Here is a 178,306-nt window from a genome sequence, read left to right on the forward strand (position 1 = left end):
TTGACCGAGGAGTTCACCTTGTTTGATCGCCACCTGATCCCCGTTATCCGCAGCCCCCTCACCCGGCTCGCCAAACCGCTCTGCCGCGCCGGGGTCAGCGCCAACCAGATAAGCCTCACCGGCTTTGCCATCGGCATGCTGGCGTTGCCGCTGCTGGCCTTGGGCTGCTATCAGTGGGCGCTCGCGGCCATCCTGTTCAACCGGCTGCTGGACGGGCTCGATGGCGCCGTGGCACGGGAAACTGGCATCACCGACTGCGGCGGCTTTCTCGATATCACGCTGGATTTCATCTTTTACGCCGCCGTGGTGCTGGGCTTTGCCCTTGCCGCCCCCGCCAATGCGCTGCCCGCCGCCACCCTGCTGTTTGCCTTCATGGGCACCGGCTCGAGCTTTCTGGCGTTTGCCATCATGGCGGGCAAGCGGGGCATCGACAATCCGGTCTACCACCACAAGTCTCTCTACTATCTGGGCGGCCTCACCGAGGGGAGCGAGACCATCGCCCTGTTCGTGCTGATGTGCCTGTGGCCCGCCGCCTTCGCCCCGCTCGCCTACGGATTTGCCCTGCTCTGCGCCATCACCACCCTGACCCGGCTCTGGAGCGGTTACCACACGCTACGCCCCCCCCGGTGCTAACCAGTGCCGCCCTCACCGGAGGGCTAATCCATCACGCGATGAATTGACGATGGGTGCAGCGCACGGAACACTTGCGCCCGGATGACAATGTTTTACCATGGCGGCACTTTTATCAGTCTCCTTGAGAACCCTATGCGTCGCCTTGCCTCTCTTCTCACTCTGTCGTTGTTTCCTCTGCTCGGTGGCTGCAGCAGCACGCCGGCTGCCAAGCCCGTGGTCGTCCCCCAACCCAAGAGCGCCTTCATCAACCAGACACCGTCGCGCAGCCCCGTTTACAGCCAGGGGGTGAGCAAAGGGGACTTCGCCAATCGCACCAATGTGGACAGGTTCGTCCAGAAGATGGTCGAGAAGCACGGCTTTGACAGCGCCCAGCTGCATCAGGTACTGGCGCAGGCAGAGCGCTACGACTGGATCATCCGTCTGATGGATGCCCAAGCGCCGACCACCGCCAAGCCCACCGGCCCGACCGGCGCCTGGAACCGCTACCGCGCCAAGTTCATCACCCCGGACAACGTACAGAACGGCGTCAACTTCTGGCGCGAATACGCGAGCGAACTCAATCGTGCGGAGCAGATCTACGGAGTGCCGCCCGAGATCATCGTCGGCATTATCGGGGTCGAGACCCGCTGGGGCCGGGTGATGGGCAAGACCCGCATTCTGGATGCGCTGGCCACCCTGGCGTTTGATTACCCGCGCCGCGCCGAGTTCTTCACCAGCGAACTGGAAGCCTTCCTGGTGATGACCCGCGATGAGGGGATGGATCCCACCGAACCCAAAGGCTCCTACGCCGGCGCCATGGGCTACGGCCAGTTCATGCCCTCCAGCTTCCAGCGCTATGCGGTGGATTTTGACGGCAACGGCCACACCAACCTGTGGGATCCGGTGGATGCCATCGGCAGCGTCGCCAACTACTTCAAGGCCCACGGCTGGGAGAAGGGGCAACCGGTGGCGGTGCGTGGTCAGGGACAGCTGCCCGGCTATGAGCACGGCTTCCAGACCCGCTACCCGGTCGCCTCCCTGCGTCGCGCCGGGCTGACGCCAACCAGCAGCCTTGGCAACCACAGCGAGGCGAGCCTGCTGCGCCTCGATGTCGGCACCGGCTACCAATACTGGTACGGTCTGCCCAACTTCTACGCCATCACCCGTTACAACCACAGCACCCACTACGCCATGGCGGTGTGGCAGCTGGGGCTGGCGGTGAAGGCGGCGCGCTGACAAACCGCGATCAGCAGATAAAAAAAGGAGCCTTAACGGCTCCTTTTTTATACCAATTACTTTATTTATTCACGGCAGATTGACCCGAAATCAGACCCCGGCCTTGGCCAGTGCCGCGGAGACGATCTGCTGGGCCTCCTGCTGGATGAGGTCGAGGTGCGCGTCGCCCTTGAAACTCTCCATGTAGATCTTGTAGATGGACTCGGTGCCGGAGGGGCGCGCCGCGAACCAGCCGTTCTCGGTCACCACCTTGAGGCCGCCGATGGCTGCATCGTTGCCCGGCGCCTTGGTCAGCTTGGCGATGATGGGCTCACCGGCCAGAGTGGAGGCTTCCACCAGCGCCGGATCCAGCTTGGAGAGCACCGCCTTCTGGGCGCTGTTGGCCGGGGCGTCGATGCGGCGGTAGCTGGAGCGGCCAAATTTGGCTTCCAGTGCGTCGTAGTGGGCCTGCGGATCCTTGCCGGTGACCGCCAGAATTTCTGCCGCCAGCAGCGCCAGAATGAAGCCATCCTTGTCAGTGGTCCAGACGGTGCCATCTTTGCGCAGGAAAGAGGCGCCTGCGCTCTCCTCGCCACCAAAGCCGAACTCGCCGCTGTAGAGGCCATCCACGAACCACTTGAAGCCGACCGGAACCTCTTTCAGGGTGCGGCCAATCTCGCCGGCAACCCGGTCGATCATGGAGGAAGAGACCAGCGTCTTGCCGACGGCTGCATCGGCAGACCAGCCGGTGCGATGGGTAAACAGATACTGGATTGCCACCGCCAGATAGTGGTTCGGGTTCATCAGGCCGGACTTGGTGACGATGCCGTGACGGTCGTAGTCAGGGTCGTTGCCAAGGGCGATGTCGAACTTGTCCTTGAGAGCGATCAGGCTCGCCATGGCGAACGGGCTGGAGCAGTCCATCCGGATCTTGCCGTCTTTATCCAGGGTCATGAAGGAGAAGGTCGGGTCGACCTTGTAGTTCACCACCTCGATGTTCAGGCCGTAGGTCTTGGCGATGACGTCCCAGTAGGCGACGCCGGAGCCGCCCAGCGGATCGACACCGATCTTGATGCCTGCGTTCTTGATGGCGTCCATGTCCAACACGTTCTTCAGATCATCCACATAAGGGGTGACATAGTCGTGCAGGGCCACGAACGGGCTCTTGAGCGCCTCGGCGAACGTCATGCGCTTCACGCCGGCCAGACCCGCTTCCAGGATCGCGTTGGCACGATCCTCGACCCACTTGGTGATCTCCCCTTCGGCGGGGCCACCGTGAGGCGGGTTGTACTTGAAGCCACCATCTTCCGGCGGGTTGTGGGACGGAGTGATCACCACGCCGTCAGCACGGGCAGCCGGTTTGCCTGCATTGTGGCGCAGGATGGCGTGAGAGATGACCGGGGTCGGGGTAAAGCCGAGGCCAGCCTGAATGCGGGTTTCAACGCCATTGGCGGCCAGCACTTCGACGGCGCTGGCAAAGGCGGATTCGGACAGGGCGTGAGTATCCATGCCGACAAACAGCGGGCCAGTGATGCCGGCCTGCTGGCGATACTCCACCAGTGCCTGAGTCACAGCCAGAATATGGGATTCGGTAAAGGCGCTGTGCAGGGCGCTGCCACGGTGGCCGGAGGTACCGAAGGCAACTCGCTGCTCGGGGCGGCTCATGTCCGGCTTGTTGAGGTAGTAGGCGCTGACCAGACGGGGAATATTGGTCAGGTCGCTTAAACGGGCCGGCTGACCGGCGTGGGAATGCTGAGCCATGGCGTTTTCCTTGCGTAATGGCGGCCTTGTCGGGCAAGGCCTGAGTCTTGAAAAACCGTTAGATTGCGCCGCACACCTGCGCGATCACCTCGTCGCCGTAGCCCATGCTGCTCATCAGCTGGGCCACCATGTTCTGCTTGCGACTGGTATTGGTGTTGGTGATCACCCAGAACGGGGTTTCCGGTACCGGCTTGGGCTTGGTGGTGCTGCCACTGGCGCGCAGAGCCTCGGGATCCCGCGAGAAATAGACGCGCTTGCGCCCCTTGATTTCGGTGGCCTGGGTAAACCCGACCGGATCGTCCCGGTAGAGGGTACTCAGCACCTGCATGAAACGGTTGATGGACTTCTCTTCCTGTTGCAGCTCGCCTGAGTCGAGCAGGGCTTGCAGCCCCTGCGGAGCGGCAACGGCACGGTGTGGTGCCGCCAAGGCTGGCTCGGCAACGGCGGCTGACGCGGCCCCCTGAGCAGGCTGTTCCAGCAGACGGCGCAGGATGTCGGAGGCACTCTCACCGATGTGCCGGGTCTGGCTGGCGATATAGAAGTAGAGATCGTCATCAAGCTCGATGGTTTTCATAGGGATGCGCTGGACTCGTCGAAATTCGGATGCGGCGATTATACATAGGCAAACCCGACAGCCCAAGGGAGGGGCTGGCAGATGTACATGAATCTCATCGAGAATACGGCATAATAGCGGCCCAAGTGTGTGATCGGCCGCACTGATAGCCGATCTGAACGGGATTTTTTAGAAAAAAAACCACACAAATTTCCCCTTCATCACACGAAATCCTTTTCTTTCCAGTGCGTTAAATCATATCGGCAACGCACTCATGACCGAACAAGGTGTCATTTTGCAACAAAAGAGCGTAGTGAACTTCAAAGAGCAGGGTCAGGGTCCGGCCGTCATTCTGATCCACGGGCTGTTCGGCAGCCTCGATAACCTGGGCCTGCTGGCCCGCGCCCTCGGCGAGCACTATCGGGTCATCAGCGTCGATCTGCGCAACCACGGCACCTCGTTTCGCAGCGACGACATGAGCTATCCGGCGCAGGCCGCCGACATACTCGCGCTGATGGATCACCTTGGGCTGGATCAGGCGGCGCTAGTCGGCCACTCCATGGGAGGCAAGGTCGGGATGCAGCTTGCCAAGCTGGCGCCCGCGCGGGTGAGCCGGCTGGTGGTGGCCGACATGGCGCCGGTCGCCTATCCCCACTCCCGCCACCAGAATGTGTTCGCCGGCCTCAACGCCACTCTGGCGGCACAGCCCCAGAACCGCAGCGATGCAGAGCGCATTCTGGCCGAACATATCGAGATCGCCGGGGTGCGCCAGTTTCTGCTCAAATCCTTCGCCAAAGGTGACGATGGCTGGCAGTGGCGCTTCAATGTGCCTGCTCTTGAGGAGAACTACGCCAACATCATGGGCTGGCCCGAGGATGAGCGCCGCTTCGAGGGGCCAGTGCTCTTTATCAAGGGGGGGGATTCCGATTACATGCAGCCGCAATACAGCGAGGCGGCACTGGCCCAATTCCCGGCAGCAAAGGTGCGCGTCATCGCCGGAACCGGCCACTGGCTGCATGCGGAAAAACCGATGTTGTTCAACAAACTGGTTGTGGATTTCCTGTCCACAGGCGGTTAACAGTTCCAAATCCTTTGTGATATAGTGCGCCCGTCATAAGGAGTGTGCGCAATCCATGCTAAGTGAACATATCGACCTGATCGAAAGTTTGGGCCTCAAGTTATTCTTTGTGGCCATTTTCATATTGATTGGCTTGGCCATTCAGGACGTTCTCAAACGCGGCAACGTGCCCCGTTTCGGTCGTTTCATCGTCTGGTTGGTACTGTTTCTGGGTTGTGCAGGTTTTGTCGCCAAGGGGCTGATCGAACTGGGCTGGGAAGGCTCAGGACTAGGCTAACAATTTTCATCTGTGATGTATGGCCAAACAGCAAACTGATCGAACAACACTGGATCTGTTCGCAAACGAGAAGCGCCCCGGCAGGCCAAAGACCAACCCACTCCCCCGCGAGACCCAACTCAAGATCAACAAGCGTAACCAGCTTAAGCGCGATCGGGAGAATGGGCTGAAGCGGGTAGAGTTAAAGGTGGAGGCCGAGTTGCTGGAGCGCCTGAACCAACTTGCGTTGCAACAGAACATCAGCCGAGCCGAGCTGATCCAATCTATCCTGAAGCAACAGATTGAGTCCGCCTTTGCGGTGGATATTGCAGTCTGAGCGTCAAGCATTAACACCAAATACGGGTAACTAAACACTATGGCAAGTGTAGGTCTGTTTTTTGGCAGCGATACCGGTAACACCGAAGCTGTCGCCAAGATGATCCAGAAAGAGCTGGGCAAGAATCTGATTGAAGTCCGTGACATCGCCAAGAGCAGCAAGGCCGACATCGAGAACTTCGATCTGCTGATGTTCGGCATCCCGACCTGGTACTACGGCGAAGCACAGGCCGACTGGGACGACTTCTTCCCCGATCTGGGCGAAATCGACTTCACCAACAAGCTGGTTGCCATCTTCGGTTGTGGCGACCAGGAAGACTACGCCGAGTACTTCCTCGACGCCATGGGTACCCTGCGCGACATCGTTGAAGCCAAAGGCGCCATCATCATCGGTCACTGGCCGACTGCCGGTTACGAATTCGAAGCCTCCAAGGCGCTGGTAGATGACAAACACTTCGTCGGTCTGGGCATCGACGAAGATCGTCAGCCGGAGCTGACCGCCGAGCGCGTCAAAGGCTGGTGCAAGCAGCTGCACGAAGAGATGTGCCTGGGCGAGCTGGAGTAATCGCCTCCCCCTGCTTGAAGCAACAAGGGCCCCGTCGGGGCCCTTGTTCTATCTGCAATTTGCTGCCGTTCACTCTCCCCTGTGCTCGGGCTTGGCCCGCACATAGAGAGTGCGTTTCACCTGCGCTACCAGCTCCCCATGACCGTCCTGCACCGTCACCTCGAATTCGGGAAAGTACTTGATCCCCCCTTCGGTCGCCGCCACGATTTCGGCCAGCTTGCCGTCGCTCAGGTTGAATTCCGCCACCAGCTTGCCCTTGCCAGGCTTGATGTAGTTGATGCTGCCCGCCTTGTCCCAGACGTAATAACGGTTCTTGAAATAGCCCATCAGCATCAGCGGATAGATGGGATCGGTCATGGCAAACATGCTGCCGCCAAACTGGGTGCGGTTGGCATTCTTGTTCCACCAGCGGGATTTGAGGGTGACCCGGCAGAAGCGAAAATCATCGCTCAGGGTCTCTATCTTGATGCCGGCGCCCCAGAAAGGGGGCCAGGCATTGAGGGCGCGGCGCACCCAGGCCGCGTTGTCAAAAAGCCAATCCATGGATCTCATCCGACCAGACATGTGAAAGTTACATCTTATCAACATCTGCCATCCCGGCAAGTCGATCAAGGTGATTGATTATTTCAATCCAGACCCGGATGAGTGGCTAAACCCTTTGAATTTGCGGGTTTATTTTTAGGGATGCAACGACCTATAATGACAGGCCAAGCGAGTTGAAGGTTGCCATTCCCGCGGCAGTCCATCAGAATAAACCCCACCTTCGAGAATGCGAATAAGTAGAATATGGCAGACAACAACCAAGCGTTAAAAAAGGCCGGGCTCAAGATCACCTTGCCCCGGGTCAAGATCCTGGAAATCCTGCAACAGCCGGACTGCCAACACACCAGTGCCGAAGATCTCTATAAACGCCTGATCGATCTGGGTGAAGAGATTGGCCTCGCCACCGTCTACCGCGTTCTCAACCAGTTTGACGATGCCGGTATCGTGACCCGCCATCACTTCGAAGGGGGCAAGTCGGTATTCGAACTGGCGACCCAGGAGCACCACGACCATCTGGTTTGCCTGGACTGCGGCAAGGTGATCGAGTTCTCCGACGAGGTGATCGAGCAGCGCCAGAGCGAGATCGCCAAGAAGCACAATATCCGTCTCACCAACCACAGTCTCTACCTCTACGGTCACTGTGCCAGCGGTGAGTGCAAGCACGACGACTGAGTCGGCTGCAACATCAGATCACGGACAATAAAAAAGCCAGCATCAGCTGGCTTTTTTATTGTCCGAAACAGGATAGAAGCACAATGGAGGGCAGAGTCTCCCCTGCCCCACTGTATCAGCCTTCTACCTTGCCCCAGGAGTCGCGCAGGGCAACAGTGCGGTTGAACACCAGATGCTCCGGGCTGGAGAGCTTGTTGTCGGCGCAGAAGTAGCCTTCGCGCTCGAACTGGTAAGCCTGCTCCGGCTTGGCGTTCTTGAGCGAAGCCTCGACACGGGCACCCTCGATGATCACCAGGGATTCCGGGTTCAGGGCAGCTTCGAAGTCCTCTTCGGCGCCCGGGTTCGGCACCTTGAACAGACGGTCATAGAGACGTACTTCTGCCGGCAGGGAGTGAGTGGCGCTGACCCAGTGGATCACCCCTTTCACCTTGCGGCCATCGGCCGGATCCTTGCCCAGGGTCTCTGGATCGTAGCTGCAGTAGATGCAGGTAACCTTGCCGTCGGCATCCTTCTCGATGCGCTCGGCCTTGATGACATAGGCATTGCGCAGACGCACTTCCTTGCCCAGCACCAGACGCTTGAACTGCTTGTTGGCTTCTTCTTTGAAGTCGGCTTCGTCGATGAAGATTTCGCGGGTAAAGTTCAGCTCGCGGGTACCCATCTCGGCGTTGCTCGGGTGAGCCGGGGCGGTCAGCACTTCATCGGCAGCCAGGTTCTCGATCACCACCTTCACCGGGTGCAGCACGGCCATGGCGCGCGGCGCATTCTCGTTGAGGTCTTCACGGATGCAGGCTTCCAGCATGCTCATCTCGACGATGTTGTCCTGCTTGGTCACGCCGATGCGCTTGCAGAACTCGCGGATGGAGGCCGGGGTGTAACCACGGCGACGCAGACCGGAGACGGTCAGCATGCGCGGGTCGTCCCAACCATCGACGTGCTTCTCGGTCACCAGCAGGTTCAGCTTGCGCTTGGACATGACGGTGTATTCGAGGTTCAGACGAGAGAACTCGTACTGACGCGGGTGACAGTCGATAGTGATGTTGTCCAGCACCCAGTCGTACAGACGACGGTTGTCCTGGAACTCCAGAGTACAGATGGAGTGGGTGATCCCTTCCAGGGCGTCCGAGATGCAGTGAGTGAAGTCATACATCGGGTAGATGCACCACTTGTCACCGGTCTGGTGGTGGTGGGCAAACTTGATGCGATAGATAACCGGATCGCGCATCACCATGAAGGGAGAAGCCATGTCGATCTTGGCGCGCAGGCAGACGGAGCCCTCGGCAAACTCGCCGTTCTTCATCTTCTCGAACAGGGCCAGGTTCTCTGCCACGCTGCGGTCGCGGAACGGGCTGTTCTTGCCCGGCTCGGTCAGGGTGCCGCGGTACTCGCGCATCTGCTCGGGGGAGAGCTCGTCCACATAGGCCAGACCCTTTTCGATCAGTTCAACGGCGTAGCCGTGCAGCTTGTCGAAATAGTCGGAGGAGTAGCAGATCTCGCCGTTCCACTGGAAGCCGAGCCACTGCACGTCCTGCTTGATGGACTCAACGTACTCGATATCTTCCTTCGCCGGGTTGGTATCGTCAAAGCGCAGGTTGCACTGGCCCTGATAGTCGCGGGCGATGCCGAAGTTCAGGCAGATGGATTTGGCGTGGCCGATATGGAGATAACCGTTCGGCTCGGGCGGAAAACGGGTATGCACGCTGCTGTGCTTACCGCTGGCCAGATCTTCATCAATGATCTGACGAATAAAGTTAGTTGGGCTGTTCGCCTGACTCATGGCTCACCTCAAAAAAGCGTCACTGGCGGAAGTTGTGCCGGCTGGCACCCTCATCCCCCCGCCGTCAAGCCGGATATGATCCCTCATTACGCGCCCTGCCTCAACCTGAATTTGGCAGTTCCGGGCTATTGGCGTGCTAAAAAGCGGGTCAAAGCAGCCTCGTAATGCCGGATGTATAAAAAAGCCCCGCACAAGGCGGGGCTGAAAGTGATGAAAAACAAAACAGACAATACACACACAACAAAGGCTCACACGCACAGTCAACCTTTCCCAAATCCGATAGACCATCGCCCTTGGGAAAGGCGGGTCTTGCGACCCACCTTGCGTTACGAGATGTGTACTATCAGTTCAGCTCGGTGACGCGGCTGCTGCGCTTGCCATCGAAGCTGGTGGTACGCAGGTAGACCTTGCCGTCAACGGTCGGCTTGGCCGCGGCGTCGTAGGCACTCCAGGTCTTGCCGTCCAGGCTGTACTGGATGGGCAGACCCGGCAGATCCACGTTCGCTTCCAGCACACCGTTCACCACTTTGGCACCCGGTACGGAGAGGCGGTATTCAACACCGGCCTGATCCAGTTTCGGCAGAACGCGCTGACCCAGCACGTTGGCGAACTGGTTCCACTCTTTGTTCAGAGTGGCCTTGTTGACATGCTTGGTCTCGCCGGAGAACTCGCGACCTTTCACATAGTTCAGCTCGAAGCCACCCTTGTGCCATGCGCGCTCGGCCATGGAGAAGATACGCGGGTAAACCATGTACTCGTACTGAGCGTCGGTACGTACGGTTTCACTCCACTGCTGACCGGAGATACCCTTGAACTTGACCGGATCCTGGTCACCCTTGGCCACGAAGGCGTTGCCATCGCGGTCAACCGAGGTCTCGGCGTTCTGCGGCAGGTTTTCCGGGGCGAAGGCGAACACCTTGCGGGTGTCATTGAAACGGGTTGCCCAGTAGTAGCCACGCTCAGCCGGGTGCACCTCGTTCGGGAAGTCGAAGTAGAGGTAATCCGGGTTGGAGAGGACCACTTCGTAACCCTTGTGCGCCCACTTCATCGCTTCGTTGAAGCCACCCCAGTAGAGGGTTTCCCAGAAGTTGACACGGGTGTTGTCGGTGGCAAAGTCCTTGGCGCTGTTGGCGTACTTCAGACCATCTTCCCACGCCTGCAGGGTGGAGAAGCCGTGGCCTTTAACCATCTCGCCCACTTCCTTGGCGAAGTAAACCGGCAGCTCGGCAACGTCCTTGATCTTGCCATCGTCGATCATCTTCTGGCACATCGGGGACTTGCCAAACGGCTTGTCCTGCTTGCTGGAGTCGACGTTGCCTTTCCATGCCACCAGCTCTTCTTTCTTGGTGACGGCCGGATCCTGATAACCACCGCCCTGCATGATGTTCTTCGCTTCGTCACCACCGTAGTGCCATGCGGTCAGCGGCTGGCCGGCGGCCTGGTGCATCTGGGCAACTTCATCCATCACCTTGGCCACGAAGGTGGCAGCACCCGGCTGGCAAGGGTTGATGAAGGACATCTTGTCGTAGAACTGAACCGAGGTGACGTTGGAGGTATCAGCCGGGTCAGTCAGGCGGAACTGGTTGGCTTCGGCTTCTTTGCCTTCAGCCATCAGACGCTTGTAACGCGCTTCCATGGAGACCACGGCTGCACGGGCGTGCGCCGGCATGTTGATCTCGGGGATAACGGTCACACCGCGCGCTCTGGCATAACGCACCAGGTCGATATAGTCGGACTTGCTGTAGAAGCCGGAGCCCTGGTTGTCGCTGGTCGGGCCGGAGCCCAGTTGCGGCAGCAGGCACTTGGTTTCGGAGAGATCGTGGCAACGCTGGCTACCGACCTGAGTCAGTTCCGGCAGGCCCGGGATCTCGAGACGCCAGCCTTCATCGTTGGTCAGACCCAGGTGCAGCACGTTGAGCTTCATGGCAGACATCTGGTCAACCAGCTTCTTCATGGTGTCCAGGCTGCGGAAGTGACGAGCCACGTCGGTCTGCATACCGCGGTATTCAAAGCGCGGCGCATCTTCAACGGTCATCTGGCTAACCAGCTTGTCGTTGACCCCCAGGAGGGAGATCAGGGACTGAGCACCCCAGTAGGCGCCTTCGATGTCGTGACCCTGGATAACAGTGCCTTTCTTGCCGATGGTCATGTCATAACCTTCGGCCTGCTTGAGCTTGCTGCCCAGCTTGATGGTGACCGGGTAGCCGGTGTCGGAGAGGGTAACACCCAGCTTGGTCAGTTGTGCTTTCAGGGCTTCGGCACGATCGCTCGGCAGATCCAGGGCATTGAGTTTGATGGTGGAGAAGTCAACCTGCGGGCCAGCCTTGACCACCTGCTTCATCGGGGTCGGCAGGATCTGGTTGTCGACCTTGCCAACCGGCAGCAGAGTGCTGGTCTGGTTGGCAGCGAAACGGGTCTCGCTGTTCATCAGGATGTTCTTGTCATCCTTGATGCGCTTCCAACCATCAGCCGGCATCGGCTTCTCGTAGGTGGTGGCATCATCGATGTTGCTCATGCTGGCCAGCACTTTCGGCTCGGCACCTTCGCTGGCGACATACCAGTTTGGCATGATGTCAGATTCGAAAAGAACCCAATATTCGACCACCAACGGTACTTCGACGGTGGCATCCTTGGCGAACCCCTGGAACTTCTCGGTTGGCGTCAAACGATAGAGGTCGCCGGTCAGGTGAGTGATGGTGAACTGGTCGTTGTCCACCCGCTGGATGCGGCGGATGGAGGAGACATAGATGCTCCAGTCCTTGGAGGTGACGTCAGCACCGGTGTTGGTCAGGTGCAGCTTGGCAACGCCACAGCTCGCCCACTCGGAGCCCAGCGCCTGGCAATCGAGACCGGCACCAGCGCCATCGTTGGTGACCACTTCATACTTGACCACCAGATTGTTGGCGAGGGAGTCGACCACGGCTTGCTTGGCAGCATCGGCTGCCTGGACCTGGCTGACGAAAACGGTAGACATGGCAATGGCTAACAGAGAATGTTTCAAGTTCATAACTGCTGCTCTCATTTGAAGTAAAGGTTGGATTTTCTTGGCTTTTTTTTATATGGGGCCCCGAGGCGGGGCCCTTAGTTATGTCAACAATGGACTTAGACTTGAGGTGAGCGAGTCGCTCGATTAACGCAGGGCTTTCATCTCACCGGCGATGATTTCGGCCAATGGGCCCAGAATCACCTGCAGGTTCTGCTCGCCGAGCTTGACCACACCGGCCGCACCCAGGGCTTTCAGCTTGCGCTCATCGACGATGCTGCGGTCTTTCAGGGTCAGACGCAGACGAGTGATGCAGGCATCGATGGTAACCAGGTTGTCCTGACCGCCCAACACTTCCAGATACTGCTTGGCCAGCTCGGTACGGTTGGTGGACTGGGCAGCAGCCGGAGCAGCAGCTTCATCATCTTCACGACCCGGGGTTTTCAGGTTCAGCTTGGCAATGACTACGCGGAACACTGTGTAGTAGAGGCCGAAGAAGACCAGACCCTGAGGGATCAGCATGTACCAGTTGGTTGCCAGCGGGTTGCGGCTGGAGAGCACCATATCCACCAGACCGGCACTGAAACCGAAACCAGCCATCCAGTGCATGGAGGCAGCGATGAACACGGAGATACCGGTCAGCACGGCGTGGATGACATACAGTACCGGAGCTACGAACATGAAGGAGAATTCGAGCGGCTCGGTTACACCGGTGAAGAAGGAGGCAAAGGCAGCAGCGATCATGATGGACGCAACTTTCTCTTTGTTCTCTTTCTTGGCGGAGTGGTAGATGGCCAGAGCGGCACCCGGCAGACCGAACATCATGATGGGGAAGAAGCCAGCCTGGTACATACCGACCACGCCTTTCACCTGATCCAGGCTCTTGCCAGCGGCCAGAGCGGCATCGATGGTAGCCTGACCACCCAGGAAGTTCGGGATGTCGTTGATACCGGCCACGTTGAACCAGAACACGGAGTTCAGGGCGTGGTGCAGACCAATCGGGATCAGCAGACGGTTGAAGAAGGCGTAGATACCGGCGCCGGTGGAGCCCAGGCTCACGATGGACTCACCGAAGGAGACCAGACCACCGTAGATTGCCGGCCATACTGCCATCAGGATGAAAGATACGACGATCATCACGACGGAGGTTACGATCGGTACCAGACGACGACCGGAGAAGAAGGAGAGAGCCTTGTGCAGCTCTACGCTGCTGAAGCGGTTGTACAGCTCAGCGGCGATAACACCACACAGGATACCCACGAACTGGTTGCTGATCTTGGCAAACGCGGCAGGAACCTGCTCCACCGGGATGCTCTTGATCTGGGCCACAGCGCCCGGGCTCAGCAGGGTGGTAACGACCAGGAAGCCGACCAGACCTGCCAGAGCAGCAGAACCGTCTTTATCCTTGGACATACCGTAAGCAACACCAACTGCGAACAGTACGGACATGTTATCGATAATGGCTGCGCCCGCTTTAATCAGGAAGGCGGCCAACGCGCTCTCACCACCCCAACCATTCGGGTCAATCCAGTAGCCAACCCCCATCAGGATCGCGGCGGCAGGCAATACCGCTACCGGCACCATCAGGGCACGGCCGATCTTTTGCAAATAACCGAGAATGTTCACGGTTCCTCTCCTTAGTTAATGTTTTTCTAGAAATTAAGTGCTTATCACGTTTGACGCATAAGCCATCAAGGCTTGATTTGCAGTCTAGGGCTTTTATTTCGCTGCGCAAATTAATAAACCGATAATCGTGATCGTTATCACCCAAACAAGATAAAGGTGGTGGATAGATGTGGCTTAGTTCGCAATCTTTATTTACGCTATAAAACAACTTAAATTCGTCTTAGCCCATTGCCACCGTCAAGCCGGTCGCAACCCGACACAGAGGTATCCATATGCGCCTTATCCCGTTGAAGTCCGCCAGCCAAGTAGGCCTGTGGTCTGCCCGTTACATCGTTGACCGTATCAATGCCTTCAAGCCGACAGCAGACCGCCCCTTCGTACTGGGCCTGCCCACCGGTGGCACTCCGCTCAATACCTACAAGCGTCTGATCGAGTTGCACAAGGCTGGCGAAGTGAGCTTCCAGAACGTGGTCACCTTCAACATGGACGAGTACGTCGGCCTGCCGGAAGATCACCCGGAGAGCTACCACAGCTTCATGCACAACAACTTCTTCAGCCACATCGACATCCGTCCCGAGAACATCAACATCCTCAACGGCAATGCCGAAGATCTGGTGGCCGAGTGCAAGCGCTACGAAGAGAAGATCAAATCCTACGGCAAGATCAACCTGTTCATGGGCGGCGTCGGCAATGACGGCCACATCGCGTTCAACGAACCGGCCTCTTCCCTCTCCTCTCGTACCCGGGTCAAGACCCTGACCGAGGATACCCGCATCGCCAACTCCCGCTTCTTCGGTGGCGACATGGAGCAGGTGCCCAAGCTGGCGCTGACCGTGGGTGTCGGTACCCTGATGGATGCGGAAGAGATCATGATCCTGGTGACCGGCCACGGCAAGGCACTGGCTCTGCAGGCCGCCGTGGAAGGCAGCGTCAACCACATGTGGACCATCTCCACCCTGCAACTGCATCCGAAAGGAATGATGGTGTGCGACGAGCCCTCCACCATGGAGCTCAAGGTCAAGACCGTTCGCTACTTCCAGCAGCTGGAAGCCGCCAACATCGGCCGTCTGTAAGGAGCGCCCATGTACGCATTGACCAACTGCACTCTCTATACCGGCAGCTGTGTGCTGACCGGTTACGGGGTGCTTATTGAGGGCGACAAGATTGTCGCCATCTCCCGCGAGGCCGAGCTGCCTGCGGGTATCGAACAGATTGACCTCAAAGGCGCCAATCTGACCGCCGGTTTCATCGACGTGCAACTCAACGGCTGTGGTGGCGTGATGTTCAATACCGACATCACCACCGAAACCCTAGCCACCATGCAGGCGGCCAACCTGAAATCCGGCACCACCAGCTTCCTGCCGACCCTGATCACCAGTCCGGATGCGGACATGAAGCAGGCCGTCGCCGTCACCCGTGACTACATGGCCGCCCACCCCAACGAGGTGCTGGGTGTCCATCTGGAAGGTCCCTACACCAACCTCAAGCGCAAGGGGATCCACCCTGCCGCGCAAATCCGCCAGCCAGCGGACGAGATGATCGACTTCTTCTGCGCCAACGCGGACGCCATCGCCAAGATCACCCTGGCACCGGAGCGCAACGATCCGGCCCACGTTCGCCGTCTGGTGGATGCGGGGATCCTGGTCTCTGCCGGCCATACCGCCGCCAGTTATGACCAGGCGATGACTGGCTTTGACAACGGCATTCGCTTTGCCACTCACCTCTACAACGCCATGACCCCGACCCTCAACGGTCGCGAGCCGGGTGTTGTGGGGGCCATTTATGACCGCAAGGATGTCTACGCTGGCGTCATCGTCGATGGCCACCATGTGCACTGGGCCAACGTGCGTCTGGCACACAAGATCCTTGGTGAGCGACTGGTGCTGGTTACCGATGCCACTGCTGCGGCAGGTGCGCCGGAAGGGTTTGAGAAATTTGATTTTTGTGGCACCACCGTCTTTTTGCGCGATGGTCAGTGCATTGACGAGAATGGTACACTCGGCGGTTCCTCCCTCACCATGATTGAAGGGGTGGAGAATCTGGTCAAGCAGGTCGGATTACCGCTCGATGAAGCACTGAGAATGGCCAGCCTCTATCCCGCGCGCGCCATTGGATTGGACTCACGTCTCGGTAGTATCCAGGTCGGTAAAGTAGCCAACCTCACTGTCTTCGATCAGGACTTCACGGTCCGTGGGACCGTGGTTAACGGACACTACACACAACAGTGACATCATGACTGGCGGACAAATAGCAAACGTAGATCTTATCAAGCAGGTCAACAGTGCAGCCGTATATCGGCTCATCGACCTGCAAGGCCCCATCTCGCGGGTCAAAATTGCCGAGTTGAGTCAGCTGGCCCCGGCCAGCGTGACCAAAATAACCCGGCAACTGATCGAGCATGGCCTGATCAAGGAGACCTCTCCGCAAGCCTCCACCGGCGGGCGGCGAGCCATCTCGCTGACCACCATCAAGCATCGCTTTCAGTTTGTCTCCGCCAAGCTGGGCCGTGGCTACCTGCAGCTGAGTCTCTATGATCTCGACGGCAAGGAGCTCGACCAGCACGTCATTCAGGTGACCGAGATCGACCAGCAGCCCGTGGTCGACATGCTGCTGCGGGAAATTGGCGCCTTCATCGACGCCAACGCCGAGCGCAGCCGCAATCTCATCAGCATCGCCCTCACCATGCCGGGTCTGGTCAATCCGGAATCCGGCATGGTCATCTATACCCCCAAGTACCAGATCCGCAATCTGGGACTGGCGAAGCTGCTTGAGAACCACTTTAACCTCCCCTGCTACGTGGGCAACGACACCCGCTCGCTGGCGCTGGCCGAACACTTCTTCGGCGAGTCCCGCGACTGCATGGACTCAATTCTGGTGAGCGTCCACCAGGGCACAGGCTCCGGGATCATCACCAAGGGTCAGGTGTTCCTCGGCCAGAACCGCAACGTCGGCGAGATCGGCCATATCCAGGTCGAGCCGCTCGGCAAGCGCTGCCACTGCGGCAACTTTGGTTGCCTTGAGACCATCGCCTCCAACGAAGCGATCATCGACAAGGTGAAGGAGCTTATCAGCCGCGGCCACCAGAGCTCGCTGCAGGAGAAGCACATCACCATTCAGGAGGTGTGCAAGGCGGCGCTGGCGGGCGACGAACTGGCTCGCAGCGTCATCGAGAACGTCGGCGAGCATCTGGGACGGGCGGTAGCCATCACGGTCAACCTCTTCAACCCGCAAAAGGTGCTGATCGCCGGCGAAATCACCGCAGCCGAAGAGATCCTCTTCCCGGCTATCCGCCGCTGCGTAGAGCACCAGTCCCTGCCAAGCTTCCACCGTGGCCTGCCCATCGTGAAGGCGCGCTTCCAGAACCAGCCGACCTATGGTGGCTTTGCGCTGGTCAAACGTGCCCTGCTGGAGGGAGACCTGCTGCAGATCATCATGGAGCAGAAGTAAGGTTTATCTTTTGCAATAAAAAACGGCAGCCAGTGGCTGCCGTTTTTTATTGGGCGAATCTCGACCCCTTATTACTGACTTCTGCAGGCTTTGAAAAGATCCAGCTCCCCGTCGTAGACCTTGGTCTGCACATCCATGATCCCCAGCATCGAGTGGAACAGGTTGTCGTGGGAGAAGCGCTTGCTGCTCGCCTCCCCGGCCAGGCAGCTCATATCCAGCTGACGGGCGGCCACCATTTGCGGAGAGAGCCAGGTCAGCAGGGGGACTTTGGTCTGATCGTCCGGCGCGAACTTGTAGGGTGTGCCGTGCAGGTAAAGCCCCATGGCCCCTAGCGACTCACCGTGATCCGAGAGGTAGAGCAGGCCGGTGTTGTACTTGCTCTCCAGAGCCTTGAGCTTGTCGATAAGCTGCGCCACCACCTTGTCGGTATAGCGGATAGTGTTGTCATAGGTGTTGACCAGCTCCTCGTCGCTGCAGTTTTCAATGTCGCTGCGCGGGCAGTCGGGCACGAATACCCGATCACTGGCTGGATAGCGGCGATAGTAGGTCGGACCATGGCTCCCCATCAGGTGAAAGACCACCAGCTTGCTGCCCTTCATTCGGGCGATCTGCTGATCCAGCCCTTCCAGCAGTACCTCGTCATAACAGGAACCACCCTTGCAGAAGGCCGGATAATCCTTTGGCGCTATATCGATGGTCGGCACATTGCGGCATACCCCCTTGCAACCGGCATCGTTGTCCTTCCAGAGCACCGAGATGCCGGCATGCTGCAGCACATCGAGCAAGCCATCCTGAGCGTTCGCCTGCTGCTCGTCATAGCCACGGCGAGTCAGGTTGGAGAACATGCAGGGCACCGAAACCGCGGTGGCGGTGCCGCAGGAGCGCACATCCCGAAACGAGACGATCCCTTCCTCTTTATCGGTAAAGCTGTTGGTCGGTTTGTCATAACCGTTGAGGGAGTAGTTTTTGCTGCGTGCCGTCTCCCCCACCACCAGAAACATCAGGGTCGGTTTATCCCCTTTGGCGATGACTTTGGCATCCGTCCCCAAGGGTTGATAAGGGATGGGAGTGGCAAATACCACGTCGCGGGCATATTTGTAGATGCCGTTGACATAGTTGGCCGGCACTATCTGTTTACCCAGGATCCGATGATTGCGGCCGATCGAGACGTAATCCTGATAGTAAAGTGCGGCAACACCTCCTACGAACAGCAGCGAGAGGGCCAGTGCGCCAGCCCTGATGGCCAGCCCCTTGTACCAGTTTTCCGGATAGTGCACCTTCAGCGACCAGAGCACCACCATGGGCAACACGCCGGTCAGCAGGAACCAGAGCACAACCGGCACATTCAGGTAGGAGGTCGCCTCGCTGTTGTTGGTCTCCACTATGTTCTGGATCATGCTGGCATCGAAGATGACGCCGTACTTGAGCATGGCGTAACTGACGATGGAGCCCGTCAGGATCAGCAGCGAAAAGAAGGGCTTGAGCAACCAGCGGAAGGTAAAGGGGATAAAGACGGCGTTGAGTGCGGCAAGCAGCACCAGAGGAACCGAGATAACGAAACCGGCCCGGACATGTTCCAGGCCACTGATAACAGAATAAAAACGAAGAAAGAAAGGCCAGTTCAGCACCAGTGCAAAAAAGAGCACCAGCAACAAATTCACCTTCATCACACCGAGCGTGATGCGCATAGAAGACTCCTGAATGCCGGACGACACAATAAATGGCGGGGCAACACTACCAGAAACAGTGCCGCCAGCGTAGAAGGCAAAAATTAAGCGCGAATTAAGAGATAACGCAGCGCTCCGTGCGTATCATCACAGCCTCGCATCCAGTCAACCGTTACCTTGGTTTTTTTGTTGTCTATCCATCGGATTTTGCTAGCTTGTTGGGTAGGCATTCAAGAAATGCGAGTTCATCAATGGCACTGATCGAAGCCTCTATAGAACAGCTGAGGGTTGGCCACTTTATCCATCTTCCCACCGGATGGACTAACCATCCATTTATGTTCAATGCCTTCAAAATCAAGGATCAGCAGCAGCTGGACATCATTCGCCACCTTGATCTGAACCTCATGATGGTGGACCCCGACAAGAGCGACCTGCCGATCGAGCCGCTACTGCGCGGCGATGTGCCCGATGCCGGCCCCGACCTCGAAGAGCTGGAAGAGCTGATCGCCTCTGGCCCGCCCCCCTTTGACGAAAAAGCCTTCCGCCGCTCCATGCGTGCCGCCGACAAGGCATTTGGCCAGTCGATGAGCGAGTTGCGCGACGCATTGGGATCCCTCAACCTGAAACCGGACGAGGGACTGGCCAATACCGCCCAGATTGTTCGCAATGCCGCCCTCCAGCTCAGTCAGCATGAAGGGCCGCTTGGACTGCACCTAATCCGCAACCCCCACACCGACATTTTGCTGCAACACAGCCTCAACGTGGCCTTTATCGCCATGCTGATGGCACGCGAGCTGGGCATGAACCCCATCGAACTGGAAGAGACCGGTCTGGCCGGACTTATCCACGATATCGGCGAGCTCAAGATACCGAGCCAGATCATCCAGAAGCGTGGTGAGCTCAGCAAGGCAGAGCAAAATTTTCTCAATATGCACCCGCAATACGGGCTCGACATGCTGACCCAGCTCAATGCCTTCGAGCCCAAGATCCGTCAGGTGGCACATCTGCATCATGAACGGCTCGACGGCAGCGGATATCCGCTGGGGATCAAGGGAGGGGAGATACCACCGCTGGCGCGTCTGATCGGACTGGTGGACTTTTATGACGAGCTGCTGCATCCGCGCAGCAGCGCCAATCCGGCGGCGCCCAGCCAGGCCATCAGCCAGCTCTACAAATTATCTCAGAAGAAGTTCGATCAGACGCTGGTCAAGCTGCTGGTCAAGGTGCTGGGGGTTTATCCACCGGGATCGCTGGTGAAACTCTCGGACGAAACGGTGGCGCTGGTGTTGTCCACCGAACCGACCATGCCGCTCAAACCGAAAATTCTCACCTATATCAAGGGGCAACGCCCGGAAGCCGTACCGATGATCGATCTGCGCGAAGATGAGCGCACTATCACCGCTTTTATCAAGCAGGAAGAGCTGGATGAGGGGCAACGGCTCTTCTTCAATCTGACCCGTCGCTTCTGCTACTACTTTGCGTTTTGAGTTATCCCCAGAAGCTGGGGATAACTCATTGGACAAACCGGAATAATTGCTCGAAGACCCGCCGAAAGGTTGTCATCTGACCATGTATAAAAAACGCCCAGCCATTGGGCCGGGCGGAGCATGCCACCTCCGTGTGGCGTATCCAGCGGATACATTCATGCTCCATCCACCAATACCAACCCCGGTGCGCTTACACAAATATCAATTTAACTTGCTGATTTAATATGGTTTTATCCAGCCGTTCTGGCAAACTGGCAGACCGTGCCGCCCCGTTCGGCAGCCAGAACAAGATCCTGATCACACTTATGCACGGGCTGGCGATTATTTCACCCGACTTATGAGGAGCGTTTTTTATGCAGTTGGTCCTCTCCTTGCTGCAGCAGATGAGCGTCAGTCTGGTGATCGCCTACCTCTTTTCCAAAAGCCCGCTGCTGCGCCCGCTTGCCAACTATTCCGTCAGACTACCTCACAAGGTACTGATATACATTATTTTTTCCAGCTTTTGCATCCTTGGCACCTATGTCGGCCTCGACATCGATGACGCCATCGCCAACACCCGGGCCGTCGGTGCCGTACTGGGCGGCTTGCTGGGTGGTCCGCTGGTGGGATTTCTGGTCGGACTGACCGGGGGTTTGCATCGCTATACTCTGGGGGGATTCACCGATCTCGCCTGCGCCATCTCCACCACCTGCGAAGGGCTCTTGGGCGGCATAGTGCACTGGCGCCTGATGCGGGCCGGCAAGATGGATGCACTGTTCGAGCCACGCATCGCCTTCTTTACCACCCTCTATGCCGAAATCCTGCAGATGGTCATCATCCTGCTGGTGGCGACCCCGTTCGACAAATCCCTGCTGCTGGTGCGCACCATCGCCACCCCGATGATTTTGGCCAACTCCTGCGGCGCGGCGCTCTTTATCAGCATGATCCGCGATCAGCAGCAGATGTATGAGAAGTTCTCCCGGGTCTTCTCCGCCAAGGCGCTCAATATCGCCAACCGCACCGTGGGGATCATGAGTCAGGGCTTTACCCCCGAGGCAAGTCACAAGATAGCCCGCATCATTCAGGAGGAGACAGGCGTCGGTGCCGTAGCCATTACGGATACCGACAAGATCCTCGCCTTTATCGGCACCGGCGAAGATCACCACTTGCCGGGCACGCCCATCACCTCGGCTATCACCATGCGCGCCATAGAGCGCAACAAGGTGTTGTTCGCCGATGGCAATGCCCAGCCCTATCGCTGCAGCCTTTCGCCTCAATGCCAGTTGGGCTCTGTACTGGTGATCCCGCTGCAGGGGGACAAAGGAGTGATCGGCACCATCAAGCTCTACGAGCCCAAAAAGCGGCTCTTTCTCAAGATCAACCACACCCTGGGGGAAGGGATCGCCAACCTGCTGTCACAACAGCTGCTGGCCGGTCGGCTGGAGCAGCAGCAGCGGCTGCTGGTGCAGTCCGAACTCAAACTGATCCAGGCCCAGATCAATCCCCATTTTCTGTTCAATACCCTCAACACCATCAGCGCCATCACCCGCCAGGATCCGGGCAAGGCGCGGGATCTGCTGCTGCATTTGTCGCGATTTTTCCGCAAGAATCTCAAGCGCCAGAGCGGCCTTACCACCCTGCAGGAGGAGCAGGAGCACTGCCGCTCCTATCTGGAGATCGAGCTGGCCCGCTTTGGCGATCGACTGACGGTGCAAAACGATATTCCGGCCCATCTGGCCACGCTGCAGTTGCCAAGCTTCACCCTGCAGCCCCTTATCGAAAATGCCATCAAGCACGGCATCTCCACCCTGCTGGAGAAGGGGTGCCTGCATCTCTACACGGAAGAGACACAGGAGACAGTAACCATCCATGTGGAGGACAACGCCGGTGCCTGGCAGCCACGCCCGGCCGGGGATGGACTGGGAATGACCATAGTGGACCGGCGCCTCAAGAGCGCCTTTGGCGAGCGCTACGGGGTGACCGTGAGCTGCGAGCCGGAACAGTGGACGCGTGTCTCCGTCACCTTGCCCAAGGAGCAACCATGATCCGGACCCTGATTGTCGACGATGAACACTACGCCCGCGAAGAGCTGAAACAGCACCTTGCCTGTGATCCCGCCATCGAGATAGTGGGGGAAGCAGGCAATGCCATCGAGGCGCTGCCGCTTATTCAGCGCCTCAAGCCAGACGTGGTCTTTCTCGATATCCAGATGCCAAAGCTGAGCGGCATGGAGCTGGTCGCCATGCTTGACCCCCTGCCCCGCATCGTCTTTGTCACCGCCTTTGACGAGTACGCCATTCAGGCCTTTGAGGAGAACGCCTTCGACTACCTGCTCAAGCCGGTGGAACCGGCGCGGCTGGCCAAGACCCTCGCCCGTCTCAAGCAGGATATCTCCCCACAACCAGTCGAAGCGCTGGCCCCCGCCATCCGCCATATTCCCGGCTATCTGCACAACCGGGTACGGCTGCTGCCCATCGAGCAGGTGGAGTATGCCTTCTCCGATCTGGGCGGCGTCCATGTCGCCTGTCAGGGCGAACTGTTCCACACTCAGCTCACCCTCAAATCCCTGGAGGAGAAGAGCCCGCTGCTGCGCTGCCACCGCCAGTATCTCATCGCCCCCGACGCCATCTTCGAGATCCGGCTGCTCGATAACCAGCTGGCGGAGATAGTCACCCCGAGCGGCACCCGGGTGCCAGTCAGTCGCCGCTACCTGAAAGAGCTCAAGGAGCAACTGGGACTGGAGTGAACCGTGGAGTGTGCGCCTGATCACAGCCGCCGACCGTTCGGCACGCCATGGCGCCGCTCATCTTTTTTCACCTGCCATTAACAGCTCAACGTCCTAGAGTGGCTGCGCACACCTAAAAATAACAATGCAGGAGCGTAGCAATGATCTGGTTCTTCCTCTGTGTCGGCTTACTTGTGGCCGGCTACTTCATATACGGCAAATTCATCGAACGGATATTCGGCCCGAAACCGGAGCTGAAAACCCCCGCCATCACCATGGCTGACGGGGTGGACTATGTCCCCATGTCGGACAAGAAAGTCTATCTGGTTCAACTGCTCAACATCGCCGGCGTCGGCCCCATCTTCGGCCCCATTTTGGGTGCCCTCTATGGCCCGGTCGCCATGCTCTGGATCGTCTTTGGCTGCATCTTCGCCGGCGCGGTTCACGACTACTTCTCCGGCATGCTGTCGGTGCGTGCCAGAGGCGCCTCGGTACCGACCGTAGTCGGTGAGCATCTGGGCAATGCCGCCAAACACTTCATGAACCTGTTCGCCGTGGTGTTGCTGATGCTGGTGGGCGTGGTGTTCGTGCTGAGTCCGGCAGGGCTGCTCGCCAACCTCACCTCCACCGATCTGGTCTACTGGATCATGGCGATTTTTGCCTACTACATCCTCGCGACCATAGTCCCCATCGACAAGATCATCGGCCGCTTCTACCCCATCTTCGGCGCCCTGCTGGTCTTCATGTCGGTCGGCCTTATCATCGGTCTGATTGTCTCCGGCAAAGGCTTCTACAACACCGGGATGGACTTCTCCAACCTGCACCCGACCGAGCTGCCGCTCTGGCCGCTGCTGTTCATCACCATCGCCTGTGGCGCGGTATCCGGCTTCCACGCTACCCAGTCACCGCTGATGGCGCGCTGCATGCAGAACGAGAAATCCGGCCGTTTCATCTTCTACGGCGCCATGATCGGTGAAGGGATCATCGCCCTTATCTGGTGCACCCTGGGTCTCTCCTTCTACGACAGCACCGAAGCGCTCAACGCCACCATGGCCAACGGCGGCCCGGCTGCCGTAGTGCACGAAGTCTCCACCAGCCTGCTCGGCACCGTGGGCGGCATTCTGGCCATTCTCGGTGTGGTGATCCTGCCTATCACCTCGGGCGACACCGCGTTTCGCAGTGCCCGCCTCATCGTGGCGGACTTCCTGAAGCTGACCCAGAAACCGATGGCCAAGCGTCTGCTGATCGCCATCCCCATGTTCATCCTTGGTTTCATCATCTCCAAGGCCGAGTTCGGGGTGATCTGGCGCTATTTCGGCTGGGCCAACCAGACCACCGCCGTCATCATGCTGTGGGCCGCTGCCGCCTTCCTCATCAAAGAGGGCAAGCTGCACTGGGTCTGCACCATCCCTGCCATGTTCATGACCGCCGTGGTGTTTACCTACCTGGCCAACGCCCCCATCGGGTTCGGGCTGGAGATGGGGATCTCGACCATCATCGGTCTGGCCGCCACTACCGTGATTACCGTGGCCTTCCTGATGAAATTCCGCCAACCGTTGGTCAGCAACCCCAGCGAAGGGTGATGCCGGTATCCGGTTGTAAAAAGGGGGCCAACAGGCCCCTTTTACATTGACAAAAAAGCCAATAAAACAACCCGTTATTCCCTTAAGCTCCTATACAGCACAAGCCCTTAAGATTCCGTGCGGCCTGACGATAAATATGTGATTTTCAATTGCTTTCCCGAATATATGAATCAATGATAAAGCTGTGCTTGAAGCCAGTGGAGGTTATACATGTTCCTTGATTACTTTGCCCTTGGCCTGCTCGTCTTTGTCGCGCTGGTCATCTTCTACGGAGTCATCGTGATCCACGATATTCCTTACGAAATCGCCAAACATCGGAATCACCCTCATCAGGATGCCATTCACGTTGCCGGCTGGGTCAGCCTGTTTACGCTGCACGTGCTGTGGCCTTTCCTCTGGATCTGGGCCACCCTCTACCGCCCGGATCGGGGCTGGGGCTTTAACCAGCGCCTGCAAAAAGATGAAGATGATATCGCGGCCCTCAGAGAGGAGCTGGCCGAGCTGAAAGGCCGCCTCAACCATATCGAACAGCAAGAGCAACAGGGATAAATCATGGACCTGCTACTGATCCTGACCTACACGGCACTCTGCGTGGCCATCTTCAAAATCTTCCGGATCCCGCTCAACAAGTGGACTGTTCCCACCGCCGCGCTGGGTGGCGTGATCCTCATCGGCACCCTCATCATGCTGATGAACTACAACCACCCCTACTCCGAGATGGCGCGCAACTACTATCTCTCAACCCCGATTGTGCCGCTGGTCAAGGGCCGGGTAGTCGAAGTGCCGGTACAAGCCAACCAGCCGGTGAAAAAGGGCGACGTGCTGTTTCGCCTCGATGACGAGCCTTTCAGACTGAAAGTGGATAGCCTGACTGCCCGCCTCGATGCCAACAAGGATCAACTCAAGTCGATCGATGCCAGACTGCGCTCCGCCAAGCTGGATCGGGATCGCGCCAGCGACCTGATGCGCCGTGGCGTCGGCAAGCAGCGCGACCTCGACGTAACCCAGGCGAGCGTGGACGAGATCGCCGCCCAGATGGATCAGCAACGCGCCATGCTGGAAGATCTGCAGGCCCAGCTCGATGAAGCCAAATACCAGCTGGCCCAGACCGTGGTCTATGCCCCGAGCGATGGCCATGTGGTGCAGCTAGCCCTGCGTCCCGGCATGATCGCCACCCCCTTCATGTATCGTCCGGTGATGACCTTCATCCACAAGGATGAGACCGCCTATGTCGGCTGGTTCTGGCAGAACAGCATGCAGCGTCTGGCGGTGGGTGACGAGGCCGAAGTGGTGATCGACGGCATCCCCGGCAAGATCTTCAAGGGCAAGGTAACCGCCGTGATCCCGGCCATCGCCGCCGGCAACGTGCAGGCCAACGCCATGCTGCTGGATCAGACCAGCGCTATCCGCCCGGGCCGCATGCCGGTGCTCATCTCCATCACCGACCCCGAGTGGGCCAAGTATCAGGTGATTGCCGGTGCCAGCGGACAGGCCGCCGTCTATACCGAGTACTTCCACCACGTCTCGGTGATGCGCAAGGTACTGCTGCGCATGGCAAGCTGGATGAACTACATCTTCCCCTTCCACTAAGCACACAATCTATTCAGCGGGCCGGCATCATGCCGGCCCGCTGTTTTTGTGGCGGCAAGATCCCTATAATGGCGCCATCCTGCCCTGCCCCGCGCCAAACCTGCATGTTCGTTCTCAGACCCTACCAGACTGACGCCGTCAACGCCGTTATCAGCCACTTTCGCAAACACCCGGATCCCGCCGTGGTTGTGCTGCCCACCGGGGCCGGCAAGAGTCTGGTGATCGCCGAACTGGCCCGCAAGGCACGCGGTCGGGTGCTGGTGCTGGCCCACGTCAAGGAGCTGGTGGAACAGAACCACGCCAAGTACGAGGCGTGGGGGCTCAAGGCCGATATTTTCGCCGCCGGGCTGGATCGCAAGGAGGCCAGCGCACAGGTGGTGTTTGGCTCGGTGCAGTCGGTAGCGCGCAATCTGGCTGCCTTCGACGGGGCGTTTTCGCTGCTCATCATCGACGAGTGCCATCGGGTCTCGCTGGATGACGACAGCCAGTACCATCAGGTGATCAACCATCTCAAGGCTGCCAATCCGGCCCTCAAGATCCTCGGCCTCACCGCGACCCCCTATCGCCTCGGGCTGGGCTGGATCTACCGGCGCCACTACCACGGCATGGTCAAAAGCCACGGCGAGCGGCTGTTCGGCGACTGCGTATTCGAGCTGCCGCTGCGCTTTATGGTCAAAAACGGCTACCTGACGCCACCGCGCATGGTGGATGCCCCCATCGTTCACTACGACTTCAGCAAGCTGGTGCCGCGGGAGAATGGCCTCTTCAGCGAGGCGGAACTCAACGGCGAGCTCAAGCGACAGGAGCGGGTTACACCCCATATCCTGAGTCAGGTACTGGAGTATGCCGCCGACCGGCAGGGGGTGATGATCTTCGCCGCCACCGTCGAACACGCCCGTGAAATTCACGGCCTGCTTGGCGCCCGAGGCCAGCAGGCAGCCCTTATCACCGGCGAAACGCCGGGGCCGGAGCGCGATGCCCTCATCAACGCCTTCAAGGCGCGCGAGCTCAAGTTTCTGGTCAACGTGGCGGTGCTCACCACCGGCTTCGACGCCCCTCATGTCGATCTTATCGTGATGCTCAGGCCCACCGAGTCGGTCTCGCTCTATCAGCAGATCGTCGGGCGGGGCTTGCGTCTCTCGCCGGGCAAGGAGGATTGTCTGGTGCTCGACTACGCCGGCAACAACTTCAACCTGTTTGCCCCCGAAGTGGGGGAACCCAGGCCGCACGCCGGTACCGAGCCGGTGCAGGTGCCCTGCCCCGCCTGCGGCTTTGCCAACACCTTCTGGGGCAAGACCGACGAGGATGGCAAGGTGATCGAGCACTACGGCCGCCGCTGTCAGGGGCTGTTTGAAGATGACGAGGGCAACCGCGAAGAGTGCGACTACCGCTTTCGCGCCAAGATCTGCACCGCTTGCGGCAGCGATAACGACATCGCCGCCCGCCGCTGCCAGAGCTGCGATCAGCTGCTGGTCGACCCTGACGACAAGCTCAAAGAGGCGCTCAATCTCAAGGATTGCATGGTGATCCGCTGCGCCGGTCTCACCTTCACCGCAGGGCGCGGCAAACAGGGGGAGCGGCTGGAGGTGATCTATCACGATGAGGATGGTCTCACCCTCAATGAGTACTTCGGATTTCACTCCGAGGGCGCACGGCGCTTGTTTCAACAGCACTTTGTGCGTCATCATTGGCCCGCCCCGGGTCTGGAGCCCGAATTTGCCACCCTGGCGAGCGTGCTGGCGGCAGAAAGCCAGTTTCGCCATCCCGATTTCGTCATCGCCCGCAAATCGGGGCGCTTCTGGCAGATAAAAGAGAAGATTTTTGATTATGAGGGTCGCTATCGCACCGCCAACTCGCTGGCGTGATGGCCAGTGGCGACCGGCATAAATCGTATGAATTGCTTTGCCACGGCCGATCCTGCATCGGCGGGTGAAACAAGGTTGAATTATCAGGGTCAGTGCTATCGGTCTGGCCCCTTCATCACGTTAGAGGATGTTATGCAGCGGCTGTTGATTGGTTTTTGTGCTCTTTTCTCTCTGGCGGCTCACGCCGCCCCGCTGACGCCCCCCCAGGGGGGCCAGTACGCCATCATAGTGCAGGGTAACAACGGCGTTGAGTTTGCCCGTCATGCGGATCAGATGATCGCCCCCGCCTCCACCATGAAGGTGCTCACCGCGCTGGCGGCCCGCCTTGAGCTCGGCGCCGACTTCCGCTTCGCCACCGACATTCAGGCCCAGCCCGGCGCCAAGCAGGGCAACGTCATCAATGGCGATATCTGGATCAACTTCGTCGGCGACCCCACCCTGTCACGGATGGATCTGCTGGCCCTGTTCAAGCAGCTCGGCGTCAACCAGATCAAGGGCAACGTCTACGTCAACACCGGCGCCTACAACGGCTACGAGCGCGGCAACGGCTGGTCGTGGGGGGATCAGACCCTCTGCTTCGCCGCTCCTGTCTCCTCGGTCATCATCGACAAGAACTGCGCCTACGGCACCATTACCGCCACCCAGATTGGCAAACCGGCGGTGGGCAATGTAGCTACCGGCGTGCCCATCGGCATCGGTGCCGATAACGTGGAAGTGATGAGCTACGCCGACATGGCGCGCCAGTTCTGCGCACTGGAAGTGGACATGGCCAAGGGAAACTTCTACGAACTCAAGGGCTGCATCACTCCGAACAAAGATCCGCAGGGTCTGCGCTTCGCCATCCACGACGTGGAAGCCTGGGGCTGGGACAACATCCGCTGGGCGATGGACCGTGCAGGTATCAAGCATGACGGCCTGCTGCGGGTCACCCACAAGGCGCCGGACAACGCCGAGACGCTGGGCACCCACTACTCGGTCTCTCTGCCGGTGATGCTGGCGAAGATGCTGAAGAAATCGGACAACCTCTATGCCGATACCTTCCTCAAGACCGTGGGCCGCCACTACTACAACAAGCCGGGCAGCTATCGCAGCGGCACCATGGCGGTGCGCGCCATCCTGACCAAGAACGGCATCGATCTGGGCAACGCCACCCTGGCTGACGGCTCCGGCCTCTCCGCTCACAATCTCATCAGCGCCCGCCAGATGCTGTCGGTGCTGAACTTCATCCAGAAGAATGATGCCGAGCTTGGCCTCATCAAGCTGCTGCCAAGCTCGCAGGTAGATGGCACCCTGGCGTGGCGGCGCAGCGTCACCGCCCCCATGATGAAGAACAAGGTGCATGCCAAGACCGGCACCATCACCGGTACCTCCAACCTGGTGGGCTTTATCGATACCGCCGGTGGCCAGCGCAAGGCGTTCGTGATGTTCCAGCGCGGCCTGTCGCAAGACCCGGCGACCCACGATCGTTACCGCGCCAGCAAGGCACCCTGGCCCTGGACCGTGTTCGAGAAGGGGGTGCTGGAGAGCATCTACCAGCAGCAGCCGATCCAGATTGCCGACGAGAACTGAGGCAATAGAAGCGCTCGAATCACGGTATCGACAATTTCAACTTTAAGTCGTGACGAGGGGGGGATATGCTGTCCCCTGCCTCTTATCAATGGCCTGACCTGACGGTTTCACACAACGGCCTCACCAACGGAGAGAAAAGATGTTTGCAGTGATTTTTGGTCGCCCCGGCTGCCCCTATTGCGTTCGTGCCAAACAGATTGCCGAGCAGCTGGTTGAACAGCGCGATGATTTCAAATTCCGCTACGTCGATATCCACGCCGAAGGCATCACCAAAGAAGATCTGGCCAAGAGCGCCGGCAAACCGGTCAACACAGTGCCGCAGATCTTCCTGGACGAGCAGCACATCGGTGGCTGCACCGATTTTGAAGCCTACGCCAAAGAGCATCTGGGCCTCTATCAGCAGTAATGCCTCTGTCGCTGGCAACAGCGCAAAAAAATCCGGCGCCATTGGCGCCGGATTTTTTTATGGGGCAATCACAAGATTACGGCGTCAGCGACTGGGCAGCAAAGCGCGCAATGATGGGGTTGTGATCGGAGCTGTCGGTCGCAGGTGAACTCACCTCGACCAGATCCAGATTGCGGTAGTAGAGATGATCCAGCGGACGACCAAAAGCGGTGCGGCGCAAGTCAGGCACCGGCACGGCCTCCTGCAGACCCAGCTCTTCAACCAGCTTGCTCAGCCAGAACTGACGCTTGTCGCTCCAGGTGTTGAAATCACCAGCCAGGATCACCGGCCCCTGATGGCGGCGCACCAGCGCAGTCAGATCGTTGAGCTGCTCGCGGAAGGTGGCCATCCCCAGTTCGAAGTTGACCGCATGGAGGTTGATCACCAGCACGCCATCAGGATCGCCCTGCAGCGGATAGAGGCTCACCAGCCCGGATTTGGGGATGCGCAGCAAGGGCTCGGGGGAGCGCACGCCACAGACGAACGCCTGCGGGGTCTTGGCTACCGTCATCACCCCGAACGACACGCCGCCCTGGGTGAAAGCTTGCAGCTGTTGCCACTGGAAATCACCGGCGCGCAGCCAGTCAAGCATCTCGGGACGGGTGGCAGACTCTTGCAGCAGCACCAGATCCTGCCCCTTGGCGTAGCTGTCCATCCCCTCGCGCCAGTTCTTGCGCTGTCCCTTGTAGAGGTTCCAGACCGTGATGCCGAATTCACGGGGCAGTGCCGTGGTCGCCAGCGCCACCAGCGGCGGACGCTGGCAGTCGATACCCGGCACAATCCCATCGGCCGTGACCAGATGGTTCTGATCCGGCACCTCGAAACAGCCTACCAACCCCAGGGTCAGCAGGGAGGTGCCAAGAATGCGATAACTATTTTTCATCGGCTAAACCGCCCGCCTTTGCTTTGTATCTTGACCATCACAAACGTCATCAACGCCGACTAAGCTGATAGTCCCTGTTCCACTCAACCAGAAGGACGCTGTCTCATGGCGAAAGAACTTCGGTACAACGTGACGTTTTATGATCAACAAGGAAACTGTCATCAAGTGGAGCTGGCCACCGTCTACCAGATCAGACGGGACCCGCAGTGCGATCTCTGTCTGTTCGACACCCTTCAGTATGTAGGGTCAGAGGAGATGCTGGAACGCATGATACGGCAAAAAACCGGGCTTGAGCAGGAAATATCCATCATCAACGCCCGGCTTATTTGATCAGGCACTCACCGGAACCGGGCGGGATTTGCCGTGTTCGTCGATGGCGACATAGGTGAAGATCCCCTCGGTCACGCAGTAGCGCTGGGCGTCGTTTTCCCGCAGTACCGGCTTGACCCACACCTCCAGCTTGAGCTTCATGGAGCTGCGGCCGATCTTCATGCAGCGGCCGTAGCAGCAGACCACATCGCCCACCTTGACCGGACTGTGAAACGTCATTCCTTCGACGGATACGGTACAAATACGTCCTTTTGCCAGCTCCTTGGCCATAATGCCCCCACCTATATCCATCTGGGACATGATCCAGCCACCAAAGATGTCGCCATTGGGGTTGGTATCGGCTGGCATTGCCAGGGTTCTCAGCAACAACTCCCCATCGGGGTGACGTTTTGTATCTACCATCATTACCGCCTCTCTCTCATGGATGGCGGCATGATAGGGGGCGATCACCCCCTTGGCAAACCTCAATTGCCCGAGGCGGCGAGCTCGGCAAACCAGTGGGCCGGATCGGGCCAGCGATAGTTGAATCCCATCTGCTGGCAAATCAGCTGACCGTCGATGGGCTGAAATTCACCGGCGGGCTCGATAAATACCGGCACAGGCAGCCCCTGCTGGCGCGCCGCAAAGGGGTAGAACTGCTCGCGGCGCGGATGCACCGGCGCGCTCAGGTTGAAGACATCCCTATCCTTGCCCCGCTCCAGCAGCAGCATGCAAGCCGCCACCACATCGTCCAGATGAACCAGATTGACCGACTGGGCGCCGCCATCGAGAGTCTTGCCCGCGAGGAAACGGCCGGGATGGCGATCCGGGCCATAAAGGCCGGAGGGGCGCACTATCATCACCGTCTCGAAACCGGCCGCCAGCACCGCCTGCTCCGCTGCCAGCATCCGCTCGCCACGGGCATGGCGGGGTTTGGGCAGCTCACCCTCCTGCTGCCCCGCCCCCCATACCGAGGTGGCGCTGACAAACAGCACCCGCCGGGTGCCGTGCGCTTTGGCCAACGCGCAGGCCTTTGCCACCGCTTGCGGGTAGTCATCGGTCTTGCTGGGCGGTACGCAGATAACCAGCGATTCGCAGGGGATGGGCCACGGCGCTTTTTGAGCAGAGACGGGCATCTCGGCAGAGCCCATGTTGGCAGAGATGGTCAGCGGATAGGCGTTGATCCCCTTCCCCTGCAGACGGGCCGCCTTCTCGGCGCTGCTGACCGTCACCGCCACCTGCTTGCCTGCCGCCATCAGAGCCCGCGCCAGCGGCAGCCCGAGCCACCCCGCCCCCAGAATGCCGATCGTCCCGGCGAAATGTTGCTCTGTCATCGTCCCTTCTCCTGCTTGACACTATTTGCCCCGCAGCTTACCTGCCTTGGAATAAAAAGAAAGCCTTGGCCAACATCTCTACTTACTACTGATAGACAAATGCCGCCTAGATTTAATCGCTATCGTCATTCAATGGGGATTGTTAACCTAAAGTTGGGGCAATATTAATAAGGTTTTTATAATAGATATAGCCAGTTCAAATTGACACTCCATCTTTAGTTATTTGCTATACGATTTGATGGCAAAGTTCACTCACTTCTGGACATTCAAGCAGGAATGGCATCATTGGATTTGAATTTTGTGGTATCCACAAAAACCTAAACTCTTTTTGGGATGAGTATTGATCACTCGGTTTTACAAAACCTATCGGCCCAGGTGGAGATTGTAACCCAGTATAAGTTCGACTGTTATACTTCACTAACCCCATGCCGCCTTCTTTTATTAAAGAAATAACATTTAAACGTGCTGAAACACGTTTGAAAAATTCGAGCGGGTTTGAAATTTTTACGCAGTAATTGCCAAATGTGTCAGACAAATTTCTAGGGTTAAAATCCCTAGTCGTACACAACACATACGCATCTGGCAATCTCTGGGTATTAATACAATTACTTATTGTAATATTAGAGCAACCTTCACCTATATGTATCCCACTACGAGCAGCCATTTCAATAAAGGCGGGATCGTGACTGCCACCAACAATATGCCCTGATTTATACGTATGAGTTGCCTCATTGGGATCACCCTGTAATGGGTGCTCATATTGTCGGCATGTTTCTAATGTACTTATCCATACTTTTCCTTTGCATAAGGATTCTGCTTGCCACTTTTCAGGAAAAAATCTGTAAATAGGTTCATTATATCCATCAATTGAAACTAACCTTTTCAACAAATCCAAGTTATTTTCAGCAAATTTCCGTGCTTTTCGCTCTTTCTTTAGCCTACTTTTCTTACCCATGAAACGCCCTTTCCTAAAACAACACTATAACTATACTCAACGTCATATATAAACATGCTATCCGGTATATCGTGCCCAACACAATTAGATATATCAATCATTTTATCAGTTATAAAAAACATAGCCCTGTAAAAAGCGGGCCAATGGCCCGCTTGGTTATATTTCACTCACTCCATTCTCACACCGGCGGATGGAAATGGCTGGCCTCACGGGTGGCCATCTCCTCGTAGGTGGCCCACTTCTGCCACGCCACTTTTTGCGCTACCTGCATCAGCCGCTCAGCCTCCTCCGGATGGCTCTGGGCCAGCACCCGATAACGGGTCTCCTCCTGCCGATATTCAGCAAGGGGAATGGAGGGGCGCAGGCTGTCGAGGCTGAATGGGTTCTGCCCAGCGCTGCGCAATACCGGGTTGTAGCGCATCAGCGGCCAGTGACCGGAGGCCACGGCCCGTTTTTGCTGGGTCAGGCCAAACTCCATATCGATGCCGTGGGCGATACAGTGGCTGTAGGCGATGATAAGCGACGGGCCCGGATAGGCCTCCGCCTCACGCAAGGCTTGCAGCGCCTGCTGCGGGTTGGCCCCAAAGGCGATGCGGGCAACATAGACGTTGCCGTAGGAGATGGCCTGCAGCGCCACATCCTTCTTGGCCAGCGTCTTGCCCCCCGCCGCGAACTTGGCGACGGCACCGAGCGGGGTCGATTTCGACATCTGCCCACCGGTGTTGGAGTAGACCTCGGTATCCATCACCAGCACGTTCACATCGCGGCCGGAGGCGAGCACGTGATCGAGCCCCGATGAGCCGATGTCATAGGCCCAGCCATCGCCGCCGATGATCCAGACCGAGCGGCGCACCAGCTGATCGATAAGTGACAGCAGCTCGCGGGCCTTGCCGGATTTCACCTCTTCCAATCGCTCCCGCACTTGCGCCACCCGAGTCCGCTGGGCACGGATCTCCGACTCCAGCCGTTGCGGGGCGCTAATCAGGGTATCGACCAGCTCTGGGCCCAGCTCCCCCTTCATCGCTTCGAGGGCCGCCACCGCCTGACCGTGATGCTGATCGGCAGTGAGACGAAAACCAAAGCCAAACTCGGCGTTGTCCTCAAACAGGGAGTTCGACCAGGCCGGCCCCTTCCCTTCGCCGTTCTTGGCCCATGGCGTAGTCGGCAGGTTACCGCCGTAGATGGAGGAGCAGCCGGTGGCGTTGGCCACCAGCATGCGATCGCCAAACAACTGGGTCAGCAGCTTGAGATAGGGGGTCTCGCCACAACCGGCGCAGGCACCGGAGAACTCGAACAGGGGTTCGAGGAACTGGGTGCCGCGCACCGTGGAGAAGTCCACCCGCTCGCGGGCAGGCCACGGCAGGCTCTCGAACCAGCGCAGCGCCTGTTTCTGGCCAGCCAAATGCGGCGCCTTGTCCATCATGGCGATGGCGCGCTCGCCTTCATGGCTCTCATCCGCTCCAGCCCGCACCGGACAGGCCTGCACGCACTGGCCGCAGCCGGTGCAATCTTCCGGGTAGAGCTGCAAAGTGTAGCGGCTGTCGGGGAAGCCCTTGGCGGTGACGGGCACCGACTGCGCTGCCTCGGGGGCGGTCGCCAGCCAGTCCTGATGGTAGAACTTGGCCCGCAGCGCCGCGTGGGGGCAGACAAAGACGCAGTTGCCGCACTGGATGCAGATATCCGAATGCCAAATCGGGATCTCGCGGGCGATATCCCGCTTCTCGAAGCGGCTGGTGGCGGTGGGGTAAGTGCCATCCACCGGCAGCATGGAGACGGGGATCAGATCGCCGCGCCCTGCCAGCATCTCGCCGGTCACCCGCTGGACAAACTCGCTGCCGCCGGGAGCCAATGGCAGCGGATAGTCGCTGATCTGCTCCTCACCGGCCGGGATGGCCACCTGGTGCAGATGAGCCAGAGTGTCGTCCACCGCCGCGAAGTTGCGCTCGACCACCTCGGGCCCCTTGCGGGCATAGCTCTTCTCGATGCTCTCCTTGATCAGCGCAATCGCCTCATCCCGCGGCAAGATGCCAGCCAACGCGAAGAAGCAGGTCTGCATAATGGTGTTGATGCGATTGCCCATACCGTTGCGCTCGGCCACCCGATCGCCGTCGATGCAGTAAAGGCGGATATCGAGGGCGCGAATGCGGGCGCGCAGCCGCTCGGGCAGCTCGGCCCAGACACGGTCAGGCTCATAGGGAGCATTGAGCAGCAGGGTCGCCCCTTCGGCTGCGTGCTCCAGCAGATCCACCGACTCGACAAAGCCCCACTGGTGGCAGCCGATAAAGCTCGCCTGCTCGATAAGCCAGGGGGCATCGATTGGCTCGGGACCAAAGCGCAGGTGGGAGACGGTGCGCGAGCCCGACTTCTTGGAGTCGTAGACGAAGTAGCCCTGAGCGTGGAACCCCTCCAGCTCGCCGATGATCTTGATGCTGTTCTTGTTGGCACCGACTGTGCCGTCGGCACCGAGGCCGAAGAAGAGCGCCCGTACCCGACTGGCGGGCTCCAGATCGCCTATGGGGTGCCATGCCAGACTGAGACCCGACACATCATCGACGATCCCCACGGTAAAGCGGGGGCGCGGCGCATCGGATGCCAGCTCCTCGAATACCGCCGCGCACATGGCGGGGGTGAACTCTTTGGAAGAGAGGCCATAGCGACCGCCACTGAGCCACGGCAGCCGCTTGATAAGGCCGCGCTGCAAGCCGTCGATCAGCGCGCTCTGCACATCCAGCAGCAGCGGCTCGCCGCCCGCCCCCGGCTCCTTGGTGCGATCCAGCACCGCCATGCGCCGCACGCTCGCGGGCAGCGCATCGAGCAGCGCCTGTACCGGGAAGGGACGATAGAGGCGAATGACCAGCACCCCGGTCTTGCGATCCTGCCGGTTGAGCCAATCCACAGTGGTGCGGGCGGTGGCGGCCCCCGAGCCCATCAGCACGATGACGTCGGTGGCATCGGACGCGCCGTGGTACTCCACCAGCCGGTAGTGGCGACCGGTCAGCTCGCCGAGGTTGTCCATGCACTGCTGCACCCGCGCCGGTACCGCCTCGTAGAAGGGGTTGACGCTCTCGCGGGACTGGAAATAGGTATCCGGGTTCTGGGCCGTGCCACGCATCACCGGATGATCCGGGTTGAGGGCCCGCGCGCGGTGGGCGCGTACCCAGTCGTTGTCGATAAGGGCCCGGATCTCATCTTTATGCAGCGCGACTATCTTGTTCACCTCGTGGGAGGTGCGAAAGCCGTCGAAGAAGTGGATAAAGGGCACCCGGCACTGCAGGGTGACGCTGTGAGCGACCAAGGCCAGGTCCTGCGCCTCCTGCACCGAGCCGGAGGCAAGCATGGCAAAGCCGGTGCTGCGCGCCGCCATCACATCCTGATGGTCGCCAAAAATCGACAGCCCCTGCGCCGCCAGAGAGCGGGCCGCCACATGGAACACCGCCGAAGTCAGTTCACCGGCGATCTTGTACATGTTGGGCAGCATCAGCATCAGCCCTTGGCTAGCGGTGAAGGTGGTGGCGAGCGCCCCCGCCTGCAGGGCGCCGTGTACCGTGCCGGCTGCTCCTCCTTCGCTCTGCATCTCCACGACTGTGGGAATGTTGCCCCACAGGTTGGTCTGCCCCTCTGCCGCCCAGGCATCGGCCAGTTCGGCCATGGTCGAGCTCGGGGTGATGGGGTAGATGGCACACACTTCGCTCAGCTGGTACGCCACCCGGGCCGCGGCTTCGTTGCCGTCAACCATGATCAGTTCATGTTTCATTGGGACTCCTCCGGTTGGCGCAGCTCGATGGCGTGACAAGGGCATTGGTCGTGGCAGGCACCGCAGCCGGTGCAGCGCTCGGCATCCACCTGATACCCCAGACCCGGCCCCAACTTGGCGATGGCCTGCTCGGGGCAGCTGCCATAGCAGCCGTCACACTCGAAGCAGTTGCCGCAGGAGTAGCAGCGCGCCGCCTCGTAGCGGGCGGCCACCTCATCCAGCCCGCCGATGATCTCGCCAAAGTCGTCCCGCGCCGAGGGCGGTTTGACCGGCTGACTGCTGGCAGGGGCATGGGTCTGGAACCAGAGTTGCAACTGCTCCGGCCCCACCAGCGGATAGGAGAGCGGTTTGTGGTAGTGGCGACCACGCAGCCAGGCATCCATGTGGCGCGCCGCCTTCTTGCCGTGACCGGTGGCGATGGTGACGGTGCGCTCGGAGGGCACCATGTCGCCGCCTGCAAACAGACCCGGCACATCCGTCATCAGGTTTTCGCCAACCTGCACTACCCCCTCCTTGTTGACCCGCACGCCGGGGATGCTCTCCAACACACTCAAGTCCACCTCTTGGCCCAGCGCCAGGATCAGGGAGTCCGCTTCGAGGGTTTCAAACTTGCCGGTGGGCACCGGTTTGCCCTCAGCATCCAGCGTCATCACCTCCACCTCGATATTGGTGCTATCGAGCTGGCGGATGGTGCGCAGCCAGTTGATCTTGATCCCCTCCTCCTCGGCCTCGTCGGCTTCAAAGGCGTGGGCCGGCATATGATCCCGGTCGCGGCGGTAGATGATCATCGCCTCTTCCACCCCGAGGCGACGAGCGGTACGGGCCGCATCCATGGCGGTGTTGCCACCGCCGTAGATGGCCACCCGCCGTCCCAGTTTTGGCGGTGGCAATCCTTTCTCTTCGGCCAGACTGGCCTGCTCGAGGAAACTCACCGCATCGAGGATCTTGCCCGCCTCCCGGGCCGGAATATCGACCCGCTTGGCCAGATGGGCGCCGATGGCCATAAAAACGGCGTCAAAGCCCCCCTCGTCGCGCTCGCGCAGCACATCCTCCACCTTGTGGTTGAGAGTCAGCGTCACCCCGGCAGCCACGATGCGGGCCACCTCCCGATCCAGCACGTCGCGGGGCAGACGGTAAGCGGGAATACCGAAACGCAGCATGCCGCCCGCCAGTGGCCCCGCCTCGCGGATCTCCACCTGATGACCGAGCCGGTTGAGGTGCCAGGCGCAGGAGAGGCCGGAGGGGCCGGCGCCGATCACCAGCACCTTTTTGCCGCTGGCAGGGGCAGGTGGCGCAGGCAGCCAACCACGGGCCAGCGCTTCGCCGCCGAGGAAGCGTTCGATGGCGTGGATGGAGACGGATTCATCCACCTGCCCGCGGTTGCAGGCACTCTCGCAGGGGTGATAGCAGACCCGGCCATGAATGGCGGGCAAGGGGTTCTCTTCGATCAGGGTCTGCCAGGCCGCCTCAAAGCGACCGGCCTGCGCCAAAGAGAGCCAGGCCTGGATATTTTCTCCGGCCGGGCAGGCGTGATTGCAGGGTGGCAGGGCCGGCCGCCAGACGGGTAGCCGGGTACGCACCGGGCCTGTTCCCGTTTTCAGGGAGAGATCCGGCAATGGGGTCATGTCCAGTTGTTTGCTCATACATTGCTTTCTTCTTTTTGTGTGACAGGCCCCACCCGATGGCGCTTGATACCGTGTAGCCGAGGCGGACGGTGGCCGGATGAGGAAGAAGCGAAAGCGTTAGAAACTGGGAACTGAGTCGATAATGGCGGCTTTTTTGTACTGATTAGCGAATCAGGATCAAAAAATGTTGCATTAAATGGGTGGTTTTAAACAGAACGTGACCGGGATAACATCTTTCCCGCTTGACTCCACTCCTTAACTCGCCGAGGTTGCGGTCAAGCGGGCAAAAACCGGATAGCCCGGTTGCCCCTCTGCGTTTTTTTGCAAAAAAAACTGCATCTATCCAACCCGCATCTCTGCGCCCCGCAAAGAGATTGCCCCTCGCAGTGGGAACCGTTATGTTCCCCTTTTTCCAGGCGAAAGCGCCGCTTCACAAGGATACGAAGATGCCAAGGCTAGACAGCATTCACCTCTACCCCATCAAATCGACCGCCGGCATGCCTCAGGCATGCGCCCGGGTCACCCAAGAGGGGCTCGCAGGGGATCGCCGCTACATGGTGGTCAAGCCTGATGGCACCTTCATCACCGCCCGTACCCACCCCCAATTGCAGCAGGTGGTTGCAACTCCAGTTGCAGGCGGCCTGCAACTGAACTATCCGGGGTTCGAGCCTCTCGCCCTGCAAGAGTCCGACTTCAGCCGTGACCCGCAAGCGACAGGAGTCTGGGGCGATCGCTTCACCGCCCTGCATACCACCCCCATCGCCGACAGCTGGCTGAGCCGGGTGGCTGGCGAACCGGTAGCGCTGCTTTGGCTCGGTGAAGAATCCGACCGTTTTCGGGAAAAGACCGGCACCCGGGTCAGCTTTGCCGACGGTTATCCGCTGCTGCTGATAAGTCAGGCCTCCCTTGAGGATCTCAATCTGCGCTCCGATGCGCTGCACCAGATGAGCCAGTTTCGCACCAATCTGGTGGCGAGCGGCACCCGCCCCTTCGAGGAGGACAGCTGGGTGCGCATCCGCATCGGCGAGGTGGAGTTTCAGGTCGCCAAGCCCTGCAGCCGCTGCATCATGACCACAGTGGAAGCGGGCACCGATCGCTTCAATGCCCTCAAAGAGCCGCTGGCGACCCTCACCCGTTACCGGCGAGGCGAGGATGGCGAGGTCTACTTCGGCCAGAACCTGATCGCCCTGAACGAGGGGTGGATTGAAGCGGGTAGCGAGATCGAGGTACTGGAGCGCAAGCGCCCAGCCCCCTACCCTGACGGCGCACCGAAAAAGCGCGAGCTGATCTGCGTGGCCCGCGAACCGCTGGCGCGGGATCTGGAGACCTTCTGGTTCGAAGCCGCCGATGGCGAGCCACTGCCCGACTACCTGCCGGGCCAGCATCTGCCCATCAGCCTCGATATCAAAAACGAGCGGGTTCAGCGCCGCTATACCCTGAGCTCTACGCCGGATCGGCCGGAGCGCTACAGCATCAGCGTCAAGAAGGTCGGGGGTGGTCGCATCTCACACTGGCTGCACCAGCAGATGCAGGTGGGCAACACCCTGCTGGCCGCAGCGCCGGCTGGCGAGTTTCACCTTGGTGCCGAGCGCTCGCTTCTGCTGCTCTCGGCAGGCTCCGGCGTCACCCCCATGCTGGCGATGGCCCGCACTCTGGCCCTGCGCGGCGAGCTCGGCGATGTCCACTTCATGCACCTGTGCCGCAGCGAAGCGGATATTCCGGCAGCCAGCGAGCTGCACGCCATGGCGCAGCAGGGGATGACCCTCACCATTATCCTGAGCCAGCCGGACAGTCACTGGCAGGGGCAGCAAGGGCGGCTCGGCGATGAGCATCTCGAGCTGGTCAAAGGGTTGGCCGGACGGGAGGTGTTTATCTGCGGCCCCCACGGCTTTATGGCCGATGCGGCGGCAAAAGTGGCTGCGCGCGGCGTGCCTGCCGCACGCATCAGACAGGAGAGCTTTGGCGGCGCCATTCTCTCGGTTGCCCGCGCTCATCAGCCAGTGCAACTGCGCATCGGTGAGCGGGAGTTTGCCGGCAACAATCAGGGCACCATCCTCGATCAGGCCAGCAAGCAGGGGGTGGATCTCCCCTGGAGCTGCCGCGCCGGCATCTGCGGCAGCTGCAAGCAGACGCTGGTCTCGGGCGAGGTGGCGCATCCCGACGCCCCCGCCATCAGCGCCGCCGAGCGAGCCGAGGGCAAGATCCTCACCTGCTGCGCAGTGCCGCTGACCGACCTCGTTATCAAATAAGGTGATCGAGCCGCGATAATGCGCGGACAATGAAAAACGGCTGCCGAGGCAGCCGTTTTGCTTGGTAGCAACTGGCGAGATTAACCGCGCAGAGCGGCGATCCGCTGTTCGATGGGCGGGTGGCTCATGAACAGCTCGCTCATGGAGCGCTTGCCGTTGATGCCAAAGGCCATCATGGAGCCTTCCAGTTGCGGCTCGGCACCGCGGGAGAGGCGCTCAAGGGCGGCGATCATCTTGTCGCGACCGGCCAGCTTGGCGGCACCGGCATCGGCACGGAACTCACGCTGACGGCTGAACCACATGACGATGATGGAGGCGAGCACGCCAAACACCATCTCCAGCACGAACACGGTGATCATGTAGGCAAAACCGCCGGTGCTGCTGCTCTCTTCATCGTTGTTGGAGCTGAAGAAGTTGCTGATGACGCCAGCCACGATGCGGGCGAAGAACATCACGAAGGTGTTCACCACCCCCTGGATCAGGGTCAGGGTCACCATGTCGCCGTTGGCCACGTGGCTCACCTCGTGGGCCAGCACAGCTTCGGCCTCGTCGCGGCTCATGCTGTAGAGCAGGCCGGAGGAGACGGCCACCAGCGAATCATCGCGGCGGGCACCGGTAGCGAAGGCGTTCATCTCGGGAGAGTCGTAGATCCCCACTTCCGGCATCTGGATCCCGGCTTCACGGGCCTGACGGGCCACAGTGCTCACCAGCCAGTGCTCGGTCTCGTTGCGGGGCTGCTCGATCACCTGGACGCCATAGCTGCGCTTGGCCATCCACTTGGACATCAGCAAGGAGATAAAGGAACCGCCAAAACCGAACACGGCACAGAAGACCAACAGGCCGGAAATGCTGGACTTGTTGATACCCAGAACCGAGAACAGGATATTGAGTACCACCCCCAGCACCAGCATGACGGCCAGGTTGGTCACCAGGAATAGTATTATTCGCTTCATATTGACTCCTTGTGAGAATAACGGACATGGCCGGGGTTCATTGAACCTCCCTATCACCATGTTATGGATGGCATTTTAGGGAGATTCGATGAATGTTCGCTGAATATGCCGTCACAGCAGTGGCGAGATATCGAGGCGGCCCTGCAGGTTAGCTTCAAACGGATTGTTTATAAAGGGAATTTCCCCCAGAAACGGAGCTGGCAACAAGCCCCTGAGGGTGTCCAGATTTTCCTGATAGTGGCTCATCGAGCTGTGCAGCCGATTAATAACCCAGCCTGCGACCGGCAGCTGATCGTTGCGAATGGCGGCAAAGGTAAGCAGGGCATGGTTGAGGCAGCCAAGCTTGGCCCCCACCACCAGAATCACCGGCATGTTCTCCTGCTTCACCCAGTCTGACAGCAGGTGCTTGCGATCCAGCGGCAGATACCAGCCCCCCGCCCCCTCGACGATGGCAAGCTCGGCCCCCGCCTGTTCAATTTTTCGCAGCCCCTCGCTCAGCCCCTGCAGGCTGATGGGCTGGCGCGCCTCGCTGGCCGCGATGTGCGGCGCAATCGGCGGCTCATAGGCATAGGGGTTGACCGTCTCGTAAGGCAACGGCAGGCTCGCCGCCTCCTGCAACAGGACGGCATCGAGGTTGCGCAGCCCCTCGGGCGTGCGGGCACATCCGGCCGAGACCGGCTTGTAACCCGCGCACTTGATTCCCTGTGCGCTGAATTCCCGCAGCAGGGTGCGCGCTACCAGCGTCTTGCCTGCGTCCGTGTCGGTGCCGGTGATAAAGAATGACTTCATAATGCTCTCTCCTTGGCAGGAGAGGGCCCAACGCGCCCCTCCCCCTCATACTCTGGCTGGTTCAGCAAGGTTTGCCGAGCCGGCCCAGACAGACCCGGTAACTGGCCACCAGCTGGCCATCGGGCTGACGAAATGCTTCATACGCCTGAGCCAGCCGCTGCAATCTGGCGCGACCGCTCAGTCCAGCCGGTGCACAGCGGGCACACTCATCATTGATCTGATTTGCCCCGATCCCCTTGAGATCGCGCAACAACTGCGGCAATTCAAGATAGGCAAGATCCCAGTTTCTGCACTCAAGCCCCGGGGCAATGGCGCCCGCCGAGAACAACGCCTGCTCCAATTGTGGCAGGCCAAGGAAGCGGTTGACATGGGCTCGGCCATCTACTTGCTGCCAGGCGGCGCGCAGTTGCCAGAGCGATTCATCGAGCAGGGTGGAGAAGAAGATCTGGCCGCCGGGTTTGACCACCCGCAGCAGCTCGGCGAAGGCCTGCTCCGGTCGCTCGCACCACTGCAGCGCGAGGCTGGAGAATACCCAGTCGAACACGTTATCGGCAAAAGGGAGCTGCTCGGCATCGCCGCAGAGCAGGCGGGCGCCGCTGCCACGCAAGGCCGCCTGCTCCAGCATGCCGGGAGCGAGATCCAGCCCGGTCAGTCCGGCGCAGCGGGTGGCAAGATGAGGCAGGAAGAAGCCGGTGCCGCAGCCCAAATCGAGCCCGCAGCCCCGACGCTCCTCACGTACACCAGCCGCGTTCATCAGCTCGAGCAGCGCCAGCCCCACCTCCTGCTGAAAACGGGCATGGGCGTCGTAGTGACGAGCCGCCGACCCGAAACGGCGGGCGAGCTGCGCCTTGTCCACCGTTTGAAAACGCTCAGCCATGGCGAGCCTCCCCAACCGTTGCCTCTGCAGGGCAGGCACCCAAGGCATCGAGCAGGCGATCCACATCCTGCTCGCGGTGGGCTGCACTCAGCGTAATGCGCAGCCGGGCCGTACCGACCGGCACGGTGGGCGGGCGGATGGCACCAGCCCAGACGCCGCGATCCCGCAGTCGCTCGGCCAGTTGCAAAGCAGCAGAGCTCTCCCCCACCAGTAGCGGCTGGATAGGGGTACTGCTGACCCCGAGTTGCCAACCCTGCCCCTCTGCCCCTTGCCGGAAGCGGGCGATGAGCTTACCAAGATGGGCGCGAGCCTCATCGGCGGCACGCACCAGCTCGATGCTCTTGCTGACCGCGCAAGCCTGCGCTGCCGGCATATGGGTGCTGTAGACATAGTGGCGGGCGAAGTTGACCAGATACTCCACCAGCTCGCGACTACCGCCAACAAAGGCACCGGCGATGCCAAGCGCCTTGCCAAAAGTGCCCATCTGGATGTGTACGCTGGCTGGATCTACTCCCTGCGCCGCCAGCGTGCCGCGCCCCTCGGGGCCCAGCACGCCGAGACCGTGGGCATCGTCGATCATCAGCCAGTTGCCGCTCCGGGCTGCCAATGCCGCGAGTTCACCCCAGGGGGCCTGATCCCCATCCATGCTGAACACCCCTTCCGAAACAATCAGTCCGCGATTTGGCTCAATCTGCCGTTCAAGGGCAGCCATATCGTTGTGACCAAAGCGCTTCATCTTGCAGGGGAGCTGGCTGCCCATCTCCTGCAGGGAGGCGTGGTTGAGTTTGTCCTGCCACAGCAGGTGTTCCTTGCCGAGCAGCGCTTTAAGCACCGCCTGATTGGCCGAAAAACCGCAGTTGAAGAGCAGCACCGCCTCCACCCCGAGCCAATCGGCCAGGGTCTCCTCAAGCTCTTGGTGGGCACGGCTGTAACCGGTCACCAGCGGCGAGGCGCCGGCGCCCGCGCCATAGCGCTCAATCCCCGTGTTGAAAGCTGCTTTGATGGCGGGGTGATCCGCCAGACCCAGATAGTCGTTGGCGGAAAAGTTGAGGTAGTCGCGCCCCGCCACCCTGAGCCGCCCGCCACTCGCCCCGTAGGTCGCGATGCGATTGCGCAGCAGACCCGCCAGCTCGCGCTCGGCCAGCGCCATGCCCAACCCAAAGGGGCCCGTTACTGCAGGGCCGTTCATGACTGCGCGGCCCCGGCTCGGGGGCGGGTAGCGTCATAAAACATTTCGGCAGGTTCGTTCTGGCGGCTCACCTCGGCCAGCAACTCCTCTTCTTGTACTTGATCCGGCTTCTGGGCCCGCTGGGCGGGACGAATGCCGAGCCGCTTGAACAGCTGCATATCGCTGTTTTCGTCCGGGTTGGGGGTGGTCAGCAGTTTGCAGCCATAGAAGATGGAGTTGGCGCCCGCCATAAAGCACATCGCCTGCATCTGCTCGTTCATCTTCTCCCGCCCGGCGGAGAGGCGCACATGGGAGGCCGGCATCATGATCCGCGCCACGGCGATGGTGCGGATAAATTCGAACGGATCGAGGTTCTCCTGATCCTCCAGCGGCGTCCCCTTTACCTTGACCAGCATGTTGATGGGCACACTCTCCGGGTGGCGCGGCAGGTTGGCCAGCGCCATCAACAGGCCCGCCCGATCTTTCGCCTGCTCACCCATGCCGACGATACCGCCGGAGCAGACCTTCATGCCGGCGCTGCGCACATGTTCCAGCGTATCGAGCCGATCCTGATAGGTGCGGGTGGAGATGATCTCGCCGTAAAACTCCGGCGAGGTGTCGAGGTTGTGGTTGTAGTAATCAAGTCCCGCGGCCCCCAGACGCGCCGCCTGATCGGCGGTGAGCATCCCGAGCGTCATGCAGGTCTCCATCCCCAGCCCGCGCACCTCCTCGATCATCCGGATGATGTAGGGCATGTCCTTCTCTTTGGGGTTGCGCCAGGCGGCCCCCATGCAGAACCGAGACGAGCCGTTGGCCTTGGCTTCGCGGGCCCGCTCCAGCACCTTCTCCACCTCCATCAGCCGCTCGGCCTCAAGGCCGGTGTGATAACGGGCGCTCTGGGGGCAGTATTTGCAATCTTCCGGGCAGGCACCGGTCTTGATGGAGAGCAGGGTGCTCACCTGCACTTCGTTCGGGTCGAAATGAGCGCGGTGGACACTCTGGGCCTGAAACAGCAGATCGTTGAATGGCAGGGCAAACAGGGCCTGAACCTCGGCGAGGGTCCAGTCATGACGAAGGGCGTGACCACCCGTGGTGAGAGCATTCATACATGGCTTCCGGTTGTTATTGGTGGGATCCTGCGCCCGCCATCCTTGCAAAAGGTCTTTGCAAGAGGTCCTTGCAAGAGGTCCTTGCAAGAGCGTGAGCGCAAAACCCGCTGCCGGGCTCGTGCGAATCGAGATCTGCGCAGAGCCAAGTGGCTGAAATTGTTGGCTAGTGTAGAGAGCCCGCGTAGACTGTCAACACCGACCAGATCAAGCAAATTGACAACAGAATAACAAATGAACAACCAAGAATTCGACCTGCACCATGTGTGGCACCCCTACACCTCTCTCACTCACCCCCTGCCCTGCTATGAAGTGACCAGCGCCAAGGGGGTGAAGATCACCCTCAGCGACGGCCGTGAACTGGTGGATGGCATGAGCTCCTGGTGGGCTTGCGTGCACGGCTATCAGGTGCCGGAACTGGACGCCGCCGCCACCGCCCAGCTCGGCAAGATGTCCCACGTGATGTTTGGCGGCCTGACCCACGCCCCGGCGGTCGAGCTCTGTCGCAAACTGGTGGAGATCACCCCGAAGGGACTGGATCGGGTCTTTCTGGCGGATTCCGGCTCGGTAGCGGTGGAAGTGGCGCTCAAGATGGCGCAGCAGTACTGGCACGCCAAAGGGACGCCCAGAGCCAAATTTGTCGCCCTGCGCAGCGGCTATCACGGCGACACCTTCGGCGCCATGAGCGTCTGTGACCCGGATGGCGGCATGCACGAGCTCTACAAGGGATTCCTGCCGGAGCACCATTTTGTCGAAGCGCCGAGCTGTCGCTTCCACGCCGAGTGGGACGAGCAGTGCGTGGTGGAGCTGGCCACACTCATGGCGGATCATCACGAGGAGATCGCCGCCATCGTGCTTGAACCCATCGTGCAAGGGGCTGGCGGCATGCGCTTCTACCATCCCCGCTATCTGCAGTGGGTACGCGCCCTGTGCGACGAATTCGGCGTGCTGCTCATCGCCGACGAAATAGCCACCGGCTTTGGCCGCACCGGCCAGCTGTTTGCCTGCGACTGGGCGGGGATCAGCCCCGACATCATGTGCCTGGGCAAGGCGCTCACCGGCGGCTACCTCACCCTCTCGGCGACCCTCACCACCGAGCATGTCGCCCGCACCATCTGTGACGGCAAGGCGGGAGTCTTTATGCACGGCCCCACCTTTATGGGCAATCCGCTTGCCTGCGCGGTGGCCAACGCCTCCATCGAGTTGTTGCTCGCCTCGCCGTGGCAGGAGCGGGTGCGCGCCATCGAACATCAACTGCGTACCGAGCTGGTGGAATTGACTCTCAACCCGGCGGTGGCGGATGTGCGGGTGCTCGGTGCCATCGGGGTGGTGGAGATGAAGGAGCGGGTGGACGTGGCGCGCATCCAGCGCAAGTTTGTCGAACTCGGCGCCTGGATCCGCCCCTTTGGCAAGCTGGTCTACCTGATGCCTCCCTTCGTGATCACCCCCGAAGAGCTTAGGGTATTGACCTGTGCCATCAGCCAGGCGATTGCCGAGGGCGAGTTTTAAACATCATCGCGGGCGGCCTCACCGGTCGCCCGTCTGTGGCATCCCCATTTGATATATAAAGAGGGCAAGTTTATGCACCTCACAGCCCGTTCACTTGCCGGAATGTGAGCAAAACACCAGACCTGAGGCGCCAAGAGGGGTAGACTGCTGCGGTTTTACCATCAAGAAAGATTGCTCATGCGCCTCTCCATTGCTGCCAAAATCAACTTTTTCCTGCTCTTCATCTTCTCCATGGTACTGGTCTTCTCCGCCGCCTATCAGGCGGTGCGCGAGCGCGATCTCATCCTGAGCCTCATCAAGGAGCAGAGTCAGGAACAGACCGAAGCCTACTTTGACGGTCTCAACATGCTGATGCTGACCGGCAAGATGGATGCCCGCGACACCCTGCGCGCCAAGTTTCTCGAGCACGCTCATGTGGAGGATGCCCGCATCGTCCGTGGCGACGCGGTGAGCAAACAGTTCGGGCCGGGGCGCCCTGCTGAGCAGGGCAAGGATGACTATGACCAGCTGGCGCTGGCGGGCAAAGGGAGCCTGGAGGTGGTGCACAACGGCATGCACAGCCGGCTGGTAGTGACCCGTCCGCTGCTGGCCAAGAAGGATTTTCGCGGCACCGACTGCACCAGCTGCCATCTGGTGCCGGAGAATACCGTGCTCGGCGCCGTCCGTTTTGATTACTCTCTCGACTCCCTCTTTACCCGGGTCGAGCAGAATATCCTCACCTCGGCGCTGATCCTCACCGGCATCTTCGGGCTGGGGCTGTTGCTGACCCTCTGGGTCATCCGCACCTGGATCGTCCGCCCCCTCAACCAGCTGACCCGCTCGATGGAAGAAGCCACCGATATGCATGACTTCGGCCATCGGCTGGAGGGGGACGATGGCGACGAGATTGGCCGGCTGGCGCTGACCTACAACCAGATGTTAGACAGCGTGGAGCGCCAGCTTGGCAAGCGTCCCGCTTGCAGCAAACGGGATCATGAACAGACCCGAACTACGGGCCAACAAGAAGACTAGAGATAGTAGAAGAGCAGGCTGGCGATAAGGACAAGCAGGAGGATCGCCAGATGGACGTGGCGGGCATCCTCCCGGCGGCGATGGCGCTTGCGGCCAACAAATAGCGCCACCAGGGTCAGCAGGCAGCAACCCCACAGCCCGTGCAGCAGCCAGGGGGTAAAAACCGGATCCCATCCGGCCCGCACGCTCTCGCCGCCATAGACCAGAAAACCGTAAGCTCGCTCGGGACGGGCGTGGTGATAAATAGAGAGCAGCACGATAAAGCCACCCCAGCAGAGCAGTACCAGCCCCTGCAACAGCCGTGTCAGCCAATCGGGCCCCTGCCGCCGATCTTTCACTCGCCTCTCCTGCCCCGCGACCCCATATCGGGTGAACCATGCCGAAAACCCCACCAGAGTCCGACATTTTTGCTTGTTTATCAAACCCGCGCGGGTAAGATTAACGGCTTAGTCTGCCATCATGGGCCAATGATTGCCCGGGCCAGACCCATAGCGCTGCAAAGAACAAGCTGGAGACAATATTTCGATGACGCACGCATCCGTAGTTGATGTGCTGACCGGTAAACATGCGGTTGGCACCACCCTGACTGTACGAGGGTGGATCCGGACTCGCCGTGATTCCAAGGCGGGGATCTCATTTTTGGCCATTTCCGATGGCTCCTGTTTCCATCCGGTACAGGCCGTCGTCCCCAATACCCTGGCCAATTACGAGAATGAAGTGCAGCGTCTGACCACAGCTTGCTCCGTGGAAGTGACTGGCGTCGTGACCGAATCTCAGGGCAGCGGCCAGGCGTTCGAACTGCAGGCCACCGAAGTCAAGGTCGTCGGTTGGGTCGAAGATCCGGACACCTACCCGATGGCCGCCAAGCGCCACAGCATCGAATACCTGCGTGAACAGGCTCACCTGCGCCCGCGCACCAACATCGTTGGCGCCGTGACCCGGGTTCGTCACTGCCTGGCTCAGGCCATCCACCGCTTCTTCCACGAAGAGGGTTTTGTCTGGGTAGCGACCCCGCTCATCACCGCCTCTGACACCGAAGGTGCCGGCGAGATGTTCCGCGTCTCTACCCTGGATATGGAAAACCTGCCGCGCACCGACGCCGGCAAGGTGGACTACAACGAAGATTTCTTCGGCAAAGAGGCCTTCCTGACCGTATCCGGCCAGCTGAACGCCGAAACCTATGCCTGTGCCCTCTCCAAGGTCTACACCTTCGGCCCGACCTTCCGCGCCGAAAACTCCAACACCAGCCGTCACCTGGCCGAGTTCTGGATGGTGGAGCCGGAAGTGGCCTTCAACAATCTGGAAGATAACGCAGCGCTGGCCGAAGCCATGCTGAAGTACGTCTTCAACGCCGTACTGACCGAGCGCCGCGACGATCTGGAATTCTTTGCCCAGCATGTGGACAAGGATGCCATCGGTCGTCTGGAACGTTTCGTCTCCTCCGACTTCGCCCAGATCGACTACACCGACGCCATCGAAGTGCTGCAGAACTGCGGCAAGAAGTTCGAGTTCCCGGTCTCCTGGGGTATCGACCTCTCCTCCGAGCACGAGCGCTATCTGGCCGAGGAGCACTTCAAGTCTCCGGTAGTCGTGAAGAACTACCCGAAAGATATCAAGGCCTTCTACATGCGCCTCAACGACGACGGCAAGACCGTTGCCGCGATGGACGTACTGGCTCCGGGGATCGGCGAGATCATCGGTGGCTCCCAGCGTGAAGAGCGACTGGAGGTGCTGGATGCCCGTCTGGCCGAGATGGGCCTGAAGCAGGAAGACTACTGGTGGTATCGCGACCTGCGTCGCTACGGCACCGTGCCGCACTCCGGTTTCGGTCTGGGCTTCGAGCGCCTGGTGGTCTACGTGACCGGTATGGGCAACGTCCGCGACGTGATCCCCTTCCCGCGTACCCCGCGTACCGCCGAGTTCTGATAACGACAACCTGTCGCACAGATCTGAAAAGCCGACCTTCGGGTCGGCTTTTTTATTGCCCGCTTTATGGCGATACTCAGGATCAATCGGCACAAGGGATCTGTAGCCCATGGGATATCGTCTGCTTCTGTTACTGTTACTGCTCTCTCCCCTGCGGCTTATGGCCGAAACCGTCCGTCTGACCACGCTGGAGTGGCCCCCGTTTACCACCCAAAGCCTGCCCGATGGCGGCCTCACCGGCCATATCGTCAAGCGCGTCTTTGCCGAGGCGGGGCTGGAGGTGGAGTTCGATTTTTTCTCCTGGCAGCGGACGGTGTGGCTCGCCTCCGATCCGGCCCACGGCTATATCGGCTACTTCCCCGAGTATCTGGCCGACAACCAGAGCGACAAGTGGCGTATCTCCGCCAGCGTGGGGGACAGCGTGCTGGGTCTGGCGCAGAAGGCGGGCAAGCCCATCCCCTGGCAACGGCTTGAGGATCTGGTGCCCTACCGGATCGGCGTGGTGGCGGGTTACGTCAACACCCGGGAATTTGACGCCATGATGGCGAGCCAGCAGCTCCACACCTTTGCCGTGGATGGCGATCACCTCAACCTGCGCAAGCTGCAGCGCGACCGGCTCGACCTCGCCGTCATCGACCGGGATGTCTTCTATTGGCTGATCCGCCACGATGACAAGCTCCATCCCGAGCAGCTCCAGTTCAATCCGAAGATCCTCGAGCACAAGAGCCTGCACATCATGTTCCGCCCCGATCAGCAGGCGCTGCAGCAGCGGGTGGACAAGGCGCTGGCCAGACTCGATATCCAGAAACTGAGCGAGGAGTACCAGCGCCGCTATCTGGCCGATAAATAAGGACTCTTTCGGAATGAGCGGCAAAAGGCCGCCACTGCTGAAAAAAACATCCGAAGAGCCCCCTTTTTACCCCTCTTGTCCTCCTGCCTACCATCTGCAACCCATTTTCATTTGCCTCCCTTTCTCCATGCTTTTACCCCCCCCCATCGGGCAAGATGCCCCTGCTTAAGGGATGGCAACCGGATGAAAAAATGATGGATTTGTTATTAGGTGGTTTTTAAGTGGTTTAATCAAAAATTCATCGAGTTATTGAAGTAACTCAATTTTTTCACTTTTGCAGGGGAGCAAAATAATAACTAACCCTTTTGGGCTAATTAAAAACAGACAATGACAATTCATGGTTCAGGCTACCCGCGGCAACATGGGTTGAATCACACGAGGTAATGGAATGATCTTGATGGAATTTTTGGTGGTACTCGGCTGCTTGCTGCTCGGTACCCGCTTTGGTGGCATGGGGCTTGGTCTCATCAGTGGTATCGGTCTCTTCCTGCTGACCTTCGTTTTCGGTCTGGTGCCGGGCGAACCGCCGGTGCAGGTAATGCTGACCATTCTGGCGGTGATCGGTTGTGCCGCCACCCTGCAGACCGCCGGCGGTCTCAACCTGATGATGCAGGTAGCCGAGCGTCTGCTGCGCCGTCACCCGCAATACATCACTATCCTGGCACCGCTCACCACCTGGACCCTCACCTTCCTGTGCGGTACCGGCCACGTGGTCTACACCATGTTCCCCATCATCGCCGACATCGCGCTGCAGAAGAACATCCGTCCCGAGCGCCCGATGGCTGTCGCCTCCGTTGCTTCCCAGATGGCCATCTGCGCCTCACCGGTATCGGTTGCCGTGGTCTCCATGGTCTCCATTCTGGCGGCTGGCCACGGTATCGGTCAGGCCTATGGTCTGCTCGACATCCTGATGGTCGCCATCCCCTCCTCCCTGACCGGCGTTATCGTGGCGGCCCTGTGGAGCCTGCGCCGCGGCAAGGATCTGGACAAGGACGAGGAGTTCCAGGCCAAGATCCAGGATCCGGAGCAGCGCGCCTTCATCTACGGTGGTGGCGAGACCCTGCTCAACACCAAATTCCCGAAAGAGGCCTACTGGTCTACCTGGATCTTCTTCGCCGCCATCGCTGCCGTGGTGCTGCTGGGTGCCGATGAGGCGCTGCGCCCCGTCTTCACCATCAAAGACAAGACTGGCCCGCTCTCCATGAACCTGGTGATCCAGATGATGATGCTGATCGCCGGTGCCATCATCCTGATGCGCTGCAAGGTCAAGCCGGGCGAGATCGCCAACGGCGCCGTCTTCAAGGCGGGCATGGTCGCCATCTTCTCCGTATTCGGGGTTGCCTGGATGAGCGAAACCTTCTTCCAGGCCCACATGCCGCTGCTCAAAGAGACCCTGGCCCACGTGGTACAGGCCCAGCCCTGGACCTACGCGCTGGTGCTGTTCCTCATCTCCAAGCTGGTGAACAGCCAGGCCGCCGCCCTCACCGCCATCGCCCCCATGGGTCTGGCGCTGGGCGTGGAGCCGAAACTGCTGATCGCCTTCCTGCCGGCGAGCTACGGCTACTTCGTGCTGCCGACCTACCCGAGCGACCTGGCCTGTATCGGCTTTGACCGCTCCGGCACCACCCGCATCGGCAAGTTCATCATCAACCACAGCTTCATCATTCCGGGGCTGATCGGGGTGGTGACCTCCTGCTCGCTGGGCTTTATCCTGACCAGCATCCTGCTCTGACCGGCGATCGCTGTTCAATCACTGCCACAGGCCCCCGCACGGGGGCCTGTGCTTTTGTGGCGCACACCATACTGCTTTGCCAACCGCCCGCACTCTGGGTAGCATGACCCCTCTTTTCTTTGCGGAATCTTCCCCATGTCTCGCGTCATCGTGCTCTGGAGCGGCGGCAAGGATGCCATGCAGGCCCTCTGCCATGCCCGTGAAGCGGGTCATCAGGTGGTGGCACTGGCTACCTTTGCCCCCCCTGCCCCCCCTGCCCCCCGCTTTCTGGCCCATCCCCTGTCGCAAGTGCGTCGGCAGGCGGCAGCCCTCGCGCTGCCCCATCAGCTGGTCACCATAGAGGCGCCGTTCGATCTCGGTTATGAGCGGGCGCTGGCCAAGCTTAAGGAGGAGTGGCAACTCGATGGGGTAGTCACCGGCGATATCGACAGCGTGGGTGGTGCGCCTAACTGGATCCGCGAGCGCTGCCGCCCGCTTGGTCTCACCGTGCATACGCCGCTCTGGCAACTCTCCCGCGAGGCGCTGCTGGCGGATCTGCTGGCGCGCGGCATCGTCGCCCACCTCTCCTGCGTCGATACCCGGGTGCTGGCTCCCGAGTGGGTGGGACGCCCCCTCGATGCCACCACCCTCGCCGAGTTGCAGCAGCTGGCAACAACCCAAGGCTTTGATGCCTGCGGCGAGCAGGGGGAGTACCACACCATGGTGACCAACGGCCCGGGCTTTGCGGCGCCGCTGGCACTCGGCCACTGGCAGCTTGCCTATCAGGAACAGCTTGCCTATCTGCTGGAGGATGAGGGTTAAGGGTGCAAGAAAAACTGCTCTGCGGGATGAATCTTCGCAGGTACGGCAGATAAAAAAACGGGAGGCGATGGCCTCCCGTTTTGCTTGTCCTTAACGCCGACCTATTTGGCCAGCTTGCCCAGCACCCGCTGCAGCAGGCGGATGCGCGGCTCGATGCTATCGAGCAGCAGGAACTCCGCCTCAGAGTGGAAACCGCCACCCATGGGGCCGAAGCCATCCAGCGACGGCACACCCGCCGCTGCGGTAAAGTTGGCATCCGAGCCGCCACCGGCCTCCAGCCAGTTGAAGGTGATCCCCTCCTCCTTGGCTGCCGCCTCCACCAGCGCCATCACGGCCTCGGTGTCGCCACTCGGGCGCATCGCCGGCTTGAAGGTCTGGCGATCCACCTCGACCCGACAGCCCGCAAGGAAGGGGTTGTTGGCCATAAAGGTGAGCCGCTCGTGCACCGCCGCCGCCTCTTCGTTGCTCCAGAAGCGCAGATCGACGATCGCCTCGGCATAGTCGGGCACTACGTTGACGCCGGTGCCGCCCTGTACCACGCCGACGTTCATGGTGGTGCCGGTCTCCATATTGACCTGCTCATTGATGGCCAGCACCCAATGAGCGAGTTCCGTGATGGCGGAGACCCCTTCGGTCAGCGCCGAACCGGCGTGGGAGGCCTTGCCGTGGAAGGTAATGCGGTACTTGGCGTTGCCCTTGCGGGCACTGATGAGATCGCCGCTCGGGCGCGCCGCTTCGGCCACCAGCACGCAGCCGCTCTGCCTGGCTTTTTCCACCAGCCAATCTTTGGACCAGGGGGAGCCAATCTCCTCGTCGCAGTTGCAGCAGACCAGCACCTTGAGCTTGGCCAACTGCGCCGGATCCATCTCTTTTAAGGCATACCAGGTGGAGAGCAGGCCGCTCTTCATGTCCGAGATGCCGGGGCCAAAGGCCTGATTGCCTTCAATCTTGAGCGGGCGCTTGGCCGCCGTCCCCTCGGGGAAGACGGTGTCCATGTGACCCACCAGCATCACGTCGTAGTGATCGGCCCCCGGGGCATTGGTTGCCTCAAGGCAGGGGCCGCACTCGGCGGCGAACTGGTGACGGGTCACCTGCCAGCCGATGGCCTCATATTTCTCGGTCATGATGTCGGCCACTTTGGCCACCCCGGCCGGGGTGCGGGTGCCGCAATCGAGGTTGATGAGCGGGGCCAGATCGGCCAGATAGGTATCGAGGGAAAACGGGCGCGTTAGGTTGGTCATTATCTTCTCCATGAAACAATCTGCGAAAAAATCAGATTGTTTTTGCAACAATGCGGAACGGCGGGCTGTTACACCCGCCTTGCCAACAGCGGTCGACCAGCCCGAACCGGGTGGCCGATCGCCCTGTAAACCACAGCTTTTACATGAACAGCAGATAGTTGAGGGTCAATGCCGTCACCAGCGCCCCCGCCATGGGCACGCAGGTGCGCTTGACCACCACGAAGGGGGAGACCTTGGCGATGCCCGCACAGGCGATCAGCACCGCCGCAATCGGGGAGACGGTGCGGCCGATACTGGAGGCGAGCTGCATCGGCAGCAGCATGGTCACCGCAGGTACGCCGAACTTGGCTGCCACGGCAGGTGCCAGGGTCGAGAAGCTGAGGAACGCCGCGTTGCCGGAGCCCATGATCACCGCTGCCACCATGATGAGGCCCACCATCACCAGGGTCATCAGGCCGCTGCCGATACCGGCATTGCTGGCTGAGTGCAGCAGGGTATCGATGGCGCCGATGGCTTTGAGGGATTCGGCAAACAGCTCGGCACAGACGATCAGCGCCACCACAGGGCCAAACACCTTGCCCATGCCGTCGAGGAAGCTCGACAGCCCGGCAAAAGCGGTGCGCACCGAGCGGGTACGCAGCAGCTCACACAGCATGCCGATAAAGACCGACAGCAGCATCGCCACTTCCACACTGACGCTGATGGTGGTCACCAGCAGTTTGGAGAAGGTCATCATCAACACGAAGGGGATGATGGGCAGCAGGGCATACCAGGTGGGCGCCGCTACCGCGTCGGTGCCCTTCTCGTCCAGCTCGGCGTGTTCGCCGCGATGCTGGGCCGGATCCCAGCCATCCTTGCGGTCACAGTGCCGTTGCCAGAAGAAGTGCAGCACCATGGTCACCAGCAGCATGGGGGCCACCAGCCAGATCTGGTAGTCAACGAAATAGCTGGTCGGATCCATGCCGGATTGGCCGGCGGAGAAGATGGCGTTGGTCTGGGTCGGGCCAATCTCGAACGCCTGGGAGGTGGCGATGACGCCACAGGCGGAGGCCGGGCTGATCCCGAGGTTGCGCATCACCGGATACATGGTGACCATCAACAGCAGACCAAGGCCGGTGGCGGAGGTGACAAACAGGGAGACAAAGACCGCCACCAGATAGCAGATGGAGAGCATCAGGTAGCTGGACTGAATGCCTGCCACCGGTTTGACCGCCACCCGCACCAGCGCCTGGGAGGCACCGATATGGGACATGTAGGTGGCAAAACCGGCCACCGCCATGATGGTGAGGCCGAGGCCCGCCGCACGGTAGGAGAAGATCCCCTTGAACACTTCGAACAGATCGAACAGGGCGAAGCCGGTGCTCTTGTCAGCGGGCAGAATGGGGTGCAATCCCAGCCAGTAGGCCAGGGTGAAAATGGCCATACCGGCCAATGCCAGCACCGCCTGCGGGTTGTAATCCTTGATGATGCCGTAGACCACGGCAACCAGTACGAGCAAGACGAAGACGAGTTCCAATATTCACTCCTGATAAATTTATCGAAGAGCGAAATCTAGTGATCTGACCAGAACTTGCCTTTGATCCCCATCAATAAAGGGGCCATCACCGTCACCAGACAGCATAATATGTCGAGCAGGCAACACTTTTTAATCATTCACACTACCGAGAACCGTTTTACACGGTTTAATCGGGAATTGTGTAACGCGACTCCCCTCTTTTTTGCGTTGGATCAACATAAGCCGCCCCCGAAGCGGCCAAGATGCGCATCGACAAGAGCGACCATTTCGCGCCGGAGAGAGTTATGACAAACCAAGCCACCGCAGGTGTCTCGACCTGCGATTATCAGCTGTGGGATATCCTCGTCGAGTCTGCAAAGGAACGCACCACCATTCGTTACTCCAAACTGGCCAAACTGGCCGGACTGGAGCAGCGTCAGGACGAACTGCGCACCCTGCTGCAGCGTGTTCGCATGTACTGCACCGAAAACCATCTGCCGATCCTCTCCGCCATCGTGGTGGACGATGTGGGCAAATACAGCGGCCTCTCCTCCAGTCTGCCCGACGCCCCCTGGGAGCGCGCCCGGGTCTTTGATCACCCCTGGCATCCGCTGCACTGATACCAGCTGCCCCGGCAGCACAGAAGAGACACTCTTCTGCCTCTCCAGAGCGCGCCACCCGGCGCGTTCTGGCTATCTGGCTCCCCGCTTTTCCTCCTCTCTCCCCTTCCGACGGTGCCATCAGCGTTGCCATGGGATCGCCACAATGCCAGAATCGGGCCCTTGCACTCTGTTGATTCGGATTTTCGGGCGCGGCCACGGCCAGCGCCCACAAGAGAAGGACTCCCCATGGCCACCACCCTCTATGGCATCAAGAACTGCGACACCATCAAGAAAGCCCGCAAGTGGCTGGATGAGGCCGGCATCGACTACCGCTTTCACGACCATCGCGCCGATGGCCTGAGCCCGGACGATCTCGACCGCTGGCTGGCCAAGCTCGGCTGGGAAGCGCTGCTCAACAGCCGCGGCACCACCTTCCGCGCCCTGCCGGATGAGGCCAAACAGGGGCTCGACACCGCCAAGGCGCGCGCCCTGCTGCTGGAGCACCCGGCGATGATCAAGCGCCCGCTGCTGGATCGTGACGGCGAACTGACCCTGGGTTTCAAGGCCGATCACTACCAATCCCTCTTCTCCCGTTAAGGACAACTAAGGACAACTGATGTCGGATGTCATCGCACTGGCCAAGGATCTGATCCGCCGCCCCTCCGTTACCCCGCTGGATGAAGGGTGCCAGACCCTGATGGCGGAGCGCCTCGCCAAACTCGGCTTTGTTATCGAGCCCATGGTGTTTGAAGACACCACCAACCTCTGGGCCCGTCGCGGCAGCGAGGGGCCGCTCTTCTGCTTCGCCGGTCACACCGACGTGGTGCCTGCCGGCCCGCTGGACAAATGGCACACCCCGCCGTTCGAGCCGACCATCAGGGATGGCGTGCTCTATGGCCGTGGCGCCGCCGACATGAAGGGCTCGCTGGCCGCCATGGTGGTGGCGGTCGAGCGTTTCGTAGCCGAGCATCCGGATCACACCGGATCGATCGCTTTCCTTATCACCTCCGATGAGGAGGGGCCCTTTATCAATGGCACCACCCGGGTGATCGACACCCTGGAAGCGCGCAACGAGAAGATCACCTGGTGCATCGTCGGTGAGCCCTCCTCCACCGCCGTGGTCGGGGATGTGGTAAAAAATGGCCGGCGCGGCTCCATCACCGGCGATCTGCTGGTGCGCGGGGTGCAGGGCCACGTCGCCTATCCCCATCTGGCGGACAACCCCATTCATAAAGCCGCGCCAGCGCTGGCGGAACTTGCCGCCACCGTGTGGGATGAGGGCAACGCCTACTTCCCCCCCACCAGCTTCCAGATCGCCAACATTCAGGCGGGCACCGGCGCCTCCAACGTCATTCCCGGCGAATTGCACGTCCAGTTCAACTTCCGCTTCAGCACCGAACTGACCGACCTGGATATCCGCGAGCGGGTCGAGGCTCTGCTGGATAGACATGGTCTCGATTACCAGCTGAACTGGACCCTCTCCGGCCAGCCGTTCCTCACCGACACCGGCAAACTGCTGGCGGCGGCGGTCTCTGCCATCGAGGCGGTCAATGGCCAGCAGCCAGCCCTGCTCACCACCGGCGGCACCTCGGACGGGCGCTTTATCGCCCCTACCGGCGCCGAAGTGATCGAGCTCGGCCCGGTCAACGCCACCATCCACAAGGTGAACGAGTGCGTGAAGGCGGACGATCTGGATCTGCTGGCCGACATGTACCAAGGAGTGCTGGAGCGACTGCTGGCATGACGCAGGAACAACTGATGGGGCTCGACGAGAGCCACCTTATTCTGGTGGGGCGCGGCCCCCACCGCCTGACCCCGGCGGCGGCTGCCTCCTTCAACGACATGCAGGTGGCCGCCGCCCACGCCGGTTTCAACCTGCAAGCGGCGTCCAGCTGGCGCGGTTTTGATCGCCAGCTCGCCATCTGGAATGGCAAGTGGCGCGGCGAGCGGCCGCTGCTCGATGCCAACAGCCAGCCCATTGATGCCTTGCAGCTGAGCGATGAAGAGCGGCTACACGCCATTTTGCGCTGGAGCGCCCTGCCCGGCACCAGTCGCCACCACTGGGGCACCGATCTCGACATCTACGACCCGGACTGCCTGCCCGCCGACACCAAACTGGCGCTGGAACCCTGGGAGTATGAAGCCGGGGGCTGGTTTGCCGACTTGAGCGAGTGGCTCACCGACCATATGGGGGATTTCGGTTTCTTCCTGCCCTATGCCAAACCGGTCGGCGCAGGCAGCGGCGTCGCCTACGAGCCGTGGCACATCAGCTTCGCCCCCGAAGCGGGCGAGCAGCAGCTCGACCCGGCGGCGCTGGCACTTTGCCTGCAACAGGCGGATATTGAAGGCAAGGCGACCATTCTGGCCAATCTGGACAAGATCCTGGCCCGTTACGTCACCTTGCCATCCACTGAATTGCCCTGCGATGAAAGGAGTAGCACATGAATCTCTGGCTCTGGATAGGGCTGCCACTGCTCTTTCTGCTCGGGCTGTTTCTCAATGCCATCAAAGACATGAAACGGCTGGAGAAGCAGTTGCCCAAATACAAGGACAAGATCCGTGAAGTGAAGGACGATGACGACGACTGAGTCGTGCCATCCGGGGAGCACAAGTGTGCTCCCTTCTCTTTTTCTCCTGTTTATCTCCTCCCCTTGCCTCTACTCCCCCGGCGTCAGGTTTCCATCTGACCATCACCGCCAACATCCCCTCTCACCCACTCTGAGGGGTCAGAAGATGGCGCGCGAGTGGTGAAAAAATGTCAAAAGATGCAAATTAATGCACGATTAAACCACACAAGGGGGTCTTAACTGCATATAATGTGCCTACTTTGCCGTTAGTCAGAAAGGAGTTCGCCCTTGGATGCAGTGACCATCAACAGTTTCTTTTTTGTCGGTGCCCTGTTGGTTGGAGCCAGTGTCCTGCTAAGTGCGCTCTCTTCCCGTCTCGGTATTCCCATTCTGGTCATCTTCCTCGCCGTCGGTATGCTGGCGGGGGAAGATGGCCCCGGCGGCATCCACTTCGCCGACTACTCCATCGCCTATCTGGTGGGCAACCTGGCGCTGGCCATCATCCTGCTCGACGGCGGCATGCGCACCCGGGTCTCCTCGTTCCGGGTGGCGCTCTGGCCAGCCCTGTCGCTGGCGACGGTCGGGGTGGCCATCACCACCGGCCTGACGGGGCTCGCCGCCGCCTGGCTGTTTGACCTCAACCTGATGCAGGGGATGCTGATCGGCGCCATCGTCGGCTCCACCGATGCGGCGGCAGTCTTCTCCCTGCTCGGCGGGCGCAGCCTCAACGAGCGGGTCAGCGCCACCCTGGAGATAGAATCGGGCAGCAACGACCCCATGGCGGTCTTTCTCACCGTCACCCTGATCGAGGTGCTGGCCAGCAGCCAGCAGGATCTCAACGCCGGTTTTCTGCTGCTGCAGCTCATCAAACAGTTCGGCCTTGGTGCCGGGATCGGCCTTGCCGGTGGCTGGCTGCTGTGGCGCCTTATCAACACCGCCCGCCTGGCACCGGGGCTCTATCCGCTACTCACCGTGAGCGGCGGCCTGCTGATCTTCGCCCTCACCACGGCGGTGGGTGGCAGCGGCATCCTCGCCATCTATCTAACAGGTCTGTTGCTCGGCAACCTCTCCCTGCGCAGTCGCAGCACCACCTTGTCGGTGCTGGACGGCCTGACCTGGCTCAGCCAGATCGGCATGTTTCTGGTGCTGGGGCTGCTCGCCTCGCCCCACAAGCTGCTGCCCATCGCCCTGCCGGCGCTGGCGCTGGCGATGTGGATGATCCTCTTTGCCCGCCCCATCTCGGTCTGGATCGGGCTGCTGCCGTTCAAGAACTTTGCCCCGCGCGAACGCTGGTTTATCTCCTGGGTTGGCCTGCGCGGCGCGGTGCCCATCATTCTGGCGGTCTTCCCCATGATGGCGGGGCTGCCCAACGCCCAGCTCTACTTCAACGTCGCCTTCTTCGTGGTGCTGGTCTCGCTGATTTTGCAGGGCAGCTCGCTGCCGCTGGCCTCAAAACTGGCGCGGGTGGAAGTACCGGCCCCACCGTCGCCCATCAACCGCTCCGGGCTCGAGATCGATCTCGACAGCCAGTGGGAGACCTTCGTCTACCAGCTGGGGGAAGAGAAATGGTGCATCGGCTCGCCGCTGCGGGATCTGCGCATGCCTGCCGGCACTAGGGTCAGCGCCCTGTTTCGCGGCCGCGAGCTGCTCCACCCCTCGGGCAGTACCTGCCTGCAGGCGGACGATATCCTCTGCGTCATCGGCCACGAGCGCGATCTGCCCGCCCTTGGCCAGCTCTTTAGCCAGGCGCCGGAGCAGGATCTCGGCCCGCGCTTCTTCGGTGACTTCCAGCTGGATGCCGCGGCGCGACTGGTGGATCTCGCCCCTATCTACGGGCTAGATGTGAGCGAGGTGGCGGATCAGACACTGGGCGATTTTATTGCCAGCCAGCTTGGCGATAATCTGGTAGTCGGTGACAACATCGAGTGGCAGGGCCTGATCTGGACCGTGGCCGAAATGGATGAGAGCATTCCCGTCAAGATCGGGGTTCGTTTTCAGGAAGAGGATCCGGTCTAGACGACCGGCCCGTATCAAGTCCCCCAGCAAGAAGGGAGAGAGTTATGCCATATCAGAGTTTGCAGTCCGGTCTGCTGCCCCCCTCTGCCAATCTGGGGGTGATCGAGGGCTTTTTTGGCAAGGGATGGAGCTGGCAGGCCCGTGCCCGCTACGCCCAGTGGCTGCCGCGCCACGGCTACGGCTTCTATATCTACGCCCCGAAAGAGGATGGCTATCTGCGCAAGCACTGGGCCCTCCCCTGGCCCGAGCAGCAGCTGGCGGATCTCGCCGAACTGGCACGCCAGTGCCGTGCCAACGGCCTCGCCTTCGGAGTAGGCTTGAGCCCCATGGGGGCGCATCACGACTATGATCGCAAGCGCCCGGCGCTGCTTGAGAAGGTGCGCCTTATCGACGAAGTGCTGCAGCCCGACATTCTGGCAGTACTGTTTGACGACATGAAGGGGGATACCCCGGATCTGGCCTGGCACCAGCTCACCATCGCCCACGACATTGCGGCCCACAGCAAGGCGACCCGCCTCATCTTCTGCCCCAGCTACTACTCGACCGATCCGGTGCTGGAGAAGGTGTTCGGCGCCATGCCACCGCGCTATCTGGAGGAGATTGGCGAGCAGCTCGACCGCCGCTTCGAGATCTTCTGGACCGGCCCCAAGGTCTGCTCGACCGAGTATCCGGCGGTACACCTCAAGCAGGTGACCGAGCTGCTCGGCCGCAAGCCCTTCCTGTGGGACAACTACCCGGTCAACGATGGCAGCAAGGCGAGCAGCTACCTCTATCTGCGTGCCTTCGAGAACCGCCCCGCCGAGCTGGCGGATCTGCTCTCCGGCCATGCGGTCAACCCGATGAAGCAGGCGGCGCTCTCCGCCCTGCCACTCGCCACCCTGCCGATGAGCTACAAGCTCGGCAAGCAGTATGATCCCGACAAGGCGCTGCACGCCTCCCTCAACGCCACCTGCGGCCCGCAGATCTCGGCGATGATTGAGGCCGACCTGCCGCTGTTTCAGGATCTGGGGCTGGCCCGGCTCACTCCCGAGCAGATTGCCGCCCTCAAGGCGCGCTACCTGCCGTTTCGCGATCAGGCTTGCGTCGATGAAATCGTGCGCTGGCTGGACGGCGAGTATGTGTTCGACCCGGACTGCCTGACCGATTAAACCGCCCCGCGGGGCAGGAAGGAGGTTGTATGGATGCACACCTGCTTTATCAGAATCTGGCGGTGATCGCCGCCTTTTTACTGCTCTACAGCCTGATCGCGGGGCGCTTCGAGTCAAAACTGGTCAACGGCCCCCTGCTCTTTCTGCTGACCGGCTGGCTGCTGGGGCCGGGAGGGCTGGAGTTGCTCTCCCTCTCCATCGACAGCGCCGGCATCAAGCTGCTGGCAGAGCTGACTCTGGTGATCGTGCTGTTCAACGATGCCGCCAACACCAACTGGCAGGTGCTGCTGGCCAACCGCCAGCTCCCCATCCGGCTGCTGCTGATCGGCCTCCCCCTCACCCTGCTCTGTGGCGCCCTGTTTGGCCACTGGATCTTCCCCGACCTGCCACTGCTGGAGATGGCCATCCTCTCCACCATTCTCGCCCCCACCGATGCGGCGCTCGGCAAGGCGGTGGTGAGCAATCCGGCGGTACCGGCACCACTGCGCGAAGGGCTCAATCAGGAGAGTGGCCTCAACGACGGCATCTGCGTGCCTGTGCTGCTCCTGCTGCTCGCTCTTATCGCCCCCACCGAGGAGCACACCGGCACCGCAGCGCTGGCCATCACCCTGATGCTGGAGGAGATCGGTATCGGTCTTCTGGTCGCCTTCGTGCTGACCGCCCTCACCGTCCGGCTGCTGAAAGTCTCCTATCTCAACGGCTGGCAACTGCCGCTCTGGCGCCAGCTCACCATGCCGGGGCTGGCGCTGCTCTGCTTTGCGCTGGCCCAGACTCTCGGTGGCAGCGGCTTTATCGCCGCCTTCGTCGGTGGTTTGCTGATGGGACGGCGCCTTGGCGAGCACAAGCACGCCTATATGGACAGCTGCGAGGGGTATGGCGATCTGCTCTCGGTGGTGATCTGGATGGTGTTTGGCGCCACCCTGATGCCCATCCTGCCGGAGCTGCTGCACTGGCAGTTCTGGCTCTATGCGGCAGCCAGCCTCACCCTGCTGCGGATGGTGCCGGTCTGGCTGAGCCTCATCGGTACCGGCCTCAAGCCGGAGCTCAAGCTCTTTATCGGCTGGTTCGGGCCGCGGGGTCTTGCCAGCATCGTCTTTGCGGTGATGGTGCTGCAAAACGAGCCGGCCCTTATCGGCCAGCGCCCCATCATCGCCACCGTGCTCTGCACCATTATCCTGAGCGTCATCCTGCATGGCCTCACCGCCAACCCCTGGGTCGAGCGCTTCAAGCCCCGCTGAGCTATTCGCCCATAAAAAATGCCACCTCGCGGTGGCATTTTTCTTTCGTAAAGCGGCTCTCTGACGACTCTTACCCGAGCGCCAACCAGACCCCCACTCCCAGCATCAGAGTACCGGCAATGCGGTTCATCAGGGTGACGTTGCCGCTCTTGGCGAGGAAGTGGCGCAGGGTGCGGCCGCCGCTGGCGTAGAGCAGCAGGCAGGAGAACTCGATGACCAAAATCAGCGCCACCAGCGCGGTGATCTGCGGCGCCATCGGTCGGCTGGCCGAGATAAAGGGGGGCAGCAGGGAGATCATGAAAGCCCACCCCTTGGGGTTGGCGATGGCGGTGACAAAGCCCTGCAGCGCCAGTCCCATGGGGCTGCTCTGCTGCCCGGCCGCGAGATCGGCCGGAATGGCCATCTTCCCCTTGGCCTGCCACATCTGGATGCCGAGCCAGATGAGATAGGCACCGCCCACATATTTGAAGGCGGCGAAGATGGCCGGATAGTTGAGCATGATGGTCGCCACCCCGATCACCGAGAGCACCGATACCAGCCCGACGCCGATCAGCTCCCCCCACATCATGTGCAGGGTGCGGCGCACGCCAAGGCTCATCCCCAGCGTCATCGCCAGAGTCATGCACATGCCCGGGGTGACGGAGACAAAGAAGAAGGTGGGGATAAAGAGCGCCAGAATGGCCGGATCAATCCAGCTGGACACGACAAACCTCCATGGCAAAACAGGGTAGCAAACGAGGATCAGGCAGCCGTAAACGGCGCCGGAATGTTATTTGAGCAAGCCTGTCATCTTGCCCATCCCGCGCTTTTCAGACAAGAAAAAACCTTTGCTTTCAGCATATTTCAGCAAGAAAAGGCTGTGACACCCCCTGTCGCGGCTGTGTAAGATAGCGCCTCCTTCATTTTCGGGGTTACGTCTCACATGTCATTGAATAATCTATCAATAAGAATTCAGGTACTGATACCGCTGCTGCTGGCCAGCCTGCTGATGATGGTGATGATTGCCATCAGCAAACAGGGTCTGGACGAAGCCATTAGTGACATAGATGAGACGACCCAGAGCGTGGTGCGCAACAAGGACGACATTGCCAAGCTGATCCACGCCACCTACCGGCTGCGCACCAGCGCCATCTACGGTCTCTACGACGCGGCCCAGTTTGCCGCCCTGCCCGCCAACCTCAACAGTGCCGAGCAGGAGATCACCACCATCCTCGCCCGTCTGGTGATCCCGGGCGCTGAGCAGGATAACCGTCAGGTGGCGGCTGCCCTGCAGGCCTACCTTGGCCACACCCGCAACAACATGCTGCCGTTGCTGACCCAAAAGCATCAGGGGGGTGGCGATGCCGCGGCGTATGAGGCCGCCCGCCTCCAGTTCCGCGAGCTGGGCGAACAGCTCATCAAACAGATTGACACCATGTCGGCCCACATCAACCAGCTGACCCAGAGCGAGCTGGCGCAGGAGCAGGCCCACTACCATGCCACCCTGCTGCGCACCCTGCTGCTCACGGCCGTCGCCCTGCTGGCGGCACTGCTGTGTGGCTGGTGGCTCTCCGGCCGCATCGTCAGCCCCATCGGCCAGCTGCAGAGCGTGATGCACGCCGTCGCGCAGGGTCGCTTCAACGTCCGCGCCAGGGTCGAGGGTGACAACGAACTGGCCCAGCTGGCCAAAGATATCAACCTCACTCTGGGGCAGCTTGGCAGCACCATCGAAACCCTGACCGGCATCAGCAACAACGTCGCCTCCGCTGCGACCGAGCTGGCCGCGGTGATGACCCAGGCTGAAGCCAACGCCCAGCAGCAGCGCGGCGAAATTGAGCAGGTTGCCTCGGCGGTGACCGAGCTCTCCAGCACGGCCGACAACGTCAACCACAACGCCGCCGTGGCCGACGAGCTGGCCCGCGATGCCAACAGCCGGGTTGAGCAGGGGCTCGCCCTGTTTGGCGAGAGCATTGCTGCCAACAGCCGAATGGCAGGCAGTCTGGAAGATGCCGCCGCCATCGTCGCTCGCCTCAAGACCCAGTCCGAGCAGATCGGCAAGGTGATTGAAGTGATTCAGGGGATCTCCGAGCAGACCAACCTGCTGGCCCTCAACGCGGCCATCGAAGCGGCCCGTGCCGGCGAAACCGGGCGCGGTTTTGCCGTCGTCGCTGACGAGGTGCGGATGCTGGCGGCCCGAACCCAGGCCTCCACCAAGGAGATCCAGGCCATCATCGAGCAGCTGCAGAGCCAGTCCCAGTCCGCCAATCAGGGGGTTCAGGAGACGCTGGAGATCCTCGAGAACAACCAGCGCCTCTCCGCGCAGGTACAGGATCTGCTGAGCGGTATCACGGGGGCGGTGCGCCAGATCAACGATGCCAACGCCCAGGTGGCTACCGCCGCCGAGGAGCAGTCCTGCGTCACTGCCGACATCAACCGCAACATCACCAACATCCACGAGATCGTGAGCCAGAGCTCCGCCGGCATCAGCCAGAGCGCCAGCGCCAGCCACGAACTGTCGGAGCTGGCCGAGCAGCAGCGCAAGCAGCTCTCTCACTTCCAGCTCTGACACGCGGCCGGAAAGATAAAAAGAGGCCGGCACAGGCCTCTGGATAGCAATAAAGCCCCTTATTTTATAAATAAGGGGCTTTATTTATTCGGCCACATATCTCTTCGTACACTCCCCTTACGCCTCCATACAGTGTCAATCAACACGTTTTTCCCCTCCTCCGGTATCCGTCCGAACAACGCATTACGACAGGTTTAACCACGATGCGTGGTGCAGGAGGCAGTTGTTTTAAACGCCATTTTTTGGCAGTTGGTGCCATAAGGGACTGGGCTGTGGGGGCAAATGTGAGTATGGTAGAGGCACGTCACTCCCCCTCACGTGAGACCATCATGAGCCTGAGATTCAAGAAACCCGCTTTTATCGCCCTGGGGCTCATTGCCCTCGTTTCCGCCACCTGGCTCGACTATTACCTGCCGGAGCACACCATCGCCACCATCACCGGGGTCGAGGTGAAGCGCACCGACAAGGATGGCCCCATCAGCCAGAAGAACCCGGCTGACGGCCCCACTACCGATGTCTACTACATCTACACCGAGCGTCCCGGCGAGAAGATCCGGGTGTTCCGCAACGAGGATACCGAGTGGGGCTGGCCCTTCTACTTCAAGTTCAACGCCGCCGACGTACAGGCAAAGGCCAAGTCGATGGAGTTCGAAAAACGGCTCGCCATCATCACCTCCTACGGCTGGCGCATCAACATGTTCTCCATGTTCCCCAACGTCACCAAGATTGAGAGCACCGAGCCTGACGCCTCCACCTGGAGCTTCTTCCGCTGGTTCTGGTTCGGCCTCTGGGCACTGGTGATGGGCAAAGCCGCCATCGCAACCTGGCGCTACTTCGATCGTCTTGAGGACGAGCTATGAGCGAGCCGAGCAAGACCCGCACCAGCTTCTACCGCCGCCTCTACGTGGCCTGGCTGATCAGCCAGGGCACGGATACGGTGCCGGCCATCATGGAGGCGACCGGCATGCCGCGCCGCACCGCGCAGGATACCCTGACGGCGCTGGCCGAACTCGATATCAGCTGCGCCTTCGAGCAAACCGAGGGGGCTCGCCACCTGCAGGGGCACTACCGCATCAGCGACTGGGGCCCCATCAATCCGGCGTGGATCAAGGCCCAGCTGCCTCTTATCAAGGAGACGCTGAGCTACCCCTGATCCGGGGGCAGAGCAGCAATAAAGAGGGGCCAGCCGGCAAGGCTGGCCCCTCTTTTTTCAGGCCGATGGCGTGACAGGTCGCCCTACTCGGGCATGGCCGAATCCTCAAGCTCCCCGTCAGACTCGCCGCGGGTGCAGTCGATGATGGAGCGCTTGGGGTTGTTGGGATCGCGCAAAAGCAGAGGGGCAGAGCCCTCGTTGTGCTTCTGCTCGTCGCTAAACTCGCTGCCGTAGGCGTTGTGGGTCAACCGGCGGGCGTTGGCGATGGGGGTATCGACAAAGAGGGCGTGCACTTCGAAGCTGGAGGCCGGCACGATAAAACCGACCACCGGCAAGCCGTGCAGCTCCTCGTGCACCTTGTACCAGGCAAAGCCGTCGCTCACCTTGTAGGGGGTGTAGTTGTTGAGCTGCAGATTGGCTGGCCGCCCGGTCTCACCGTCGATATAGAGATCGTTAAAATCACAGGTCGCCAGCCCCTGCCACATCCGCTCGAATGGCGTCGCGCAGCCTGTCAGTTGCAACCCGGCCAGCAGCGCCAACCCTGTCTTCCACATTCCCTGCCCCTTCTTGCAAAAAGTGAATCGGCCCTCAGCCAAAGGCCCGCAGCCGCTCGACCAGCAGATCGATAAAACCTGCCCGATCCAGCCCCAGCAACACCAGCGCATTGGCTGGTTTGCCGGAGAGACCATAGCGGTCCACCACCGTCATCCCCACGGTATGCTCACCCCGGGTCTCGATATCGACCCGGCACTCCACGCCATGGAACAGAGCGGGATTGAGCAACCAGGCAATGGTACAGGGGTCGTGCAGCGGCGCGCCAGCAAATCCCCACTTGGGGTCCCGATGGTAGATCATGAAAAAATCGAGCAGACCGGCCACACACTGGGCCACCGGATTGGTGATGGCGCGTACCCGTTCGATATCCTCGTCCATCACCTGCGCCTCGTGGGTCACATCGAGGCCGCACATGGTGATGGGAATGCCCGACTTGAAGACCATATCGGCCGCTTCCGGGTCCACATAAATATTGAATTCCGCCGCTGGTGTCCAGTTGCCGGCCCCTGCGGCGCCCCCCATCAGCACGATGCGGGCAATCTTGCTCTTTAGCTCGGGGTGAGCTGCCAGCAGCAGGGCGATATTGGTGAGCGGGCCGGTCGGCACCAGGGTCACGGGCTCAGCGCTCTCGCGCAGACATCTGGCCATCAGCTCGATCCCCGTCATCGCTTGCGGGGCAAAAGCGGGATCCGGCAGTTTGGGGCCATCGAGACCCGATTCGCCATGGACGTTGTCGGCGATGATAAGCTCGCGGGCCAGCGGTTTCGGCGCCCCGGCCGCCACCGGAATATCGTCCCGCCCCAGCAAGGTGAGGATGCGCAGGGCATTGTTGAGGGTCTTGTCCGGCGTCTGGTTGCCCGCGCTGGTGGTGACCGCCAACACCTTCAGTTCAGGACTGGCCAGCGCCAGAATCAGGGCGATGGCGTCGTCGTGGCCGGGATCACAATCGAGAATAACGGGCAGTGCCATGGAGAGACTCCTTACAACATCAAAGGGAGCCCTACCTTAGCAAGCTCGCGGCGGCTGAACTCGGGAGGGGGTCACAAAACGGTTCCTGATTTTTTTCAATCAGTTACCTTCGTACTTTCACAGCCGACCAGCAGCAGGCCGCAATGAGGGGATGGTGTGGCGAGCGCATCCGCTACGCCGATTCGCGCCTTACCCGCCACTTGGGTATGATGGCCCCCCGTTTCCAGCCCGTGCGCCCTATGTCTGTTATCGTCGACACCTTTATCGCCCCGCCCTGCAAGGCCGCCATCGAGATCCTGTTCGAGGATGAACACCTGCTGCTCATCAACAAGCCGAGCGGCCTGCTGAGCCTCTCTGGCAAGAATCCGCAAAACCTCGACTCGGTGCACTATCGCCTGGTGCAGGATTACCCCGGCTGTACCCTGGTGCATCGCCTCGACTTCGGCACTTCTGGCATCATGGTGGTGGCCAGAAACAAGGCCATCAATGCCCTGCTCTGCCAGCAATTCAGCCAGCGGGCGGTGAGCAAGGCCTACAGCGCCCTGCTCTGTGGCCATCTGATTGACGACGAAGGGCTTATCGATGCCCCCATCGCCAAGGAGCCGGCGATCTTTCCGCTGATGAAGATCTGCGCCGCCAGTGGCAAACCCGCCCGCTCCCGCTATCAGGTGGTTGAACGGCTGGAGCAGCAGATGCAGGGACAAACCGTGCCTTTGACCCGGGTGCGGCTGGTGCCGGAGACCGGCCGCACCCATCAGCTGCGCATCCACTGCCAGCTGCTGGGCCACCCCATCCTCGGTTGCGATCTCTATGGTGGCCTGCAGCCACCCGGCTGCGAACAGGCACCGCGGCTGATGCTGCATGCCAGCGAGCTGGATTTTGCTCATCCGGTGAGCGGTGAGCCGATGCAGATCCGCTGTGCGCCTGCGTTTTAGAGGCAATGGGGAGAGACAACAAGTGCGAGTGCGACGGGATCAGTGAAAGGCGTGACGGGAGAGGAAAAGCGGTAAACGGCGGATAAAGATAGGGGCCGCGCTTTCGCAACGGCCCCCACCCCCCACTCTTTGTGGTGCTATCAGATCAGCTTGCGGGCAGCGCCCAGTACGATCTTGATGGCATCAGATTCGGTCTTCGCCATGGTCTCGGCGTTCGGGATCTCTTGCTGGGTACGGTTGACGATAACGCCAGCCACCATACCGGCACGCAGGCCCTGGCTGGAGCACATGGTCAGCAGGGTTGCAGACTCCATCTCATAGTTCAGCACACCCATGGCTTGCCACTCTTTCATGGAACCTTGGAAACGGCTCACTACGCGGCCGGATACGGTGTCGTAACGCTCCTGCCCCGGGTAGAAGGTGTCAGAGGAGGCAGTCACACCGATGTGCAGCTTGGAGCCCATCTCTTTGGCGGTGTTCACCAGTGCGGTGGTGCAGTCGAAGTCGGCAACAGCCGGGAACTCCATCGGTGCGAAGTGCAGGCTGGCACCGTCGAGGCGCACGGAACCGGTGGTCACGATCACGTCACCCACGTTCAGGTGCGGCTGGATGGCGCCGGTGGTGCCGATACGCAGGAAGGTGCGGATACCCAGCTGGGCCAGCTCTTCTACTGCGATGGAGGTGGACGGGCCACCGATACCGGTAGAGCAGATGATCACGGCCTTGCCGTCCATCTCGCCACGCCAGGTTGTGAATTCACGATGGCTGGCCAGGTGTACCGGGTTATCCAACAGCTCTGCGATACGCTTTACACGCTCGGGGTCACCGGGGACGATCGCCAGGGTGGCGCCTTGCAGATCCGCTTTCTTCAAACCCAAGTGAAATACATCAGACATATTGGACTCCTGGTTGCCCCCTGCCAGCATGGTCAGGACGCAAATTAAGATGATTCTTTATGATACTTTCAAGCCTTTACCCCCCTCTTCGGGGAGGCGCCAACTATGGTCGAAAGCGCTTTCCAATTCCTTGAAGCGCCTCACACTTCCACGCATTGACAACATCAAAGAGCAGGCAAAACGTTTTCTAACCTGATGAATTAATTGAAAAACGTTTTTCAGGAAATCGGGATGTAACAGGGAAAGTCAAGCCCGGTTCAACGCTTAATTAATGTCCCGTGATCGCCTCCGTAAAGTTGCAAAACAGATGCTTTTGTATCCCCCGCAAGATGGTAACGTGGCAGCCAATTACCACTTAATGGCTAACTATAGGGAGTCCATCATGGCTACATTCAAGTTCTATATTCCTGCAATCAACCTGATGGGTGCCGGCTGCCTGCAAGAGGCTGCCGCCGATATCAAGGGTTACGGCTATCGCAAGGCGCTCATCGTCACCGACAAAATTCTCAACCAGATCGGCGTGGTCGCCAAGCTCACCACCCTGCTGGCTGAACATGGCATTGAAAGCGCAGTTTTCGATGAGACCAAACCCAACCCCACCACCAGCAACGTCGAAGCGGGTCTGGCGATGATCAAGGCCAACGGCTGCGACTGCGTCATCTCGCTGGGTGGCGGCTCGCCCCACGACTGTGCCAAGGGCATCGCCCTGGTCGCCGCCAACGGTGGCAACATCAAGGATTACGAAGGGGTGGATCGCTCCGCCAAGCCGCAACTGCCGCTTATCGCCATCAACACCACCGCCGGTACCGCCTCCGAGATGACTCGCTTTTGCATCATCACCGACGAGGCGCGCCACGTGAAAATGGCCATCATCGACAAGCACGTTACCCCGCTGATGTCGGTCAACGATCCCGAGCTGATGCTGGCCAAGCCGGCCGGTCTCACCGCCGCCACCGGCATGGATGCCCTGACCCACGCCATCGAAGCCTATGTCTCCACCATCGCCACCCCGGTGACCGATGCCAGCGCCGTGATGGCCATCGAGCTGATTGCCAAGCACCTGCGCACCGCCGTCAACCATGGTGATGATCTGCATGCCCGCGAGCAGATGGCCTATGCCCAGTTCCTGGCCGGCATGGCCTTCAACAACGCAAGCCTGGGCTATGTGCACGCCATGGCCCACCAGCTGGGCGGTTTCTATGACCTGCCCCATGGCGTCTGCAACGCCGTGCTGCTGCCCCACGTTCAGGCATTCAACGCCCAGGTGAGCGCCGCTCGTCTGAAGGATGTGGCCCGCTATATGGGTGTTGACGTGAGCGCCATGAGCGACGAACAGGGCGCTGCCGCTGCCATTGCCGCCATCAAGCAGCTGGCGCTGGATGTGAAGATCCCGGCCGGTCTGGAGCAGCTCGGCGTCAAGGCCGATGACTTCGATACCCTGGCCAGCAACGCCCTGAAAGATGCCTGCGGCTTCACCAACCCGAAACAGGCGAGCCACGAAGAGATCGTCGCCATCTTCCGCGCCGCCATGTAACGGCTGCCGGATTGCCAGAAAGGGTCGCAGTGCGGCCCTTTTTATTGGCTGATGGATCAATGGCTTTTTACTTCCGTGGAGGGAGTCGGTATGATTTGCCGAGCCAAAAAAGACTGTATGGATGATCTGAACTCGTTATGCGGATGAAACACCTGATTGCCGCGGCCCTGACCGCCCTCACCCTCTCCGGTTGCAGCCTGGTCTATCGTATCGATATTCCCCAAGGCAACTATGTGGAACAAAAACAGGTCGACAAACTGCGCCAGGGGATGACCCGCGAGCAGGTCAGCTATGTACTGGGGACCCCCATGCTGCGTGACGGCTTTGACCCCAACACCTGGTACTACCTCTATGAATTCCAGCCGGGCCACGGCGACAAAGAGCGCAAAGAGCTCACCGTCACCTTCGCCAACGACAGGCTCACCACGGTAACGGGTGACTTCCCGCTGCCAGCGGCATTCCACACCCCGCTCTGATATCTCGCAAAACCGGCTTCGCGCCGGTTTTGTTTTATCCACCCAACACGCAAGAGCAGATTGCAGAGTGCTGCCGTTTGCCCGATGCTGACACTTCCTACCGGAGCGACACAGGAAGAGAATCATGAGCCGGATCCTGATTGCCGGAGCCAGCGGCCTGATTGGCCGCGAGCTGATCAAACAGTTGCCCGCCGAACACGAGCTGACCCTGCTCTGCCGCAAGCCGGGCAAGGAGGCGCACCACTGGCTGCCGGTCGATTTTGATGATCTGGCCAGCGTCACCCTGCCCCGACCGGTGGATATCGCCTTCTGCGCCCTCGGCACCACCCGCAAGGATGCCGGTTCAGCCGAGGCGTTTCGCCGGGTCGATCTCGACTATGTGATCGCCTTTGCCGAACTGGCCCGCCGCCACGGCTGTCAACGTCTTATCGTGGTCTCGAGCATGGGGGCCAGTGCATCTTCCCCGGCCCTCTATCCACGTACCAAGGGGGAGATGGAGCAGGCCCTGCTGGCCCAATCCTGGCCGCGGCTTGCCATCGTGCGACCCGCCATGTTGCTGGGGGATAGACAACCTCCGCGCCGCTCGGAGCAGATCTTTCAGGCCATCTATCCGCTGTTTCGGCCACTGCTGGTTGGCAAGTTCGCTCGCTGGCGCGCCATCGAGGCCAGTCAGGTGGCCCACGCCATGATTACCCTCTCCCGGCAACCCGCCGGGTGCGAGATTGTCGAGAACGAGCAGCTGCTGCGCCTCTGAACGAGTCATCCCGACCACTCATCAACAACAAGGGCAAGCCGATTGGCTTGCCCTTTTGATACCGGCCTGTCTGGTATCGACTCAAGGCTCGTCAGCTCGTGCTCGCACAGCCGTTAACCGCGAATATGGTCGATAAAGGCGTCGATCTGCTCGCGAGTGCAGGCCGGGTTCATAAAGACCGCCTTCTCCCCGGCGATGTAGGAGTATTTGCCGCGAGCGTCATAGTCGGAGTGGGCCACCGCCTCCACCCAGTTGGTATAGAGACCCACCTTGCCGCGCCCCTTGAACAGGCTGCGGTGATAGTCGGTATTGCGCTGCAACCGCGCCTTGTAGGCAGGATCGCTGGAGCGTGCCAGCTCGAAGGCGAACTCGGCCTCCGGATCGCTCACCCACTCGGGGTTGTAGATCTTGAAGCCGACGCTCGGCCCCTGATTCTCCTGCGCCACCAGCTTGACGTTGCCAAGCTGACTCAGGCGATAGCGGAAGTAGTTGGCATTTTGCAGGCAGTGGGCCAGCACGATGCGATACCCCTCCACTCCCATGTAGTTGAGCGCCGCATAGGCACCGAACAGGCCGCTCGCGCCGCGGGAGCACTCGATGGTGGATTGCAGGTGGGTCTGACCCTGAATGTCCCGCTCGAAGTAGGAGAAGTTCTCCGGGTCGTTCTCCATCGCCTTGAGGTCATCCTGCTCCTTGATCATCACCAGACTGGAGGTGTAGGGCACATAGCCCCACTTCTGGAAGTCGACAGTAAAGGAGTCGGCATATTTGAGCTCGGCAAAGCGCGCCACGTTGCGCTCGATCCCGGCTAGGGTCGCGGCATTGATGCCAAGCGGGTTGGCGGCAAAGTCGTAATCGAGGAAGAAGATCATCGACCAACCGATGGCGGCATCGACGTGAATGTGCGGTTTGACCGCCACTTCGAACTGCTCGCAGAGGCGATTGCGCAGCTCGAACACGGGTTTCACCTGATCCACCCCGAAGGTGTCGGTGGTACCCATGGTGAGCATGATGGCGGGCACCACGTGTTTCAGGGCAAAACAGGCGGTCAGGGTACGCTCGAGGTGGTCGAGATCGATGTCATTGTTCTCGCCGACCTGAATGCGGATGGTCTTGTTCTCGATGTCGACCCCGAGCAGGGAGAGGTTGGTGATGTTGGAGTAGTGACCGCCCTGGGAGTTGATGATGCGGTAATCCTGATAGTGGCCGAGCCCCTTGTGCTTGGCTTCCGGCAGGCTTTTGCGAATGCCGAGCAGGTAGCCGTAGAGGTTACAGAAGGTCCCCCCCTGGGTGAAGATGCCGGTGGCGCGAGCTGGGTCGTAACCCGCCAGCAGGGCAATCTGGCGCACCACCTTCTTCTCCAGCTCCTCGGCCACTCCGGCATATTCGGAGTAGACCAGATTGGGGTTGGCAAGAATACCCATCTGGGCGCCATAGATAGCGGGATCCGCCGACATGGTGATGACGTTCTCGACGCTGGAGGGGTTCTCCCAATCCTTCGACAGCGCGGCGGCAAACAACAGCTCGGCCATCGGCTCGCCCGGAGTGCGCATGGTGGCGGGCACCGGCATGGTCTCGCAGAGATCGGCCAGGCGGGCGCGGCCATCTGGCCAGGCATTCAAACGGGCATCGGGCGCCAGGCCACGGGCCCGAAATTCATTGAGGGCGGCGAATCCGGGCTCGCGAAAGACTGGCCAGAGATCGGGATTACGTGAGAAAAAATTGGCTTTAACGCTGGCAAACCGGTTGGCAAACAGAGGGGAGACGGCGTTGACGCTTTGGTCTTGAAGATAAACTAAGTCACTCATTTTTATACCATTAGTACAGCAAATGTGCGGCCCTTATACTCCCGGGCTTGGCGCATCAACAGAGACAATAACTAATGGTCTGCCATACTTTTTGTTATGTTTTAGCCATGGCAAGGGGCAGAAAAAAGGCGCTTTTTATGCGCCTCTTTATATTTCGTGATCCCGATCACTTCAGCAGTTGTGCCTTCAGCGCAGCGCCGCCAGCAGCCATTCGGCAAACTCGCTCAACGCCTCACCACTGGCCGGGAACTCCTCCTGCCACCCCTGCAAACAGCTGGCGATCGCATCAGGGCGATAGGGACAACTCACCAGCAGTTGGGCCAGCCGATCGAAGGGGGCCGGATCCAGGGTGTCACTGAAAATCTGCGCCCGCACTATGCTCCCCTTCTCCACATCAAAATGCAGCTCCACCCCGCCCCAGCCAAAGCGCTCTTCCAGCAGATGAGTGAAGGCGGGCGCGTGGCCAAAGTTCCACTCCCAGCTGCGCTGGCGAGCGAAGGTCTCGGCAAAACCGGGCAGATCGGGCATCTGCTCCGGGGAGATATGCTCGGGCTGCACCCGCTCGCCATAGTGTTCAAAAAAGGCGGCAGCCAGCGCGTCGCTCACCTGATGGTGGTCAATCCCCGGCAGCAGTTCGCACAGATTGGCCACCCGACCGCGTACCGAGCTGATCCCCTTGGCCGCCAGCTTCTTGGGGTCGGGGTTGAGGTAGTTGGCGAGTCGACCGAGATCGGCGTCCAGCAGCAGGGTGCCGTGGTGAAACCCGCGATCCAGGGTCTCCCTGTAAGCCGAACCCGATACCTTGCGCTCCCCGTCCGGAGTCGCCACCAGCAAGTCGTTGCGACCGGAGGCAAAGGCCTCAATCCCCAGTCGCTTGAGCCCGTCCAGCACGATGGCGGTGGAGACGCTCTTGTCATACTCCGGCTTGCCCGCCATGAAGGTGAAGCAGCTGTTGCCAAGGTCGTGAAACACGGCGCCACCACCGCTGCTGCGGCGAGCCAGCGTCACCCCGTCCTCTTCCATCCGGCGGGTGTTGCACTCCTTCCACGGGTTCTGGGCACGACCAATCACCACGGTATTGGCGTTGCGCCAAAGGAACAGCACCCGCTGACGGGGATCCATCTGGCGGAAGATGCACTCCTCGACGGCGAGGTTGAAGAGGGGGTCATGAGAATCGGAGACAAGCAGACGCAAGCGGGACATGAAACAGCCTTATCCGGAACAGGGGGGAACATCATAACACCAGAGCTCGCCAACCGGGCGACGAGGCTGATTTAACCATCAACAAACAACCGGAATACATATTTCCCTCATGTGGAAAACATCGCAGAAGTATCGCGTGATATGACGACACAGGCTGACGCTTTCCCGACAAAAAGCGGCAATTTAAACGAAGATTCGGAGGAAAAAACGGCATGATAATGGCTAAAATGCAGCCATTTTCGCAAGCCATATGACTCCGTGATGGGGCAGGCAAGTTGTGAAAACAGACTTCGCAGGCAATTAGTGTGATGAAAAACACAAAAACAAATTCTTATACCGCTACTGCCCTGCTCCGCTAGCCTTTTTCCCCTATTGCAGGTTACAAAAAATTGTTTGACTCTAGCTCTGATACCGCCTCCCGAGAGACACCCTGTATGACGGAGCTCGAACCCTCCCCACGCTGTACGCTCTGGTTCCTGCCCATGCTGGCCAGCTGGATGTTCTCTGCGCTTGCAAGCGTGCCGCTGAAGGCCGAAGAGCAAGTCACACTCCAGCTCTCCTGGCAGCATCAGTTCCAGTTTGCCGGTTACTACGCCGCCATCGCCAAGGGCTACTACCGGGAAGCCGGGCTCAACGTCACCCTGCGCGAAGCCACGCCCCGCACCGATGTGGTCAAAGCAGTGACCAGTGGCCAGGCGCAGTTTGGCATCAGCGGCAGCGACTTGCTGCTGGCCCGCGCCGCCGGCAAGCCGGTGGTGGTGCTGGCAGCCATGTTGCAGCACTCTCCCTTGCTGCTGTTGACGCTCGATCGACCCGATATCCGCAATGCCGCCGATCTCGCCGGCAAGCAGCTGATGCTGGAACCCGGCTCCGGCGAGCTGCTCACCTATCTCAGCAAACATATTCCCGCCCGGACGTGGCAGATCCTCCCCTACGACAACGGCGTCGAAGCGCTGCTCTCAGGCAAGGTGGATGCCATCAGTGCCTACAGCACCACGGAGCCCTTCTACCTGCAGCGAAAGGAGATCCCCTATCGGGTCTTCAGTCCCCGCAGCGCCAACAACGACTTTTACGCCGACAACCTCTTTACCTCCGAGCGGGAGCTGGCGACCCGCCCCGGCCGGGTCTTTGCCTTTCGTCAAGCGAGCCTGCGCGGCTGGCGCTATGCCATGGATAATCCGGAGGAGATGATCGACTGGATCATGGAGCACTACCCTAGCGGGGCCGGACGGGAGCAACTCACCTTTGAAGCGCGCGAGACCCGCTCGCTGATGCAGCCCGACTTTGTCGAGCCGGGATACATGCAGCCGGAGCGCTGGCAGCAGATCGCCAATATCTATCGGGAGGCGGGCCTGCTCGCCTCCGACATCAGCCTCGATCGCTTTCTCTACAATCCGGCCCAGGAGCGGCTGCGCCAGCAGCGGCAGCTGCTCGACAAGAGCGTGGCCATCGCCATGCTGATCACCTTTACCCTGTTGATCCTGCTCGGCATCTTCCTCCACCTCTACCTGCGTCTGCGTCAGGAGTCGCGCGACCGCCAGCGCCTCACCCGCGAGCTGGCCCAGAGCGAGCAGCACTACCGCTTCGTGGCGGAGAACAGCGCCGACGTGATCTGGACCATGGATACCGCCAGCCTGCGCTTTCGCTACATCAGCCCGGCCATCCAGCCGCTGAGCGGTTACAACGCAAGCGAGCTGTTCGCTCTGCCGTTCAAGAAGCTGCTGCCCGATGCCGCACGCATAAAACTCAAGGAGGAGATCACCGCCACCCTCGCCGCCTGGTATCGCGGTGAACATGAGCAGACCCGCAGCGTCATTCGCACCGATCTGCGCCACAAGGATGGCCATCTGGTCGCCACCGAGACCATCACCACCCTGCATGGCAACGAGCAGGGGGAACCAGAGGCAATTCTGGGGGTAACCCGCGACATCACCGAGCGGGCGGCCCGCGAGGAGATGATGCGCCGCCTCGCCTTCTACGATCCCCTGACCGGTCTGCCCAACCGCCGCCTGCTCCAACAACGCCTGAAAGAGGCGCTGGAGCACAACGCCGACCAGCCTTTGGCTTTGATGTTCATCGATCTCGATCACTTCAAGCCGATCAACGACACCTTCGGCCACGAGACCGGCGATGTGCTGCTCAATATGGTGGCCAAGCGGATGCGCTATTGCGTGCGGGAACATGATCTGGTGGCACGCCTTGGCGGCGACGAATTTGTTATCCTGCTGCCTGACACCAGCGACGAGGCTCTGACCATCGCCGACCACCTCCATCACAGCCTGCGCCACCCCTTCAGGATGAGCGACGAGCAGGAGCTGCGCATCTCCAGCAGTATCGGGATCGCTCTCTATCCGGAGCACGGCGAGGATGCCAAAACCCTGATGCACCACGCGGATCAGGCGATGTATCAGGCGAAAAACCGCGGCCGTGGCCGGGTCTGTCTCTATACCGCCGGGCTCGACCCCGCGCAGGGCTCGCTGGTGTGGCAAGGCAGCCACGAGTGCGGCCATCCCCGTATCGATGCCGAACATCGCCAGCTCTTTGTGCTCACCAACCGGCTGCTGGAGCGGATGAAGGATCACGAGGCCCATCCCGCCCTCTATCTGGAGAGTCTGGAGAACCTGTTCGAGATGGCGCACCACCACTTCACCTTCGAGGAGAGCCTGCTGGCCGAGCTCGATTACGCCGAGCTCGAGACCCACCGTCAGGACCATCAGCAACTGCTGCAAAAAGCGGCCCAGCTGATGAACGCCGCCCGCGCAGGCACCCTCGGCAACGACGAGCTGCTCAACTTCATCATTCAGGAGCTGGTTGTCGGCCACATGAGTCAGGCTGACCGGCGCTACTTCCCGCTGCTGAAGGGACGCTGACTCAGCGCCCCGGCCACCTGAACGTGTGAAACGAGAAGGGCCACCGAGGTGGCCCTTCTGTCATTGTGCGCCCGGCTCGTTTGCCGTGATCGCGACCCCACGGCGCGACATCAGGCTGTAGTAGAGCAGCGGGATCACCACCAGGGTGAGCAGGGTGGAGACCAGGATCCCGAAAATCAGGCTGATGGCCAACCCGTTGAAGATGGGATCATCGAGGATAAACAGGGCTCCGATCATCGCCGCCAACGCCGTCAGCATGATGGGTTTGGCCCGCACCTGCGCCGCCGCAATCACTGCCTGCTCGAACGCCACTCCGGCGCTGCGCTGCTGTTCGATAAAGTCCACCAGCAGGATGCTGTTGCGTACGATGATCCCGGCCAGCGCAATCATCCCGATCATCGAGGTGGCGGTAAACTGGGCCCCCAGCAGGGCGTGGCCCGGCATCACCCCGATGAGGGTGAGCGGAATGGGGGCCATGATGATGAGCGGCACCAGATAGGAGCGAAACTGGGCCACCACCAGCAGGTAGATGAGGATCATCCCCACCCCGTAGGCGATGCCCATATCGCGGAAGGTCTCGTAGGTGATCTTCCACTCCCCGTCCCACAACAGCGCCACCGCTCCCAGTTTGTCGGGCTGCTGCACGTAATATTGGGGCAGGTTGATGTCGGCACCGGCGGCAAACATGCCGTAGAGCGGGCTGTCGGTGTGACCGCCCATGTCGGCCACCACCATCACCATGGGCTGCATATTCTTGTGCATGATATAGCTGGGGACCACCTCATCGCGGCGACTCACCAGCTCGGAGACCCGCACCAGCTGGCCGCTCTGGTTGCGCACCTTGAGGGCCAGCACACCCGCCAGATCCCGTTTGTCACCGGGAGCCAGTTCGATGCGGATCGGCACCGGATACTTGGCGCCGTGCCCCTGCAGCCAGCTGGCATCCTGATAACCCACCCCGCCATTGAGGGTGTTCACCAGATCCCCGAGATCGACCCCGAGCAGGGCCGCCTTGCTGCGATCCACCACCAGCCGCCACTTGGGCTGCGGGTCGGTCAGATAGATATCCACATCCACCAGATCCGCGGTGGCTACAAAGCGGGCCTGTACGGCGCGAGCGGCTGCCTCACGGGCGGCCTGAGTCGGGCCATAAATTTCGGCAACGATGGGTGACCAGACCGGCGGGCCGGGCGGCACCTCTACCACCTTGAGATTGCCCCCCACCGCGCTGGCGATGGCCTGCAGCGGTGCCCGCACCGATTGTGCGATCTGGTGACTGCTGCGATAGCGATCATGCTTGTCCACCAGATTGACCTGAATATCCCCCACGTTGGCACCGCTGCGGATAAAGTAGTGGCGCACCAGCCCGTTGAAGTTGATGGGGGCCGCGGTACCGGCGTAGATCTGGTAATCCTTCACCTCGGGCACCCTGGCGAGCTCCCGCCCGACCGCCAGCAGAGTGCGCTCGGTCTGCTCCAGAGTCGCCCCCTCCGGCATGTCGAGTACCAGCTGGAATTCCGACTTGTTGTCGAAGGGGAGCATCTTGAGCACGACCCACTGCACCATGGGCATGGCGGCGGCGCCCGCCACCAGCAGCAGGATGACCAGCCAGAGTTTGTGTCTCGCTCTCCTGGCGCCAGCGCCAATCAGGAAAGGGGTCATCAACCGCTGGAAGAGGCCGGCCTTGGCCTCGCCGTCGGTACCGTGCACCGAATCCTTGAGCAAATGGCTCGCCAGCCAGGGGGAGAAGATAAAGGCCACCAGCAGGGAGATAAGCATCCCCATGCTGGCATTGATGGGGATGGGGCTCATGTAGGGGCCCATCAGGCCGCTGACAAAGGCCATCGGCAGCAGGGCCGCGATCACGGTCAGGGTCGCCAGTATGGTCGGCCCGCCCACCTCGTCCACCGCCCCCGGAATCAGATCCTTGAGCGACCCCCTGCCCAAACCGCGATGGCGGTGGATGTTCTCCACCACCACGATGGCGTCATCCACCAGAATGCCGATGGAGAAGATCAGCGCAAACAGCGATACCCGGTTGAGGGTAAAGCCCCATGCCCAAGAGGCGAACAGGGTCAGTGCCAGGGTGATGACGATGGCAACGCCTACCACCAGCGCCTCGCGCCAGCCCATGCTCACCAGCACCAGCAGCACCACCGCCGTGGTGGCAAAAATCAGCTTGCCGATCAGGGTGTTGGATTTGGTCTCGGCGGTGACGCCGTAGTCCCGGGTCACCGTCACCTCGACCCCGGCAGGGATCAGCCGATTTTTGAGACTCTCGACCCGCGCCTCCACCCGCTTGGCCACATCAACCGCGTTCTGGCCCGGCTGCTTGCCGATGGCTAGGGTCACCGCCGGATAACTGCGATCCCCCTGCCCCATCCAACTGCGCTGCACCGGGGTCTCCTCCCCGAGCGACACGCTCGCCACATCGCCGAGGTAGACCGGCTTGTCCCCCTGCAGCCCAACCACCAGTTCCCGGGCCTCCTGCTCGCTTTGCAGGAACTGCCCCACCTGCACCTTGATCTCCCGGTTATCTTGCTCGATGGCCTGTGTCGGGCCCACCTGATTGGCGGCCGCAAGGCGCTGATTCAGCTCGCCCCAGCTGATGCTATGGGCGCTGAGGGCCGCCGGATCCGGCATCACCCGCAACACGGCGCTCTGGCTGCCCAGCGTGTAAATATCGCGGGTACCGGGAATGCGCTTGAGTTCGGTCTCCAGCTCATGGGCGACCCGGGTCAGTTCGGGAGCCCCCAGTTGCTTGCTCCCCTCTTTGCTCCACTCTTTGCTCCATAAGGTCAAACTGACGATGGGGACATCATCGATCCCCCTCGGTTTCACCAGTGGCTGACCGACTCCGATCCCCTGTGGCAACCAGTCGCGGTTGGAGTCGAGCTGGTTGTTGAGATCGACGATGGCCTGTTCGCGGCTCACCCCCACCTTGAATACCACCACCAGCAGGGCGCCATCGGGTTGGGAAAAAGAGTAGAGGGTATCGATCCCCTTTATCTGGGAAACCACCTGCTCGGCAGGGGTGGTGACGAGAGAGGCCACTTCAGCCGGAGTGGCTCCCGGGAAGGGAATGTAGACATCGGCGAAGGTGACATCGATCTGCGGCTCCTCCTCCTTGGGGGTCACCAGCACCGCAAACAGGCCGAGCAACAGCCCCAACAGCGCCAGCAGCGGCGTGATGGCCGAGCCCTGAAACAGCGCAGCCAGCCGACCGGCAGGCCCCAGCCTCTCCTTGTTGCCGTTCAGCTCGCTACTCATGGGCCACCTCCTGCTGCTGCGCCCAGCCATCGGGAGCCAGCTTGTCACCGGCTTGCAGCCCGGCCAGGATCTCGCACTGCCCTTCAAAGCAATGCCCGACCCGCACCGGCATCAGGGCCCAGCCAGAGGGCTGCTGCAGATAGACGCCGTTGAACTCCCCTTGCCGCAGCAGGGCGCGATCCGGCACCTGCAACACCTGACGCTCACCCTGCTTGAGCTGCACCTTGAGCCACATGCCGGGCAATACCCCGGTGGTTTGCGGCGGCAAGTCGAGGCGCAACCTGAAGGCATGGCTCTGGCTGTCTGCATAGTTGAAGCGGGTCAATTTGACTGGGGTAACAGACTTGCCATCCGGCAGCAGCACCAGCACATCCGCTGGCTGACTGGCGAGTGCGATCACAGATTGGGGCAGGTCTACATCCACCCGCAGCTCATCAAGGGAAAAGCCGGAGAGCAACGGGGTACCTGGGGCGACAGTCTCCCCCAGCTCCACCAACCGCTTGGTCACCACCCCGGCGTAAGGGGCCAGAATGCGGGTATAACCGTAAGCCTCGCGGGCCTGAGTGAGGGCCGCATCGGCCGCATTGACCTCGGCGCGGGCGGCGCGATCGGAAGCCTCGGCATTGTCGAGCTGGGCGCGGGTGATCACCCCCTTTGCAATCAGCGCCTGAAAGCGGGCAAGCTGGCGCTCTGCCTCCACCTGCTGGGCCTTGGCTCTGGCCAGTCGCGCCTCGGCCCCCGTTACGGCGGCAAACTGCTCCTTGCCGCTGATTTCGAGCAGCGGCTGTCCCGCCTGCACCTGATCGTTCACATCCACCAGCATGCGGGAGACCCGGCCGCTGGTCTGGGCCGCCACCGTCCCCTGATTGATGGCACTGACAGTGCCATCCAGCGTCAGCCAGTCGGTCACCTGACGGGGAACCAGAGTCAGGGTGGCATCACCATTCGCCTCGGCAGACCATGTCATCGGAGAGACAAGAGCGGAGGTCACAGCCAGCATGGCGGCCCCCAGCAAGCGGATCTGTTCCATGATATTTCTCCTTCCCCGACACTAGGGGCAATCCATTCAGGCAGAGCGGGGGTGGCAGCGCTTCTCCCGCACCTTCACCAAGACCCGATCAACAAGCAAAATCCCGGCCACCATGGCCGCAATAAACAACAGTATCATGGGCTGGCCACTGGAAATGAGACTCAAGGCTGGCCCCGGGCAGATACCCACCAATCCCCAGCCGATACCGAACAGCGCAGCACCGCCGACCAGATTGCGATCCAGCTTTGGGGCAGGTACGGCCGCGATGGGCTCGCCTAACACACTCTGACGACGAGGTTTCACCAGCAGAAAATAACCCGGCATAAAGACCAGCAGAGCGCCCCCCATCACGAAGGCGAGGCTGGGATCCCAGGCCCCGGCAAGATCGAGAAAACCGGTGACCCGGGCAGGATCCACCATGCCGGAGATGCCCATCCCCAGTCCAAACAGCAGGCCCGCAAACAAACTTGTCAGCAACTTCATGGCAATCAGCCCCTTACAGCAGATGATGAGTGACGAACACGGTGATAAAGCCAGCCGCCATAAAGGTCAGGGTAGCGACGATGGAGCGCAGGGAGAGCCGCCCCATGCCGCAGATGCCGTGGCCACTGGTACAGCCATTGCCAAGACGGGTACCGATGCCAACCAACAGACCGGCCAGCAACACTACCGGCCAACCGGGCAAGGTGGTGAATGCGGGCATGCTGGCCCAACCCAGAGTCAGCGCCAACCAGGCGCCCGCCCCCAGTCCCAGCAAGAAGAACAGGCGCCAGGGCGCTTTGCGTTGCAGTGCACCGGCCAGAATACCGCTGATCCCGGCAACGCGGCCGTTGAACAACATCAGGATCAGGGCCGACAGCCCCGCCAGCATGCCGCCGCCCAAAGAGAGCAGCCATGGGCTTTCCATCATCAAGATTCCTTATTTTCTGAGTGACAAAAATGGGTTTGCAGCGCCGTCAGCACATCGGCGGTCGCCTCGCTCACCAGCGAGTAGTAGATCTGCTGGGAAACCTTGCGCGAGCGGATCAGGCCGTAGCGCTTCAACACCGACAATTGCTGGGAAAAGGCCGACTGCCCCAGCTGGCTATGGGCCAGCAGCTCCCCGACCCCCTTCTCCCCCTCCACCAGCTGGCAGAGCACCATCAGGCGTTCAGGGTGAGCCAACGCCTTGAGCAGGGAGGCGGCGGCTGTCGCATGTCTGTTCATCTCGTCGAATTGGCTCATAGAAGTAAATTAGCAATTGCTGATATTTGTTCTATTGTATAAAACAACACTAAATTAGCAACATCTAAAATAGATAGGGAGAAAGGCTATGACAGTAGATAACGGAGTCAGAATCGTCGCGGGTTGCATGTTGCTGCTCTCTTTGATCCTTACCACCTGGGTCCATCCGGGCTTTGTCTGGTTGAGCGCCTTTGTCGGGGTCAACCTGATCCAGAGCGCATTCACAGGTTTCTGCCCGGCAGCCATCATCCTGAGGCGCCTTGGGTTTAAATAAGCGGGCTTGATCGGAGTTGGATGGGTCATGTCAGCCGTCTGTTAGCTCCAGCGCAAGATCTGGCCAGCAGCATAAAGGCGGCTCGACAACCGCAAACGGCCGTCAAGCGGTCGCGGCGAAGTGAGAGCTCAAATTTGTTTCAGGATGTTTCCGCCACTGGCTCGGGGTTTACCCTCTGCGTCAGCTCGGCTATCATTCGAGCCTCTTATCAATAGCGGAGACCATCAGTGGGCAACTCATCAAGTGACAGTTGTAGACCGGCCCTGTCAGCCGGTACCAAGGTCGCGAGCTAGCCGCAGGTCTTTCTCTGCCGCATGCTCGCAGCCCTGCGAGAAGCGGAAATCCACTCCCCTCTTCTCTTTTTACACTTGACGTCTGGCGACCATTGGCCAAAAGCCGTGGCCGTCATGCCTGCATAGTTTCTGCTTCCCACAAGGAGGCTGCTATGCGTTTTGTATCAACCAAGTCCGTTGCCAACCCGATGATGGCAACACAGGATCATCCCCTGCTGAGCAAGCTGGGTCGTGGCTGGCTGCCACTCTGGCTGCGCGGCAAACAGCGCCAGCACCATTACCGGTTACAGATCCGCTGCGAGGATCGCGCCGATATGGAGCAGGTGCTGGAGATGGTGAACCACACGCTGCAACCCGCTGGCCTGCAGCCCATGCAGTCGATGCGGCCGGGACGCAGCGGGGGCCGGGAGCTGGTGCTCAATGTGCACTGCACACCGCCCCAGCGCCGCTATCTGGTGCAGTTTGTCCATCAGGTGGGCGTTGCACATCCGGTGCGCTGGGAGTTGCGGCCACGCAGTGATGGCAATCCCCAGCTCAACTGAGCCAACCCGTTAACCTCGGGGCTTGCCAGCCCCGTTCAATCCGAGTGAAAAAGTGCCTGCTTCTCCGTGCAAACGGGAGAGGCAGGCCCATTTGACGTGCGTGCTCATCCCCTTTGTGATGGCCTTCACCACGCGCGTCCGCTCATCTGCCCGGGTTATGCCAGCACCATCTGACAGCCCGCTCATCCCGAAGGCCATCGGCAACCAAGAAGGAACAGGCCATGAAAATGTGGCAACAACTTGATCTGATCTCCCTGATCGATACCCTCGCCAGCCTGCTGCTGGCCTTTGTGCTGGGGGCGCTGGTCGGGCTGGAGCGCCAGTACCGCCAGCGTACCGCCGGCCTGCGTACCAACGTGCTGGTCGCCGTGGGCGCAGCGCTGTTTGTCAATCTGGCCCAGCGTATCTATGACCTGCACGGTGGCAGCTACAGCGTGGTGCACGTAGTGGCTTATATCGTCTCCGGCATCGGCTTTCTCGGCGCCGGTGTCATCATGCGCGAGTCGGGCAATATCCGCGGCATCAACACCGCCGCCACCCTCTGGGGGGTGGCCGCCGTCGGTGCCGCCTGTGGTGCCGGTCTCGCCATAGAAGCGATTCTGGGCGCCCTGTTCGTGCTCGCCGCCAATACCCTGCTGCGGCCGCTGGTCAATCAGATCAACCGGCGTCCGGTGGACAATCTCGACACCGAGGTGACCTACAAGGTGACGGCGCTCACTCCGCGCGAGCACCAGAAAGAGGTGCTGCACTGGCTCGAAGAGATGCTGGAGCAGGCCAACTACCCCCTGAGCGAACTCGATATCGAGCCGTTTGGCGAACGGGATCTGGAGATCTCGGCGGTGCTGCTCGCCACCTCCATCGATGGCGACGAGCTCGATGCCCTGATGGGCAAACTGGGTATTCATCCCCATATCAAGCAGGTCTTCTGGCGCGCCAGCACCACGGATTGACAGCAAAAAACCAAAAAAAGAGCCGGCACAAGGCCGGCTCTGTTGATTCGGGTGGCTGAAATCAGCTGGTCAGATCGTCGAAGAAGCGTTTCACCCCTTCGAAGAAGCCTTCCGATTTCGGCTTGTGGGTCTTGGCAGCGGCACCGCTGAACGACTCGTCCAGCTGGCGCAGCAGCTCTTTCTGCTGCTCGGTGAGGTTGACCGGAGTCTCGATCACCACCTTGCACATCAGATCTCCCACCTGGCCAGAGCGCACGGACTTCACGCCCTTGCCACGCATGCGGAACATCTTGCCGGTCTGGGTCTCCGGAGTGACCTTGAGCTTGACACGGCCATCCAGGGTCGGCACTTCGATCTCGCCACCGAGGGCGGCTGCGGTGAAGCTGATGGGCACTTCGCAGTAGAGGTTGTTGCCGTCACGCACGAAGATCTCGTGCTCTTTGACGTGCACCTGTACGTAGAGATCCCCTGCCGGTGCGCCGGCTTCCCCTGCTTCCCCTTCGCCGGAGAGACGGATGCGATCGCCGGTATCGACACCTGCCGGGATCTTGACCGACAGGGTCTTGGTACGCTGGTAGCGACCTTCACCGTGGCACTTGCGGCACGGATCCTTGATGATCTTGCCGCGACCGTGACAGTGCGGGCACGCCTGCTGCACCGCGAAGAAGCCCTGACGCATCTGCACCTGGCCGGAGCCGTGGCAGGTCGGGCAGGTCTGGGCGCTGCTGCCGGTATGGGCACCGGAGCCGTTACAGACTTCACAGTGAACCAGGGTCGGCACCTTGATCTCCTTGGAGACCCCGCGTACCGCCTCTTCCAGCGTCAGCTCCATGGTGTAGCGCAGGTCGGAACCACGGGCCGGGCCACGACGACCACCGCCACGGCTGCCACCGAAGATGTCACCGAACACATCGCCAAAGATGTCGCCAAAGTCGGCACCACCGCCGAAACCACCGTGGCCACCGCCACCCTGGCTCGGGTCGACACCGGCATGACCGTACTGGTCATAACGGGCGCGCAGGTTGGCATCGGTCAGGATCTCGTAGGCTTCCTTGACCTCTTTGAACTTCTCTTCGGCACCGGCATCGCCCTGGTTGCGGTCAGGGTGATACTTCATGGCCAGACGCTTGTACGCCTTCTTGATCTCGCGCTCGTCGGCATCTTTCGATACCCCCAGCACCTCGTAGAAATCGCGCTTCGACATACTCATCCTGTGGTTACGCAGACGGGCGTTGGTCACCCAACGCCCGTGAATTCATAAACTAAACCGATGGGCGAAGCCTGCTTCGCCCATCTGGGTCGGGCTTACTTCTTGTCGTCTTTCACTTCTTCGAACTCGGCGTCGACTACGTCGTCGTCAGCCTTGGCAGAAGAGGAGGACTGACCGGCGTCAGCACCGGCGGCACCTTGTGCCTGAGCCTGCTGCTGGGCAATCTCCATCAGCTTCTGGGACGCTTCCAGCAGAGCCTGCTGTTTGGCTTCGATGGCAGCCTTGTCGTCACCCTTGATGGCGGTTTCCAGCTCGCTCAGAGCGGCTTCGATCTTGGTCTTGTCGTCAGCAGGCAGGGCTTCACCGGCTTCGGTGATCTGCTTGCGTACGGAGTGGACCAGACCATCAGCCTGGTTGCGGGCATGCACCAGCTCTTCGAACTTCTTGTCCTCGGCCGCGTTGGCTTCGGCTTCGCGTACCATGCGCTCGATCTCGTCATCAGACAGACCAGAGGAAGCCTGGATGGTGATCTTCTGCTCTTTGTTGGTCTCTTTGTCTTTCGCAGAGACGTGCAGGATACCGTTGGCATCGATGTCGAAGGTCACTTCGATCTGCGGCAGACCACGCGGAGCCGGACGGATGCCTTCCAGGTTGAACTGGCCCAAAGACTTGTTGTCGCTGGCGCGCTTGCGCTCACCCTGCAGCACGTGAATGGTCACGGCAGACTGGTTGTCTTCGGCAGTGGAGAACACCTGGGACTTCTTGGTCGGGATGGTGGTGTTCTTCTCGATCAGCGCAGTCATCACGCTGCCCATGGTTTCGATACCCAGAGAGAGCGGAGTAACGTCCAGCAGCAGTACGTCGGTCTTGTCACCGGACAGTACGGCACCCTGAATGGCAGCACCCATGGCCACCGCTTCGTCCGGGTTGACGTCTTTACGCGGCTCTTTGCCAAAGAACTCGGCAACGGTCTTCTGAACCAGCGGCATACGGGTCTGACCACCAACCAGGATCACGTCGTCGATCTCGCCAACTGCCAGACCGGAGTCTTTCAGGGCAACACGAACCGGCTCCAGAGAGTCCTTCACCATGTCTTCTACCAGGGATTCCAGCTTGGCGCGGGTTACCTTGATGTTCATGTGCTTCGGACCGGTGGCATCGGCAGTGATGTACGGCAGGTTGACGTCGGTCTGCTGGGCAGAAGAGAGCTCGATCTTAGCTTTCTCGGCGGCATCTTTCAGACGCTGCAGAGCCAACTGGTCGTTGCGCAGGTCGATGCCCTGCTCACGCTTGAACTCATCTACCAGATAGTTGATGACGCGGTTGTCGAAGTCTTCACCACCCAGGTGGGTGTTACCGTTGGTCGCCAGTACTTCGAAGGTGGTTTCGCCTTCAACTTCGTCGATCTCGATGATGGAGATATCGAAAGTACCGCCCCCCAGGTCATATACGGCAACCTTGCGCTCGCCCTTGACCTTATTCACGCCGTAAGCGAAAGCAGCTGCAGTCGGTTCGTTGATGATGCGCTTAACATCCAGACCGGCGATGCGACCGGCATCCTTGGTAGCCTGACGCTGGGCGTCGTTGAAGTAGGCCGGAACAGTGATAACTGCTTCGGTTACCGGCTCGCCCAGGTAGTCTTCGGCGGTCTTTTTCATCTTTTTCAGCACTTCGGCAGAGATCTGCGGCGGTGCCATTTTCTTGCCCTTCACCTCAACCCAGGCGTCACCGTTGTCGGCCTTGGCGATGGCGTACGGCATGATTTTCAGGTCACGCTGTACTTCGTCATCTTCAAAACGACGGCCGATCAGACGCTTGATGGCGAACAGGGTGTTTTTCGGGTTGGTGATGGCCTGACGCTTGGCCGGCTGACCAACCAGGATCTCGCCATCATCGGCATAGGCAATGATGGACGGAGTAGTACGATCGCCTTCTGCGTTCTCGATCACGCGAGCAGTGTCGCCGTCCAGAATGGCAACGCAGGAGTTGGTAGTACCCAGGTCAATACCGATGATTTTACCCATTTGAGAAATCTCCAAATACTTTGAATAAACTGGCGAGGAACTCGCCTTAATGCGTTAACGGCTAGGTGGGGCCTGCCAATCTGGCTTTCAAGCTCCCGGCATCAAAATTTTTGTGCCGCCGTGGCCTTGCATCCTATATGGGGTCGCAAGCGGCCACTTCAAGCCCTGCCCCGCAAAAACCCTACCTTTTGTCGTGATCAGTCCATGACAGACCAGACAGATAAACAAAAAGCCCGCCAAGCGGCGGGCCTGGGCATCAAGTGCCGACTCAGTCGGCGGCCTTGGATACCATGACCATGGCCGGACGGATCACGCGACCGTTCAGCTCATAGCCCTTCTGCATCACGGCGATCACGGTGTTCGGCGCCACATCGGCACTCGGCACCATGCTCATCGCCTGATGGGCATTCGGGTCAAACGGCTGGTTGGTCGGATCCAGCGCAACCAGACCGAACTTGGCCACACCGCTCTGCATGGATTTGAGGGTCAGCTCGACACCTTCCACCATCGGCTTGAGGGCGTCGTTCTCCTTGTCGGCGAGCTCGATGGCGCGCTCCAGGTTGTCCAGCACCGGCAGCAGCTCGGCGGCGAACTTCTCCAGCGCGAACTTGTGCGCCTTCTCCACGTCCAGCTCGGTACGACGACGCAGATTCTCCATTTCGGCAGCGGTACGCAGGGCGCGTTCGCGCTCTTCCGCCGCCTTCTGGATGGCGGTCTCCAGCTGCTCTTCCAGTTCGGCGATACGGGCCTGCTCGGCTGTCACTTCACTGTCTACATCGGTCGGCTCGACTGGCTGGGCTTCCACTTGCTCCATCGCTTCAACCTTTTGCTCTTCGTGGTTCATGACATCTCCAGATTCCGGGGTTACTTACGAGGGCCTTGACGTCTGGCTGAGCGACCAGTGACATCAGACCGACTATGTTGGCGCTATTATGGGGATGGATCCCTGTCTTTCAAGGGGAAAAAGGGCAATCCGGGTCACGCAAACAGGACTATTGGCACTTTCCTTGCCGCATCTCTGGCGATCCAGCTCATCTTTTAACCAGCGGCGTCAAGGAGATAGCCCTCCCCCTCTGCAAGGGAAGCGCGCGGGAGGACGTCACAAGCGTGACAAACCGCTGTATACTGCCCCCAATACTCACCCAGACCCGACAGACTATGGATTCTCCGTTCAAAACCATCGCCCTGATTGGCAAGCCTCACCACGAGGGAGCCAACCAGACGCTGACCGGCCTGCATCAATACCTGACCTCACGCGGTTTCCGGGTACTGGTGGAGAGCCGGGTTGCCCAGACCCTGAGCATCCTCGATGAAAACGTCATGGATCTGGTTCAGCTCGGCCAGCAGGCCGATCTGGCCATCGTAGTCGGCGGTGACGGCAACATGCTGGGGGCGGCGCGGGTGCTGTCGCGCTTCGATGTGGCGGTGATCGGGGTCAACCGGGGCAACCTCGGCTTTCTGACCGATCTCTCGCCGCAGGATTACCTGCTGCCGCTGGAGCAGGTGCTCTCCGGCCACTACAAGAGCGAACACCGCTTCCTGCTGGAAGCCTCGGTCTATCGCCACGGCGAGCGCAAGTCGAGCAATCTGGCGGTCAACGAAGCGGTGCTGCACCCGGGCAAGATCGCCCACATGATCGAGTTCGAGGTCTATATCGATGGCAGCTTTATGTATAGCCAGCGCTCGGACGGCATCATTGTCGCCACACCGACCGGCTCAACTGCCTACTCCCTGTCGGCAGGTGGGGCCATCCTCACCCCCAAGCTCAACGCCATCACGCTGGTGCCCATGTTCCCGCATACCCTCAGCAGTCGCCCCATCGTACTCGATGCCGACAGCGAAGTGCGGCTGCTGGTCTCGCCGGACAATCAGGACGATGCCATGCAGGTGAGTTGTGACGGTCAGGTGACCCTGGCGGTCCACCCGGGGGACGAGATCCTCATCAAGAAGAGCCACCACCAGCTCCATCTGGTTCATCCCCTCGACTACAGCTACTTCCACGTACTGCGCAACAAGCTCGGCTGGGGCAGCAAGCTGTTTTAAGCTGCCGGATCAGGCTGCGCAGCAGTGCTCTGACTGAGTGCCACCTCGCTGCGAAGCCAGTCGCTGAAGGCGCGAAAACGCGGCCGCTCGCGGTTCTCCCGCGGCGAGATCAACTCGTAGTTGCGCCCGGCCGCCACCGCCGGGCCACCAACTGCCACCAGCGAGCCCTGTTCCAGCAAGCTGCGAACCAGCACCTCCCGCCCCATCGCGACCCCCATCCCCCCTTGTGCAGCCTGCAGAGCCATCTGATAGTGATTGAAACCATAGTGGCGCTGTTCATGGGGTAGTGTCATGCCAGCGCCATCACACCAGAGCCGCCACTCCGAGAAGAGTTGCTGCACATCGGTCGATTCAGAGGCATGGATAAAACAGGCCTCCGCCAACCGGGCCGGCTCTCTCAGCAACCCCAGTCGCTCGGCATAGGCGGGGGAGCAGACAGGCACCAGGCGCTCCTCCATCAACAGCTCACGGTGCAGATCACTGCAGCGGGTGGCACCGTAGTAGATGGCCAGATCTACCCGCTCCTCGTTGAAATCCACCGCCCCGGCACGAACCCGCATCATCACATTCAACCCGGGCCAGCGCTGCTGGAAGCGCGGTAATCTGGGCATCAGCCAGTTGAGCCCCAGCGTCGGCGCAACCCCCACATGGAGTGTGCCGCGCAGATCCTGAGCACGGATATCTTCAATCTCCTCATTGATCTGACGCAAGGAGTGGCTCAGGGTCGCCAGCAGTCGTGCCCCCTCTTCCGTCAATGCGAGCTTACGGGTCAGGCGAATAAAGAGGCGAAACCCCAATAACCCCTCCAGATGGCGAATACGGTGACTGATGGCCCCTTGGGTGAGGTTCATCTCCTCAGCAGCGCGGGTGAAGCTGAGGTGACGGGCCGTGCTCTCGAAGGTGTGCAGCAGGGCAAGGGTGTTCTGTTGAACCAGCATGGATAACCTCGTGATGACGCGCGTTTCGGTGCAGGCCATCAGTATGCCATTTCCCCTCATGCATGAAACAGGCTAATCCATGCTGCCCCATATTTCGTTTGTCGGCCCGCCCTAGCCCCTCTTTAATAGGGTCCAACCCTATCCCTGCTAATGAGGTGGACAATGAAAAACGGACTCAAGATTGTGGTCATCGGTGCCGGCTCCAGCTACACACCGGAGCTGATCGAGGGATTAATCCAGCGCCAGCACGAGTTGCCGCTGCGCGAACTCTGGCTGGTCGATATCGACGATGGCCACGAAAAGATGGAAATCATCGCAGCCCTCACCCGCCGTATGCTGGCCAAAGCCGGACTGGGGGTACGGGTGGAAACAAGGCTGGATCGGGAAGAAGCGCTGCGCGGGGCCGACTACGTCTGCTCCCAGTTTCGTGCCGGGTGCCTGGAGGCCCGTATTAGCGATGAGCGGATCTCATTGAAATATGGCCTGATTGGACAAGAGACCAACGGACTTGGCGGCTTTGCCAACGCGTGCCGAACCATCCCCATCGCCTTGCAGATCGCCGCCGACATGGAGCGCCTCTGCCCCGATGCCTGGTTGCTCAACTTCACCAATCCGTCAGGCATGGTGACCGAAGCCGTCTTGCGCCACAGCAAGATCAAGGCGGTGGGCTTGTGCAATGTGCCGGTGATCATGCAAAAAGGGGTCGCTACCCTGCTGGAGAGCCACGATGAGCAGGAGTTCATCATGCAGGTGGCCGGACTCAACCACTTTATCTTCGTGCGCCAGATCCAGCATCAAGGCAAGGATAAACTCGGCGAAGTGATTGCCCGACTCGCACAAGGACACGATCCACTGGTTCCACGCAATATTCCCCCCTTTGTCTGGCCCAAGGATCTGCTGACCCATCTGGGCATGATCCCTTGTGCCTATCTGCGTTACTACTACATGAGCGACGATATCCTCAAGCAGGAACTCGGTGAGGCCAGTGGCGAAGGAACCCGGGGCGAAGTGGTCAAGGCCATCGAACAGCAGCTGTTCGATCTCTATCGCAACCCGGATCTCGCAGAGAAACCGAAAGCACTGGAGGGGCGAGGTGGCCAATATTATTCCGAAGCGGCTTGCGAACTGATGAGTGCTATCCACAACGACAAGCGCATCATCATGCACGTCAACACCCGCAACAATGGTGCCATCAACGGCCTGCCGGACGAATGTGCCGTGGAAGTTAGCTCCCTCATCAGCAAGTCGGGCCCGCTGCCGCTCAACGTGGCGCCTTTCCCGCAAGATACCCTGCGCCTGCTGCAATTAATGAAGGAGTTCGAACAGCTCACCATCGAGGCAGCCATCACCGGCAACCGCCATACAGCCTGGCGCGCGCTGGTGCTCAACCCCCTCATCACCAGCGGCAGCAAGCTGGAACAGGCTCTGGACGAGGTGATCGCAGCCCATCCGGATCTGATGTCAGCTTTTCACTGACGCTCACCTTGTTGTGCTCCCGAAGGCCACCAATCTGGTGGCCTGCATTCGTTAAAAATGACGGAGCCCTCTTTACTGTATATAAGACCAGTATATACTGGATACATACACAGTAATGTTGACCTATACAGGATGAGACCATGCTGACCCAGCTGACCGTCAACAACTTCGCCATCGTCAAGTTTCTCGAACTCGATCTGCAACCGGGCATGACCTGCATCACAGGGGAAACCGGTGCCGGTAAATCCATCGCCATCGACGCTCTCGGTCTCTGTCTGGGTGAGCGGGCCGAAGCCGGCATGGTGCGCCCCGATAGTGACAAAAGCGAGGTCAGCGCCCGCTTCCTGCTCGACAACAACCCGGCCGCCCGTGCCTGGCTCGCGACCAACGAGCTGGAGAACGAAGGTGAGTGCATCGTGCGGCGAGTCATCTCTGCCGAGGGGCGTTCGCGCAGCTATATCAATGGCGTGCCCGTCCCCCTCACCCAGCTCAAGAATCTGGGCCAGCTGCTGGTCAACGTCCACGGTCAGCATGCCCACCAGATGCTGCTCAAACCCGACTACCAGCTCGCCCTGCTCGACGGCTACGCCGGCCACCATCTGCTGCTCGACGAGGTGCGCCAGCACTATCAGCAGTGGCGCCAGCTGCAAAACGAACTTAACCGGCTCAAGGCCGAGCAGCAACAGCGGGAGGCCCGTCGCCAGCTTATCGAGTATCAGGTGCAGGAGCTGGACGAATTTGCCCTGCAGCCGGGCGAGTTTGAAGAGATAGAAGAGGAGCACCAGCGTCTCGCCAACGGCACCGAACTGATGCAGGAGTGCGGCTTCTGCCTCGATCTGCTCTACGACAACGAAGAGACCACCATCGCCGGTCTGCTGCAGACAGCCGTCGACCGGGCCGAGGGGCTGGTCAGCATGGACAGCCGACTCACTCCGGTGCTGGAGATGCTCAACGAAGCCCTGATTGGGGTGCAGGAGAGCCACAGCGAACTGCGCAGCTATCTGGATCGTCTGGAGCTGGATCCCGAACGTTTCAACGAGCTGGAGGCCCGGCTCTCCAAAGCCATCAATCTGGCCCGCAAGCACCATGTCAAACCGGCAGATCTGGCTCAGTACCATCAGGAGCTGGCCTCTGACCTTGCTCGCCTCAACTCCGATGAGGAGCGGTTAGAGGGGATGGAAGATGAGCTGGCCGAGGCCCGTCAGGCTTTTGTCCAAGCCGCCGAAGCCCTGAGTCAGAGCCGTCAGCGTTACGCCCAGGAGCTGGGCGCCAAAGTGACCAGCAGCATGCACGAACTGGCGATGCCCGATGGTCGCTTTGCCATCGAGGTGCGCCCCGATGCCCAGAGCAGCCTCTCTCCGCTGGGTATAGATCGGGTCGAATTTATGGTCACCACCAACCCGGGTCAGCCTATCCAGCCGCTTGGCAAGGTAGCTTCGGGCGGTGAACTGTCGCGTATCAGCCTTGCCATCGTGGTGATCAGCGCTCGCAAGGTCTCCACTCCGACCCTGATTTTCGATGAAGTGGATGTAGGGATCAGCGGCCCGACCGCCGCCGTGGTGGGTCGCCTGCTACGTCAGCTTGGCGAGTCGACTCAGGTGATGGTGGTCACTCACTTGCCGCAGGTGGCGGGCAATGGCCACCAGCACATGGTGGTGAGCAAGCACACCGACGGCAAGACCACCGAAACCCGGATGGATGCGCTCGATCAGAGCGCTCGGCTCAACGAACTGGCTCGCCTGCTGGGAGGGGATCAGATCACCGACATTACCCTGGCCAACGCCCGCGAGCTGCTGCACCATTAATTCCCTGGCCAGCCTGATGGCAACATAACCACCGGCTGGCTCTGGCTCTGGCTCTGGCTCTGGCTCTGGCTCTGGCTCTGGCTCTGGCTCTGGAAAAGCATCCTGAGTCAGTAGGGCAAATGCACCCCCAGCCATTTGTCAGAGCGGTGAGATCACCGACCCAGATCAATAAAATGGTGGATTTGGCCAAGCAGGCAGCAACATCTGCCGGGATCGGGTTGCCTTGACGAGGGGGATTTCGCATAGTGTTGCCCCCTTTATGGGTATCCAACTGTGAGGCTTTGTCTATGATCCACGTTTTTGGCCACAAGAATCCCGACAGTGACAGTATCTGCAGCGCTCTGGTGATCGCTGACTGGCTCAATGCACAAGGCCGTCAGGCCACCCCATGGCGCCTTGGCGATCTGCGTACCGAAACCCGCTTCATTCTGGAACAGGCTGGCATCGCCGAACCTGAGCTGCTGACTCAGGATCTGACCGATAAAGATGTCTGGCTGGTCGACTTCAGTGATTTGGAGCAGGGCCCCGCCACCCTCTCCCAGGCCAATGTACTGGGTCTGGTGGATCACCACCGCCTCGGCTCCCTGATCACCCAGTCTCCGCTGGATGCCTGGATCCGTGCCGTCGGCTGCACCTGCACCATCGCTTTTGACCTGCTGAGCCAGCAAGGTACCGTGACCCGCAGCCAGGCTCGCCTGATGCTGGGTGCCATCATGAGCGACACCCTCTGTCTCACCTCGCCGACCACCACCGAGCAGGACAAGATCGCCTGCGAGCGTCTTGCGCCGCTGGCCGAGGTGTCGCTGGCCGAGTTTGGTCAACAGCTGCTGATGGCAAAAACCGATCTGAGCGGTCTCACTCCTGCGCAGTTGCTGCAGCAGGATGAGAAAGCATTCCAAGCCGAAGGTCTGAACTTCATCATGAGCCAGATTGAAGTGGGCAGCGAACAACAGCTTGCCGACCAGATCGACACTCTGCAGCAAGAGATGGCACACCGTGTTGAAGGCGAAGGGCTCGACTTCTTCGTCCTGATGGTGACCGACCTGACCGCCGCAGCCAGCCGCATCTACTTTACCCGCCACGCCAAAGTACCGGCAGAGTCCAGCTACCACCCCGGCTTTGTCAGCCGCAAGAAGCAGGGTCTGCCCTGGGTGATGGAGTTGCTGGCCAAGGCTTAAGCACGCCTATCACCAAGCCTCAGCAAAAGCCCCGCCTCTGTGCGGGGCTTTTTTATTTCACCACCGCTCGAGTCGAGACTAGCCCCCCAATTGACAGGTAACACCATAACTTTGCTTACATATTTTCGGCTGTTATTTGCCATGGCTTTGCTGCACGATTGTCGCCCTATAACCCTTTCGTGTTCTGATTTCATTCAGGTGTTCAATGAAAATAAGCTCCAAGCTGAGAACCCGAGCGATCTTCACTCTGCTCGGGCTGGCACTGATCGGCTGGCTGGTATGGCCAAGCGATCCTCCCAAAGCGATCCTCAAAGCGCCGGTTACCCGGGAAGATATTGCCCAAACCGTGCTGGCCAGCGGCGTGCTGCAAGCCGTTGAACAGGTTGATGTCGGTGCTCAGGTTTCCGGCCAGGTCACCAAGCTGGCGGTCGAGGCAGGCGATCGGGTCAAGAAGGGGGATTTGCTGGCGGAGATTGATCCGCTCATCGCCCAGAACAACCTGAAAACCGCCGAGGCCGAGCTTGCCAGCAACCGCGCCCAGCTCAAGATCAAGCAGGCTCAGCTCAAGCAGTATCAGCTGGCATGGCAGCGCCAGTCACAGATGTTCAGGCAGGAGGCGAGTTCGCGCGCCGATCTGGAGAGCGCCGAAGCGCAGCTGGCCGTCACCCGTGCTGACCTGCAAAGCAGTCAGGCCAACATCGACAACGCCATCATCAAAGTGGAGCGGGCCAAAACCGAGCTCGGCTACACCAAGATCCTGGCGCCGATGGATGGCACCGTGATTACTATTGTCACCCGCCAGGGCCAGACACTGGCAGCGAGCCAGACGGTACCAACCGTGCTCAAGCTGGCCGACCTCGATACCATGACGGTCAAGGCGCAGATCTCCGAAGCGGATGTCACCAAGGTGAAGGCGGGGATGCCGGTCTACTTCACCCTGATTGGCGATCCGGACACCCGCTATCAGGGGAAATTGCGCGCCGTGGAGTTAGCGCCTACCAACATCAACGATCAGGCTGCAACCGGTACCACTACCAGCAATGCAGCCGTCTACTACTACGCCCTGTTCGATGTGCCAAATCCAGACCATACCCTGCGGGTGGCAATGACCACCCAGGTGACCATAGTGCTCGGTGAGCGCAAGCAGGTACTCACTGTACCGCAAACTGCCCTCGGCAAGTCGCTGGGAGAGAACGAGTATGAAGTCACCGTGCTCAAGGACGATGAGACGACCGAAACCCGCCATATCAAGACCGGCATGAAAGATGAAATCCGGATCGAAGTCGTGAGCGGTCTGGACGAAAAAGAGCAGGTGCAGCTCAATCACGGCGCACCTGCCGCTCAGGATGATGTGGCGGTCATGCTATGAGTGAGCCCCTGATCCAGCTAAAAGGGATCGAGCGGCGCTACCAGAGCGGCGAGCAGGAGGTGACCGTCCTCCATCCCCTCGATCTGGTTATCGAAGCCGGGGAGATGATCGCCATCGTTGGCGCCTCCGGCTCCGGCAAATCGACCCTGATGAACCTGCTGGGCTGCCTCGATCGCCCCAGCGGTGGCCAGTATCTGTTCCGGGGAGAGGATACCGCGACGCTCGATGCGCTGGCGCTCGCCCGCCTTCGCTGCCACCACTTCGGCTTTATCTTCCAGCGCTATCACCTGCTGCCCCATCTCGATGCGGCCGCCAACGTCGAGATCCCAGCCATCTATGCCGGTACCGGTCGCCATGACCGACAAGCACGGGCACGTCAGCTGCTCGGTCGCCTCGGGCTCGCCGAGCGCAGTCACCATACGCCGGGACAACTCTCCGGCGGCCAGCAGCAACGGGTCAGTATTGCCCGGGCACTGGCCAATGGTGGCGAGGTGATCCTGGCGGACGAACCAACCGGCGCGCTGGACAGCCAGAGCGGCAAGGAGGTGATGGCTATCCTCAAAGAGCTCCATCAGCAGGGGCACACCATCATTCTGGTGACCCACGACATGGAGGTGGCCAGCCACGCCGACCGGATCATCACTCTCAAAGATGGTCGGGTGCAGGAAGATAGCGGACGCAAGGTCGCTGCCAACCAACCTGTCCTCAACGTGCCGCCAGCCGCTGGCGGAGGGGCCAGCTACGACTGGGATCGCTATCGGGAGGCGGGGCGAATGGCAGTTCACGCCATGCTGGCCCACCGGATGCGCACCTTCCTCACTATGCTCGGCATCATCATCGGTATCGCCGCCGTGGTGAGCGTAGTGGCGCTGGGGCAAGGAGCGAGAACCAAGGTGATCGACCAGATCAATGCGATGGGCACCAACACTATCGAGATATTCCCGGGCAAAGGGTGGGGTGATGAGAAGATGGCGAGCATCCAGACCCTCAACAAGGGGGATCTCGATGCCCTGCTGGGGCAGCCCTATCTGGCCGGCGCCAGTCCCGAGATTGCCAGCCCGGGCCAGCTGCGTTACCGCAACAAGACCAGCAGTGGCAGCGTGACCGGAGTGAGCAATGACTACTTCAAGGTGAAAGGAATGACGCTGGTGAGCGGACGCCTGCTCGAATGGCAAGATATCCAGCAGCGTGCTGCCGTCGCCGTGGTGGACAAGAAGAGCATTGGCAGCCTGCTTGGCAAGGATGATCCCGTTGGCAAAGTGGTGATGGTCGGCACGCTGCCGGTGCGCATCATCGGGGTTGTCTCGCAGGAGACAGGTTTTGGCCCCTCCAGCCAGTCGGTCAATGTCTGGCTCCCCTACAGTGCGGTGATGAGCCGCCTGATTTCGCAGCATCACTTCAGCCAGCTCACCATCCGGGTCAAGGATGGCATACAGCCGGCACTGGCGGAGCAGGCGGTAATCGAGCTGTTGACCAAACGCCACGGCGTGAAGGACTTCTTCACCTTCAGCAGCGACAGCATCATCAAGTCAGTGGAGAAAACGACCGCCACCATGACCCTGATGGTCTCGGCCATCGCGCTGATCTCGCTGATCGTCGGCGGCGTCGGGGTAATGAACATCATGCTGGTGTCGGTGGTGGAGCGAACCCGCGAGATCGGCATCCGCATGGCGGTCGGTGCCCGTCAGTCCGACATATTGCAGCAATTCCTGATAGAAGCAGTGATGGTAAGTCTGCTCGGCGGGATTTGCGGGGTTGGCCTCTCCCTCGGGATCGGCATGCTCTTCTCCCTGCTGGTCGACAGCATCAAGATGCAGTTCTCGCTCTTCTCTATCCTGATGGCCTTTGGCTGCTCGTCACTCATCGGGATCCTCTTTGGTTATCTGCCTGCGCGCAACGCGGCAAGACTCGACCCCGTGGTCGCTCTGGCGAGGGAATAACATGTACAAATTATCCTGGCTGGCCCTCTGTATCGCCGTTGGTGGCTGCAGCCAGCAGAGCACCTATCACCGGCAAGATCTCGCCATCGCACCCGTCTGGCAGCAGGCGAACAGCGAACAGCTTGCCACCCAGGCAGGCCCCTGGTGGCAAGCCTTTCACGACCCGCAGCTCAACCAGCTGGTCGAGGCGGTGCTGGCCGCCAACCCGGACATGCGCATTGCCGCCCTCAAGCTCAAGAGCGCCCGGCTGGGTGCTGATCAGGCCGATACCAATCTTACCCCCTCGGTCAATGGCAGCCTGGGCGCGAGTAGCAACAAGGATCTGAAGAGCGGTAAATCAACCAGCAGTATGGGGCCATCACTTGGCCTGAGCTATGAAGTGGATCTGTGGGGCAAGCTTGCATCGGCGCGGGATCAGGCAAGCTGGGAAGCGGCCGCCAGCGAGCAGGATCTGGCCAGCACTCGTCTGCTGCTGATCGGCAATAGCCTTGAGCAATATTGGCAGCTTGGCTATCTCGCCTCGGCCATTACCTTGAGCGAGCAACAGCTGGCCAACCTGGCCCGCACCGAGCAGCTGACCCAGGCCAAATACAAGGCCGGCGCCATCACTCGACTCGATCTGGCACAGGCCCGCCAGCAGCAAGCAGGCAAACAGGCTGAGCTCGCCTCCCTCAAGGCGCAGCAGGAGCAGGCCCGTAATGCCTTGCGCCTGCTGCTTGGCCGCAGCCACGGACAGCTGGAGTATGCACCGACTTCGCTGACAACCCGGCCCATTCCTGAACTTGCAGTCGGCATTCCAGCCGATCTGCTGGCTCGTCGCCCCGATGTGAAAGCAGCGGAACTGCGGCTGCGCAAAACCCTGGCCAGAGGGGATGAGATCCGCACCGGTTTTTATCCGAGCCTCACCCTGACCGGCAGTGCCAGCACAGCCTCGGACAGACTGGCGCAGGTGCTGCAAAACCCGGTCGGCTCTCTGGGGGCAACCCTTGCCCTCCCCTTCCTTGAGTACAACCACACCCGTCTTGCTATTGCGAGCTCACAAGTTGATTACCAGATTGCCGAAACCGAGTTTCGCAAGCAGCTCTATACCGCACTGGTCGAGGTGGAAGACAATCTGGCAGCACGAAGCTACGGCCAACAGCGGCTCAGCTACCTGCAGGAACAACTCGGGTATGCCAAAGAGTCTGAGCGATTGGCCAAGGCGCGCTTTGAAGCTGGGGCTACCGGAGTTCAGGCCTGGCTCGACGAGCAGAACCGCCTGTGGGATGCCGAGCAGAGCCTGCTGGCTCAGCAGAAGGAACAGCTCAACACTACAGCGAAAATCTATCGTGCCATCGGCGGCAGCGATAACCTGACCCAATAATCAACATGCCCCACCTCGTGAAAACGGGTGGGGCCTTGTAGATTTCTCCCATCTTCTTCTCTCTTTTTACTTCCCCCTCCAACGCTCCCCCTTGTCTAGAAATATGCAGGATGAGAGATAACGCTTGGTGCAGTTTTGTTTCTGTTGTCATATCCCTTCCCATCATTTTTCATGCAAAGACATACTCGGTACACACCCCTTGTCGGGATCGAGCCACGCACTACCTGCATTTACCGCAGTTCATAAAATGCTAGAGATAAGGTGTTTACGGAGAACCAGTTCACAAAGAGGGAAGAAAAATAGTGGTGAGCGGATTGAATAATCCAATGAGAATATGCAGCAGAAAAAAATAATGCCGCACAGAGGCGGCATTATCGAATATCCAAACTGACAAAATCAGATCAGGAAATCGCTCAGGTCTTTGCCCAACGCTACCTGAGCAGCAATGGCTTTCGGCATACGGCCTTGACCGGTCCAGGTTTTTTCCTGACCATCTTCTTCGTACTTGTATTTAGCCGGACGCGGAGCACGCTTGCTCTTGGCAGCACCAGTCGCAGCAGCCGGAGCAGCGGCACTAGCCAGCAGCTCACGAGGATCAATACCAGCCTGCTGCAGCATTTCGGTGAATTCGCTCAGCTTGCGCTGACGCTCTTCCTGCTCGGCACGCTCCTGCTCAACAGAATCAGCGCGCTCTTGATAAACCAGATCAAACTTCTCTTTAGCTTCCAGCAATTGCTCAAACGGCAGCTCGCGAATAGCCGCACGCAGACTACGAATGTTCAGCAGAACTTTCAGAAACTCGTTCATTATTTCCTCACAAAAATCGGTCACAGAGATAACGGTTTTAGAATAGCATGGACAATTCAAGACAACATACAGTTTTTATTTACTTCAAGCTTTTTATTAGCAGTTAAGTTAGTGGTGGTTGTCTGTGTTCGAAAAAGAGAACACAGACATAGATGAAAAACGCTTATGCCAGGCTGCCGTTTTGAAAAAACAAGGCTAAATAAACGACAGAGATAGTCTCATAATTACCACATGGTGCCAATGAACCCACTCAGAATCGGCCAGGTCTATGTTTGATAATCATGAGAGATATCTCAGTAAAAAGCACAGCACAGCGCAACACAATCCACTATATCAAATCAGGAGAGTAGGTCTGCAAACTCAGCGGTTAATGATATACCCCTTCCCCAATTAAGCCCTCGAAGAAATTGCCGTCAAACAATTGGCTTATCCATATAAATCATCATGTTATGATATCCTGATAGCTGGTTCTTGATTTCTACAGCGGCAAAGGTAGTAACCAATAGGAAAGGCAGCACTTTAAGAACTGGCTTTCCCGTGAGATTACTGTCTCTTGGCTTCCTTTGCTGCACTATTGGCTCGCTGATCAACGCTATTGATCACTGAGGTGGCTATAGAGCCTGTCAATAAAGGCTCGGTTGGGTATAGCACCAACGCCTCACGACGCAGTGCATTGGCCTCCTCAATCCGCCCCAGTGCATTAAGAGCTATGACCATATTGGCGTATATATTGGCTCTTGGCGTATGGCGAACAAACTCTTTACCCCAATCAAGATAAGCTTCAAGTTCAGCTTTGTTATGGGTCTGCAAACCAACCATAAGACGAACCGAGTTCACATCGAACTCGACTCTGGTCAACCATGCCATTGGATTAACTATATCCAGCAACAAGGTCGGTTCCTTATAGCCACCTCGCTCATATTTGGTAACTACCCAGGCGGTATGGATCGCAGTCAGCATAAAAGGAACCACGACCAAAGGGATCGCAATTGCCATAAAACGTAATAACAACCAAGGGCGATACTCAAATTCCCACCATGTGGTACGCCCATCATTGGTAAGGGCGGCTTCTTCAACCTCAGCATCAATGAAGTAAATAAGCGTCAGAAGCAGCCACCACAATGCGATAGCATGATAGAGAGGATATTCTGTCTGGGTATGCAACAAGATAGGGGTAACCAGCGCCAACAACGCCATTCCATGACTCAATCTAGTCTTACTCAGCCGCCACAATAGTGCGCCTCCCATGATCACCATTCCGACCATAGGGGCAATGCCACCTTCAACAGCCCAGTAGAGAAATTCATTGTGTGGATGATCCAGGTTGTATTCAATCTGAACCATACTAGGATTCAGCGCTTTATCCGCCATATAGTGATGCAGAAATACAGACTCAAAACTGCCATACCCCCACCCTGTCCAGGGTGCCTGCAAAATCAGCTTTATCGCATATGGCCAATAAATGGAACGCATGCCACCAGACTGGTAGATCTCCAGCCCACGCTTGGCTCCTGCCATCCAGTATTGTGATAGCAGGCCAATCACTACCGCCGATATAATCAGAGCCAATACGCGCCAGAGCAATTGGTGACGATACAGTTGCGGCCACAATAAAAACAGGGCTAAAAGGCCACCTAATTGGCCCACTCGGGATTGTAAAACAACCAGTAACAGTGCCGCAGATAGAATGACGCCATAGCGCAGAGTCATCAGCAAGCGACTCCCCTCGCTACGTAATTCCAGCCAGATAGCAAGGGCAACCCCTGTTGCCATAAAGGTTGCCATCACATTTGGCTGCTGGAATATCCCATATGGGCGATTGACCTTGGTGTCATAGCCAATCCAGTTACCTGGCGTCAATAGATAGAATTGCACCATACCAATCACAGCCTCTATTGCGATTGCAATCAGGACGAGATAGAGCAATCGGTCACGCTGCAACCGATTAAATCGCCATTGGTAGAGACCGAACAAAAACAGCAGACCAGCAAAAAGCCCCAGCAATCTGGGAATGGCAAAATCCTTAAGTTCAAACCCTAAATAGAGCATAGGGAGCAACAGTAAGAAAGCACCTATCCATAAACCTGCTTGCAAAGGAGAAAAGGCCAGACGCTGGCGTAGCGTCACTTGCCACAATCCCAGCCCAATAGCGAACGAGGCAAATACCCATCCCCATGCGTTAAATGGCAGATACAGCGCTGCACCTCCCGGATTGTGCATAAAAAAGTGCATACCCAGCAGCCAGTAGAGCACACATAAAACCATCATGATTCGTGTTAACGTCACAGCCCAGCTCCTTAGGCCAACCCAACATTGAAAGGACACCGAAGATATCAATAAAAAGAAAGGGGGCAAATTGCCCCCTCCACTCAGTCAACCACTCACATTATGCCGCTTCTGGCCGACGAAAAGCATGGCGTACCAGCACAATTGCGACCCCAAGCATACCACCGAGAAGGGTTGCCAATACCACTATCAATGGACGTTTGGGTTTATCACGGCTTAGTGGCTCTTCTGGAGCATCAAGATACGAGAAGGGTCTGAAGCTAATATCATCCATTTTGACAAGCTTGAGACGATCAATCTTCACCTGAAGCTCGGTTAATTTAGGTTGATATGTGGTCAGATCTAGAGTTTTGAGCACCTTCAGTTTTTCTTCCAACCCTTTAGTGCCTAAAGTGGGTGCAAAGCGATCATCGTTATTATAGTTAGTCAGTGGTTGCTCAACGCCAGCAGCTTTGGCAATTGATATAGTCAGAGCCAGATTATCAATATCATTTTTTAACGCACGTTCGGCATCTTCTTTGATTAATTGCAAGCTAGTGCTCAAAATAGAAATATCAGCTGACTGTTTTTCCTTCAGTTTACTGACTATTTCGTGCTGTTGCTTTGAAATAATGAATTGAATATAGGTTTCCAGCAACGTTAATGCCTGACTTGAATTTTCTGCACTGCTCGTAATGATAATCCCGGGTCTTTCCCCCTTTCTATCCACGGCCTCAGCAGTGATTAACTCGGCCCACTTACGTAACCACAGGCGTTGTTCACGCGAATCCAACTGAGCCGACTGGACTTGTTCTTGGAAGAAGGAACTGCTCTTCAAAAAATCGCGACGATTCTCATAAGAGTTGAACTCACGAACGAACTCATCATACAACTCCTGTCCACTGGGAAAACCGCTTATCCCAAATAGTGTAGCTTGGTTGGCCATTCGTGATAGAGGACGCAGATCTTCGCTACGCGGCTCAAAGATCACCGCCTTGGCCGACCAAACTTGTGGCGACAATAGAGCGTAGGCAATACCCCCCATAGCAAACACGCCAGTCACCAACAATATCAGAACTTTTTGACGCCACAGCACCAGCACCAACTCTCGCAGATCTATCTCATCTGATGTCGGTACTTGTACCCACGGCTCAGGAATGATTGGCGTTTTTTTGCTCATTTCTCTCTCTTCATTATTAATGTTAAAAATTTTACAACAGGAATACCATTAAGGGGCACCAACAAAAAAAGGTGCTTGGCGGTCTTTATCCGATAGCAATAAAGGCCACTGTTCAGATAGTGGCCATTTGATCGCCAGGTTAGGGCTATCCCATCGAATAGCAGCTTCATCACCGGGATGATAATAATCACTACATCTGTAAAAAACATCAGCTCTATCGCTGACCACATAAAAACCATGCGCAAAACCGGGGGGAACCCAGATAAGCTCACCAAGTTCTGCATTTAATAGACAACCCAACCATTGCCCGTACGTTGGTGACGCAGGCCGAATATCGACCACCACATCAAAAATGGTTCCGCTGATGACCTGCACCAGCTTGCCCTGTGGTCTGCTGCATTGGTAATGCAAGCCACGTAACGTGCCCCCGACCGAGCGGCTCAGATTGTCTTGCACCAGCGGATAATGACCACAGTGCTTTTCAAACTCATCTTGACGAAAACACTCACGAAATTGACCACGATGATCCGAAAAAGTCGTAGGCGTAAGGATCATCACCCCCGCTAGCGATGTTGCACGATATTGCATTGATAACCCCATGCGAAAAGAACCAGATGACCACTTGCTTACAGTTTGACTTCTTCGACCGAACGTCCCCTTAAGCTCGAAAATCCCACCTGACTCACACATCAGGCTGCGCGGCAAGTAACCTTAGCAGGTATTGACAATATTCATTTTTTGCCAACGGGATAGCAAGTGCGCGCAACTGCTCGGCATTGATAAACCCCTTGCGAAAGGCAATCTCTTCCGGACACGCAACCTTTAATCCCTGACGCCTTTCGATGGTCTGAATAAAGTTACTCGCTTCAAGCAGGGCTTCATGGGTTCCGGTATCGAGCCAGGCATAGCCGCGCCCCATTATGGCGACTGTCAATTGCTCTGTAGCAAGGTAATGATTACTGATATCAGTTATTTCCAGCTCACCACGAGGCGATGGCTTCAGGCTCTTGGCAATCTCTACCACGCTGTTGTCGTAGAAATAGAGGCCGGTGACCGCATAGTTGCTCTTGGGCTCCAGTGGCTTCTCTTCCAGAGAGATAGCGGTACCCTCTTTATCAAATTCCACCACCCCATAACGCTCGGGGTCATGCACGTGGTAGGCAAAGACGGTAGCGCCACTCTCTTTGGCTGCCGCCGCTTCAAGCTGTTTCTGCAGGTCGTGACCGTAGAAGATGTTGTCGCCCAACACCAGCGCACAGGGGTCTGAACCGATGAACTCTTCACCCAGAATAAAGGCCTGAGCCAATCCGTCCGGACTTGGCTGCACCTTGTATTGCAAGTTCAGGCCCCACTGGTTGCCATCACCCAGCAGTTGCTCAAAACGGGGGGTATCTTGCGGCGTGCTGATGATCAAGATATCGCGAATACCCGCCAGCATCAGAGTGCTAAGCGGGTAGTAGATCATCGGCTTGTCATAGATGGGCAGCAGCTGCTTGCTCACCGCCATGGTCACCGGATAGAGACGGGAGCCTGAGCCACCGGCCAGAATAATGCCTTTACGTTTGGTCATGATGCTTGTTTCTTATTTTTAAATTGCAAAAGAAAAGGGTGGCTAGTGGCCACACCTTTCTGTTTTATCCCTGCCAGCCAGGGAGGTGTTCAACACATCCCTGACCAGTGATTTATTTGCCCAGGATCTCGGTTAACATCCGCTCTACACCGACGGTCCAGTCCGGCAGCACCAGATCGAAGGTACGCTGGAATTTGCTGGTATCAAGGCGGGAGTTATGGGGGCGTTTGGCCGGGGTCGGAAAGGCACTGGTCGGCACAGCGTTGAGTTGCGTGACAGCCAGTTCAACCCCGGCTTCTCTGGCTTTGGCAAACACCAGCTGGGCGTAGTCAAACCAGGTGGTGGTACCGGAGGCAATCAGATGGTACAGCCCGGCGACCTCGGGTTTGCACTGCGCCACGCGGATCGCATGAGCGGTACAATCGGCCAGCAACTCGGCGCCAGTCGGGGCGCCGAACTGGTCATTGATGACTGACATCTCGTTACGCTCTTTGCAAAAACGCAGCATCGTCTTGGCAAAGTTGGCACCACGGGCGGCGTAGACCCAGCTGGTGCGGAAGATCAGGTGACGGGAGCAAATAGCGGCGCCTTGCTCACCCGCCAACTTGGTTTCGCCATAGACGTTGAGCGGTGCCGTTGCATCGGTTTCCACCCAGGGGCGCTCGCCGCTACCATCGAACACATAGTCGGTGGAGTAATGCACCAACCAGGCACCCAATGCTTCCGCTTCTTTGGCTATCGCTGCCACGCTGGTTGCGTTGAGCAGCTCGGCAAACTCCCGCTCGCTCTCTGCTTTGTCCACTGCGGTATGGGCCGCTGCGTTGACAATCACATCCGGCTTGACCAGACGTACCGTTTCGGCCACCCCTGCCGGGTTACTTAAATCGCCGCAATAGTCGGTGGAGTCAAAATCAACGGCCGTGATGCGCCCGAGCGGCGCCAGTGCGCGCTGCAGCTCCCAGCCTACCTGGCCGTTTTTGCCAAACAGCAGAATATACATCAGGCACGCTCCCCATCGTTCTGTTCAATCGCGGAATAGTGCTGCTCAATCCAGGATTGGTAGGCACCGCTCTTCACGTTGCTGACCCACAGCTGGTTATCCAGATACCACTGCACGGTTTTGCGAATGCCCGACTCGAACGTTTCTTGCGGTTGCCAAGCAAGCTCACTGCTCATCTTGGTCGCATCGATCGCATAGCGGCGATCGTGACCGGGACGATCCGCCACATAGGTGATTTGCTCACGATAAGAGCCCGCTTTTGGCACCATCTCGTCCAGCAGATCGCAGATGGTGTGTACCACCTCCAGATTCTGCTTCTCGTTGTGACCGCCGATGTTGTAGGTCTCCCCGACCAAGCCAGTAGTCACCACCTTGTAGAGCGCGCGCGCATGATCTTCTACATAGAGCCAGTCACGGATCTGGTCGCCCTTGCCATAGACCGGCAGCGGCTTGCCATCCAGTGCATTGAGGATCACCAGCGGGATCAGCTTCTCGGGGAAGTGATAAGGGCCGTAGTTGTTGGAACAGTTGGTGACGATGGTCGGCAGGCCGTAAGTACGGCGCCAGGCGCGTACCAGATGGTCGCTGGAAGCCTTGGAGGCAGAATAGGGGCTGCTGGGGGCGTAAGGAGTGGTTTCGGTAAAGAGCGGCAGTGGCTCACCGGCAGCCACTTCATCCGGATGGGGCAGATCCCCATACACCTCATCGGTGGAGATATGGTGGAAACGGAAGGCCGCCTTGCGTACCTCGTCCAGACCGTTCCAATAGGCACGTGCCGCTTCCAGCAACATATAGGTGCCAACGATATTGGTCTCGATAAAGTCAGCCGAGCCTGTGATGGAGCGGTCAACATGACTCTCGGCGGCCAGATGCATCACGGCATCCGGCTGGTGCAGGGTAAACACCCTATCCAGCTCGGCACGGCTGCAGATATCGACCTGCTCAAACACATAACGCTCGCTTGTCGATACATCGGCCAAGGATTCCAGATTGCCGGCATAGGTGAGTTTATCGAGATTGATAACGGCATCCTGGGTATCACGGATGATATGGCGCACCACGGCAGAGCCGATAAAGCCTGCGCCACCGGTAACGAGAATTTTCAACATATTCAAGCTAGCATTTCTGCGATATAAGGCTGACTGACAAGACATGCTTAAAGGCTACACCCTGACAGAACATTGCCCCTGATGAGGACAGAGGATTGCTTCGGCCCAAACAAGCTATTGATCCTCAACATGTTGTCCCTCTGTCCATCTATCAGTTCCATCATTCACACAAGCACTGTGCATTACATAAAGTACGCCGTTTTAATGCATAGGCTGATGACTCTCTGAATTAAGAAAATCAATATCCTCGACCACACTAAGGCTCGGTTCATGAGGCAAAGTATTTTTTGCCTGCCACACCAGATCGCAGATCCCGTCGGTAGGATTAAAACCCGTCGGCATACTTAACAGCAGGCTACGGATCTGCTCATGATCAAAACGGAAACACGCGCTATCGAGCTCGGTCAAAAACGCCCGCAGTTGTGGCCATGGCAACATCGACTCCGATGCTTTCATGATCCGGGGATGGGCAGTGCCCTCAACCTGCTCACCAATTAGCAGCTCTTCAAACAGCTTCTCACCGGGGCGCAAGCCGGTTATCTTAACCTCAATATCACCAGTAGGGTATTTGTCGCTCTTGAGCTTTAGGCCACTCAAACGGATCATACGGTGCGCCAAATCAATGATCTTGACCGGCTCCCCCATGTCCAACACAAACACATCCCCCCCCTGCCCCATGGCCCCCGCCTGGATCACCAATTGCGATGCCTCAGGAATGGTCATGAAATAACGAATGATGTCAGGGTGGGTCAAGGTCAATGGGCCACCATCGCGGATCTGCTTGCGAAACAACGGTACAACAGAACCCGAAGAGCCCAAGACATTACCAAAACGCACCATGCAAAAACGGGTTTGCTGCTGCGCGGCAGCCAACGATTGCAATACCAATTCGGCCAATCGCTTGGTGGTGCCCATGGTGTTAGTGGGCCGTACCGCCTTATCAGTTGAAATCAGCACAAAGGTTTCAACCTTGGCCCTGATAGCTGCCTGTGCACAATAAAGGGTGCCAAAAACATTATTGCGCACACCCTCAACCACGTTATATTCAACCAACGGGACATGTTTGTAAGCAGCTGCATGGTAAACCGTCTGGATTTGGAAGGTACTCATAACCGCTTGCAAGCGATGCTGCCGCTGCACCGACCCCAGCAATGGCAATATCTCAACCTGCAACCCTTCCTGCCTGCTGATTTCTTGCAGTTCTTTATCAATGGCATATAGACCATATTCAGAAAGCTCAAACAACACCAGTTGCGCGGGTTTGCAACGGATTATCTGGCGACATAACTCAGAGCCGATTGAGCCACCAGCGCCCGTCACCATTACCCGTTTGCCAGATATATTGGCATTGATCAGTTCAGGGATCGGGGCAACAGCATCACGCCCCAACAAATCCTCAATACTGACTTCTTTAAGCTCATCGATATGAGCATTCCCCTCAACCAAGTCTGCCATACCAGGGATAGAGAGAACCTCACATGGGCATTGCTCCAATCGATTGATCACTGCTTGCCTGACACTACGCGAAGCACTCGGCATAGCCAGCAAGATTTTTTTAATATCAAAACGCTCAATCAACGCCTCAATAGCATCAGTGCTGTAAACGTTCACCCCTTGGATCACGGTCTTAACCAATGCGGAATCATCGTCGACAAACGCCACTGGCAGGTACTCCTGCCCTTGATTCAACGCAAGTTGCAACTGCCGACCGGAAGAACCTGCACCATAAATCAGCACAGCCACTCGTTGCTGACCGGAGCGTTGCACTAATGCACGGAAAAACAGCCGCACCCCACCGATCAACAACACCGAAAAAGCAAAATAGATAACAGACACAGTACGAGGAAGTGGAACCCCCATAAAAAATGCCAGCATAACCAACGACATCGTGGAAAGAAGAGCACCAAGCGACACAGTCCACAACACCTTGAAACCGACATAACGTAATACAGCGCGATACAGCCCTAACCGTATAAAGATCACGATAGTGATCGGTAGTAACAACGCCAGCATTTGCCAGTGCAGCAGACTCTGCAATGGAATATTGTCATCAAGGCGAACCCAATAACCACCCCAGAATGCCAAAGTTAGCAATAGCAGATCAGCACAGATGCTAATGGCCCGTTTATAAACACGGGGGATAGCCAAGAAAGAGGTCAACATAATGGAACCATCTCGTTAACAGCGGTAAGTAAGATTAGGTGAAGCAACTAGTTATAATATTATTTCGGTCCAACCGCATCGCCTGCACCGCTACCAGTTGCCGTCATGATGATATAACGAAAGTAGCTAGTTAAGGTGAGGCTATCGATCATCTGCCGATCTGTTTTGGCAAGCAATGCAGGGGTCGACATATCGATATTTTGTACCTGCGCCAAGCCTGTAATCCCGGGTAAAACTTCATAAACGCCTAGGGCATCACGCTCTTTAATCAGCTCCTCCTGATTAAAGAGGTTAGGTCTCGGCCCAACCAAGCTCATCTCACCTTTAAGTACATTGATCAGTTGTGGAAGTTCATCAATTTTAGTCTTGCGTAGAAAGGCACCTAACTTGGTGATCGAACTTGTGCTCGCCAAGTGGCTTGCCACCGACTGGGTATCGACCGACATAGTGCGAAACTTAATCAGCTTGAAAGGCTTTTTGTGTTTACCAACTCGGGTTTGCACAAAAATTGGCGAACCAGTGTCAAACTGGCCAATAATAATGACGATAAGCAAAATGGGCCACAACAGCACCAAACCAAAAAAAGCTGCGAAAAAATCCAACAACCGGATCAACATAGTTATTCTTCCTCAATAAAACAGCGCTGGATACCTTCTGCTACTGATATAGGTGGTTGCCAACCCAACGTATGTTTGGTGTGACTAATATCTACCTGAAGATTACCACACAGTCTCTCTATCACAGCCTGTTTTCCAGTCATGCGCCCCAAGAACTGCAGCCAACTCATCGGCACCGGTAATAACCGTGGCGGTTTACCCGCTGCACGCGTCATCATCTCAAGCAATTTGGTTGTTGAAATATCGTCATCATCACTGACTAAAAAGGTTTGATTCGCCGCATGTGGATGACGGATACAGGTGATGATCAAATGAACCAGATTAGCCAGCGCTACCATGCTGCGTTGGTTATTGATAGCTCCCAATGGCAATGGAAGATTTTTTTTTGCAATAGTCAGCAATGAAGAAAAATTACCTTTAACACCAGGCCCATAAACTAGTGGTGGACGAATGATAACCAGCTCCATTCCTGAGCTGGCCACCAATTGTCGTAACCCATCTTCTGCCGCTTGCTTTGATCGCCCGTAGGCATCCTCAGGGGCTGCAACACAATCATGCGTAAAAGGCTGGTTATAAATCGTCGATTCGCCATTCACTTTAATAGAACTGATAAAGATAAAACGCTTCACGCCCGCAGTAATTGCCTGGCGCGCCAATTGCAATGTGCCATCTACATTAATATCCCGATAAATATCTACCCCATTATCCTCTAAATTATTCATCATATGCGCTTGTGCTGCACAATGAATGACCAGTTCAACATCAACCAAGGCGGTGCCATAATCCACCGCAGCGCTAATCTCCCCCATCACATGGCCAATCATTTGAGCACTGGTATCGGCAGCACGGTTAGCGTTCATTCCAACGGGTGCATGACGACCATAAGTACGTACTGTTACATCAGGTTGCAGCATTAATTGCTTCAATACTGCATTACCCACAAAGCCGGTGGCACCGGTTAGCAATATTGTCATTTTTTTGACTCTAAAAATGTATTAATTATCTGTTGAGCCGCAACCTTAACTGAAAAGTTAGCTGTAAGAACAGCATAACCACGCATCCCCATTTCAACACGCAACGTTTTGTCATTTAAAAGATTAATTGCTGCCGTTAACAACGCATCATCCTCACCATTAATATATGCCCATCCAGCACCTTGGCCATTAATGAAATCAATCACATCATTACCTTGATTCACACTACCAAGAATAGGCAAAGACTGAAGCATATAACCAAGTAACTTCCCTGGAAAGTTATGCGCTTTATGCGTTTTAGCTAATGAAAACAAACCAACATCAACCTGCGTCAAGACTTCCTTATATGCATCTTGGTTAATTGAAGGGAGCAGTGTTAGGTTGTGAAGGTTTTCAACAGTTATAGCCTGCTTGACCAATTCGAATTCATCGCCTTGTCCAATAAACAAAAAATGGGCACTTGAGTATGGCACCATATTTTTTACTAAACGCAATAAATTACGCATATCTTGAGCGTGACCAATGTTACCGCCATAAAAAAATATGACTTTGTCATTTAAATTATATGTCTTCCGGATGTCTATAAGCTGTGACGAAAAACTGGCAGGATTAATATCAGCCCAGTTCCTTAGCACTTGTAGATTATTGTATTGGGAATGCAGAGTTCTAAAATAATCAACATTAGCAGGAGACATTAAACCAATGCAATCTGATGCATTGTAATTGAGTTTTTCAAAAAAATGGAAATATGAAGCGATTGGCGATTTAGCAGAAATCAACCCTTCATCTATTACCCATTGTGGGAACATGTCCCGCAACACTAAATAATTAAATGTCTTCACATTACGTTTAAGCCAATGCATTAGTGGGCCAAAAAAAATAGTTGGCGAATAATTAACACATAGTTCGAATGAATATATAACCTTTGCATCCTTAATTGCTAAGAAAGCACTGAGAGATAGCAATGTTTCACTTATAGCTCTTTTAACCTTGCCCTGTCCCCGCATAGGCGGGTTACGAAAACGCCATATTTCTATACCATCTAAATAATCGACCTGAAGGCGCTTGGTTTGTTTGCCATGACTGGGCGTAATTATCACCGGATCATGGCCAAGCCTTTTAAACTCTAATGCCAGTTCATGGAACATTTTGGCATGCACTAAAGTGCTATCGGGTAAATAATCATCTGGGAACAGGGCTATCTTCACAGCGACTTTCTCCACACCACTCGATTAACATAATCGGTGTAGCTTAAAATGGTGCGCAGCACTTTTTCTGATACATTCGGAGCAATGTAATCTTGTACCTTATTGATCAAACGCGTTGCACCACGCGGTTGTTGCTCCAAAACTTCAATCGCTTGCAGGATCCGCTCAACACTCATGCCGGTGAACATCACCGCCCCTTCTTCGAACCCTTCTGGGCGCTCTTGTGCTTCCCGAATATTGACGGCAGGGAAGTTCAAGATGGATGACTCTTCCGTAATGGTACCGCTATCGCTTAGAACTACCTTGGCATCCATTTGCAGGCGCACATAATCACTAAAACCAAGTGGCTTTAACAAATTAACTAAAGGGTGGAAAGTTAAATTCAATGCTTCAATTTTTTTGCGGGTACGTGGATGGGTTGAAACAATAATCGGATACTGATATTTCTCTGCAAGCTCATTTAATACTCTCACATAACTGTGAATATTTTTATCGGAATCCACATTTTCTTCACGGTGCACGCTCACCAAAAAGTATTTCCCCTTAGTGAGTGAAAAACGAGATACCACATTAGCAGCGTGTATTTTACCCTGATAAAATTCCAGCACCTCATCCATCGGGCTGCCGGTTTTAACGATCAAATCAGGCTTGATGCCTTCGCTTAACAGATATTCACGTGCAATATCGCTGTAGGGCATATTTACATCAGAAATGTGATCGACAATTTTACGGTTAATCTCTTCCGGCACCCGCAAATCAAAACAGCGGTTGCCTGCTTCCATATGAAAAATCGGGATTTTTCTACGCTTGGCCGAAATGGCGGCCAATGCACTGTTGGTATCGCCCAAAATAAGGAGAGCGTCCGGCTTTAACTCAGCAAAAACATTATCTGACTTGCTGATCACTTGCGCCATGGTTTCGGCGGCGTTGCCACCGGCACACTCTAAAAACACATCTGGAGCCCGAATACCTAAATCATCAAAAAATATTTGATTGAGCTCATAATCATAATTCTGACCAGTATGCACCAAGGTATGATCACAAAACTCATCCAGCTTGGCGATAGTACGCGATAACCGAATGATTTCTGGGCGCGTACCAACAATGGTCATCACTTTTAGCTTTTGCATTACACATACCTTGTCAAATAATCGTTATGCATAAATTCAATCAACTCACGCCAACTGGGCACAGTCAAATCCAGCGCTTGGCGCAAGCGGCTAGAATCGAGCGAACGATTAATCACCAGTTGGGTTGACTCATTAATCTCAATATCTTTGCCATAAATGTCGGCCACCAACGAGATTAAACTGTGCTTATTAATCGGTTCGACAGACAGATGGTACAACCCGCAAATCTCAGGCTTGTTCAGAATGTTGTCTGCCAGTAGTTTGGCGATATAACAAGTAGGCATCCCAGAAAACACAGCCTTAGAAAAACCATTCACAGCACCGGATTGGCTTAAAAACCAATCAATCAAGCTAACAGCTGAATCCAGCTCATGCCCAATGATCGAGGTACGTAAGGTTAGGTGGCGGCCATAGTTAACCTCACCTAGGCACTTAGATTTTCCATACAGATCCGTTGCAGTCGGCAAGTCAGCTTCCTGATACATGCCTTGCTTGCCATCAAACACACAGTCAGTCGAAAAATGGATTAACCGTGCATCATATTGGTCACACAAAGCAGCCAACCGATGTGGTAGTAGTGCATTAATTTCAATCGCAGCCACATGCTGCTTGGCAATATCGTGCTGTTTAATCAAGCCAATACAATTGATCACCACCTCTGGCTTGGTAGTGAGAATTGCTTGTTCAATGCTGGCAATATCGGTGACATCAATACCTTGCAACAGTTGCTTTTGGTACTGCGCAAAAAAGGCCGCCTTGCCGGTTAAGCTGCGCACTGTACCCGTGACGTTCAATGCTGGGTTGTCAGCCAAATTGCTAAACAGGCTGTAACCCAACATGCCGGTGGCACCCAAGATTAACACATTCACCGTTATACCCCTTCCGGTACGATTATATTACCGGCTTCGATCTCACGAATGAAGTCGAGCTTGCGTAGTAATTTCTTCATCCCGGCCACATCGAGGCGCTCGGTATTATGTGAGTTATAATCTTTAATCTGCGACAGATCTTGCTCACCCTCTTCAAAATACTTGGAGTAATTAAGGTCACGGTTATCGGCAGGCACTCTAAAGTATTGCCCCTGCTCCTGTGCGACAAACATCTCTTCACGGCTACAGAGTGCTTCAAATTGCTTCTCGCCGTGGCGTGTGCCAATCACATTTACCGGATGTTGCGGTTGATTAAGGATTTCCAGCAAGGCGTTAACTAATACCTCAATAGTGGCGGCTGGTGCTTTTTGCACAAAAATATCGCCATTTTTTCCATGCTCAAAGGCATGCAATACCAGATCGACCGCATCATCGAGGGTCATCATAAAACGGGTCATCGCAGGGTCGGTAATGGTAATAGCATCGCCATTAACAACCTGGCGAATAAATAACGGGATCACTGAACCGCGCGAGGCCATCACGTTGCCATAACGGGTGCAGCAAATGGTGGTATTGGTGTGTTCCAGGTTACGACTCTTGGCAACAATTACCTTTTCCATCATCGCCTTGGAGATACCCATGGCATTGATCGGGTAAACCGCTTTATCGGTACTCAAGCACACCACCCGCTCGACCCCATGACTAATGGCAGCTTCCAGAACATTCTCAGTACCCAGCACGTTAGTTTTTACCGCTTCCAGTGGGTAGAATTCACAAGACGGCACCTGCTTTAACGCTGCTGCGTGGTAAACATAATCCACCCCACGCATGGCATTAGCCACGCTTTGGTAATCGCGTACATCACCGATATAAAACTTAAGTTTTTCCGACTTAAATAATTTACGCATATCATCCTGTTTCTTCTCATCACGGGAGAAGATGCGGATCTCTTTAATATCGGTATTTAAAAAACGACGTAGCACCGCATTACCGAAAGAGCCTGTACCGCCGGTAATCAATAAAACTTTATCTTTAAACACACCAACCTCCATTATTGTTTTACTAAATAGTTTAAAAAATCAATTGGCTTCTTAACTTCAATAAGTTCGTCTGTCTTTCCAAGATAACGTAGCACTGCGAGATATATAGAAAAACTCGAACAAGGATTAAAGGTTTCATCAGGGTGAGCAACATCTCTAACATAATCCAGCTCCCCAGCTAAAATTGGTATACCAAAATACTGCGCTTCTATCAGCGGCATTCCAAAAGACTCTACAAGAGATGGGTATATTAATGCTCTTGATTCATTGTAAGCCTGACTAACTGCATCTTTAGAAAGAATGCCAAGATTTATAATTAAGTTACCGTATTTTTTATTAAAAATGTCTATCATGGATAACAACTTGCTATTTATGGGCAATGTCAACGCAAGAGTAACAGCATGTCCATTAATAGCTAATTGCTCCCAAGCATTTATTAGTGCCACATGGTTTTTATGTTTTCCATCATCAGCAACATATATGAAGTCGTATTTTTTATCATACTTATATGCGCCAACCTTACATTCCGATTCTATAAATGGAAAAACCGTTACTTGGTGACTATCTTTTCCAAGCCAACATTTCAAATCTCTCTGCATTGATCTTGACTGTACTATGAACTCCCTGACTTTAAAAACAAACTTTTTAAAAACTAACCTTTCAAAAAACAGCCTTATAGATATTTTAATTCCATATCCTTGACCTGAAAAGCTGTTTATGTATAACCTATTTTGTAAAAATACAGTTATATTTTCACTTTTTGCCAGTATCGGAGGTAATCCATGAAAGCAAAAAATTTTAGTGTCATAACGAGATATTTCTTTAAGTTTTAACTCAGCATGCAATCTTGACTGTACATTTGGTTTAACAAAAAAAACGCAACTAAAGCCGGACGTATCTATTTTATCTGATATTCTAGAATCTAGAAAGAAAATTATATCCTTACCATCAATTGATGTTAGTAAAGACTTTAATAATTCAAACCCACCACCAACATGAACATTAGGTGCATAAAAAATCATACTATGAAACTCTTTTGTGTCTAGCCAGTAAAGAAGAAAGAGAAAAACCATTACTCTTTACATAAGCTAGTAATAGCTTAGGGGTGTCCGCAACAGTTTCAACCCCTGGAATATACTTTTTCCCTCCTGCGGCAGTTGGCTTTAAAATTCTAGAAAGAATATATAAAATCCTATGATAATAATATTTGATTTTTAATGTAAAAATTATAAAATTCATCCTTGCTTGTCGAGAAACACACTCATTAGAGTAACACTCTTTAGACGACTTTATCTCTTCAAAAAAATCAGAATGTTTTATCTCACAAAGAGAATATAAACTTAGCCAGTTAAAAGCACACACATAATTTGGTGCTAGTTTTTCTAATGTTTTAACGGCCGCGTGAGACCAAACAGTTTCAACCGAAAAGAATTTTGGGATAAAAGGATTCCAACCAGAGTCAATGAATGCACTTGTCTGGGACTCTGAAGACATCTTACCCTTGTGTTTGTTTAGTGCACTCCTCCCAGTATTACTTCCACCTGAAGCTCCTGGTATGGTTAGTGGATAATCTATTTCATAGAACTCTTTAGTTATCAAAGCTAATCCTATAGCAGCAGACATGTCGGGGCTAGAACCGTGAACATATGCGCCTGTTCTATTCCGCAGTTCTTCTAACAAAGCTCGACTAACTAATCCATGATACAACTTTGGTAAGCCATCCGTTCCTTGACAGGCTCTGTCAAGTGCGCTTATTAACGCCTCCTGAGAGTTCTTCTTTATCAAGCCACCTACACAGGCAGGTAAATACAGTCGCTTTGCATGTTGTTTTCCATATACCTTTGTTACAAAATCAGGCCAGTTATAGCTGGCCTTTACTTTAGGTGTTATTAAATTTACATTTTCACTTTTTGCCCATTCAGCCAACTCGCAAAGCTCTGGAGATATGGAGTCATCATCCCCGATTAAGCAAACATATTCTCCTGTAGCCTGTGATAATGAAAAGTTATGGTTTTCTGTCATATCTAGACGAGTTTTATGCTTGATATAACTTAGCCTAACCTTTGTTTCACTTATATTTAATTTGGAGATCCATTCTTCCAGAGCACAATCCGAACTGGTATCACTCACAACTAATTCAATATTATCACAGTTCAGATCCAAAATAGACTTTATTGAGTGTACAGCATACTGAGCTCTATTGTGAGTAGGTATAACTATAGAGAGTAATATTTTCACTTAATTTCCACCTAAAAAAATAAATCGGTTCCAGATTACCAATTATCAACCGTCTCTCTAGAGAAAGATGACAAGCCTCGCGCCCCATAAAGACTTGCAGAAAATCGAATTCAACTCCGAAAGGCGTAACCGTTCGCCGGCATGGGCTTGACGCATACACCCCGGCAGGGATGGGGTAATCAGTTTTCTCGATATAGACACAAACAATGTCTCACAGCCACTCCTAAGGATAGCATCCGGTCGTTTGGCCACCTCCACCAACTACAGTGTATTCGCTGATGAAACAGCTTCCCACGATGTGAGCACATGCCGTAGCTTCCTTTGCGCCACAGCACATAAGTCACGCTCGTTCCGCCTCATTAATGTTTGAGCGGATATCGTCATCTGCCCCTCCCTAGCACCCTAGACACCTCACAGCCTTAAAATGATACAACCATTGGAGGTGTGATGAGTGGTCCCCGCCATTCCGAAACGTTCAAAATTCAAGTAGCAAAGCAAGTCACCAAACGAGTGTGCCCTGTGCCTGAAGCGGCAAAGGCGCATATCATATCCAACCATAGCTTCTATATCTGGCTAAACTCAAGCAGTATGATACATAGTAGAAGCAGTACTATTCTGAGTAGTTATTGAACATAAACCACGTCTGGATAAAACGTTTTTTTCCGCTCTCGCTCACGGATAATTAAATAACCTAACACCAACAAGACCTCAAATGAACCCGAACCAATCAATGGTTCAAATAGAGAGAATAAAAAAATAGAGATGAGCATCGACTTCAGCCTAATGCTGGTCAAGAAGGAGTAATTTCCTTTACTAGCCTTTTCCCATATTTTATAGAAAAAATAAAGGTAAAACACGCAACCTAAAAAACCATAATTCAATAAAATTTGCAATATAGAGTTATGAGTGCCCCATACATCCTCTATGCCATGTGTACTTTCTACATAGGTTCTAAATGAATTAGGTCCTATTCCAAGAGCGAGGTTGTCACTGTATAATTCGATTGAAAAAAGCCATAAATCAAACCGATTAAAAACAGATCTGAAGTCAAACGATTTAAAAAAATCAATGTGTGATATTATAATAAAAATAAAAACTAATGACACTAAACAGAACACGATAAAAATAAAGTATTTTACGGTCATGCTAGCTTTGTGATTAATATAGTATAGTGCCATTATGAGATACATTACTAACATAATCAATGCACCTCCACGCGACATTGTGGCAAACACAGCCATGGAGATAAACACGAATACAAAAACATTTCTCTTTATTAAACCTAATGAGAAAATCAAAAAAGCTGCCAAAAAATTGGAACGACCAAGCCAAGTTTCAATAAATAATTTCTTTTCATAGTAATCACCATCACTAAGTTGCGCATGAATAAAATCAATATATATTTGAATAGATAATAGCATTACACCTACTGTTAAATATTTCAATGCAACTTCTTCATCAAGATTAACTTGAGCGTAAGAAAATAGCATCATAATCATATAAATAACAGGCAGCATTCCAACAAGCCCACGAGAAAATTCAGCTACGGGATTATAAAGAATCGAGGCGAAACCTAATAAGGCTATAAAAGAAAATATCAAACACAATTTATCTACAATGTATTTCTTATTTGCGATAACACCAGAAATTAAAAATGGGGTAGTAATAAAAGAAAGTGGAAGTGAGAATGTACTTCCTCCGACAGGCACCTTTAGCTCCCCTAAAAATATAAGAAGAAATGGGAGGTAAATAATATTTTGGTTCAGAAATTTCATTTAACGAATTTTTCTTTCAAGATAAAAAAGTAAAATAGTATCAATAAAGTTTCTCAAAGACCATGCGACCGCGACCCCTACAGCCCCCCAGCTTTCTGCTGCGATAAATATTAATAAAACATAAATTGGAAATTCTATCAGGTGCAGCTTTGCTGTATATTGTGCATATCCTTGACTTTGGATTAATGTAAATGGCACTTGTGCAACACATGTAAACAACATCCCTACCGAAAGAATTTGAAGTATCTCAAAACTATTATTAGAAAAATCCTCATTTATCCACAAAGTCAATATATCCTTTGAAAAAATAAATATAATAATAGTTAGTGGCAGAACAATAAACACAATGCCTAATATGGATTTATAATAGAGCTGATATTTTTTAGTTTTGTTCTCAATGTTTTCAGCTAATGATGGGAACAAAACTGAGGTTACTGATGTTGGAATAATTGCAAGTTTAGTTAAAAGTTCTTGCGGTGTAACATAGTATGACACCGATGCTGTTGATATCGATGCACCTATCAAAAATCTATCAATGTAACTCATAAGGGGGCTCACAACATTGCTTATTGTCATCCACCCCCCTAGGCGAAGGAGTAGACTTAACTCTGCCATATTAATATTACTAAGATAATAATCAAGTTTTATATACTTATTGGCATATATTATATGAGCAAGCAGGGAAATATAGCGGCCAATAACTAGAATCCAAGCAACACTACTAATATCAGGCCCAAAAAAATAGATAGAAGCTAATGGCCCAACAAAGGTAAATATGCCCATTGGAAGCCTAATAACATTAATTATTTTAAATTTACCTAAAGATTCAAGTATTCCTCTGAAGCAGGCTGTTAAAATGACGGCGGGCATTGCTATTGACATTGCTGACAAAGTTGAAAACAATAAACTCTCTGATACTTTTGTTTCAATTTTATAAAATAAAGGGGCTGATAGAAGAAGAATCACCCCAGCTAAAACTCCAGTTATAGAAAGAAAAGTAATGGTCGTAACGACAAGTGGTGATATTCGATCAGATTGATTACTACCTATATAAAACGACAGCTTCTGTGTTAAAGCCCGACCCAAGCCAAAATCAAATAAACCAAAATAGCTCACAATAGCCCAGATCATGGTCAATATGCCAAACTGGTCTACTCCTAACTGTTGAATCAATACAGGAATGGCATAAATAGCAACCAGTAATGGCAACCCTAAACCTAATAGATTATATATACTATTTTTAATTAACAACTTAAACACCTATTTGTATTTTTTAAAATTTGAACACACAGTCTTCAGTGATACTTAGATTATGGTGCAGAGCGAGAGCATGAGTTGATTTTTGTTGTTTTTCATGACGAGATAGGTGACTAGGCCAATGCTGAACAAATTTGGCATCGCATATTCAGCACCCACCTGTAAAAAATACGAGTAGGGAATGTAATAGCACCTTGGGATGACAGTGGTTAAAGTTTTTTGCTTAACATGCCAGTAACTCATGCTCTCGCCCTGAGTTTTTATCGCACAGACCCCTCGTTCTGCTTGGGCTAATTCATCACGTCCCAGCACCTTTTGAACTGATGAAATAGCGCATCTCGAGTATGGTTTTCTTTATTCAATACGATATGAAACGGCTACACCAATGGTTTTCAGGCTTGACCAATCAGGCGCACTGGCTCGCCAGTGCGCCTGCTGCCAACACATTATATTCTCTTGACTCAATGCAGCCATGATGCTGCGCTCTCTTTGTGAGGTGTCTAGGAAACTGGGGACGATTCAGATCGCCATACACATCTTTGGTGGAGATGTTATGTAAGCGGAAGGTCGCCTTGCGCACCTCGCCCAGCCCGTTCCAGTAGACGCTAGGCTGCGTTCTCAAAATGCTGGTTTTCTGTCCACCAATAGTTCCCGCAAGTAACGACGGCAGAAAGCCTGCTTGATAAAAGCTGCAAAGCTTACCGCCAGCTTTTCATACCTCGTTGAGAATCGGCGTAACTTCTTCAGCCATCTGAAACACCGCTCGACCACATTTCTCCTGCGATAACGAGCTTTGTCTAATACCAGTGCACGCCCCTTATGGTGCCGCGGCTGTTCGCTACGTTGCGGGATGACCGCTTTTATCCTTCTGCGCCGGAGTTCGGCCCGCATAGCCCTGCTGCTATAGGCCTTATCTGCGGTAAGATGCATTGCCCTCATGCGATGACGGCCTGATGAGGTCGGTATCCTTGCCATGGCCAACGCCTTGTCGCATATCTGATTTCCGCTGATTGCCCCGGCGAAAGGCAGATCACAGCGGCAAACCATTACCATCTGTGACCAAGTGAATTTTGCTGCCAAAACCGCCACGTGATCGACCAAGAGCTTGATTTAACTGAGTGTTTTTTTACGCGCTCCAGCAGCATTTTTGGATGCCCTGACATTGGAGCCGGCAATGCTCCACAGGTCGAAGTCGACGTTGTTGCCCAAATCAGACAGCAAGTCATGATTTCCCCAGCTCCTAGTGACCATTACACTCGGGGCTTTCTGACTGGTAGGCCAAGGGTATTCAGTTTGTTGATGGCGCTTACATACGCCATGACTTCTCCCACTTGGCCGTTGTAGTTACGCAGGCTGATTTTCCCCGCCAGCAACTGCTTGAACCGATACATCGCCGTCTCTGCCAGTGAGCGACGGTGATACCCCGATATCTTCTTCCAGTGCGCCAGTCCTTCCTTGTGCATCACCAGCACCGCGTCATTTTTTGCGTGTCCTTTTTTCCATAACCCCGCGCTTTTGCGAGGCGGGATACAGGCTGTTGCCCCTTTGCGCAAGATAAGCTGATGGCTGGCTTTGCTGTCATAGGCGCCATCCGCATAAACATGCCCCAGTTTGCGCCGCACAGGGTTGAGCAAGGTGGGCAATACCTCGGCATCATGGACATTTTCCAGTGAGACTTCCGCCGCCACGATATTGTGGGTCACCGGGTCTACCGCCAGATGCAACTTGCGCCAGACTCGCCGTTTCTCGGCGCCGTGTTTTCTGACCTTCCACTCGCCTTCACCAAACACCTTCAGCCCGGTTGAGTCGATAACCAAGTCGGTGATGCGTCCCTTTGGGGGCTGTCGATAAGCCACAGCCACCGTGCGAGCCCGCTTACTGACACAGCTATGGTCCGGTGCGCACAACGGCACATTCATCAACTCGAACAGGGAGTCAAGTAGTCCCTGAGTGGCCTGCAGAGTGAGGTTAAAAATCCCCTTGAGCATCAGAAAGGTGCAGATGGTCTGGTCAGTGTAGAGCTGGCTGCGGCCCCCGCGCCCATGATGGTCGTGGTGAAACCAGTTGTTCATGGCCTCGACATCAACCCAGAAGGTGAGTGAACCACGGTTAATCAAAGACTTGTTGTATTGGGGCCAATTGGTGATGGGGTGAAGCGACGTGCCCATGATGCAGACTTGAAGGGGATGCTGGTGATCAGATCACCGTGTCCTCAGTTAGTCCCTCAAGCTGTATCGATTTGGGCAACAACGCCACAAAAGCTAAAAACGATGGCTACCGCCCTTGGGTTACAGCCCCCAATTTGCTGCTTTTAACCAGATTTTGTTCGCTGTTGGTCATCGTGTCCTCCAGCATTTTTATGTTTTGATGGTCGATAACAGTGTTACCCGCTCGCATTTTTAGCCAAAAGAGGGGTACCAAACCAAACGACACATAGTCTACCAGCCCGATAAGCGGCAGATTCTATCTCGTTTTCTACAAATCTGCACACCAAAAAGTGCCTTCATCAAGGGTTTTGAATCAAGATTCGATGGAGAACCGACCGCACTTGATGAACTCATCCGAATCACCTTTCAAAATCGAACAGATCACAACCAAGTTACCGTTTTTTGGGCGAAAAAATGGGGCAACCGCTCGTGTTGCCCCATTTTATAGCCAGCTTTAACTGACTCTTTTATCAAATTGTAATCTGTCGCTCAGAACAGATGGACACACTTTTGCTCAGTCACCTTTTGACTCAACCGCTGCAGCCATGCGCGCCTCTTTGCTCTGGTGGCTAGTGAAGTAGCGCATCACCAGCACAAAGAAGAGTGGGACAAAGAATATGGCCAGCACGGTGGCACTGATCATCCCCCCCATCACGCCGGTACCGATGGCGTTACGGCTGCTGGCGCCGGCGCCGGAGCTGATCACCAGCGGCAGCACCCCGAGGATAAAGGCAAGCGAAGTCATCAGGATCGGGCGCAGACGCAGACGCGCCGCCTCCACCACCGACTCACCCAGCCCCATCCCCTTGTCATAGAGCTCTTTGGCAAATTCCACGATCAAAATCGCGTTTTTCGCCGACAACCCTATGGTGGTGAGCAGGCCGACCTGGAAGTAGACATCGTTCTCCAACCCGCGCAGAGTAGCAGCCAAAATGGCCCCCAGAACCCCGAGTGGCACCACCAGCATCACCGAGAACGGAATGCTCCAGCTCTCGTAGAGGGCCGCCAGGCAGAGGAACACCACCAGCAGCGAGATCGCATAGAGCGCTGGCGCCTGCGAGCCCGCCTGCCGCTCCTGGAAGGAGAGCCCGGTCCACTCGATGCCCACCCCTTCCGGCAGCTTCTTCACCATCTGCTCGATGGCGGCCATGGCATCACCAGTACTCTTGCCGGGCGCCGCTTCCCCGACGATCTCCATCGCCGGCACGCCGTTGTAACGCTCAAGACGCGGTGAGCCGAAGCTCCACTCGGTGCTGGCAAACGCGGAGAAGGGCACCATCTGACCGGCGCTGTTGCGCACATACCAGAGCTTCAGATCTTCCGGGTTCATCCGGAAGGGAGCATCCGCCTGCATATAGACCTTCTTGATCCGGCCACGGTCGATGAAGTCATTGACGTAGGCAGAACCCCAAGCGCTTGCCAGCGTGTTGTTGATCTCCGCAATTGAGAGCCCCTGCGCCAGCGCCTTCTCGTAGTCGATCTTGATATCGAGCTGCGGCGTATCTTCCATCCCGTTCGGGCGCACCCGCACCAGAGTGGGATCCTGCGCCGCCATGCCGAGCAGCTGGTTGCGCGCCGCCATCAGCTTCTCGTGGCCGATACCGCCGCGATCCTGCAGGAAGAAGTCAAAACCGGTCGCCGTCCCCAGCTCCGGGATGGGAGGCAGGTTAAAGGCGAAGACTTGCGCCTCCTTGATGCTGAACAGATAGCCCATGGCGCGGCCGATGATGGCATTGGCGCTGCGATCCGGGCTCTTGCGCTCGCTCCAGTCCTTGAGTTTGATAAAGGCCATACCGCTGTTCTGACCGCTACCGGCGAAGCTGAAGCCCGCCACCGTCAGTACGGAGTCGACGTTATCCTTCTCGTTTTTCAGGAAGTAGTCGCGCATATCCGCCAGAACCACCTCGGTGCGCTGCTTGGTCGCGCCCACCGGCAGTTGCACCATGGACATAATGACCCCCTGATCCTCCTCCGGCAGGAAGGAGGTAGGCATCCGCATAAAGAGCACCGCCAGCACCGCCAGCATGGCACCGTAGATGAGGCTGTAGCGCACGCCCTGCTTGATCACCTTGCCCACCCCGCGCTGGTAGCGCTGGGTGCCGGCATCAAAGGCGCGGTTGAACCAGCCAAAGAAGCCGCGCTGGGCACCGAACTCACCGTGTTTCATCGGCTTGAGCAGGGTGGCACAGAGGGCCGGCGTCAGGATCAGCGCCACCAACACCGACAAGGTCATGGCTGAAACGATGGTCAGCGAGAACTGGCGATAGATGGCACCGGTCGATCCGCCAAAGAAGGCCATCGGCACGAATACGGCGGAGAGCACCAGCGCAATCCCCACCAGCGCGCCGGTGATCTGGGTCATCGACTTGCGGGTCGCTTCAAGCGGGGAGAGATCCTCCTCGCTCATCAGGCGCTCCACGTTCTCCACCACCACGATGGCGTCATCCACCAAGAGGCCGATGGCAAGCACCATACCGAACATGGTGAGGGTGTTGATGGAGAAGCCAAATGCCGCCATCACCCCGAAGGTACCGAGCAGCACCACCGGCACCGCGATAGTCGGGATCAGGGTCGCCCGGAAGTTCTGCAGGAACAGATACATAACGCAGAACACCAGGAAGATCGCCTCGATCAGGGTCTGCACCACCTCCTCGATGGAGATCTTCACAAACGGCGTGGTGTCGTAGGGGTAGACGATCTTCATGTTGGCCGGGAAGTACTCCGACAGCTCGTTGAGCTTGGCACGCACCTTCTCGGAGGTATCCAGCGCGTTGGCACCGGTCGCCAGCTTGATAGCCACCGCCGCGGTAGGCTGCCCGTTGTAGAGCGCCTCGGCGTCATAGCTCTCGCCAGCCAGCTCGACCCGGGCCACATCTTTCAGCCGCACCTTGGCGCCATCCTGAGTCACCCGCAGCAGAATGTCTTTGAACTGCTCGACGGTGGAGAGACGGGTCTGGCCCATGATGGTAGCGGTGAACTGCTGATCGGCCACCGAAGGGGTTCCCCCCAGTTTGCCGAAGGCTACCTGGGCGTTTTGCGCCTTGATCGCCAACTGCACATCACTCGGGGTCATCTGCACCCGGTTGAGCTTGTTGGGGTCGAGCCAGATCCGCATGGAGTACTGGCTGCCGAACAGGGTGATATCCCCTACCCCGTCCAGACGGCTCAGCGGCTCCTTGATGTTGGAGACCACATAATCCGCCAGGTCGTCGTTCTTCATGCTGCCATCGCTGGAGATGAAGGCGGCCACCATCAGGAAGCTGCTGGAGGTCTTCTGCACCCGAATGCCCTGCTGCTGAACTTCTTGCGGCAGCAGCGACATCGCCTGTTGCAGCTTGTTCTGCACCTGCACCTGGGCGATATCGGGATCAGTCCCCGGCTGGAAGGTCAGGGTCACTGACACCCGGCCGGCAGAGTCGGACTGGGAGGACATGTAGAGCAGGTGATCCAGCCCCGTCATGTTCTGTTCGATGATCTGGGTCACCGAGTCCTCTACCGTCTTGGCAGATGCGCCCGGGTAGCTGGCGGAGATGCTCACCGCCGGCGGCGCAATGCTCGGATACTGGGCGACCGGCAGCTTGATGATGGCCAGGCTGCCAGCCAGCATGATCACCAGCGCGATCACCCAGGCAAAAATGGGTCTGTCTATGAAAAATCGAGCCATGAAGCGACTACTCCATCCTACTTGTTGGCTGGGGTGGCGGCAGTTGCCGGCGCCGCAGCCTGTTCAGCCGGATTGACCACGGCCCCCGGACGCACTTTCTGCAAACCGGCCACGATCACCCGCTCGCCGGCATTGAGGCCGGACTCCACCACCCAGCTGGTATCGACGATGCGACCCAGCTGAACGTTGCGCAGATCCACCTTGTTGTCAGCGGTCACCACCAGCACGGTAGCGCCGCCGTTAGGGGTGCGGGTTACCGCGGTTTGCGGCACCAGCAGCCCTTTGGCCCGCTCGCCCTCTTGCAGGGTGGCGCGCATGAACATGCCGGGCAACAGCAAGTGGGTGGGGTTGGGGACAATCACCCGCAGGGCCACCATGCCGGTGGTCTCATCTACGGTAACGTCAGAGAACTGCAGCGAGCCCTCTTCGCCATAGGTAGTGCCATCTTCCAACTGGAAGCTCACCTTGGCCCCTTTATGTTCGTCTTGCACCACCTTGCCCTCGGCCACCAGCCGCTTGAGACGCAGCAGATCGGCGGTGGACTGGCGCACATCGACATACATGGGGTCGAGCTGCTGGATGACGGCGAGGCTGTCAGCCTGCTGGGCCGTCACCAGTGCCCCTTCGGTCACCGCCGAGGTACCGATGCGGCCGCTGATGGGGGCCGTGATGCGGGTGTAACCGAGGTTGATCTCGGCGGTGCGCAGGGCCGCCTTGCTCGCCATGATCTCCGCCTGCGCCTGCTTCCAGCTGGCGTCGGCATCGTCATAGTCCTGGCGGCTGATAGAGTTGACCTTGAGCAGCTCCTGATAGCGCTTGGCCTTGAGGCGGGCGCTCTGCTCGTTGGCCTGCGCCTTGGCCAGATTGGCCTTGGCACTGGCGACGGCAGCCTGATAGACAGCCGGATCGATCTGATAGAGCAGATCGCCAGCCTTCACATCGCTCCCTTCGGTAAAGAGGCGCTTGAGGATGATGCCCCCCACCTGCGGGCGCACTTCGGCCACCCGCAACGGGGCGCTGCGACCGGTCAGCTCGCTGGTCAACTTGAGCGGAGCACTCTGCAGGGTCACCACGTCAACCGCAACGGGAGGCATGCCCCCCTGTCCCTGCGGCGCGCCCTTGTCGCCACAACCTGCCAGCAAGCCTGTTGCCAGCAGGGCAAGACCTACCGAACGAGCAAGAATATGTTTATGCATGAAACACCTGAGCCTTTGCCAGTCAATGAACAATCAGGGCCACGTGGGCCCTGTTGGTAAAAATCGGAAAGATGAGGCAATATACATACATTCATAAATGTATGTAAGTGACTTTTTTTGCTGATTAAGGGGCGCAGAAGCAGATGGCCAGACGGACCAAAGAGGAGGCACAGCAGACCCGCTGCACCATCATGAAGACGGCGCTGGATCTCTTCTGCAGCCAGGGGCTGGCCAAGACCAGCCTGACCGACATTGCCAGAGCCGCTGACCTGACGCGCGGGGCCATCTACTGGCACTTCAAAAACAAGGAGGAGCTCTTCTTCTCCCTCTGGGAGGAGCTCTGCCAACCCCTCGCCCATCAGCTCGACGCCTGCGTCAATGAAGAGGAGCCCGACCCCCTCGGCAAGCTGCGCGACTTCCTCAAAGAGGTGCTGACCCGCATCACCCGGGATCAGGCCCACCAGCAGATGTTCACCATCCTCTTCAATCTCGAATCGCTGGAGGGGGAAGCCATCTCCCTGCGCGAACATATCCGCAGCCAGTCCAGCAACTTCTTCCGGGATCTGGAGACCACCCTCACCAACGCCATCCGGCGCGGACAGCTGCCCGCCAATCTGGATCTGCGGCGAGCCTCCACTCTGCTCCACTGTACCCTCGATGGCTACATCATCAACTGGCTCCACTTTCCGGAGCGGATCGATCTGGCCGCCGAGTCGGAGTACCTGCTCGACTGCATGTTCACCATGCTGACCCAACCCCGCAATCCGGCGGTTCATTCCTAGTGTTCACCCTCTGCGCCAACTTGCAGGCCGCTTTGCCAGCGCAGCCCCCGATTTGCTAAGGTAGCGCCCCCTGTAGCCGCCTCGGCCCGAGACCATCGCTGTGACATCCACTGACGCCATCACCCACGATAACGACCATTCCGCCAGCCCGACTCCGGCGCACACCGCCTTTACGGCCCGGCTGGCCGCTGGCGCCCACCTGCTCAACCTTGACTGCGGCGACGGGGTGGATCTCTGCTGGCTGCGGGATGGCGGTTTTCGGGTCACCGCCTGCGAACCCGAGCTGGCGCTGGCCCGCAGCGCATCGCGCCGCTCGGGTCAGGCCGTGCGGGTCTGCCCTATCGCGGGGATGCGCAGCGTGCTCCCCTATGACGGCATCTGGCTCAGTCGCCCTACCAACCTTGCCGGGCAGCAAGCAACTGACACCCTGCGCCATCTCGCCACCCTGCTCAAACCGGGTGCGCTACTGGCGTTGCCGGTGGCAACCGATCTCGCGGCCACCATGGCGCAACTGGCCGAGCAACTCACAGAGGATGAGATCCCGCTGGCGATCTGCGCGGAGCAGCCTGCCCAATCCGCGGCGGCGTCGAGTTATCTGCTGCTGACCCGCACGACCGCTTGATTGGCGGCGCCGGTTAACCCCTTAACGGCGCTCGCTTTTATCCCGCGCAGGCTCTGACCCCGATGCCCTGTACGCCCTCTGTCAGCCCACCATGTTCGATACACCATGCCGCATCTTGCGCGTTTAAATATGGGCGTTTTCCGGTCGGGAAAAACAGTCATTAACAATGTTTAACTCGGCGTTAACCCATTCAAGACAGACATAATGCGGATTCTGTGTTAGAAAGTGTGATTAATATCAAAATTTAATAACAAATCAGACAATACAACCAACACCGGATTTCCTTATGAAACTTGTCCTCAAACTCATTGCTGGCATCCTTGCCGGTCTCTTGCTCGGTCTCTACGCCCCTGAGTGGGTGGCGCGCGTGCTGTTTACGGCCAAGACAGTCATAGGTCAGCTCATTACCTTCACCATTCCGCTCATCATCCTCTTCTTCATCATGAGCGGTATCGCCAGCCTGCCGAAGAACTCCGGCAAGCTGCTGGGCAAAACCGTGGCCCTCTCCTACTGCTCCACCATTCTGGCGGGCCTGTTCGCCTTTACCGTGGCAAGCCACCTGATCCCGCAACTGACCACAGCTGCCGAGCCCACTACCGCCGAGGCGGTCAAGCTCGCCTCCTACGTCAATCTGGAGATCCCGCCGCTGTTTGGCGTGATGTCCGCGCTAGCCGCCGCCTTCGTGTTCGGTATCGGCATCAGCGCCACCCAGGCCACCGATCTGCGTCGGGTCGCCGATCAGGGCCGTGACATCATCGACCGCCTGCTGGCCAAGGTGATCATTCCGCTGCTGCCGTTCTACATCGCCGGTGTCTTTGTCGAGATGACGGTGGAAGGCACCGTATTTGCCACCCTGAAGACCTTTGGCGTGGTGCTGGTGATGGCCATCCTGATGCACTGGGTATGGCTCTCCGTATTGTTCGTCGGTACCGGTCTGGCCCTTGGCCGTTCACCGGCCCAGCTCATCAAGAACATGCTGCCAGCCTACTTCACCGCGCTGGGGACCATGTCGAGCGCCGCCACCATTCCGGTTGCCCTGCAGTCGAGCAAGAACAACGGGGTGAGCGATGGCATCGCCAACTTCACCGTGCCGCTGTGCGCCACCATTCACCTCTGTGGCTCCACCATTACCCTGGTGACCTGCGCCACCGCGGTGATGTTCCTCTCCGAGCATCTGGCCATTCCGGGCATCGACACCATGCTGCCCTTTATCATGATGCTGGGTGTGATCATGATCGCCGCCCCGGGCGCACCGGGTGGTGGCGTGATGTCGGCACTGGGTCTGCTCACCTCCATGCTCGGCTTCGGTGAAGCCTCCATTGCTCTGATGATCGCCCTCTATCTGGCACAGGACAGCTTCGGCACCGCCTGCAACGTCACCGGTGACGGCGTGATTGCCCTCTGGGCCGATCGCTTCGCCAATGGCAGCGAGAGCGCTGCCCCCGTGGCCGAGGCCGAACAGGCGTAAGCTCGCCAGGAAAGCACTCTGCAAAAACCACAGGCCCGAACCTCTGTTCGGGCCTGTGTCGTTTCCCTTTCCACCAATCCCACCAGAGCCAATAAGGCATTCTCGGCGCAAGTCGGCACCCCACACCATCAAATCGGCATCATAGGGCCACCCGCTGCACTCGTCAGATTGTTACTCTAGCGAAACAGTTGCTTAGTCGACTGTTGCACCCACGATAACAATCAAGCGCATCAACCGCCGCAGGGCCATACTTGCTGCCAGCATCACAGCCGCCCGATCACCACGCTGGCGGCCGCCATCACCGCAAGGAGAAGAGATCATGTCCATCTGGTTGTTGAGTCTGCTCGCCTCGTTTGTGCTGATCCTCGCCATGACCACCATCATCTGGTGGCGCCAGTATCGGCTGGCCCAGCAGCGACCGGACAAGCAGATCCGCCCCTGCGGCTGCTCGGGTGCCAGCGCTGACCACCTCGACCAATCAAACGAATTGCCGCGCAAACCATAACGGACTGCGGATGACGAGCCGAAGAACTGCGACCATCCAATCTGACAAATGCAAAGGGGACGCTCGCTGGCGTCCCCTTCTCTTGCTCTGCATCGTTGCCCCTCTTGCTTGTCCCTTATCCCCCCTTGCGCTGGCTTTGCCGCCCCCATCTCACTCAGCCGATTTCGCCTCGTCCGTCTCCGGTGTAGTGGCCGGATCCTGATACTGCTGATAGATGGCATAAAACTCGGCCTTGTTGCGCAGGGCCGCGGCGACACAGGCGGGATCAAACTGGCTGCCGGCATGCTCCTCCAGATAGGCAAAGGCCGTCTCGAACGGCCAGGGCTGCTTGTAGGGGCGCTCGCTGGTCAGGGCATCAAACACATCGGCCACCGCCACGATGCGCGCCGCCAGCGGGATCTCCTCCCCCGCCAGCCCCAGCGGATAGCCGGTGCCGTCAAAGCGCTCGTGATGGCTGGCGATGATGTTGGTCAGCATGTCGGTGTGGTGAATGCCGTCGAGGCCAAACTCGCTGATCATCAGGTTGATCATCTCCTGCCCCTTGCCGGGGTGGCACTTCATGATCTCGAACTCTTCCGGGGTCAGCTTGCCCGGCTTGAGCAGGATGCCGTCCGGCACCGCAATCTTGCCGATGTCGTGCAGCCCGGAGAAGAGATAGAGAAACTCCACCTCCTCATCGCTAAGGCCAGTGACAGGGGCCAGGGTTCTGGCGATCAGCCGGGAGTAGGCCGACATCCGGTGCAGATGATTGGCGGTCTCCTCATCCCGATAGCGGCTGAACTCCCGCGCCGTGGTCAGCGCCCCGCCAAGGGTCTGAATGGAGAAAAACTCCACGGCGATGATGGCCGAGAGCATCTGGGCATAGGCTGACAGCTCGCTTCGGATCGGTTCGTTGAAATAGTCCGGCTCCATGGCATCGCAAAACAGAAAGCCAAACAGCTTGCTGTTAAACAGCAGCGGCTCGGTATAGCTGGAGGCATAACCCGCCTCCAGCAGCTTGCGGCTGTGCTCCGACGCCGAGTCACGCAGGGCATCGAGATTGCCGAGCACACGGGAATGGTGATTCTCTGCCAGATAGCGCAGGGAGGGGACATCGCTCAGCTTCACCTCGTACTGCACCAGCGGAGAGTGGCCTTCGGTGCTGTGGGCAAAGGTCTTGAGCTGATCGGTATGCGGGTCGTAGATCGCGATGGCCACCCGGCTCAGCTTGTCAAAACGCTCCCTGAGGGTGGCGTGTACGCTCTGCATCCTTTCACCAAATGAACTCTCCATCACCTTCTCCACCGGATCTCCGTGGTGGGATTATAGTGACTCCCTCTGTCCCCCTCACCTCTGTTGACAGGAAAATCAACAAAGCGGGATCCCGATAACAACCCCGCCCCGCGGGGTCAATAGCCCCATTGATGGCAGGCCATTGGTGGCAATTCGCACCGCCCAATCCTGCCCACTCGGAGATATTGTTCGGTTCTCCCGGCTCCGCTGTATAGTTTTTGGTTAGCCATTTAGGTAAAATCCGCGCCCTTAAAGAGAAGCCACCTAAGAGTGATTGAGCGATGTCCAACACAAAACAGGCCCCCAAAGTAGGATTCGTCTCCCTGGGTTGCCCGAAAAACCTGGTCGATTCCGAGCGCATCCTGACCCAGCTGCGTACCGAAGGGTACGACGTGGTGCCTAGCTATGACGATGCCGAGCTGGTTGTCGTCAACACCTGTGGCTTTATCGACAGTGCCGTGCAGGAGTCGCTCGAAGCGATCGGCGAAGCGCTGGCCGAGAACGGCAAGGTGATCGTCACCGGCTGCCTTGGCGCCAAAGAGAATCAGATCCGCGAGATCCACCCCAAGGTGCTCGAGATCACCGGCCCCCACGCCTATGAAGAGGTACTGGGTCACGTCCACAAATATGTGGAGAAGCCGCAGCACAACCCCTTCACCAGTCTGGTACCGGCCCACGGCGTCAAGCTGACCCCGCGCCACTACGCCTATCTGAAGATTTCCGAAGGGTGCAACCACCGCTGCACCTTCTGCATCATCCCCTCCATGCGCGGGGATCTGGTGAGCCGCCCCATCGGCGACGTGCTGGCCGAAGCCAAGCGCCTGAAAGAGGCCGGCGTGAAGGAGCTGCTGGTGATCTCCCAGGACACCTCCGCCTACGGCGTCGATGTGAAGCACCGCACCGGTTTCTACGACGGCATGCCGGTCAAGACCAGCATGGTCGCCCTGTGCGAAGAGCTGGCCAAGCTCGATATCTGGGTACGTCTGCACTACGTCTACCCCTACCCGCATGTGGATGACGTCATCCCGCTGATGCGCGATGGCAAGATCCTGCCCTACCTCGACATCCCGCTGCAGCACGCCAGCCCGCGCATCCTGAAACTGATGAAGCGCCCGGGCTCTGTCGAGCGTACGCTGGAGCGGATCCAGAAGTGGCGCGAGATCTGCCCGCAGATCACCCTGCGCTCCACCTTTATCGTCGGCTTCCCGGGCGAGACCGAGGAAGATTTCCAGATGCTGCTCGACTTCATCGACAAGGCGGAGCTGGATCGGGTCGGCTGCTTCAAATACAGCCCGGTCGAAGGGGCGCTGGCCAACGAGCTGCCGGATCCGGTACCGGAAGCCGTGCAGGAAGAGCGCTTCCAGCGCTTTATGGAGCTGCAACAGCAGGTCTCCATCCGCAAGCTGGCTCGCAAAGTGGGTCAGGAGATGACCGTTATCATCGACGAGGTGGATGAAGAGGGCGCCACTGGCCGCTCTTTTGCCGATGCACCGGAGATCGATGGTCTGGTCTACCTCAACGGCGAAACCGGCCTCAAGCCGGGCGACATGGTCAAGGTGCGGATCGACGAATCCGACGAATATGACCTGTGGGCCAGCCTGATTGGCTAACCCTGCCATGGGTAAACACGCCGCGCGTTGAGCCGATAGCGTTCAACGTAACTAAACAAAAAGCGCCTGTTGGCGCTTTTTGTTTAACAACTACTGGCGATAAAACCCTAACCGAGGTCGTGCAGCGCCTTGCCAAGGGGCGCAGTGAGGCGCAAATCAGAGAAGCGCACCGCCAGCCCCTGCCGCTCCGGCGTGCAGCACATCACCCCGATAAAACAACGTTCACTTGGCGGAAACGGAGCGAGGCGCAGCAGCGGCCACACCTTGCCATCGGTGGAGTATTGCAGGCGCAGACAGTCCGCCAGCCGGGTCAGCCGCAGCCAGAAGCGGCGCGGATTGCCGCTGAAAATGCCGGTGGCCCAGTCAGAGCGCGGACTGGTCAACACGCTGCCGATCATCGGCTGATCGTCGTTGTACTCGATACCAGCCTTGAGCCAGTGCGCGTCGTCTTGCAGCAGCATCAGCCCCGCCTGATCGTAGAGGGTGGTGAACTCCCCCTCGACGCAGACCTGAAAGGTAAACTCACCCGCCACCTCACAGCCATAGACATGGCCGCTGTGGCGCTCGAAGCCATACCAGGTGCTGCGCCAAAAATCGGTCTGCTTGTCCGTGACTACCTGCAAGCCATCGCTGGTCTGGTGCCATTCGGCGGGCTCATTGAGCCAGCGCCATTGCGTCCCTTCCATCATCTCGTTTAACTCCTGTTGTCTCGCCAACTTTGCCTCCAGCGGCCACCAGCCGCTTACTTGCCCTGCTTGAAGAGGATGGCGGTGAAGTGGCTCTCTTTGGTGCGCGGGAAGTAGCGATCCTTGTAGCACTGCTTCTCACTGCTCTCGCAATGCACCCCGTTGCTCAGGGTGTAGCTGCCAAGATCGGCCCCCTGCAGGTTCTTCTGCAAACGGCTGGCCGCCTGCTCGCCGAGATGGGCGCGGGTCAGGCCGATGGAGATCCCCTGCGGGTCGGCGCAATAGCCGCCTTTCTTGTCGCACACCACCTTGGCGGCGGGAGAGAAGACTGCCGGAGCCGCGTGAACGCCCCCGATTAGCAGCAGCGCCACCAGCGCAGCCGAGCGTTTGAACATGGTGTTACCTTGATAAACCTTGCAAATCAGGGCGTTAATTTATCACTCCGCTTCCGTGATGGCCAATTGCCAGCCACCCTATCAGCCGGTTGCTGCGCAAAGCCCACATAGAGGATTGGCGCCAAGCGGGCCGCCACCGCCGCGAGGCTGGCTTATCGGGGGGCGAACATGTGTAATAGCCGCCTGTATACGTCAGTCAAAGAGTCCGTCATGCAACTCAAACCCCTTCTCAAGGGGCGCTTTCAGCCCCACTGGCAGGCCAGCCATGATCTCATCGAACAGGTGGTCATCTCCTGCATCACGGAGCGGCGCCTGATCCCCGAGGGGGAGCCCCTGATGCGTCAGGGGGAGCTATTGCGGGATCTGGTGCTGGTGCCGAATGGCCGCATCGCCATGGGCCACACCGCCATGAATGGCCGCCGCTTCCAGCTCGGCACCCTGGAGTGCGACAATCAGCTGTTTGGCGAGATGGAGTTCTTCACCGGCTACCGCTGCCAGCTCGACATCATCGCCGAGGAGCCGCTGGAAGTGGCCCGCATCGACGGCGAGCAGCTGGAACAGGCGCTGGTCGCCCACCCCAAGGTGGCGCTCTTCTTTGCCACCGCCATTGCCATCGACTATCAGGACACGGTAGATATCTTCACCTGCCGGATGCTCTACCCCATCAGCTACAACATCGCCCTCGACCTCTATCACAGCCACTGTCACGACAACCCGGTGAGCGGCTTTCGCAAGGGGTATCAGGAGGCGGAACGCTTCGGCACGACCGACCGGGTCTACCGGCGGGCAGTGAAAGAGCTGATGGATAAGGGACTGGTGGAGCGTGGTGAGGAGGGGTTGCAGATCCGCGATCTGGCAGGGCTCAGGGCCTTTCTGGAGCAGCCATAAGTCGCGGGTATCAGTCGCCGCCTGAACAGCAACAAGCGAAACAGCAACAAAAAAGAGGGGCGGTCAATACCGCCCCTCATGCTGTTTACTCTCCCGCTCAGGCGAGACAAGGCTGGGGCCGGGCCATGCGCAGTGAAGCGACCAGCATGGCGAGGATCACACCGTAGATAAGCGGGATGGCGTACATCACCGCCTGCAAGCCGATCACCTGCTCGAACAGGGCGCTGATGGCCGGGCTGAACATGGCTCCCGCGCTGCCGCTGATAAGGATGTAGGAGACGTTCTTGCTCGATGCCTGCCGTACAAACGACACCCCGTAGGCGATAAAGGCGTTGTAGAGGGCGGCGCAAACAAAGCCGTAACCGTAGGTGAGGTAAGGCAGCTGGCTCAGGTTGTCAGTGGTGACGATAAGCGCCGTCATCCCCATCGCCAGGGTGATGATCACCAACAGGAAGGTGCGGATCGCAACGCGGGTCACGATGGCGGTGGAGACCAGCGCGCCGAGCAGGGCCGCCGTCCAGTACTGGGTGATGATATTGCCCGCCTCCTCGAAGGGGATGCCGAACTTGTTCTTCACGAACATGGGTGCCCAGGTGAGGAAGGTGTAGAGCGCCAGCATGCCCAGAAAAAGCCCCAGCCCACCGCTGATGATGCCGAGGTTCCACTCCGAGTGCTCGTTGCCGGCGCTCTCGCCGCCCGCCTCGCAGCTACAGAAGTTGGTCAGTACCGCCACCAGCATGGTCGCCAGCGCCACCACACCCACCGCCAGATAGCTCCAGCTCCACGCCATGGCGTGAGTCAGGGTGTAGGTAGTGATAAGCGGGAAGACCACCCCGGCCACGTTGAAGGTGGCATCCTGCACCACCAGCATGGTGCTCTGCATCCGCGCCTGCCAGACGCTCACCACCAGGGTCCCCGCAATGCAGAGCCCCACCCCGCCACACAGGCCGATCACCGTCATGGTCGCCATCACCACATAGAGCGAGCCGGTCAGATGGAGCGAAGCCGCCGCCAGCGCGATCAGGCCGTAGCAGATCAGTGTCATCCGCTTGAGCCCCACCTTCTCGATGAGGAAGAAGGCGGCAATGGTGCCCGCCAGCGCCCCGCCGTTGAGCAGGGAGAAGATGGAGGCCACCTGATTGACGTCGGCGCCGAACTTGGCGGCGATGGGGTCGATCAGCATGCCGAACTGGGTCGCAAAACCGGCCATCACGAAGTTGGCCAGGAAGCTGATGGCAGTGAGGGAGAGCTTATTGTTCATATTGGATCTCTCTTGGGGTCAGGGTGCGTGCAGGGTTGGGCGGGCCGCTGCGCTTACAGCGCGGTGTGCAGCGCCAGCTCGATCATCTGGTTGAAGGAGAGCTGCCGCTCTTCGGCAGTGGTCTCTTCACCGGTCAGGCAGTGGTCGGAGACGGTCAGGATGGCAAGCGCCTCGATCCCCTGCTGATGGGCCAGCCCGTAAAGACCGGCCACCTCCATGTCGATGCCGAGCACGCCGAACTTCTCCAGCGCCGGAATCAGGTTTTCGTCCGGATCGTAATAGAGATCGCCGGTGAAGATATTGCCCACCTTGACCGGAATCGCCCTCTCCTGCGCCTTGGTAAAGGCCTTGTGCAGCAGGGCGAAGTCGGCCGAGGTGGCCATCTGGTAGCCGGCGCTGCGCTTGGCATTGGTCGGGGAGTCGGTGCCCGCCGCCTGCGCCAGAATGACGTCACGCATCTGCACGTGGCGCTGGGTCGCCCCCAGACTGCCGATGCGGATGATCCGCTTGACCCCGAAGTCGTTCACCAGCTCGTGGGCGTAGAGCACCATGGAGGGGATCCCCATGCCGTGGCCCATCACCGAAATGCGCTGACCGTTGTAATAGCCGGTGTAGCCCAGCATATTGCGCACATTGGTCACCTCGCGCGCATCGGTCAGAAAGGTCTCGGCGATATAGCGGGCCCGCAGCGGGTCCCCCGGCATGATGACGGTCTCGGCGAAATCGCCCGGGTTGGCATTGATATGAGCGGTCATTATTGTTGTGCTCCAGTTTGACTCGTGTGGATGAGGGCATCCTAGCCCCCGCCCCCTCGCCCCTTGCAGGACAAAAGTCCTGTTGCCCCGATCGAGATCCCAGTTCCGGCAACTTCTCCATCGCAGCCCCGCTTGCCCCCCTGCGCCGCTGCTTGTTGGCTCTTAATCAGCCCTGCCCTTGCTGCAAGCGCCCCGTCACCCGCTCTGCGATAACGCCCCTGCGCCCCAAAAAGCGCGGGGGGCCTGATGGCCCCCCGCAAACACACCGGATGAGAAAATGCCTTACTTGACGGCGCTATCCTTCACGCACTTCTGGACAGAGCTGTTCTTGGCCGCGCCAGCCAGCTTCTTGTCGGCCGCCGCCTTCTCGCACTTGGCCGCCGGATCCACCGCCGCCCCCGTCTTCACGCACTTCTGGATAAAGCTGTTCTTGGCCGCACCGGCCAGCTTCTTGTCGGCGGCCGCCTTCTCGCACTCGCCGGTTGCGGCGCCAGCGGCATCTTTCACGCACTTGCCGACAAAGCTGGTCTTGGCGGCGCCATTAAGCTTTTTGGCTGCGGCCTGCGCCTCGCACTGCAACTGGGCTGCGTCGTTGGCAAAGACCGGATTGGCCAGCAGCACGCTGCCGCAGAGCAGGCCGAACAGGATGGTACGCTTCATGGGTGATCTCCTCTCTATCTGGTGATGTGTTTGCATGGTCATATTTGCATGACGGTGTGTTGCAAATGGCAGTGATTGCAACAGCTGATTGTTGCCGCAGATCCCCCGCCTCGCCAGCTTGGGAGAGGGAGCACAGGGCAACCATCGCCCGCACTATAGCGCCGATTGGCAGAGCGGGATTGCCCCTGCCAGCAAGTCTTCAGCGGCAAGCCCGCCGTGTTCCTTCCCGCAACACCCGCCAACCCCAATAAAATCAAGAGCTATGGAAATCCAGTGCCCAGCCTCTGCTGTTTTTTGAGCCAACGCATAAAACGCAGATATTCCTGATAGTTACGTCAATTTTTGACTGGTGAGTTCAGATTCGTTTGGCTTAACATAGCCATCCGGTGCCTATTGCTGCGATAGGTTGCCGCCATCGCTGATTAATAGAGCATTTTGGAATGCTGTAATCCACGGGCGGTAGCATTGCTTACACCAAACTATACGGCAATCAAGAATGAGAGGCTCAAAAATTCCATTAGATGGATTAAATGTGCTTTATTAATATAAACATAGAATTTACAGGGTTTAACTTCCATTAATTAAAAGTTAGCAACCTAAGTATTCACCAAACAATAGATATGACAAAATTAAGTAGGGAAAGATGATAATAAACTCAGTTTTATTAGACAAAAAAAGATACAAACTCGTAGACAATGAATATTGCAGTGAAGCAAATGCCTTCACAGTCATTGTCGGGAGCAATGGCACTGGGAAAAGTCGGATATTAAAAAGAATAACTAACAATGTAAAAAACATAGATAACAGAGATCTTAGAATACCATCTAATTACAGTAGGCAGTTAGATGTAGATATTGATGGATTTAAAACAAGTTTTTATTCTCCAATAAGTGAATCCAGATCTTTTATTAGCAATGATAAAATAAATGTAGATACTGTAGTGGATGGTATTAAAGTCATAGCAGTAACTACAACTCCATTCGATAAATTTCCCGTGGAATATAAAGGGAGAGAGGTATATAGATATAATGATGAAGACAGATACACTTATATAGGTCTTAAAGTTTCTAAAAATTCACTCAATCAATCAAACTACATTAATCTTTTAGCTCGTTCAATGTTAAAGAATGACAACATATTAAACAACAAGAAATTATTTTCTTTATTAAAATTAGCTCCCAACGTGGAGGTTCTTTTCAAAACAAAGCTCCCTCCTTACGAACCGATAGTAAGATTATATAACGGAAAGAAAAGAACATATACTAGTACTGAGTTTAATTTTGAGTATTTTACTCGACTAATATCTCATCACTACAAACTAATATCCGAAAAACTACACGGTTCTAAAGAACATTTATACAATGCTTACAAGGCTTATGTTGAATGTAGCCCTTATCTTTCATGTATGTTGTCACCAACCAATAATATCCCTCGTTCATCGCTACTATACTTATTGGACATTGGCATAATCAATGCGTCAGACATTGTTTTTTTCAACGAGAATGAATTTGAACCAATAGCAATTTCAGACCTTAGTTCAGGTCAGAAATGCATGATCCTAACATTATTAAATATAGCTGGGTCCATATCAGACAATTCCATTGTTTGTATCGATGAACCAGAAATAAGTCTACATCCAAAATGGCAAAAAGAATTCATGAAAACTTTGATAGAATTTTTTAGCGAATATAAAAAGTGCCATTTCATTATTGCAACACATTCCCCCTTAATAATTTCTCAACTATCCATGAAGAACTGTTTTATTTTAAACATGGATATAGGGTTCGCCAAAAAAGCTCGTGATTATCAGAACATGTCGTCAGATTATCAATTAGTTGAGATATTTGGGGTGACAGGAAATAACAATGAATATTTAAATAGAGTTGTTGTGTCACTTCTTTCAAAGTTAAGTTCCAAAGGGGAATTAAATAAACAAGAAAGAACAACACTAGATCATTTAACAAAATTAAAACTTTCAATGAACGATAATGATTCAGTTAAAGAACTTATTAGCATTCTAGAATTAGCATGGGATGAGGTGACCAAAAATGCAAATAAGTAGTGTCATCTTTAATGATGCAGAGAAACAAAAAATAAAAAGCATTATCGAAAGAGATGACTTTGGCCCCGAATTCTGGTCAGACAAAGATATTGAAGATCTAAAATCAAAAATAAAATCTCATTATCTTGCCGAACAAAAAAATACTTGCCCATATTGTCAACAAAAAATAAACTCTAACCATGGTCGATATTGGGATATTGAACATATAATTCCACGTTCACTTGCTCCTACATTTATGTTTGAGCCACTTAACTTGTGTGTTTCGTGCGTAGACTGCAATAGAGCAAAATCCGACAAAAAAGTAACAAATAGCAAGGCCGTAAAAAAATACCCCCAAGACAGCGCTAGCTTTTTTATTGTTCACCCACTAATTGACGACTACCACAGCAATATTATTGTCATCAAACCTGGTCGTTATTATTTAGCCAAAAAAAGTAAAGGCGAAAAAACCATTGAAGTTTGTAAGCTAAATAGATTTTATGAGTTTGCAGAATTTGGCGCAAGCGTACAAGATGATGACCGTATTTTTCATCTATCTGAGGAGTTACGTAAAACTCAAGATGAAACACATAAAAAAGCAATACGTAAATTAATCGCGGAATTAGCGATTAAGGGGGCAGCGTAATGAAATGCCCATGTAGCCGTCTAGTACCTGAACATAGAACTAATACGGGGGGATAATCTCGCTGGTTATCTGGCTTATCGAGCAACAGCTCGGACTTGAGCCACCTTTCCTTCTGCAGAAACAAAAAATCCCCCGTTACCGGGGGATTTTTATTTCTATCGGTTATCTCAGCTCGGCGGCTTAACCCACCAAAAACGCCCTTAACCGGGCAAACTCCGCTGGCAAATTAACGGAGAGCAGCGGCAGCTCGGCGTGTTTGGCCAGCGGGCCGGGCAGCGGCACATCGAGATGCAGGATCTCATCCACTGACTCCTTGAACTTGGCGGGATGGGCGGTGCAGAGGAACACCCCCACTTCATCCTCGGCCAGCTGTTCCCCCAGTAGATCCCAGGCAATGGCGCCGTGGGGTTCACACAGGTAATCCAGCTGGTGCAGCCGTTTCAGGGCATCGCGAGTCTGGGCGTCATCACGCATACCAGAGCCTAAGGTCTCCAGCGCCCAGCCCTTGCGACGGCAGAGCTCTTCCACTCGCGGCCAGTTGTTGGGGCGGCTCACATCCATGGCGTTCGACAGGGTGGCCACTGTCTGGTGCGGCTCCCACTGACCGGTTTTCAGGTAGCGCGGCACGGTATCGTTGGCGTTGGTGGCGGCGATAAAGCGCTTCACCGGCAGCCCCAGCGCCTTGGCGATAAGACCTGCGGTGAGGTTGCCAAAGTTGCCGGACGGCACGCTGATCACCGCCTTGGCGCGGGAGGCTTGCGGCAGCTGGGCCACCGCCTCGAAGTAGTAGCAAACCTGCGCCAGCAGACGGCTGATGTTGATGGAGTTGGCGGAGTTGAGGCCAATGGCCTTTTTCAGCGCTTCGTCGTCAAAGGCCTGTTTTACCAGCGCCTGACAGGCATCGAAGTCGCCGTCGATGGCGATGGTGCGGATATTGCCGCCGAGGGTGCAGAAGAGCTTCTCCTGCAAGGGGCTGATCTTGCCCTTGGGATAGAGGATCACCACCTCGATCCCCTCCAGCCCGTAGAAGGCGTGGGCCACGGCGGCGCCGGTGTCGCCGGAGGTGGCGGTGAGGATAGTGATCTTGTCGTTGGTTCTAAAGGCGGCGAGGCACTGGGCCATAAAGCGGCCGCCGAAATCCTTGAACGCCAGGGTCGGGCCGTGGAACAGCTCAAGGGCATAGGTGCCATCTTTCAATTTGACCAGCGGCGCCGGGAAGGTGAAGGCGGCGTTGATAAGCTCGCTCACCTTGGCAGCGGGCACTTCGTCCCCCAGCAGGTGGCTCAGGATGCGGGCGGAGCGTTCCGCCAGCGGCAGATCCAGCAGGGCATCCACATCGGCGAGCGGTTCGAGTTGTTCGGGGAAGAAGAGCCCCTGTTCGCGACCCAAGCCCTGACGCACCGCCTGCGCGAAGCTCACCTGTTCGCTGTTGTCCTTGATGTTATAGAGATTCATAGCTCGCTTCCTGTTACCCGTGCCCCGGCCATGTCCAGTTTGCAGACCCGGGCAAATCCATCTTCGTTCTGCACGAAATGTGCTTCCATCCAATCCTTCATCCGTTCGGCCTGCGCCAGCTCCTTCATCACCACAAACACGGTGGGGCCGGAGCCGGAGATGCCGGTGGCCAGCGCCCCGTTCTGGGCCGCCTGCGCCCGCACCTCGGCAAAGCCTTCGATCAGCGCCGCGCGGTAGGGCTCGGCAATCACGTCTTTCAACACGCTCGCAGCCAGCGGCTCCTGCCCGGTGTAGCTGGCGTGGACAAAGGCAGCCAGGCGGCGGCCATAGGTGAGGCAATCCTGACGGCGATATTGGGCCGGCAGAATGGCGCGAGCCGCGGCGGTGGAGACCACAGTGCCCGGGTAGCAGACCACCCAGTACCACTCGTCAAACACCGGAATGCCCTGGCTGATAACACCCGCCTCCTCCACCACCAGCTGCATGCCACCGAGATAACAGGGGGCGACGTTGTCGTAGTGAACGGAGCCGGAGATGCGCCCCTCCATCTCCCCCATCAGCAGCAGCAGGGCGTGCTCGTCGAGAGGCTCGCCGTGAAAGGCGTTGAGCCCTTCCAGTGCCGCCACCACGCTGCAGGCGCTGGAACCCAGACCGGAGCCGACCGGCAGGTTCTTCTCCAGCACCATCTCGAGCGGCTTGAGACCAAGGCCGCGCTTCTCCAGCGCCTCGCCATAGGCCACCCAGCAGTCGTAGAGGATATTCTTTTTCGGATCGTCCGGCAGCTTGTGGGCATAGCGGCCCACGGCGGAGAGGGCGAACGGCACGTCAGCCGCTTTTACCTGCACCCGATCGCCGAGCAGAGAGCCATCCACGGGGGCGAGCGCCGCCCCCAGTACATCGAATCCCACGCTCAGGTTGGCGCTGGAGGCGGGTGCATAGGCGACCACGCTACTGCTCTGGTACATGTCTGAACTCATGCTTATAGCTCCTGCTTCCAGTTCTGGGTGCGCAGCACGTCGGCAAAAACGCCCGCCGCGGTCACTTCGGTACCGGCGCCATAACCGCGCAGCACCAGCGGGATCGGCTGGTAGTAGGTGGAGAAGAAGGCGAGCGCGTTCTCCCCGTCTTTGACCTTGAACAGCGGCTCGTCGGCCCCGACCGCCTTGATGGCGACCTTGCACTTGCCACCTTCAATGGAGCCCACATAGCGCAGCACCTTGCCTTCACGCTGGGCCGCGGCGAACTGGTCGCGGAACCAGCCATCGGCCTCCGGCAGGCGGGCCATAAAGGCTTCCACGTCGCCGCTGGCGTCAAAGCCCGGCGGCAGCGCCTGCTCCACCTCGACATCGGAGAGCTCCAGCGCCATGCCGGCCTCGCGAGCCAGGATCAGCAGCTTGCGCGCCACATCCATGCCGTTGAGATCGTCGCGGGGATCCGGCTCGGTAAAGCCGTTGCCGCGGGCGATCTTGGTCGCCTCGGAGAAGGCCATCCCCTCGTCCAGCTTGCCGAAGATAAAGGAGAGGGAACCGGAGAGGATGCCATCGAAGGCACGCAGCTTGTCACCGGCCATGATGAGGTTTTGCAGGTTCTCGATAACCGGCAGACCGGCGCCCACGTTGGTCTCGTACAGGAACTTGCGGCGAGTCTGGCGGGCGGTGCGGCGCAGCGCCTTGTAGTAATCGAGCGAACCGGTGTTGGCCTTCTTGTTGGGAGTGACCACATGGAAACCTGCGGCGAGGAAGTCGGCGTACTGGACGGCCACCGCCTCGGAGGAGGTGCAGTCAACGATCACCGGGTTGATGATGTGACTCTCCTCCACCAGCTTTTTCACCCCCTCCAGCGAGAAGCTGTCGCGGGCTTCCACCAGCTGTTCGCGCCAGTTGGCAAGGTTCAGACCATCCTTGTTGACCGCCATCTGGCGGCTGTTGGCGATGCCCACCACCCGCAGGCCAGTGCCCTGCTCGGCCAGTACCGGCTGCTGGCGGGCAATCTGATCCACCAGCGCGGCGCCGACGCCGCCGACACCGACCACAAAGAGATCGATAAAGTGCTGGCTACCGAAGAAGTTCTGGTGGCACGCCTTGATCGCTTCCGCCACCTTGCCAGAGCGCACCACCGCCGAGATGGAGCGCTCGCTGGAGCCCTGCGCGATGGCGACGATATTGATGGAGGCCTGCGCCAGCGAAGTGAAGAAGCGGGCAGCCATCCCTTTGCTGGTGCGCATGCCGTCACCGATGAGGGAGATGATGGCCAGATCGTTCATGATTTCGAGCGGGTCGAGCAGCTGGTTTTTGAATTCGAGCTCGAACTCGCGCTCCAGCACCTTGCGAGTCTTCTCACTGTCGTAGCTATGGATACAGAAGCTGACGCTGTATTCGGAAGATGACTGGGTGATCAGCACAATGCTGACCCCGGCGCGGGAGACGGCGGAGAAGATGCGACCGGCCATGCCGACCATCCCCTTCATGCCGGGGCCGGAGACGTTGAACATGCACATGCCGGCCAAGTCGGAGATGGCCTTCACTTTCAGGTCATCATCGCCGCTCTCGGGGCCGATCAGGGTGCCCGGCCCCTGCGGGTTGAAGCTGTTCTTGATGAGGCAGGGAATGTGGAACTGGGCCACCGGCGCGATGGTTTTCGGGTGCAGCACCTTGGCGCCGAAGTAGGAGAGCTCCATCGCCTCCTTGTAGGAGAGGGTTTTCAGCAAGTAGGCATCCGGCACCAGACGGGGGTCGCAGCTGTAGCAGCCCTCGACGTCAGTCCAGATCTCGCAGCACTCGGCATCGACACAGGCTGCCAGCACCGCGGCGCTGTAGTCGGAGCCGTTACGGCCCAGCAGCACAGTTTCACCCTTATCGCTGCCACCGGTAAAGCCCGGCATCAGGTAGAGGCATTGCTGCTTTTCTGCCACAACAGGACGCAAGCCCTTTGCGGCAAAGCGCACCCGGGAGGCTTCGATATCAACGTGGGCTTCGAGATAGCCGCCATCGGTCACCAGCAGCTCTTCCGGTACGATGAGACCCAGTTCGAGGCCACGCACCCGCAGCAGTTCGTGCATAAAGGCGATGGAGAGGTTCTCGCCACGGCTCAGGATGCGCGCCTGCACGTTGTCCGGGCAGAGCCCCAGCAGGCGGATGCCCTGCATCAGCCGCTCCACCTGATCCAGTTCGCTGGTCAGGCGAGCCTGCAGCGCCTTGTCATCCAGCGCCGGATAAGCCGCCTTCAACCCGGCCAGCAGGCGGGAGAAGATACCGTTCACTTCAAACAGGGTACTGCTGGCATCCATGCCACGGCTGGTCTGCTCCACCAGCGCCACCAGATGGTTGGTTACCTTGGCAGGAGCAGACAGCACCAGGGCTACCTGAGACTGGCCATGGGTATTCACCGCAATGTCGGCAACCCGTAAAAAACGCTCTGCGTCGGCCAGAGATGACCCGCCAAACTTCAACACTCTCATCGCTTTCTCTCCCTGTAATCCCTGCTGTATGACCGAAAAACCGGTCTGAAAATCATCCAACAAAAAGGCCCGTACTGGGTGGGTACGGGCCTTTTCTGATTTCTGTGCTTGTTCGTCAGCGCATCAACCGGCCCCAGTGCCACCTGTGGTGGTACCGGTAATAATGGTGGTGGTGATGATGTTGGTGAATAGCTGCATGACGAACACTCGTGAACGAAACTGGCTTTTAGCAATACCGCGCCGGGCGCAGGGCTGTCAACTTAAACCTCTTTACCAAGTTTGCGGGCAAGGTCCTTGCAGAGCAGGTGGAGCATGTTCAAATCCCGCTGCGGCAGCATGGGCACCCGGTCCATCACCCACTGATGCAGTTTTTCATCCTGCGAAACTCCGAGTTCACCCAGAATTTCTGCTGTTTTGCTTTTGAGCACGCGAACCTGTCCGCTGTTATCAATATTTTCTGCTGCGACACTTGCCTCATCGAGCAGCGGGCTCAGCTCGTAGGCGTAGAGCATGATCGCCTGCCCCAGATTGAGGGACGGGTAGCTCACCTTGAGCGGCAGATAGCTGATGAGGTCGACCTCGGCCAGCTGCTCGTTGGAGAGGCCAGACTCCTCGCAGCCAAAGACGATGGCCACCTTGTTGAGGGAGGGCTTGGCGCGGATTTGGTCGCGAATTTCAGCCGGGGTGAGGTAGTGCTGGTAGCGGCCACGCTGGCGGGCGGTAGTGGCGATCACCAGATCCATGTCGGCCAGCGCCTCGGGCAGGGTGTCGAACGCCTCGGCCTGGGCCAGGATCTCCTGCGCGCCGTGGGCCACCCAGCTCGCTTCATCCTCTTCGTGTACCCGGCTTGCCACCAGTCGCATGGCATCAAAGCCCATGGTTTTCATGGCGCGGGCGGCAGCGCCGACGTTGGCGGGGCGGGCAGGTGCCACCAGGACAAAATAGAGCTTCATCGGGTTTCCTCACAGGCCGGACGGCCTCTCAAACAGACGGCAAACAGTCGCTAAACCATCGCCAAAACAGGGGCGCAATCTACCGTTTATCCGCGAAAATTGCCACTTGAACAGATGTTTCAATGTTGCCATAGTGGCCTGACGCACGCCTTTTTTGCGCCCGTTTTCCGGCGCGTTCGGCCCGAAGAATCACAAGGAAGAGAGAGATGCAGCAGCCATTGGAACAGGCCGTCGCCGAGACCATCTTGCAACGGTTCGAGTCGTTTTACAGCCGGTTTCTCGAGATCACCCGCGGCAGCAAGAGCCGCTTCGAGAACAGCGACTGGCTGGGAGTGCAGCTGGCGGGGCGCGAGCGCATTCGCCTCTATGACCACCATGTGGGGGCCACCGCCAGCTCCATCCGCCAGATGATGGGAGAGCACCACGCCACCCAGGAATTGCTCAAGCGGGTCAAGGGGGCTTTCAGCGATCTGCTGCCCAAGTGCGAGAACTTCGAGGTGGCGGAGTCCTTCTTCAACTCCGTCTATCGCCGGATCTTTCGCCATCGCAATATCCGCGACGAGAACCTCTATATCCACCCCTTCGTCAGCCGCGGTGACAAACCCGATCTCGGCGCATTGCTGCGTATCTATCGCACCGATCTGGCCCACCTGCCGCAGACCCTGAGCCAGCTGCTCGGCGATTACAGCTTCACCCTCCCCTACGAGGACAAGCAGCGGGATATTGTCGACATTCACCGCCATCTTGCCGAGAACGGCCCGCAAATCCTTCATGATGAGCCCTTTGCCATCGAGCTATTGAAAGAGGTGTTCTACCGCAACAAGGGAGCCTATCTGGTGGGGCTTATTCGGGTGAAGGATCAGGTTTTCCCCTTTATCCTGCCCCTGCTCAGCACCGGCCAGAGCATCTATGTGGACACCGTCATCTTCGAGCCGGATCTCGCCTCCATCGTCTTTGGCTTCGCCCGCGCCTACTTTATGGTCTATGCCCGCGAACCGGCGCTGTTTGTCGCCTTCCTGCGCCAAATCATGCCCCACAAACCCGATTACGAGATCTACAACGCCATCGGCTGCCAGAAGCACGGCAAGACCGAACTCTATCGCCACTACCGCCACCATCTGGCCCAGAGTCGGGATCAGTTCATCATCGCCCCCGGCATCAAGGGGATGGTGATGAGCGTGTTCACCCTCCCCTCCTACGATGTGGTGTTCAAGGTGATCAAGGACGAGTTCACCCCGCCCAAGGAGGTGAGCCACGAGCAGGTCAAAGAGAAGTACCGGCTGGTCAAACAGCACGATCGGGTTGGCCGGATGGCCGACACCCAGGAGTTCACCAACTTCGAGTTTCCCCTCGATCGCATCTCGCCCGAGCTACTTGCCGAGCTCAAGACGGTGGCGCCGTCGGCCCTCACCATCACGGACGACAAGCTGGTGATCAAGCACCTCTACACCGAGCGCAAGATGATCCCGCTCAACCTCTATCTGGACAAGGCGGACGAGCAGCAGACCCGGCTCGCGCTGGAGGAGTACGGCAACGCCATCAAGCAGCTGGCGGCGGCCAACATCTTCCCGGGGGACATGCTGTTCAAGAACTTCGGCGTCACCCGCCACGGCCGGGTAGTGTTCTACGACTACGACGAGATCTGCTACATGACGGAGTGCAACTTCCGCCAGATCCCGCCGCCCCGCTATCCCGAGGATGAGTGGAGCGCCGAGCCCTGGTACTCGGTGGCCCCCAACGACATCTTCCCCGAGGAGTTCGCCACCTTCCTGCTGCAAAAGCCGCAGGTGCGGGAGATCATGTTGCAGCTGCACAAGGAGATGTTCGACGCCAACTACTGGAAGATGCTGCAGAGCAACATCAAGGTGGGGGTGTTCGAGGATGTCTATCCCTACCGGCGCAAGAAACGCTTCAAATACCAGCGCGGCGGCTGATCCCGCAGCGCCCGCGCACATCGCAGCAACGAAAACGGGGTGGCCCAAACCACCCCGTTTTGCTATCCGCTTTGCGCCTTAACTGCCGCGACGGCGGATCACCCCCTCCTGCATGGTGCTCGCCACCAGCACACCATCGCGGGTGAAGAACTGGCCGCGCACCAGACCACGACCGCTGCTGGCGCTCGGGCTGTCTACCACGTAGAGCAGCCAGTCGTCGAAGCGGAAATCCCGGTGGAACCACATGGAGTGATCGATGGTGGCCACCTGCATATCCGGCTCCCAGTAGGACACCCCGTGGGGCTGCAGCGAGGTGAGCAGGAAGTTGAAGTCGGAGGCGTAGGCCAGCAGGTATTTGTGCACCCGCAGATCGTCCGGCATCTGGCCGTTGGCCTTGAACCAGACGTGGCGCACAGGATCCTGCACCGTCGGCCGAATAGGGTCGACCAGGGTGACCGGGCGCATCTCGATGGGCTGCTCGCAGAGGATCTTGTCGCGCAGGGAGGCCGGGATCAGGTTCTCGTAGGGGCGCACCAGCTCCAGCTCGCTCTTGAGCTCCTCCGGCGGGGTGATGCCGGTCGGCATCTGCGCCTGATGCTCGAAACCGTCGGCCGGCACCTGAAACGAGGCGTTGAGATAGAAGATGGGCTTGCCGCCCTGAATCGCCTTGACCCGGCGGGTGGAGACGGTCTGGCCGTCGCGGATATTCTCCACGTCATAGACGATGGGACGGGTCACATCCCCCGGACGCAGGAAATAGGAGTGAAAACTGTGAACCTGACGGCCGGTCTCGACCGTCTGCTTGGCGGCTGACAAGGCCTGCCCCATTACCTGTCCGCCAAACACGGCCCGCAGACCGAGATCCTGGCTCTGGCCCCGAAACAGGCCCTCCTCGATTTTTTCCAGCGCCAGCAACGCCAGCAGCCCATCAAGTACCTTGCTCATTGTTCACTCCTCTGTCAGAGCCGCACAGGCTAACAAGCTCACCGGAGCAGAGCAACCGCCACGCGTCCGTTCATGTCGCCCGGAAGGCGCAGAAACAGTGCGCTTCGAATCTGTTTTTTCCCCGGTGAAACCGTTAATCTGAAAAAAGTCGATAGAGGCGGGGTCACCAGCCATGCACATTCGTTATCCACTCACCCTCTCTGTCGCTCATCCCTCTTTTTTGCGCCTGCGCCATCCGCTGCTTGCCCCTCTCCTTGCGCTCTCGCTGCTCCCCGCCAGCGCGGCGCAGAGCGCGGTGATCATCACCGGCGAACTGCCCCCCTACTCCTCTGCGGAGCTGGCCAATGGCGGCGAACTGGCAAGCAAGGTGCTCACCATTCTCAAAGCGGCTGGCCACCCGGACCTGCAGATCTCCTATCAGCCCTGGCCACGCGGACTTAAAAACATCGAGCTGGGCAACGCCATCGCGGCATTCCCCTTTACCTGGACCAACGAGCGCAGCAACAGCCTGCTGTTCAGCACCCCCATCGCCTTCGATATCCAGTCCTGGTACACCACGCCCGACAAGAAGGGGCTGGAATCCCCGCCCTGGCAGCAAAAAACCGCCTGCGTGCCCAAGGGGTGGTTCTCCGACGCCATCGAACGGGTCATCAACGATCAGGGGCTGATCGTCAGAACCACCAACCGCCTCAACCAGTGCGTCGAGCTGCTGAAAAAGGGCAAAGTCGATCTGGTGCCCATCAACGACACCTCGAAAAAGAACCTCTCCGAAGAGGACAGCGCCGCCCTCTACCGCCTCTCGCTGTTTCGCCAGAACGTCACCTTCTATCTGGTCACCTCCCGCAACGAAGAGGGGGAGAAGTTTATCCACGACTTCAACGACAAATGGAATGCCCAGGCCTACTGACACGACCGCCCCTCCAGCTCGCAGACACCGCCGCATATCCCCGCCCCCTGGCCGAAGAACACAGCCTGGCCGCATCGGCACCATCAATACCGCAGGATCGGAGGCCGTTGCCACCCCACTATTCGGTGACTCACTCTGCAACCACTTATGGGATTATTTCACTGGTGATACAGCGAGCCAGCAACTCGTTACATGGATGCAAAAATCATCGCATCGGACGGGAGCTTGGCTGGCCGACCCGCTTGCCACCATGGCTGGCCGACAAGACCAAACCGCGGCTCGACTTTTTCTCTGCGAAAGATACAATCCATGCACTGGAGATGGCATTCCTCCACATGCATACGCACACAAACCGCCGTTGTGGCTAATGATGCCTACGTTTCAGTCCAGGTCAGGGCTGCGTAGCATATGCACCACTGTCCTGGAGTCTCTGCACTAAAGGACGATTTATATGCTTAATTCGATTCTTGCCATCAGCGTTGGCGCCTCGTTCGGTGCCATATTTCGCTGGCTACTCGGCACATCCCTGAACGCTATCTTTCCAACCCTCCCGCTGGGCACTCTCGTGGCAAACTTGCTGGGAGGCTATCTGATCGGGATCGCTATCGCTTTCTTTTCCGCAAACCCCAATCTCCCCCCTGAATGGCGGCTGCTGGTGATCACCGGTTTTCTCGGCGGGTTGACCACCTTTTCAACATTCTCTGCTGAAGTCACTTCATTACTGCAGGCCGGTCGATTGGCCTGGGCAGGTGGGGCGATTTGTGTCCATGTACTGGGTTCGCTGGCTATGACTCTTGCCGGCATGTGGTCAATGTCAATGCTGCAACGGATGTGACAGGAGTATCTATGCAAGGCTATCAATTAACATTTTACACTCGCCAGGATCGCTCAATCGAGGGTCAACCATTGGCACAATGGCTGGTCGAGCAGGCTAAAGAGCTCGGTATTCAGGGGGCCACCCTGTTGGCTGCCAATGAAGGACTTGGGCATGATCGGCGTCTGCACTCGGCTCACTTTTTCGAACTGTCAGACCAGCCATTGGAAGTGACGTTTTCCGTCACTGACAACGAGGTAAACCTCATATTCGACCTGCTAAAGAAACACAACACGAGTGTGTTTTATACCTTGATGCCCATAGAGTTCGGGATGTCTGGCGATCGCTAATCTGGTAATCAAATCGCTATATCGCCTCTTATCTGGCATAAGAGGCGATATCGAAACCCACTTTTGGGGCTACCCCCCTGCATAGCAAGCACCACAGCACATCCGCCCACTATCAGCAGCATCGGCATCACGAATACCGCAGGATCGGAGGCAGTTGCCACTCCGCCATTAGGCTATCGACTCTTCCACCACGTCTCGGATTATTTCACTGGTGATACGGCGGACAAAAATTCGTTACATGGATGCAAAAGTCATCTCGGCAGATGGGAATCAGGTTGAACGACCAGCTTGCCAGCATGGCAGGCCGATAAAATAAAACACCGGCGCTAGGCCGGTATCTGGTGATGACTATGTCTTTACACCCCGCTAATACGCGTTAACAACCATAATAAAAGAGCATGAAAAATGACACCAAATAACATAATCTAGAAAGCCAAATTAAAACCGAAGAACTAGAAAACTCATATTTCAAAGTCAATTCGTTTAAAAAGGAAAAATCACCTACCTCATGACTTCTAACATACTGCAACCTACAATGAAAAAACAATAAAATAACACCAAAAAAGCCGACACAATAAGAAATAATTCGTTGATGAGGCTCACCATTAACCCATGACAAAGCTAATCCCATAGCACATGATATAAAAAAGAATATAGATGCCAGATTAGTCAGCCAACAAGACTTAAACATCACGCTATCCATAAACAAAAACACAGATCTAGAATCATTAAATTTTAATTTATTCCTAACATAAAAAACACCTGACAAAAAAATCAGCAAAACAAGAAAGGTTATCATTCCTGATGCAAACAATATCTTCATACGACCTTCCTTTTAACATGCATTAAAAAATATGGGTGCAAAATAATCCTCCTAATCGAGACTACGGCCCTAGCCTTTCTGTTTCTGTCGCTCTTGTAATTTGTGTTTGAGCCAAAGACCAATACCCAACACGGTTCCTCCTGCGAGAGCTTTATCTAAAGAGCCATATAAAAAATCATCCAAGTCAAATATAAAAATACCAGTTTTAAAATATACCACAACTAATACCAGCGCATTACCAAAAACATCAAGAAAAATCATAAAAATATTACTTAATATAATAAATTTGATGAGATCCCAGAGGTTAATTTTTTTCATTTTTTTCTCCGCACCATCAAGGACGTGTCAAAAAGGTGGGTGTCCCGGATTATCTTCTGGAATTTCTGGCCAAGTCTCCAGTCGAAGAATTATTTCAGAATCCTCTACAATAGAATCAAAAAAACTTGACAGACTCATCGCATGAGTTCTTATTCTAAATAGAGCCGATTGCATTGCAAGATCATCATGTTTTTCTTTGGCTATGCCCAGCAAGTTAACTTGTTCCTCAATAGGCATAGATATTTTACAAATCTATCATCTAGCTCACCCCCATAATCGATGAATAGATCATTCTTATCTACTGAGTTATGAGATTTCTCCCCCTGTATATATAAAAAATTTCCCTTGATGCTGTCAAAGGGAAAATTTATTTTCATTTTGTCAATCTCCGCCCTTCTTTAATTGCAGATTTTGTCTTCGAGTCATTGTAAGAACCGTCAGTATTTAGGACAGCTTTGACTCTTCCTTTGCTATCAAAACTTCAATGTGATCTTTATGTAATCCACAAAAAGGTGGGGGTCCCGGATTTCAATAAAAATCCGGATCTATGCTGCCTTCAGCTTTCAGGATCTCAAGGAACCGCTTATAAGCTGTTTCGTCATATTCTCGAAGATCATCGAGTAAATTCTCTTCAATTAATGATTTGTGATGAATCCCTGAATAGTAGTAGATAAAGCCATCGGGTACGGATGGTTCAATAATATCAACACTATCAATAACCTTACCTGTTATGCGATAAGGAACTAAGCCACCACTATTTTTAGGTAAACCAAGCAATATTGTTTCAGTGCAGGAGCCATCCACAGACAAAACCCAGTAAATACCAAATATGTCAATGATATGCCCACTAATTTGGCTTTTAATCTTCATTTCCCCCCCCCCAAAGATGGGCCTGGCTGTAACTCAGAACGTTTAGGCGTAACGATTTTCATATCATATGCTTTATTAGTCACTGAGTGGATAAGCGATTAGGAACGATTAGGACACCCACCTTTTGTACCGACCAGACCATCTGTACCTTCCTGATGCTCAAGGGGATTTTTAACCTCACTCTGCGGGCCACTCAGGGGCTACTCGACTCCCTGTTCGAGTTGATGAATGTACCGTTGTGCGCACCGGACTACAGTTGTGTCAGCAAGCGCGCTCGCACGGTGAAAGTGGCCTATCGACAACCCGCCAAGGGGCGTATCATCGACCTGGTTATCGATTCGACCGGCCTGAAGGTATTTGGTGAAGGCGAGTGGAAGGTCAGAAAACACGGCTCGGAGAAGCGGCGAGTCTGGCGCAAGTTGCATCTGGCGGTAGACCCGGTGACCCACGATATCGTGGCGGCGGAAGTCTCGCTGGAAAATGTCCATGATGCCGAGGTGTTGCCCACCTTGCTCAACCCTCTGCGGCGTAAGCTGGGACATGTTTATGCGGATGGCGCCTATGACAGCAAAGCCAGCCATCAGCTTATCTCGCGCAAAGGGGCAACAGCCTGTATCCCGCCTCGCAAAAACGCGGGGTTATGGAAAAAAGGACACGCAAGAAATGACGCGGTGCTGGTGATGTGCAAGGAAGGACTGGCGCACTGGAAGAAGATATCTGGGTATCACCGTCGCTCACTGGCAGAGACAGCGATGTATCGGTTCAAGCAGTTGTTGGCGGGGAAAATCAGTCTGCGTAACTACAACGGCCAAGTGGGAGAAGTCATGGCGTATGTAAGCACCATAAACAAGCTGAATACCCTTGGTCTACCAGTCAGAAAGCCCCGAGTGTAGCGGTCACTAGGAGCTGGGGAAGTCATGACTTGCTCGTTGATTTGGGCAACAACGCCGATTATCTCCTAACCGAACCTGCGACCTTGGTACTTCCAGAATCTACTATTAACTAAAGAAATTGTTGTACGCCATCTCAACTTTTATAGCCACATCATCCGGTTCAAAAAACAAATTTTCCAGTGCGGCTGAGTCAACAAATAACAGATTGTTCGAAATGGAAAGTGATGACTGGCCGATCTGTTGACGAACTTTTAAGATGGCAACAACCTCTAATGGCAATAAATCAAAAGGTGGGCTTTTAAATTCTGGATCCCATCCCCCCCCTTTATCTTCAGAGTTGGCTAAGTGATATTTACATACCTCTTCAATTATACTGGGGAAATTTTCCTCATCGTCCCAATTGTCGATTACCTTCTGGTAAACCCCTATATTTATAGGTTCAGGTAAAGGAGATACAATCCGTCCCGAATAGACAGAGTAAAGCCACAACATGAACGGTTCGAATCGGCACGTTTTCTGATAATCAGGATCAACAGCACCATTCATAGTCAACATTCCTCCAAGAATATCAGCGACCGATTCAGCTAAATCATGTCGATCCGCTACAATAAATGCTGCCAACAAACAACTAGCACTAGTCAACTGATTCGTCAGGTTAGGGACACTTCTAATGCCCTTAAGAAACCTCGTTGTGGAGAAAACCTTTACTCTAAGCCTCAACGCCCAGTAACGGTAAATAATCGCGCGGGATATGTCCTCCCAACCAGAGCTATCCCCGCCATAGATAGCTACCTCTCCCTTAATACCGTGATAGATCGCCAACATCCCCAACGAGTCAGGCACATTCTCGAGGCCCACCAATGAGTCACAAGCAAGATCTTCATCAAGGTATTCAAGCTCTTGGGCTACCATACTACTCATCTGAGCAAGCCAAGTCTGATGCTGATCAAGGATTCTCTCAATTTTACTCATCCTATATGCCCTCTTGTATCCACATAGTATCAATTACAAAAAGGTGGGTGTCCCGGATTATCCCTTCCCTAGATTCCCCCTTCAAATATCAGAATCCCTTTAGCTTTAATAATCGAGCCCCCCACATCACTACACCAACAAAACTCCCAACACCAAAACTAATCTGACAGATTATAAAAAAATTATCTATTGTAAAATTAACAGGTATACCTCTAAAATAAAAAAACAATAGCTCGCCTGCAACATATAGAGTAAAAGAAGTCAAAAAAATAGAGGTGACACTTAACGCAACAAAAAAAATCAGAAGCGTAAACGTATTGTTCTTCCTCATTGTTTGCTACCCTTTTGCGAAGATTTTTGTTCAATATATTTCCCGCTTAGCTCTGCCCCCAAGCCATCTCCAATATCACCTGTTGTCAAAAAGGTGGGTGCCCCAGATTTATTCCTGCTCATAAGAGTAGTTACCAGACGTAGCAACTACCTCTGTCGTCTGTCTCATAACGCCAAGAGCGAATGACCCCTTTGTCATCAACCAGTACGGAGTATTTACACTGTTTCATCCAAGTAAGATAATATCTTTTCCATGAACTTTCATAGACTACTTTATCTGCAAACCTTTTTTCTTTATTAGAGTAAATTGGAGCCCAAAAAAGACTATGTGGATTTTTGTAATGTCTTTCAAAGGCATCTCCAATCACCTCATTCAACCCCCCTTCCCAGGTTGAATATGATGGAGCACATCCTGATAATCCAATGGAATAAAAAAAACATGACAACAAGTACTTTATTGATCACCAACATCCTGAGCCCCTTAAACTATATTGATTTACTTATCACACAACGCACTATATTTAATTAGTAACGCAGGGGGAATTGAACCTATATTTCCAAAAAGGTGGATGTCCCAGAGTCCCGCTCGCACACAGGGTGAGCGAGTAAGTTGCCTGATAATAACGGCAACTGATTTCGCGAGGGCCCGATTACGCTTTGCTAATCGGGCCTGCGGTCTTTGAAATAAGACTAGCCATTTCTTTACTCAACCATTCCCTATGGCTATTCATAACCATTTTTAAGTTTTCATCAGAATAGTATACATCAGGATAAATAGCGTTTCCTACACCTTGAATAATATTTTGACTATTTTTTTCTTCTCCCCACCCTACCCAAAACTCGTTTAGCGCAAGTAATGCATACATATAGTCTTCTGGCAAAGAATCTAATGTGCTCTCTAAGCAAAACAATTTCCATTTCTTTTTGCCAAATAGAGGTCAACCTCACTAATTTGACATACTTGCTCTAGCAAATAAAGAGTTTCATTCGTAATCTCAGTACAACAAGATAATTCAGCAACCAAAGGAAATAATGAATCTGAATTATCAATTAACATTAGGCGATCACATGGATAATCACTAAGTGTTGTGCATGATAATTTGCCTATTGGTAAACCTCTACAGCCAAAGTAGATAACGCCCCAATCCGCAATGCCCATCTTATTAGTTTTATTAAAAACGTTATTAATCATGGTTTTGTAGGTATCCCATTCACAGTTCCGTTCGGCACAAAAATTCTATCAAAAAGGTGGGAGTCCAAGATCCCAGTAACATAGCCGAGCCAATACCGCTAAAATCGCTCCTTTATTAACCGAAAGCCCCTATGCGCGATAGCCCGATTACACTGCTCTAATCGAACCGGCCCTACATCTGTCGAATCTCTGATAGTAAGATCCAAAATTCTTTTTCTATCATTTCGAACTCTGGCCCATCCTCCATCGCTATCAGCGATAACAACGCCATATTTAAATTCTCTGTGAGGGAGAGCTCTGGATCCTGATAAATACTAAATGCCTCTTTTGATATTTTAAAAACATCAAATCCACCGACAGCTGTTTTTTCAAGCCTATCGGCCACTACGTTTCCTAGAGTCATTGTTGTCCCCAACTCTTCAATTCAGCTCCCGTTGGAAGGTAATGCTGAGCGTCAACTGGTTGTCCATTGATACTCTTTGGGTGGACACGAATTACACTTCCTGAATGATCATAACTCTCCATCCATTGCCTCGTATTGCCGGTTTTTGGATCAAACTCTGTAACAAAAGAAGCCCCTCAGGTAGCACCTTCCAAAAAGGTGGGTGTCCCAGATTATCTTCGCACTACCATACTTATCTAACCAGTTTGTTATTTGTTTATTTCAAAATTCATATATACTTTATCTCACTGTTTTTTCACTTTTTTAAAAAGAGAGACGACAAAAAAAATATATTGATATCGATGTTCCCGCTATAAAGCCAAATATAACAGCCCGTTCAACCTCTCCTTTAGGAACAAGAAGCTCGCCTTCTTTAAAATAAAAAAATATGGAATTTGTCCCTCCGATTAAAAAACATAAAAGGACACAAAAAAAACATGAGTAAAGCCATAACCCAAGATAATACTTCATTTCATGACCTCTTTTTTCAACTCTCTCTAAAAGCAACTTATTAGAGTACCCAGTAAAAAACTCACCACGAAAACAACGATTAGGACGCCCACATTTTGTAGCAAGCCACTATCGAACAGCTTGCAGGCATTATAAGGGGGTATGCATTCGAACTGATGCCTGCAAAAGTCCACTGGAGGGAGAGATTTTCAGGTTTGGAAAGCAACCGCCCCTGCACAACCATTTACTGGACTATGTGCAATACCCGGAGCTATCAGCAGGGTAAATGCAAAGCAATCAAATCCGTGATTGATGGCATCGCCGCTGGCCACAGTGGCGGGCAAACTGCTGACATTGATCTCTGCCTCCCACCACGCTGATCCCTTGTCGCCTGAATAGCGCCACCTGTTTCAACCAGAGAACACCATCAAGGCCCAACCGTTCCAGAATGGGTCCAAGTTGAGCCGGAATATGACCCCGCTTGTCGGGCCGAATAGCACGGCCTGTCTAATCAAGCGAGTCGATAACCAAATCGGTAATACGTTCTTTTTGGGGGATACGATAAGCCACGGTCACCGTGCCTGCACGCTTGCTGGCATAGCTATAGTCCTGTGCGTACAACGGCACATTCATCAACTGGAGCAGAGAGTCGAGTAGTCCCTGAGTGGCCCGCAAAGTGAGGTTGAAAATCCCCTTGAGCATCAGGAATGTACAGATGGTCTGGTCAGTATCAAGCTGGCTGCGGCCCCATCGTCCGTAATGGCTTTGGTGAAACCAATTGTTCATTGCCTCGGTGTCAACCCATAAGGTGAGTGAACCACTGTTGAGCAAAGACTTGTTATATTGAGGCCAGTTGGTGATGGGGTGAAGCGACGCGCCCATAATGCAGAGTTGAAGAGGATGGCGGGATCAGATCACCAAGTTATCAGTTAGTTCCATTCAAGCTGTATCGATTTGGGCAACAACGCCGCAAACAGAGCTAATTCTAGCAAATAGCTACCGCAGTCCCTGAGCATATTTAATTGCTCGGCGACACTGCTGTAAGCCCAATAACAGTGAGACGCCCCTTCGGCGCGAGTCATGTATCACTATTGGCAAGCAGAACTCTTCAACGAAAAACTCATGCATCCGGCATGAAAAGCTGCGCTTGGAACCCGGCCATATTATTCACCAATCCATCCGGTGTTGTGAATAAAAAAGAACCGTTTATCTGTTAACTGAGCCACAAAAAATAACCATGAAACAAGAAAAACGTTTTCTCATTGAGATCAACAAATAAGCGCCTTTATTGATAAAAAGCCAAATAAATATTTATTTGTCCAGGTAGTTATATTGTTAAGGATATAAAAAAGCCCGCACCAGTTGGTGCGGGCTTTTTGGCAATTTTGCACGCCTATCAGTGTGCTTCACTGATAAACGGCGCTTATTTGCTGCCGGTGCCGGAGTTGCGGGTAGAAGCTTGCGGCTTGCGACGGGCGGTGGTGGCACGGGCACGCGGCTCTTTACCTTGCAGCTCCTTGTGGCGCTTGACGGCTCGACGGATCTGGGCGGCCTGCTTGTGGCGGCTGCTCTTGCCATCCTGCTGCAGATCGACCTTGGATTCGGTCTCCGGCGGCAGGTTGACCAGACCGCGCAGGTAGTTCACTTCCGGCAGTTTCAGCTCTTGCCAGCCGCCGCGCGGGATAGCACGATCCAGCTTGACGTCGCCGTAGCGGATCCGCATCAGGCGGCTCACCTGCACTTCCTGGGATTCCCACAGGCGGCGCACTTCACGGTTGCGACCTTCGGTCAGGGTGACGTTGAACCACTGGTTCAGACCCTCGCCGCCAGCCGGCTTGATCTTGTTGAACTTGGCCATGCCATCTTCCAGCTGTACGCCCTTGCGCAGGCGCTGCAGCATGGCTTCGGTGATCTCGCCAAACACGCGCACCGCGTATTCCCGCTCCACTTCTTGGCTCGGGTGCATCAGGCGGTTGGCCAGCTCACCGTCGGTGGTGAACAGCAGCAGACCTGAGGTGTTGACGTCGAGGCGGCCGACCGCAATCCAGCGGGCCCCTTCCATCTTGGGCAGGCGATCAAACACGGTAGGACGACCTTCCGGATCGTGACGGGTACACATCTCCCCTTCCGGCTTGTGGTAAGCCAGCACGCGGCAGATCACTTCCTCTGCGGCACGGGTCTTGACCTGGTGACCATCCACCCGGATCACGGCGTTCACTTCGACGCGATCCCCCAGCGTGGCGACCTTGCCATCCACACTGACCCGACCTGCGGTGATCAGGGCCTCCATCTCACGACGGGAGCCGTGACCCGCGCGGGCCAACACTTTTTGCAGTTTTTCACTCATCGGGGTTACCTGATTGTTGATCGCTGCCCGTAAACATGGCGGACAACGGGGGTTGCAGCTCGGGATCCAGCTCGGGGAGCTGCTCCAGACTCTGCAGATTAAAGTAATCCAGAAATGCTCTGGTGGTGGCGAGCAGCTCGGGGCGACCCGCCACCTCTTTGTGGCCTATGCTGCGCACCCAGCCACGATCTTTCAAGGTATTCACTATCTGGCTCGAGACCGCGACCCCGCGGATCGCTTCGATCTCGGCCCGGGTGATGGGTTGACGATAGGCGATCAGCGTCAGCGTCTCCATCACGGCGCGCGAGTAGCGGGGCGCCCGCTCGCTCCAGAGCCGCGAAAGCTCTTCGGCATAATCCTGACGAGCCTGAAAGCGCCAGCCGGAGGCCACTTCCTTGAGCTCGACGCCCCGTTCGCTGTAATCCTGTTTGAGCTCAGCCAGCAGCAGTTGCACGTAGCGGGTGGTGACCGGATAGTCGGCCAGCACGCTGCCTTTGAGCTCGCTGACGTTGAGCGGACGCCCGGCGACAAAGAGGGCCGCCTCGATCAGCGTCTTTAATCGTTCAGCTGGCAGCGCCATTGGGCGTTCCTCGCAAAAGCCATCTCAATGGGCAAGACCACGCTCCCCCTCCTCGCTCTGGCTGGCCAGGGCAAAATGGATCGGACCCAGAGGCTCGGCCTGCAAAATCCAGATCAGCTGCTCCTTGCACAGCTCCAGCAGCGCCAGAAAGGTCACCAGCACGCCCATCCGCCCCTCTTCGGCGCGCAGCACCTGCTCAAGACGCAGGGTCTGGCCAAGCGAGAGCATGGCGAGGATCTCCGCCATGCGCACCCGGGTCGGGATCTGTTCGCGGCGGATCTGGTGATGCTCAAAATGAGTCGCGCGTTTTACCACACTTTGCATGTAAAGGGCGAGCTCAACCAGCGAAACATCGGGCGCCAGTGGCTTGAGATCGCCAAAATCGGGCGGCAGGGCGGCCGCGATAAAGATCTCTCGCTCCACCCGCGGCAGCTCGCTGACCCGCTCCGCACCTACCTTGTAGCGCTCGTACTCCTGCAGGCGGCGAATAAGAGTGACGCGGGGATCTTCCCCCTCCTCTTCATCCTCCAGCTCGGGCGCCTTGGGCAGCAACAGGCGGGATTTAATCTCGGCCAGCCAGGCCGCCATCAGCAGATATTCGGCCGCGAGCTCCAGATTGAGCCCCTGCATCAGCTCCACGTACTCCATGTACTGGGCGGTGATCTGCAGGATCGGCAGGTTGAGGATATCGAGCTGCTGACGCCGGATGAGGTAGAGCAGCAGATCGAGCGGCCCCTCGAAGGTATCGAGGAACACCTCCAGCGCATCGGGCGGGATGAACAAGTCCTGGGGCAGCTCGTGGTAGGGCTGCCCCAGGACTTTCGCGATGGGAGGTGTGACGCCCGCGCCGTTATCGCCGGTGCTGGTCGTCACAGGATCTGCGGTATCACTCAAACGGGGTCGGGTCTCCGGCACCGCGACGACGCACTACCGGGTCGTCGTCGGAGAAGTCCACGACAGTGGTGGGCTGCTCGCCCAGATAACCACCGTTGACCACCAGATCGATCTGCTTGCCCAGCTTGTCGTAGATCTCCTCCGGGTCGAACTCCGCCATCTCGGAATCCGGCAGGATCAGCGAGGTGGAGAGCAGCGGCTCGCCGAGGGCTTCCAAGAGCGCCTGGGCAATCTTGTTGTCCGGCACCCGGATACCTATGCTCTTCTTCTTCTCGTTCATCAGGCGGCGCGGCACCTCTTTGGTCGCCTTGAAGATGAAGGTGTAGGCACCCGGGGTGTTGTTCTTGATCAGGCGAAACGCGCCGTTATCGACCTTGGCGTAGGTGGCGATCTCGGAAAGATCGCGGCATACCAGAGTGAAATCGTGGTTGGCGTCGAGCCGGCGGATGCGGCAGATGCGCTCCAGCGCCCCCTTGTCACCCATGTGGCAGCCCAGCGCATAGCCTGAGTCTGTCGGATAGACGATAACGCCGCCGTTCTGGATGATCTGCACCGCCTGGCTGATCAGACGCGCCTGCGGGTTTTCCGGATGTACGTAAAAGTGCTGACTCATACCTTGTTCTCGCAATGGGGGCAGCAACATCTGCCCGCTTGATGGCCATGGAGCCCGGCTCCACGGCACTCACTTACTATTCTGCTTTAAAATTCGTCTCTTGCCGCCGGTCAGCGGCTGGCCACCAGAGCGGCATGCTCTTCCTGACTCAGCCCGAAGTGATCGGGAGAGACCAGCCAGAGCGGCGTCCCCTCTTTGGGTAGCCAGAGGTGGCGGCCCAGCTCGGTCCAGTTGGAGGGGAAGTGAAAATCGGACCCCACCGAAATGGCCAGACCATATTCGTTCGCCCACTGGCCCAGATTGGCCCGCTCCTGCGGACTCTGCTGGGGCAACGAGACCTCCATGGCATCGCCGCCTGCCGCCTTGAAGGCCACCAGCAACCGCTTGATCCACTTGGCGGTGAGATCGTAACGGCTGGGATGGGCCAGCACCGCCAGCCCGCCCGCGGCGTGAATCGCAGTGATCGCGTCGCCCATCTCGGGCCACTGGGCAGGAGCATACCCCTTGTTGCCCCGGCTCAGGTACTTCTTGAATACCTTTTGCATGTTGTCGGCCACCCCGCGCGCCACCAGCACCCGGGCAAAGTGAGCCCGGGTCACGGCCGCATCACCGGCAAGCGCTTTGGCCTCTTCATAGGTGCCGGGGATGAGGCACTTCTCCAGACGGCGCCCGATCTCCTGCGCGCGCTCTTCGCGGCGGGCCTGCTGGCCGGTCAGAAAGTCGCTCAGCTGCGGATTTTTTTCATCCACTCCCAGCGCCACGATATGGATCTCGTGATGCTCCCAGCCGGTGGAGATCTCGACTCCGCTCACCAGTCGCAGCGGCAGTTGCTCGGCGGCGATGGTGCTGCGAGCCTCATCAAGGCCGGCAAGGGTGTCGTGGTCAGTGATCGCTAACACTTCGACCTCTTTCTCGGCGGCGCGGCGCACCAGCTCTGCGGGGCTCAGCACGCCATCCGAAGCGGTAGTATGACAGTGAAGATCGAATCTCATCGGGTTATTCCGCTCTCGTGGTCAGGTCACCATTCATGAAAAATCGGTGAAAGAAGGCTAAAAAGCGACTTGACTTGGCCGCGGCTTTATCGTTTTCTGTAGGCACTTCATTGCAAACATCTTTTTACAGGACTTTATCATGCAAACGACTTCCATCCTGACCATTTGGTGGTGGCACACTCCCTGACATGCGGGCGTGTGGTCGTTGCTGTACCTGTAAACTGACAGCAAATTAAGAACCCAAAGAAAAAGCCCGCTGACCCCAGCGGGCTTTTTTATTATCCGGCAAATGGAGCTGTGATGAAACCGAGAATTCAGACAAGCGTAATGACCAGGCGATGGCGCCCCTGCTGAAACCGCCAGAACCCACCTCATTTTCAAGGCACTTTTTCAAGGTATTAGACGTCATGAACATCGGTAACACGCATCACACGCAAGGGAACGCACTATGACAGCCACGCACCGCCTTCCTCTGGGTGAATTCGATACCCTCAAACTCAACGCCCCCTATGTGGCCGATCCGCTGGCACTCTACAGCGAGTTTTGCCAGCAGCGCCCCAACACCCTGCTGCTGGAATCGGTCGAGATCGACTCCAAGGCGGGCAAACAGAGCCTGCTGCTGGTCGATGCCTGTCTGCGCATCGAGTGCCGCGGCCGCACCGTGCGGGTACGCAGCCTCAATGACAACGGCGCCCAGTTGCAGAGCCTGCTGACAGAGCGCCTGCCCGCCGCCGTTATCCAGAGCCTGGTGGCCGGCGAGCTGCAGCTCGACTTCCCGGCCTCCGATCGGGAGCAGGATGAAGATAGCCGCCTCAAGGGGGTCAGCGTGCTGGACGTGCTGCGCACCCTGCAGCGGGAGATCGATTGCCAGCTCGGCAAAGAGGCGCTGTTTATGGCGGGCAGCTTTGCCTACGACCTCATCGCCTCTTTTGAAGATCTGCCCGAGGTGCCGGAAGGGAGCAACGACTGCCCCGACTACTGCTTCTACGTGGCCGAAACCCTGATCACCATCGACCATATCGAACGCACCACCCAGCTGATTGCCTGCATCTTTGGCGGCGACAGCGACGAGAGCCGGGTGGAGGACAGATACCACCGCCTGAGCGAGCGTCTCGCCCGGTTCAAGCAAGCCTGCCAACAGGCGCCGCAACAGGAGCCGGTCACGCCAGCCCTAAGTGGCGGCATCAGCGTGGACAAGAGTGACAAGCAGTTCTGCGCCGAGGTGGAGAAGCTCAAGGGCTTTATCCGCCGTGGCGACATCTTCCAGGTGGTGCCGTCCCGCTGCTTCTCCCTGCCCTGCCCCAGCCCCATCGCCGCCTATCGCCGCCTCAAACAGACCAACCCCAGCCCCTACATGTTCTACGTGCAGGATGAGGGCTTCACGCTGTTTGGCGCCTCCCCCGAGAGCGCAGTGAAGTTCTGCGCCACCAGCCGCGATGTGGAGATGTACCCCATCGCCGGTACCCGCCGCCGCGGCTTCAACCCCGATGGCAGCATCAACCGGGATCTCGATGGCCGCATCGAGCTGGAACTGCGTCAGGACGAGAAAGAGGTGGCCGAGCACCTGATGCTGGTAGATCTGGGCCGCAACGACATCGCCCGCATCTCGGAGCCCGGCACCCGCTACGTCAAGGAGCTGCTGAAAGTGGATCGCTACAGCCACGTGATGCATCTGGTCTCCAAGGTGGTCGGCACCCTGCGTTCCGACCTTGACGCCCTGCACGCCTATCAGGCCTGCATGAACATGGGTACCCTCACCGGCGCCCCCAAAATTCGCGCCAGCGAACTTATTCGCATGGTGGAAGGCAAGCGCCGCGGCAGCTACGGCGGCGCGGTCGGCTACATCAACGGCGCCGGCGAGATGGATACCTGCATCGTCATCCGCTCCGCCTTTGTCAAAGAGGGCGTGGCCCACGTACAGGCCGGTGCCGGGGTGGTCTATGACTCCAAGCCCCAGGCCGAAGCGGACGAAACCCGCGCCAAGGCGGCCGCCGTACTGGCCGCCATCGCCGCCAGCCATGGCACCTCCCTGCAAGCCCTGAGCGCCCAGCAGGAGCAACATAAGGACGTGAGCCATGACTAACATCTTCCTGCTCGACAACTTCGACTCCTTTACCTACAACCTCGTCGACCAGTTTCGCTCCCTCGGCTATCCGGTGCGGATCTACCGCAACAGCCTGCCGGCCAGCCGCATCATGAGCGAAATCGCTGCCTGTGAAGGAGACGCCGTGCTGGTGCTCTCGCCGGGCCCGGGCGCCCCCCATGAAGCGGGTTGCCTCATCGACCTCATCAAGCTGGCCCGTGGTCAGGTGCCCATCCTCGGCATCTGTCTCGGCCATCAAGCCCTGTGCGAAGCCTACGGCGGCACCGTCGGTGCGGCGGGCGAGATAGTCCACGGCAAGCGCTCGCTGATTGAGCACAACGGCCACGGCGCCTTCGCGGGGCTGCAAAGCCCCTTGCCGGTGGCCCGCTACCACTCGCTGGTCGCCACCTATGTACCGGAAGAGCTGACGGTGATTGCCCACTATCAGGGCATGCCCATGGCCATCGAGCAGCAGGATGAGCGGGTGCTGGGCTTCCAGTTCCACCCGGAATCCATCATGACTTCGGAAGGGGCCCGTCTGCTGACTCAGGCGCTCGCCCATATCACCCGTCCAGAAAGCAGCGTGCGGTAAGGTAAGGAGACCAACATGCATCATCATCTCAACACCCTCTATCAGGGTCAGTCTCTGAGCCGTGAAAGTACCCGCGACGCCTTCGGCCAGGTGGTACGTGGCGAAGTGGATCCCATCGTGCTCGCCAGTCTCTTGACCGCCCTCAAGATCAAGGGGGAGACCCCGGAGGAGATCGCCGGCGCCGCCGAGGCCCTCTTGGCAGAAGCGCGCGACTTCCCGCGTCCGGACTATGAGTTCTGCGACATCGTCGGCACCGGTGGCGATGGCCTCAACACCATCAATGTCTCCACCACCTCGGCGCTGGTCGCTGCCGCCTGCGGCCTGAAAGTAGCCAAGCACGGCAACCGCTCGGTCTCGAGCAAATCGGGTTCGAGCGATCTGCTCGACAAGATGGGCATCAAGCTCGACATGAGCCCGGCGCAGGCGCGCCGCTGCCTGGACGAGCTCGGCATCTGCTTTTTGTTCGCCCCCCAGTATCACGCCGGGGTGCGCCACGCCATGCCGGTGCGCCAGGCCCTCAAGACCCGCACCCTGTTCAACGTGCTGGGGCCGCTCATCAACCCGGCTCGCCCCACCTATCAGCTGATGGGGGTCTATGCCCCCGAGCTGGTGCGCCCCATCGCCGAAACCCTGCTGGCACTGGGGCTGAAAACCGGTATGGTGGTGCACGGTGCCGGCCTCGACGAGATTGCCATCCACGGCCCGACCCAGGTGGCCCAGATCCGTGACGGCGAGATCCGCGAGTTTCTGTTAACCCCGGCTGACTTTGGTCTGGAGACCTACCCGGTCAGCGCCATTCAGGGGGGGGAGCCTGAAGAGAACCGCGCCATCACCGCTGCCATTCTGGAAGGGCGTGGCACCCCGGCCCACAACGCCGCCATTGCCGCCAACGTGGCACCGCTGCTGCTGATGGCAGGCAAGGCGAAGGATCTCCAGAGCGCGGCCGCCCAGGTGCTGGCGGTGCTGGCGAGCGGCAAGACGGCGGAGCTCGCCGCTCGGCTGGCCACCTTGAGTCATCAGGAGGCATGATGTCAGCCACGACTCTGCACAGCAGTCATTCAGAACGCCCAACCGGCAATAACCAGCTTCGCAAGGATAACGAGATGTCAGACCTTATTGCCCCCCATGCCTTTCTGAACATGGCCTCCATCAGCCAGACCATTCTCGGCAAGATCGTGGCGGCCAAGCAGGAGTGGGTTGCCGCCCGCAAGCTGGCCCAGCCGCTGGAGAGCTTCCAGAACACGCTGACCCCAAGCGATCGGGATTTCGTAGGCGCCCTTAAGGCGGGCTCCACCCGCTTCATTCTGGAGTGCAAGAAGGCCTCCCCCTCCAAGGGCTTGATCCGCGACGATTTCAGCCCGGAGGCCATCGCCGACATCTATGGCAAATACGCTACCGCCATCTCAGTGCTGACCGACGAGAAGTTCTTTCAGGGGGATTTTGCCTTCCTGCCACGGGTGCGCAGCCGCGTCAGCCAGCCGGTGCTCTGCAAGGATTTCATGATTGACCCCTACCAGGTCTATCTGGCCCGCCACTATCAGGCAGATGCCATCCTGCTGATGCTCTCGGTGCTCACCGACGAGGGCTATCGCGCCCTGTTCGCGGTGGCCAAAGAGCTGGGCCTTGGCGTGCTCACCGAAGTGAGCAACGAGGAGGAGCTGACCCGCGCCATCGCCCTTGGCGCGCCGGTGATCGGTATCAACAACCGGGATCTGCGCGACTTGAGCGTCGATCTCAACCGCACCAAACAGCTGGCTAAAGATATTCCGAGCGATCGGGTGGTGATCAGCGAGTCCGGCATCAACCACCGCGCTCAGGTGGCGGATCTGCGCCACCACGCCAAGGGCTTTCTGGTGGGCTCATCCCTGATGGCCGAGCCGGATCTGGAGGCTGCGGTGCGCAAGCTCACTCTGGGCCAGAACAAGGTGTGCGGTCTCACCCGCGCCGAGGATGCCGCCGCCGTCCATCAGGCGGGTGCGGTATTTGGGGGTCTTATCTTTGTTTCCAAAAGCCCGCGCTATGTGGACATCCCCGCCGCCCGCGCCGTGATGGCGGGCGCGCCGCTCTCTTACGTCGGGGTATTTCGCAACGCCCAGCCCGCCACCATCGTCAAGACGGTGGAGGCGCTGGGGCTCGCCGCAGTGCAGTTGCACGGGGATGAAGATGCCGCCTATATCGAGGGATTGCGCGCGCTGCTGCCGGCTGGCTGCCAGATCTGGAAGGCGGTAGGAGTCACAAGTGGCGAACCGCTACCCGCCCTCGACTACCCGGCCGATCGGCTGCTGCTCGATACTGTCGTGAAAACTGCGGTGGGCAGCCAGAGCGGCGGCACCGGTCAGGCGTTCGACTGGGCCATGCTGGCCACGCTCGACAAGAGCAAACTGATGCTGGCGGGCGGCCTTAATCCCGACAACGCCCTGCAGGCGGCGCAAGTGGGCTGCCTCGGCCTTGATTTCAACTCCGGGGTGGAGAGTGCCCCGGGCCAGAAGGATGCGCACAAGATTGCAGCCGCCTTCGGCGCTCTGCGCCAACTGTGAAAAAGCGCTGCGAACCCGCTAAACACATGCACCAAATGAATGAATCGCTTAAGCCTATAAATACAAGGAATAGTCTATGACCCTGCTCAACCCGTTTTTCGGTGAATTTGGTGGCATGTATGTGCCCCAAATCCTTATCCCGGCCCTGCTCCAGCTGGAGAAAGCCTTTGTCGATGCCAAGGATGATCCGGCCTTTATCGCCGAGTTTCAGTCCCTGCTGACCGAGTATGCCGGTCGCCCGACCCCGCTCACCCTGACCCGCAATCTGACCAAAGGCACCAAGACCCGCCTCTATCTCAAGCGTGAAGATCTGCTGCACGGCGGCGCCCACAAGACCAACCAGGTGCTGGGTCAGGCGCTGCTCGCCAAGCGGATGGGCAAGAGCGAGATCATCGCCGAGACCGGCGCCGGTCAGCACGGCGTGGCCACTGCACTGGCCTGCGCCCTGCTCGGCCTCAAGTGCCGGGTCTATATGGGTGCCAAGGATTGCGAGCGCCAGAAACCGAACGTATTTCGCATGAAGCTGATGGGCGCCACCGTCATTCCGGTGCACTCCGGCTCCAGCACCCTGAAAGATGCCTGCAACGAGGCGCTGCGCGACTGGGCCGCCAACTACGAGTCGGCCCACTACCTGCTCGGCACCGCCGCCGGCCCGCACCCCTTCCCCACTATCGTGCGGGAGTTCCAGAAGATGATCGGCGAAGAGGCCAAGGCCCAGTGCTTCGAGAAGGAAGAGCGGCTGCCCGATGCGGTGATCGCCTGCGTCGGCGGTGGGTCGAACGCCATCGGCATGTTTGCCGACTTTATCGATGAGCCGTCAGTGCGCCTCATCGGCGTCGAGCCGGGTGGTCACGGCATCGAGAGCGGCGAGCACGGTGCGCCCCTCGGTCACGGCAGCAAGGGGGTCTTCTTTGGCATGCACTCCTACCTGATGCAGGACAATCAGGGCCAGATTCAGGAGTCCTACTCCGTCTCGGCAGGGCTGGATTTCCCCTCCGTCGGCCCGCAGCACGCCCATCTGGCCGCCATCGGCCGCGCCGAGTACCCCTCGGTGACCGACAAGGAGGCGCTGGACGCCTTCCAGGAGCTGGCCAAATCCGAAGGCATCATCCCGGCACTGGAGTCCTCCCACGCGCTGGCCCACGCCCTCAAGATGGCCCGCAGTGAACCGGAAAAAGAGCAGGTGCTCATCGTCAACCTCTCCGGCCGTGGCGACAAAGATATCTTCACCGTGGCTGACATCTTGGAAACAGAAAGCATCGAGAAAGAAGGAACCTGCAAATGAACCGTTACGCACAACTCTTCTCCCGTCTGGACGCGGCCAATCAGGGCGCCTTTGTGCCGTTCGTGATGCTGGGTGACCCCACCCCCGAATTGTCACTGGCCATCGTCGATGCACTGGTCGCAGGGGGCGCCGATGCCCTCGAGCTCGGCATTCCCTTCTCCGATCCGGTGGCGGATGGCCCCACCATTCAGGGCGCCGCCCTGCGCGCCTTTGCCAGCCACACCACCCCGGACGATTGCTTCGAGCTGCTTGGCCGCATCCGCGCCAAGTACCCGCAGCTGCCCATTGGCCTGCTGGTCTACGCCAATCTGGTCTATGTGCGCAAAATCGACGGCTTCTACGAGAAGTGCCAGCAGGCTGGCGTGGATTCGGTGCTGGTGGCCGACGTGCCGGTGCAGATGTGCGCCCCCTACAAGGCGGCCGCCGACAAGTTTGGCATCGACAGCATCTTTATCGCCCCGCCCAATGGCGACGCCGAGACCCTGAAACAGGTGGCGGAGCTTGGCAATGGTTACACCTATCTGGTGAGCCGCGCCGGTGTCACCGGTGCAGAGACCAAGGCCGGCATGCCGGTGGAAGGTCTCATCAATACCCTGCGCGAGTTCAACGCGCCCCCCGCCCTGCTCGGTTTTGGCATCAGCGAACCGGCTCAGGTGCGTGAAGCCATCGCCGCTGGCGCCGCCGGTGCCATCTCCGGCTCCGCCGTGGTGAAGATCATCGAGACCCACCACCAGAACCCGGAGCATATGCTCACTCGTCTGAAGGAGTTTGTGGAAGGGATGAAGGCCGCGACCCTGCGCTAAGCGTTCAGTCAAACGCCTACCCCCATGACAAGCAAGGGAGCCCAAGCGGGCTCCCTTTTGTTATCCACCATCCCTGGTTGGTGCCACCCTTGTAGGCCTGATTAGCGAAGCGTAATCAGACGTTCGCGGAATTGATGCTGATGCTATGGCGCGGCTTCGCCACGCAGGACACGAGGGCGCCGCCCTCGACGGGGTTTCGCCCGCCGCTTCGCGGCTGGGGCGAGTGACTTTGGAAAGACCCGCTCTCTTTAACAAATAACACCAAAGATCTTCTCCTCCGCTTATTCGCCCGACTGACGTCGGGGACCTTCGGCTCATCCTCTTGTCCAACTGCACACGCCGATGGACAAGAGGATGAGCCTCAACGAACAAGAGGGGGATCAAAACTGTGCCAACCCGCAGCCCCGTCTAACAGCAGATATGCTCCCTCTCCCCTTGGGAGAGGGCTGGGGTGAGGGGATTGTGTATACCCAGCCAAACAAGATGCTCACTCAGCCCATGCCTTAATAACTAATTTATTGATCCAACACAGATTCCCACCAAAACCAGCTTCTCAACGCACCACCCTCCCCCTTAAGATACCCGAATGACAATCAACCTCTCGGAAGAACACCATGACAGCGATTGTTGCTATCTCGCGGGTTAAAAGCAGCGCACTGGGGGCTGAAACTCAGGGGCGGTAGCGTGGTTTTTGTAAGTTGGTGCAGAGCGTAGCGAAGCCCAACATGTGATAATTATAAATATAGGAGATGAACTTGAACTCTAAAGAAATAATTGATGAATTGAGAGTTAGATATAAGTCACCCAATAACAAACATCTATCTGAATTATTGGGGCTGTCTTATTCAACTGTTCAGATGTGGACAAATGAACCAAAGGACGTTACGGCAAAACAAATTGTAAACTTAATTGAAAAAGTTAGTAAAAAATCAGTGTATTACGCACACTCTTATTCAATTAAACCAATAGTTGAGTATTACCCAGTTGATGTCGCAGAGTCACAACACGGTAAACATTGGGAACTTTTCGACTCTGATTTAAGTGGAAACAAACGACAAGAAGACATTAAAGAATATCTAAGGAATTGTTGTGGAATATATATTTTTTATGATTCAAGGGGGGAGGCTTTATATATTGGGAAAGCTAAAGAACAAAATCTTTGGGATGAAATGAAAAATGCTTTTAATCGAAGCAGGCAAACTCAAAAAATTAAAGTAGTGTCTCATCCATATACTGGCACAGGTTTCAAACCAGCTTTCGAGTCACCTAGGAAAATTGAGAAAACAAACTTACAGTTAGCCGATATGGCATCATATTTCTCAGCGTATGAAGTTGAGGAAGATATGATTAATAACGTAGAAGCTTTGCTAGTAAGGGTGTTTGCAAACAGTATCTTGAATGTCAAAATGGAAAAATTTGTGGAATAGCCAATAACATGCATAACGAAAATTAGAACACCCATATTTCTGAGTATTGCTATCTCGCAAGTTAACGGCAGCAGACTGGGAGCAGCTACTCAGGGGCGGTAGCGTGGTTTTTGTAGGTTGGCGCAGCGTGTAGCGAAGTCCAACAGGCGAGCATTATTGCGCCAACCAATGTGGGATAAACAAGGATGTAGCAGATCCGCAAAACAGATTCACAGATATATTTCGCGGTAAACGTTGGGCTTCACTTCGTGTAGCATCAATCTACAATTTTTAGCCCAATATACGATATACGATAAAAATTAGCCCCCCCCATCTTTCTAAACAAACCATTGCATAACCAGAACATGAGAGATGAGCGTCCAAGTTTTGAGTGTTGCATTTTGCATTTTGCATTTTGCATTTTGCATTTTGCATTTTGCATTTTGCATTTTGCATTTTGCATTTTGCATTTTGCATTTTGCATTTTGCATTTTGCATTTTGCATTTTGCATTTTGCATTTTGCATTTTGCATTTTGCATTTTGCATTTTGCATTTTGCATTTTGCATTTTGCATTTTGCATTTTGCATTTTGCATTTTGCATTTTGCATTTTGCATTTTGCATTTTGCATTTTGCATTTTGCATTTTGCATTTTGCATTTTGCATTTTGCATTTTGCATTTTGCATTTTGCATTTTGCATTTTGCATTTTGCATTTTGCATTTTGCATTTTGCATTTTGCATTTTGCATTTTGCATTTTGCATTTTGCATTTTGCATTTTGCATTTTGCATTTTGCATTTTGCATTAGATATTTTAAAGTGACTTGCGCAACTATCTGAATTTCACTGCTCACAACTTCATTTAATATTATGCAAAGAATAATAATATTACTTTTTTAACGCACTGATATGGCCTTTCAAAAAATCATGATTATTAAATACCTTAAATTATATGACAAACCAGTTTCCAAAGCAGCATTTGATACATTTTTAAATGTAGTCTGTTGGGCTCTATGGCCAACATTGTATGTACTATCAAATGTTTTAGAAGAGTACTTTGGTCTCGATTGGCAGTTATCATGCTTTATAAAAACGCCTTGCGATTGGTATGGACAGTTAAAAGAGGCGGTGCTATTGCTACTAAAATATATGATTGTTTATGGTCAGTTCTTAATTATCATTATTATCGGGATTTTTTTTGTATATTACTATTTAAAAAGAAACACAACATATACGTTTCTAATAAACTATTTGTTTAACAAAGCTGCCGCCCCCTTGTTTATAGTATATTTTATGGCAATTTTCGTTAATTTGCTCTTGTTTTTCAAGCCATTGGAAAAGTTGTATTTTTTAGAGCAGAATTGGAAACCAATGTTATCCACAGATGGGTTATTATTTTTGGCTTTACTAGTATTTTGTGGATTTATGATGAGACTGGCTATAAATATACAAAGTAAAAACCTAGAAACCATGAGGAAAAATAATGGGGAAAAGTCTGTCATTGACAGAATCCACGAACTTCGTAGAGAAGTAATCAAAGAATTTGAGTCTTAATAACATTACATTGTTAATTATTAATTTGCAGCTAGTTGGATTTTTGCTATGCGTTTCGGATTATTTTAACTAAAGTTATCCCGCCATCATCCTGTTCAAGTAGATGTATCGTTGGTACACAAACAGCTAGGCATCTAAATTTAACTTATGAGTATTTAGCTCACTCCTATTACCTTATTGCCGACAAAAATCAGGCCCCCCATATTTTTGAACAAGGCATAGCCAACACTCCAAAAGATGGGTGAGCCCAATGTTACAACAAGAAAGTGGATATGATTTTTTATAAAATGTGGTTTTATTCCTCAGCAAAATATAGGGAAAATTACGATAGGAATAATGCCCTCTATTTGACGGGTCACAACACATCCAACAGCAAGGTCCAATCTAACCACCCCGGCAGCCATACCCAGTAGAGCTCGGAGAGGATCACCGCTTCACCTCGGGCGGTGAGATAGGCCTCCAGCTTGAAGGGGGCGACCCGGATCACCTGCCAGGGGGCAAAAAATCGTTCGTCACGCCATGGCCAAAGCCAGCCAACCCCCTTGCCGCCGGTGGT

Annotated in this window: 154 protein-coding genes, 5 pseudogenes and 1 riboswitch (1 of these 160 only partly in view); of the genes and pseudogenes, 75 read left to right on the forward strand and 84 right to left on the reverse strand. The window is 57.1% G+C overall.

The genetic code is table 11. From position 1 onward, the window contains the following. The 3 genes from BS300_RS07030 to mltB form a co-directional block, all read left to right on the forward strand. On the forward strand, window positions 1-4 hold the final stretch of the coding sequence (locus BS300_RS07030; protein WP_071911965.1) for an ATP-binding cassette domain-containing protein. It extends 635 nt beyond the left edge of the window; only the last 4 of its 639 coding nucleotides appear in the window; the start codon falls outside the window, past its left edge; the stop codon is at window positions 2-4. 14 nt (window positions 5-18) lie between these two features. Continuing rightward, window positions 19-633 carry a CDP-alcohol phosphatidyltransferase family protein gene (locus BS300_RS07035; protein ID WP_071911963.1) on the forward strand — a complete coding sequence of 205 codons (615 nt, stop codon included), beginning with the start codon at window positions 19-21 and terminating at the stop codon, window positions 631-633. A gap of 132 nt (window positions 634-765) precedes the next feature. After that, on the forward strand, window positions 766-1,848 hold the full coding sequence (gene mltB, locus BS300_RS07040; RefSeq protein WP_042032420.1) for a lytic murein transglycosylase B: 1,083 nt from the start codon (window positions 766-768) through the stop codon (window positions 1,846-1,848). A gap of 90 nt (window positions 1,849-1,938) precedes the next feature. On the opposite strand, the gene pgm is transcribed toward mltB, so the two are convergent. Further along, a complete protein-coding gene (pgm, locus tag BS300_RS07045) occupies window positions 1,939-3,588 on the reverse strand; it encodes a phosphoglucomutase (alpha-D-glucose-1,6-bisphosphate-dependent) (RefSeq protein ID WP_071911748.1) in 1,650 nt (549 codons plus the stop codon). A 58-nt stretch (window positions 3,589-3,646) separates the two neighbouring features. Then, the gene (gene seqA / locus BS300_RS07050; protein ID WP_071911750.1) at window positions 3,647-4,162 is read right to left on the reverse strand and encodes a replication initiation negative regulator SeqA; all 516 of its coding nucleotides are present in this window, start codon (window positions 4,160-4,162) and stop codon (window positions 3,647-3,649) included. 292 nt (window positions 4,163-4,454) lie between these two features. Here seqA and BS300_RS07055 point away from each other — a divergent pair, with 292 nt between their 5' ends. Genes BS300_RS07055 through fldA form a run of 4 tightly spaced genes read left to right on the forward strand, consistent with a single transcriptional unit; the run spans window position 4,455 to window position 6,376 of the window. After that, window positions 4,455-5,219: an alpha/beta fold hydrolase gene (locus tag BS300_RS07055; RefSeq protein ID WP_071911752.1), complete on the forward strand. Its 765-nt coding sequence runs from the start codon at window positions 4,455-4,457 to the stop codon at window positions 5,217-5,219. Between the two features lie 55 nt (window positions 5,220-5,274). After that, on the forward strand, window positions 5,275-5,496 hold the full coding sequence (locus BS300_RS07060) for a DUF2788 domain-containing protein (protein WP_005334296.1): 222 nt from the start codon (window positions 5,275-5,277) through the stop codon (window positions 5,494-5,496). Window positions 5,497-5,515: 19 nt separating this feature from the next. After that, the gene (gene ybfE / locus BS300_RS07065; protein ID WP_005334297.1) at window positions 5,516-5,812 is read left to right on the forward strand and encodes a LexA regulated protein; all 297 of its coding nucleotides are present in this window, start codon (window positions 5,516-5,518) and stop codon (window positions 5,810-5,812) included. Window positions 5,813-5,851: 39 nt separating this feature from the next. Further along, on the forward strand, window positions 5,852-6,376 hold the full coding sequence (gene fldA, locus BS300_RS07070) for a flavodoxin FldA (RefSeq protein WP_033113451.1): 525 nt from the start codon (window positions 5,852-5,854) through the stop codon (window positions 6,374-6,376). 69 nt (window positions 6,377-6,445) lie between these two features. On the opposite strand, the gene BS300_RS07075 is transcribed toward fldA, so the two are convergent. Continuing rightward, on the reverse strand, window positions 6,446-6,919 hold the full coding sequence (locus tag BS300_RS07075) for a DUF4442 domain-containing protein (RefSeq protein WP_071911754.1): 474 nt from the start codon (window positions 6,917-6,919) through the stop codon (window positions 6,446-6,448). Window positions 6,920-7,162: 243 nt separating this feature from the next. On the opposite strand from BS300_RS07075, the gene fur reads away from it, so the two are divergent. Further along, window positions 7,163-7,591, forward strand: a complete 429-nt coding sequence (gene fur / locus BS300_RS07080) for a ferric iron uptake transcriptional regulator (protein ID WP_033113453.1) — start codon at window positions 7,163-7,165, stop codon at window positions 7,589-7,591. A 115-nt stretch (window positions 7,592-7,706) separates the two neighbouring features. Here the strand turns inward: fur and glnS are convergent, their stop codons facing one another. The 3 genes from glnS to nagE form a co-directional block, all read right to left on the reverse strand. After that, the gene (gene glnS / locus BS300_RS07085; protein WP_042032417.1) at window positions 7,707-9,368 is read right to left on the reverse strand and encodes a glutamine--tRNA ligase; all 1,662 of its coding nucleotides are present in this window, start codon (window positions 9,366-9,368) and stop codon (window positions 7,707-7,709) included. 343 nt (window positions 9,369-9,711) lie between these two features. Beyond that, window positions 9,712-12,375: a beta-N-acetylhexosaminidase gene (locus BS300_RS07090; protein WP_071911756.1), complete on the reverse strand. Its 2,664-nt coding sequence runs from the start codon at window positions 12,373-12,375 to the stop codon at window positions 9,712-9,714. A 123-nt stretch (window positions 12,376-12,498) separates the two neighbouring features. Then, complete coding sequence (gene nagE, locus BS300_RS07095; RefSeq protein ID WP_043851328.1) at window positions 12,499-13,977, reverse strand: N-acetylglucosamine-specific PTS transporter subunit IIBC; 1,479 nt, start codon at window positions 13,975-13,977, stop codon at window positions 12,499-12,501. 272 nt (window positions 13,978-14,249) lie between these two features. Between nagE and nagB the strand changes: the two genes are divergently transcribed. From nagB to BS300_RS07110, 3 genes are read left to right on the forward strand one after another with little or no spacing between them, the layout of a single operon-like run. Beyond that, on the forward strand, window positions 14,250-15,050 hold the full coding sequence (gene nagB, locus BS300_RS07100; RefSeq protein ID WP_071911758.1) for a glucosamine-6-phosphate deaminase: 801 nt from the start codon (window positions 14,250-14,252) through the stop codon (window positions 15,048-15,050). Window positions 15,051-15,059: 9 nt separating this feature from the next. Beyond that, complete coding sequence (gene nagA, locus BS300_RS07105) at window positions 15,060-16,205, forward strand: N-acetylglucosamine-6-phosphate deacetylase (RefSeq protein WP_071911760.1); 1,146 nt, start codon at window positions 15,060-15,062, stop codon at window positions 16,203-16,205. A 4-nt stretch (window positions 16,206-16,209) separates the two neighbouring features. Then, window positions 16,210-17,424 (forward strand): ROK family protein, encoded by a 1,215-nt coding sequence (locus BS300_RS07110; protein WP_033113459.1) that lies wholly within the window; start codon window positions 16,210-16,212, stop codon window positions 17,422-17,424. 71 nt (window positions 17,425-17,495) lie between these two features. Here the strand turns inward: BS300_RS07110 and BS300_RS07115 are convergent, their stop codons facing one another. After that, the gene (locus BS300_RS07115) at window positions 17,496-19,112 is read right to left on the reverse strand and encodes a phosphoethanolamine--lipid A transferase (RefSeq protein WP_071911762.1); all 1,617 of its coding nucleotides are present in this window, start codon (window positions 19,110-19,112) and stop codon (window positions 17,496-17,498) included. A gap of 230 nt (window positions 19,113-19,342) precedes the next feature. Here BS300_RS07115 and BS300_RS07120 point away from each other — a divergent pair, with 230 nt between their 5' ends. From BS300_RS07120 to BS300_RS07160, 9 genes are all read left to right on the forward strand, one after another. After that, window positions 19,343-20,578 (forward strand): HD-GYP domain-containing protein, encoded by a 1,236-nt coding sequence (locus BS300_RS07120; protein WP_042032413.1) that lies wholly within the window; start codon window positions 19,343-19,345, stop codon window positions 20,576-20,578. Between the two features lie 353 nt (window positions 20,579-20,931). Further along, a complete protein-coding gene (locus BS300_RS07125; RefSeq protein ID WP_071911764.1) occupies window positions 20,932-22,602 on the forward strand; it encodes a sensor histidine kinase in 1,671 nt (556 codons plus the stop codon). Next, window positions 22,599-23,303, forward strand: coding sequence for a two-component system response regulator BtsR (gene btsR, locus BS300_RS07130; RefSeq protein ID WP_071911766.1), 705 nt, complete (start codon window positions 22,599-22,601; stop codon window positions 23,301-23,303). The genes BS300_RS07125 and btsR overlap by 4 nt, the downstream gene beginning before the upstream one ends. A gap of 140 nt (window positions 23,304-23,443) precedes the next feature. Then, window positions 23,444-24,865 carry a carbon starvation protein A gene (locus BS300_RS07135; RefSeq protein WP_071911768.1) on the forward strand — a complete coding sequence of 474 codons (1,422 nt, stop codon included), beginning with the start codon at window positions 23,444-23,446 and terminating at the stop codon, window positions 24,863-24,865. A gap of 210 nt (window positions 24,866-25,075) precedes the next feature. Continuing rightward, window positions 25,076-25,414, forward strand: a complete 339-nt coding sequence (locus tag BS300_RS07140) for a DUF3302 domain-containing protein (protein WP_033113465.1) — start codon at window positions 25,076-25,078, stop codon at window positions 25,412-25,414. A gap of 3 nt (window positions 25,415-25,417) precedes the next feature. Continuing rightward, entirely contained in the window at window positions 25,418-26,455 is a 1,038-nt protein-coding gene (locus BS300_RS07145; protein ID WP_043851321.1) for an HlyD family secretion protein, read from the forward strand. A gap of 104 nt (window positions 26,456-26,559) precedes the next feature. Beyond that, the gene (locus BS300_RS07150) at window positions 26,560-28,320 is read left to right on the forward strand and encodes a DEAD/DEAH box helicase (protein WP_071911968.1); all 1,761 of its coding nucleotides are present in this window, start codon (window positions 26,560-26,562) and stop codon (window positions 28,318-28,320) included. A 132-nt stretch (window positions 28,321-28,452) separates the two neighbouring features. Then, window positions 28,453-29,889, forward strand: a complete 1,437-nt coding sequence (dacB, locus tag BS300_RS07155; protein WP_042032408.1) for a D-alanyl-D-alanine carboxypeptidase/D-alanyl-D-alanine-endopeptidase — start codon at window positions 28,453-28,455, stop codon at window positions 29,887-29,889. Window positions 29,890-30,028: 139 nt separating this feature from the next. Then, the gene (locus BS300_RS07160) at window positions 30,029-30,295 is read left to right on the forward strand and encodes a GrxA family glutaredoxin (protein ID WP_033113477.1); all 267 of its coding nucleotides are present in this window, start codon (window positions 30,029-30,031) and stop codon (window positions 30,293-30,295) included. Window positions 30,296-30,371: 76 nt separating this feature from the next. Here the strand turns inward: BS300_RS07160 and BS300_RS07165 are convergent, their stop codons facing one another. Further along, window positions 30,372-31,217, reverse strand: a complete 846-nt coding sequence (locus tag BS300_RS07165; RefSeq protein ID WP_042032407.1) for an endonuclease/exonuclease/phosphatase family protein — start codon at window positions 31,215-31,217, stop codon at window positions 30,372-30,374. 105 nt (window positions 31,218-31,322) lie between these two features. On the opposite strand from BS300_RS07165, the gene BS300_RS07170 reads away from it, so the two are divergent. After that, the gene (locus BS300_RS07170; RefSeq protein WP_005337874.1) at window positions 31,323-31,547 is read left to right on the forward strand and encodes a hypothetical protein; all 225 of its coding nucleotides are present in this window, start codon (window positions 31,323-31,325) and stop codon (window positions 31,545-31,547) included. On the opposite strand, the gene yciA is transcribed toward BS300_RS07170, so the two are convergent. From yciA to BS300_RS07195, 5 genes are all read right to left on the reverse strand, one after another. Next, complete coding sequence (yciA, locus tag BS300_RS07175; protein WP_033113469.1) at window positions 31,548-31,952, reverse strand: acyl-CoA thioester hydrolase YciA; 405 nt, start codon at window positions 31,950-31,952, stop codon at window positions 31,548-31,550. A 59-nt stretch (window positions 31,953-32,011) separates the two neighbouring features. After that, window positions 32,012-32,860, reverse strand: a complete 849-nt coding sequence (locus tag BS300_RS07180; protein ID WP_071911770.1) for an SDR family oxidoreductase — start codon at window positions 32,858-32,860, stop codon at window positions 32,012-32,014. A 226-nt stretch (window positions 32,861-33,086) separates the two neighbouring features. Beyond that, window positions 33,087-33,815 (reverse strand): hypothetical protein, encoded by a 729-nt coding sequence (locus BS300_RS07185; protein ID WP_071911772.1) that lies wholly within the window; start codon window positions 33,813-33,815, stop codon window positions 33,087-33,089. 178 nt (window positions 33,816-33,993) lie between these two features. After that, the gene (nifJ, locus tag BS300_RS07190; RefSeq protein WP_071911774.1) at window positions 33,994-37,569 is read right to left on the reverse strand and encodes a pyruvate:ferredoxin (flavodoxin) oxidoreductase; all 3,576 of its coding nucleotides are present in this window, start codon (window positions 37,567-37,569) and stop codon (window positions 33,994-33,996) included. Then, window positions 37,566-39,212, reverse strand: a complete 1,647-nt coding sequence (locus tag BS300_RS07195; protein ID WP_071911776.1) for an NAD(P)-binding protein — start codon at window positions 39,210-39,212, stop codon at window positions 37,566-37,568. Before BS300_RS07195 ends, nifJ begins: the two co-directional genes overlap by 4 nt. Before the next feature lie 428 nt (window positions 39,213-39,640). On the opposite strand from BS300_RS07195, the gene BS300_RS07200 reads away from it, so the two are divergent. Then, window positions 39,641-41,443, forward strand: coding sequence for an MOSC N-terminal beta barrel domain-containing protein (locus BS300_RS07200; protein WP_071911778.1), 1,803 nt, complete (start codon window positions 39,641-39,643; stop codon window positions 41,441-41,443). 80 nt (window positions 41,444-41,523) lie between these two features. Here the strand turns inward: BS300_RS07200 and htpX are convergent, their stop codons facing one another. From htpX to bioB, 5 genes are all read right to left on the reverse strand, one after another. After that, window positions 41,524-42,396, reverse strand: a complete 873-nt coding sequence (gene htpX, locus BS300_RS07205; RefSeq protein ID WP_041208392.1) for a protease HtpX — start codon at window positions 42,394-42,396, stop codon at window positions 41,524-41,526. Window positions 42,397-42,507: 111 nt separating this feature from the next. Next, window positions 42,508-43,188 (reverse strand): dethiobiotin synthase, encoded by a 681-nt coding sequence (bioD, locus tag BS300_RS07210; protein WP_043851316.1) that lies wholly within the window; start codon window positions 43,186-43,188, stop codon window positions 42,508-42,510. 58 nt (window positions 43,189-43,246) lie between these two features. Next, window positions 43,247-44,062 carry a malonyl-ACP O-methyltransferase BioC gene (gene bioC / locus BS300_RS07215; RefSeq protein WP_071911780.1) on the reverse strand — a complete coding sequence of 272 codons (816 nt, stop codon included), beginning with the start codon at window positions 44,060-44,062 and terminating at the stop codon, window positions 43,247-43,249. Beyond that, window positions 44,055-45,251, reverse strand: a complete 1,197-nt coding sequence (gene bioF / locus BS300_RS07220; RefSeq protein ID WP_071911782.1) for an 8-amino-7-oxononanoate synthase — start codon at window positions 45,249-45,251, stop codon at window positions 44,055-44,057. Before bioF ends, bioC begins: the two co-directional genes overlap by 8 nt. Beyond that, complete coding sequence (bioB, locus tag BS300_RS07225) at window positions 45,248-46,336, reverse strand: biotin synthase BioB (protein WP_071911784.1); 1,089 nt, start codon at window positions 46,334-46,336, stop codon at window positions 45,248-45,250. Before bioB ends, bioF begins: the two co-directional genes overlap by 4 nt. Window positions 46,337-46,570: 234 nt before the next feature. Between bioB and bioA the strand changes: the two genes are divergently transcribed. Both bioA and BS300_RS07235 read left to right on the forward strand, forming a co-directional pair. Continuing rightward, the gene (gene bioA, locus BS300_RS07230) at window positions 46,571-47,845 is read left to right on the forward strand and encodes an adenosylmethionine--8-amino-7-oxononanoate transaminase (RefSeq protein ID WP_071911786.1); all 1,275 of its coding nucleotides are present in this window, start codon (window positions 46,571-46,573) and stop codon (window positions 47,843-47,845) included. 177 nt (window positions 47,846-48,022) lie between these two features. Beyond that, window positions 48,023-48,856 (forward strand): HAMP domain-containing protein, encoded by an 834-nt coding sequence (locus tag BS300_RS07235; protein WP_071911788.1) that lies wholly within the window; start codon window positions 48,023-48,025, stop codon window positions 48,854-48,856. Here BS300_RS07235 and BS300_RS07240 read toward each other — a convergent pair. Further along, window positions 48,853-49,194: a hypothetical protein gene (locus tag BS300_RS07240; protein ID WP_071911791.1), complete on the reverse strand. Its 342-nt coding sequence runs from the start codon at window positions 49,192-49,194 to the stop codon at window positions 48,853-48,855. The genes BS300_RS07235 and BS300_RS07240 overlap by 4 nt on opposite strands. Before the next feature lie 187 nt (window positions 49,195-49,381). On the opposite strand from BS300_RS07240, the gene asnS reads away from it, so the two are divergent. The 4 genes from asnS to BS300_RS07260 all read left to right on the forward strand — a co-directional run bounded on the left by asnS (window position 49,382) and on the right by BS300_RS07260 (window position 54,165). Next, window positions 49,382-50,782, forward strand: coding sequence for an asparagine--tRNA ligase (gene asnS, locus BS300_RS07245; protein ID WP_042032530.1), 1,401 nt, complete (start codon window positions 49,382-49,384; stop codon window positions 50,780-50,782). A gap of 109 nt (window positions 50,783-50,891) precedes the next feature. After that, window positions 50,892-51,632 (forward strand): ABC transporter substrate-binding protein, encoded by a 741-nt coding sequence (locus BS300_RS07250; protein WP_041208382.1) that lies wholly within the window; start codon window positions 50,892-50,894, stop codon window positions 51,630-51,632. A gap of 388 nt (window positions 51,633-52,020) precedes the next feature. Next, entirely contained in the window at window positions 52,021-53,364 is a 1,344-nt protein-coding gene (locus tag BS300_RS07255; protein WP_041208381.1) for an anaerobic C4-dicarboxylate transporter, read from the forward strand. A gap of 135 nt (window positions 53,365-53,499) precedes the next feature. Then, window positions 53,500-54,165, forward strand: coding sequence for a hypothetical protein (locus BS300_RS07260; RefSeq protein WP_071911793.1), 666 nt, complete (start codon window positions 53,500-53,502; stop codon window positions 54,163-54,165). Window positions 54,166-54,266: 101 nt separating this feature from the next. Here the strand turns inward: BS300_RS07260 and BS300_RS07265 are convergent, their stop codons facing one another. Beyond that, window positions 54,267-55,406: a M20 family metallopeptidase gene (locus BS300_RS07265; RefSeq protein ID WP_071911795.1), complete on the reverse strand. Its 1,140-nt coding sequence runs from the start codon at window positions 55,404-55,406 to the stop codon at window positions 54,267-54,269. 139 nt (window positions 55,407-55,545) lie between these two features. Beyond that, window positions 55,546-56,922 carry a C4-dicarboxylate transporter DcuC gene (gene dcuC / locus BS300_RS07270; RefSeq protein ID WP_033112828.1) on the reverse strand — a complete coding sequence of 459 codons (1,377 nt, stop codon included), beginning with the start codon at window positions 56,920-56,922 and terminating at the stop codon, window positions 55,546-55,548. 284 nt (window positions 56,923-57,206) lie between these two features. Between dcuC and BS300_RS07275 the strand changes: the two genes are divergently transcribed. The 8 genes from BS300_RS07275 to BS300_RS07305 all read left to right on the forward strand — a co-directional run bounded on the left by BS300_RS07275 (window position 57,207) and on the right by BS300_RS07305 (window position 64,472). Continuing rightward, complete coding sequence (locus BS300_RS07275; protein WP_033112827.1) at window positions 57,207-57,521, forward strand: hypothetical protein; 315 nt, start codon at window positions 57,207-57,209, stop codon at window positions 57,519-57,521. A gap of 228 nt (window positions 57,522-57,749) precedes the next feature. Then, window positions 57,750-58,100 carry an ArsC family reductase gene (locus tag BS300_RS07280; protein ID WP_041208377.1) on the forward strand — a complete coding sequence of 117 codons (351 nt, stop codon included), beginning with the start codon at window positions 57,750-57,752 and terminating at the stop codon, window positions 58,098-58,100. Window positions 58,101-58,119: 19 nt separating this feature from the next. Continuing rightward, the gene (gene dapE / locus BS300_RS07285) at window positions 58,120-59,247 is read left to right on the forward strand and encodes a succinyl-diaminopimelate desuccinylase (RefSeq protein WP_042032523.1); all 1,128 of its coding nucleotides are present in this window, start codon (window positions 58,120-58,122) and stop codon (window positions 59,245-59,247) included. Continuing rightward, window positions 59,244-59,948, forward strand: a complete 705-nt coding sequence (locus tag BS300_RS07290; protein WP_071911798.1) for a M15 family metallopeptidase — start codon at window positions 59,244-59,246, stop codon at window positions 59,946-59,948. The genes dapE and BS300_RS07290 overlap by 4 nt, the downstream gene beginning before the upstream one ends. Continuing rightward, complete coding sequence (locus BS300_RS21050; protein ID WP_104015276.1) at window positions 59,945-60,091, forward strand: hypothetical protein; 147 nt, start codon at window positions 59,945-59,947, stop codon at window positions 60,089-60,091. Before BS300_RS07290 ends, BS300_RS21050 begins: the two co-directional genes overlap by 4 nt. Before the next feature lie 267 nt (window positions 60,092-60,358). Next, window positions 60,359-62,086, forward strand: a complete 1,728-nt coding sequence (locus BS300_RS07295; RefSeq protein ID WP_041208372.1) for a potassium/proton antiporter — start codon at window positions 60,359-60,361, stop codon at window positions 62,084-62,086. Between the two features lie 44 nt (window positions 62,087-62,130). Beyond that, window positions 62,131-63,234, forward strand: a complete 1,104-nt coding sequence (locus BS300_RS07300) for a beta-N-acetylglucosaminidase domain-containing protein (protein WP_071911801.1) — start codon at window positions 62,131-62,133, stop codon at window positions 63,232-63,234. Between the two features lie 29 nt (window positions 63,235-63,263). Then, a complete protein-coding gene (locus tag BS300_RS07305) occupies window positions 63,264-64,472 on the forward strand; it encodes a cation:proton antiporter (RefSeq protein ID WP_071911804.1) in 1,209 nt (402 codons plus the stop codon). A gap of 70 nt (window positions 64,473-64,542) precedes the next feature. On the opposite strand, the gene BS300_RS07310 is transcribed toward BS300_RS07305, so the two are convergent. Beyond that, on the reverse strand, window positions 64,543-65,175 hold the full coding sequence (locus tag BS300_RS07310) for a LysE family translocator (RefSeq protein WP_071911806.1): 633 nt from the start codon (window positions 65,173-65,175) through the stop codon (window positions 64,543-64,545). A gap of 219 nt (window positions 65,176-65,394) precedes the next feature. Between BS300_RS07310 and BS300_RS07315 the strand changes: the two genes are divergently transcribed. The 3 genes from BS300_RS07315 to BS300_RS07325 all read left to right on the forward strand — a co-directional run bounded on the left by BS300_RS07315 (window position 65,395) and on the right by BS300_RS07325 (window position 68,170). After that, window positions 65,395-67,017 (forward strand): methyl-accepting chemotaxis protein, encoded by a 1,623-nt coding sequence (locus BS300_RS07315; RefSeq protein WP_071911810.1) that lies wholly within the window; start codon window positions 65,395-65,397, stop codon window positions 67,015-67,017. 329 nt (window positions 67,018-67,346) lie between these two features. Continuing rightward, window positions 67,347-67,877, forward strand: coding sequence for a DUF1523 family protein (locus BS300_RS07320; RefSeq protein WP_041208367.1), 531 nt, complete (start codon window positions 67,347-67,349; stop codon window positions 67,875-67,877). After that, window positions 67,874-68,170, forward strand: a complete 297-nt coding sequence (locus BS300_RS07325; protein ID WP_005337957.1) for a winged helix-turn-helix domain-containing protein — start codon at window positions 67,874-67,876, stop codon at window positions 68,168-68,170. Before BS300_RS07320 ends, BS300_RS07325 begins: the two co-directional genes overlap by 4 nt. Before the next feature lie 83 nt (window positions 68,171-68,253). Here the strand turns inward: BS300_RS07325 and BS300_RS07330 are convergent, their stop codons facing one another. Further along, window positions 68,254-68,724, reverse strand: coding sequence for a hypothetical protein (locus BS300_RS07330; protein ID WP_033113507.1), 471 nt, complete (start codon window positions 68,722-68,724; stop codon window positions 68,254-68,256). Between the two features lie 34 nt (window positions 68,725-68,758). Then, the gene (gene rihA / locus BS300_RS07335; protein ID WP_071911812.1) at window positions 68,759-69,694 is read right to left on the reverse strand and encodes a pyrimidine-specific ribonucleoside hydrolase RihA; all 936 of its coding nucleotides are present in this window, start codon (window positions 69,692-69,694) and stop codon (window positions 68,759-68,761) included. A gap of 206 nt (window positions 69,695-69,900) precedes the next feature. On the opposite strand from rihA, the gene BS300_RS07340 reads away from it, so the two are divergent. After that, the gene (locus BS300_RS07340; protein WP_192849741.1) at window positions 69,901-70,629 is read left to right on the forward strand and encodes an RluA family pseudouridine synthase; all 729 of its coding nucleotides are present in this window, start codon (window positions 69,901-69,903) and stop codon (window positions 70,627-70,629) included. Between the two features lie 140 nt (window positions 70,630-70,769). Here the strand turns inward: BS300_RS07340 and udp are convergent, their stop codons facing one another. Continuing rightward, on the reverse strand, window positions 70,770-71,525 hold the full coding sequence (gene udp / locus BS300_RS07345) for a uridine phosphorylase (RefSeq protein ID WP_005337975.1): 756 nt from the start codon (window positions 71,523-71,525) through the stop codon (window positions 70,770-70,772). A 382-nt stretch (window positions 71,526-71,907) separates the two neighbouring features. On the opposite strand from udp, the gene yiaY reads away from it, so the two are divergent. The 3 genes from yiaY (at window position 71,908) to BS300_RS07360 (ending at window position 74,289) form a co-directional block, all read left to right on the forward strand. Next, window positions 71,908-73,059, forward strand: coding sequence for an L-threonine dehydrogenase (yiaY, locus tag BS300_RS07350; RefSeq protein WP_071911816.1), 1,152 nt, complete (start codon window positions 71,908-71,910; stop codon window positions 73,057-73,059). Window positions 73,060-73,196: 137 nt separating this feature from the next. After that, window positions 73,197-73,535: an outer membrane protein assembly factor BamE gene (gene bamE / locus BS300_RS07355; RefSeq protein ID WP_033113504.1), complete on the forward strand. Its 339-nt coding sequence runs from the start codon at window positions 73,197-73,199 to the stop codon at window positions 73,533-73,535. 124 nt (window positions 73,536-73,659) lie between these two features. Beyond that, the gene (locus tag BS300_RS07360) at window positions 73,660-74,289 is read left to right on the forward strand and encodes an NAD(P)H-binding protein (protein ID WP_071911817.1); all 630 of its coding nucleotides are present in this window, start codon (window positions 73,660-73,662) and stop codon (window positions 74,287-74,289) included. Between the two features lie 113 nt (window positions 74,290-74,402). On the opposite strand, the gene BS300_RS07365 is transcribed toward BS300_RS07360, so the two are convergent. Both BS300_RS07365 and BS300_RS07370 read right to left on the reverse strand, forming a co-directional pair. Continuing rightward, the gene (locus BS300_RS07365; RefSeq protein WP_071911819.1) at window positions 74,403-76,097 is read right to left on the reverse strand and encodes a pyridoxal-dependent decarboxylase; all 1,695 of its coding nucleotides are present in this window, start codon (window positions 76,095-76,097) and stop codon (window positions 74,403-74,405) included. A gap of 186 nt (window positions 76,098-76,283) precedes the next feature. Continuing rightward, window positions 76,284-77,300, reverse strand: coding sequence for a lipoate--protein ligase A (locus tag BS300_RS07370; protein ID WP_071911821.1), 1,017 nt, complete (start codon window positions 77,298-77,300; stop codon window positions 76,284-76,286). Between the two features lie 434 nt (window positions 77,301-77,734). Here BS300_RS07370 and BS300_RS07375 point away from each other — a divergent pair, with 434 nt between their 5' ends. Further along, window positions 77,735-80,170 (forward strand): diguanylate cyclase, encoded by a 2,436-nt coding sequence (locus tag BS300_RS07375; RefSeq protein ID WP_071911823.1) that lies wholly within the window; start codon window positions 77,735-77,737, stop codon window positions 80,168-80,170. Between the two features lie 60 nt (window positions 80,171-80,230). Here BS300_RS07375 and BS300_RS07380 read toward each other — a convergent pair whose 3' ends face one another. The 5 genes from BS300_RS07380 to BS300_RS07400 are packed head-to-tail and all read right to left on the reverse strand — an operon-like array spanning window position 80,231 to window position 85,694. Beyond that, entirely contained in the window at window positions 80,231-83,440 is a 3,210-nt protein-coding gene (locus tag BS300_RS07380; protein ID WP_071911825.1) for an efflux RND transporter permease subunit, read from the reverse strand. Then, window positions 83,433-84,470 (reverse strand): efflux RND transporter periplasmic adaptor subunit, encoded by a 1,038-nt coding sequence (locus tag BS300_RS07385; protein ID WP_071911827.1) that lies wholly within the window; start codon window positions 84,468-84,470, stop codon window positions 83,433-83,435. The genes BS300_RS07380 and BS300_RS07385 overlap by 8 nt, the downstream gene beginning before the upstream one ends. 36 nt (window positions 84,471-84,506) lie before the next feature. Beyond that, the gene (locus tag BS300_RS07390) at window positions 84,507-84,953 is read right to left on the reverse strand and encodes a YeeE/YedE family protein (RefSeq protein ID WP_071911829.1); all 447 of its coding nucleotides are present in this window, start codon (window positions 84,951-84,953) and stop codon (window positions 84,507-84,509) included. Between the two features lie 13 nt (window positions 84,954-84,966). Further along, a complete protein-coding gene (locus BS300_RS07395; RefSeq protein ID WP_071911831.1) occupies window positions 84,967-85,380 on the reverse strand; it encodes a YeeE/YedE family protein in 414 nt (137 codons plus the stop codon). After that, entirely contained in the window at window positions 85,380-85,694 is a 315-nt protein-coding gene (locus tag BS300_RS07400; RefSeq protein ID WP_071911833.1) for a metalloregulator ArsR/SmtB family transcription factor, read from the reverse strand. The genes BS300_RS07395 and BS300_RS07400 overlap by 1 nt, the downstream gene beginning before the upstream one ends. Before the next feature lie 88 nt (window positions 85,695-85,782). Between BS300_RS07400 and BS300_RS07405 the strand changes: the two genes are divergently transcribed. The 3 genes from BS300_RS07405 (at window position 85,783) to BS300_RS07415 (ending at window position 87,753) form a co-directional block, all read left to right on the forward strand. Continuing rightward, window positions 85,783-85,968, forward strand: coding sequence for a DUF2892 domain-containing protein (locus BS300_RS07405; RefSeq protein WP_042032494.1), 186 nt, complete (start codon window positions 85,783-85,785; stop codon window positions 85,966-85,968). Window positions 85,969-86,413: 445 nt separating this feature from the next. Further along, the gene (locus tag BS300_RS07410) at window positions 86,414-86,803 is read left to right on the forward strand and encodes a hypothetical protein (protein ID WP_071911836.1); all 390 of its coding nucleotides are present in this window, start codon (window positions 86,414-86,416) and stop codon (window positions 86,801-86,803) included. Window positions 86,804-87,024: 221 nt separating this feature from the next. Then, on the forward strand, window positions 87,025-87,753 hold the full coding sequence (locus BS300_RS07415; RefSeq protein WP_033113492.1) for an MgtC/SapB family protein: 729 nt from the start codon (window positions 87,025-87,027) through the stop codon (window positions 87,751-87,753). Window positions 87,754-87,814: 61 nt separating this feature from the next. Here the strand turns inward: BS300_RS07415 and dnaJ are convergent, their stop codons facing one another. The 3 genes from dnaJ to grpE all read right to left on the reverse strand — a co-directional run bounded on the left by dnaJ (window position 87,815) and on the right by grpE (window position 91,831). Beyond that, window positions 87,815-88,957 (reverse strand): molecular chaperone DnaJ, encoded by a 1,143-nt coding sequence (gene dnaJ, locus BS300_RS07420; protein ID WP_033113491.1) that lies wholly within the window; start codon window positions 88,955-88,957, stop codon window positions 87,815-87,817. Between the two features lie 101 nt (window positions 88,958-89,058). Then, a complete protein-coding gene (gene dnaK / locus BS300_RS07425; RefSeq protein ID WP_041208341.1) occupies window positions 89,059-90,987 on the reverse strand; it encodes a molecular chaperone DnaK in 1,929 nt (642 codons plus the stop codon). Between the two features lie 268 nt (window positions 90,988-91,255). After that, complete coding sequence (gene grpE, locus BS300_RS07430) at window positions 91,256-91,831, reverse strand: nucleotide exchange factor GrpE (RefSeq protein WP_033113489.1); 576 nt, start codon at window positions 91,829-91,831, stop codon at window positions 91,256-91,258. Between the two features lie 314 nt (window positions 91,832-92,145). Between grpE and nadK the strand changes: the two genes are divergently transcribed. Continuing rightward, window positions 92,146-93,030, forward strand: coding sequence for an NAD(+) kinase (gene nadK / locus BS300_RS07435; protein WP_041208339.1), 885 nt, complete (start codon window positions 92,146-92,148; stop codon window positions 93,028-93,030). Here nadK and BS300_RS07440 read toward each other — a convergent pair. Beyond that, the gene (locus tag BS300_RS07440; protein ID WP_041208338.1) at window positions 93,027-93,968 is read right to left on the reverse strand and encodes a LysR substrate-binding domain-containing protein; all 942 of its coding nucleotides are present in this window, start codon (window positions 93,966-93,968) and stop codon (window positions 93,027-93,029) included. The genes nadK and BS300_RS07440 overlap by 4 nt on opposite strands. Before the next feature lie 162 nt (window positions 93,969-94,130). Here BS300_RS07440 and BS300_RS07445 point away from each other — a divergent pair, with 162 nt between their 5' ends. The 6 genes from BS300_RS07445 (at window position 94,131) to BS300_RS07470 (ending at window position 103,099) form a co-directional block, all read left to right on the forward strand. After that, window positions 94,131-95,444: a 6-phospho-beta-glucosidase gene (locus tag BS300_RS07445; RefSeq protein WP_071911839.1), complete on the forward strand. Its 1,314-nt coding sequence runs from the start codon at window positions 94,131-94,133 to the stop codon at window positions 95,442-95,444. Between the two features lie 140 nt (window positions 95,445-95,584). Continuing rightward, window positions 95,585-97,249: a DNA repair protein RecN gene (recN, locus tag BS300_RS07450; RefSeq protein WP_071911842.1), complete on the forward strand. Its 1,665-nt coding sequence runs from the start codon at window positions 95,585-95,587 to the stop codon at window positions 97,247-97,249. A gap of 287 nt (window positions 97,250-97,536) precedes the next feature. Further along, a complete protein-coding gene (locus BS300_RS07455; RefSeq protein ID WP_071911844.1) occupies window positions 97,537-98,427 on the forward strand; it encodes a manganese-dependent inorganic pyrophosphatase in 891 nt (296 codons plus the stop codon). 205 nt (window positions 98,428-98,632) lie between these two features. Continuing rightward, window positions 98,633-99,796 (forward strand): efflux RND transporter periplasmic adaptor subunit, encoded by a 1,164-nt coding sequence (locus BS300_RS07460; protein WP_071911846.1) that lies wholly within the window; start codon window positions 98,633-98,635, stop codon window positions 99,794-99,796. Continuing rightward, window positions 99,793-101,736 carry a MacB family efflux pump subunit gene (locus tag BS300_RS07465; protein WP_071911848.1) on the forward strand — a complete coding sequence of 648 codons (1,944 nt, stop codon included), beginning with the start codon at window positions 99,793-99,795 and terminating at the stop codon, window positions 101,734-101,736. Before BS300_RS07460 ends, BS300_RS07465 begins: the two co-directional genes overlap by 4 nt. 1 nt (window position 101,737) lies before the next feature. Continuing rightward, entirely contained in the window at window positions 101,738-103,099 is a 1,362-nt protein-coding gene (locus BS300_RS07470; protein WP_071911850.1) for an efflux transporter outer membrane subunit, read from the forward strand. Between the two features lie 396 nt (window positions 103,100-103,495). On the opposite strand, the gene BS300_RS07475 is transcribed toward BS300_RS07470, so the two are convergent. The 22 genes and pseudogenes from BS300_RS07475 to BS300_RS07585 all read right to left on the reverse strand — a co-directional run bounded on the left by BS300_RS07475 (window position 103,496) and on the right by BS300_RS07585 (window position 131,368). Further along, window positions 103,496-103,906: an H-NS family nucleoid-associated regulatory protein gene (locus tag BS300_RS07475; RefSeq protein ID WP_071911852.1), complete on the reverse strand. Its 411-nt coding sequence runs from the start codon at window positions 103,904-103,906 to the stop codon at window positions 103,496-103,498. A 543-nt stretch (window positions 103,907-104,449) separates the two neighbouring features. Continuing rightward, window positions 104,450-106,174 carry a Wzy polymerase domain-containing protein gene (locus tag BS300_RS07480; RefSeq protein WP_143241742.1) on the reverse strand — a complete coding sequence of 575 codons (1,725 nt, stop codon included), beginning with the start codon at window positions 106,172-106,174 and terminating at the stop codon, window positions 104,450-104,452. Window positions 106,175-106,292: 118 nt separating this feature from the next. Then, the gene (locus BS300_RS07485; RefSeq protein ID WP_083593422.1) at window positions 106,293-107,351 is read right to left on the reverse strand and encodes a Wzz/FepE/Etk N-terminal domain-containing protein; all 1,059 of its coding nucleotides are present in this window, start codon (window positions 107,349-107,351) and stop codon (window positions 106,293-106,295) included. Between the two features lie 48 nt (window positions 107,352-107,399). Then, on the reverse strand, window positions 107,400-107,939 hold the full coding sequence (gene rfbC / locus BS300_RS07490) for a dTDP-4-dehydrorhamnose 3,5-epimerase (protein ID WP_071911856.1): 540 nt from the start codon (window positions 107,937-107,939) through the stop codon (window positions 107,400-107,402). Window positions 107,940-108,033: 94 nt separating this feature from the next. After that, window positions 108,034-108,921: a glucose-1-phosphate thymidylyltransferase RfbA gene (rfbA, locus tag BS300_RS07495; RefSeq protein WP_071911858.1), complete on the reverse strand. Its 888-nt coding sequence runs from the start codon at window positions 108,919-108,921 to the stop codon at window positions 108,034-108,036. Window positions 108,922-109,033: 112 nt separating this feature from the next. Next, window positions 109,034-109,921 (reverse strand): dTDP-4-dehydrorhamnose reductase, encoded by an 888-nt coding sequence (gene rfbD, locus BS300_RS07500; RefSeq protein WP_071911860.1) that lies wholly within the window; start codon window positions 109,919-109,921, stop codon window positions 109,034-109,036. Further along, window positions 109,921-111,027 (reverse strand): dTDP-glucose 4,6-dehydratase, encoded by a 1,107-nt coding sequence (gene rfbB, locus BS300_RS07505; protein WP_071911973.1) that lies wholly within the window; start codon window positions 111,025-111,027, stop codon window positions 109,921-109,923. Before rfbB ends, rfbD begins: the two co-directional genes overlap by 1 nt. Before the next feature lie 204 nt (window positions 111,028-111,231). Further along, complete coding sequence (locus BS300_RS07510; protein WP_071911862.1) at window positions 111,232-113,193, reverse strand: nucleoside-diphosphate sugar epimerase/dehydratase; 1,962 nt, start codon at window positions 113,191-113,193, stop codon at window positions 111,232-111,234. Between the two features lie 59 nt (window positions 113,194-113,252). Continuing rightward, a complete protein-coding gene (locus BS300_RS07515) occupies window positions 113,253-113,810 on the reverse strand; it encodes a sugar transferase (RefSeq protein WP_143241733.1) in 558 nt (185 codons plus the stop codon). Between the two features lie 2 nt (window positions 113,811-113,812). Further along, window positions 113,813-114,784 (reverse strand): SDR family oxidoreductase, encoded by a 972-nt coding sequence (locus BS300_RS07520; RefSeq protein WP_071911864.1) that lies wholly within the window; start codon window positions 114,782-114,784, stop codon window positions 113,813-113,815. Continuing rightward, on the reverse strand, window positions 114,781-115,992 hold the full coding sequence (locus tag BS300_RS07525) for a glycosyltransferase family 4 protein (RefSeq protein ID WP_071911866.1): 1,212 nt from the start codon (window positions 115,990-115,992) through the stop codon (window positions 114,781-114,783). Before BS300_RS07525 ends, BS300_RS07520 begins: the two co-directional genes overlap by 4 nt. Then, window positions 115,989-117,122: a UDP-N-acetylglucosamine 2-epimerase (non-hydrolyzing) gene (gene wecB, locus BS300_RS07530; RefSeq protein ID WP_071911868.1), complete on the reverse strand. Its 1,134-nt coding sequence runs from the start codon at window positions 117,120-117,122 to the stop codon at window positions 115,989-115,991. Before wecB ends, BS300_RS07525 begins: the two co-directional genes overlap by 4 nt. Further along, window positions 117,122-117,991, reverse strand: a complete 870-nt coding sequence (locus BS300_RS07535) for an SDR family oxidoreductase (RefSeq protein ID WP_071911869.1) — start codon at window positions 117,989-117,991, stop codon at window positions 117,122-117,124. The genes wecB and BS300_RS07535 overlap by 1 nt, the downstream gene beginning before the upstream one ends. Window positions 117,992-117,993: 2 nt before the next feature. Then, window positions 117,994-119,031 (reverse strand): polysaccharide biosynthesis protein, encoded by a 1,038-nt coding sequence (locus BS300_RS07540; RefSeq protein WP_071911977.1) that lies wholly within the window; start codon window positions 119,029-119,031, stop codon window positions 117,994-117,996. Between the two features lie 11 nt (window positions 119,032-119,042). Next, complete coding sequence (locus tag BS300_RS07545) at window positions 119,043-120,053, reverse strand: glycosyltransferase (protein WP_158025283.1); 1,011 nt, start codon at window positions 120,051-120,053, stop codon at window positions 119,043-119,045. Window position 120,054: 1 nt separating this feature from the next. Then, window positions 120,055-121,269, reverse strand: coding sequence for a glycosyltransferase family 2 protein (locus BS300_RS07550; RefSeq protein ID WP_071911873.1), 1,215 nt, complete (start codon window positions 121,267-121,269; stop codon window positions 120,055-120,057). Between the two features lie 623 nt (window positions 121,270-121,892). Beyond that, the gene (locus BS300_RS07555; RefSeq protein ID WP_071911876.1) at window positions 121,893-123,044 is read right to left on the reverse strand and encodes an O-antigen ligase family protein; all 1,152 of its coding nucleotides are present in this window, start codon (window positions 123,042-123,044) and stop codon (window positions 121,893-121,895) included. Further along, complete coding sequence (locus BS300_RS07560) at window positions 123,045-124,295, reverse strand: flippase (protein ID WP_071911878.1); 1,251 nt, start codon at window positions 124,293-124,295, stop codon at window positions 123,045-123,047. Between the two features lie 624 nt (window positions 124,296-124,919). Further along, a pseudogene (locus tag BS300_RS07570) lies at window positions 124,920-125,498 on the reverse strand (IS5 family transposase); the annotation flags it as partial. A gap of 53 nt (window positions 125,499-125,551) precedes the next feature. Beyond that, window positions 125,552-126,469 (reverse strand): IS5 family transposase, encoded by a 918-nt coding sequence (locus BS300_RS07575; RefSeq protein ID WP_071911882.1) that lies wholly within the window; start codon window positions 126,467-126,469, stop codon window positions 125,552-125,554. Window positions 126,470-127,022: 553 nt separating this feature from the next. Further along, window positions 127,023-130,172, reverse strand: a complete 3,150-nt coding sequence (locus BS300_RS07580) for an efflux RND transporter permease subunit (RefSeq protein WP_071911884.1) — start codon at window positions 130,170-130,172, stop codon at window positions 127,023-127,025. A gap of 17 nt (window positions 130,173-130,189) precedes the next feature. Next, entirely contained in the window at window positions 130,190-131,368 is a 1,179-nt protein-coding gene (locus BS300_RS07585; protein WP_071911886.1) for an efflux RND transporter periplasmic adaptor subunit, read from the reverse strand. A 143-nt stretch (window positions 131,369-131,511) separates the two neighbouring features. Between BS300_RS07585 and BS300_RS07590 the strand changes: the two genes are divergently transcribed. From BS300_RS07590 to BS300_RS07605, 4 genes are all read left to right on the forward strand, one after another. Next, entirely contained in the window at window positions 131,512-132,150 is a 639-nt protein-coding gene (locus tag BS300_RS07590; RefSeq protein ID WP_071911888.1) for a TetR family transcriptional regulator, read from the forward strand. A gap of 100 nt (window positions 132,151-132,250) precedes the next feature. Further along, window positions 132,251-132,772, forward strand: a complete 522-nt coding sequence (locus tag BS300_RS07595; RefSeq protein WP_143241735.1) for a hypothetical protein — start codon at window positions 132,251-132,253, stop codon at window positions 132,770-132,772. Between the two features lie 286 nt (window positions 132,773-133,058). Next, window positions 133,059-134,240 (forward strand): dicarboxylate/amino acid:cation symporter, encoded by a 1,182-nt coding sequence (locus tag BS300_RS07600; RefSeq protein ID WP_041208319.1) that lies wholly within the window; start codon window positions 133,059-133,061, stop codon window positions 134,238-134,240. Between the two features lie 319 nt (window positions 134,241-134,559). Next, the gene (locus BS300_RS07605; RefSeq protein ID WP_071911890.1) at window positions 134,560-134,745 is read left to right on the forward strand and encodes a hypothetical protein; all 186 of its coding nucleotides are present in this window, start codon (window positions 134,560-134,562) and stop codon (window positions 134,743-134,745) included. Between the two features lie 150 nt (window positions 134,746-134,895). Here BS300_RS07605 and BS300_RS07610 read toward each other — a convergent pair whose 3' ends face one another. Then, complete coding sequence (locus BS300_RS07610; protein ID WP_071911981.1) at window positions 134,896-136,017, reverse strand: HD domain-containing phosphohydrolase; 1,122 nt, start codon at window positions 136,015-136,017, stop codon at window positions 134,896-134,898. A gap of 281 nt (window positions 136,018-136,298) precedes the next feature. Here BS300_RS07610 and rimO point away from each other — a divergent pair, with 281 nt between their 5' ends. After that, window positions 136,299-137,627, forward strand: coding sequence for a 30S ribosomal protein S12 methylthiotransferase RimO (rimO, locus tag BS300_RS07615; protein ID WP_071911892.1), 1,329 nt, complete (start codon window positions 136,299-136,301; stop codon window positions 137,625-137,627). Window positions 137,628-137,734: 107 nt separating this feature from the next. Here rimO and BS300_RS07620 read toward each other — a convergent pair whose 3' ends face one another. Together BS300_RS07620 and BS300_RS07625 are read right to left on the reverse strand one after the other, a co-directional pair. Then, window positions 137,735-138,316, reverse strand: coding sequence for a DUF1349 domain-containing protein (locus BS300_RS07620; protein WP_071911893.1), 582 nt, complete (start codon window positions 138,314-138,316; stop codon window positions 137,735-137,737). A gap of 53 nt (window positions 138,317-138,369) precedes the next feature. Then, on the reverse strand, window positions 138,370-138,708 hold the full coding sequence (locus tag BS300_RS07625; RefSeq protein WP_071911895.1) for a YcgJ family protein: 339 nt from the start codon (window positions 138,706-138,708) through the stop codon (window positions 138,370-138,372). 210 nt (window positions 138,709-138,918) lie between these two features. Between BS300_RS07625 and BS300_RS07630 the strand changes: the two genes are divergently transcribed. Next, the gene (locus tag BS300_RS07630; RefSeq protein WP_033115839.1) at window positions 138,919-139,596 is read left to right on the forward strand and encodes a Crp/Fnr family transcriptional regulator; all 678 of its coding nucleotides are present in this window, start codon (window positions 138,919-138,921) and stop codon (window positions 139,594-139,596) included. 97 nt (window positions 139,597-139,693) lie between these two features. Here BS300_RS07630 and tsgA read toward each other — a convergent pair whose 3' ends face one another. The 3 genes from tsgA to BS300_RS07645 all read right to left on the reverse strand — a co-directional run bounded on the left by tsgA (window position 139,694) and on the right by BS300_RS07645 (window position 142,272). After that, complete coding sequence (gene tsgA, locus BS300_RS07635) at window positions 139,694-140,857, reverse strand: MFS transporter TsgA (RefSeq protein WP_071911897.1); 1,164 nt, start codon at window positions 140,855-140,857, stop codon at window positions 139,694-139,696. A 53-nt stretch (window positions 140,858-140,910) separates the two neighbouring features. Then, entirely contained in the window at window positions 140,911-141,612 is a 702-nt protein-coding gene (gene deoD / locus BS300_RS07640; protein WP_071911899.1) for a purine-nucleoside phosphorylase, read from the reverse strand. Between the two features lie 282 nt (window positions 141,613-141,894). Further along, window positions 141,895-142,272, reverse strand: coding sequence for a hypothetical protein (locus BS300_RS07645; protein ID WP_071911901.1), 378 nt, complete (start codon window positions 142,270-142,272; stop codon window positions 141,895-141,897). A gap of 643 nt (window positions 142,273-142,915) precedes the next feature. Here BS300_RS07645 and BS300_RS07650 point away from each other — a divergent pair. Both BS300_RS07650 and BS300_RS07655 read left to right on the forward strand, forming a co-directional pair. Further along, window positions 142,916-144,334: an AAA family ATPase gene (locus BS300_RS07650; RefSeq protein WP_071911903.1), complete on the forward strand. Its 1,419-nt coding sequence runs from the start codon at window positions 142,916-142,918 to the stop codon at window positions 144,332-144,334. Further along, window positions 144,321-144,959, forward strand: a complete 639-nt coding sequence (locus BS300_RS07655; protein ID WP_071911905.1) for an HNH endonuclease — start codon at window positions 144,321-144,323, stop codon at window positions 144,957-144,959. The genes BS300_RS07650 and BS300_RS07655 overlap by 14 nt, the downstream gene beginning before the upstream one ends. 180 nt (window positions 144,960-145,139) lie before the next feature. Here the strand turns inward: BS300_RS07655 and thrC are convergent, their stop codons facing one another. From thrC to BS300_RS07675, 4 genes are all read right to left on the reverse strand, one after another. After that, window positions 145,140-146,414 carry a threonine synthase gene (gene thrC, locus BS300_RS07660; protein ID WP_071911907.1) on the reverse strand — a complete coding sequence of 425 codons (1,275 nt, stop codon included), beginning with the start codon at window positions 146,412-146,414 and terminating at the stop codon, window positions 145,140-145,142. Further along, window positions 146,411-147,391 (reverse strand): homoserine kinase, encoded by a 981-nt coding sequence (thrB, locus tag BS300_RS07665; protein ID WP_043851269.1) that lies wholly within the window; start codon window positions 147,389-147,391, stop codon window positions 146,411-146,413. Before thrB ends, thrC begins: the two co-directional genes overlap by 4 nt. Before the next feature lie 2 nt (window positions 147,392-147,393). Continuing rightward, on the reverse strand, window positions 147,394-149,871 hold the full coding sequence (gene thrA / locus BS300_RS07670; RefSeq protein WP_071911909.1) for a bifunctional aspartate kinase/homoserine dehydrogenase I: 2,478 nt from the start codon (window positions 149,869-149,871) through the stop codon (window positions 147,394-147,396). Window positions 149,872-150,131: 260 nt separating this feature from the next. Then, entirely contained in the window at window positions 150,132-150,824 is a 693-nt protein-coding gene (locus BS300_RS07675) for a tRNA/rRNA methyltransferase (protein ID WP_041208306.1), read from the reverse strand. A gap of 206 nt (window positions 150,825-151,030) precedes the next feature. Between BS300_RS07675 and aceK the strand changes: the two genes are divergently transcribed. Continuing rightward, window positions 151,031-152,758, forward strand: coding sequence for a bifunctional isocitrate dehydrogenase kinase/phosphatase (gene aceK, locus BS300_RS07680; RefSeq protein WP_041208305.1), 1,728 nt, complete (start codon window positions 151,031-151,033; stop codon window positions 152,756-152,758). 78 nt (window positions 152,759-152,836) lie between these two features. Here the strand turns inward: aceK and tesB are convergent, their stop codons facing one another. After that, window positions 152,837-153,703 carry an acyl-CoA thioesterase II gene (gene tesB / locus BS300_RS07685; RefSeq protein WP_042032451.1) on the reverse strand — a complete coding sequence of 289 codons (867 nt, stop codon included), beginning with the start codon at window positions 153,701-153,703 and terminating at the stop codon, window positions 152,837-152,839. 172 nt (window positions 153,704-153,875) lie between these two features. Here tesB and BS300_RS07690 point away from each other — a divergent pair, with 172 nt between their 5' ends. From BS300_RS07690 to BS300_RS07700, 3 genes are all read left to right on the forward strand, one after another. Next, window positions 153,876-154,610: a transporter substrate-binding domain-containing protein gene (locus BS300_RS07690; protein ID WP_071911911.1), complete on the forward strand. Its 735-nt coding sequence runs from the start codon at window positions 153,876-153,878 to the stop codon at window positions 154,608-154,610. A gap of 307 nt (window positions 154,611-154,917) precedes the next feature. Beyond that, window positions 154,918-154,994, forward strand: a riboswitch (Fluoride riboswitch). A 67-nt stretch (window positions 154,995-155,061) separates the two neighbouring features. Continuing rightward, a complete protein-coding gene (crcB, locus tag BS300_RS07695; RefSeq protein ID WP_033116160.1) occupies window positions 155,062-155,445 on the forward strand; it encodes a fluoride efflux transporter CrcB in 384 nt (127 codons plus the stop codon). An 11-nt stretch (window positions 155,446-155,456) separates the two neighbouring features. Continuing rightward, window positions 155,457-155,774, forward strand: coding sequence for a DUF190 domain-containing protein (locus BS300_RS07700; RefSeq protein WP_043851430.1), 318 nt, complete (start codon window positions 155,457-155,459; stop codon window positions 155,772-155,774). Between the two features lie 376 nt (window positions 155,775-156,150). Here the strand turns inward: BS300_RS07700 and BS300_RS21065 are convergent, their stop codons facing one another. The 4 genes from BS300_RS21065 to BS300_RS07710 all read right to left on the reverse strand — a co-directional run bounded on the left by BS300_RS21065 (window position 156,151) and on the right by BS300_RS07710 (window position 157,785). Beyond that, the gene (locus tag BS300_RS21065) at window positions 156,151-156,597 is read right to left on the reverse strand and encodes a hypothetical protein (RefSeq protein WP_143241737.1); all 447 of its coding nucleotides are present in this window, start codon (window positions 156,595-156,597) and stop codon (window positions 156,151-156,153) included. 69 nt (window positions 156,598-156,666) lie between these two features. After that, window positions 156,667-156,915, reverse strand: coding sequence for a hypothetical protein (locus BS300_RS07705; protein ID WP_071911913.1), 249 nt, complete (start codon window positions 156,913-156,915; stop codon window positions 156,667-156,669). Window positions 156,916-156,942: 27 nt separating this feature from the next. After that, on the reverse strand, window positions 156,943-157,152 hold the full coding sequence (locus tag BS300_RS21425) for a hypothetical protein (RefSeq protein ID WP_204378239.1): 210 nt from the start codon (window positions 157,150-157,152) through the stop codon (window positions 156,943-156,945). A gap of 291 nt (window positions 157,153-157,443) precedes the next feature. Beyond that, window positions 157,444-157,785 carry a hypothetical protein gene (locus tag BS300_RS07710; RefSeq protein ID WP_071911915.1) on the reverse strand — a complete coding sequence of 114 codons (342 nt, stop codon included), beginning with the start codon at window positions 157,783-157,785 and terminating at the stop codon, window positions 157,444-157,446. A 128-nt stretch (window positions 157,786-157,913) separates the two neighbouring features. On the opposite strand from BS300_RS07710, the pseudogene BS300_RS07715 reads away from it, so the two are divergent. Next, window positions 157,914-158,678, forward strand: a pseudogene (locus BS300_RS07715) (IS5 family transposase); the annotation flags it as partial. 105 nt (window positions 158,679-158,783) lie between these two features. Here the strand turns inward: BS300_RS07715 and BS300_RS07720 are convergent. The 9 genes and pseudogenes from BS300_RS07720 to BS300_RS07775 all read right to left on the reverse strand — a co-directional run bounded on the left by BS300_RS07720 (window position 158,784) and on the right by BS300_RS07775 (window position 167,490). Further along, window positions 158,784-159,650 carry a hypothetical protein gene (locus BS300_RS07720; RefSeq protein WP_071911917.1) on the reverse strand — a complete coding sequence of 289 codons (867 nt, stop codon included), beginning with the start codon at window positions 159,648-159,650 and terminating at the stop codon, window positions 158,784-158,786. A gap of 980 nt (window positions 159,651-160,630) precedes the next feature. Further along, window positions 160,631-160,894 (reverse strand): annotated as a pseudogene (locus BS300_RS07735) (DUF2247 family protein); the annotation flags it as partial. Between the two features lie 450 nt (window positions 160,895-161,344). After that, complete coding sequence (locus tag BS300_RS07740; RefSeq protein ID WP_071911926.1) at window positions 161,345-161,575, reverse strand: hypothetical protein; 231 nt, start codon at window positions 161,573-161,575, stop codon at window positions 161,345-161,347. A gap of 1,005 nt (window positions 161,576-162,580) precedes the next feature. Continuing rightward, window positions 162,581-162,946 (reverse strand): annotated as a pseudogene (locus BS300_RS07750) (transposase); the annotation flags it as partial. A gap of 541 nt (window positions 162,947-163,487) precedes the next feature. Continuing rightward, window positions 163,488-164,411 (reverse strand): 23S rRNA pseudouridine(2605) synthase RluB, encoded by a 924-nt coding sequence (rluB, locus tag BS300_RS07755; RefSeq protein WP_071911930.1) that lies wholly within the window; start codon window positions 164,409-164,411, stop codon window positions 163,488-163,490. Continuing rightward, the gene (gene scpB / locus BS300_RS07760; protein WP_033113297.1) at window positions 164,404-164,991 is read right to left on the reverse strand and encodes an SMC-Scp complex subunit ScpB; all 588 of its coding nucleotides are present in this window, start codon (window positions 164,989-164,991) and stop codon (window positions 164,404-164,406) included. The genes rluB and scpB overlap by 8 nt, the downstream gene beginning before the upstream one ends. Before the next feature lie 24 nt (window positions 164,992-165,015). Further along, window positions 165,016-165,885 (reverse strand): ScpA family protein, encoded by an 870-nt coding sequence (locus BS300_RS07765; protein ID WP_041208297.1) that lies wholly within the window; start codon window positions 165,883-165,885, stop codon window positions 165,016-165,018. Further along, on the reverse strand, window positions 165,878-166,498 hold the full coding sequence (locus tag BS300_RS07770; protein ID WP_041208296.1) for an L-threonylcarbamoyladenylate synthase: 621 nt from the start codon (window positions 166,496-166,498) through the stop codon (window positions 165,878-165,880). Before BS300_RS07770 ends, BS300_RS07765 begins: the two co-directional genes overlap by 8 nt. A 110-nt stretch (window positions 166,499-166,608) precedes the next feature. Next, window positions 166,609-167,490, reverse strand: coding sequence for a PHP domain-containing protein (locus BS300_RS07775; RefSeq protein WP_071911932.1), 882 nt, complete (start codon window positions 167,488-167,490; stop codon window positions 166,609-166,611). A gap of 448 nt (window positions 167,491-167,938) precedes the next feature. Here BS300_RS07775 and BS300_RS07780 point away from each other — a divergent pair, with 448 nt between their 5' ends. From BS300_RS07780 to BS300_RS21075, 7 genes are all read left to right on the forward strand, one after another. Continuing rightward, complete coding sequence (locus BS300_RS07780) at window positions 167,939-169,573, forward strand: anthranilate synthase component 1 (protein WP_071911934.1); 1,635 nt, start codon at window positions 167,939-167,941, stop codon at window positions 169,571-169,573. Continuing rightward, complete coding sequence (locus BS300_RS07785) at window positions 169,566-170,165, forward strand: aminodeoxychorismate/anthranilate synthase component II (RefSeq protein WP_016351382.1); 600 nt, start codon at window positions 169,566-169,568, stop codon at window positions 170,163-170,165. The genes BS300_RS07780 and BS300_RS07785 overlap by 8 nt, the downstream gene beginning before the upstream one ends. Before the next feature lie 15 nt (window positions 170,166-170,180). Then, entirely contained in the window at window positions 170,181-171,194 is a 1,014-nt protein-coding gene (trpD, locus tag BS300_RS07790; protein WP_071911938.1) for an anthranilate phosphoribosyltransferase, read from the forward strand. Beyond that, on the forward strand, window positions 171,194-172,702 hold the full coding sequence (gene trpCF / locus BS300_RS07795; protein ID WP_071911940.1) for a bifunctional indole-3-glycerol-phosphate synthase TrpC/phosphoribosylanthranilate isomerase TrpF: 1,509 nt from the start codon (window positions 171,194-171,196) through the stop codon (window positions 172,700-172,702). Before trpD ends, trpCF begins: the two co-directional genes overlap by 1 nt. Window positions 172,703-172,778: 76 nt before the next feature. Beyond that, complete coding sequence (trpB, locus tag BS300_RS07800) at window positions 172,779-173,987, forward strand: tryptophan synthase subunit beta (protein ID WP_071911942.1); 1,209 nt, start codon at window positions 172,779-172,781, stop codon at window positions 173,985-173,987. Then, entirely contained in the window at window positions 173,984-174,790 is an 807-nt protein-coding gene (gene trpA / locus BS300_RS07805) for a tryptophan synthase subunit alpha (RefSeq protein ID WP_071911944.1), read from the forward strand. The genes trpB and trpA overlap by 4 nt, the downstream gene beginning before the upstream one ends. 755 nt (window positions 174,791-175,545) lie before the next feature. After that, complete coding sequence (locus BS300_RS21075) at window positions 175,546-176,217, forward strand: hypothetical protein (RefSeq protein ID WP_071911983.1); 672 nt, start codon at window positions 175,546-175,548, stop codon at window positions 176,215-176,217. Window positions 176,218-176,534: 317 nt separating this feature from the next. Here BS300_RS21075 and BS300_RS21300 read toward each other — a convergent pair whose 3' ends face one another. Beyond that, a complete protein-coding gene (locus BS300_RS21300) occupies window positions 176,535-177,050 on the reverse strand; it encodes a hypothetical protein (RefSeq protein WP_158025284.1) in 516 nt (171 codons plus the stop codon). A 55-nt stretch (window positions 177,051-177,105) separates the two neighbouring features. Between BS300_RS21300 and BS300_RS07820 the strand changes: the two genes are divergently transcribed. Then, window positions 177,106-177,750, forward strand: a complete 645-nt coding sequence (locus tag BS300_RS07820; RefSeq protein WP_071911948.1) for a hypothetical protein — start codon at window positions 177,106-177,108, stop codon at window positions 177,748-177,750. Window positions 177,751-178,105: 355 nt separating this feature from the next. Here the strand turns inward: BS300_RS07820 and BS300_RS07825 are convergent. Then, window positions 178,106-178,306: pseudogene (locus BS300_RS07825) on the reverse strand (metal-dependent hydrolase); the annotation flags it as partial.

The organism is Aeromonas sp. SCS5 (assembly GCF_001887375.1).
GTDB classification, from domain to species: Bacteria; Pseudomonadota; Gammaproteobacteria; order Enterobacterales; family Aeromonadaceae; genus Aeromonas; species Aeromonas jandaei.

Coding starts and splice junctions, on each gene's coding strand:
- mltB (WP_042032420.1), top strand. CDS start 766: ATGCGTCGCCTTGCCTCTCTTCTCACTCTGTCGTTGTTTCCTCTGCTC.
- pgm (WP_071911748.1), bottom strand. CDS start 3,588: ATGGCTCAGCATTCCCACGCCGGTCAGCCGGCCCGTTTAAGCGACCTG.
- seqA (WP_071911750.1), bottom strand. CDS start 4,162: ATGAAAACCATCGAGCTTGATGACGATCTCTACTTCTATATCGCCAGC.
- BS300_RS07060 (WP_005334296.1), top strand. CDS start 5,275: ATGCTAAGTGAACATATCGACCTGATCGAAAGTTTGGGCCTCAAGTTA.
- ybfE (WP_005334297.1), top strand. CDS start 5,516: ATGGCCAAACAGCAAACTGATCGAACAACACTGGATCTGTTCGCAAAC.
- fldA (WP_033113451.1), top strand. CDS start 5,852: ATGGCAAGTGTAGGTCTGTTTTTTGGCAGCGATACCGGTAACACCGAA.
- BS300_RS07075 (WP_071911754.1), bottom strand. CDS start 6,919: ATGGATTGGCTTTTTGACAACGCGGCCTGGGTGCGCCGCGCCCTCAAT.
- fur (WP_033113453.1), top strand. CDS start 7,163: ATGGCAGACAACAACCAAGCGTTAAAAAAGGCCGGGCTCAAGATCACC.
- glnS (WP_042032417.1), bottom strand. CDS start 9,368: ATGAGTCAGGCGAACAGCCCAACTAACTTTATTCGTCAGATCATTGAT.
- BS300_RS07090 (WP_071911756.1), bottom strand. CDS start 12,375: ATGAACTTGAAACATTCTCTGTTAGCCATTGCCATGTCTACCGTTTTC.
- nagB (WP_071911758.1), top strand. CDS start 14,250: ATGCGCCTTATCCCGTTGAAGTCCGCCAGCCAAGTAGGCCTGTGGTCT.
- nagA (WP_071911760.1), top strand. CDS start 15,060: ATGTACGCATTGACCAACTGCACTCTCTATACCGGCAGCTGTGTGCTG.
- BS300_RS07110 (WP_033113459.1), top strand. CDS start 16,210: ATGACTGGCGGACAAATAGCAAACGTAGATCTTATCAAGCAGGTCAAC.
- BS300_RS07115 (WP_071911762.1), bottom strand. CDS start 19,112: ATGCGCATCACGCTCGGTGTGATGAAGGTGAATTTGTTGCTGGTGCTC.
- BS300_RS07120 (WP_042032413.1), top strand. CDS start 19,343: ATGGCACTGATCGAAGCCTCTATAGAACAGCTGAGGGTTGGCCACTTT.
- BS300_RS07125 (WP_071911764.1), top strand. CDS start 20,932: ATGCAGTTGGTCCTCTCCTTGCTGCAGCAGATGAGCGTCAGTCTGGTG.
- btsR (WP_071911766.1), top strand. CDS start 22,599: ATGATCCGGACCCTGATTGTCGACGATGAACACTACGCCCGCGAAGAG.
- BS300_RS07135 (WP_071911768.1), top strand. CDS start 23,444: ATGATCTGGTTCTTCCTCTGTGTCGGCTTACTTGTGGCCGGCTACTTC.
- BS300_RS07140 (WP_033113465.1), top strand. CDS start 25,076: ATGTTCCTTGATTACTTTGCCCTTGGCCTGCTCGTCTTTGTCGCGCTG.
- BS300_RS07145 (WP_043851321.1), top strand. CDS start 25,418: ATGGACCTGCTACTGATCCTGACCTACACGGCACTCTGCGTGGCCATC.
- BS300_RS07150 (WP_071911968.1), top strand. CDS start 26,560: ATGTTCGTTCTCAGACCCTACCAGACTGACGCCGTCAACGCCGTTATC.
- dacB (WP_042032408.1), top strand. CDS start 28,453: ATGCAGCGGCTGTTGATTGGTTTTTGTGCTCTTTTCTCTCTGGCGGCT.
- BS300_RS07160 (WP_033113477.1), top strand. CDS start 30,029: ATGTTTGCAGTGATTTTTGGTCGCCCCGGCTGCCCCTATTGCGTTCGT.
- BS300_RS07165 (WP_042032407.1), bottom strand. CDS start 31,217: ATGAAAAATAGTTATCGCATTCTTGGCACCTCCCTGCTGACCCTGGGG.
- BS300_RS07170 (WP_005337874.1), top strand. CDS start 31,323: ATGGCGAAAGAACTTCGGTACAACGTGACGTTTTATGATCAACAAGGA.
- yciA (WP_033113469.1), bottom strand. CDS start 31,952: ATGATGGTAGATACAAAACGTCACCCCGATGGGGAGTTGTTGCTGAGA.
- BS300_RS07180 (WP_071911770.1), bottom strand. CDS start 32,860: ATGACAGAGCAACATTTCGCCGGGACGATCGGCATTCTGGGGGCGGGG.
- BS300_RS07185 (WP_071911772.1), bottom strand. CDS start 33,815: ATGGGTAAGAAAAGTAGGCTAAAGAAAGAGCGAAAAGCACGGAAATTT.
- nifJ (WP_071911774.1), bottom strand. CDS start 37,569: ATGAAACATGAACTGATCATGGTTGACGGCAACGAAGCCGCGGCCCGG.
- BS300_RS07195 (WP_071911776.1), bottom strand. CDS start 39,212: ATGAGCAAACAACTGGACATGACCCCATTGCCGGATCTCTCCCTGAAA.
- BS300_RS07200 (WP_071911778.1), top strand. CDS start 39,641: ATGCCAAGGCTAGACAGCATTCACCTCTACCCCATCAAATCGACCGCC.
- htpX (WP_041208392.1), bottom strand. CDS start 42,396: ATGAAGCGAATAATACTATTCCTGGTGACCAACCTGGCCGTCATGCTG.
- bioC (WP_071911780.1), bottom strand. CDS start 44,062: ATGGCTGAGCGTTTTCAAACGGTGGACAAGGCGCAGCTCGCCCGCCGT.
- bioF (WP_071911782.1), bottom strand. CDS start 45,251: ATGAACGGCCCTGCAGTAACGGGCCCCTTTGGGTTGGGCATGGCGCTG.
- bioB (WP_071911784.1), bottom strand. CDS start 46,336: ATGAATGCTCTCACCACGGGTGGTCACGCCCTTCGTCATGACTGGACC.
- bioA (WP_071911786.1), top strand. CDS start 46,571: ATGAACAACCAAGAATTCGACCTGCACCATGTGTGGCACCCCTACACC.
- BS300_RS07235 (WP_071911788.1), top strand. CDS start 48,023: ATGCGCCTCTCCATTGCTGCCAAAATCAACTTTTTCCTGCTCTTCATC.
- asnS (WP_042032530.1), top strand. CDS start 49,382: ATGACGCACGCATCCGTAGTTGATGTGCTGACCGGTAAACATGCGGTT.
- BS300_RS07250 (WP_041208382.1), top strand. CDS start 50,892: ATGGGATATCGTCTGCTTCTGTTACTGTTACTGCTCTCTCCCCTGCGG.
- BS300_RS07255 (WP_041208381.1), top strand. CDS start 52,021: ATGATCTTGATGGAATTTTTGGTGGTACTCGGCTGCTTGCTGCTCGGT.
- BS300_RS07260 (WP_071911793.1), top strand. CDS start 53,500: ATGTCTCGCGTCATCGTGCTCTGGAGCGGCGGCAAGGATGCCATGCAG.
- BS300_RS07265 (WP_071911795.1), bottom strand. CDS start 55,406: ATGACCAACCTAACGCGCCCGTTTTCCCTCGATACCTATCTGGCCGAT.
- BS300_RS07275 (WP_033112827.1), top strand. CDS start 57,207: ATGACAAACCAAGCCACCGCAGGTGTCTCGACCTGCGATTATCAGCTG.
- BS300_RS07280 (WP_041208377.1), top strand. CDS start 57,750: ATGGCCACCACCCTCTATGGCATCAAGAACTGCGACACCATCAAGAAA.
- dapE (WP_042032523.1), top strand. CDS start 58,120: ATGTCGGATGTCATCGCACTGGCCAAGGATCTGATCCGCCGCCCCTCC.
- BS300_RS07290 (WP_071911798.1), top strand. CDS start 59,244: ATGACGCAGGAACAACTGATGGGGCTCGACGAGAGCCACCTTATTCTG.
- BS300_RS21050 (WP_104015276.1), top strand. CDS start 59,945: ATGAATCTCTGGCTCTGGATAGGGCTGCCACTGCTCTTTCTGCTCGGG.
- BS300_RS07300 (WP_071911801.1), top strand. CDS start 62,131: ATGCCATATCAGAGTTTGCAGTCCGGTCTGCTGCCCCCCTCTGCCAAT.
- BS300_RS07305 (WP_071911804.1), top strand. CDS start 63,264: ATGGATGCACACCTGCTTTATCAGAATCTGGCGGTGATCGCCGCCTTT.
- BS300_RS07315 (WP_071911810.1), top strand. CDS start 65,395: ATGTCATTGAATAATCTATCAATAAGAATTCAGGTACTGATACCGCTG.
- BS300_RS07320 (WP_041208367.1), top strand. CDS start 67,347: ATGAGCCTGAGATTCAAGAAACCCGCTTTTATCGCCCTGGGGCTCATT.
- BS300_RS07325 (WP_005337957.1), top strand. CDS start 67,874: ATGAGCGAGCCGAGCAAGACCCGCACCAGCTTCTACCGCCGCCTCTAC.
- BS300_RS07330 (WP_033113507.1), bottom strand. CDS start 68,724: ATGTGGAAGACAGGGTTGGCGCTGCTGGCCGGGTTGCAACTGACAGGC.
- rihA (WP_071911812.1), bottom strand. CDS start 69,694: ATGGCACTGCCCGTTATTCTCGATTGTGATCCCGGCCACGACGACGCC.
- BS300_RS07340 (WP_192849741.1), top strand. CDS start 69,901: ATGATGGCCCCCCGTTTCCAGCCCGTGCGCCCTATGTCTGTTATCGTC.
- udp (WP_005337975.1), bottom strand. CDS start 71,525: ATGTCTGATGTATTTCACTTGGGTTTGAAGAAAGCGGATCTGCAAGGC.
- yiaY (WP_071911816.1), top strand. CDS start 71,908: ATGGCTACATTCAAGTTCTATATTCCTGCAATCAACCTGATGGGTGCC.
- bamE (WP_033113504.1), top strand. CDS start 73,197: ATGCGGATGAAACACCTGATTGCCGCGGCCCTGACCGCCCTCACCCTC.
- BS300_RS07360 (WP_071911817.1), top strand. CDS start 73,660: ATGAGCCGGATCCTGATTGCCGGAGCCAGCGGCCTGATTGGCCGCGAG.
- BS300_RS07365 (WP_071911819.1), bottom strand. CDS start 76,097: ATGAGTGACTTAGTTTATCTTCAAGACCAAAGCGTCAACGCCGTCTCC.
- BS300_RS07370 (WP_071911821.1), bottom strand. CDS start 77,300: ATGTCCCGCTTGCGTCTGCTTGTCTCCGATTCTCATGACCCCCTCTTC.
- BS300_RS07375 (WP_071911823.1), top strand. CDS start 77,735: ATGACGGAGCTCGAACCCTCCCCACGCTGTACGCTCTGGTTCCTGCCC.
- BS300_RS07380 (WP_071911825.1), bottom strand. CDS start 83,440: ATGAGTAGCGAGCTGAACGGCAACAAGGAGAGGCTGGGGCCTGCCGGT.
- BS300_RS07385 (WP_071911827.1), bottom strand. CDS start 84,470: ATGGAACAGATCCGCTTGCTGGGGGCCGCCATGCTGGCTGTGACCTCC.
- BS300_RS07390 (WP_071911829.1), bottom strand. CDS start 84,953: ATGAAGTTGCTGACAAGTTTGTTTGCGGGCCTGCTGTTTGGACTGGGG.
- BS300_RS07395 (WP_071911831.1), bottom strand. CDS start 85,380: ATGATGGAAAGCCCATGGCTGCTCTCTTTGGGCGGCGGCATGCTGGCG.
- BS300_RS07400 (WP_071911833.1), bottom strand. CDS start 85,694: ATGAGCCAATTCGACGAGATGAACAGACATGCGACAGCCGCCGCCTCC.
- BS300_RS07405 (WP_042032494.1), top strand. CDS start 85,783: ATGACAGTAGATAACGGAGTCAGAATCGTCGCGGGTTGCATGTTGCTG.
- BS300_RS07410 (WP_071911836.1), top strand. CDS start 86,414: ATGCGTTTTGTATCAACCAAGTCCGTTGCCAACCCGATGATGGCAACA.
- BS300_RS07415 (WP_033113492.1), top strand. CDS start 87,025: ATGAAAATGTGGCAACAACTTGATCTGATCTCCCTGATCGATACCCTC.
- dnaJ (WP_033113491.1), bottom strand. CDS start 88,957: ATGTCGAAGCGCGATTTCTACGAGGTGCTGGGGGTATCGAAAGATGCC.
- dnaK (WP_041208341.1), bottom strand. CDS start 90,987: ATGGGTAAAATCATCGGTATTGACCTGGGTACTACCAACTCCTGCGTT.
- grpE (WP_033113489.1), bottom strand. CDS start 91,831: ATGAACCACGAAGAGCAAAAGGTTGAAGCGATGGAGCAAGTGGAAGCC.
- nadK (WP_041208339.1), top strand. CDS start 92,146: ATGGATTCTCCGTTCAAAACCATCGCCCTGATTGGCAAGCCTCACCAC.
- BS300_RS07440 (WP_041208338.1), bottom strand. CDS start 93,968: ATGCTGGTTCAACAGAACACCCTTGCCCTGCTGCACACCTTCGAGAGC.
- BS300_RS07445 (WP_071911839.1), top strand. CDS start 94,131: ATGAAAAACGGACTCAAGATTGTGGTCATCGGTGCCGGCTCCAGCTAC.
- recN (WP_071911842.1), top strand. CDS start 95,585: ATGCTGACCCAGCTGACCGTCAACAACTTCGCCATCGTCAAGTTTCTC.
- BS300_RS07455 (WP_071911844.1), top strand. CDS start 97,537: ATGATCCACGTTTTTGGCCACAAGAATCCCGACAGTGACAGTATCTGC.
- BS300_RS07460 (WP_071911846.1), top strand. CDS start 98,633: ATGAAAATAAGCTCCAAGCTGAGAACCCGAGCGATCTTCACTCTGCTC.
- BS300_RS07465 (WP_071911848.1), top strand. CDS start 99,793: ATGAGTGAGCCCCTGATCCAGCTAAAAGGGATCGAGCGGCGCTACCAG.
- BS300_RS07470 (WP_071911850.1), top strand. CDS start 101,738: ATGTACAAATTATCCTGGCTGGCCCTCTGTATCGCCGTTGGTGGCTGC.
- BS300_RS07475 (WP_071911852.1), bottom strand. CDS start 103,906: ATGAACGAGTTTCTGAAAGTTCTGCTGAACATTCGTAGTCTGCGTGCG.
- BS300_RS07480 (WP_143241742.1), bottom strand. CDS start 106,174: ATGATGGTTTTATGTGTGCTCTACTGGCTGCTGGGTATGCACTTTTTT.
- BS300_RS07485 (WP_083593422.1), bottom strand. CDS start 107,351: ATGAGCAAAAAAACGCCAATCATTCCTGAGCCGTGGGTACAAGTACCG.
- rfbC (WP_071911856.1), bottom strand. CDS start 107,939: ATGCAATATCGTGCAACATCGCTAGCGGGGGTGATGATCCTTACGCCT.
- rfbA (WP_071911858.1), bottom strand. CDS start 108,921: ATGACCAAACGTAAAGGCATTATTCTGGCCGGTGGCTCAGGCTCCCGT.
- rfbD (WP_071911860.1), bottom strand. CDS start 109,921: ATGTATATTCTGCTGTTTGGCAAAAACGGCCAGGTAGGCTGGGAGCTG.
- BS300_RS07510 (WP_071911862.1), bottom strand. CDS start 113,193: ATGTTGACCTCTTTCTTGGCTATCCCCCGTGTTTATAAACGGGCCATT.
- BS300_RS07515 (WP_143241733.1), bottom strand. CDS start 113,810: ATGTTGATCCGGTTGTTGGATTTTTTCGCAGCTTTTTTTGGTTTGGTG.
- BS300_RS07520 (WP_071911864.1), bottom strand. CDS start 114,784: ATGACAATATTGCTAACCGGTGCCACCGGCTTTGTGGGTAATGCAGTA.
- wecB (WP_071911868.1), bottom strand. CDS start 117,122: ATGCAAAAGCTAAAAGTGATGACCATTGTTGGTACGCGCCCAGAAATC.
- BS300_RS07545 (WP_158025283.1), bottom strand. CDS start 120,053: ATGATTTTTTATGCACCTAATGTTCATGTTGGTGGTGGGTTTGAATTA.
- BS300_RS07555 (WP_071911876.1), bottom strand. CDS start 123,044: ATGAAATTTCTGAACCAAAATATTATTTACCTCCCATTTCTTCTTATA.
- BS300_RS07575 (WP_071911882.1), bottom strand. CDS start 126,469: ATGGGCACGTCGCTTCACCCCATCACCAATTGGCCCCAATACAACAAG.
- BS300_RS07580 (WP_071911884.1), bottom strand. CDS start 130,172: ATGGCTCGATTTTTCATAGACAGACCCATTTTTGCCTGGGTGATCGCG.
- BS300_RS07585 (WP_071911886.1), bottom strand. CDS start 131,368: ATGCATAAACATATTCTTGCTCGTTCGGTAGGTCTTGCCCTGCTGGCA.
- BS300_RS07590 (WP_071911888.1), top strand. CDS start 131,512: ATGGCCAGACGGACCAAAGAGGAGGCACAGCAGACCCGCTGCACCATC.
- BS300_RS07600 (WP_041208319.1), top strand. CDS start 133,059: ATGAAACTTGTCCTCAAACTCATTGCTGGCATCCTTGCCGGTCTCTTG.
- BS300_RS07605 (WP_071911890.1), top strand. CDS start 134,560: ATGTCCATCTGGTTGTTGAGTCTGCTCGCCTCGTTTGTGCTGATCCTC.
- BS300_RS07610 (WP_071911981.1), bottom strand. CDS start 136,017: ATGGAGAGTTCATTTGGTGAAAGGATGCAGAGCGTACACGCCACCCTC.
- rimO (WP_071911892.1), top strand. CDS start 136,299: ATGTCCAACACAAAACAGGCCCCCAAAGTAGGATTCGTCTCCCTGGGT.
- BS300_RS07620 (WP_071911893.1), bottom strand. CDS start 138,316: ATGATGGAAGGGACGCAATGGCGCTGGCTCAATGAGCCCGCCGAATGG.
- BS300_RS07625 (WP_071911895.1), bottom strand. CDS start 138,708: ATGTTCAAACGCTCGGCTGCGCTGGTGGCGCTGCTGCTAATCGGGGGC.
- BS300_RS07630 (WP_033115839.1), top strand. CDS start 138,919: ATGCAACTCAAACCCCTTCTCAAGGGGCGCTTTCAGCCCCACTGGCAG.
- tsgA (WP_071911897.1), bottom strand. CDS start 140,857: ATGAACAATAAGCTCTCCCTCACTGCCATCAGCTTCCTGGCCAACTTC.
- deoD (WP_071911899.1), bottom strand. CDS start 141,612: ATGACCGCTCATATCAATGCCAACCCGGGCGATTTCGCCGAGACCGTC.
- BS300_RS07645 (WP_071911901.1), bottom strand. CDS start 142,272: ATGAAGCGTACCATCCTGTTCGGCCTGCTCTGCGGCAGCGTGCTGCTG.
- BS300_RS07650 (WP_071911903.1), top strand. CDS start 142,916: ATGATAATAAACTCAGTTTTATTAGACAAAAAAAGATACAAACTCGTA.
- BS300_RS07655 (WP_071911905.1), top strand. CDS start 144,321: ATGCAAATAAGTAGTGTCATCTTTAATGATGCAGAGAAACAAAAAATA.
- thrC (WP_071911907.1), bottom strand. CDS start 146,414: ATGAATCTCTATAACATCAAGGACAACAGCGAACAGGTGAGCTTCGCG.
- thrB (WP_043851269.1), bottom strand. CDS start 147,391: ATGAGTTCAGACATGTACCAGAGCAGTAGCGTGGTCGCCTATGCACCC.
- thrA (WP_071911909.1), bottom strand. CDS start 149,871: ATGAGAGTGTTGAAGTTTGGCGGGTCATCTCTGGCCGACGCAGAGCGT.
- BS300_RS07675 (WP_041208306.1), bottom strand. CDS start 150,824: ATGAAGCTCTATTTTGTCCTGGTGGCACCTGCCCGCCCCGCCAACGTC.
- aceK (WP_041208305.1), top strand. CDS start 151,031: ATGCAGCAGCCATTGGAACAGGCCGTCGCCGAGACCATCTTGCAACGG.
- tesB (WP_042032451.1), bottom strand. CDS start 153,703: ATGAGCAAGGTACTTGATGGGCTGCTGGCGTTGCTGGCGCTGGAAAAA.
- BS300_RS07690 (WP_071911911.1), top strand. CDS start 153,876: ATGCACATTCGTTATCCACTCACCCTCTCTGTCGCTCATCCCTCTTTT.
- crcB (WP_033116160.1), top strand. CDS start 155,062: ATGCTTAATTCGATTCTTGCCATCAGCGTTGGCGCCTCGTTCGGTGCC.
- BS300_RS07700 (WP_043851430.1), top strand. CDS start 155,457: ATGCAAGGCTATCAATTAACATTTTACACTCGCCAGGATCGCTCAATC.
- BS300_RS21065 (WP_143241737.1), bottom strand. CDS start 156,597: ATGAAGATATTGTTTGCATCAGGAATGATAACCTTTCTTGTTTTGCTG.
- BS300_RS07705 (WP_071911913.1), bottom strand. CDS start 156,915: ATGAAAAAAATTAACCTCTGGGATCTCATCAAATTTATTATATTAAGT.
- BS300_RS21425 (WP_204378239.1), bottom strand. CDS start 157,152: ATGCCTATTGAGGAACAAGTTAACTTGCTGGGCATAGCCAAAGAAAAA.
- BS300_RS07710 (WP_071911915.1), bottom strand. CDS start 157,785: ATGAAGATTAAAAGCCAAATTAGTGGGCATATCATTGACATATTTGGT.
- BS300_RS07720 (WP_071911917.1), bottom strand. CDS start 159,650: ATGAGTAAAATTGAGAGAATCCTTGATCAGCATCAGACTTGGCTTGCT.
- BS300_RS07740 (WP_071911926.1), bottom strand. CDS start 161,575: ATGACTCTAGGAAACGTAGTGGCCGATAGGCTTGAAAAAACAGCTGTC.
- rluB (WP_071911930.1), bottom strand. CDS start 164,411: ATGAGTGAAAAACTGCAAAAAGTGTTGGCCCGCGCGGGTCACGGCTCC.
- scpB (WP_033113297.1), bottom strand. CDS start 164,991: ATGGCGCTGCCAGCTGAACGATTAAAGACGCTGATCGAGGCGGCCCTC.
- BS300_RS07770 (WP_041208296.1), bottom strand. CDS start 166,498: ATGAGTCAGCACTTTTACGTACATCCGGAAAACCCGCAGGCGCGTCTG.
- BS300_RS07775 (WP_071911932.1), bottom strand. CDS start 167,490: ATGAGATTCGATCTTCACTGTCATACTACCGCTTCGGATGGCGTGCTG.
- BS300_RS07780 (WP_071911934.1), top strand. CDS start 167,939: ATGACAGCCACGCACCGCCTTCCTCTGGGTGAATTCGATACCCTCAAA.
- BS300_RS07785 (WP_016351382.1), top strand. CDS start 169,566: ATGACTAACATCTTCCTGCTCGACAACTTCGACTCCTTTACCTACAAC.
- trpD (WP_071911938.1), top strand. CDS start 170,181: ATGCATCATCATCTCAACACCCTCTATCAGGGTCAGTCTCTGAGCCGT.
- trpCF (WP_071911940.1), top strand. CDS start 171,194: ATGTCAGCCACGACTCTGCACAGCAGTCATTCAGAACGCCCAACCGGC.
- trpB (WP_071911942.1), top strand. CDS start 172,779: ATGACCCTGCTCAACCCGTTTTTCGGTGAATTTGGTGGCATGTATGTG.
- trpA (WP_071911944.1), top strand. CDS start 173,984: ATGAACCGTTACGCACAACTCTTCTCCCGTCTGGACGCGGCCAATCAG.
- BS300_RS07820 (WP_071911948.1), top strand. CDS start 177,106: ATGGCCTTTCAAAAAATCATGATTATTAAATACCTTAAATTATATGAC.